The following is a 229,642-nucleotide window of genomic DNA, read 5'->3' on the forward strand; positions in this document are numbered from 1 at the left end:
AGCTAGATGACCCCCCCCGCCCCGCGGGGCAGGCACCACCGTAAGAAGCAGACCCGGCGGCGCAGGCTCCCCATGCGCTACATGCTGCCGTTCCTGTTCCTCGTTGCCCTGCTCGCCATGTTGATGCTGCGCGGATACGTGCACAGCGAGATCCTCGCCGACCACCGGATCCAGCCACCGGCGGCCACCGACCGGGTGCCCGAGCAGGTACTGGACGGCGGCCCGGTCATCGACGCGCGCAGCACCACCGAGCCCGCCAAGTCGCTCGGGATTCCCGACCACCGGATCGTGCTGACCTTCGACGACGGCCCCGACCCCGTGTGGACCCCCCGGGTGCTGGACAAGCTGAAGGAGTACCACGCGCACGGCGTCTTCTTCGTCACCGGCACCATGGCCTCCCGCTATCCCGATCTGGTCGAGCGCATGGTCGAGGAGGGGCACGAGGTCGGGCTGCACACCTTCAACCACCCCGACCTCTCCTACCAGTCCACCGAGCGCATCGACTGGGAGCTCTCCCAGAACCAGCTGGTGCTGGCAGGCGCGGCAGGCATCCGTACGTCCCTGTTCCGGCCGCCGTACTCGTCGTTCGCCGATGCCATGGACGACAAGTCCTGGCCGGTCACCCAGTACGTCGGCAGCCGCGGCTACCTCACCGTCGTCAACAACACCGACAGCGAGGACTGGAAGCGGCCCGGGGTCGGCGTCATCAGCAAGAACGCCACTCCGAAGGACGGCAAGGGTGCCATCGTCCTGATGCACGACTCGGGGGGCGACCGGTCCCAGACCGTGGCCGCGCTCGGCCACTTCCTGCCCAAGATGCAGGACGAGGGGTACGAGTTCACCAACCTCACCCAGGCCCTCGGAGCCCCCAGCGCACACACCCGGGTCACCGGGTACGCGCTCTGGAAGGGCAAGGCGTTCGTCTCCGCCGTCGAGGTCTCGGAGCACATCACCGACGTCATGGTCGTCGGTCTGGCCGTCATCGGAGTGCTGGTCCTGGCCCGTTTCGGTCTGATGCTGCTGCTGTCCTTCGCGCACGCCCGCCGGGTCCGGAAGCGGGACTTCAGCTGGGGTGAGCCGCTCACCCGTCCGGTGTCCGTCCTGGTGCCCGCGTTCAACGAGAGCAAGTGCATCGCCAACACCGTCCGCTCCCTGGTGGCGAGCGACTATCCGCTGGAGGTCATCGTCATCGACGACGGCTCCACGGACGGCACGGCGGACCTGGTCGACGCGATGCGGCTGCGCCATGTCCGGGTGGTGCGCCAGCGCAACGCCGGGAAACCCGCCGCTCTGAACAACGGCATCGCGCACGCCCGTTACGACATCATCGTGATGATGGACGGCGACACAGTCTTCGAGCCGTCCACCGTCCGTGAGCTCGTGCAGCCCTTTGCCGACCCCCGGGTCGGGGCCGTGGCGGGCAACGCCAAGGTCGGCAACCGCGACTCGCTGATCGGCGCCTGGCAGCACATCGAGTACGTGATGGGCTTCAACCTCGACCGTCGCATGTACGACATGCTGCGCTGTATGCCCACCATCCCCGGCGCGGTCGGGGCGTTCCGCCGCGACGCGCTGAACCGGATCGGCGGCATGAGCGAGGACACCCTCGCCGAGGACACCGACGTCACGATGGCCCTGCACCGGGACGGCTGGCGCGTCGTGTACGCGGAGAACGCCCGCGCCTGGACCGAGGCGCCCGAGTCCGTGCAGCAGCTCTGGTCGCAGCGCTACCGGTGGTCGTACGGCACGATGCAGGCCATCTGGAAGCACCGCCGCGCGGTGATCGAACGCGGCCCGTCCGGCCGCTTCGGACGGGTCGGGCTGCCGTTCGTCGCCCTGTTCATGGTCGTCGCCCCGCTGCTCGCCCCGCTCATCGACGTCTTCCTGCTGTACGGGCTCGTCTTCGGGCCCACCGAGCAGACGGTCGCCGCCTGGCTCGGCGTCCTCGCGGTGCAGGCCGTCTGCGCCGCGTACGCCTTCCGGCTCGACCGGGAGCGCATGACCCATCTGCTCTCGCTGCCCCTCCAGCAGGTTCTCTACCGGCAGCTCATGTACGTGGTGCTGCTCCAGTCCTGGATCACCGCTCTCACCGGAGGCCGGCTCCGGTGGCAGAAGCTGCGCCGCACGGGGGTCGTGGAGGCGCCCGGTTCGATGCCGAGCCAGAGCCGACGCAGCAATGACCGGAGGCCCGTCGCATGAGCCATCCCTCGGCGTACCCGCAGCAGCCGCCCCGGGAGCCGCACACGGTGCCGTTCCCGGTGCAGCCGCAGGACGGGACACAGCTGTCCGGCCGGCAGGCGTGGACACGGTCACCCGGGCCGGCACCCTGCACGCAGGCCCCCGTACCCGAGCCGGAACCCGCACCGGCCGTCGCGGAGAAGCCGGGCCGGGACCGCTATCTGGACCTCCTGCGTGCGGTGGCCCTCGTCCGCGTCGTCGTCTTCCACCTCTTCGGGTGGGCCTGGCTGACGGTCCTCTTCCCCTCCATGGGCGTCATGTTCGCCCTGGCCGGTTCGCTGATGGCCCGGTCGCTGGCGAGGCCGGCGTGGAGTGTCATCCGCGGCCGGCTGAGGCGGCTGCTCCCGCCGATGTGGGCGTTCGCCGCCGTCGTCGTACCGATGGTCTTCCTGCTCGGCTGGAAGCCGGTCCGGGAGGAGGGCATCTGGTGGTTCCTCAAGCTGGGCTGTTACGTGCTCCCGGTTGGCACGCCTCCCTTCCCGTGGGAGAGCGGCGCCGAGGGGGGCTTCCTGGAGACCTCCTGGGCCGAGCAGGCGATGGGACCGCTCTGGTACATCCGCGCCTACCTGTGGTTCGTCCTGGCCTCACCGCTCCTCCTGAAGGCCTTTCGCCGACTCCCCTGGGTCACCCTGCTCGCCCCGATCGGTCTCACCGCCGTCATCGGCACCGGACTGGTCACGGTGCCGGGCACGGCAGGGGAGGGGCTGGTCGACTTCGCCGTGTTCGGCTCCTGCTGGATCCTCGGCTTCGCGCACAACGACGGTCTGCTGCGGACCGTCCCGCGCTACCTCACGGTCTCCATGGCGGCGTTCCTCATGGCCTTCGCCCTCTGGTGGGGTTCCGGGCACCTCACCGAGGAGGGCTGGAACCTCGACGAGATCCCGCTCGCCCAGGCCACCTGGTCGCTCGGCTTCTGCGTCATCCTCCTGCAGTACGCGCCCTCCTGGCGGCAGCTGCCGGGCCGGCTGGCGGGCTGGGACAGCCTGGTCACTCTCGCCAACAACCGGGCCGTGACCATCTACCTCTGGCACAACCTGCTGCTGATGGCAGCCTTCCCGCTCATCGACCAGCTGTGGAACGTGCCGTGGGTCGGTGACCACCTCGGCACCTACATCGACGCCTCGTACAACACCCTGGCGCTGATCCTCGTCTGGCCGCTGATCGGGTTGATGATCATTGCTGTCGGGTGGGTCGAGGACGTCGCGGCCAAGCGCCGTCCGCGGCTCTGGCCCAACGGGCAGGAGCGCAAGCGCGGCGCCGACGGCCGCGCGGCCGTCGGGCCGGACGGTTCGCACCGGCGCTGACCACCGTCTCACCGGGCCGGTCCCGGCCCGGTGAGAGCAAGGTTGCGCACCGGTCACCTCGCGGCACCACACCGAAACGCGCGCTGCCTAGCGTCGGGGACAACACCCCGACCACCCGTGGAGGCGCGTGATGGCTGGCCGTTGGATCGAGCACTGGGAACCCGAGGACGAGACGTTCTGGCGGGAGAAGGGCGAGCGGATCGCCCGCCGGAACCTCTGGTTCTCCGTACTCTCCGAGCACATCGGATTCTCCATCTGGACCCTGTGGTCGGTGATGGTCCTGTTCATGGGACCGGAGTACGGGGTGGACCCGGCAGGGAAGTTCTTCCTGATCTCCACCGCGACACTGGTCGGCGCCCTCGCGCGGGTCCCCTACACCTTCGCCGTGGCCCGGTTCGGCGGCCGGAACTGGACCGTGTTCAGCGCGTTCACCCTGCTGGTGCCGACGATCGCCGCCTTCCTGGTGATGGAGCCGGGGACCTCGTACACCACCTTCGTGGCAGTGGCCGCGCTGACCGGCATCGGCGGCGGCAACTTCGCCTCCTCGATGACGAACATCAACGCCTTCTTCCCTTTGCGCAAGAAGGGCTGGGCGCTCGGACTCAACGCGGGCGGCGGCAACATCGGGGTGCCCGTCGTCCAGCTCGTCGGGCTGCTGGTGATCGGGACCGCGGGCGCCATGCACCCGCGGATCGTGCTCGGCGTGTACATCCCGCTGATCGTCGTCGCCGGGCTGTGCGCCGCGTACTTCATGGACAACCTGGCACCCGTACAGAACGACACCGGAGCCGCGAAGGACGCCGTGCGCGACCCGCACACCTGGATCATGGCGGTGCTCTACATCGGCACCTTCGGTTCCTTCATCGGCTACAGCTTCGCCTTCGGCCTCGTCCTGCAGACCCAGTTCGGCAGGACCCCGCTGCAGGCCGCCTCGCTCACCTTCATCGGCCCGCTGCTGGGCTCGCTCATCAGGCCGGCCGGCGGCTGGCTCGCCGACCGGTACGGCGGCGCCCGCATCACCCTGGCGAACTTCGCCGCCATGGCCGTCGCGACCGGTGTCGTCGTGTACGCCTCCGGCATCGAATCGCTCACCGTGTTCCTCGTCGGCTTCACCGCCCTGTTCGTCCTCACGGGACTCGGCAACGGATCGACGTACAAGATGATCCCGGGCATCTTCCACGCCAAGGCGATCGCCCAGGGGCTGCGCGGCGAGGAGGCGGCGGCCCAGGGGCGGCGGCTGTCCGGGGCGGCGATGGGCCTCATCGGCGCGGTCGGGGCGCTCGGCGGGCTCGCCATCAACCTCGCCTTCCGGCAGTCCTTCCAGACCTCGGGCACCGGAACGGCGGCCTTCTGGTCCTTCCTCGCCTTCTACGGAGTGTGCTTCGCGCTCACCTGGGCGGTATACCTTCGCCGCACCGCGGCCGTCCCCGCGAAGCCCCAGCTCAGCTACGCCGAAGTGTGATGATGACCCAGGTCCCGTCGGGATCAGGCCGGGGCCGCGGGGCCCGGTGCCTGGTGATCCGAACGAAAGGTCCTGGCGATGTCGGGTGACGTAACGGGCGGGAAATACGGGTGAACCGAGCCTGTCACGCATCGTTGGCAGGCTCGGACCTCCGCACCATTGAGCAGCAGCGGGACGAGAGCCGGGTAGACCATATGCACGACGACGAACAGCACGGGCCCCTCGCGGGCTTCACGGTCGGTGTCACCGCCGCGCGCCGGGCGGACGAGCTCGGCACCCTGCTGCGGCGGCGGGGCGCCACCGTGGTGCACGCGCCCGCACTGCGGATTGTGCCGCTCGCCGACGACAGCGAACTGCTCGCCGCCACCAAGGAACTCATCGACACTGTCCCCGACGTGGTCCTCGCGACCACCGCCATCGGCTTCCGCGGCTGGATCGAGGCCGCCGACGGCTGGGGCATCGGGGAACAGCTGCTGGACACCCTGCGCGGGGTCGAACTGCTGGCCCGTGGGCCCAAGGTCAAGGGCGCGGTCCGCGCCGCCGGGCTGACCGAGACCTGGTCACCGGCGTCCGAATCCATGGCGGAGGTGCTGGAACGCCTCTTGGAGGAAGGGGTCGAGGGCCGCCGCATCGCCCTCCAGCTGCACGGCGAACCCCTCCCCGGCTTCGTGGAGTCGCTGCGCGCGGCCGGCGGCGAGGTCATCGGCGTCCCCGTCTACCGCTGGATGCCGCCCGAGGACATCGCCCCCCTCGACCGGCTCATCGACACCACCGTCGCGCGCGGCGTGGACGCACTCACCTTCACCAGCGCCCCGGCCGCGGTCTCGCTGCTGCGCCGGGCCGAGGAACGCGGGCTGCTGACCGAGCTGATGGGCGCCCTGCAGGGTGACGTCCTGTCGGTCTGCGTCGGACCGGTCACCGCCCTCCCGTTGCAGGACCGGGGCATCGAGACCGTCCAGCCCGAGCGCTTCCGGCTCGGCCCGCTCGTCCAGCTGCTCTGCCGTGAACTCCCCTCCCGGGCTCGGACCTTGCCCGTCGCCGGTCATCGCGTCGAGATCCGCGGCCACGCGGTCCTGGTGGACGACGAACTGCGCGCGGTGCCGCCCGCCGGCATGGCCCTGCTGCACACCCTGGCCCGCAGGCCAGGCTGGGTGGTGGCCCGCGCCGATCTGCTGCGCGCGCTGCCCGGCAGCGGTACGGACGAGCACGCGGTGGAGACGGCGATGGCCCGGCTGCGCACCGCGCTCGGGGTTCCCCGGCTGATCCAGACGGTCGTCAAGCGCGGCTACCGACTGGCCCTGGACCCGGCGTCGGACGCCAAGTACGCGGATTCCTGAGGGCTACGCGGACTCCTGACGGCGCCGTCGCGCACCGGCGCCCGGACCGCGACACCCTCACCGCTCGCAGTTCCCCACGCAGTCGTCCCAGCGGGCGCGGGGAGCCGCGGCGCGGGCACCGCACCGTCCCTGAGCGTCCGCCCGGGCCGTGTCGCGCCCGGGATACCGTGCGGGGATGAACCATGACATCCATCGGCTGGACGCGGAGATACGGCTCCGTTCCGTTGCCATGGCCGACGCCGCGTCCCTCGCCGAAGTGCTGACCCGCAACCGCACGCACATGCAGCCCTGGGAGCCCGTACGGCCCGACGACTTCTACACCGAAGCGGGGCAGCGCGAGCGGCTGACCGGTGTGCTGGCGGACCGCGACGCGGGGCGTGCGATGCCGTGGGTGCTCATCGACGGGCAGGACCGGCCGATCGGTATGTTCACCCTCAACGGTGTGGTGCTCGGGCCGTTCCGCAGCGCCGCCCTCGGCTACTGGGTGGACGGGGACTTCTCGGGGCGGGGACTGGCCACCGCCGCGGTGCGGCTGATCTGCGAACTGGCGCGGGACGAGATGCGGTTGCACCGGATCGAGGCCGGGACACTGCCGTACAACGAGGCATCGCAGCGCGTGCTCGCCAAGTGCGGCTTCGAGCAGATCGGCCTGGCACCGGGCTACCTCCACATCAACGGCGAGTGGCGCGACCACCGGCTCTTCCAGCGCATCCTGCACGACGGCCCGGTGACCGGGGCGGAGACGGCGCCCGAAGCCTGAGCAGCTCCGGGCATCAGCGTCCGGGGCATCAGCGTCCGGGGCCGGCTGCCCGGCGCTCGTGACGGTGGCCGTCGAGCGGCCACGGCGGGCATGCGGGCAACACCTCCGCAAGGCCGTACCCGGCCTTCTCCGCCACCCGGCAGGATGCCTCGTTGTCCACCTGGTGCAGCAGGTCCAGCCGTACGAGACCGTCCCCGGCGAACACCGTGAACGCCCAGTCCGTGAGCGCGGCGAGAGCCTGCGGGGCGATCCCGCGGCCGCGGCAGGCCGCCACTGTCCAGTAGCCGACCTCGGCCGCCCCCGAGCCCGGCGCGGGGTGCACGAGGACGGCGTTTCCGACGGGCCCGTCCCCGAGCGCCGTGTCGACCACGGCGAAGCCGTGGCGGAGCCCGGACGCACGGCCCTCCTCCTGGTCGCGCAGCCAGCGGGCCGCCGCCGCCTCGTCCTCCACCGGGGCGCGCGACCCTGCCCGGATCGCCGGGTCGCGGTACGCGTCCAGCAGGACCGTGAGGTCGCCCGGCTCCCAGGGGCGGAGCACCAGGGAGCCGGTCCGGAGGCGGGCGTTGCGCGGATGGGTGTTCATCGGCTCATCGTATGAGGGGAGTTGCCGCGGCCGGGGTGGCGGCGGGGGTTACGGGCGGGGGCCGGGCGGGGCACTCTGGTGAGGACGGCGGCCGGACCCGAGGCGGTGGCATGCGCATGGCGAGGCGCAGGGGCTCGTACGACGGGCGCTTCGATTCCGGGCGGCTGTGCCTGGACCTGGTCGCGACGGGAGCTGCAAGCCCCGGCGCCGCCGACCCGCTGGACCGGCCCGAGGGGCTCGCCGACTGGCTGGTGGCCGCCGGGGCCGTGCCGCGGGGCACCCGGCTCGACGGTGTGGACGACGACTGGCTCGTGCGGTTCCGGCAGCTGAGGAGCGCCGTGGACCGGCTGCTGACCGCGCAGCTCGGCGGGCGGGCGGCGGACGGCGCCCTGGAGCGCGTCAACGCGCTCGCCGCGAGCGCCCCGCCCGGTCTGTGCGCCGTGCGCGCCGGTAACGGGGCCCTGGTGCGCGGCCTGAGCACCGAACCCGGCTGCGGGGCGCTGCTGGCCGCCGTGGCGCGGGACGCCGTGGAACTCCTCACCGATCCGGTCGCGCTGGCCGGGCTGCGCCGCTGCGAGGGCGACCACTGCCGCCGCGTCTACCTGGACACCTCACGCGGCCGGCGCCGGCGCTGGTGCTCCAGCGAGGTCTGCGGCAACCGGGAACGGGTCGCCCGGCACCGGCGACGCCACACGGAGTCGGCGGGCGCCTCCCCGCAGCACGGGGGCGACGCGGAGCGAGAGGGCGGCTCCGAGCCGTAAAGAATCTTGGACGCGCATTGAATGGATCGTCCGGCATCCCCGTATCGATGGCCAAGGAGCTCAACAGGGTCTCGACCGGGAGGTTCGGGTGCGCAAGGATGCGGCCGTGGCCGATGACCGTCCGCACAGGGCCCGGCATCGCGGTGGGCCGCCCCCGTCACCCTCCGCCGTCCCCGACGAGGAGCTGATGCGGGCGCTCTACCGCGAACACGCCGGACCTCTGCTCGCGTACGTACTCCGCCTCGTCGCCGGCGACCGACAGCGCGCCGAGGACGTGGTGCAGGAAACACTCATCCGTGCCTGGAAGAACGCCGGTTCGCTCAACAGGGCCACCGGTTCCGTCCGGCCCTGGCTGGTGACGGTCGCCCGGCGCATCGTCATCGATGGCCACCGCAGTCGGCAGGCCCGGCCGCACGAGGTCGACCCGTCGCCACTGGAGGTCATTCCCGCGGAGGACGAGATCGACAAGGCGCTGTGGCTGATGACGCTCTCGGACGCGCTCGACGATTTGACCCCCGCCCACCGGGAAGCATTGGTCGAGACCTACTTCAAGGGCCGTACGGTCAACGAGGCGGCCGAGGTGCTCGGGATACCCAGTGGCACGGTGCGGTCCCGGGTCTTCTACGCACTGCGTTCGATGAAGCTCGCACTCGAAGAGAGGGGGATCACGGCATGAGCGACCACGAGTGGCAGCCCTTCGAGCCCCGGCCGGCCGGTCCCTCCGGCCCCGCCGGGCCGTTCGCCGCCCCCGGCGGCCCCGTGGACGAGGCAGGGCACGACGCGGCGGGCGCCTACGTCCTCGGCATCCTGGACGGGCCCGAGGCCGCAGCCTTCGAAGCGCACCTGGCCGGCTGCGCCCGTTGCGCCGCCCACCTCGACGAGTTCGCCGGCCTGGAGCCGATGCTCGCGATGCTCGCCGAGTCCCCGGCCGCCGTGCCCGGCGCCCGCCCGGTCCCGCACGTCCCCGCACCACCGGCGCCCCGCGTGCTGGACACCCTGGTGGACGAGGTCGCGGCCAAGCGTGCCCGGCGCACGCGGCGCGCGAGGTATCTGGTGGCGGCGGCAGCGGCGCTGATCATCGGCGGACCGGTGGTCGCGGTGATGGCCACCAGTGGCGGCACGAGCAACGTGGAGGCGGCCGATCCGCACCCCACCAGCCCCGCCGAGGACGCCTTCTTCCACCACATGAAGGAGAAGGCGCAGGCGACCGACCCCGTCACCGCCGTCGACGCCACCGTCGGTATGGAACCGAAGGCCTGGGGCACGCACACCGTGCTGGAACTGAAGAACGTGAAGGGCCCGCAGAAGTGCCGGCTGATCGCCGTGTCGAAGACCGGCGAGGAGGAGGTCGTCACCTCCTGGGCCGTACCGAAGTGGGGGTACGGCATCGCGGACTCCACCCATCCCGCTGCCAGGTACCCCCTCTACGTCCATGGCGGGGCCGCCATGGACCGGGCCGACATAGACCACTTCGAGGTCCGTACGTTCGACGGCGAACGGCTGGTGAGCGTCGGAGTCTGAGAGACCCCCGGAGGCGCCCGCCGGGCGTCCGACACGCAATCGATATCCCGGCGCGCGAGATCGATGCCTGCGGCAGGTGCGCGACGGCCCCCCTTCGCATAAGGTTGACGGCTGCCCAATGCACGTCAGAAGGGGGTCTCGGTGACCGCGCAGGATGCCGCTGTCGATTCGTTGCGGGACCGGGAAATCGGTGTCGAGCAGGAACATCTCGACCGTGTTTACCACCGCCTCGAGGAGAAGATCCACGAGGCGGAATTTCTTATGAACGACGCCGTCAAGCGCGGCCAGGTGGGTACACCGGGAGCGCTCGCCGAACGTGACGCCCAGGTGTTCCGCGCCGGAATCCACCTCAACCGGCTGAACAGCGAGTTCGAGGACTTCCTCTTCGGAAGGATCGACCTGCTGCTCGGCAAGGACGGTGAGCGCGGCCCGGACGGCGCCTTCACCTCCGTCGAACCGGCCGACGACGCCGTACGGGCGGACAGCACCGCCGATATCGCCGAGACGCTGCACATCGGCCGGATCGGGGTCCTCGACTCCGACTACGCGCCGCTGGTCATCGACTGGCGCGCCCCGGCGGCCGCACCGTTCTACCGCTCGACACCGAAGGAACCGGGCCGGGTGGTACGCCGCCGGGTCATCCGTTCCAAGGGCCGCCGCGTCCTCGGGGTCGAGGACGACCTGATGCGTCCCGAGCTGACCGCGTACCTGGGCGGCGACACGCTCCCCGTCATCGGGGACGGCGCACTGATGGCGGCGCTCGGACAGGCCCGCAGCCACACCATGCGGGACATCGTCTCCTCCATCCAGGCCGAGCAGGACCTGGTGATCCGGGCGCCCGCCGCCTCGGTCACCGAGGTCTCCGGCGGTCCCGGCACCGGCAAGACCGCGGTCGCCCTGCACCGTGCGGCGTACCTGCTCTACCAGGACCGGCGGCGGTACGCGGGCGGCATCCTCGTCGTCTCGCCGACGCCGCTGCTGGTCGCGTACACCGAAGGCGTGCTGCCCTCGCTCGGCGAGGAGGGCCAGGTCGCGATCCGTGCGGTCGGCTCGCTGTCGGACGAGGCGGCCGGTATCGAGGGCGCCACCACGTACGACGAACCGGCTGTCGCGCGGATCAAGGGGTCCTCCCGGATGCTCCACGTGCTGCGCAAGGCGGCACGCGGGGCGCTGGAGCAGCCCGTGCCGCGCCCGGCCGCCCAGGAGGGCCAGCTGGCCTTCGCGGAGGCCGAGGCGGCCCCTCAGGAGGCCGCCACGCCCACCCGGCTCCGCGTGGTGGCCTTCGGCGCCCGGGTCGAGCTGCACGAGGACGAGCTCCGGCGCATCCGCAACAACGTGCTCAGCGGCACCGCGCCGGTCAACCTGCTGCGCCCGCGCGCCCGCAAGCTGCTGCTCGACGCGCTGTGGAACAGGTCGTCGGGCCGGGGCCGCTACACCGATCAGGAACTCGCGGCCGAACTGCGCTCGTCGTTCGACGAGGACGTCTCCACGGAGACGCCGTTCCTCGCGTTCCTGGACGCCTGGTGGCCCGAGCTCACCCCGCGCGGGGTGCTTGCGGCGATGGCCGACGAGAAGCGCCTCGCCCGCTGGTCACGCCGCACCCTGAACCAGGGTGAGGTGCGCCGGCTCGCGCGCTCCCTGAAGCGGCTCGACGCGGAGGGCCGGGGCCCGCTGTCCGTCCACGACGTGGCGATCCTCGACGAACTCCAGACGCTGCTCGGCACCCCGCACCGGCCCAAGCGCAAGCGCGAGTCCGATCCGCTGGACCAGCTCACCGGTCTGGAGGAGCTGATGCCGCACCGCGAGGAGACGCAGTGGGAGCGGGCCGAGCGGCTCGCGGCGGAGCGCACGGAGTACGCGCACGTCATCGTCGACGAGGCGCAGGACCTCACGCCCATGCAGTGGCGCATGGTCGGCCGCCGCGGCCGGCACGCCACCTGGACGATCGTCGGCGACCCGGCGCAGTCCTCCTGGTCCGATCCGGACGAGGCGGCCGCGGCCCGTGACGAGGCGCTGGGCAGCCGTCCGCGCCGGAACTTCACGCTGACCGTCAACTACCGCAACCCGGCGGAGATCGCCGAACTCGCCGCGAAGGTGCTGGCGCTGGCCATGCCGGGCATGGAGTCCCCGGCGGCGGTCCGCTCCACGGGCGTGCGGCCGCGCTTCGAGACCGTGCGGGACGGCGATCTGGCCGGCACCGTGCGCGAGGAGGCCAGACGGTTGCTGGGCGAGGTGGACGGCACGGTCGGTGTCGTCGTCGCGATGAACCGGCGGGCGCAGGCGCGTGGCTGGCTCGCGGAGCTCGGCGAGCGCGTGGTGGCCCTCGGCAGTCTGGAGGCGAAGGGCCTGGAGTACGACGCCACGGTGGTCGTCTCGCCCGCGGAGATCGCGGACGAGTCCCCGGCGGGGCTGCGGGTGCTGTACGTGGCACTGACGAGGGCGACCCAGCAGCTCACGGTCGTCTCGGGGGAGCGCGACCTGCCCGACGAGGACGGGGTGCCGGACCTCCTCAGGGACTGACGGGCCCCGTGACGGGCCTCGGCGGCGGGGGCGCAGGAGCCTTTTTTCGGTCAACCTGCGCTGGGGGAATCACTTCTCCGGGGTGTTTGTTAGCCTGGAGTCGGCACCGGCTCGATCCAAGCCCCCGGGCCCAACCTTCGTCGCTTCGAGCGACCACTTGCCGCGAGGCGAGCATGGCGGGTCGGTGCCGTTCAACTGAAGAAGACAGACCCGCTTCACCCTCCGGTGAAGCGGGTCTGTTTTCGTTTACGGGCCTGTTCGCGCACCGGCAGGGGTTCCGCTGGTGCCCTCATATCTCGTATGGTGGAAAACACTTTCCGAAAAGTGGCGGTCATTACCGGCTACTCATCGGTAGGTGCGAATATCGGAAGGCGTGTCCGGAGCGACAGTTCCGGCCACGCGCAGCAATGAAGCTAAGAGCGTCCGGCCGTCGGGGAGCGCGAAGGAGCGGGGCCGGGCGCGTGCGTCTGCAGGCGGAGGATCGAGACATGGCGGAGCCATGGTGATCGACGACGCCGCCGCAGACGCACGCGCCCGGCACCGCGACGCCGCCCCCCCCGATGACCGCCGCTCTGAGGAAAGCGAAGGACTCGGCCATGGCAACGGCGCCCAGCGTCTCGTACTCGATGACGGTCAGGCTGGAGGTGCCCGCGAGCGGCACAGCGGTCTCCCAGCTCACCACGGCCGTGGAGTCCTCCGGAGGCTCGGTCACCGGCCTCGACGTGACCGCTTCCGGCCACGAGAAGCTGCGGATCGACGTCACGATCGCCGCCTCCTCCACCTCGCACGCGGACGAGATCGTCGAAGGTCTGCGGGACATCGAGGGCGTCGTCCTCGGCAAGGTCTCCGACCGTACGTTCCTGATGCACCTCGGCGGCAAGATCGAGATGGCGTCGAAGCATCCCATCCGCAACCGTGACGACCTCTCGATGATCTACACCCCGGGTGTGGCCCGGGTCTGCATGGCGATCGCCGAGAACCCCGAGGACGCCCGGCGCCTCACCATCAAGCGCAACTCCGTCGCAGTTGTGACGGACGGCTCCGCGGTGCTCGGCCTCGGCAACATCGGCCCGATGGCCGCCCTCCCCGTGATGGAGGGCAAGGCGGCCCTCTTCAAGCGCTTCGCCGGCATCGACGCCTGGCCGATCTGTCTGGACACCCAGGACACCGACGCCATCGTCGAGATCGTCAAGGCGATCGCCCCCGGCTTCGCGGGCATCAACCTGGAGGACATCTCCGCGCCTCGCTGCTTCGAGATCGAGGCCCGGCTGCGCGAGGCCCTCGACATCCCCGTCTTCCACGACGACCAGCACGGCACCGCGATCGTCGTCCTGGCCGCCCTGACCAACGCCCTGCGCGTGGTGGGCAAGGGGATCGGGGACGTGCGGGTCGTCATGTCCGGCGCCGGAGCGGCCGGCACGGCCATTCTGAAGCTGCTCATCGCCGCGGGCGTCAAGCACGCGGTCGTGGCCGACATCCACGGTGTGGTGCACGCCGGGCGCGAGGACCTGGTCTCCGCGCAGGCCGACTCGCCACTGCGCTGGATCGCCGACAACACCAACCCGGAGTCCGTCACCGGCACCCTCAAGCAGGCCGTCGTGGGCGCCGATGTCTTCATCGGCGTCTCGGCTCCGAACGTCCTGGACGGCGTCGACGTCGCGGCCATGGCCGAGGGTGCGATCGTGTTCGCGCTTGCGAACCCGGACCCCGAGGTCGACCCGGCAATCGCGCGCCTGACGGCGGCAGTTGTGGCCACCGGCCGCTCGGACTTCCCGAACCAGATCAACAACGTCCTGGTCTTCCCCGGTGTCTTCCGCGGTCTGCTGGACGCTCAGTCCCGCACCGTCAACACGGAGATGATGCTCGCCGCCGCGCGCGCCCTCGCCGACGTCGTCGCCGAGGACGAGCTGAACGCGAACTACATCATCCCGTCGGTCTTCAACGACAAGGTCGCCGGAGCGGTCGCGGGAGCGGTCCGGGAGGCCGCGAAGGCGGCCGGCGCGGCTGTGACGGGCCCCACGTCCGCCTGATGTCCGGCGCGTCGCGGGTCGCGGCGCCCCAAACGCCCCTTTAGGGTGGGCGGGCGACGCGTCCCGCAGAGCCCCGCATCAGGTGCGGACCGCTTCTGGGGAGTCGACGGAACGTCACCACGACGAGGCAGTGGTGCTTTTCGTGTGACTCCGGAAGGTGCCGGATTGGCTTTCCCGCCGCAGGTGGGGGCAGGATGCTTTCCCAAGGACTTCGTCCGGGGGAGACCCCACGGGGCGCGAAGGTCTCAAAAATTCGGACCCGGGTCCGGGGACTGTCCGAGGGCCCTGGCAGCATCGGCTTCGATCTCACGCCTCACAGGCAAGAAGAACACGGGAGTAACAACATGAACCGCAGTGAGCTGGTGGCCGCCCTGGCCGACCGCGCCGAGGTGACTCGCAAGGACGCCGACGCCGTGCTGGCCGCGCTCGCCGAGACCGTCGGTGAGATCGTCGCCAAGGGCGACGAGAAGGTCACCATCCCCGGTTTCCTGACCTTCGAGCGCACCCACCGTGCCGCTCGCACCGCGCGTAACCCGCAGACCGGCGACCCGATCAACATCCCCGCCGGCTACAGCGTGAAGGTCTCCGCGGGCTCGAAGCTCAAGGAAGCCGCCAAGGGCAAGTAACACCCCTGAGCACGCCGAAGGGCGGTCACCCCGACCAGGGTGGCCGCCCTTCGGCGTGCGGGCCGCAGAACGCCGTTCTACGGCCCGCCAGGCGTGTTCCCGGGGACGCGGACCCCCGGGAACCCAGCCTCAGACCAGCGAACCGCCCGGCAGCTCCACCTTCGCGCCGAGCTTCTCCAGCTTCTCCATGAAGTTCTCGTAGCCGCGGTTGATCAGGTCGATCCCGTGGACCCGGGACGTCCCCTGGGCCGCCAGTGCGGCGATCAGGTACGAGAAACCGCCGCGCAGGTCCGGGATGACCAGATCCGCGCCCTGCAGCTTCGTCGGCCCGGAGACGACCGCGGAGTGCAGGAAGTTGCGCTGGCCGAAGCGGCAGTCGGAGCCGCCCAGGCACTCGCGGTAGAGCTGGATGTGCGCGCCCATCTGGTTGAGCGCCGAAGTGAAGCCGAGCCGCGACTCGTACACCGTCTCGTGGACGATCGACAGGCCGGAGGCCTGCGTCAGCGCCACGACGAGGGGCTGCTGCCAGTCGGTCTGGAAGCCGGGGTGCACGTCCGTCTCCAGCGCGATGGCGTTCAGCGCGCCGCCCGGGTGCCAGAAGCGGATGCCCTCGTCGTCGATCTCGAAGGCACCGCCGACGCGGCGGAAGGTGTTGAGGAACGTCATCATCGAGCGCTGCTGGGCGCCGCGCACGTAGATGTTGCCCTCGGTCGCCAGCGCCGCGGACGCCCAGGAGGCGGCCTCCAGACGGTCCGGGATCGCGCGGTGGGTGTAACCGTCGAGACGGTCGACACCGGTGATCCGGATGGTCCGGTCGGTGTCCATGGAGATGATCGCGCCCATCTTCTGCAGTACGCAGATGAGGTCCTCGATCTCCGGCTCCACCGCCGCGTTGGACAGCTCGGTGACACCCTCGGCGAGCACCGCGGTCAGCAGCACCTGCTCGGTGGAGCCCACCGACGGGTACGGCAGCCGGATCTTGGTGCCGCGCAGCCGCTGCGGGGCCTCCAGGTACTGGCCGTCCGCCCGCTTCTCGATCGTCGCGCCGAACTGGCGCAGCACGTCGAAGTGGAAGTCGATCGGCCGGCCGCCGATGTCGCAGCCGCCGAGCCCCGGGATGAACGCGTGGCCCAGCCGGTGCAGCAACGGCCCGCAGAAGAGGATCGGGATGCGCGACGAACCCGCGTGGGCGTCGATGTCGGCGACGTTCGCACTCTCGACGTGGGTGGGGTCGAGGATCAGCTCACCCGGTTCGTCACCTGGACGGACCGTTACGCCGTGCAGCTGCAGCAGCCCGCGCACCACCCGCACGTCGCGGATGTCGGGGACGTTGCGCAGCCGGCTGGGCCCGCTGCCGAGCAGCGCGGCGACCATTGCCTTCGGCACCAGGTTCTTGGCGCCTCGGACGCGGATCTCGCCCTCCAGCGGGGTTCCGCCGTGGACAAGCAGGACATCGTCTGTGCCGGTCATGAATCTCGCGTTCCGGAGTGGTCGGGCAGGGGGCCAATCGAAAGGGTAATGGCCCGGCGCCCCCCTTCCCTAAGGGAGCGGGGGGTGTGCGAACGCCATGGATCCGTCCCGGCACTCTGTGCTTCCCGGATCTTGCGGAGGGTTACCGTCCGGATGGGCGGCCGGGTTGTGCGCTCCTCGTGCATCCGTGCGCCCTGAGCTGCGCTCGGGCATGGTGCGGGACCAAGGACGCTCTTGGCCCCCGCGAACGCCGAAGATGCGGGATCATTTCTGCCATGACGGAGGTGTCCTCGCTCACAGGGCGACTGCTCGTGGCCACACCCGCCCTCGCCGACCCGAATTTCGACCGCGCGGTGGTGCTGCTCCTCGACCACGACGAGGAGGGCTCCCTGGGCGTGGTCCTGAACCGCCCGACCCCGGTCGGCGTCGGTGACATCCTCGCGTCCTGGGCGGAGCTCACCGGCGAGCCCGACGTCGTCTTCCAGGGCGGCCCCGTCTCGCTGGACTCGGCGCTCGGCGTGGCGGTGATCCCCGGCGACGAGGGGCCCCTGGGCTGGCGCCGGGTCTACGGGGCGATCGGCCTGGTGGACCTGGAGACGCCCCCGGAGCTGCTGGCTGCGGCGCTCGGCTCGCTGCGGATCTTCGCCGGATACGCCGGCTGGGGGCCGGGCCAGCTGGAGTCGGAGCTGTCCGAGGGCGCCTGGTACGTCGTCGAGTCGGAACCGGGCGACGTGTCCTCGCCCCGCCCGGAGAGCCTCTGGCGGGCGGTCCTGCGCCGTCAGCGCAGCGAACTGGCCATGATCGCCACCTATCCGGACGACCCTTCGCTGAACTGATGCCCGGACTTTCAGTACGCTTGGCGGTTATGAGCACTCTTGAGCCCGAGCGCGGGTCAGGCACCGGAACCCTCGTGGAGCCGACACCACAGGTGTCGAACGGCGACGGCGACCACGAGCGCTACGCCCACTACGTTCAGAAGGACAAGATCATGGCGAGTGCCCTGGAGGGCACCCCCGTGGTCGCACTGTGCGGCAAGGTCTGGGTACCGGGGCGCGACCCCAAGAAGTACCCGGTCTGCCCCATGTGCAAGGAGATCTACGAGTCCATGGGCGCCGGCGGCGACAAGGACAAGGGCAAGGGCGGCAAGGACAAGCAGTAGTCCGGCCGCACGACAGAACGGCCCGGGAGAGCCCCCGGGGTACGCAGCCGCGTGCCCCGGGGGCTCTTCTTCGTGCGGTCCGGCGGTGTTGCACGGCTGCGCCAGGGGCACGGAGTGGTCGAGACCACTTGTCGCCTCCTTGGTCCGGACCTAACGTTCCGCACGGTGTGCACAACGAAACGAAAGGCGCATCGCGCATGCTGCAAGCCCTTTCCGTGGGGGGCTTCCGGTCCCGTACCGGGCGTATTCGTAACTCGTACAGCGACGCCGGGTCCCCGAACCGGCGGAGCGGTTAAGGACTGACGGCATGGACATGGAACTGATCCCGGCGCCCGTGAGCGTCGGCGACCAGGGGCGGTGCGGGTTCCTCCTGGACGCGTCCACCCGCATCGACGCGGCCCCCGGCACCGAGGGCACCGAGCGCTGGCTGCGTGCCACGCTCGGCGCCGCGTTCGGCCTGCCGCTCGCACCGGGCGCCGAGGGGGCCCCGCGCGCCATCCGGCTGCGCGTCGACCCGTCGTCGGCGTCCGAGGGCTACCGCCTGACCACCGGACCCGACGGAAGCGTCGTGATCGCGGGCGGCAGCCCCGCAGGGGTCTTCTGGGGCGCGCAGACGCTGCGTCAGCTGCTGGGCCCCGAGGCCTTCCGGCGGGCCCCCGTCGGCGGCCGCGCCACGCACGCCCTCGGGTTCACGGACATCGAGGACCGTCCCCGCTTCGGCTGGCGCGGACTGATGCTCGACGTGTCACGGCACTTCCTGCCGAAGGACGACGTCCTGCGCTACCTCGACCTCCTCGCCGCCCACAAGCTGAACGTCTTCCACTTCCACCTCACCGACGACCAGGGCTGGCGCGTCGAGATCAAGCGCTACCCGCGCCTGACCGAGGTGGGGGCGTGGCGCTCGCGTACCAAGTACGGGCACCGGGCGTCCGAACTCTGGGACGAGACTCCGCACGGCGGTTACTACACGCAGGACGACATCCGCGAGATCGTGGCGTACGCCGCCGAGCGGCACATCCGGGTCGTTCCCGAGATCGACGTCCCGGGCCACTCGCAGGCCGCCATCAGTGCCTATCCGGCGCTGGGCAACACCGACGTCGTCGACACGTCCGCGCTGGCCGTGTGGGACAACTGGGGTGTCAATCCGAACGTGCTCGCCCCCTCCGACCACACCCTGAGCTTCTTCGAGGGCGTCTTCGAGGAGCTGTTGGAGCTGTTCCCCGCGGACACCTCGCCGTTCATCCACGTCGGCGGCGACGAGTGCCCCAAGGACCAGTGGAAGCAGTCCCCGGCCGCCCAGGCGCGCATCAAGGAACTCGGCCTGGCCGGCGAGGACGAGCTGCAGTCCTGGTTCATCCGGCACTTCGACACCTGGCTCACCGCGCGCGGTCGCCGTCTGATCGGCTGGGACGAGATCCTGGAAGGGGGACTGGCCGAGGGCGCGGCCGTCTCCTCGTGGCGCGGTTACGCGGGCGGCATCGCGGCGGCCGAGGCCGGGCACGACGTCGTCATGTGCCCGGAGCAGCAGGTGTATCTGGACCACCGTCAGCACGGTGGCCCCGACGAGCCGATGCCCATCGGATACGTCCGCACCCTGGAGGACGTCTACCGCTTCGAGCCCGTGCCGCCGGCCCTCTCCGAGGAAGCGGCCCGTCATGTCCTCGGCACTCAGGCCAACGTGTGGACCGAGGTCATGCAGAACCGGTCCCGCGTCGACTACCAGGTCTTCCCGCGCCTCGCCGCCTTCGCCGAGGTCGCCTGGTCGGCCCTGCCCGCCCCCGCGGACCGGGACTTCGCGGACTTCGAGCGCCGAATGGTCACGCACTACGCGCGACTTGACGCGCTCGGCGTCGACTACCGGCCGCCGGGCGGTCCGTTGCCCCGGCACCTCCGCCCCGGGGTCCTCGGACGCCCGATCGAGGGAATGCCCCCGAACGTGTGAGTCCGGACGCGGTCCGGTTGCCGCCACCACGGTCCCCGGGGCCGTGGTGGCGGTGCCGTTCGCGCGGGAGTGCCGCCCGCGGGAGCCGTCGCCGGCGGGAACGGACAAGTCGTACAAGCGCGTTGAACGGCGGCAATTCGCATTCTGCGCTGAAGAGGTGCGAAAGGGGATCATTTCCCTGATCGGGGACGGATACACCCTTCGCGGACCCTCGCGTCGGGCCGGTCCGAAGATGTGCCAGAGTTGCCACGTCCGGGCTTTGAGCACGTACCGTACGGCGAAACAGGCGGGACGCCGGGACACCGGGAAGGGGCAGCTGGGTTGACCACGCACGCACCGCAGGCGACGCAGTCCGTCACGCTGCCTGCCTCGCTGGACGAGGCCGTGGCGGCACTCGGCGCCATGCCCGCCGCCGTCCCCGTGGCAGGCGGCACGGACCTGATGGCGGCCGTCAACAAGGGACTCATGCGCCCTTCCGGACTGGTCGGCCTCGGCCGGATCAGCGAGCTCCGCGGCTGGCACTACCAGGACGGCCACGCCCTGCTGGGCGCCGGTCTCACCCACGCACGCATGGGGCGGCCCGACTTCGCCGCCCTCATCCCGGCCCTCGCCGCCTCCGCCCGCGCGGCAGGCCCGCCCCAGATCCGCAACGCCGGAACGCTTGGCGGCAACATCGCCACGGCCGCACCGACCGGTGACGCACTGCCGGTGCTCGCCGCCCTGGAGGCCGAACTCGTCATCGCGGGCCCCGGTGGCGGGCGCCGCGAGATCCCGGTCTCGCACCTGCTGGCCGGCCGCGAGATGCTGGAGCCCGCCGAGCTGATCGGCTTCGTCCGCGTCCCGCTGCTGCATGCCCCGCAGGTGTTCCTCAAGGCGACCGGACGCACCGGCCCCGGCCGGGCCACGGCCTCCGTCGCGATCGTGCTCGACCCGGCGCGGCGCGGGGTGCGCTGTGCGGTCGGCGCCATCGCGCCGATGCCGCTGCGGCCGCTGGAGGCCGAGCGCTGGATCGCCTCACTGATCGACTGGGACGGCGAACGGGGCCTGGCCCCCGACGCGCTGGCCGCTTTCGGCGAGTACGTCGCCGCGGCCTGCATCCCGGACCAGGCACCGCCCGACGACGGGGGAGAGGCACCACCGCTGCCCCCCGCCGTACTGCACCTGCGGCGCACCGTCGCCGCGCTGGCCCGACGCGCGCTGGGGAGGGCACTGTCGTGAGCAACGAGGACCACGCCGACCGGCGCGGGCACTGGGAGCCGACCCCGCAGGGCGGCGAGTACGACGCCGAGGCGACCGCCTTCGTCCACCTGCCGCCCGAGGACCTGGCGAACGTACCCCTGGCCGCACCCGGCCAGGGGTACGTACCCCCGATGATCCTTCCGCTGACCCCGGCGGCCGGCCTCGACCCCGCGGCCACCGGCAGCTGGGTCGTCCAGACGCCGGGCCGGCAGGACCAGCAGGGTCTGCCCGACCACCAGGACGCCGGCGCGGAGCCCGCACCGGCCGCGGTGCACTGGCCGGACCCGAACCAGCAGCAGACGCCGTACGGATACCCGCAGCCCGGTCCGCAGGCCTCCCAGCAGTACCCGGAGCAGGAGTACCCGGAGCAGCAGTACCCGGAGCAGGAGTACCCGGAGCAGTACCCCGGGACCTCGGCCGCCACCGGTCAGTGGAACTTCGCCGAGTCCGGCGGCCCCGCCGAGGCGTCCGGCCACACCGGACAGTGGACGATCCCGGTCGCCGACGGCGATCTCCCGGAGGAGTCCGGCGAGTTCTCGGCCTCCGCCCTGGCCGCCGGCTGGTACCAGGACCGCACCCCTCCGGCCACTCTGCCGGGCGGAGCGCCCGCGCCGTGGGCGACGCAGGAACCGCAGTCCGGTGCCGGGGGCACCCCGGCCCTGGGTACGGATCTGGGCACGCTCCCGGAGCCCGCTGCCGACGCGCCGGCCGACGCCCCCGCGGACGAGCCGGGACCGGAGCCGGTCGCGGACGACATCGTGGCCGGGCCCGATTCCCCGGACGCCGCCCCCGAGGACGCCCAGCAGCCCGCCCCCGAGCAGCCCGACGCGGCAGCCCCGGACGCAGCGGGCCCGGACGCAGCGGACCCGGACGAAGCGGACCCGGACGAAGCGGTGCCGGACGCGGCCCCGGACGACGAGGCGGTCGAGGAGTCCCCGCCCGCCGTACCGCTCGACCTGCCCAGCGAACACCCCGCCACCTCGTACGTGCTCCACGTGAACGGCGCCGACCGGCCGGTCACCGACGCCTGGATCGGCGAGTCGCTGCTCTACGTGCTGCGCGAGCGCCTCGGCCTCGCCGGTGCGAAGGACGGCTGCTCACAGGGCGAGTGCGGTGCCTGCAACGTCCAGGTGGACGGCCGTCTCGTCGCCTCCTGTCTGGTCCCCGCTGCCACGACGGCGGGCAGCGAGGTCCGTACGGTCGAGGGCCTGGCCGTCGACGGCGAGCCGTCCGACGTCCAGCGCGCCCTGGCGGACTGCGGTGCCGTCCAGTGCGGCTTCTGTATCCCCGGCATGGCCATGACCGTCCACGACCTGCTGGAGGGCAACCACGCCCCCAGCGAGCTGGAGACCCGCCAGGCCCTCTGCGGCAACCTCTGCCGCTGCTCCGGCTACCGCGGCGTGCTCGACGCCGTGAACGAGGTCATCGCGGGCCGTGAGGCCGCCTCCGAGGCGACCTCGGCACCCGCTCGGGAATCCGCGGTGCCGGACGAGGCCCGCATCCCGCACCAGGCGGCGCCGGGCGCGGGTAGTGTGCAGGCCCATCTGCAGGACGGAGGCATGGCGTGAGCAACGACGCAGCCACCGCGGCGGGCGCGACCCACACGGCGATCAGCATCCCGTCGCTGGACGGCCCGAGCGGCCCCGAGACCGAGCAGCCGCTGCTCGGCCTGGGCGCCTCCCTGCCGCCCGCCGACGCCCGCGCCAAGACCGAGGGCACCTTCCCCTACGCCGCCGACCTGTGGGCCGAGGGACTGCTCTGGGCGGCCGTGCTCCGCTCCCCGCACCCGCACGCCCGCATCCTGTCCATCGACACCACGGGCGCGGTCGGGATGCCGGGCGTCCGCGCCGTCGTCACCCACGAGGACGTCCCCGGCGAGAAGTCCTACGGCCGCCGCGTCGTCGACCGACCCGTCTTCGCGTCGGACCTGGTGCGCCACCACGGCGAGCCGATTGCCGCGGTCGCCGCCGACCACCCGGACACCGCCCGACTGGCCGCTGCCGCGATCACCGTCGAGTACGAGGTGCTGGAACCGGTCACCGACCCGGAGAAGGCGTTCGCCGCCGAGCCGCTGCACCCCGACGGCAACCTGATCCGCCACATCCCGCTGCGCTACGGCGATCCGGAGATCGTCGGCGAGGTCGTCGTCGAGGGCCTGTACCGCATCGGCCGCCAGGACCCGGCACCGATCGGCGCCGAGGCCGGCCTCGCCGTGCCCCGACCCGACGGCGGAGTGGAGATCTACACCGCCTCCACCGACCCGCACACCGACCGGGACCTCGCCGCGGCCTGCTTCGGCCTCGAACCGGACCGGGTGAAGGTCGTCGTCACCGGAGTGCCCGGCGCCACCGGCGACCGCGAGGACCCCGGCTTCCAGCTCCCGCTCGGCCTGCTCGCCCTGCGCACCGGCTGCCCGGTCAAGCTGGCCGCCACCCGCGAGGAGTCCTTCCTCGGCCACGCGCACCGCCACCCCACCCTGCTGCGCTACCGCCACCACGCGGACGCCGAGGGCCGTCTGGTCAAGGTCGAGGCCCAGATCCTCCTGGACGCGGGCGCCTACGCGGACGCCTCCTCGGAGTCCCTGGCCGCCGCGGTCGCCTTCGCCTGTGGTCCGTACGTCGTGCCGCACGCCTTCATCGAGGGCTGGGCGGTCCGGACGAACAACCCGCCGTCCGGCCATGTCCGGGGCGAGGGCGCGATGCAGGTGTGTGCCGCGTACGAGGGCCAGATGGACAAGCTGGCGGCCAAGCTCGGCATCGAACCGGCCGAACTGCGGATGCGCAACGTCCTGTCCACCGGCGACATCCTGCCCACCGGGCAGACGGTGACCTGCCCCGCCCCCGTCGCGGAGCTCCTGCGTTCCGTCCGGGACTTCCCGCTCCCCTCGCTGCCCAAGGACTCCCCGGAGGACGACTGGCTTCTCCCCGGCGGCCCCGAGGGCGCGGGGGAACCCGGCGCCGTGCGGCGCGGGGTCGGGTACGCGCTGGGCATGGTCCACATGCTCGGCGCCGAGGGGACCGACGAGGTCTCCACCGCCACCGTCCGGGTCCACGACGGCGTCGCCACGGTCATCTGCGCCGCGGTCGAGACGGGTCAGGGCTTCTCCACACTGGCCCGGCAGGTCGTGCAGGAGACGCTCGGCATCGAAGAGGTGCACGTCGCCTCCGTCGACACCGACCAGCCCCCGGCCGGCCCGGCGACGCACGGGCGCCACACCTGGGTCTCCGCCGGAGCGGTCGAACGCGCCGCGAAGATGGTCCGCACCCAGCTGCTCCAGCCGCTGGCCCACAAGTTCGGCATGTCCACCGAGCTGCTCCAGATCGCCGACGGAAAGATCACCTCGTACGACGGGGTGCTCTCCACGACCGTCGCGGAAGCGATGGACGGCAAGGAGCTCTGGGCCACCGCCCAGTGCCGCCCCCATCCCACCGAGCCGCTCGACGAGTCCGGCCAGGGCGACGCCTTCGTCGGCCTCGCGTTCTGCGCGATCCGTGCGGTGGTGGACGTCGACATCGAGCTCGGCTCGATCCGGGTCGTCGAGATGGCGATCGCCCAGGACGTCGGCCGGGTCCTCAACCCGTCCCAGCTGGCGACCCGCATCGAGGCGGGCATCACCCAGGGCATCGGGGCCGCCCTGACGGAGAACCTCCGCAGCGCCCGCGGTCTCGTCCGCCACCCCGACCTGACGGGTTACGCCCTTCCGACGGCGCTCGACGCTCCGGACATCCGCATCGTCAAGCTCGTCGAGGAACGTGACGTGGTGGCCCCCTTCGGTGCCAAGCCCGCCTCGGCGATCCCGGTGGTGACCTCGCCGGCCGCGGTCGCGGCGGCGGTCCGGTCGGCCACCGGCCGCCCGGTCAACCGCCTCCCGATCAGGCCGCAGGCGGCGGTCGCCGCCCCCAAGTCCTGACCGGACCCGCCCCCTGAACGCCACCGCCCGCCCCTCTGCGTGAGGGGCGGGCGGTTCGGTGTGGAGACCGTGACCGGATTCGAACCGGTGTAACTCGAGTTGCAGTCGAGCCCCTGAGCCTCTCGGGCACACGGTCGTGCGTTGCTGCGACGTCCCGACCGTAGGCCCGCAGCCGCGCGGCGTACAAGGGTGCGGGCCGCCGTGCAACGCGACTGCCATACGGCGTTCACGATCGCCGGCGGTTCCGCGAGCTCCGGTCCTACGACCAACGGACGACCATGTGAGCGACCCGCGACAGGTCTGATACCGGACTTCGCCCCTTACTCTTGGGCTCATGACCGTCCTGGAACCGCGCGACGCCGACGTCTCGCCCCTCACCGAAGACGCCGGCATCGCCCTGGGCGAAACGGTGTCCGCAGCGCCCGACGGGGTTCTCGGGCGGACCTACCGGGCACTCAGCATCGGCATCGTCTCCGTCGTGTTCCTGATCGCCTTCGAGGCGACCGCCGTGGGGACCGCGATGCCGGTCGCCGCCCGTGAGCTGCACGGCATTCCGCTGTACGCCTTCGCCTTCTCGGCGTACTTCACCACCAGCCTCTTCGCCATGGTGCTGTCCGGCCAGTGGGCCGACCGGCGCGGGCCGCTCGCACCGCTCGCCGCCGGGATCAGCGCCTTCGGGGCGGGGCTGCTGCTGTCCGGGACCGCGGGCACCATGTGGATGTTCATCGCGGGCCGGGCGGTGCAGGGGCTCGGCGGCGGACTGGTGATCGTCGCGCTGTACGTGGTGATCAGCCGGGCCTACCCGGAGCATCTGCGGCCGGCGATCCTGGCCGCGTTCGCAGCGAGCTGGGTGATTCCGTCCGTCGTGGGGCCACTGGCCTCCGGGAGCGTCACCGAGCACCTGGGCTGGCGCTGGGTCTTCGTCGGTATCCCCGTGCTGGTCGTCTTCCCGCTGGTGCTCGCGCTGCCCGCGATCCGGCGGATGGCCTCCGGCCCTGCCGATCCGGCGGCGCCCGTCGAACCGTACGACCGCCGGCGCATCGTGCTGGCACTGGGCATCTCGGTGGGCGCCGGTCTGCTCCAGTACGCCGGGCAGGAGCGGAACTGGTTCTCCCTGCTCCCGGCCGCCGCCGGTGTGGCCCTGCTCGTCCCCGCGATCCGTGGCCTGCTGCCCCCGGGCACCGGCCGTGCCGCGCGCGGACTGCCCGCAGTGGTGCTGCTGCGCGGGGTGGCGGCAGGGTCGTTCATCGCCGCCGAGTCGTTCGTCCCCCTGATGCTGGTGACCCAGCGCGGGATGTCCCCGACGATGGCCGGACTCTCCCTCGCCGCCGGCGGCGGAACGTGGGCGCTGGGCTCGTACATACAGTCCCGGCCGTTCGTGGAACCGCACCGCGACCGGCTGTTGGTGGGCGCCATGGTGCTGGTCGCCGCGGCGATCGCCACGGCACCGGCGGTGCTGATCGACGGGGTACCGGTCTGGACCGTGGCGGTGGCCTGGGCCTTCGGCTGCTTCGGCATGGGCATCGTGATCGCCTCGACGAGCGTGCTGCTGCTGAAACTGTCCGCGCCCGAGGAGGCGGGGGCGAACTCCGCGGCCCTGCAGATCTCCGACGGCCTCTCCAACGTCCTGCTGCTGGCGGCGGGGGGTGCGGCCTTCGCCGCGCTCGGCGGAGGTGCGGTGGGAGCGGTGCACGAGGCGGTGGAGGTGGGCGCGCCGGGCTCGCACCCGGGGGCGTTCGCGGTGGTGTTCCTGCCGATGGCGGGGGTGGCGCTGGTCGGGGCGTGGGTGGCTACGCGGGTGCGGACGCGGGCGTAGGAGCGATACCTCGCCATTTCCGGGGCGCTGCGGCCCTGCGCGGCGTTCCTTTCGCCGCCGTGCAAGGCCGCCGCTCCGGTACTGCCGATGAGCAGCGCAGCCGGCCCTACCGGCCCTCGACGTCTGCCGGGGAGTCCTGGACACGCCCAGGATCGTGGAGCGGCTGCCCGGGTCCGCCACGTAGCCGTCGCACCCCTGTGAAGCGGGTCTCAGCAGTACCGGACCACGGCTGGTTCGTACGGGGTTCGGCGCCGTCCCCCGGTAGGGTGGCCCGGTTGTCGTATCGCGTACGGGCCCGTCCCGGTCCGCGCGGACAGCACCACACGTACCCGAGAGACCCGAACCGGAGACCGTGACTACTACCGCCTCCCACCACCTCTCACCCGCCTTTCCCGGCCGCGCCCCCTGGGGCACGGCCGGCAAGCTGCGAGCCTGGCAGCAGGGTGCCCTCGAGAGGTACATCCAGGAGCAGCCGCGCGACTTCCTCGCGGTCGCGACCCCCGGCGCAGGGAAGACCACCTTCGCGCTGACCCTCGCCTCATGGCTGCTCCACCACCACGTCGTGCAGCAGATCACCGTCGTCGCGCCCACCGAACACCTGAAGAAGCAGTGGGCGGAGGCGGCGGCCCGGATAGGGATCAAGCTCGACCCCGAGTACAGCGCGGGCCCCGTGAGCAAGGAGTACCACGGGGTCGCGGTCACGTACGCGGGCGTCGGCGTCCGTCCGATGCTGCACCGCAACCGCTGCGAGCAGCGCAAGACCCTGGTGATCCTCGACGAGATCCACCACGCCGGTGACTCGAAGTCCTGGGGTGAGGCCTGCCAGGAGGCGTTCGACCCGGCGACCCGCCGGCTCGCCCTCACCGGCACCCCGTTCCGCTCGGACACCAACCCGATCCCCTTCGTCGCGTACGAGGAGGGCAACGACGGCATCCGCAGGTCCTCGGCCGACTACACCTACGGCTACGGCAACGCGCTCGCCGACGGCGTCGTCCGCCCCGTGATCTTCCTCAGCTACAGCGGCAACATGCGCTGGCGCACCAAGGCCGGTGACGAGATCGCCGCCCGGCTCGGCGAGCCGATGACCAAGGACGCCATCGGCCAGGCCTGGCGCACCGCGCTGTCGCCCACCGGCGACTGGATCCCCAACGTCCTCAGCGCCGCCGACAAGCGGCTCACCGAGGTCCGCAAGGGCATCCCGGACGCGGGCGGGCTTGTCATCGCCACCGACCAGGAGTCGGCGCGCGAGTACGCCAAGATCCTGAAGAAGGTCTCCGGCGACAAGGTGACCGTGGTCCTCTCCGACGAGAAGGCCGCGTCGAAGAAGATCGATCAGTTCACCGAGGACGGCTCGCGCTGGATGGTCGCGGTCCGCATGGTGTCGGAGGGCGTCGACGTGCCGCGCCTGGCCGTCGGCGTGTACGCCACCACCATCTCGACGCCGCTCTTCTTCGCCCAGGCCGTCGGGCGCTTCGTCCGCTCCCGCAGGCGCGGTGAGACCGCGTCCGTCTTCGTCCCCACCATCCCGATGCTCCTCGATTTCGCCAACGAGATGGAAGTCGAACGGGACCACGTCCTCGACAAGCCCAAGAAGGGCAGCGACGAGGAGAACCCGTTCTCGGAGGAGGACAAGCTCCTCGCCGACGCCGAGAAGCTGGAGGACGAGGAGACCGAGGAACAGCTGCCCTTCGAGGCGCTGGAGTCCGACGCGGTCTTCGACCGGGTGCTGTACGACGGTGCCGAGTTCGGCATGCAGGCACACCCGGGCAGCGAGGAAGAGCAGGACTACCTCGGTATTCCGGGGCTGCTCGAACCCGACCAGGTGCAGCTGCTGCTCCAGAAGCGGCAGACCCGGCAGATCGCCCACAGCCGGCAGAAGCCGGCCTCGGAGGCGGACCTGCTGGAGAAGCCGGCCGGTGACCGGCCGGTGGTCACGCACAAGCAGCTGCTGGGCCTGCGCAAGCAGCTGAACACGATGGTGTCCGCCTACACGCACCAGAGCGGCAAGCCGCACGGGGTCATCCACACCGAGCTGCGCCGGGTGTGCGGAGGGCCGCCGAGCGCGGAGGCCACGGCCGGGCAGATCGAGCAGCGGATCAAGAAGGTCCAGGAGTGGGCCACTCGCATGACGTGAGCCGGCGGGGACCGTACGACGCACCGGCCCGGGACGGGGGCACAGATCCCCCGTCCCGGGCCGGCGTCATACCCGGACCGTTACCAGAGGAACGGCGTGGACAGGGCTGACGTCGCCACGCACGGCACGGTGGCGGACGTCGGGGACGAGGCCACGATCTGCAGTGACCAGTTGGTGGCGCTCGGGGGAGTGGGCAGCACCACGGTGTTGGTGCTGTCCCCGGCCGCGAGCGTGCCGGAACTGAGCTTGAGCGGCCCGAGAGTGATCGGGTTGCCGCCGCTCATGCCGGGGTTGGTCTTGGCGGAGAACTGGACCTGACTGGTGACGCCGCCCGAGGTCTTGGTGAGCTTGAGCGTCGTCGTGATGCTGTTCGGGTCGGCACTCGTACCGCTGGGCATCGTGATCGCCGAGGACGTGACCTTGACGGTCTTGCTGGTGCCCGACGCGGCTGCTGTCAGGGTGGCGAGGCCGCTGCCCCAGGAGCCGCAGTTGAAGGTGGCCGTCGCGGTGAGCGGGGTCACCGCGGAGGCCGTCGGGGCCGACAGGGCCAGCAGGGCGCCGGCCGAACACGCCGCCACCAGGACCAGCGGTAGGCGTCTTCGTTCCGACGTGCGGTGGGAAGAGATCGACATGACGGGTGGAACTCCTTCCGGTTTGAATTCCGCGGATCCGCCGTATCGCTGCACTCGGTGCATTTTGCTGTACGTGCGGATCTACGTGCCGGGCCCGGCATGTCGGGTGCAGTGAAACGGTGATCTTCGAAGAAGTCAACAGGTATGCGAGAAACGTCAGTCAAAATCCCTTTGGGGCATTTCCGAAAAGGATCAATTGGCTCTCTCTTGACTTCTCTGCACCCGGCCTCCTCAATGTGCGCAATCAATGGTCCATGAAAGGGTGTCAGGTGATCCGACGACGAAGACCCGGTGTGACCGGTCTGCTGGCGGCCTGCCTCGTGCTGTCACTGGGCTGCGTCGGGGCGACGGCCGCACCGTCCCCGCCCGCCGATCCGGTGGCCGCGGCCGGGACGGTGACCCCGACCGTGCACTGCGTTCTGCCCGCGGGCCAGGGCGAGGCGACCGGGCCGCAGGAGATGACCGTCGACCTGTCGCCGGCCGTAGTCGAACCGGGCGGCAAGGTGCACGCGACGGTGACGCTCGGGCCGTCCCCGGCCACCAGCGGCCTCGCGTTGGACGACGTGCCGACCATCCCCAGCCTCGACCTCGCGATGACCGGAGGGGCCACCGGAACCGTCACCGTGCGGGGCGCCGAGATCGTCATGGACATTCCGGCCGGCGTGCCCATCGAGATCCCGGCGTACGAAGGCGACTTCCTGGTTCCGGCGGACGCCTCGGGCGAGATCTCGCTGGCTCCGGTCCGTACGCTGACGCAGACCAAGGTGCTCGGATCGGTCTTCGAGACGCCCTGCGACATCGTCGACGGCGGCGGTTCCATCGGCACGGTCACCGCGGAGGGGTCCGCCTCGGAGCCCGCCACCCTGACCGCGCCCGCCGACCCGGTACGCCCGCACACCGACGTGAAACTGGGCGGCTCGGGATGGACCCCGGGCGCCGCACCCGTACCGTCGCTGTGTGCCGCGGGCGGTGGCGGCTGCGACCCGCTGAAGTTCGTCGCCCACACCCTGAGGATCGACTCCTACGGCACACTCACCGGCACCGCGACCCTCGGTGAGGCCGGAGCGGTGCCCGACGGCCGCTACGAGGTGAAGGTCAACGACGGTACGAAGGAGGCCACCGCCCCCCTCACCGTCGAAGCCGTCGCCGCCGGCAACCGCGAGATCGCCCTGTCGGCGGACAGCGGCCCGGTAGGCAGCGTGATCACCGTCAGTGGCCGGAACTACAACCCGGACCGCTGGATCAACGTCATCGGTCTCGACGCCGCGGGCTCGACGCTCGACGACAGCGCGGTCTACGTCAAGAGCGGCACGGACGGCACCTTCGCCGTCGAGTTCACCGTCATCTCCGACGCCGTCGCCGCCGTCCAGGCGGATGAGGGCAACGACCCGGCGACCGTGCGCACCGCCCCGTTCACCGTCACCACCGAAGGCGGCGGGGACGGCAGCACGGCCGAGCAGCAACTGAGCACCCAGGTCAGGGCGGGAACACTGTCCATGACCCAGGACGGTGACACCGTCGACTTCGGTACGACGGTCCTGGGCGCGGACAGCGGACCGCAGCGGGCCCACCTCAACCGGGTGGAGGTGCAGGACGCCCGCGGAGTCAACAGCGGCTGGTCCCTGACCGCCACCCTCACCGGCTTCACGAGCGCCGACGGGAACACCATCCCGGCCGGTGCGGTGCGCTGGGCGCCGGCCTGCACGGCACAGGACGGGAGTGCGGGCACGCCGGTCGCCGGAACGCCCACCGTGCTCGGGAGTGAGGCGGCGAGCCTCTGCCGGATGAATCCGGACGGATCACGTCCGTTCACCGGCGGAAAGTTCGACGCCGAGGCGGGCCTTTCTCTCACCGTTCCCGAATTCACCCGGCCCGGAGATTACAGCGCCACCCTGACCCTGACCCTGCTGTAAAGGGCCGGCAGGGAAAGCACCGACGACGCCCGTCTGTTCCGTACGGCAAGGGAACAGGCGGGCGTCGCCCATTCCGTATTCGGATCAGACGCATTCCGCTTCCTTTGGAGGAGCCGCATGTTCGCGCATCGCAGACCCGCCGGAAGGCCCGGCCGCTCGGCCTGGCGCCGCGCCGTCGCCCTCGGCGCCGGAGCCGTACTCGCCTGGACCGGGGGAACCGTCGCCCTCGCCCCCCTCGCGCACGCCGGTACCGTCACCCCGACCGTGCACTGCACCCTGCCCGCCGGTCAGGGCGAGGCGACCGGGCCGCAGGCGTTCGGCATCGAGCTGACACCCGACGTCGTCGACCCCGGCGGCAAGGTCCATGCCAAGGTGACGCTCGGTCCGTCCCCCGCCACCAGCGGACTCAGCCTCAACGACGTGCCCACCACCCCGAGCGTCGACCTCGCCATGTCCGGCGGCGCCACCGGCACGGTGACCGTCACCGGGCCCCAGGTCACACTAGACATCCCGTCCGGGCAGCCGATCGAGATCCCGCCGTACGAAGGGGACTTCCTCATCCCGGCCAACGCGAGCGGCCCGATCACCTTCACCCCGCTGCGCAACCTCACCCGCACGAAGGTGCTCGGCTCCACCTACGAGACGGCATGCGTCGTCACCGCCGGCGGCGGCTCCATCGGCACCGTGACGGCTGAGGGCAGTGCCGGTCAGCCGGCCACCCTCATCGCCCCCACCGCACCGGCCCGGCCGTCCACCTCCGTCGCCCTGTCGGGCAGCCGCTGGACCGCGGGTGCCACCCCCGTGCCGTCGCTCTGCGCGGCGGACGGCGGTGGCTGCGACACCGGGAAGTTCGCGGACAACTCCCTCGCGATCAACGGTTCCGGACAGCTGACCGGCAGCGCCGTGCTCGCCGGGGCCGGCGCGGTGCCGGACGGCTCGTACCTCGTGAAGGTCGGCGACGGTTCGAAGGAGGCGACCGCCCCCCTCACCGTCCAGGCCTTCGTCCCCGACGGGCCCCGCGCGATCGCCCTGTCCCGCGGCAGCGGCCCCGTCGGCAGCGTCATCACCGTCACCGGCAGCGACTACTACCAGGACCGGTGGATCAACACCGTCGGTCTCGACGCGACCGGAGCGACGCTCGACGACACGGCCGTCTACGTGAAGAGCCGGCCCGACGGCACGTTCTCCGTCGACTTCACCGTCTCGGACCCGGCGATCGCCTCCATCCAGGTCGACGAGGCCAACGACCCGGCGACCCTGCTGACCACGCCGTTCACCGTCACCGAGGCCACCGCGACGCTTTCGGCGGGCACGGCCAAGGTCAAGCCGGGCGGGACGATCAGCGTCTCCGGTGACGGCTGGCCGTCAGGCACCACCCCCGCCGCGGCACTGTGCGCGGCCGACGGCAGCGGCTGCAACGCGGCCGGGATCAGCGGCTCCACCCTGCGGATCGCCGCCGACGGCACCCTCACCGGTACGGTCACCGCCGCAGGATCCACTGCCCGCGGCGTCTACGCGCTCCAGGTCACCGCCGGCAGCTCGCAGGCCCTCACCCAGCTGACGGTCGCCCCGACGTTCGTCGTCCTCACCCCGGCTGCCGGACCGAAGGGCACCGCGGTCACCGTCCTCGGCCAGGGCTTCGCGAAGGTGGCGACCGTGTCGATCGTCGGGCTGCGGGCGAACGGCTCGCAGACCTCCGACCCGGTGCGCACCAAGGTGGTCGGCCTCGACGGGGCGTTCTCGCAGACCTTCACCGTCAACGCGACCGACACCGTCGCCCTCAGGGTCCGCGAGGTCCTCGTCAACCCGCGTACGGAGACAGCTGCGTTCACCGTCCAGGACGGCACCGCCCCCACCGGAGCCTCCTTCGCGCTGTCACCTCCCGAAGGTCCGCCCGGCACGGTGGTCCAGGTGACCGGCCGGGGCTTCGCACCGGTCGCCACGGTCTCCGTCACCGGACGCACCGCGGACGGGAAGCAGACCTCCGACTCCTACGTCACCCGGATCATCGGACTCGACGGCACGTTCGCCCTCAACTTCACCGTCCGGGACCCGGCGACGAAGGCGATCAGGGCCTGCGAGGTACTCGTGAACGGAAAAACTGTCCAGCAATTGTTCACAGTGAGTTAACGCCGGTTCACCTCCGGTGTACGGAGCGTCGCGGGGGAGTCGGCCGACATGGACGCGCGTAGATGCGCGCCGTTCGGCCGACGCCCCGCTGACCGGCACTTATGTGTTTCCGGCACAACCCCTTTTCCGGAGGCGCCCGGATTCTGGACGAGGTCTTCCGCTGAGCGGACTGGCTCGCTACTGTCCCGAAAATGTGAACGCCCCGTGGCAACGCCGCCGCGGAGCGCAGCCGGTGCCTTGGCCAGGCCGGCGGCCTCTCCGTGCGTCGCCGCTGGGACCGGTGGCGCACACACCGTGGGACCAGCCGCCGCCGCTCACCAAAGAGGAGAGGGCGTCGTGACCGCGGAGACCTCCCAGACGCTCGACCGGGGACTGCGTGTCCTCAAACTGCTCGCCGACACCGACCACGGCCTGACGGTCACCGAGTTGTCCAACAAACTCGGCGTCAACCGCACCGTGGTCTATCGTCTGCTTGCCACCCTGGAACAACACACCCTCATACGACGGGACTTGGGGGGAAGGGCGCGAGTCGGCCTGGGCGTGCTGCGCCTGGGCCGTCAGGTCCACCCGCTCGTCCGGGAGGCCGCGCTGCCCGCGCTGCGCTCGCTCGCCGAGGACATCGGGGCCACCGCCCACCTCACGCTGGTCGACGGCACGGACGCGCTTGCGGTCGCCGTCGTCGAACCGACGTGGACGGATTACCACGTGGCCTACCGAGCCGGGTTCCGCCACCCCCTGGACCGGGGTGCCGCGGGCCGCGCGATCCTCGCCGCACGGCAGAAGCCGGTGGGCGAGACGGCGTTCACGCTCACCCACGGCGAGCTGGAGGCCGGCGCGAGCGGGGCCGCGGCCGCGCTGATGGGGGTGACGGGGGTCGAGGGCAGCGTCGGTGTGGTGATGCTCGCGGACGCCGTCCCGGAGCGGGTGGGTCCGCGGGTGGTGGACGCGGCCCGCGAGGTCGCGGACGCGCTTCGCTGAGTCGGGGCCCTTGGGCGGGCGGCGCCGGGGTCCTGACCTTGCCCCGGTCCGGGGCGGGGGTTCTGTCCTCAATCGCCGGACGGGCGGGTGCCCCTGCGGGGCGTTGCGCCGGAGTTTGGCTGCGCCCCGGTCCGGGGCGGGGGTTCTGTCCTCAATCGCCGGACGGGCTTGGTGTGGTGCGGGTGCCCCCGCAGGGGCGCTTTGGCCTGGTGGTGGGGGTCCGTGGCCCCTCCGGGGCGTCTCCTCAAACGACGAACGTTCCGCGGGTACGCAGCGGACCCGGGTCGATGTTCGTCGTCCTGCGGGGACTCCCCTGCACGGCCCCGGACCCGGCCGCCCTGCGTCTGCGACAGTCGTACGGCCGGTGTGCACACGCGAGTGATGCAGGGTGGGGCCGTGCAGGGCAGTCCCCGCAGAAAATGGCGTACGACCCGGGTCCCCCGCGTGACCGGGTGCACACGCCATTTTTGAGGAGTCTGCCCGGAGGGGCACCACCCCCACCCACCCGACGTGGCGCACCCCGCGGAGCAACCCGCACCACTCAAGCCCGTCCGGCGATTGAGGACGGAACCCCGCACCCCGGACACAGCGCACCCCGCAGGGAACCCGCACCCCGCGGAGCGACCCGCACCCCGCGGAGCGACCCGCACCCCGCGGAGCGACCCGCACCCCGCGGAGCGACCCGCACAATCAAGCCCGTCCGGCGATTGAGGACGGGCCCCCGGGGAAGGTGGGGCCGGGAGGCCCAGGGGTGGCGGTTAGATTGGGTGGGTGTTCACTCGTCGCTCGCGCCCCCGCACCCTCGCCCTGTGCGCCCTTCCCGTCCTCGCCCTCTTCGGCGCCGCCGCCTTCGCGCCGCTGCCGTTCACGCTGGCGCAGCCGGGGACGACGGCGAATGTGCTCGGCGATGACCACGGCACGCCGGTGATCAGTATCGAGGGCACCCCCACCCGGCCCACCAAGGGCCAGCTGCGGATGACGACGATCGTGGCCACCGGGCCCACCGCCGACGTCGGGATCGGTGACGTGATCGACAGCTGGTTCCGTGCGGACCGGGCGGTCATGCCGCGCGACTCCGTCTACCCCTCCGGCGGCTCCGATAAGGAGATCGAGAAGCACAACCTCGACGACATGGTGAGGTCGCAGGACTCCGCGGTCGACGCCGCCCTGAACTACCTCGGCAAGAAGCCCGGCTCGGTCGACGTGACCCTGCACCTGGCCGACGTGGGCGGCCCCAGCGCCGGCCTGTTCTTCGCGCTCGGCATCGTCGACAAGCTCGATGGTGACGGCTCCGGAGGCGATCTCACCGGCGGCCGCACCATCGCGGGCACCGGCACCATCGAGGCGGACGGCGACGTCGGCGCGGTCGGCGGGGTGTCGCTCAAGACGCAGGCGGCCCGGCGGGACGGGGCCACCGTCTTCCTCGTACCGAAGGCCGAGTGCAAGGAGGCGAAGTCCGAGCAGCCGAAGGGGCTTCGGCTGATCCCGGTCACGACGCTGAAGGGCGCGGTGGACTCGCTGCGGGCGCTGGATGACGGGGGGAAGGTCCCGAGCTGCTGACCGGGTCCGCCGCGGGGCTGTCGGTCTGCCCGGAGAGCGGGTCGTCCATCGTCCGCCAGGCGGGGAAGACCAGTGGGCTCAGCGTCGCGATCAGGAACACCGCCCCCATCGCCAGCAGGGCACCCGTGGCGCCCGCGCTCTCCACCAGCAGTCCGGCCGCCAGCCCGCCCACCGGCATGGCCAGCTCGCACCCGGCGGTGATGGCTCCGGAGACCCGGCTGCGCAGCGCGTCCGGGACGCTCCCGTAGATCACCGTCGTCAGGATCGGGTTCAGGACGCCGCCCGCGACCCCGCTGAGCACCATCGTCACCGCGAGCGGAAGCGTCGTACCCGTCAGCGCGGCGACCAGGAATCTCGGCGCCCCGCACAGCACCACGCACACCGTGAACACGGTCCGCCGCGAGTAGCGGTGCCCCACCGCCCCGTACAGCAGCGCACCGGTCAGACCGCCCGCCCCGAACAGTGCGGTGAGCAGCCCGAGGTCGCGTGCGCCGCCCAGTTCGGCGGAGGCGTGCACCGGGAGCAGGACGGCGTTCCAGCCCTGGTCGGTGCCGTTCATGAACAGGACCATCAGGACGACGCCAAGCAGCAGCCGGTTGCCGAACAAGTAGGCGTAGCCTTCGCGGAGTTCGCCCCGGTAGGTGCGCAGGGAGACCGGTGCTGCGGCCTTGACCGGCTCGGCTGCGTGCACGCCCCGCACCCCCGCCGCGATCAGCGCGGCCGAGGCCAGGAACGTCGCCGCGTCCAGCAGCAGCACGGTCTCCGCCCCGACCAGTGCGATCAAGACGCCGGCCAGCGCCGCACCGACCATCCGGGCCCCGCGCGACACCGCGTCGAAGAGGCTGGCGGCGCGGGCGAGTGTGGTGCCCGCGTGCTCGGCGAGTTCGGGCACCAGGACGTAGCGCGCGGTGTTGCCCGGGGTGTGGGCGAGCCCGTTGAGGGCCATCAGGGCGCAGAGCATCCAGAAGGCGAGGGCGTCGGCGTAGTACAGCAACGGCACCGCGGCGACGGCGAGTCCGCACACCGTGTCGGAGCCGACGGCGACCCGCCGCCGACCGATCCGGTCGATGACGGGCCCGCCGATCAGTGCGGAGACGACGATCGGCAGGGTCGCGCAGAAGGCGACGAGACCGGCCCTGCCCGCGCTCCCGGTGGTTTCGAGGACGAACCACGGGACGCCGATCAGTGTGAGTGAAGTCCCGGCTGTGGAGATGGAGTTGGCGGCCAGGACGGCGATCAGCGGCAGCCGTCCCGGCTCGTCGTTCCTCGGCTTGTCGTTCTTCCCCCCGTCCACGGCTACGCCGTACGAGGTGCGCGGGTGGTCATGGTGGTCCGGTCCGGCAGGACGCGCAGGCCCAGCTCGACCATGGTCCAGCCCAGCCGGGTCCGCAGGTCGTCGCGCGGGGCGTCGGGGCGGCGCGCGAGGCGGAAGTCGTCGGCCTGGCCGCGCAGTTCGACGGAACGGATGTGGTGCAGCTGAAGGTGCGTCTCGGGATGCATGGCTGGTGGACCCTTCAGTCGGTGGGGCGCGGGAAGACGTGCAGATGGGTGCGGACGACGGCGGAGCCCTCGGTGTCCTCGGGGACGCGTCCGCGGTAGCTGTTGACCAGGTCGTGGACCTTGTCGGCGAGTTCCCTGGAGAGCTCGGGAGTGAGCCGCACCTTGAAGTCGCTGAGGTCCGAGCCCTCGTACCACTCCCTGGACCACTCGTGCATCGTGCCGAGCCAGGTGTTCAGTTCCTGCGCGTGCGTCGTCGCGACCTCGTGGAGTACGACGCCCATGGCGCCGCGTACCTCGGGGTCGGGGTCGTACAGGAACTCGGGGTTGAACGAGGCGCCGGCGTGCACGGCCCGCCACCAGCGCTCGCGTCCCTTGCCGAGTGCCGGGTCGTCCTCGACGAATCCGTACGAGGCCAGCTGGCGCAGGTGGTAGCTGGTGGCGCCGCTGGACTCGCCGAGCCGGTCGGCGAGTCCCGATGCGGTCGCGGGTCCGAACTCGCGCAGCGAGCTGAGCAGCCGCAGACGCAGCGGATGGGCGAGACCCCGCAGGGAGCGGGCGTCGATGTTGAGGACCTTCGGGTCCGGTGCGGTGGCGGCGCTGTCGTCGCCGGCTGACGTTGGCATGCCGCAACCATAGAGTTACAAAGACAGCTTTGCAACAGGTCTTTGCAACGTCTTCTTTGGAATGTCGTCCCGGAACCCCTCACCCCTTCTTGATGAATCCCTCCTCGATCAGCCAGTTCTTCGCCACGTCGTGCGGGTCCTCCCCGTCGACATCCACCTTGGCGTTCAGCACCTGTGCGACCTCCGTGGTCAGCCGAGCGCTGAGCGGGTCCAACAGGGCTGCGATCACCGGGTACTTGTCGAAGGTCGCGGTGTGGACGACCGGGGCCGCGTTGTAGTTGGGGAAGAAGTGCTTGTTGTCCACCAGTACGTCCAGGTTCATCGCCTTGATGCGGCCGTCGGTGGTGAACACCTCACCCAGCAGGCAGGAGTCGGACTTCGACACCTGGGTGTAGATGATGCCCGCGTCCATCTTCTTGATGTTGCCGGCCGGGATCGACATCCCGTACGCCTTCTCCATCCCGGGCAGTCCGTCGTTGCGCGAGGCGAACTCGTTCTCCACGCAGACCGTGACGGCCGAGGGGTTCTTCTTCGACAGTGCGGCGACGTCGGACAGCGTCTTCAGGTGGTACTTCGCGTTGTTCGCCCTGCTGATGGCGAGCGCGTAGGTGTTGTTCAGGGTGGACTGCGGCAGCCACGTCACGCCGTTCTTCCGGTCCGCGTCGCGCACCGCCTTCCACTGCTCCAGCGGGTCGGTGATCGGCTTGGCGTGGCCCAGGTACGTGATCCAGCCGGTGCCCGTGTACTCGTACATCGCGTCGGCATCGCCCTGAATGATCGCCTCCCGGGCGCTGATCGAGCCCGGCAGGTTCGTCCGGTCCAGGACCTCGGCCCCCGCGGCCTTGAAGATCAGGCCGATCATCTGGCCCAGGATGATGTTCTCGCTGAAGTTCTTCGAAGTGACGGTCAGCGATGCGCCGTCCAGCGGCTGCCCCCCGGCGACCTTGCCGGGCGTCACGTCGTCCACCATCGGCGAACCGCTCTTCAGCCCGCACCCCGCCAGCGCCAGGGCCAGAGCGGCCGCGCCCGCCAGGACCGTACGCACGCGTCGCGTCCTCATCGCCCCACCTCCAGTCCGCGCGGCGTCAGCGCCACCTCGACCAGCGAGGCCAGCCAGTCCACCAGCAGCGCCAGCACCACCGTCAGCACGGAACCGAGCACCAGGACCGGCATGCGCTGCGTCTGGATGCCGGACGTGATCAGGTCACCGAGCCCGCCGCCACCCCCGAACGTCGCCAGGGTCGCCGTGCCTACGTTGAGCACCAGCGCCGTCCGTACACCGGCCAGGATCAGCGGCACGGCGAGGGGGAGTTCCACCTTCCGGAGCGTCCCCATCGCCGACATGCCGATCCCGCGCGAGGCCTCCACCAGGGTCGGCTCGATCGCCTTCAGCCCCGCCACCGTGTTGGAGAGCACCGGCAGCACCGCGTAGATCACCATGCCGGTGATCGCCGTCGACGGGCCGATGCCCAGCCAGATCACCAGCAGCGCCAGCAGCCCGATCGCCGGTGTCGCCTGCCCGATGTTGGCGATCGCGGTGACGAGCGGCGCGGCCTTGCTCAGCCCGCGCCGGGTCAGCGCGATGCCCAGCGGAATGGCGATGATCAGCACCCAGAACGTCGAGATGGCCGTCAGCCTGACGTGCTGCCACCACCGCAGCTGGACCGTGTCGCCGACCAGGGAGTTCTCCGCGATCGAGTCGAGCTCGACGTTCGTGATCCACACGTACGTGATGACCAGCACCACCGCGAGCGCCGCCGGGACCACCACCAGCTTGCGCCAGGTGAGACGCCGCGGAGGACCGGCCGGCGGCGCGGCCGGCTCCTCCTCCTCGTCATGGAAGGCGAGGCCCTTGACGTCGTGCTCGCCCGGCGGGCGGTCCCGGTCGGACGCGGGGACCGGCCCGGTGGAACGGCGGCCGGATGGGGAGTCGGGAGTCATGCGCCCCCACCGCCCTCCAGCTCCTGGACGGTCTGGTGGGTCCGCAGCTCCTCCAGGTGGTGCTGGTGCTCGATGGCGGTGAGCCGGTCGGCCTCCAGGAGTTCGTGCACCGAGTTCATCAGGGTGCCCATGTCGACGACCCCGATGAACTCGCCGCGCCGCCCGGTCACCGCGACCCGCCCGCCGCTGTCGGTCAGCACCGCCTCCAGGGCGTCGTGCAGCGTCGCGTCCCTGGTCACCGTGTCGTGCACCAGCTGCCCGGCCCGCGCCAGCGAACCGCGGGCCCGCATCAGGTCGCCGCGCCGCAGCCACTTGTACGGGCGGTTCCTGCGGTCCAGCATCAGCAGTTCGTTGTGCGAGCCGCTACGCAGCTTGTTGAAGATGGACTGGAGCGGCTCGTCGACCGTCACCGTCGGGAACTCGGCGATCTCCACGTCCCTGACGCGGGTGAGGTTGAGCCGCTTCAGCGCCGCACCGGCCCCGACGAATCCGGAGACGAAGTCGTCCGTCGGATTGGTGAGGATGGCCTCCGGGGTGTCGAACTGCGCGATGTGCGAGTGCTCGCGCAGCACGGCGATCCGGTCGCCCAGCTTGATCGCCTCGTCGAAGTCGTGCGTGACGAAGACGATCGTCTTGTGGAGCTCGTGCTGGAGCCGGATCAGCTCGTCCTGGAGGTGGTCACGGGTGATCGGGTCGACCGCGCCGAACGGTTCGTCCATCAGCAGCACCGGAGGATCGGCGGCCAGCGCCCTTGCCACACCGACGCGTTGTTGCTGACCGCCGGAGAGGGCGCGGGGATAGCGGCCGTGGAACTCACGCGGATCCAGGCCGACGAGATCAAGCATCTCCTCGACCCGGTCCTTCACCTTCGACTTCGACCAGCCCACCATCTTCGGCACGAGGGCGATGTTCTCGGCGACCGTCATGTGCGGGAAGAGCCCGGACGACTGGATCGCGTAGCCGATCTTGCGGCGCAGCTTGACCGGGTCGATGTCGGTGACGTCCTCGTCGCCGATCCGGATCCGGCCGGAGGACGGCTCGATCAGCCGGTTGATCATCTTCAGGGTGGTTGACTTCCCGCAGCCGGACGGTCCCACGAAGATGACGGTCTCGCCGGCTTTGATGTCCATCGAGACGTTGTCCACGGCCGGGCTGGGGTTGCCCGGGTAGATCTTGGTCAGGTCCTCCAGCTGGATGGTGGCGCCGGAGGTCGCGTGGGCGGCCGGCTCCGGTTCGGCCGGTGCCGTGGTCTCAGACACGGATCCCCCTCGGGATGGTGAGCCGCCCCAGCAGGACGTAGGCGGCGTCGAAGAGCAGGGCGAGGATGACGATGCCGAGCGTGCCGGCGAGCACGGAATTGATCGCGTTGGCACTGCCCAGCGAGGCGATGCCCCGGAAGATCTCGTTTCCGAGACCCGGTCCGGAGGCGTACGCGGCGATGGCGGCGATCCCCATCAGCATCTGGGTGGAGACCCGGATCCCGGTGAGGATCGGCGGCCAGGCGAGTGGCAGCTCCACCTTGCGGAGCCGGGTGATCCGCGACATCCCGATGCCCTTCGCGGCGTCCACGAGCGCCGGGTCGACGCCGCGCAGTCCGACGATGGAGTTCCGGACGACGGGCAGCAGCCCGTACAGCGTCAGGGTGATCACCGTCGGCGCGACCCCGAGCCCGACCAGCGGGATCAGCAGACCGATCGCGGCGAGGGAGGGAATGGTCAGGACGGTCGCCGTCGAGGTGATCGCCACCGAGGAGCCCCAGCCGCTGCGATAGCTGACCACCCCGATCAGCACACCGAGCGCGGTGGCGATGACCATGCACTGGAAAACCGCGCTGGCGTGCTGGAACGCGTCGGTGAGCAACTGCTGGTGCCGGTTTCCGAGGTACTCCCAGAAGCTCACACGTCACTCCTCGGCTCAGTCGGTGTCCTGTGCTGCCTGCTCCACGAGCGGGATGATGCGCAGGGGTACGGGGTTCTCCATGACGATGGCCGTGGAGGCCCGGACGATGCCATCAAATCCGACAACTCGGTCGATCACCCGCTGGAGATCGGCGTTGGAGCGAGCGACGAGCCGGCAGAACATGTCGCCATGGCCGGTGGTGGTGTGCAGCTCCAGCACCTCCGGCACGCCCCCCAAGTGGGCCCGCACATCGGCGCCTTGGCCTTGCTTGATCTCCAGAGTGGCGAAGGCGGTCACCGGATAGCCGAGGGCCGCAGGGTCGACGTCGGGACCGAAGCCGCGGATGACGCCATTGGACTGAAGACGGTCCAGACGCGCCTGGACCGTCCCGCGCGCCACGCCGAGCCGGCGTGACGCCTCCAGTACCCCGATCCGTGGCTCGCGCGCGAGCAGCACGATGAGCCGCCCGTCCAGATGATCGATTGCCACGGCCGGCCTCCGGAGTGTCGGTGTGATGGTCATCATGTACAGATAGCCCGCCCATCATGGCCGGGCGATGGACAGATTGACCAGCAGATTCGCGAACTGTTGCGCACCTTGCGAAGCGGCGGGAACCTTCGGACATGACTGAGACGATGCACAGCACCCCCGGGACAGCGCGGCAGGCCGATCCCTTCCCGGTCAAGGGAATGGACGCCGTCGTCTTCGCCGTCGGCAACGCCAAGCAGGCCGCGCACTACTACTCGACGGCCTTCGGCATGAAGCTGGTCGCCTACTCCGGACCGGAGAACGGCAGCCGCGAGACCGCCAGTTACGTCCTGACCAACGGCTCCGCCCGCTTCGTCCTCACCTCCGTCATCAGGGCGTCCACGGACCACGGCCGCTTCCTCGCCGACCACGTGGCCGAGCACGGCGACGGCGTCGTCGACCTGGCCATCGAAGTCCCCGACGCCCGGGCCGCGTACGCCTACGCCGTCGAGCACGGCGCCCTCGGCCTCACCGAGCCGCACGAGGTGAAGGACGAGCACGGCACCGTCGTCCTGGCCGCGATCGCCACGTACGGCAAGACCCGCCACACCCTCGTCGAGCGCACCGGCTACGAAGGCCCCTACCTCCCCGGCTTCGCCGCCGCCGCCCCGATCGTCGAGCCCCCGGCCAAGCGGACCTTCCAGGCCGTCGACCACTGCGTCGGCAACGTCGAGCTCGGCCGGATGAACGAGTGGGTCGGCTTCTACAACAAGGTCATGGGCTTCACCAACATGAAGGAGTTCGTGGGCGACGACATCGCCACCGAGTACTCCGCGCTCATGTCCAAGGTCGTCGCCGACGGCACGCTCAAGGTCAAGTTCCCGATCAACGAGCCGGCCGTCGCCAAGAAGAAGTCCCAGATCGACGAGTACCTGGAGTTCTACGGCGGCGCCGGCGTCCAGCACATCGCGCTCGCGACGAACGACATCGTCGCCTCCGTACGGGTGATGCGCGCGGCAGGCGTCCAGTTCCTCGACACCCCGGACTCCTACTACGACACCCTGGGCGAGTGGGCGGGCGAGACCCGGGTGCCCGTGGAGACCCTGCGCGAGCTGAAGATCCTCGTGGACCGCGACGAGGACGGCTATCTGCTGCAGATCTTCACCAAGCCGGTCCAGGACCGGCCGACCGTCTTCTTCGAGATGATCGAGCGCCACGGCTCGATGGGCTTCGGCAAGGGCAACTTCAAGGCCCTCTTCGAGGCGATCGAGCGCGAGCAGGAGAAGCGCGGCAACCTCTGATCCACGGCGCCCGCCGATCCACGCACTCCCTGCTCCACGTCATCCTCCGCTCCGCAGGGGACACAGGACGGGCGGACCGGAGATCCGGGCCGCCCGTCCTGCCGTGCGGTACGGGGCGTCAGTGCCCCGCAGGCGACTGCGGGGCCGACGGCTTGACCGGGGTGCGCGTGGCGGAGGTCTTCGGCGCGCTCGGCTTCGCCCGCTGCCCCGGAGCGCCGGCCGCCGGGGCCGGCGCCTCACCGGGATTCTGCGCGGGCTCCCCGGCCGGGGTGTCGGGCGCCACCTCAGCGGTCTGCGGACCGGCCTCCTGCGAGGGTGCCGGCGCCGGCGGGGCGGCCGGCTGCATGTCGCGCGGACCGCCGGCCGGCGGCAGCCCCAGCGTGTCCAGCGTCTCCTGCGCCCGGGGCGCGTCCAGCGGCGAGAACCGCGGGTTGGTGCGCAGGGCTTCCTCCAGATGGCGGCGGGCCGGGCCGAAGTCGTTCAAGGCCCGCTGGACCATGCCCAGGTGATACGCGTACGACGCGTTCTGACCGCCCGAGTCCACCGCCCGCTCCGCGTACTCCAGAGCCGAATCCGAATCGCCCGAGCGATGCAGCGCCCAGCCCAGCGCATCGGCCACCGCCGCGCTGTGGTGCCCGCGGCCCCACTCAGCCCGCAGCAGCTCCACCGCCGCGGCAGCGTCACCGTGAGCGGCCTCGAAGCGGCCCAGGAGCAGGGACTCGTCCACGCCCCGCGCCCTGTTGTGGGCCAGCGCCTCACGCAGCTTCGTGTACTGGTTGACCGAGTCGCCGTCCAGGCCGAGCGACTCGTACAGTTCGCCCAGCTCCAGCAGATAGGCCGGTTGCGGCGACGTCTTCAACGCCGCCTGGTAGTCGCGCTGGGACTCGTCGGTTCGCCCGAGCGCCGCCAGCGCACGGGCCCGGCCGGCGAGGGACGGGTGGTGGGCGGGATCGGTGCGCAGCGCGGCACCGTACTGCGCCACCGCCTCCTTCGGCTCCCCCCGCTCCCAGGCCAGCTCTCCCAGCCTGGAGAGGCAGGCGGCCTTCTCCGCGGGCGTCTTCGCCCGGTTCGCGGCGTCCTGCGCGGTGGCCAGCGCGTCCTCGCGCCAGCCCCGGTCCCGGTACATCTCCGCCGTCAGCCCCAGCGACGGCACGCCGGACCGCAGCGCGGCGTACTTCTCCACCGCCGCCGTCGCCGACCTGTAGTCACCCAGGCCGTTGTACGCGTCGATCAGCTCCGGGTACACCGCCCACTGCCTCGGCTGCCGGGACCGTACCGTCTCGCCCCACTTCTTCGCCGTCACGAAGTCGTGCCGTGCGTTGGCGAGCGAGGCGAGGCCCACCCAGGCGACCTCGTTGCCCTTCTCGCCCGGTTGTACGTCCAGGGACCGCTTCAGTGCCTGCTCGGCCCGGGTGTAGTACGCCGCGTCCGAGGCCCGCTGCCCCCACTCCACGTACGCCGACCCGAGCACCGCCCACGACTGCGCGTCCGACGGATGCGTCCCCACCCACTTCTGCCGGTCGCCCATGAGCGCGGTCAGATCGGAGAGCGACGCGGGTGAACCCGCGGCCGTCGCGCTCATCGCCCGCGAGACCGGACCCGGCAAAGGCCGCGCCGCGTCCTGCTCGTCGTCGGGCACCGCGACCACCGCACCCGTCACCAGCACCGCCCCGGCCACCACACCGAACGCGGCCCTGCGCAGTGACGTGCGCAGCGAGGCGGGTGGCGGCTCGGCCAGGGACGCGGGGTCGGGCGGGGACTCACGGGGCGCGGCGCGGGGAGTCTCGGGGTCGTGGTCCGGCCCGGGGGCCGTCGGGGTCTGCTGTGGCGTGACGTCCATGGCGATCACTCTGCGTCAGTACGAAGAACACACCGCGCCTTACGAACGCGGCCGCCTACGGGTTCACACCAATGGGCCCGGGTGCCAGTCTTGGATCATGGACGATCTCCTCGAACTACTGCGTGCGGGTCTGCCGGCCGAGGCCCTGATCACCGATCCCGACATCACCACCACCTACGCCAACGACATGGCGAGCTTCTGCGACGCGGGCACCCCCGCCGTCGTCACGCTGCCCCGCACCGTCGAGCAGGTCCAGCACATCATGCGCACCGCCACGGCCCTGCGCGTCCCGGTCGTCCCCCAGGGCGCCCGCACGGGCCTGTCGGGCGCGGCCAACGCCTCGGACGGCTGCATCGTGCTCTCCCTGGTCAAGATGGACCGCATCCTGGAGATCAGCCCCGTCGACCGCATCGCCGTCGTGGAGCCGGGCGTCATCAACGCCGTCCTCTCCCGGGCGGTCAACCAGCACGGGCTCTACTACCCGCCGGACCCCTCCAGCTGGGAGATGTGCACCATCGGCGGCAACATCGGCACCGCCTCCGGAGGCCTGTGCTGCGTGAAGTACGGAGTCACCGCCGAATACGTCCTGGGACTCGACGTCGTCCTCGCCGACGGACGCCTGCTCACCACCGGCCGCCGGACCGCCAAGGGCGTCGCCGGATATGACCTCACCCGGCTCTTCGTCGGCTCCGAGGGCAGCCTCGGCATCGTCGTCAAGGCCGTGCTCGCGCTCAAGCCGCAACCGCCCCGGCAACTCGTCCTGGCCGCCGAGTTCCCGAGCGCGGCGAGCGCCTGCGACGCCGTCTGCCGGATCATGGAGCGCGGCCACACACCGTCACTCCTCGAACTGATGGACCGTACAACCGTCCATGCCGTCAACAAGATGGCGAACATGGGCCTCCCCGAGTCCACCGAGGCGCTCCTGCTCGCCGCCTTCGACACGCCGGACCCCTCGGCGGACCTCGCCGCCGTCGCGGCCCTGTGCACCGCCGCCGGAGCCACCGAAGTCGTCCCGGCCGAGGACGTCGCCGAGTCCGACATGCTCCTCCAGGCCCGGCGGATGTCGCTCACCGCGCTGGAGACCGTCAAGTCGGCGACGATGATCGACGACGTGTGCGTACCACGCTCGCAGCTCGGCGCCATGTTCGAAGGCACGGCGGCCGTGGCCGAGAAGTACGACCTCACCATCGGCGTCTGCGCCCACGCGGGCGACGGCAACACCCACCCCGTCGTCTGCTTCGACCACACCGACGCCGACGAGTCCCGGCGGGCCCGCGAGTCCTTCGACGAGATCATGGCGCTCGGCCTCGAACTCGGGGGCACCATCACCGGCGAACACGGCGTGGGCGTCCTCAAGAAGGAGTGGCTCGCCCGCGAACTCGGGGAGGTGAGCGTGGAACTGCACCGGGGCGTCAAGCAGGCCTTCGACCCCCTGGGTCTCCTCAATCCGGGCAAGGTCTTCTGAGACCTCGTGCCGCCCCGGCCGCCCTCTCAACCCTCCCCGTCCTGCGACTCGTCCGACGGCCACGGGTCGCTCATCCACAGGTCGTCGGCCGGCAGCGGCGCGAGCAGCTCGGCCAGGGCCTCGTCGATGCCGAGCCGCCCGGCCTCCGTACCCGGCGGGACGATCCGCAGCGTCCGCTCCACCCAGGCGGCCACCGCGGCCGACGGCACCTCCAGCAGGGCGTTTCCGTCGGGCGACGTCAGCGCCACGCAGATGATGCTGCGGGCTTCGACCTTGGTGGGCCAGATCCGCACGTCCCCGTGCCCGCACGGCCGGAACACCCCCTCGACCAGCAGATCGCGGGCGAACGTCCAGTGCACGGGGGCGTCGGAGCCGATGTGGAAGGTGATGTGCACGGCGTAGGGGTCCTCGGTGCGATACGTCAGCCGGGCGGGCACGGGAATGCTGCGCTCGGGCGACAGCACCAGCTTCAGCTCCAGCTCGCGTTCCACGACGGTGTCCATGAGGTGCGTCCTTTCGATGCCTGTGGGCCGGTCGCACGACCGCCCGCACAGGGAGAGAGCACCCTCCCCGCCATCCATTACGCGACTTCGGGAAAAATATTTCGGGGGGACCGGAAAGTGGCCCAAACACCAGGACCGGCCCGGTGACAGGCGGGCGTCTGATAGATGTGGACCCTTGTATGAGGACCGGTCGTCCCCCCATTGCCGGCCGGTCCCAGGCCTCGAAGAGATACGGGACCACGGTGATGAGCGCCCCAACCCCGGCACCCGGTGACGACAGCCCCCGCGAGGGGTACTACCCCGACCCGTCCATTCCCGGATACGTCCGGTACTGGAACGGCGCTTCGTGGGTGCCCGGCACCAGCCGGCCCGCCCCGCAGCAGGGCGAACCCATGCCCAGCGCACCCGCCGAGGAGGAGACCGCGCCGCACGCCCCCGCGCCGGCTCCCACCGCGGTGGACGAGACCGGCCCGGTCTTCTTCGACGAGGATTCGTACGAGGGCAACCGCCCCGAACCCGCCACCGCCTGGCAGGCGGACGCCTCCCGGCAGACCGGCTTCGGCGGCGACCGCGACCGGCGGATCTCCTGGGGCGGGCAGCCCGAACCGCAGGGCGGTAGGGCCGAAGCCGATCCGCGGACGCCCCCGGCCGGTTCCCCGGACATCCGTACGCCCGGTGACGCCGCCCCGGCGAACCGGGCCCCGGCCGACCCGCGGCGTCCCGCATCCGCGGACCCCACCGGAGGCGCACTGCCCGGCATGCGCGACGGCAGCGGACAGGCTCCCGAGAACACCGTCGCCATCCGGGTCGGCCGCCCGGGCCGCCCGGGGGCCGGGAGCGGCGACACACCGCGCCCGCCCGTGGACGGCACCGTCACGATCCGCGCCGTGGGATCCGGCGGCAGGACGCCCGGCCCGCGCGAGGCACAGCAGCCGCCCGCCGACGGCACGATGACGATGCGTGCGATCAACCCCGGCACCGCGCCGGCCGCACCCGCCACCCCGCAGGCCGCCGCGCACCCCTCCACGCCCGCCGTACACCCTGCCGCGCATGCACCGCAGGCCGCCGCGCCCGGCCCGGCCCCCGCGGAGCTCAACAGCCCGCTCACGCCCGGCCCCGGCGGTGGCTCCGCCTCCTGGGCGCAGCAGGCCCATCAGCTGGCCCGGCCCGAACAGGACTTCCGGTCGCAGCCGCAGGCGCCCGCACAGCAGCAACGGCCCGCGTTCCCGCAGCAGTCCCAGCAGGCGCCGCAGCCCGACCAGCCCGTCGTGCCCTGGAAGCCCCCGGTCGACGACCACTTCCAGCAGCTCGCCGCGGCCCGGACGTCGGCCCGCCCGGCGGCACTCGGCAAGCGGCTCGCCGCCCGGCTCATCGACACGGTGGTGCTCGGCGCGCTCGTCGGTGCCGCCGCGGTTCCGCTGGTGTCCCGGGCGACGGACCACGTCAACGAGAAGATCGACGCCGCCAAGCTCTCGGGCGAGACGGTCACCGTCTGGCTGCTGGACTCCACCACGGCCTCCCTGGCCGGCGTGGTCCTCGCCGTCTTCCTGGTGATGGGCATCCTCCTGGAGGCGCTGCCGACCGCGAAGTGGGGCCGCACGCTCGGCAAGAAGCTCTGCGGACTCGACGTACGGGACATCGAGTCCCACGACGCGCCCGGCTTCGGTGCCGCCCTGCGCCGGTGGCTGGTCTACGGCGTGCTGGGTCTTCTGGTGATCGGCGTGATCAACGTGCTCTGGTGCCTGATCGACCGGCCGTGGCGCCAGTGCTGGCACGACAAGGCGGCCCGCACCTTCGTCGCGGGCTGACAGGCGGCCGGGAGCGACCCGCACGGCTGACCGCCCTTCGGGTGAGGGCCTTCGGACGGACGGCGTTCCCCCGAACGCACCTGAGCCGTTGCGGGCGTCCGTGGGGCGGGGTGCACTGCCCCCATGAGCAACGATCAGCCGACGTCCGGTCAGCCGCCCGAGGACGACCCGTTCTCCAAGAGGCCGCCCGGGTCCCAGCCGCCGCCGTCATCGGGCTCGCCCTACGGCGGCGCGCCGCCCCCGCCGCCCTACGATCCCGGTCCGTACGGCGGTGGCCCGTACGGCGGATCGGATCCGCTGGCGGGCATGCCACCGCTCGCGGAGCCCGGCAAGCGGATCCTGGCCCGGCTGATCGACTTCCTGATCATCTCGATCCCGCTGTACCTGATCTCGCTGCCCTGGGGCGGCGCGGTCGAGATGTCGGACAACAACAACGACGACAACGTCGGTGACGTCTTCGCCCAGACCTACAGCGGGCATCAGTTGCTCTGGTCGCTGATCGCTCTGGTGGTCTACGTCGCGTACGACACGTACTTCACGCACAAGGACGGCCGCACCCTGGGGAAGCGGCTGCTGAAGCTGCGGGTCGCGATGCTCAACGACGGCCGGGTGCCGGACACCGGCAGCGCCTTCCTGCGGGCCGTGGTGCTGTGGCTGCCGGCACTGCTGTGCTGTCCGTGCCTGTGGTGGCTGATCAACATCGTGCTGATGTTCACGGACAAGCCCTACAAGCAGGGGCTCCAGGACAAGGCGGCCAAGACGGTGGTGGTGGTCACCAACTGATGAACTGCCGGGAGGGCGTCGGCACCCTCCCGGCGGTGGCGTTCAGCGCCGCAGCGAGTGCTCGCCCACCCGCTCCGATGCGGGGCGTGCGGCCGGGATCCTGCTCTGTACGGGGTCGAGGGTGCGGCCCTCGGGTTCGGCAGCGGCGGCGACGGAGTCACGGTGTGCGGACACCGCGGCCCTCGTGCTCGCCGCTTTCGCTGTGTTCCTGCGCGCGGGCAGGGGAACGGTGACGGCCACCAGCAGACCGAGCGCGAGCGCGGCCGTACCGATGACGGCGATGCCGATGCCCGATTCGGTCCGGGACAGCAGCAGCATGGCGAAGGTCGAGAAGACGACGGTCACCGAACCGTAGGAGAGCTGTGCAGCAGTGGGACGCGGCATGGCGGTATCCGTCCTCGGGACGTCGGATGGGCAGTCTCTCAACGCGGACTCGCTGTCAAGTGACTCTACGACGGTGGATGCCCGAGAGGAACGGGTAGTAAGCGTCACCTAACCCACGGTACCGGTGCACGGGGGGCGCATGGAGTCATGTCGCAAGCCCCTGAAGGGCTTTGGCGCGCCGGTCGGCCGTGAACAGGTCGTCCGCATAGCGGAAATGCGCTCCTGCATAGTGCACTTGGTCTGTTCAAGTCAAGGTCTGTCTTTTCTTCCGTAACTCCGGTCGAATGTCGTCACTTGTGACGCGTTACCGCGCGCGGCCCCTTTACACCTTCAAGGCCGCAGCCGCGGGCGCCGGGGAGGACTGCATCACGTGATCATTAAAAGACGGGCGCTTCGCACCGGGGCGGTTGTCGTGGCCATGGCCGCGACCGCCGCCACCGCATCCGCCTTCGCCACCGCTCAGGCCGATGACCAGGCGTCAGGCTCCGCTGCCACCGCCATAGACCGCCGGGACCCGGGGTCGGCCAAGGGCAACGCGCACGATCTGGAAGGCCCGTTCAGCAAGGAGCAGGACGCCCAGCGTCAGGCTGCCCTGGAACAGGTCATATCCGGCGACAAGAAGGTGTCGACGCGCAGCGGTTCCAAGGTGGTCAAGCTCGACGACAAGAAGTACGTCGAGCTCAGCCGCCAGAAGACCGACAAGATCTTCACCGTTCTGGTGGAGTTCGGCGACAAGATCGACAACACGACCATGTTCGACCCGGACGGCGACGGCCCCAAGCCCGCCGTTCCGAAGTACGGCGGCACGGCGGGACCGGCGCACAACCGGATAGCCAAGCCGGACCCCGCGAAGGACAACAGCACCGCCTGGCAGGCCGACTACAACCAGGCCCACTTCCAGGACCTGTACTTCGGCGAAGGTGCCGGCAAGAACTCGCTCAAGACGTACTACGAGAAGACGTCCTCCGGGCGCTACTCGGTCGAGGGTGAGGTCTCCGACTGGGTCAAGGTCCCGTACAACGAGGCCCGCTACGGCTCGAACTACTGCGGTTCGACCAACTGCGCCAGCGCCTGGGACATGATCAAGGACGGCGTGAACGCCTGGGCCGCCGACCAGAAGGCCAAGGGCCGTACGCCCGAGCAGATCAAGACGGACCTCGCTCAGTACGACCAGTGGGACCGTTACGACTTCGACAACGACGGCAACTTCAACGAGCCCGACGGCTACATCGATCACTTCCAGATCGTGCACGCCGGTGAGGACGAGTCCGCGGGCGGCGGCGTCGAGGGCACCAACGCCATCTGGGCGCACCGCTGGTACGCCTACGGCACCAACGCCGGCGCGACCGGCCCGGCCGACAACAAGGCCGGCGGCACCCAGATCGGTGACACCGGCATCTGGGTCGGCGACTACACCGCACAGCCCGAGAACGGCGGCCTGGGCGTGTTCGCCCACGAGTACGGCCACGACCTCGGTCTGCCGGACCTGTACGACACGACCAACACCGCCGAGAACTCGGTCGGTTTCTGGTCGCTGATGTCGGCCGGATCCTGGCTCGGCACCGGCAAGAACAGCATCGGTGACCTGCCCGGCGACATGACCGCCTGGGACAAGTTCCAGCTGGGCTGGCTGGACTACGACGTGGCCAAGGCCGCGACGAAGTCCACCCACAAGCTGGGTGTCTCCGAGTACAACACCAAGAACAAGCAGGCACTCGTCGTCGAGCTGCCCGACAAGGCCGTCACCACCGCCGTCACGACGCCCGCCGAGGGCGCCAAGCAGTGGTGGAGCGACATGGGTGACAACCTCAACAACACCCTGTCCCGCTCGGTCGACCTGACCGGCAAGTCCAAGGCGTCCCTGGACCTTTCGGGCTGGTGGGACATCGAGGCCGACTACGACTACCTCTACACCGAGGTCTCGGACAACGGCGGCACCAGCTGGACCGCGCTCGACGGCACCGCCGACGGCAAGGCCATCCCGCGCGACGCCAGTGACAAGCCGGCCCTGACCGACGTCTCCGGCACGTACCAGAAGCTCTCGTACTCGCTGGACGCCTACGCCGGCAAGAAGATCGACATCCGCTTCCGTTACACCACGGACGGCGGCGCGGGCGGCGTCGGCTTCGCGGCCGACACCATCGCGGTCAACGCCGACGGTGCCGCGCTCTTCACGGACAACGCCGAGGGCGACGACAACGGCTGGACCGCCAAGGGCTTCTCCCGGGTGGGCTCGTCCTTCACCAAGGACTACCCGCAGCGTTACATCGCGGAGAACCGCCAGTACGTCTCGTACGACCAGACCCTCAAGGTCGGCCCGTACAACTTCGGGTTCTCCAAGACCCGTCCGGACTGGGTCGAGCACTACCCGTACCAGAACGGCCTGCTCATCTGGCTGTGGGACGGCTCGCAGAAGGACAACAACGTCTCGACCCACCCGGGTCAGGGCCTGATCCTGCCGATCGACGCGCACGCCAAGCCGCTGAAGTGGTCGGACGGCACGGTCATCCGCAACAAGATCCAGCCCTTCGACGCTCCGTTCAGCTGGTACCCCACCGACGGCTTCACGCTGCACAACGGTGACGTAGCCACGAAGATCAAGCCGCAGCTCGGCGTTCCGGTCTTCGACGACCACAAGGGCACCTACTGGTACAAGGAGAACAAGACCGGAAGCGTGCAGGTAACTGACACCAACACCCGGATCTCGATCATCAACGAGCCGTTCAGTGGCTCCACGGTGACCGTCCGCGTGGGTCCCTCGCACAAGTAATCTGGTAAAACCGCAGGTCAAAGCATGATCGGCCGTCGCCCTCTAGCGGGCGGCGGCCGATCGTGTTTAGGTGCCTCTTGTTCGGATTCTTGTTGACACACGAGGTCTCACGGGGGAGCGCGGAGCATGGCAGGCGGAGGATTCAGCAAATTGCCGAACGGCAGTGTGGTCGTCGCGATCACGCTGCCGAGCCCGGCGGAGGGCGTGGGGCCGGACACTCCGGTGCGCGTTCTGGTGCACGCGGCGAACCGGGCCCGCGCGCTGACCCGACTGCGCAATCTGGGCCTGCGCGCCGTCTACCTCCGCGGTAACGCGGAGCCGCCCACCCCGGACGAGATCACTGCCGTCCTGCACCACCCCGACGGGCTCCTGTGGCGCGCGAGACCCGAGCGGGCCCAGGAGCTCTGGCACCCGATACGCGCCCTGCTGAGGCCCGCGCTGCCGGCCCGGCAGAGCTGATCCGGCAGAGCCGATCCCCGGACCCGCCGCTCAGACCACCGGCTTGCCGGACAGGACCACGCCCGCGTCCCGCAGCTCGGTCAGCGCACGCTCCGTCGTCGCCTCGGCGACGCCCGCGGTCAGATCCAGCAGTACGTGGGTGGCGAAACCCTCACGGACGGCGTCGAGCGCGGTGGCCCGGACGCAGTGGTCGGTCGCGATGCCGACGACGTCGACCTCGGTGACCCCGCGCTCACGCAGCCACTCGGCCAGTCCCGTGCCGTTCTCGTCCTGGCCCTCGAAGCCGCTGTACGCGGCAGCGTACGCACCCTTGTCGAAGACGGTGTCGATCGCCCCGGAGGCGACCGCGGGGGCGAAATTGGGGTGGAACCCCACGCCTTCCGTGCCGGCGACGCAGTGCGCGGGCCAGGAGTGCTCGAAGTCCGGCTCCGGGGAGAAGTGGTCACCGGGGTCGACGTGGTGGTCACGGGTGGCCACCACGTGCCGGTAGCCGGGCTGGGCCTCACCGATCAGATCGGTGATGGCGGCAGCGACATCGGAGCCCCCGGCCACCGCGAGACTCCCGCCCTCGCAGAAGTCGTTCTGGACGTCCACGACGATCAAGGCGCGGTGCATGGCGGGTTCCTTCGGTGGGGGAGCGAGCGGCGGTTACGGGGGTGGCAACGAGCCTAGGGAATCAGGCGTGCGTTAGGGAGGGGGACGCCCAGGGCAAATCAAGCGCGGCCGGGCAAAATCAAGCTTGTCCGGGCAAAATCGGGCCCGTCGAGGGGGCCCCGCGCCCGTCGGGCCGGGGTGGACCGAGCACGAAATGACCGCCGGGCGCCCCCGTACCGCATCCCCGCCCCCTCACACGTACTCCGTGGGCAGCACCGGCTCCCCCCGGGACAACTGCATCGCAGACATCGGCAGCCCCGCCCGCGCGGCGATGTGCCGCTCCCGCGCAGCGTCCAGCGGCTCGCGCGCGACCACCTCGCCGGCCCTGACCAGCTCCACCAGCAGCTGCCGGCCGGCCAGCTCCGCCGGGACCGGACCGGTGCCGATCACCTCGGCCTCGGCGACACCGTCCTCGTCCAGCCGGCGAGCCGCCCACTTGCGACCGCCCTTCGAGGACTTCGCGCCCAGCGACTTCTTCGCCACCGGCAGCAGCTCGTCCGCCGGGTCCGCCGAAGCGGCGCGGGCGACCAGCTTGTAGACCATCGAGCAGGTGGGGTGCCCGCTGCCGGTCACCAGCTGCGTGCCCACCCCGTACGCGTCCACCGGCGCCGCGGCCAGCGACGCGATCGCGTACTCGTCCAGGTCCGACGTCACCACGATCTTCGTCTCCGTGGCACCCAGCTCGTCCAGCTGCTGACGCACCCGGTGGGCGACCAGCAGCAGGTCGCCGGAGTCGATCCGTACCGCGCCCAGCTCCGTCCCGGCCACCTCGACCGCCGTACGGACCGCGGCGGTGACGTCGTACGTGTCGACCAGCAGTGTCGTGTCACGGCCCAGCGAGTCGACCTGGGCGCGGAACGCATCGCGCTCGGAGTCGTGCAGCAGGGTGAACGCGTGGGCGCTCGTGCCGACGGTCGGGATGTTGTAGCGGAAGCCCGCGGCGAGGTCCGACGTCGTGTCGAATCCGCCGATGTACGCCGCACGGGCCGACGCCACCGCCGACAGCTCGTGCGTGCGACGGGCCCCCATCTCGATCAGCCTGCGTCCGCCCGCCGCCGCCGACATCCGGGAGGCCGCCGCGGCGATCGCGGAGTCGTGGTTGAGGATCGACAGGATCACCGTCTCCAGCAGCACGCACTCGGCGAAGGAACCCTCGACCCGCAGGATCGGCGAGCCCGGGAAGTACACCTCGCCCTCCGGGTAACCCCAGACGTCGCCGCTGAAGCGGTAGTCGGCCAGATAGTCGAGCGTGGGCCCGTCGACGACGCTCTGGTCGCGCAGGAAGGTGAGCATCTCGTCGTCGAAGTGGAAGTTCTCCACAGCGTCCAGAACCCGCCCGATGCCCGCGACGACGCCGTAGCGCCGTCCCTCGGGCAGCCGGCGGGTGAACGCCTCGAAGACCGAGCGCCGGTCGGCGGTGCCGGCCTTCAACGCGGCCTGCACCATCGTGAGCTCGTACTGGTCGGTGAAGAGCGCGGTCGACGGCACACCGACCCGTCGCCCAAGGTCCGCTGAGTTCATGCCGGGGATGCTACCCCTATTTCGTCAAAGTGACGAGATGGGGGTGGCGCGCCCGCCGCGCCACCGGCCCCGTTTGTGCGATGCCCCCTCCCGGGTGGCAGCATGGGGTAGGTGAGCGTCGCCCCCGTAGAGATCGAACGTCCCGAATCGGCCGAGGAGAACCTCGTCGTCCCCGAGCCCGACGTCCCCTGGGTGACGCTGGTCCACAACGACCCGGTCAACCTCATGAGCTACGTGACCTATGTCTTCCAGGCCTACTTCGGCTACTCCAAGGACAAGGCGCACAAGCTGATGCTCGACGTCCACCAGAAGGGCCGTGCCGTCGTCTCCAGCGGCAGCCGCGAAGAGATGGAACGCGACGTCCAGGCCATGCACGGCTACGGACTGTGGGCCACCCTCACCCAGGACCGCAACTGACCCCCTGATCCGTCCCGTCCGCCCCGCCCGACCACCATCGGAGAGAACCCATGGCCGGCCACTTCGAGGCCACCCCCGGCGGCGGCGCGGCCGTCGCGCTCGACGAGGTGGAGATCGCGATCCTGCGCTCCCTCGCCGTCCAGCTGCTCGAGCTCATCGGCCCCGGCGACGAACCCGCCGAGGGCGAGGACCCGCTCGCCGCCCTCTTCGCCGAGGGCCCCAGCGAACCGCCCTCCGACCCCGCCCTGGCCCGCCTCTTCCCCGAGGCCTACGGCGACGACGACACCGAACTGCGCGCCGCGTCGGCCGAGTTCCGCCGCTTCACCGAGAACGACCTGCGCACCCGCAAGCGCGACGACGCCCTCGTCGTCGTCCGCACCCTCGACGCGCTCACGCCGCAGCCGGAGGAGGCCCCGCGCAGCGAATCCGGCAGGGGCGGTGGGCGAGGGGCGGGCGGTGTCGCCGTACTCACCCTCGACGCCGACGAGTGCCGCAGCTGGCTCGGCTCCCTCAACGACCTCCGGCTCACCATCGGCACCCGGCTGGAGGTGTCCGACGAGGACGGGAGCGAGGACGGCTCCCTCTACCGGCTGCCCGACAGCGATCCGCGCAAGCCCATGGTCATGGCCTACCTCTGGCTGGGCGCACTCCAGGAAACGCTTATCGAAACGCTGATGCAGTAACGCAGCACGCACGGGCAGCGGCTCTGTGTTCGCTCAACGGACGCTCAAATCCGAATAACGATCGCGTCACCTGATCGGTCTTTTTTGCAGTGCCTGGACACCGTTGTCCGCTTTTTCCTGTGGCATGCGCCACATAATGTCCGGTGGATCACCGATGTGGCCGTGATAAATCTTCACGACCACTCGGGGACGCCACCCCTGTTCCCGGGTAGGCGCTACGAGCCGGCAACCGCCGGTGGCACTCCATCCATATCCGGGGGGATCAGGACCTGATCCGCAGCCGCAAGGCGCGGATCAGCGTGGAGAAAGGCGCATCACATGACATCGGCGCAGGTCGACGACAAGGGACAGGGCGGCCCGCACCCCGCAGCCGCGGATGCCACGTCCGCCGAGGGCTACCAGAGAGCACTCGGCGCCCGTCAGATCCAGATGATCGCGATCGGTGGGGCCATCGGTACCGGCCTCTTCCTCGGCGCGGGCAAGGCCATCGCCAAGGCCGGACCCAGCCTCATCCTGGCGTACGCGGTCGCGGGCCTGGTGATCTTCTTCATCATGCGGGCTCTCGGTGAACTCCTCATGTACCGCCCGGTCTCGGGCTCCTTCTCGGAGTACGCCCGCGAATTCATCGGCCCCTTCGCCGGCTTTGTCACCGGCTGGACCTACTGGCTCTTCTGGGTCGTCACCGGAATCACCGAAGTCACCGCTGCGGCCCAGTACATGACCTTCTGGTTCGACATTCCGCAATGGGTGTCCGCACTGATCTTCACGATCATTCTGTACGGCGTGAACCTGATCTCCGTGAAGCTGTTCGGTGAACTCGAATTCTGGTTCTCGATGGTCAAGGTCACCGCCATCGTCGGCATGATTCTCATCTGCGCCGGAATCCTCACGCTCGGCTTCTCCGACGCCGGCGACACCGCTTCCGTCACCCACCTGTGGTCCGACGGCGGCTTCTTCCCGCACGGCATCAAGGGCACCCTGATGACGCTGCAGATCGTGATGTTCGCCTTCCTCGCCGTCGAGCTCGTCGGTGTCACCGCGGGCGAGTCCAAGGACCCCAAGACTGTCCTGCCCAAGGCCATCAACACCGTGCCGTGGCGCATCGCGGTCTTCTACGTCGGCGCCCTCATCATGATCCTCTCGGTCGTCCCCTGGACCGAGTTCTCACCGGGCGTCTCCCCGTTCGTCGAAGCCTTCGAGAAGATGGGCCTCGGCCTCGGCGCGGGCATCGTCAACTTCGTCGTCCTGACCGCCGCGCTCTCCTCGTGCAACTCCGGCATGTACTCCACCGGACGCATGCTGCGCGACCTCGCGCTCAACGGACAGGGCCCGAAGCTCTTCACCCGCCTGACGAAGAGCGGCACTCCCCTCGTCGGCACCACGGTCTCCGCCGCACTCATGCTCGTCGGCGTCTGGATCAACTACCAGTGGCCCGGTGACGCCTTCACCTACGTCGTCTCCTTCGCCACCATCTCCGGCATGTGGGCCTGGATCATGATCCTCATGAGCCAGCTCCGCTACCGCCGCCTGGCCGACCGCGGAGCCCTCCCGCAGTCCACCTTCCGGGCCCCCGGCGCCCCGTACACCAGCGTCTTCGCGCTCGCCTTCATCGGCGTCGTCATCGTCATGATGGGCATCGACAAGGACACGAGGATCTCGCTCTACTGCGCCCCCCTGTGGGCCCTGATCCTCGGCGTCTCCTACCTGGTCCTCAAGGCCCGCAACCCCGAGAACAAGGCCTTCGCCGACCGCTGAACCACAGGCCCCACAGAGGTCGCGTCCACGATGCGGGCCCCTGCGTACCACTCCTCGGTACGCAGGGGCCCGTCGTCCTATCCTGGGCGCCATGCTGACCATCACCCAGGCGCTGTACGACCAGATCGTCGCGCACTCCCGCGCCGACCACCCCGACGAGGCGTGCGGCGTGGTCGCCGGGCCCGCCGGAACCGGCCGCCCCGAACGCTTCATCCCCATGCTCAACGCGGCCCGCTCGCCCACGTTCTACGAATTCGACTCGGCCGACCTCCTCAAGCTCTACCGCGACATGGACGACCGCGACGAGGAGCCCGTGATCGTCTACCACTCGCACACCGCGACCGAGGCCTACCCCTCCCGCACCGACGTCACGTACGCCAACGAACCCGGCGCCCACTACGTCCTCGTATCGACCGCGGACGCCGACGAGGCAGGGCCCTTCCAGTTCCGCTCGTACCGCATCGTGGACGGCGAGATCACCGAGGAGGACGTCGAGGTCGTCGCGGCGTACCCCGCCGCCTGACCCGCCCCCGCAGCCGCCGGGCAGGGCCGGCCACCCGGCCCTGTCCACCTGTCGAACGCCAACCATCCACCAGGTGAGATCACATTCCGGATCCCGGACCGGGAATCGATACGATGAGCGCATGGTTCCCCATGACGTGAGCGACAAGACGCCGGGCATGCTGCTCGTGGCGCGCCTGCACGTCGACCTGTGCCGACTCGCCAGCGCGATCTGTACGAACCACCGGACCGCCGACCGCGAGGCCTGAGCCGGGCCGAGGCCCGGCGCCGCCCCACCGGACGTCACCGAGCACGCACCACCCCCGCGCGGGGGCAGAGCCGCGCGCCCACCGCCACCACTCCGCTTCGACAGGAGCCCACGCCATGGCCATCGAGGTCCGCATCCCGACCATCCTCCGCACCTACACCGACGGCGCCAAGGCCGTCGAAGGCAACGGGGACACCCTCGCCGACCTCTTCACGGACCTGGAAAGCCGCCACACCGGCATCCGTGAGCGCATCGTCGACGGAGAGCAGCTCCGCCGATTCGTGAACGTCTACCTCAACGACGAGGACGTCCGTTTCCTCGACGGGATCTCCACCAAGCTCAGCGACGGCGACAGCATCACCATCCTCCCGGCCGTCGCGGGCGGCATGAACTGATGCGCTATGACAGCCCGCTCGCCGCAGTGGGCAACACCCCGCTCGTCCGCCTGCCGCGGCTGTCACCGTCGGACGACGTCCGCATCTGGGCCAAGCTGGAGGACCGCAACCCCACCGGCTCGATCAAGGACCGCCCCGCGCTCCACATGGTCGAGCAGGCCGAGAAGGACGGCCGGCTCACCCCCGGCTGCACCATCCTCGAACCCACCAGCGGCAACACCGGCATCTCCCTCGCCATGGCGGCCAAGCTCAAGGGCTACCGCATCGTCTGCGTGATGCCGGAGAACACCTCCCAGGAGCGGCGCGACCTCCTCGCCATGTGGGGCGCCGAGATCATCTCCTCCCCGGCGGCGGGCGGCTCCAACACCGCCGTGCGCGTCGCCAAGGAACTCGCGGCCGAGCACCCCGACTGGGTGATGCTCTACCAGTACGGCAACCCCGACAACGCGGGCGCGCACTACGCCACCACCGGCCCCGAGATCCTCGCCGACCTCCCCTCCATCACCCACTTCGTCGCGGGCCTCGGCACCACCGGCACCCTCATGGGCGTCGGCCGCTACCTGCGCGAAAACGTCGACGGCATCAAGATCGTCGCCGCCGAACCGCGCTACGACGACCTCGTCTACGGCCTGCGCAACCTCGACGAGGGCTTCGTCCCCGAGCTCTACGACGCCTCCGTCCTCACCACCCGCTTCTCCGTCGGCTCCGCCGACGCCGTCACCCGCACCCGCGAACTCCTCCAGCAGGAGGGCATCTTCGCGGGTGTCTCCACCGGCGCCGCGCTCCACGCCGCGATCGGCGTCGGCAACAAGGCGGTCAAGGCGGGCGAGAGCGCCGACATCGTCTTCGTCGTCGCCGACGGCGGCTGGAAGTACCTGTCGACGGGCGTCTACACCGCGCCCACGACGGAAGCGGCGATCGAAACGCTGCACGGCCAGCTCTGGGCGTAGCTGCCCGCGCGCTTCGGCCTCCCGGACGCCGGGGCCCCGGACCACACAGGTCCGGGGCCCCGGCGTCCGCCGTTTCGGGGGCTCCGCCCCGGGGCGGAGCCCCCGAAACGGGAAGGGCGGGCAGGGGAACAGGCCCGTCGCAGGCGCCCCCGCCACAAGCCCCCCAGGGGCGCCGCGCTTCCATCGAACCGGTGACAGCACAGGTGAGTTCCCCCACAACGACCCGCCTCGAAGGAGCGACCACCTCTTTCGCGCCTTACGCTCAACGAACCGCACGAACCCTCCCCGTTCCCACGTCTCGGAGGTTCACGCTCCATGAAGCTCACCGTCGTCGGCTGCTCCGGCTCGTTCCCGTCCGCGGGATCGGCATGCTCGAGCTACCTCGTAGAGGCCGACGGCTTCAGGCTGCTCCTCGACATGGGCAACGGCGCCCTCGGCGAGCTGCAGCGCCACGTCGGTCTCTACGACCTCGACGCCATCTTCCTCAGCCACCTCCATGCCGATCACTGCATCGACATGTGCGCGTACTTCGTCGTCCGGTACTACCCGCACGACGGCGGACGCCCGGCCCGCATCCCGGTCTACGGCCCCGACGGCACGGAGCAGCGGCTCACCACCGCACACGCCGACACCCCGTCCGACCACGCGATGAGCGAGGTCTTCGACTTCCACACCCTGAAGCCCGGCTCGTTCGACATCGGCCCCTTCTCGGTGCGTACGGAGAAGCTCTGCCACCCCGTCGACACGTTCGGCATCCGCATCGAGCACGGCGGCAGCTCGCTCACGTACTCCGGCGACACCGGCACCTGCGAGGCCCTGGACGAGCTCGCGGAGGGCGCCGACCTCTTCCTCTGCGAGGCGTCGTTCATCCACGGCAAGGAGGACATCCCGGACCTCCACCTCAACGGCCGCGAGGCGGGCGAACTCGCCGCCCGGGCGCAGGTGGGCCGCCTGGTCCTCACCCACATCCCGCCGTGGACCGACGCCGACCGCAACCTGTCGGACGCCCGCGAGGTCTTCGGCGGTCCGACGGAGCTGGCGGTGCCGGGCGCGGTGTACGAGATCTGAGGCACGGCGTACGACGAAGCCCTCACCTTCCGTCGTGAAGGTGAGGGCTTCGGTGCTGTCGGGCTCGCTGACCGGGGCCTACTTGGTCAGGTCCTCGATCTCCTCCTCGGGCTCACGGCCCGGGGTGGTGAGGTTGAACTTGGTGATGGCGAAGCGGAAGACCACGTAGTACAGCGCGGCGAAGACGAGACCGATCGGAATGATCAGCCAGGGCTTCGTATCGAGCTTCCAGTACAGGGCGTAGTCGATGAGACCGGCTGAGAAGTTGAAGCCCGCGTGGACGCCGAGGGCCCAGGTGACTGCGAGGGACAGGGCCGTGAGGACCGCGTGGATCACGTACAGCAGTGGCGCGATGAACATGAACGAGAACTCGATGGGCTCCGTCACGCCGGTGACGAACGAGGTCAGCGCCAGGGAGACCATCATGCCCATCACGGCCTTGCGGCGCTCGGGGCGGGCGGCGTGGGCCATGGCGATGGCGGCGGCCGGCAGGCCGAACATCATGATGGGGAAGAAGCCCGACATGAACATACCGGCGGACGGGTCACCGGCGAGGAAGCGGCCGTAGTCGCCGTGCGAGACGGCGCCTGCTGCGTCGGTGAAGTCACCGAGCTGGAACCATGCGACGGTGTTGACGAACTGGTGCATCCCGATCGGGATCAGCCCGCGGTTGATCAGACCGAACAGAGCCGCACCGCCCGAGCCGAGGCCGGTCATCCACTCACCGAAGTTGCCGATGCCCTCGCCGATGGGCTCCCAGACCAGACCGAAGAACACGCCGACAATCACACCGACGAAGGCCATGATGATCGGCACAAGGCGGCGGCCGTTGAAGAAGCCGAGCCAGTCGACCAGCTTCTTGCGGTGGTACCGCTGCCACAGCACCGCGGACAGCAGGCCCATGATGATGCCGCCGAGCACGCCCGGGTTGTTGTACGTGGCCGCAGTGTCCGCGCCCTTCTGGACCACCGCTTCGGTGACGGGGAAGGCCTCAAGGACCTTGCTGTACACCAGGAAGCCGACAAGGGCAGCGAGTGCGGTGGAGCCGTCGGCCTTCTTGGCGAAGCCGATGGCCACGCCTATGCAGAACAGCATCGGCAGGTTGCCGGTGATCGCGCCGCCTGCGTTGCCGAACACGGCGGCGACCTTGTCCCAGCCGAGACCGTCGGCGCCGAACACGTCCGGCTGCCCCAGCCGCACCATGAGGCCCGCGGCCGGCAGCACGGCGATCGGCAGCTGGAGGCTGCGCCCCACCTTCTGCAGTCCCTGGAACACGCCGGAGCCCCGCTTCTTCGCGGGGGCCGCCGTGGCGGTGGCCGTACTCATCAACTTCCTCCAGTAGGCAAGGCGCCGCCAGGGACAGGGTGTTCTGGGTGGGCGACGACTCAAGAAACGCGACGCGCAGGCGTCGCGTGGTCTGGACCACTGAGTGGTGTAGACCAGTTGTAGCACGGTGAGGGTTAGATAAGGAACCTGTGATTTCCGACTACTTCGCAGTAGCCACCACCCACGCTCAGTGACATGCCGAAGGCCCCCGGACCCGAGGGTCCGAGGGCCTTGGCAGCCCGGGGCTCACACCCCGTGGAGCAGCTACTTCGTGAGGTCCTTCTCGATCTCCGCCTCCAGCTCGTCGGGCTCCCGGCCCGGGGTCTGGAGGTCGAACTTGGTGATCGCGAAACGGAAGATCGCGTAGTACACGACCGCGAACGCCAGCCCGATCGGGATGATCAGCCAGGGTTTCGTCGCCAGACTCCAGTTGATGACGTAGTCGATCAGACCGGCCGAGAAGCTGAATCCGTCCTTGGTCCCGAGCCCCCACGTCACCGCCATCGACACGCCGGTCAGCACCGCGTGGATGGCGTACAGCAGAGGCGCGACGAAGAGGAACGAGTACTCGATCGGCTCCGTGATTCCCGTCACGAACGACGTCAGGCCGACCGAGATCATCAGGCCGCCGACCGCCTTGCGGCGGTGCGGCTTGGCACAGTGGTAGATCGCCAGCGCCGCCGCCGGCAGCGCGAACATCATGATCGGGAAGAAGCCCGTCGTGAACTGACCGGCCGTCGGGTCGCCCGCCAGGAACCGGTTGATGTCACCGTGCACCATCGTCCCGTCCGGCTTGGTGTAGTCACCGAACTGGAACCAGACGAAGGTGTTCAGGAACTGGTGGAGACCGAAGACCAGCAGGGCACGGTTGGCCACACCGAAGATGCCGGACCCCAGCCAGTCCAGGCCCACCAGCCACTCGGAGAAGCTGGTCAGGGCGTCACCGACCGGCTGCCACAGCCAGGCGCACAGCGCCGCGAAGAGCAGGCCGACGAAGGCCATGATGATCGGGACGAGGCGCCGGCCGTTGAAGAAGCCGAGCCAGTCCACCAGCTTGACCCGGTGGTACCGCTGCCAGAACCACGCCGACATCAGGCCCATCACGATGCCGCCGAACACTCCGGGGTTCTGGTACTCGGCCGCCGTCACCTCGGCGCCCTTCGTCACACACGTACCGAACCAGGTGCCGCCCGACACGAACGTCGAACCGGACGCGCAGTCCACCGGGAACGCGTGCAGCACCGCGTAGTAGACGAGGAACCCCGTCACCGCCGCCAGTGCCGTCGAGCCGTCCGCCTTCTTGGCCATGCCGATCGCGACACCCACACAGAACAGCAGCGGCAGACCGAGACCCGAGTCGAGCAGCGCACCACCGGCCGCCGCGAACACCTTGGCGATGTTGTTCCAGCCGAGACCCTCGTCGCCGAACACATCCGGCTGGCCCAGCCGGTTCAGGATGCCTGCCGCCGGCAGGACGGCGATCGGGAGCTGAAGGCTGCGCCCCATCTTCTGGAGGCCCTGGAAGAGGCCGTTCCACCACTTCTTCTGTGGGATCGCTGCGCTGCTTGAGCTCATCGGCGTCCTCCCGGAACAGGCCACGTTTGGCGGGTGTTGCAAACTGGTGTAGACCAGTTGCGGTACGGTGCGGAGCCCGCCCGGAAGACAGGGCGCCGGTGATCGTCATCATTGGTGATGGTCCGGTCACTCGCTCGCGAAGTTGGGCCAACCGTGCGTTACCGTGACGAAACGGACCCAGGGTGGGCCGTCGCACGTACGTGAAGAACCAGGGAGAAGGCCATGGCCAGCAAGGCTGAGAAGATCGTCGCCGGGCTCGGCGGAATCGAGAACATCGAAGAGGTCGAAGGCTGCATCACCCGCCTCCGCACCGAGGTCATCGACCCGGGCAAGGTCGACGAAGCCGCGCTCAAGGCCGCCGGAGCCCACGGCGTCGTCAAGATGGGCACCGCGATCCAGGTCGTCATCGGCACCGACGCCGACCCCATCGCCGCCGACATCGAAGACATGATGTGACCCGCCGCTGAACGCCACGGGCTCCGGCCCGACACCCCGCAGGCCCCGCCCACCGGGCGGGGCCTGCGGCGTACGCGGCACCCGCCCCGCACCGCAACGGCCCACACCCCGCACCCGATAAAGTCGACGCCATGTCTCGTATCGACGGCCGCACCCCCGACCAGCTCCGCCCCGTCACCATCGAACGCGGATGGAGCAAGCACGCCGAAGGATCCGTACTCGTCTCCTTCGGCGACACCAAAGTCTTCTGCACCGCCTCCGTCACCGAAGGCGTCCCCCGCTGGCGCAAGGGCAGCGGCGAAGGCTGGGTCACCGCCGAGTACTCCATGCTGCCCCGCTCCACCAACACCCGCGGCGACCGCGAATCCGTTCGCGGCAAGATCGGCGGCCGCACCCACGAGATCAGCCGCCTCGTCGGCCGCTCCCTGCGTGCCGTCATCGACTACAAGGCCCTGGGCGAGAACACCATCGTCCTCGACTGCGACGTCCTCCAGGCCGACGGCGGCACCCGCACCGCCGCCATCACCGGCGCCTACGTCGCCCTCGCCGACGCCATCACCTGGGCCCAGGGCAAGAAGATCATCAAGCACGGTCGCAAGCCGCTGACCGGCACCGTCTCCGCGATCAGCGTCGGCATCGTCGACGGCACCCCCCTCCTCGACCTCTGCTACGAGGAGGACGTCCGCGCCGAGACCGACATGAACGTCGTCTGCACCGGCGACGGCCGCTTCGTCGAGATCCAGGGCACCGCCGAGGCCGAGCCCTTCGACCGCAAGGAACTGAACGCCCTCCTCGACCTCGCCACCGCAGGCTGCGCCGACCTCACCCAGCTCCAGAAGAGCGCCCTCGCCCGCACCCTCGGCGAGTAGCGACAACGGCCGGTCAGGTAAAGAAGCAACCAAGTCCCCACGCACAGCGTCGATACGAATACGGGCGCACGGGTCGAACCGTGCGCCCGTCCGCGTATCCGCACCCGGGGAGGGACCCACCCATGGCCACGCGCCACCGACACCACCGCCGCACCGCACTGGCCATCGCCGCCGCGCTGCTCACCGTCACCGCCGCAGCCGGCTGCGGCGCACTGGACAAGACCCTGGACTGCGTACGCACCGCCGACGCCATCGCCACCAGCGTCGACAACCTCCAACAGGCCGTCGCCAACGCCTCCAACGACCCCACCCAGGCTTCCGAATCGCTCGACCAGATCGAGAAGGAGCTCGGCAACCTCGGCGGCAAGACCGACGACGCCGACCTCAGCAAGGCCGTCGACGACCTCCAGGCAGGCGTCGCCAACGTCCGCGACTCCATCGACAAGGGCGACGCCACTCCCGACATCACCCCCGTCACCGACGCGGCAACGGAGATCGGCAAGGTCTGCACCCCGTAAGCCGCGGCCACCCGGGCGGCGATAATCGACCCATGACCCGCCTCATCCTCGCCACCCGCAACGCCGGGAAGATCACCGAACTCCACGCGATCCTCGCCGACGCAGGCCTCACCCACGAGCTCGTCGGCGCGGATGCGTACCCGGAGATCCCCGACGTCAAGGAAACCGGCGTCACCTTCGCCGAGAACGCCCTCCTCAAGGCCCACGCCCTGGCCCAGGCCACCGGCCACCCCGCCATCGCCGACGACTCCGGCCTCTGCGTCGACGTACTCGGCGGCGCCCCCGGCATCTTCTCGGCCCGCTGGTCCGGCACCCACGGCAACGACCGGGCCAACCTGGACCTGCTCCTGGCCCAGCTCTCCGACATCGATGCCCCGCACCGTGCCGCCCACTTCGCCTGCGCGGCCGCGCTCGCCCTCCCCGACGGCACGGAACGTGTGGTCGAGGGCCGCCTGCTCGGCACCCTGCGCCACATCCCCGCCGGTGCGCACGGCTTCGGCTACGACCCGATCCTCCAGCCGGAGGGCGAGACCCGCACCTGTGCGGAGCTGACCCCGGCGGAGAAGAACGCGATCAGTCACCGGGGGAAGGCGTTCCGGGCGTTGGTGCCCGTGGTGCGGGAGCTCGTGAGCTGACACCCAGAAGGCCGCCACCTTCGAAACGAAGGTGGCGGCCTCTTTTCGCCTGTGGGCCCGGTGGGATTCGAACCCACGACACACCGGACCTAAACCGGCGCCCTCTAGCCAGCTGGGGTACGGACCCGCGCGGCCTACTCTACTGTGCGACGTTGCGGCGCTTCGAGAAGGTTCCGGTCCGACTGTGGCAGGACGCGCACAGGCATCGCAGGTCCTGCCGGCGGTTGTTGAGCCGGTTGCCATCGATGTGGTCGACGTCGAGGACGAGACGGCTTCCCCGCCACGTCTCGTCGGTGCCGCACCTCGCGCACTCGCGAGGAACCCCGACATCGTCGAGCGTGTCGATCCGCAGGCGGCCCGCACCGCTTTCGTCGAAGCGGTACGGGCCGTGAGGGTGGGGCGAGGATCAGAACTTCGGGTCCGGGGTCTGGGCCGCGACCAGTTCCTCCGCCTCCGCGTCCGTCTCCACCGACGGGGGCGAGCCGGCCAGCGGCTTGTTGGCGGTCTCCTTCATGCAGGCCACCGCGATCACGCCCACCAGTGCCGCCGCCATCGCGTAGTACGCCGGCATCAGGTTGGACCCGGACCAGCTGATCAGCGCGGTGATGACCAGCGGGGTGGTACCGCCGAAGATCGACGCCGACAGGTTGTACCCCACCGACAGGGACCCGTAGCGGACGTTCGTCGGGAACAGGGCCGGGAGCGCCGCGGACATCGTCCCGAGCATGCAGACCAGGGAGAGGCCCAGCATCAGCATGCCGATCGTGATCGCGGGGATGCTGCCCTGGCGGATCAGGAGGAAGGCGGGGAGGGAGAGGATCAGGAAGCCGAGCATGCCCGTCATGAGGAGGGGCTTGCGGCCGAAACGGTCGGAGAGTTTGCCGACCTGGCTGATGATCAGCATCAGGAACACCATGACGGCGAGCAGGATCAGCAGGCCGTGGGTCTCGCTGTAGCCGAGTTCGTCGGAGAGGTACGTCGGCATGTACGACAGGAGCATGTAGTCGGTGATGTTGTATGCGCCGACCAGGCAGATGCAGAGGATCAGCGTCGGCCAGTAGTCGCGGAAGATCCTGGCGAGGTCGCCCTTGGCGGTCGTCTCGACGCTGTCCGCCGCTTCGGTGGCGTGCGCGGTGCCGCCCTCCAGTTTCTGGAAGGCGGGGGTCTCGTCGAGGCGCAGTCGCAGGTAGAGGCCGACGAGGCCGAGGGGGCCGGCGACGAGGAAGGGGATGCGCCAGCCCCAGGCTTCCATCTGGGTGTCGTTGAGGAGGGCGTAGAGCGCGGTGACCAGCCCGGCCGCTCCGACGTATCCGGCCAGGGTGCCGAATTCGAGGAAGCTGCCGAAGAAGCCGCGTCGTTTGTCGGGGGCGTACTCGGCGATGAAGGTGGAGGCGCCGCCGTACTCGCCGCCGGTGGAGAAGCCCTGGAGCATCCGGAAGACGATGAGCAGGATGGGGGCGCCCACGCCGATGGTGTCGTGGGAGGGGATGACGCCGATCGCGAAGGTGCCGACCGCCATCAGGATCATGGTGAGGGCGAGGACCTTCTTGCGGCCGATCTTGTCGCCCATGGGGCCGAAGAACATGCCGCCCAGGGGGCGTACGAGGAAGGCGACGGCGAAGGTGGCGAAGGAGGAGAGGAGCTGGGTGGTGTCGTTCCCGGACGGGAAGAAGACATGGCCCAGGGTGGCGGCCAGGTAGGAGTAGATGCCGAAGTCGAACCACTCCATGGCGTTACCGAGTGATGCCGCCTTGACCGCGCGCTTGACCGCCTGGTCGTCCGTGACGGTGATGTCCGTCCTGCGCAGTTTGGGGTTCTGGCGCTTTCGGATGGCACGGAAGAGCGCGGGGTGGCGTTTGACCGCTTCAGGGTCGGCCGCCTGGTGGGGGTCGGAGGCCGCCATGGCCGGGTCCTTTCCTCGGTGGGTGTTCCAGGAAAGGCTTCTGCGCGGTCATGGCGGTTGCAAACCGATTCGCCCGAGGATTGGGATGTCCATCACATGTTTCGGCCGTTCGGCCCAATCCGCGGGGGGTTTCCGGCCGTTTTGGCCCGGGTCAGATACCGAGATCCTTGATGATCTTGGCGACGTGGCCGGTGGCGCGGACGTTGTAGAAGGCGTGCTCGACCTTGCCGTTCTCGTCGACGACGATGGTGGAGCGGATGACGCCCATCACCGTTTTGCCGTAGTTCTTCTTCTCGCCGAAGGCGCCGTAGGCCTCCAGGGTTTCCTTGGCGGGGTCGCCGACGAGGGTGACCTTGAGGTTTTCCTCCTCGCGGAACTTCGCGAGCTTCTCCGGCTTGTCGGGGGAGACGCCGATGACGTCGTAGCCGGCGGCGGTGAGGAGGTCGAGGTTGTCGGTGAAGTCGCAGGCTTGCTTGGTGCAGCCGGGGGTAAGGGCGCGGGGGTAGAAGTAGACGATGACCTTGCGGCCCTTGTGGTCCGCGAGCGAGACGTCGTTCCCGTCGGCGTCGGGGAGGGTGAAGGCGGGGGCGGTGTCGCCGGGCTTGAGTCGCTCGCTCATGGTTCTCCTCGTTGGTACGTGGGGTGTACGGGACCGAGAGTAATAGGGGTGCCGTCGGGTGCGGGAGCGGTCGAGCTGACAGACTGTCGATGAAGGTTTACCGGACGAGGACCACGGAGGCGGCGCAGTGTCGGATGCCAGGAGCCCTGCGCAGATCGAGGCGGACATCATCAGCAGGCGCGAGCAGCTCGCGGTGGTGCTCGATGAGATCGGGGTGCGGGTGCACCCGAAGACGATCATTGGTGATGCGAAGGCGAAGGTGGCCGGGACTGTGGACCGGACGGCCGGGCGGGCGTTCGTCGCGGTGAACCGGGCGGTGTCGGACGTGAAGGCGCAGTTCGTCTCGGAGGACGGCGCACCGCGGTTGGAGCGGGTGGTTCCGGTGGCGTTGCTGACGGTGGGTGTGATGGGTCTGTTCGTTGTGTCCGGGCGGCGCAGGAAGCGTTGACCCCCGAGGGCACGCGTTGGTGGCGCGGACAGGTAGGTTGCGGGGCGTGAGCGAGAACAGCGACGACAAGCTGCCCATCCGGATGTTGCACGACCGCGTGCTGGTGCGGTCCGATTCGCCGGAGGGCGAGCGGCGTTCCGGCGGAGGCATTCTGATTCCGGCGACGGCTGCGGTCGGGCGTCGGTTGGGGTGGGCCGTAGTGGTCGCCGTGGGGCAGAACGTGCGGACGGTGGAGCCGGGGGACCGGGTGCTGTACGACCCCGAGGACCGTGCCGAGGTCGAGGTGCGGGGCGTGGCGTACGTGCTGATGCGGGAGCGGGATCTGCATGCGGTGGCTGCGGACCGGTTCGAGGGCTCGGTGGATTCGACCGGGTTGTATCTGTAGCGCTCGCGGACTGTGGGACGAGGCCTGGTGACTGTGGTCACCAGGCCTTTTGCCTGTTCCTTGCTACGGTGGTGTGACCCCGACGAGACGCGCCGTACCGGGTTTCGCAAAGACGACGCACCGTGATGTTCGCGTGTTCGTTCTCGTCGGAGGTGCTGTCGTGGCGTGGGTCTTGTTGGTGGTCGCGGGTCTGCTGGAAGTGGCCTGGTCGATCGGGATGAAGTACACCGAGGGGTTCACCCGCTTGTGGCCGAGTGTGTTCACGGGGCTGGGGATCGTGGCGAGCATGCTGTTGCTGTCGCATGCGGCGAGGACCCTGCCGATCGGTACGGCGTACGGGGTGTGGGTCGGAATCGGTGCGGCGGGTGCGGCGGTGCTGGGCATGGTCGTGCTGCATGAGCCGGTGACGGCGGCCCGGATCTTCTTCGTGTGTCTGTTGCTGGTGGCCGTGGTGGGGCTGAAGGCGACGTCGGGTCACTGACGGCCGGGGGCGGCGGGGGCGCGGGTGCCGCGGGCGCCTTCGAGGAGGCCTCCGGTGCCCCCTTCCTCCCGGCCGCCGTTGCCGCCTCCGTCGTTGCCCTGACCGCCTGTGCCGCCCCCGTTGCCGCCGCCCCCGTTGTCCGTGCCGCCGTCCGTGATGCCGCCGATGGGGTTGTCGGAGGTGCCGGGGGTGGTCTGCGGGGTGGAGGGGGCGGTGGGCGGGATGCTGGTGGGGGTGTTCGGGGTCGTGCTGGAGGGGGTCCGGGAGGGTGTGCCGGTGGTGCCGGGTGCGGTGTTCTCCGCGCTGGGCAGTTCGGTCGCGCCGGTGCCGCTCTCCAGGTCGAGGTGGAAGTTCTCGACGGGGGTGCCCCGCAGGGCGGTTCGGGTGTACTGGGCCCAGGTCTGGGCGGGGGCGCCGCCGCCGTTGATGCGGGGGAGGCCGAGTGCTCCGTAGAGCGGTTTCTGGGCGCCGGTGTCGGGGTTCTGGCCCATGACGGCGATGACGGTGGCGAGGTCGGGGGTATAGCCGGCGAACCAGGCTGCTTTGTCCTCCTCGGCGGTGCCGGTCTTTCCGGCGGAGGGGCGGCCGGAGCCCTGGGCTGCCGTGCCGGTGCCGCCGTCGACGACGCTCCGGAGGATCGAGGTGGTGGTGTCGGCGGCTTCCCGGGTGACGGCCTGTTCGGTGGTGCGGTCGGGGAGTTTGATGGCCTCGCCGTCCTTGGTGACGTGGTCGACGAGGACGTGGGCGCCGTGTTCGCCGTGGTTGGCGAGGGTGGCGTAGGCCTCGGTCATGTCGAGGACGCTGGCGGTGGAGGGGCCGAGGGCGATGGAGGGGGAGGCGGTGAGGTCGGGGGTGTCCTTGGGGATGCCGAGGTCGATGGCGGTGGTGCGTACCTTTTCCGGGCCGACGTCCTCGGCCATCTGGGCGTAGACGGCGTTGACGGACTTGTCGGTGGCGGTGCGGACGGTGATGGGGCCGTAGCTGACGTCGTCCTCGTTGGCGGGGGCGTATCCGGTGGGTCCGCCGGGCCCCTGGACCATGCGTTTGTTGGTGCCGTCGTAGATGGTGCTGGGGGTGATGCGGCGGCCGTCCTGGGTGGTGGAGCGGTTGGCGACGGCGGAGGTGAAGACGAACGGCTTGAAGGTGGAGCCGACCTGATAGTCGCGGCGGGTCGCGTTGTTGACGTACTGCTGGGTGTAGTCGATGCCGCCGTACATGGCGAGGACGCGGCCGGTGGCGGGGTCGATGGAGGCACCGCCGACGCGGACGTTGCGGTCGGCCTTGTTCTGTTTGCTGGTCTTGGACATGACGTTGTCGTCGACTGCCTTGACCAGGGCGTCCTGCTTCTTCTTCTCCAGCGTGGTGGTGATGCGGTAGCCGCGGGTGGCGAGGGTCTTCTCGTCGAGGATGTCGTTCTGCACGAGGTAGTCCTCGACGGCCTGGACGATATAGCCGCGTTGTCCGGAGAGGCTGTTGGCGGGCTTGACCGCGCCGGGCATGGGGAAGGCGAGGATGGCGCGTTCGCCGGGGCCGAGCCAGTCCTCCTTCACCATGCCGTCGAGTACGTAGTTCCAGCGGGCGAGGACGGCGGGTTTGTTCTCGGGGTGGGTGACGACGTCGTAGGCGCTGGGCGCGTTGAGCAGGGAGGCGAGGTAGGCGCCTTCGGCGGTGGTGATGTCGCCGACGTCCTTGCTGTAGTAGGCCTGGGCGGCGGCCTGGATGCCGTAGGCGTTGCGGCCGAAGTAGCTGGTGTTGAGGTAGCCCTCGAAGATCTGGTCCTTGGACTGTTCGCGGTTGAGCTTGATCGCGATGAAGAATTCCTTGATCTTGCGGACGACGGTCTGTTCCTGGCCCAGGTAGTAGTTCTTGACGTACTGCTGGGTGATGGTGGAGCCGCCCTGCTTGCCCTTGCCGGTGAGGGTGTTCCAGCCGGCCCGGACCATCGCCTTGATGTCGACGGCGCGTTCGGAGTAGAAGTCGCGGTCCTCGGCGGCGAGGACCGCGTGCTGGACGGTGCGGGGGACCTGGGCGAGTTTGACGTTCTCGCGGTTCACCTCGCCGTCGCGGGCGATGACGCTGCCGTCCTTGTAGAGGTAGACGTTGGACTGGGCGGTGGCGCTGGCGTTGGCGGGCGGGATGTCGACGAGTTGGTAGCCGGCGATGAAGCCGCCGATCAGAACCAGTGCGACGAGGAGGATGCCGCCGAGGACCACGCGCCAGGTGGGGATCGCGCGTCGCCAGCCGGTCCGTTTGGGGCGCCTGGGCTTCTTCTGCTTTCCGGCGGCCTTGGCAGGGGTGCCCTGTTCCGCGGGGGCGGCAGCGTCGGCAGTCAGGTCCCTGGGGGCCCAGCCCCGGTCGTCCGGGTCCCCGTTCTGCTGCTGTGGCTCGTCGCTCATGTCGGTGCAGACTCCTCGGCCGCGGTCAGTTCCCCCATACTGCACTTTTCTGCGGAATATCTACCGGATCGACCTCCGTAAAGCGGTCGCGGCGGCTGCCCCGGCTGGGCTAGGCTCCTGCGCTTTGGTGTCCGCACGCGGTGGGGCACCCCGATCGTGGGGGGTTGTGGTGCGGCTCTATGCGGTGGTGGCGGCGGGCGGGTTCCGTCGCTATGCCACGTACCGGATCGAGACGGTCGCGGGGATCTTCACCAACACGGTCTTCGGTTTCATCCTGGCGTACACGTATGCGGCCCTGTGGGACGAGCGTCCGCAGCTCGGTGGATACGACATGGCGCAGGCGCTCACGTACGTGTGGCTGGGGCAGGCGCTGCTGATGACGTGCGTGATGATGGGCGGCGGCTTCGAGGACGAGCTGATCGAGCGGATCCGGACGGGTGATATCGCGGTCGATCTCTACCGGCCGGTCGATCTGCAACTGTGGTGGCTGGCAGGGGACTTGGGCCGGGCGGCCTTTCATCTGATGGGGCGGGGCATTGTGCCGATGGTCTTCGGCTCGCTCGCTTTCGATCTGGCGATGCCCGCGTCGCCGGGGACCTGGTTGGCGTTCCTGGTCGCGGTGACGCTGGGTGTCGTGGTGAGTTTCGCGATCCGCTACCTGGTCGCGCTGTCGGCGTTCTGGCTGCTGGACGGGGCGGGGGCGGCGCAGATGGCGTTCCTGGCGGGGATGTTCTTCTCGGGGATGCTGCTGCCGCTGAACCTGTTCCCGGGGCTGCTGGGCGAGGTGGCGCGGGCGCTGCCGTGGTCGGCGCTGCTCCAGGTGCCGGCCGATGTGTTCCTGGGCAGGCACACGGGCTGGGATCTGGTGGGCGTGTACGTGTTCCAGGCGGGCTGGGCGCTGGTGCTGCTGCTCGCGGGGCGGCTGCTGCAGTCGGTGGCGACGCGGAGGGTGGTGGTCCAGGGTGGCTGAGGCGCTGGACGAGACGGTGGTGGTGGGGGAGACGCTGCCCGCGGAGGTGTTCGTTCCCCGGTCGCGCCTGGTCGAGGGGGTGCGGGCGTACGGGCTGATCGTGGCGATGTGGCTGCGTTCGACGATGGCCTACCGGGCGTCGTTCGTGATGACGACGTTCGGGAACTTCGCGGCGACGGCGTTCGACTTCGTGGCGATCCTGCTGATGTTCTCCCACATCGACGTGCTGGGCGGTTTCACGCTGCCGGAGATCGCCTTTCTGTACGGGGCGGCGGGTACGTCGTTCGGTCTGGCGGACCTGTTGATGGGGTCGATGGACCGGCTGGGGCGCCGGGTGCGGGACGGCACGCTGGACACGCTGCTGGTGCGGCCCGTCCCGGTGCTCGCGCAGGTGGCGGCCGACCGGTTCGCGCTGCGCAGGCTGGGGCGGGTGTCGCAGGGCTTGCTGGTGTTCGGCTATGCGCTGGTGGCGCTGGACATCGACTGGACGGTGGCGAAGGTGGTGCTGGTGCCGCTGATGGTGCTGAGCGGTGCGGCGATCTTCGCTGCGGTGTTCGTGGCGGGGGCGGCGTTCCAGTTCGTCGCGCAGGACGCCTCGCAGGTACAGAACTCCTTCACGTACGGGGGTGCCACGCTGCTCCAGTACCCGCCGTCGGTCTTCGCGACGGATCTGGTGCGCGGGGTGACGTTCGTGGTTCCGCTGGCCTTCGTGAACTGGTTGCCGGCGCTGTACGTGCTGGGCCGGGACTATCCGCTGGGCCTGCCGGACTGGGTGGCGTTCCTGCCGCCGTTGGTGGCGGGCGCGTGCTGGGCGGTCGCGGGCGTGGCGTGGCGGGCGGGGCTGCGGGCGTACCGGAGTACGGGAAGTTGACGGGGTTCGGGCGAGAAGGGGAAGAGAGCATGGACACGGACTTCATCGAGCTCGACGGTGTCGAGAAGGTCTTCGACGTCCGCCGCAGGACGGGCCTCCTGCGCAGCGAACGGCGGGAGGTGCGGGCCGTCGACGGGATCAGTTTCCGGGTGGCGCGCGGCGAGATGGTCGGCTACATCGGCCCGAACGGGGCGGGGAAGTCGACGACGATCAAGATGCTGACCGGCATCCTCACCCCGAGTGCCGGTTCGCTGCGGGTGGCGGGCATCGATCCCTCCCGTGAGCGTACGAGGCTGGCACAGCGGATCGGTGTGGTCTTCGGGCAGCGCACCACGCTGTGGTGGGACCTGCCGCTGCGCGACTCGTACCGGCTGGTCCATCGGATGTACCGGATTCCCGATGGCCGCTTTCGCGCCAACATGGACCGTTGTATCGAACTCCTCGATCTCGCGTCGCTGTTGGACGTGCCGGTGCGTCAGTTGTCTCTGGGGCAGCGGATGCGCGGTGACATCGCCGCGGCGCTGCTGCATGATCCGGAGGTGCTGTACCTGGACGAGCCGACGATCGGTCTCGATGTGGTGTCGAAGGCCAAGGTCCGGGGCTTCCTGCGGGACTTGAATGCGGAGCGCGGTACCACGGTGCTGCTCACCACCCACGATCTGACCGACATCGAGCAGTTGTGCAAGCGGGTGATGGTGATCGACCACGGCCGTCTGATGTACGACGGCGCGCTTGCCGGCCTGCACGAGGTGGGCGAGAGCGAGCGGACGCTCGTGGTGGATCTGGAGCGTGAACTCCCGCCGATCCGACTGGAGTCGGAGCCGTTGGTGCGCACGGTGAAGGTGGAGGGGGTGCGTCAGTGGCTGGCGTTCCCGGCGTCGGCTTCGGCGGCGCCGTTGGTGGCGAGGATCGCCGCGGAGTACCCGTTGATGGACCTTTCGGTGCGGGAACCGGACATCGAGGCCGTGATCGCGAAGATGTACGCGTCGGCCACCGGCCTGTAGAGCGGTGACGTGAACGTACGTGGTCAATAGGCTGCTCGGTATGACAAGTGAACTTCCGGATATGCGTGCCTCCGACACCGAGCGTGAACGAATTGCCGAGACTCTGCGTGAGGCGGTGGCCGAGGGCCGGTTGGAGATGGAGGAGTTCGAGCAGCGCCTCGACGCCGCCTACAAGGCCCGTACACACGGTGAGTTGAAACCACTCGTCCGTGACCTGCCCGCGCTCGGGGCGGCGCCGGCGCCCGTGGCCGGGGGCCGGCCCCGGACGGGCTCGGCGGCGCGCTGGTCGGACCGGATCGGCAAGCCCGCGACGTCGGGTGGCGGCTTCGCGTTGTGGGGCGGGTTCCGGCGACAGGGGAACTGGACCGTCGGACGGGCGTTCACCGCGTTCGCGATGTGGGGCGGCGGCAACATCGATCTGCGCGAGGCGAATTTCGAGGCCCGTGAGGTGGTCATCCGCTGCTTCACGATCATGGGCGGCATCCATGTGACGGTGCCACCGGACCTGAACGTCGACGTCCGTGGGATCGGCATCATGGGCGGATTCGGTGAGCACACCAAGGACGAGGCGGTTCCCGCACCGGACGCGCCCCGGGTACGGATCACCGGCGTCGCGCTGATGGGCGGCGTCGGTGTGGAGCGCAAGCGGAGCAGGGCGGAGAAGCAACGACTGCGGGACGCGGACAAGCAGCGTCTGCGGGACGCGGAGCGCCCGCGGCTGGAGAAGGGCGACGGCGCCCGGTAGGGCGCCTTCGCCACGCCCCGCCGTCGCTCAGCTCACAGCACGTCCGACGTCGGCCGGGTGCGCAGCAGGTCGGCCACGTCGGCCAGGGAGCCCAGACGTTGGTAGCCGGCGTCCGTCAGGTGGACGTGGTCGCCGGAGTCGTAGCGGGGCTGCAACCGGTCCGGGTGTGACGGGTCGAGGACCGCACGGTCGAAGTCGAGGACCTGGTCGAAGATCCGGCCGGCCCGGATCGTCTCGTTGACCTGTGCGCGTACGGCGTTCTGGGCGGGGGTCCAGGCGCGGTAGCCCTCGTACGGCATCACGGTCGTGCCGATGACCCGCAGCCCGCGGGCGTGCGCGCGCATGGTCAGGTCGTGCAGGGCGTCCGTGATCCGTGCGGGGTCGGTCTCCCGGGGGATCGCCTGGATGTCGTTGACGCCGAGGGCGATGACCACGGTCTTCACGCCGGTGACACCCAGGACATCGCGTTCGAAGCGGTCGAGGGCGCGTGGTCCGATGCCGTCGAGCAGGAGGCGGTTGCCGCCGATGCCCTGGTTGACCACCGCGTACCGGCCGTGCAGCCGGTCGGCGAGGACGTCGGGCCAGCGGCTGTTCGTGTCGGTGGTGGAGCCGCTGCCGGCGGTGAGGGAGTCGCCGAGCGCCACGAGGGTGCCGACGGCGGTCCTGCCCCGCACGTCGACGGCGGTGAGGTAGCGCCAGTCCGTGGTGCGCCGGATGCCCCGCGCGTCCTCGACGGAGGACGTCTGGTGGCTGTTGGGGTGGATGGTGACGGGGCCGCGGGCGTGGGGAGTGCGCAGGGCGACGACGAGATCGGTGTCGGCGGCGACCGGCACCCCGACGGGGTCGCTGACGATCTGCCGGCCGGCGGCGACGGTCACGGCGGGCGCGCCGCGGAACGTCACCGGGAAACCGTTCACGGTGACCTGGTCGAGGAGCAGCGGATGCGTACCGAAGAGGTTGGAAAGCGTGACGCGGGCGGCGTCACCGCCGACGCTGGTGTGCACGACGTTACGGATGGTGCGCGGACTCGGGCCGGCGCCCGGGCCCGGTTCGAGTGCCCCCACGACGGGGGCGGCGGCCCAGGTGGCGAGCCAGAGGCCGGTGGAATGGGCCCGTGCGGCGGGGTTTCGGGCCACGCCCTGGGGGCCGGGGGAGGAGGGCGTGGTGGCCCGGGGTCCGGAGAACAGCAGTGAGCTCGCGAACGCCACGGTGGCGGCGAGCACGGCGGTTCCCGTCACTAGGGCAATGAGCAGGGCGGACCCCTGACGCCTGGGCATGGACGGTGTGTCTCCTCGTTCGTTGGTGGACCGGACCCATGATGCGGCAGGGCGCGGGGAACTCGACGTGCGGCCCGGGAGTAGGTCAGGTAGGCACAATGCGTACGGGACGCCGGGGGCGACGGTCACGCGGACGGGTGGAGCGGATGGAACGGATCGAAGGCACGGCCGAGGACGCGGCGGCCGGCGGGGCGGCGGGCACCGGCCCGGGCGCGGGCGGCTCCGGGGGCGGCCCGGGGCGAGGGCAGGGGCGGGGGACGGGCGTCCGCCCGTCGGCACCCCTCGCCTCGTTCGCGTACACGGCCGCGGACGCGGAGAAGCGGCGTGGCGTACGCCGTATGAAGACCACGGCCACGGGCCTCCTTCTGCTGGTCGCGCTGGTGTACGTCCTCGCCACCTGGGCGAAGAACGAAGGGGTGGGCGGCTGGCCGGGCTTCGTCGCGGCGGCCGCCGAGGCGGGCATGGTGGGTGCGCTGGCCGACTGGTTCGCCGTCACGGCCCTCTTCAAGCGTCCGCTCGGTCTGCCGATTCCGCACACCGCCATCATTCCCACGAAGAAGGACCAGCTCGGGGCCTCACTCGGTTCCTTCGTCGGCGAGAACTTTCTGTCGGGCGGGGTGGTTCGTGACCGAATTCACTCGCTCGCCATCGGCGGCCGGCTGGGGGCCTGGCTCGCGGAGCCGGAGCACGCGGACCGGGTCACGGCCGAGCTGTCGACCGCGCTGCGGGGTGCACTCACCGTGCTGCGTGATGCGGATGTGCAGGCAGTGGTCGGTGAGGCCATCACCCGGCGGGCCAACGCGGCGGAGGTCGGCCCCGGTCTCGGCAAGATGCTGGAGAAGGTCGTCGCGGACGGTGGCCACCGCAAGGTGGTGGACCTGGTCTGTGTGCGGGCTCACGACTGGCTGGTGCAGCACGGCGATTCGGTGATGGACGCGGTGCAGGGCGGCGCGCCGGGCTGGACGCCGCGGTTCGTCGACAAGCGGGTGGGCGAGCGGGTCTACAAGGAACTGTTGCGCTTCGTCACCGAGATGCGTGACATGCCGGGGCATCCGGCACGCGGCTCGATCGACACCTTCCTGACCGACTTCGCGGCGGATCTCCAGACGGATTCGGAGACCAGGGCCCGGGTCGAGCGGCTGAAGTCGGAGATCCTGGGACGCGGCGAGGTCCAGGACGTCATCGCCTCGGCCTGGTCGTCCGTGCGCACGATGGTGATCGCGGCGGCGGAGGACGAGCGGAGCGAGTTGCGGCTGCGGGCCCGCGCCTCTCTGATGGCGCTGGGCGCGAGGCTGGCGACGGACGGGCGGCTCCAGGCGAAGCTGGAGGGCTGGGTGGAAGACGCGGCGGTGTACGTCGTGACGACGTACCGAGAGGAGATCACGTCGCTGATCAGTGACACGGTGGCCGGCTGGGACGCCGACCAGACGTCGAAGAAGATCGAGGCGCACATCGGCCGTGACCTGCAGTTCATCCGGATCAACGGCACGGTGGTGGGCGCGCTGGCGGGCCTGGCGATCTATTCGGTGTCGCGGGCGTTCGGAGGCTGAGGGCTGGGCCGCGATGCCTGGCGGATCAGCGCGCGGCCACGGATGCGCTGCATCGCAAGGCGGAGGGACGCCCGCCCACGGGATGGATCAGGGCGTTCCGGCAACGCGGCGAGGTGCCGTGGCCGCCGTCGTGCGCCCGCCGTGGACCGCGGGTCAGCCCTGGGAGCCGCCCCGGGGGCCGGGTGCGTATCCGCCCTGTCGATTCGTTCGGATACGCACCCGGGTTACGCGGGGGAGTGCCCATGAATACGCGCCCCGCGCCGCCCGCGTTCACCCCGCGCCGAGAGAGTTTCCGGGCGGGCGGGAAGCTTCCGCTCAGGCCGCGCGACGCGTGACGACCCACGACGCCGCGGCCACGGCGCCCGCCACGGTGAACACCGCGGGCCAGGCACCGACCTTCTTCGCGAGCGGGTGCGATCCCGCGAAGGCGGCCACATAGGCGGTGGTCAGGGCGGCTGCGGCGCGCGGCCCGGCCTGCCGGTTCCACTCGTACGCGGCGGCGCCTCCCGCTGCGGCGAGCGCGACCCCGCCGAGCGGCCGCTTCCTGGTCCATCGTGCGACGGCGTAGCCGCCGACCAGTCCGCCTGCCGCCACCGCCGCTGCCGGAACCTTCGCCATCGCAGCCACCTCAGCCTTCTCGTAGATCGTCACCGGACACGCGGCAAGTCCGCCCGTACCGGCTTTCGGCTCCGAGGCTAACGCGGCGATCCGCCTTCCCGTGGCCGAGGGGGTGCACAAACGTTTACCCTGGGGGTGAACAGACGTGCACCCCCTTGTTTTCCGCCAGCCGAGCCCCGTACGGAGACACATGCCCGCGGACGTACCGGCCCCAGCCGCCCCCGCGACCCCCGAAGTCCGGCCCCCGCACCCCCGCTTCGCCGTCGGCGTGCTCGCCTTCTGCGGGGTCGTCGTCGCGGTCATGCAGACCATCGTCGTGCCGCTGCTCCCGCACATCCCCGAGCTGACCGGCGCAACCCCCGCCGCCGCGAGCTGGCTGGTCACCGTCACGCTCCTCACCGGCGCGGTCTTCACCCCCGTCCTCGGCCGGGTGGGCGACATGTACGGCAAGCGCCGGGTGCTGGTGGGCTCGCTCACGGTGCTGGTCGTGGGCTCGGTCCTGTGCGCGGTCAGTTCCCACATCGGGGTACTGATCACCGGCCGCGCCCTGCAAGGGGCCGCGATCGCCGTCGTACCGCTGGGCATCAGCATCCTGCGTGACGAACTGCCGCCCGAGCGGGTCCTGTCCGCCGTTGCCCTGATGAGCTCGACGCTCGGGATCGGCGCCGCCATCGGTCTTCCGGTCGCCGCGCTCGTCGTGGAGAACTTCGACTGGCACACGATGTTCTGGGTCTCCGGGGTGATCGGCCTCATCGACATCGCGCTGGTGCTGCGCTGTGTACCGGAATCCCCCTTGCGTACCCGCGGCCGCTTCGACGCGCTCGGCGCACTGGGCCTGTCCGCCGCCCTGGTGTGCCTGCTGCTCGCGGTCACCCAGGGCGCCGACTGGGGCTGGGGCTCGGCGCGGACCGTCGGTCTGCTCGCGACGGCCGTGGTCGTGGCACTGCTCTGGGGCGCGTACGAGCTCCGCGTGCAGACGCCCATGGTCGACCTGAGGGTCTCGGCGCGGCCGGCCGTCCTGCTCACCAACATCGCGGCGCTGCTGATCGGCTTCGCGTTCTACGCGAACTCGCTGGTCACCGCGCAGATGGTGCAGGAGCCGCGGGCCACGGGGTACGGACTCGGCGCCTCGCTCGTCGTCAGCGGACTGTGCCTGCTGCCCGGCGGGGTCGCGATGGTGGCGCTGTCACCCGTCTCGGCGCGGATATCGGCCAAGCACGGCCCGAAGGTCAGCCTCGCGCTGGCGGCCGGGGTCATGGCGGTCGGCTACGGGCTGCGGTACTTCACCAGTCACAGCCTGTGGCTGATCATCGCGGGCGCCACGGTCGTCGCCTCGGGTACGGCCATCGCCTACTCCGCCCTTCCCGCGCTCGTGATGCGCGGCGTCCCGGTGAGCGAGACCGGCGCGGCCAACGGGCTGAACACCCTCATGCGGTCGATCGGGCAGGCCTTCTGCAGTGCGACGGTCGCCGCAGTCCTGGCCAACATCACCTTCCAGGCGGGCGGCAGGACCGCGCCCACCCTCCACGCGTACCAGCTGGTCTTCGTCATCGCGGCGGGCACGGCCCTCGCGGCGCTGGCCGTCACGCTGTTCCTGCCGGGCGGCAGGCAGGCCGGGGCGGGTACGGTCGAGGAGAGCCGCAAGGCGCCGGACACCCGTAAGGAGGGTGTGCGGACGGCAGAACTCCAGGAGGGCGCATGACCGGCGGCCAGGCCATCGCGGCGGCCCCCGTCGCCCCCGTCGTTCCCGCGGAGGCGGGCAGCGGCCGGGACGCGATCCTGCGCGCCGCACGAAGGGCGTTCACCCAGCGCCCGTACGCCGAGGTGACGATCCGCAAGATCGCCGCGGACGCCGGAGTGAGCCCGTCCCTCGTGGTCAAGCACTTCGGCCGCAAGGAAGAACTCTTCAACACCGTGGCCGACTTCGGCCCGGCGGCCGCGGAACTCTTCGACGCCCCGCTGGACGTCCTGGGCCGCCACATGGTCATCACGCTGGTGACGCACCGCCGCGCACTCAAGTCGGACCCGCTCCTGCGCGTCGTGTTCTCCCTCGGCAACCAGGACGAACGCTCCCTGCTCCGCGACCGCTTCCACGAACAGGTCACCGACGCCCTGACCGCCCGCCTCCCCGGCCCCGACCGCGCCCTGCGCGCCGAACTCCTGGCCGGCCTCCTCCTGGGCCTGGGCGCGACCCTCAGCCTCCACCGCGAGGGCGCGGGGGCGTCCGCGACGCCGGAGCGCATCGCGGACCTGTACGCGCCGGCGCTCCAGAAACTGATCACGGGCTGATCCACGGCTGACCCGTCGCGGGTATGGTCTCGGCCAACCGACGAGGGGGGCCTCACATGTCCGTCCACTTCCGCTTCCGCACAGCCACCGCCGCACTGGCGTTGACGTCCGCCGCTCTGGTGGCGGCCCTGGCCGGCTGCACCGAGGCCAGTACGACGCAGGGCCCCGGGGGCGACGTCCCCTACGTGGCACCGTCGGTGGACGCGTCGGCGGCGGCCGTAGGGGTGGAGAAGGCCGAGGCGTCGGCGGCGGCCGCGGCGGCTGCCGACGCCAACGCGGAGCGGGCGGCGAAACTGAACGGACCGGAGGACGTACGCGACGCCTTCGCCGGCCTCCAGGCCACACTCGACGACAGCTGCACCCCCGGCGCCGGGGACTGCGCCTACGTCCTGGGACGGGTGAACGAGGAACTGGACGGCCTGGACCAGGCGATGAAGGCGGACAGTGCTCGCCCGGACCACTTCAAGGAACCCTTGGGATGGCTGAACACCCTGCGCAAGAAGCTGGCCGGCGACAGCTCGACGGCCAACCTGGAGAAGCACTCTGACGACCTGATCGGCACGCGCGACCGCATCAACACCTGGATGCAGGGGCACCCGGAGGACTACCGTTGAGGGACAGCCCTTAGGCCAGTTCGAGCTCCGCGACCACCTGGTCGCCACTCAGCTCGCCGGTCGGGCGGAAGCCGAGCTTGCGGTAGAACTCCTCGGGGCCGTACACACCGGGTACGTACGAGACGGTCGTACGGGTGCTTCCGCGTCGCCGCAACTCGTCGTTGACGGCCCCGACGGCGAACCGCCCGTATCCGCGGCCTTGCTCCGCGGCGGCGATGTTCAGCCGCCAGAGCCCGGAACGCAGCGGGTCATCGGGCTTCCCGGGGTTGAACCGCACGTCGAGGAAGGCCATGACGAAGCCCACGAGCGTCTCACCGTCGGCGATCAGCCGTGGCCACGCGGTCTCGGGGGTGGTGTAGGCCTGGGCCAGCGACCAGGCGACGGGCTTCACGAGTCCGCTCTGGTCGGGCCGGACGGTGAGGGCGCAAGCAGCTTCGACGTTGTCGGACGTGACCGGCACGAGCCGGATCGGTGAGGGCATGCCCGCAAGCTACCTCTGCGAGGTGGTGGCCGCGCCGGGCGGGGAGGCAGTCGGGCCCCCGCCCCAACTGCCTCCCCGGGTGAGACCGGTCAGCCGGTCGCGTTGCGCCAGACGGTCAGGTCGATCGTCATGTAGTCACTGGGCGAGTCCTCCGGGGAGTGGCCCTGGTAGGTCAGGAGCCCCAGGTGCCCCGTGCCCGTCGTGATGCAGACCTGCCGCCCCTTGGAGAGCTTGTCCACGTAGATGTTGCTGGTGAAGCGGGTCTCCGAGCGGCAGGTGGCCAGTGACCCCTCCTGGCCCGGGTCGAGCAGGACCAGACGCCCGCCGTCGCTCTCCGCGTCGAGATAGCCGCCCGTGTCGTAGGCGAGTTCGTACCCGTCGTCCTCGCCGTCCTGGGGCCGGACGTCCTGGTCCCCGAGCGTCAGGTGGTAGCCGGCCGTGAGGTTGATGCCCGTGAAGTCGGCAGGCTCGGGATCGGCCTTGCCGGACGGCGTCGGATCCGTCGCGGGGTCCGAGCTGACCTCGTCCGTACCCGGCGACGATGAACTCCCCTGCTTCGGGGTGCTGCCACCCTTGGGCGACTCGTTGCTCTGCGACGACTTCCCTTCGTCCTTGAGCAGGAAGTACGCCGTCCCGCCACCCGCGATGCCGAGAACGAGCGCGACGGCGATCGCGATGGCGGCGACCCGGCCACCGCGCCGCTTCGCGGGCTGGGGAGCCGCGGGCCCCTGGGGCGGGAAGTGCCCGGGGTACGTCTGGGCCTGCGCCGGGTACGGGGTGGGGACCGGCGCCGGGGTGTGCGCCTGAGCCGACGGATACGACTGCGCGGTCTGCGGCGCCTGCGCCTGAAGCGGATACGGGGTGTGCGGACCCTGCGGCGACTGGCCGGGCGCCGGCGTGACCGGCGGGCCGTACCCCGGGGGCGGGGTGCTCGGGGCTGCCGGCGTCGTGGGCGAATAGCCGACCGACGGGGCCACGGTGGGGGCGGCGGCCGGGGGCGGCGGCGTCTGGACCGGGGCCGGGGCGGCCGCCCGTACGGTGATGTCGGCGGCCACCGGGCTCGGCAGCCAGTCCTCGGGGCGCCGTAGCACCGTCTCCGCGTTCGCGGTCTGGCACAGCGCGATGACCTCGGCGACCGAGGGCCTGGCCTCCGCGTCCTTGGCCAGGCAACGGCCGACGAGCTCCATCAGCCGTTCCGGGACACCGGTGAGGTCCGGCTCCTCGTGGACGATCCGGTAGAGCACCCCGTGCGAGGTCCCCTCACCGAAGGCCGGGGACCCCGTGGCCGCGTACGCCGCGACCTGACCGAGCGCGAAGATGTCGGTGGCCGGAGTGACCCGGCGGCCCGCGGCCTGCTCCGGGGCCATGAACGACGGCGTGCCGATGGTGACGCCGCTGCCGGTGAGCGAGGTCGCGTCGGCCGCGTACGCGATGCCGAAGTCGATGACGCGCGGCCCGTCCGCGGCGAGCAGCACGTTCGACGGCTTGAGGTCGCGGTGCACGATGCCCGCCCCGTGGATGACGTGCAGCGCCTCCGCCATGCCGGCGATCAGCAGCAGCACGGCCTCGACCGGCAACGCCCCGTGCGCGACGACCGCGTCGGCGAGCGAGGGCCCCGGCACGTACGCGGTGGCGAGCCACGGCTGCGCGCCCTTGGTGTCGGCGTCGATGACGGGCGCGGTGAACAGCCCCTGCACACGCTGCGCGGACTGCACCTCCTGCGCGAACCGCCGCCGGAATTCGGGGTCTTCGCCGAACTCGGGCCGGATGACCTTGATGGCGACGGGCCGCCCGCCGGGCGTGTACGACAGGTACACCTTTCCCATGCCGCCCGCGCCGAGCTTGGCGGCGAGACGGTACCCCGCGATGGTGACCGGGTCGTCGGCCGCGAGTGGCTGGAAGACCTGGGAGGCGCTGCCGCGCTGTGGCTGCTGACCGCTCATGAACTCGTAACTCCCCCGGAGAGCGCTGCTGTCGACACGGCACCCTATCCAAATCCTGAACGGCACAGGACCCGACTTCCAGGAGGCCGGTTCTCAGGGGGTCGTACGCTGGGGCGGGATACCCCGTGACGATGCCGGTCAGGCCGCCCTCGGCCGCCGCCCGTCGCGCAGCCACGGGCCGTGCGGTCCCGCTCTGCGCAAGTGCCGACCACGGCGGCCGGGCGCTGCGGCTCTTCCGGCTGATTCCACGGACCCCTGCCCCGCGGGCTCTTCGAGTCCCGGGCCCTCGCTCCGGGCCGGGCGGAAGGCGCCGTTCCCGTTGCACGGCGTGAACGCCTGCTTGATCATGACCCGATGGCTGCCGACGCAGCGGCGGCCGGCCACCGACGAAAGGCCCTTCGTGCGCAAGCTCGTGTACTACATCGCCTCCACCCTCGACGGCTTCATCGCCGGGCCGGACGGCGCCGATCCCTCCGGACCGGACGGATTCTGGCCGATCCCGGAGGACTACGTCGGGCACCTGATCGCCGAGTACCCGGAAACCCTCCCCGGCCCGGCGCGCGCCGCGCTCTCCATCACGGCGGAGGGCACACACTTCGACACCGTCGTCGAGGGGCGCCGCTCCTACGAGATCGGCCTCAAGGCCGGCGTGAGTGACGCCTACCCGCATCTGCGGCACCTCGTGTTCTCGCGGACGCTGGGCGAGAGTCCCGACCCGGCCGTCGAGATCGTCGCCACCGATCCGGTCGCTCGGGTGCGGGAGTTGAAGGAGGAGGAGGGCAAGGACATCTGGCTGGTGGGAGGCGGTGAGCTGGCGGGCTCCCTGTACTCCGAGATCAGCACGCTGATCATCAAGCTGAGCCCCGTGACGATCGGATCGGGCATCCCGCTCTTCTCCGGCAAGGCCGAGTTCCTCCCGGACGAGTGGACGCTCGCGGACCACAAGGTCCTGGACAGCGGGGTGCTGTTCCTGACGTACGAGCGCGCCACGACCAGCATCAAGCTCACCGTCACCGACGACGACTGACCGGCCGGCGGAGTCGTTGGCCTCCACCGGCCGGCCTCACGGCGTCACTTGCTTCACACCACTACGCGGCCGCGCTTCGTCTCATGCGGCGGCGCAGGCCGCGCCGCTGAGGGTGAAGGCGGCCGGGGCGGCGTTCGTACCGGTCTGAACGCCGGTGAAGCCGACGGTGACCGAGCCGTTCGCGGCGATCGACGAGGTGTACGACGCCGGGGCGACGCTCACCGAACCGCCGGTCTGAGTGGGGGTTCCGCCCCACATGTTGGTGACGGTCTGGCCGTTGGCGAAGGTGAAGCCCAGCGTCCAGCCGTCGATGGTGGTGGTGCCGGTGTTGCGGATGGTGATCTCACCCTGGAAGCCGCCCTGCCACTGGCCGACGACCCGGTAGCCGACGGAGCAGCCGACCCCTGGCGTGCTGCCGCCCTCGTCCGTGGTGACGCTCACCGTGGCCGAGCGAGCCGAACGGTTTCCTGCCGCGTCACGGGCGTACACGGCGAACGTGTACGCGGTGTCGGCGGTGAGGCCGCTGACGGAGACGCTGTTGGTGGCGGAGGCGGCCACGGTGGTCTCGGAGGTCCCGCTGACGCGGACGACGTCGTATCCGGCTACGGCAACGTTGTCGGACGACGCGGTCCAGGTCAGGGAGGCGGAGGTGTCCGTCACCGCGGAGGCGGCCGGGGCGCCCGGAGCGGTCGGGGCCTCGGTGTCCGCGGAGGCGCCGCCGTAGACGGTCGCCTCGCGGGAGGTCTGCGCGATGCCGTTGGCACCGTGGAAGATGCGCTCACCCCAGGAGCTGAGCTTCGTGGGATCGAAGCCGATCGTCAGGTCGAGGATCGGGTCGGTGTTGCCGCTCCAGGACCAGGCGATGTAGCCGAGCTTCAGCTGCTCGGCCTTGGCCATCATGGTGTCCTCGTCCGGGTCGCCGTACTGGTCGGCAGGGCCCCCGAACTCCCCGATGACCAGCGGCAGTCCGGCGTTGACGAAGGCGTCGAGGTAGTCGGTGACCTTCTGGGCGGTGTTGTAGACGCTGTACATGTGGATCGAGAAGATCAGGTTGCCGGTGGTGTCGGCGTCGTACACGGCCTGGGCGTTGTCCCGCATGACGCCCTGCCAGTCCTGGCCCCAGTTGGGGGCGTCCACCATGATCGTGTGCGCGAACCCGGCGGCGCGCAGCTTCTGGATCGCGGCGGTCGTGGGTGCGGTCCACCCGGCGGGGTCGGTGTTGCCCCAGGGCTCGTTGCCGATGTTGATGATGACGTAGTCCTCCTGGCCCGCGAGGACGTCCTTCAGGCTGATCCAGTAGTCGGCGGCGTGATCGAGCGTGCCGGCTGCGGAGTCCTCCCCGTACCCCGTGGTGTCGTGCACCTCGAGTACGCAGATGAGCCGGTTGGCCTTGCACTGAGCGATGACGGCGGCCACGTCGGCGGGGCTGTTCTTGCTCCAGCGGAACCCGTCGGAGAGGACGACGCGGACGGTGTTGGCGCCGGTGGCCTTGATGTCGGCCAGTGACTGGGTCTCGCCCGGGTACCAGGTGTGGGCGTGGTTGACCCCGCGCATGACGAAGTCGTTGCCGTTGCCCTCGACGAGCCGTCCGTCGCTGATGTGCAGCCCGGTGGCGGCGGCGGTGGCGGCCTGCGCGGGGGTGAGACCGCCGAGGGCGAGGAGCCCGAGGAGGGTGACGAGGGCGGTCAGGAGGACGGTGACGGGACTCTTGCGCGCGGGGTTCTTCGCCGTACTTCTTGCTGTTCTCACTGCGGCTCCAGGGAGTGGGCGGGATCGAGAGCTGAGCATCGACAGACGTTCCGCAACTGCGTGGGAGCGCTCCCATATTTGCGCGCTCCCATGAAGCCATTCAGTCAGGGGCACGTCAAGACATCGGACGGATTCGGTACGCGGACGGCGAAGGCGGAGCGGAACCACGGGTGCGCGCGGGCGTGGGTCCGGCGGAGCGCGGCAGCGGGCTGACCGGCCGAAGTGGCGGGCCGGCGCCGTCCCGCCCGGTGCCCCGCCCGGAGAAACCACGACGCGACGCCCTGACGTGTCGGACCGAAGGCGAGCTGACTCGTCCGGAACCCGTCAGCCGGGCACGCCCCGGTCATCGGTGCCTCATCCACACCGGCGCAGGTACGCCTCCAGCTCGGCGGCCCCGGCCAGCATCGCCCGCCCCCGGGCCGACAGCCGGGCGTGCCAGTCGTGCAGTGCGGCCTCCAGCGGCTCCAGCCCCCCGGCCGTCCGGACCTGGGCGATCAGTGGGGCGATCTGCTCCAACCGGTAGCCGCCCCGCCGCAGTTGGTGGGCCAGCCGGGCATCCCGGACGTCGGCATCGTCGTACACGCGGTACCCGGTCTGCGGGTCGCGGTGCGGGCGGACCAGCCCGGCGCGCTCCCACGCGCGCAGTGTCGCCGGCCGGAGGCCGAGCCGCTCCGCCAGCGGTCCGATGAACGTGCGGCCTGGCCTGGGCGCCGGAGCCGTAGGGGACACCGGGCCGAGGTCCGCCGCCTCGGCGGGGTCCAGGTCGCGCAGGGCCTTCTCCACGGCCTGGAGGGTTCGGCGGTCGTCGAGGAGCTGGGCGTGACTCTCGTCGATGAGGCGGAACGCCTCGTCGGCCGCGCTCCGGTTCACGGCCTGCATGACGGCCGTCGCCGTCGGGTGACCGTGACCCGGCACCAGGGCGAGGAACGCGCCGAGGGCTCCCGCGTGCAGAGAGGTGTACGTGCGGTAGCCGTGGGCGGTGCGAGCGGCGGCCGGGAGGATGCCGGCCGCCTCGTAGTTCCGGACGGCCTGCGTGGACAGGCCGTGCCCGCGCGCCAGGTCAACCGGCCTGAGCCGCTCACCGCTTTGAAGGTTTTGACTCACTTTCCTGCCCACATTACGGCTGCTCCGCGAAAAAGTTTCAAACGAGGCTTCAACGATACCGTTGAGGGCATGGCTACTGACATCAAGGACGCAGTCCACTCCTTCGGGGCCTCCGCCGTCATGGGACTCCTCCCGGCCCGCCCCCGGCTGCTCGCCCTCGGCGAGCCCACCCACGGCGAGGACGCCCTGCTCGGCCTGCGTAACGAACTCTTCCGGCAGCTTGTCGAGCAGGAGGGCTACCGGACGATCGCGATCGAGAGTGACTGTCTGAGGGGCCTGATGGTGGACGACTACGTCACCGCGGGCACCGGCACTCTCGACGACGTCATGGAGCACGGAATCAGCCACGGCTGGGCCGCCTTCGCGGCCAACCGCGACTTGGTGCGCTGGATGCGCGCCCACAACGACGGCAGGCCCGCCTCCGACCAGGTCCGCTTCGCCGGTTTCGACGGCCCGCTGGAGATCGCCGGCGCCGCGAGTCCGAGGCAGGCCCTCACGGCACTCCACGACTACCTCGTCCGGGCCGGGGTGGACACGGACCTGCTCCCCTGCACGGCGCAATCGCTCGACCGCCTCCTCGGAGCCGACGACCGGTGGACGGAACCCGCCGCGATGAGGGACCCCTCGCGGTCCGTGGGGCGGTCCGCCGACGCCGCCCGGCTGCGGCTGCTCGCCGACGACCTGGTGGCGCTGCTCGACGAACAGATGCCGCACCTGATCACGACGACCTCGGGCGAGGACCGCGAGAGGGCACGCCTCTACGGGCGCACTGCGGCCGGCCTGCTGCGGTACCACTCCTGGATGGCCGACACCTCGCCCGGCCGCCTGGCCCGGCTGGTCGGCGTACGCGACCGGATGATGGCAGACAACCTGTTCGCCCTCGCCGAACGGGGACCGGTATTCGTCCATGCCCACAACGCCCATCTCCAGCGGGAGAAGAGCTCGATGCGGATGGACGGGAAGCCGCTGGAGTGGTGGAGCGCCGGTGCGCTGGTGAGCGCCGAACTCGGGGACGCGTACGCCTTCGTGGCCACGGCCCTCGGTACGATCCGGCACCAGGAAGTGGACGTGCCGCCGCCGGACACCGTCGAAGGCATCCTGTACACGCTTGCCGAGGACCACTTCGTCGTCGACACCCACCGACTGGTCACCGCCCTCGGGGGTGTGCGGCCCGCGCACCGCACATCGCCCTGGTTCGGCTACGCCCCGCTCGACCCGGCCCACTTGGCGGGCAGCGACGGCATGGTGTTCGTCAAGGACGTCGAGGGAACAGCTGGAAACCTCGCTTCCTGATCACGTCGGACCCGCAGGGTTCGGGCGGCACCCCTCCGAGGTTTCGGCTCCGCCCGGCCAGAGGTGGGAGGCGGCCGGCCGTCCGGGGAGCCATCGAGGAGGGGACCGTGATCCTCCATCGCCTCGCGTGCGGGGAGGCGGACCCGAGGACCCTTCCGCGGCGGAGGAGCGACGCGGGCCCGATGGCCGCGTACGGCCCCTTCCGGGCTCGGCGACGAGCGGCGGCCTGGCTACGCTGACCCGCATGCCTACGCTCACGCTCGCGCCCCTCCGCTTCTCTGCGGAGGAGCTCACCGAGGTCGTCGATCTCTATGCGGGCAATCCGGAGTACTGGCGCGCCGCCGGGGAGCACGACCCCGAGCACATCGACGCCGACCGGGTCGAGGCGGACCTGCGCGAGGAGGCCGGTACCGAGGGCTGCGAGGTGCTCCTCGCCCGCGACCGGGAGGGACACCTCGTCGGGCTCCTGTGTCTGCTGGACCGCCATCCCACGGACGGCTACCCCTGGATCGGTCTGCTGATGGTCCACCGCCGCTTCCACCGCAAGGGCGTCGGCCGGATGCTGGCCGACCTGCTGGAGGAGCGGTTCCGCGGGGAGGGGCGGCACGGCGTCCGACTCGCCGTCCTGGAGAACAACCCCGCTGCCCTCGGGTTCTGGACCTCCCTGGGGTGGTACGAGATCGACCGCCGCGCCGACAGGCAGCACGACCGGCCCTGCATCGTCATGCACAAGGAACTGCACTGACGGCCCAGCGGCACCCCTGCGCCGTCACCGCCGGTGCCTGCCCGCCGCGCGGGATGCCCTCGGCGCGCCGGCGGCACGGGCTTCCGCTCGATCCCCGAACCGGAGCAGCCCCGGCGTGTGCGGGCTTGACGTTGCCCCCGAGGGGAGGGTTTACGTTCGTCGCACCATGAGGATCAGTGAAATCGCCCGGAGCGCGGGCGTGACGACGAAGACGGTGCGCTACTACGAGTCGTTGGGGCTCATCGCCCCGGCCCGGCTCCCCAACGGCTACCGGGACTACTCCGCACTCGATGTCCGCCTGGTGCGCGAAGCCCGGCAGCTGAACCGGCTGGGGATTCCGGTCGAGCGAACGCGTCCCTTCCTCGACTGCCTGACCAACGGCCGGGATCACGCGGACGACTGCCCGTCCTCCCTGGCCGGCTACCGCGACGCCATCGACGACCTGAGCCTGCGGATCCAGGAACTCACCGCCCGGCGGTCCGAACTGACCCGGCATCTGCACGAGGCAGCCCATCGCCACAGCGTCGTCGACGGATCCGCCGAAGGGGACACCGCGAGCCACCTGACCGAGCTTCCCGCAGACCTTCCGGCCCCCGAGGACGACGGGGCGGCCGCGCACCTTGCCGGCCGGGCGGTGCCGGACATCGAACTGCCCGACACCGCCGGTGGCACCGTCTCGCCGGCCGCCCTGGGGGAGGGCCGGTCGATCGTCTACTGCTACCCCCTGACCGGCCGCCCCGGCACAGACCTTCCCGAAGGCTGGAACAGCATCCCCGGTGCGCGTGGATGCACCAGCGAGGCATGCGACTTCCGCGACCACCACGACGACCTCGTGGCTGCCGGAGCGACCCATGTGTTCGGCCTGTCCAGTCAGGACACCGCCTACCAGAAGGAGGTCGTGGACCGGCTGCGCCTCCCGTTCACGATGCTCTCCGACACGGGCTTCCGACTCGCCGCCGCGCTCGGGCTGCCGACCTTCGAAGCGGACGGAGTGCCCCTGTACAGGCGCCTCACCCTCGTCCTTCGCGACGGCGTGATCGAGCACGTCTTCCATCCGGTCTTCCCGCCGGACACACACGCCCAACAGGTGCTCGAATGGCTCCGGGAGAGCCCTTAGGCTGTGGATCATGTCGGACGACTCCCCCCTCATACAGAGCCTGCGGACCGCGGTCGCCGCCGTGCCCGCCGACGTACCCCTGCGGCTCCACCTGGCCCAGCTCCTGCTGGAGGCGGACCGGTCCGACGACGCCGTGGCCGAAGCGGCCGTGGCCCTTCAGTACGCGCCGGGCGACGCCCAGGCCCGAGCCCTGATGGCCCGGGCGATGGGCGCACCGCCACCGTCCCCGGCGCAGCCCGTGAGCCCGCCGCCGGCGCAGCACCCGGGCCCGTCCCCGGCGCAACACCCCCGCCCGCGGGCCGGGTTCGACTGGAAGGCGGCCGAGGACCAGGTCGGGGACGCCGTGCCGCCGCGGTTCGCCGAGACACCGGTCCGCGCGGACGGGCAGGACGACTCCGCGGACGCCGACGCGTGGGACGTGCAGGGGCCCGGCGCCGTACGGCTGGCTGACGTCGGCGGCATGCAGGACGTGAAGGACCGTATGGAGGCCGCCTTCCTCGCCCCGCTGCGCAACCCCGAGCTGCGCAAGCTGTACGGCAAGAGCCTGCGCGGCGGGCTGTTGCTGTACGGGCCGCCCGGCTGCGGCAAGACGTTCATCGCGCGGGCGGTGGCCGGTGAACTCGGTGCCGCGTTCCTGTCCGTGTCCGTCAACGACGTGCTGGACATGTGGATCGGCAACTCCGAGCGCAACATGCACGAGGTCTTCGAGACCGCCCGCCGCCGGGCGCCGTGCGTGATCTTCCTGGACGAGCTGGACGCCCTGGGCGCCAAGCGCAGCCGGACCTCGCACGGTGGCATGCGCAACGTGGTCAACCAGCTGCTCACCGAGTTGGACGGCATCGACTCGGCCGCCAACGAAGGCGTTTTCGTGCTGGCCGCCACCAACGTGCCCTGGGACGTGGACAACGCCCTGCGCCGTCCCGGCCGCCTGGACAGGACGATCCTCGTCCTCCCGCCCGACCGGCCCGCCCGGGAGGCGATCCTGCGTTACCACCTGCGGGACCGGCCCATCGAGAACGTCGACCTGGGCAAGCTGGTCAAGGTCACCGACGGGCTCTCCGGCGCGGACCTGGCCCATGTCTGCGAGGTGGCGGCCGAGCGCGCACTGCTGGACTCGGTGCGCACCGGAAACGTGCGGATGATCAACATGAAGGACCTGCTGACCGCCGCGGACGAAGCCGTGCCGTCCGCCGAACCGTGGTTCGCCTCCGCGCGCAACGTGGCGATGTTCGCCAACGAGGGCGGCATGTACGACGACCTGGTGACGTACCTGAAGAAGAGGCGCAAGCTGTGACCACGACCCTGCACCCCGCCGTGGAACGGGCCGACCTGCTCATCGGCCTCAAGCGGTACGAGGAGGCCAGGGAGCTGCTGGCCGGGCGCCTCACGGAGGACCCCGAGGACGTCCGCGCCTGGGTGGAGCTGGCCCGGAGCCACCTCGGGGACGAGGAGAACGGCGCGAAGGCGCTGGAGGCGACGGAACGGGCCCTCGCCCTGAACCCCGAGGACATCGGGGCACTCCTCACGCATGCGAACGCCCTGCGGGTGGGGGGCCGCTTCCCGGAGTCCGAGGGCGTGCTGCGCGAGGCGATCCGTCTGGCCCCCGACCACTGGTACGGCTACGCGAGGCTCGCCGACTGGCTGTGGCGCATCAGGATCATCGGTTCCGGGCAGGCCAACGGCGGCCAGGTGCAACGCGAGGACATGCTGGCCGCCCTGCGGGAGTCCGACCTGATCGCCCAGGAGGCCATCCGGCTCGGCCCCGAGAAGGTGTACGCGTACGAGGTGGCGTGGCTGATCGCCGATATGTCGGGCGACCGGACCGCCGCCGACCGGATGGACGAGGCCATCCTCCGGCTCGACCCGCAGCACGAGCGCGCCCTGGCCCGGCGGACGCAGAAGGCCGCGACCGCCCCGGGTGTGAAGGCGACGGAGGCCGCCACCCTGTACGCCGACGCGCTGGCCTCCGCCCCCGGCTCCGAGCCGATGCGGCGCGGCCTGGACGCCGCCTCGTACCGCCTGCTGCGCGGCCTCCGGTGGCTGGCCCTGCTCTGTCTGGCCCTCTCCGCGGCGGGTATCGACCTGTTCGCGACGGAGGGGGAGACACAGCGGGAGCTGCCGCTGGTGCTCGGCCAGCGGCTGTGGGACCTCGTCCCCATGGCGGCCGTCTGGGCTCTGGGCGCCCTGCTGCGGTACCGCCGCCTGCGCGCCGGTGTCCGGGTCAACCTGCCCTCGCTCATCCGGCGTCTGGCGTGGGCCCGGGTCGTGCTGGGCCAAGCGGCGTGGGCCATGCTCTGTGCGCTGCTGATCACCCAGATCCCCTGGACGGAACGCACGGTCCCGCTCGTACTCTTCTGGGCCGGGTTGGTGCCGGCGTTGGCGACGATGTGGTTCGACCGGCCGCGGAACGGCTGAGACGGCCCGACAAGGGGGAGTTGGAATGACGGAGACCGAGGCGTGCGTCATCTTCGACATAGGCGGCGTACTGGAGCTCACACCGGAAACGGGATGGGTGCAACGCTGGGAGGAGCGGCTGGAGCTGCCGCCGGGCACGGTGCACGAGCGGATGCGCGACGTATGGCAGGCCGGGTGCACCGGGGGCATCAGCGAACGAGAGGTGCACGAACAACTGGCAGCCCGCCTGAGCCTCGACGCGGCTCAGGTCGACGCCCTCGTGGCGGACCTGTGGACGGAGTACCTGGGTACGCCCAACGAGGAACTCATCGCCTATGCGCGGACCCTCCGCGGAGCGTGCAGGCTGGGCATCCTGAGCAACAGCTTCGTCGGCGCCCGGGAGCGGGAGACGGCGCTGTACCGGTTCGACGAGCTGGTCGAGCAGATCGTGTACTCGCACGAGATCGGCATCGAGAAGCCGGACCCCCGGGCCTTCGAGGCGGCTTGCGCAGCTCTGGGGGTGCGGCCGGAGAACTGCCTGTTCATCGACGACGTCGCAGTCAACGTGGAGGCCGCCGAGGCAACGGGAATGCAGGCGCACCTCTTCGAGGACAATGCCCGGACGATCGCGCGGATCGTGGCGCATGTGGGCGCGGGTCCGCGCTGAAGCCCTGCGCGCAGGCCGACCAGGTACGCGCAGCGGCCCGTGACTCGGGCCGCCACCGACCCGCGGCGTCGGTCACCGGTCGCGCGCTCGGACCGCCCGCCCGGCGGTGTGACCCGGCGGTGTGACCCGGCGGTGTTGCCCGGCAGTGTCGTCCGCCGTGCGGCACAGCGGCCGCCCCGGACCTCAGAGGTCTCCGGGGCGCCCGCCGCCCCCAGCCGCAGTGCTCGGCGGAGGATCGCCGTGACCCGTAGCCGCAGTACGCGGCTACGGGGCGCCGTGGCCCTCGGCCGCAGTGCGCGGACCGAGCAACGGAGAACGGAGGCACCGCGGTTCCCTGTCGCGGACCGTGCCGACGCACTCCGTCCCCCAGTGCCTCACGGACGGCCTCAGTAATGCCAGCGGTTGGCGCTGGACTGGTAGCCGCACGTGATCCTTCGTCCGGCCGCGTCCGTGGTCGTCGCCCCGACATCGGCCTTCCGGCAGAACTGTCCGGCGCGGTAGCAGTTGCCGGCGTTGGACCGGATACTGCACACCTGCGTCGTGGTGGAGCCGCCGCCGGTCGCCGTGCTTCCACCCGAACCGGAACTGCCGCCGCTGCTGCCGCCGGATGTGGAGGATCCGCCACTGCTCGACGTACCGCTGGACGCAGCACGGGGCGGGTGCGCGCATGACTCGTTCGCCTCCACGATGGTGAAGGCGAGCTTGGTGGAGGTGCCGTAGGTCCCGACGGCCGGACTTTGCTTGCACACCTTCCAGTTGGAGGTGTGCACCACGGAACGCCGCAGCTCGCTCGCGTCCGTGTACGACACGGACCTGACGTGGTGACCGCGGGCATCAGCCACGGCCTTCCGGAGGTTCCACCCGGTGTAGTCGGTCACGGTCTCCACGACGACGGGCTTCTTCGACGGAGTCGCGGACGGAGAAGCCGAAGCGGTGGCCGGCGGGGATGTCGTAGCCGTGGCCGAGGGGGTGGCCGAAGCCGTGGCCGAAGGCGAGGTCGACGCGCTCGCCGAAACGGAAGCCGAGGCCGAAGCCGTGTTCTCGTCCCCGCCGGAGCACCCTGAAATGCTGACGGAGAGGGCCACGAGCCCGACCACCAGGGCTCCATAGGCCCGGCGCGTCCTTCCTCGGCTCTTCATGCCCTGGCCGCCGCTGGATATCGAAGACCTCGGCGCATCCCGAAGAGACATGCCACCCCCCAGTTCCTGTTCTCAACCACTGCTGCGGTGCGACGCCCGCGTGGGCGCCGTGGACACACGTCGCCCCCCGAGGCATGAGCCGCTCGGAGCGCCCGACCGGTGAGAGCTTAGGGCTGTTGTGAGGATTGTGTGTAGCTGATCTCGATATTCTGTGACGGCTGCGCGGTTTCGGGTGCTCCGGGCGGCAGCCCTGCCGGCACCGCAGCGGTGGCGACCGTGCCGGTGCTGAGGCTGCCGCGCCGCCCTGCTGTCCCGGACGCCCGTCGTGTCCGTCCCTGACACCCGCCGTACGGAAGGGCGGAGCCGCTGGCCGCTACCCGCCCAACTGGGCAGCGACCTGTGCCGCCTTGTCCGGTTCCAGGGGATAGGGCGAGCCGTACAGCACTTCGCCCGTGACCACGGCGGCGCCGGTGACCGGCGGAGAACCGTGCTCGGCTGCGAGCCGGCTCGCGGCGGGGTTGGGCGCACCCGGGTGGGGGCGGCCGGGCGCGATCTCGACGTGCCAGAGAGTCAGGTCATCGCCGATCCTGGTCGACCGTATGTGCTCGGATCCCAGGAGGCGGCTCACCTCCTGGACGAGTTCCATCCCGGACAGTGAGGTCGGCACGTTCTGCACGCGTCCGTCTTTCAGGAGCAGCATGCGGTGCGTCCCGTTGCTGCTGTCCTTACGGCGGCTGAAGAGTCCCATCCGGCGACCCTAATGGCGTGAGCACGTCATGCGGGGGGAGTTGGGCCGGTCGTGCGTACGGGCAACGACCCGCAGGCGAGCGTGCCTTCGCCTTCAGGGAACGCTCATGGGCAGCCCCCGCACATGGCGACTCGGACCGGCGCACCTCCCGGTCGGAATCGACCGCACCATCTCCGGGGACGCCGCCACGCGCTGGGGAGCTCGCCGTTCCGTGACCGAATCGGTCGTCGTTCGTGCTCCCCGCGAGCGGTGGGCCCGTACATGGTGGTGCAGGGGGTGTTCTTGTGCGCAGATGGCTTGGTCTTCTGGTACTTCTTCCGTTGCTCGCCGGCTGCTTCGCGCCCGGTCCGCCGCACATCGGGGTGGCCGAGGATCCCGAAGAGGCGTTTCGTGTGCCGTTGCCCGTGCCGACGGACACCTCGGGCGGCTGGGCGCTGGTGGACCCGCGCTGGGGGATCATCGGGCAGGGCAGAGTCGTGGCGAGGATCGATGAGGACGGAAAGGTCCTCTGGCGTACGACGCTGCCCATCCGGTTCGCGCTTACCGGACGGCCGGGGCAGGCGCATGCCGTCGCCACCCCGGTCGGCGAGGTGACGCTCGTCGGCGCAGCCGACAGGGGCCGCCTGCCACGCGTGGCGAAACTGGACATCCTCACCGGCCGCTTCCAGAGCCTCGCCCTCCCCCCGGCCCGCCCCCCTGGGAACGTGCGGCTCGTGACGGTCTCGTCGACAGCGGGGGGAGCTCCTCAGGCGGTGGCCGCTACGTGCCTGCCCGGGGCGTCCTGCACACTGACGGCTTGGGACGCCGTCACCGGCCAGGTCCGGTGGACCTACCGGACCCGCGGCCCGGCCGTCTTCGCCGCCCCGTGCGACCAGGGCGGGGGACGCAACGGTGTGGCGCCCCCGCGGAAGTGCGATCCGCTGGCCTTCGTCGCCGACGGCCGCCTCGTGACGCTCCGGCAGGGAGAGGACCGGCTCCACGCAAGGCCTGTCAAGCTGCCCCGGGGTGAGGTCGCGCAGGTGATCCCCACCCTCTACCGCGCCCTCGTGATGACGGCTCCGCACGGCCCCGACTGCCGGGCACAGGCAGCGGCGTACGACCTCACGACCGAGTCGCCCACCCCCGTCTGGCAGCGCGCTCTCACCTGGGACCAGCCTCAGGCCGCCGTCCACCAGGGCTGCCGCAGGGATCCGTCGATTCCGCTGCTCATGGCCTACCGACTGGTCCTGCCGGACGCGGCGGGCGCTCTGGTCGGGGACGACTTCGACGGCACGTTCCCCCTGCGCCTGAAGCCCGGCGAGTACCCCGTCGCCGACCGAAGCGAGATCTTGGCCTACCGCACGGACGGCCGCTACCGCGATCCGAGTACCGCCCGGTCCCACACCCCCCGAAAGCGCCCCAAGGAACTCGGACCCACCGCACGTGAGTTGGGGGAAGGCATGTGGTACGTCCCCGGGAGGGGCCGGAGGGGCGAGATCATCGCCGTCGACGTCTACGGCGAGATCACCTGGCGGCGTCCCACCAGCGGACCCCCGTTCTTCCTGACCGGCAACCGCCTTGTCCATGCCGAGGGCTCGACCCTGGTCGCGCTCCGCGCCGCGGGCTGAGCGGCGGGGCGTGCTTGCGGGGGCCGCGGGCACGGGTGGGAGCAGCTCATCCACGCCTCAAGGAGGCCACGAACTCAGACCAGGAACTGCGGGTCACAGCTATGTGCGGTCCGCAGCGGTTCTTCGAATCCCGCACGCCGACCGAGTCGTGCAGCTCGGCCACTTCGACACACTCACCCCCCGTCCCGTTGCTGAAACTGCTCTTGCGCCACCGGGGAGGGGGTGGGGGTTGCATCATCGGTCATGCTCCTTCAGGATCGCGCGCATCAACGAGACGGATCGCTCAGGGCCGAGCGCCAAAGCCCTGAGGTGGTCGAACGCCTTGGTGTACAGGCTGACATCCGCGACGGCCTCCAGGTAGACCGAATCGGTCAGGCCTTCCCGGTACACGACGTCCGGGTCCTCCTGCTCGGGGAAGCCCAGGATGGTGAACGGGCCCGTCGCAGGATAGGCGCCGGCGTCGAAGGGCAGGACCTGCACGGTTACGTTGCGCAGTGCTGTCACGCCCAGGACGTGGTTGATCTGCGCAGCCATGGTGGACCGATTGCCTACCACGTGCCGGAGGACGCTTTCATGGATCACGGTCCAGAGGTCCGGCGAGGGTGTGCTCGTGAGTAGCTGTTGTCTCCGCATACGTACGTCGACGAGGTTTCCGATCTCGTCCTCGGTGCGGTCGGCGGAGGCCCTGCTCAGTTCCGTCGCGTACTCCGGCGTCTGAAGCAGACCGGGGATGAACTCGCCCTGATAGCTGCGCAGATCGGACGCTGCTTGTTCCAGTCCCACATAGACGGAGAACCAGGCGGGCACCGCTTCGCCATGGCCGTGCCACCAGCCCTTGGTCTTCGACTCCTTGGCGAACGATTTGAGCAAGTCGCGGAGTTCGGTCGATGTTCCGTAGAACCGGCACAGCGCATCGACATCAGATGGTTGGACGCGACCGAGTCCCGTCTCCAGCCGATTGACCTTGGAACCGCTCCAATCAAGCTCCCTGCCCACGTGGTTGCAGGTGAAGCCGCTTTCCTCACGGAGCTTCTTCAGCTCGATGGCGAGGCGTCGACGCCGTGCTGTGGGGGATCCGGACACTTCAACTCTCCTTATTCCGGTGAGGGTTCCATCCCATCCGAAACCCCCGCCATGGGCCATCACCCATAAGGGCGAATCCCCTCGTGCACATTGCATGGCGGGATTCCAGGAGGGCATTCTTGACGGGCAGCCACTGCGAGTCATGGTTCATCGCACAGGGTGATGGTCGTGGTTGCTTGTCGAGAGGAGTGGGCTCGTGACGGAGGTATCCGGGATGGAAGGTTGCATGACAAGGGACGCGTGGGAGTTGCCATTCCTGGCTGAACCGCGAGAGGTCGCCGGTCTCCGCCGAGTGATGCGGCAGAACCTGTTGTCGTGGGGATTGGCCGACCTTACTGATGTCGCCGAGATCTGCGTGAGTGAACTCGCGTCGAATGCGATCCGACACGTCGGTGAGGGCGCACGGTGCACGCTCACCGTCGAGATGCGCGACACGCGTCTGCGTATCGCGCTCAAGGACCCGGACCCCCGCAGCCTGCCGACTCTTCTCCCGCCCGACGCGGAGGCGGAGACAGGGCGTGGAATCGCGCTCTTGGATGCCGTCGCCGATAGGTGGGGGGTGATTCCGGGCCTGGGCCACAAATTCGTGTGGTGCGAGTTCACCACCCGGGTTGCTGCTCCGAATGGTCACATCGATGATCCCCGGGTCGGCCGGGGCGGGGCGTGCTTGACGCTGTACGCGGGAGACGAACGCCCGGGCGGAAGCGGCCACGCACACCTGCATCATGCGGCAGTCGTGCTGATCGCGGACCTTCTGCACTGGCTGCAGGCTCACGGGCACGACCCGGACACGGCGCTCGACCTGGCTCAGTCGCGCTTCGAGGCGGAGCCGAGCCAGGTCGGACGCGGGGTGATCAGCCGGCCAGCGCCTCGCTGAAGAACCCGATCGAGGGGTCTTCCGGTGTGCCGATCAGCAGTGCGCGGTCGAGCAGACCGTTGTTGTGCTCGCAGCTGGTTTCGGGCAACAGCACACACGCGTGGCAGGCGGCGAGGTTGATCTCGCCCACGCCGCTCCCGCGGGACTCCACGCAGAGCGGGTCGGCCGAACACCACTGGGCCCTGAGGAGCGCCGAGCGCAGAGCCGATTCCAGGCGGTCGGGCTCACCCTGGGCGACCAGGCCACCAAGACTGCCGGCGGAGTCGCTGGTCGCCGTACAGATGAGAACGCCGGCCATCGATGCGTCCGCGTACAGCCGCTCCCGGAGCGATGCTGCCGGATACCCGCCGTCGAGGCTCCACTCGTTGATCAGCGCATGCGACAACGTGTGCAGAAGCAGCATGCGCGCGTCGACCGGCGAATCGGGTACGGACGCCGGGTCCTGGGCGCGCTCCCGAAGCAGACGCTGATGGTTGGTCCGGATCCGCTCCGCGCGGGCAGCCACCGCGGCGTTCCGCGCCCAGTCGTCGAGTCTGTGCTCCTCCAGGCGCAGGAAGACGCCCTCGCCCTGGACCTCCATCGCCGGAAGCCAGTCCATGGGGTCCAGAGACAGCGCCGCCTCGTGGACCTCCGTGTGCGTCTCCGGTGTGTCGACGCGGGAGAAGGCCTTGAGAGCGCGTACCTCCCGCAGGCGCTTCACCAGCATCGGCCCTGTCACTCCGTAGGGAGCCAGTCGCGTTGCCGGCGAAAGAGGGGGCTCGCACACGAACTGGTCCTCGTGATCCGCCTCGCTCTCGAGACGCCCCGCGATCAGCCGTTCGTACTCCTGCTTGCGCAGGGCGACGTAGGCACTGTCGACGGCCTGCTCGTCGTTCGGGTCGGAATCCTCGTGGTTCTCCGCCTCGAGGAGGTCCATGACCTTGTCGACCGAGAACTCGTAGTTCTCCTGCAGTGTCAGAGCCTTCAGATATATCGCGATCGCATCCCGGTTGCCTTCCATCTCGCGGAGGGTGTCCCAGTGCATGCCCAGACGAGCGGCGTGTCCGTCGCTCCACGGCGGGATGGACAGGGCCGTCTTCACGATGGGTTGCCAGGCTACGGACGAGCCACGCTGGAGCGTGCGCGGCTTCTCCGTGCAGTGCTCGGAAGGTGCGTTCCCCAGCCAGGGCCGTCGACCGTTGCAGTAGACCTTCAGGTCCGAGAGAGCGGCGCGTCGGAAGGCTCCTTCCAAGGAGACCTCGGGGACTCCGCAGGTGCAGGAGATCAGGATCGATCTGAGCGACGCGGTCTTGCCACTGGTACGCAACCGCATCTCCCCTCCGCACAGGCCTGCATCGCCGTCCTGTCGGTTGTTGCGGTGTGCCCACTTCCAGTACGGGAAGTCCTCGATGTGGCCCTTGGCGCAGGCCATGACGAAACGCGAGGGCACCAGTTCCTCGTCGCAGTCCCCGCACTCGTTCTTGCCAGGAGGGGAGTTGAACCGGCTCACATGCTGAAGGGAATGGCAGCCGGGACACGAGTGCCACAGCGGGAAGCGTCGTACGCGGACCCCGTCCTTGCTGGTGTCGTCGGAGGCCGGGGGGAGACGGAACGACTTCACGCCGAGCACACGCGCCAGGCGATGCTCGAAGATCGTCGGAGCCTCGCTGATGTTCCACGAGTCGATCCCGCTCACCATGAACGACTCGTTGTCCACGGCGATGATGGAACCGACGCCATAGGTGGTGATCATCTGCGCGCGACGGACCGAGCCTCGTCGCGGGTAGCTGCGCTCGGGTGCGCCGGCCCGGCGTCGGCGGGAGGGGGGCGGGGTCATCGGGTTGCCTCCATGAACAGAGCGGATTCGGCGTCGACATCGCGCAGACTCCACAACGTCGGCCATGCTCCCTCGTCCTCGTTGTCGAACGCGCTCAGCAACGACGGTGTCCTGTTGCCGCGTTTCGGTTCGTAGAGAAGCCCGCCGTGTGCGTCGGCCTCGCCCTGCCACCACTCGATGAACTCGTCGAATGCGTCGGCGGTCGCCCGGTACTCGTCCGGGGCGACGGACTGTACGCGTGTGAGGAGCGGGGTACGGACTTCCCGTACAAGCTCCGCACGGAACTCCCCGATGCGGCCGGCGCCGTCGTTGGGTCCCGCCGCCGGAATCAGGATGCGCGCGAGGGCGACGACCACCGCGTGCAGCCCCCGGTCGCGCGCGCGGGACGAGAAGGGAGTCACGCTGGTCGATTCGACCTCTCGGTACAGCGCGGAATGGAAGTGCTGGAAGCTCTCGTAGTGGGAACGGTCGCGGGACCGGGACGCATTCAACATGACGGCGACCAGGCCGGGATGGCGCCGGCCGACACGACTGGTCGCCTGGATGTACTCGGCTGTGGTCTGTGGCTGGCCCATGACCGCCATCAGCCCGAGCCGGTCGACGTCGACGCCGACCGAGATCATGTTCGTCGCCAGCAGGACATCCACCGTGTCCGGGTGCGGCAGCCCCCGTTCGATCTGTTTGAGGCGCTTCGGGATGTCGCTCGAGTTGGCTCGGCTGGTCAGCTCGATCTGCTCCAGCACCTTTCGCTTCGGCCGGTCGTCACGCGAAGCCAGGTATTCCAGATAGGCGTCGACGTCGTCGTGGACCTGGAGCTCGGCCGCAGCCAGCAGACGAAGACTGTTGAAGTAGCCGACGAGTGTCCAGTACGCGTCACGCACCTCCTCGTCGACGTCGGCGAGCGCGGCCCGGTGGAGGAGGTTCGCGTAGGTGCGGATGAGTAGCGTCGACTGGCTGGTGCTCGGGGCGAGGAGTCCGACGTACCGACGGCTCGCCTTGCGCTCCTTCGGGGTCTCCACGGCGAACCAGGAGTCCCGCGCGTCGATCCCTGCCGGGGGGAACTGAGCGACCTCGCGGTTGAAGAGCATCTTCCCCTGAACCGACGCACGGCGGATCGTGGCGGTCGACGCGATGACCTTCGGGCTGTTGGCCAGGATGTCCACAGCAGTCTCGTACAGGCCGGTGAGGGTGCCCAGTGGGCCCGAGATGAGATGCAGTTCGTCCTGGACGATCAGCTCCGGAGGAGGAGTGCCGTCCGTGCGGTCCCGGTTGAAGAGAGCGGCGGTCTGCACCCGCCACGGCATCGCGGCGAACTTGTCGACGGTGGCGATCACCAGGGTGGGTCGGGCGTCGTAGACGGCCTCGTCGACAAGATGGACCGGCAGACCGTCACGGAAGTCGCACCAGTCGTCGGGGCAGCGGACTCTCATCCGCTTGGCCACCTCGTCCACCTCGTACTGATAGGCGTCCAGACGGGTGCCGCACCAGGGGCAGGCGTGCAACTGGACGGGGTTCCGCTCCTGGAGGTCCTTCTCCTTGCGCAGTTCGACGAGGCTCTTCTCGGCGTCCGAGAGCCGGTTGGGGGTGGCGGACTGGCCGACCCACATGCCGATGGAGATCGGCTCCGTGCCGAGCGTCCCTTCGTGGTCCGACCGGATGCGTTCCATGGCGCAGATGAGAGCCGCTGCCCGCTCGAACTGCTGCAGGGTCAGCAATCGCAGCGTGTAGCGCATGAGTACGGTCACACCGCCTCCCCGCTCCTTGAGGCGCAGGCGCCGCAGGAACGTGGTGAACGCGATGAGGCCGAGATACGCCTCCGTCTTGCCGCCACCGGTGGGGAACCACAACAGGTCCGCCACCGCTCGGTCCTCGTGCTCGGGGTCGACGATGCCCTCCAGACAGAGCAGCACGAAGGAGATCTGGAACGGACGCCACCGCCCGCGCGTCTCGTCGGGTGCCCCGTCGCGTCCGTTCTTCACCCATTCGCCCCGGGAACGCTGCTGGGCCATGGCGCGGTTGGCGAGTCGGAAAGCCCGCATCGCGTCCGAGTTCCGGCCGAGCGCCTGGATCCCTCGGCGCATCCGGGCCAGAGCGGTGCGACACTGTTCGATCTGCGCCCGCGCCGGTGGGGCGTACGGGGTGCCGCGAAAGGCTTCGGAGTCCGTCTCCTTGCGATCGATCCATTCCGCGTAGTCGGCCATCAGCTTGTTCAGCGCGGCCAGGATCTCGCTCTCCGGCCGGGTCGCCAGGCCGTGCATGGTGAGGGCGGAGTCGTCGATGTCCGGGTTGGAGTCGGTCAGCAATACCTCATGGGCCGGCAGGAACTGGGTCCTTACGGTGGAGATAGCGGCGCGCGAGTTGTCGAGGGAGCCGATGGGCGGCGCGGCCCAGTCCCACTCGGCCGCGCAGCCGTGACCCACGGCGAAGGTGGGCGCATGGCGGTGGATCAGCCGGCTCGTGGCCACTTCGGCGTCGACCGCGCGTCGGTCGGAGGGCCGTTCCACGAAGGCGGGCGCTCCCGAGGCGGTCGTTACGATGAGGCGGGGCTGGTAGAGGCAGTACGCGTCCTGAAGCTCCCGTTCGCTGACCCGGTGGGTGTTGATCAATGTGACGGTGACAGTGACCGTTCCAGCGGCCGCGGGGCGCACGAGGATCTCGACGCGCACCCCGTCGTGCAGCGGTGGAGGCCGGTGCATCCTCGGGGCCGTCACGTCGATCGTCAGCGGATCGAGATCGAGGGCTCGCCGGCGCCAGTGCTCCCTCTGGTCCGAGGTGCTGCGTGCCTCGGCCCGCTCGGCGGAGACAGGACGCCCCTGGGGGTCGATCGGGTCGTACATCGCGGCCTCCGCGTGCACGACGACACTCGACGATGCCGAGGGATCGACAGCGAACGTGATCCCCATGGAGGACGGCCGACGATCTCCTGTGCCGGAGGCGCCGAGGTCCGGGACCGCCTCCTCTATGTCCTTGCGTCCTCGCACGAGAGGGACATCGTCCAGCCCCTCCGTCTCGGCCTCGTCATCCTCCAGGGCCCGTTCGGCCTCTTTGTCCGAAGGCCGAGGGAACAGCACCCCGATGGGGTAGGCGGTGATCGGCGGGTCCTGCGTCAGGATCTCGTCGGCGGCCCCGGGGCCCATGAGATCCCGGCGAAGCTGATCGACAAGTTCCTCGCGTGCGGCGTAGTGGGTGGCATGCGGGTTCGGCGCATCGGTCATCGGTCGCTCTCCTCGTGTGTGTTCGCGCCGGTCCACCTGTAACGGCCGAGTCCTGACAGGCGGGGCACCAGCCAGACACCGTGATCGCCCAGCCCCGCACGGGCCCCCGAAGCCGTGCTGCCCGCCACACTCTCCAGGCAGTCGACGCGGTAGCCCTCGATACTCGTGGGCCAGCTGATGTCCCAGGTTTTGCTGATCTTGAGCGAGATATAGAGGTCCTGGCGGAATCTTTCCGAGGCGACGGCGACGGGGTGGTCCCGGTGGAACACCGTGTACGGCGGGCTCTCGTCCGAGGCCATGGTCATTTCGTGCTCAAGGCGCAGTTCCAGGGCGTCCCCGGGGGCGACGGAAGACGTGAGGTAGTCCTGCAGCGCCCCGGCATCGTGTGCGAAGCCATCGGTCCCCGGGGGATGTTCGCGGGACACGTCCGCACTCGTGGCCGAGATGCCGTAGCGCTGATAGGGCTTCCACCCACCCGCGTAGTAGCGCCCGGTGCGGCGGTCCCTGCGGATCAGGGCGGTGTCCGGCTGATCGACGCGGAACAGGTCGTCCCGCGAGCGCGTCATCGCGACGTACAGGGCGCGGGCCTCCGCCGCCGGGTCGATATGGCTGTGCTGTTTGCGGAGCTCGGCCATCGACGCCGGACCGACCACGATCACCCGGTCGAATTCGAGGCCCTTCGCCCGGTGGACGGTCGACACCACGAGGTCGGCCGGCTCGACCGCGGCCAGGTCGTCGGGAAACCTGCCCTGGGCCACGGCCCGGCGCACGGCGGAGACATCCATGAGCCCTCGGGGCGCTCGTGCCACGCCGCGCAGCGACCTCCATATCCGCGCGGGGTCCCCGACGGGCGAGACCGGACCGCTTGCGAGCAGGTCCTGGAAACGGTCCTCCGTCAGGGTGGCCGATCCGGTGCCGCGAAGCACCGGTGCCACCCAGGCCGGCACCGGGCGGTCCTGGAGGTCCCGCTGGAGCCGGTGACGCACACCGTGGGCGAAAAGCGTTTCCGACAGCACCAGGGCCTGCCGATTGTCCCGACACAGAATCGCGCACGTCCCCCGGAAGTCGCGCAGGGAATCGAGCGTGAAGGAGTCGTCTACGGCTCCGAACGACGGGCAGGCGCGGAGAACGTCCGTCAGGTTCCGATGGATGTCCTCCCCGGCGGCGTCCGACGCAGAGGTCTCGGACGGCAGACGCCGGAGCGAGGCGCCCATGGGCAGCGCGACACCGGCCTCGGCGGTGCGAGCCCTGAAGTTGGCGGAGAGGTGAAGTTCCACGAGGTCGTCCGGGTAGGAGCCCCGCAGCCAGTCGAAGAAGTAGTTCGTCTCTGCGGCGCGGGCATCCTCGTCGGACACCTGGAAGCCGTAGATCGCCTGCGCCCCGTCACCGACCACGGTGAAGCCACAGCTCTCCTGGAACCGGTCGAGAAGCGTCTCCACCATGTCCCGCCGATCCCCGACCAGGTCCTGGACCTCGTCGATCACGACGTGGGCGGGCGCACCCTGTTCGCTCTCCTCGACGGCGCCGCGCAGGATCGCCTCCGTGGCCTCGGCGATCCTTTCGTCGAAGCGAAGGGTGCTCCAGTCCCGGTCGGGTTGTTCACTGCGCAGAAGTGCGTAGGCCCAGGAGTCGAACGTCTGCACCCGGACCCGACGTGCCTCACGGGCATGACGGGCGATCCGTTCCCGCAGCTCCCGCACCGCGGCCCTGGAAAAGCTGAGCACGAGGACCTCGCGCGCCTCGAGCGCTTCCTCCTCGTCACTCATGAGTGCGTCGAGCCGGCGGACCAGCGTATGTGTCTTACCGGCTCCGGCCCCTGCCGTCACCAGGAGTCGGGTGTCCCAGGGCTGGTCGACGACAGCCTGCTGCTCCTCCGTGAGGGGCGGGCTGTCGAGGTACGCGTCGGTCACTTGGCCCTCCACAGATGCTCGAACTGAGTGAAGGCGAGGGCCTTGTCGTAGTTCGTGATGTTGTCCCGGACGTTGAGGATCAGGCACTCCTCCTCGCCGCCGTTGCCGGGGCCCCGAAGGCCTCGGCCGATCATCTGCTGGTAGACGTTGGGGCTGTATGTGGGACGGGTGATGACCACGGCCCGGGTCGCCGGTGCGTCGAAGCCCTGGGTCAGCACTCCGTAGTTCGTCAGAACCCTCACACGACCGCGACGGAAGTCGTCGATGCTCCGGCGGCGTTCACCCGTGGACGTGGCCGAATCCACCGAGGCGGCGGTGATGCCGAGGCCCTTCAGCTTCGCGGCCAAGAACTTGGCATGGGCGACCGACGTGGCGAAGACCAGCACGGGCCAGTCCTCCGGCATCGCGCCGATCTCCTGGAGGATGCGATTGTTGCGGTCCTGGTCGTCGGCGAGCCGCTGCTCCGCGGCCTTCGACAGCAGGCTCATCTGATCGGCCCGGTTCTTCTCGTCCTGGGTCAACTCGATCGTGCCGCCGAGCAGCTCCCGGTGCGTGACCCTTGCCAGCATGCCGAGCTCCTGCAACTCCGCATACGGATCGCCGGAGGGGAAGACTCCGTCGTCGAGCCGTGTGGCACCGAATCTCTGGACGAGACGCTTGGTCTCCGCGTCGTTCGTGTTGCGGAACGGGGTGGCAGTGAGACCGAGCAGGTGGCGTCGTGTCTCGTACGCCGTCAGCCCGAGCTGCGTCAGGATCTCCGTGTACTGGGGTGAGATGGCGACGTGGGCCTCGTCGACGATGACCAGACTGGCCTCCCGCAGCCAGGAATAACCCTCGGTCCCCAGGCAGTGGCGGAGCTTGGCGTCCGTGGCGACGACGAGATGAGGACGGTCGGCGACGGGGCCGGCCTCGTTGGTCGTCCACAGCCTGCTGATCGTCAGAGGGGAATCGGCCCCCACCTTCGACCAGACGAAGCTCCAGCTCTGTACGGCCTGCTCGCAGAGTTCCTCGGTCTGGGCGATCCACAGAATGGGGCCGCTCAACTCCCCCACCTGCTTGACCCAGCGGATGACGGCCTCCGCCGCCACCCGCGTCTTGCCTGCGCCGGTGGGCAGGGAGAGCATGCCGCGCTGAGGAGTGAAGCGATCGAGCATCGCGAACACCTTCGCCGCGAGCCGCTCCTGATAGTCGTGCAGGCGCGGGAACTCCGACGGGCCCGCGACCTCGATCCGGGGCGGCAGCGACGGCGTCCGCGCGCCGGCGAAGGAATCGGGGAAGCCGAATTCCGAGACGAACTTCACGGCCGGAGACGCGCCGGTGAAGCTTGAGGGGGCATGGCTCGGGTAGGCGAGCTGCAGATCCCGGACGTGCACCTGAAGCACTCCGTCGCCGTGGGCGTCGTGGGCCAGGCGGGCGATGTGACGTGGGGACGGCTCGGCGCCTCCCGGCTCCGGCGGTTCGCTCTCCAACAGTCCCGGGGGGAGACCGGCGCGGAGAGCGGGCGCACCGATGAGCAGCTCCAGCTTCTCCTCGACGCTGCTCGCCTGCCGGACCCGTCGGAGGGATGCCTGCAGCTCTTGGTCCGCCTCCTGTCGCGCCTGCGCGTCGAGGACCGCGCGGCATCCGGACTCGTTCAGCCCCCAGCGCAGTTCACGGTCCGCGCAGACCAGTGTCGTGAGGCGATCCGCGGAGTCCAGGACCAGGACGGTCGTACCCTGCAACGCACTCTCGAGAGGGGTCGTGTCGGTGCCCTTGGGCGTTCGAAGCACTTCTTCCAGCTCCGAACAACGCAACAGACGATGGTCGTTCACGGCAGGACCCAGCCGTTGGCGGAGCGTGGGGAACTCGTCCTGCAGGAGGATGGGCTCACCGACCCCGACGTGCCGGATCTCCTTGCTCACGACGTCGGCATAGCGCAGCATCCCCCAGGTCTTGACCAACAACGCCGCGTCCTCCGGCCCCCCGGCCAACAAGGCCGGAATCTGCTCGGCACGCAGCGCGCGGTACTCGGCCTCGGTCGCGGCGACGGCGATTTCGCTGTCCTCGCGGGCATCCCACTCCGCCCCCACCCGGCAGCGGGTGAGCTGATCCGGGAAGTCCACTTCGAGCCGGGTCAACATCACGTAGGTGCGCCCCACGAAGGCATCGTCGTCACTCTCCCGAAGTTGTTCGAGCAGGCGGTCCCACTGCTTGGGCGGGACCTCGTCGACCAGCACGGGAAGGTGGAGCTTGCGGGCCTTCTCCGCGCTGATCTCGGCGACGGGAAGGACATCCGCATAGGCATGCAGTTGGGGGCCGACGGCACTGGCGATCGGGACGATTCCCTGTGATGTGGACACGCGTCCGTGACGGCGCAGCATCCACCGCAGCGGCGAGTGGATCACCTTGCGCGTTGTGGCCTGGACACCCACCTGCAGGGTCCAGGTGTCGATGACGCTGTCGTCGGGCAGGGTTTTGACGAAGGCCGCACGACCCTCCTCCGACAGCAGTTCCAGCAGGTGCAGGGGACCACCGACGGGAGAGCCCTCCAGCTTGATCCGGGAAAGGCTTGGGCGTGAGGCGTTGCTGCTCAATGTCTTGCAGTAACTGTCGTAGATCGCGGTGCGGTAGTCCTCGAACCACGGCTCGTTCGTTGGCCGGTGCCCGTGCGTGGGCCTGTCGCGCATGCCGAACTCGCGCAGCACGTGCAGGTCGTCCGAGTGGAAGGACGGATCCACGACGACCGACGTGTCCCGGGACCCGTCGCCCGGCACCACCGGGCCCGGAAGCAGGCACTCATGCATCCGGTGGAACCGTCCGTCGACGGTTCGCACGAACAACGTCCCCAACGGATTGGGCACACGGGCGGTCACTTCACCGCTGACCCGGCTGCCGCCCGCGCTGTGGAACAGCTCCCAGAAGCGGGTCCAGTCCTGGGGCCCGTAGTTCTCGATCCCCTGTTCCAGCACACCGATGAAGCGGCCCCTGGGGTCCGCCTCACGGATACCGATCTCGTTGAGGTCGCTGATCAGGGACTCGTCCTCCGACAGCTTCGGGTCGACGTACGTCGTCCCGTCCCGCAGTCCGTCCTGCACCGTCCGGCGGTAGACCTTGCCCACGACGGGAGCCACCAGTCCGCTTTCCTCGGTCAACACGATCCGAGCCGTGCGGGCCTCGGAGGCGAAGGGGGAAGACTCGCGGATCATGGCGGCGAGGATGCGGATCGCGACGGCGGAGGCCTCCGCCGTCGGCTGTGCCACCAGCGCTTCCAGCCATTCGCGGACGGTCGCACGTCGCTGCTTCGTCTCCTCCAGGATGTGCCCGACCTTGCCCGCGCGGAACTCGGCGGCTTCGACGGAGGGGTGGATCCAGTTCGACGGCCTGCCGGGGCACGCGCTCCACATGCGGAGCCATGTCTGCTGGAGCGGCACCTTGTTGTGCGGGGCCGGGTGCACATGAATGTCACGGGGGACCCGCAGCACACCCTCCTGGTCCGGCAGGGACGGACGTTCCGCCGCCAGCTTCCAGATCTGCTCCGTGAGGTATCGGTCCGCCCAGTTCAATGTCTCCGATTCCTTGGTCCGACCGGGGAGCAGCGGGAGATAGGCGGCCGGGTCCTGGGAAGGGGCCAGATGCGGCAGGGAGTCGACCACGAGTCGGGCGGCGACACGGATGATCTCCTGGTTGAACGGGCTGGAATCCAGCAGGTTCTGTCGATCCTCGTTCGTCTTCCATGCGCCGTTGAGTGCTCCCCGCAGCGTCATCGGGTACTTCGTCGGGAAGAACGACCAGAATTCTCCTCGACCTCTAGGAGTGCTGAGCACGGTTTCACCCGTGTACTCGGGCACGGCCCACGAAATGTCGATGGTGCCCCGGTCGTGCATCTCGCCGGCGCCGGCGCGGGCGGCTTCGGTCGGCCGGTGGGCGTGGGTGAACACCTTCCATGCGGAACTGGACTGTGGCCGGCCGGTGCGCGCCTCATGGATCGTGCGCCGGAAGCCGTCGTGGTCGACCGTGATCTCACGGCGGATCGGCGGCATGGACCGTATGTCCTCCAGGATCACCTTTCCGACGTGGTGGGAGAACAGCTGGAACCGGGCGGGGAACTCACGCTTCTCCTCGGCCTTGTTCGCGGAGTCGTAGATGTCGTGGCCGAGCCGTTCGGCGGCCCCGGGAAGGAGCGGCAGCCGAACGACCGTGGTGGCCCAGTCGAGGAGGTCGTTCAGGACGGGATCCGCCATCCGTTCCCTGTCGGCGTCCAGCGGGCGGGCCATCCGCAGCACAGGTGCCTCGAAAGTCTCGTCGGGCGAGGTGCCTCGGGCCTTCCTGATCTCCTCGTACGACCACACCCGGTCGAAGCCGAAGGCACCCGAAGTGCTGAAGAACTGAGGTGTGTTCGTGACCGCGAGGATCGACTTCACGCCAACGCCGAAACGGCCGATCTGGCCTCCGCGCTTCCTCGATACGCTCATGCGGAGGATGGTTTCGGCGCCCTCGGGTGTGACGGGTGTTCCCTCGTTGGCGCAATAGAGGTGCGTCGCGGTGAGGACGACGTGTACCTTTCCGCCGGGATCGGAGGCGATCTCGTCCGCCGCATTCTGGACGAGTTCGAACAACTGGCGGTCTCCGTAACCGCCTTGGGCGATCCTTCGCTCACCGTTGGCATGTTCCAGGATCAGTCCGGGGTCCACGCGATAGGTCTCCAGGACGCGCGTCGACTGCTCGATGATCTTCTGGATGACCGGCAAGGCTCCCGAAATACCCGTCACGTCGCTGTGGTTCAAGGTGTTCCCATTTCATGGCCGTGGGATGAACGTGGGGGAGCGGAGGCCGGCCGCTGCGGGGGTGCGGGGGTGCGGCCGGCCGACGAGCTCAACGATAGGTGGCGGATGTCGGGAGGACGCCGGATTCAGTCCAGTCCGATGACCACGATGAGCAGCACGACGCGGGGCCTGCGGCGCCGGGACGCGTACCGGATGTCGGTCCGGTTCGCGGGGTGCGTACCGATTACCCGGGGGCGGCGGTTCGAGCGCGAACGGCTGCGACGCGGTTCGCGGCGGCTCGGGGGCTCCGGGGCGGCCTCTGCAGCACCCTCGAGGGCGTTACGGAGGTCCCGAAGCCTTTCGATGTCGGCGACCGTCCGACCGGTGCTCTTCAGGTAGTTCCCCTTTTCCCACGACTTCTTGTATCCGTCGTACTCATCGATGAGGAAGAAGGCATGGGAGCCGAACATGCTTGTGCCCATAAGGTGGTACCCCTTGTTCTTGTGTGTATGGCACGGATCGGTTCTGAGAGTTGCGCACGTGCAGACGGCTGAATACACACAAGGTGGGGGCGGTGAATTCGGCGAAGGGCAAGAGGAAAGGTTTCTCCGAAGGGGATTGCGGATCCGGGAAGGATTTTCCGAGGATCAAACCGCACTTCCCGGAAGGGGGCAAGGGGTTTCGCCGATCCGGTGAACTACCGTGAATCGAACGTGAGGTTGGCGTCCGAGCACAGCAAACAAGGCACCTGATGAAGCGTGCTTCTTCGAGCCCGTTCAGGGCCCTTCCGGCCTCAATATTACAGGCCCTGCCGGGCTTGCCACAAGAGTCTTTCGGCACTGAAGGCGACGCTGGCGAGCGGGTGTTCAGTGGATAATTCGGACCGAACGGATGATGAGTGACAAGCGGGGTGTCCTGCTTCAAGTCAGGACTTTCGAAGCATTTGGATCAGGGAAGTAATGAATGCTCGAGCCGTCTCCCAGAGCTGTCAAATTTCGTTGTCGGCCGCCGGGGCTTGTCAAATTTCCGGTACAGTGACCCCATGGTCGTCCGGGCGGTTGAGGAGTGGTTACGTTGGACAGCGGCATGGATTTCGGTCCCTGGCTCGCTCGGCAACTGAGGCAGTCGGGCCTGAGTCAGGCCGACCTCGCCGAGCGCATCGGAATGACACGGGCGGCGGTGTCGGCCTGGATCACCGGGCGTGCGGCCCCTCGTGGCGAGACCATCGCGAAGATCGCGGAAGCTCTCGGCACCGACCTCGGCACCATTCACACGCGCACCTCCGACACCTTGGGCGGTCTGCCCGTCTCCTGGTACCACCGCCCCGGATATGCCGACGGGGGGCGCGACTTCGGAAACGCAGCGGCTTTCGCCTTCGAGGCCGATGTCGAGGTGCTGGCGCGCGAGGCGACGCAGAACAGCCTGGACGAACGTCTCGATCGCAGCCAGCCGGTACGAGTGCGGTACACATTGCACGAGTTGACGGGCGAAGCTCTGGCCCGCTTCCGGGAGGAGATCCGCTGGGACGAACTCCTTCCGCACTACGAGGCGGCGGCGTCCCAGGATCAGAAAGTCGGACGGGTCATCGCCGCCGGCCTGCGCGACATGTACGAGCGGGACCGACTGGTTCTTCTGCGCGTCGACGACTACAACGCCTCCGGCCTGACCGGTGACGACTACGAGACCGGGCGATTCGCCGCCGTGGTGCGTCGGCAGTTGGACAGCCACAAGACGGTGAGTGGGGCGGGCGGCTCGTACGGCCTGGGAAAGGCGACGCTGTGGGCAACGAGCCGTCTCGGCCTGGTCCTCATGCACTCCACCCTCTCCGAGCCGCACGAGGGACGCACCGAGCGACGACTTATCGGCCGGCTCGACCTTCCCTGGCGCGAAGTGGAGGGCCGCCCCTGGGCAGGCCCCGCCTGGTTCGGCCGACCCGACCCGGACGCCAACAGTTCGGATGTCGCCCGTTCCTGGTGGGCCGACGAGGACAAGGTCAGGAGGCTCTACCTCACCCGGGAGAGCGAGGAACCGGGCACATCGTTCCTGATCGTCGGCGCCCACGACGTGGCCAGCCTTGTCGAGGCGGACCCGGATTCCGACAACAACGGTGTGGAGGACGACGACAGCGTGCACCGGATGCACAAGCGTCTCGTCCAGGCCCTCAGTCGGAACTTCTGGGCTGCCATGACCGTGGGCGAGACACGACGACCGTTGCTGGAGGCATCCGTAAGGACGCTCCGCAACGGCGCGGAGATCATCCAGGAGGAACGGGTCGATCCCAAGGCCATGCAGCCGTCACGCACTCGCGCCCTACAGGCGTTCCTCGACGGCACGACCGTGGAGCGGCTGACCTCGTCCGGCCAGGTGGCTATGGCGACGGTGTCGCTCAACGTACCGGCCCTTGCCGGACGTAAGGGCAGCGTTGAGCACCGAGCCGTTGTCCTCGTGACGGAGGCCGAGGACGCAGACGACGGTAAACCGAACAGCGTGGTCATGATGCGGGGCAACCGCATGACCGTCAGGACGACTCGGGTACGGGAACTGCCGGTAGGAACCAGCCCTTTCCAGGCGGTGCTGCTCACAGGCCACGCAGTCGGCGAAGACGCCCCCGGTGCGGACGAGGCGGAGGCATTCCTCCGTACCTCCGAGCCACCCGAGCACAACAAGTGGGGGCAGACGGAAGAGCTACGCATGCTGTACTCGCCGTCCGCATACCGCCGAATCGCCAAGCTCACCACCGACACGAACAAGGCGGTGCGCGAACTTGTCGCCCTGCCCAAGGCGAACCGGTCGGGCGGGGCCGAACGGCTGCGCAAGAAGTTGACGCTGGGGGGCAAGAGGGCGCCCCGGCCCGCGGGCCCGACGGCACTGCCGATGTTGGAGGAGCTGGACGCCTTCGTGGACGCCGACGGTGCGTGGTGCGTCACGGGAGAGGTGAAGATTCCCACCGGTGGTGACTCCTCCCGGCCCACTCCCGTAGCGAAGTTGGACGTGCGCTCTGGCCCGCGCACCGTCCTTGCGTGGTCCGAGCTCGTCGCTGTTCATAACTGTGAAGTCGTGGACGGATCTCTGCATTTCGCGCCGGGCGCCCGCAAGGCGACGTTCCGGGGAACGACCGACGTATCCACGCACCCCGTGCGGGCTGTTTTCACCGGACTGATCGTCGAGCTCGGGACCGACAAGGGGGGCCAGGCATGAGGGGCTATCCGTACAAGCGGCTTCCCGGCACGGTGACGCTACGAGTCGCCGCGGTCGAACTGCGGGGTCCCGGAGAAGCTCGGGAACCGCTCGACACGAAGACGTTCTCGACCATTGAGCAAGTGGTAGCCCTCGGGCTGGCCGAGCGGGACGACTGGGAGCGAGCCCGGCTGACCCTCACGGCTATGGTGCCCGGACGTGCGACGGAACCCGACGGGCCCTGGTCCGACGTGTCGGTCGTGGTCGTGCTCACCGAGGGCGCCACCAACGCGCGAACCACCGTGTGTCTGGAGCTGCGCGCCGAGGGCGGCCGTGAATGGGCCGGCTCCCTGGACCTCTGGCGGGCTGATCACCTCGATCGCGCCACGATGTCGGTCCACGTGATCGCCACGGTCGATGGCGTACCGGGGCGCATGATCGCCGCGTCGGAACGTGACTGGATCGTCGACCTGAAGGCCGACGCCCCTCTGCGTGAGCGGGAACTGGCGGTGTCCGAAGTCGGGTTCCGCGACGGGCCCGAGTGGTTGCGCCCGTTCGGGGATGTGCCGTGGACCGTCGATACCTCCGGTGACGTACCGACCGTGCACATGAACACCGATTTCGAAGGCATCACCGAACTGGTCGGTGGCAACGGTACTGCGGTCGAGAGCCTCGTCCGAGATCTCCTGATCGCCCAGATGTGCACGGACGTGTGGACTGCCGTGTTCCACACCGCCATCGGCGACCTGGAGATCGAGGACGACGGCACCCCGCTCTTCCCCCAGGACTGGCGGGGTGAGGTGCTCCGCGAAATGCTTCCGGACGTCGTGCCCGGTCTACCGCTCGGGGACGCGCTCCGGGAAGTGCACGGCCGAAGGACCGGAGCGTCCGGATGGACCGACCTTCAGCCCCGCATTCACTACGCCGCGACGCGTAGGGCGGATGTGCCGAAGGCGCTGACCGCGACCATCCGCGGCCTCGACCGACTCGACCGGGGGACCGACGCGTGACCGACAAGCCCAATCACCTGCCGGAACGCCTGGCGTTCCTCGCGGATCTCAACGCCGCCCGGTACCTCACCGAAGGTCTGCTCACGGGCAAGGAGGACGTTCCGGCCATAGCGCTCAACAAGGTCGCTGAACCCCTGCCGGGTGACGAGGCCAGGGGTGCGCTGATGCCGGTCCGCGATCTCGTCGACGATGCCATGCACGCTTTTCGCGACGAGAAGGTCACTGCCGCCGATGCCTGGTTGGCTCCTCGGCTCCACGCGACGCTGAGGCTCACGCGCAGGGAAGCGGCCGATCGGAGGTTGTGGAACTACCTCGCTCTGGGAGTCGCTCCCGACTACGTGGTGTGGCGGCACATGTCGGAGCCGAAGAAGGAGAGCCTCGGAGAGGCGGGGCGCGTCGCCGCGACACGCTTTCGCGGTGCGTCCTACACCCAGGCGTTCGCCCGCCTGTGGTGGGCCGCCGAGCTCTTCCGCAACGGTTCCGACTACGGGCCGGTGGTGACCGTCTGCGCGCACCAGGACATGCTCAACACCGGGTTGCGGCTCGACGCGATCGATCACCGGCCGACGGCACTGGCGCTGGCGCGTCTGATCGAGCGCGGCACCGTCAGTACCGGCAGGGAGATCAACGCACTCGCACGGGTGGTCAACGCTTCCGCGGCCACGCTCATGTACGACGTCGTAGCACCGGACGTGGAACGCGACGGCCGCCCGACGGCTCAGTGGATCGAGGCCGCGGAGAGTGCGCCGGCCGTGCCGCGAAGAGCACTCCCGGAAGGGCCGGACGAGGAGAGGGCGCCGGAGGACGCGGTGACCGCTCTCGCCGATCATTTCGGGGAACTCTTCGCCGGGGCTCCCGTGCGGGGGAGGAAGACCGACGACAACGAGGCGGACTGACCGGGCCGCCGAGGGTCCTCGTATCAGGAGCCTTCGGCGGAGGAGTCTCCCTCCGCCGAAGGCGACCCAGGCTTCCACTCCTCGAGCCGGGTGAACCATTCGTCCTTCGGGACCCCGCGCAGGAGCGCGGCGCTCAGAATGTGGAGCGAGAGACGCGGCGGGACGGCATTGCCGATCTGCTGGGCCACATCGGTGGATTGCCACGGGTAGCGGGCGGGGAACGACTGGAGAAGTCCACCCTCCACGACCGACAGTCGGTCCAGTTCCTCGCCGACCTCCTTCTCGCCCGACTCGCCCTCCTTCAGCAGGAAGAGCCGATTGCGGCGGAACTTGCCGGTGATTGTCGCGGCCGGTTCCTGCGAGGTGCGACGCCCACGGTTCTTCGGGTCGCCGCCCGAGCCGTAGTTGGAGACCAGGACGAAGTCGCGGGGGCGTGTGGCGCCGAGCGCGTCCCCCACCGACACCCAGGGGCTCATCGTCCCGGACTCCTGGGGGTTCCTCGGCGGCGCGAACAGGAAACCGTCCTGCTGCCCGGGGGCCGTGCCCTGGTGCTTCTGAAGCAGTAGGCGCTCGGCTCCCTTGCGGTATCGCTGATGGGTGGCACGAGGGAAGGGAACCTGTCGTCCCGTGTTGTCGGGGTCCCACTGAGCGATCAGCACGGCCCGCCGCCGTGTCTGGGGGACGCCGAAGTCTTCGGCGTGCAGCACATGGGCGTCGGCCGCGTAGCCGGTTCGCCTGAGGAGCGCGGCGTAGTGCTTCCACACCGGCAGCACTGTGGGGACCTGCTCCAGCACCACCACGTCATAGGGCTTGCCGCGCCTGAGCTTCGCTTCCATGATCCAACGCAATGGCTGGAGAACGAACCCCGTGCGTTCGTCGGACATGGAGTCCGTCTCGGTCTTGACTGCCCTCCAAGCAGCTTCGAAGGATGCGAAGTCCTGATGGCCGACCAAGCAACCGGCCAGACGCTTCACGTCGTCCAGGGCCTTGTGACCCTCCCGGTTGCCGGCCACGGAGAACGACTGGCACGGCGGCCCACCGGTGAGGACGTTGGCGCCCCTCACCTGGGGATCGCATGCGCTCAGCGCTGCCACGTCCTTCTCCACCGTGGTGCGAAGGCCGGCCGCGGCGCGCGTCGCGCGGGTCGGGTCGTCCCACTCCACCCCGATGCTCTCCACTCCCATGATCGAGGCCGCGATATCGAGGCCACCCGGACCTGCGAACAGGTCCACGATGCGGAAATCCGCAGGTAGGAGCGGTGGATGAGGTGTGTGGGTCATGGGATTGAAGTGTAGCCGGCCGTTCAAGATCAACTGACCCTCGGACCGACACTGTCTCGCGTGCGGTCATCGCGCAGAGCCTCCGCGACAGCGGCACCCAAGGCGTTCCCCACCGGCGGCGGTGAGGCGTGCCCGATCTGGCGGTACCGGGCCGTCTTCCTGCCTGCGAACAACCAGTCGGGCGGAAACCCCTGCAGCAGCGCGGCCTGCGCGTCCGTGAGCTTGATCATGTCCGGGCAGCTGTCCAGCTCGGGTCCCGGAACCTCGTCGGCCAAGGCGCCCCCGTTGACCCCCATGCGCGCCCAGGCGGCCTTCGTGCCCGTCGGGCCGAGATCGGCGCCCCCTCGATTGTCGGAGCCCCCGACCAGTGTCGGCGCCACGGTGATCGCCCTTGCCGCCCAGGCGTCCGCGCCGCTCCATCCACGAGCGGCCATGGAATGACGCAGTGCCCTGCCCACCGAGACGCGTTCCATCACCGTTCGTACCGGCGGCCGAAAGCGGTCGGAGTATCGCTCCTTGAGAGCCACCAGCACTCCCTGTTTCCGATCCTGTGGCACACCGAAATCTGCTGCGTTCAGCACGAACCAGTGCAGGCGATATCCGAGATGCTCCAGCTCCTTGCGCACGAAATCACGCAAGGGCTCGAACGCCTCGGCGTCGACGAGCCCCGGCACGTTCTCAATGATCATGGCGCGTGGCTGGATCGAATACGCGAGGAGGACCGTCGCCTGCAGTAGACGTTCCTCCTCCTCGGTCTCGGCCCTTGCCGCAGTCGCACTCGACTTCACACGGGGCAGCCCGGCGGACAGCAGATCGACGTCGTACGTCTGTGGGTGCTCGTCCGGAACGAAGTCCAGGAGGTCCATCTCCCGGACGTCCCACTGCGGTCGGTTCATGTGCAACGTCTCGCAGGCAACGGGTTTGTTGTCCAGCAACAGCACCGGATCGAACCCCGCCCGTTCCAGTCCGAGGGCCAGCCCTCCGGCCCCCGCGCACACGTCCACGAACCGTAATCCGGTCACAAGCCCTCACCTTCTGATCCTGTCCGCTCAGCGGACTTCTTTGAATCGACGACTTCCGCCACCTGCTCGGCGACCAGTACGGGGGACTGGTGCTCCCAGAAGCGCAGGACCGTCCACCCCTCGGTGACCAGATGCGCCGTGGTCTCGGCGTCCCGGGCCATGTTGCGATCGAGCTTCTGCCGCCACCACTCGGCGTTCGCCTTCGGTTGCGTGGCGTGCTCGGGGCAGCCGTGCCAGAAACAGCCGTCCATGAACACGGCGACCTTGGCCCGCGTGAAGGCGATATCGATGGTCCGCCGGGGCATGTGAGGCACCCGCTCGTTGAGGCGATACCGGTAGCCGGACGCATGCAACAGCTTCCGGACCGCCACCTCGGGGGCAGTGTCGCGGCTGGCTTGGCGACTCATCCGGGCGGCGACGCCGGGAGAGGACGGTTTGACGATGGTCATCACTGCCAAGTCTCCTACGAGCCGACCCGTCCCCGATCGATGATGGCGGAATCGCGCCTGTTCGAATCGATGGCACGGAATCGCACCAGACTCTGCTGTCCGGTGTTCCGTGCAGCCGGGGCCACGAGGGAGAAGGCCATGACGACGTTCCCGGGATCGATCGCACCGCCGGAGGAGAGCCGGGGCTCGTCCTCGATCACCGGGTAGAGAACCAGGACACCTCGGCTTTCGCGCACGAGTGATTCGACCGAGGGGTCACCCGAGTCACTGAGCGCACCGGCGACCCGCAGAGCGGCACCGCGGTGCTTGGGCTCGCTGATCGCCCCGAAGAGATCGCCGCGACGCCGCGTACGGCGCGCGAGCGAGAGCGGGCGGGATCCCAGAATGCTCGCCTCGTCGCCACGGTCCGACGTCTGCTGCGGAACGATCACCAACCAGTCGTCGATGGTGTTGTCCGCCTCGCCCGCTGAGACGAGGGACTGCAGGTGCGGGGCGAACTGGGTAGGAGCGGACCACTTCAGATCGCACAGGATGCCGATCAATGTCCTGTGGTCGACAGTGCCCAGCACGGCTTCGTAACTGTCGTTCCGTCCGAGCTCGACGGAGGAACATCTCAGCGTGACAGGAGCGGATTTCAGCCCTTCGAGGACAGGCCGCCATACCTCCGCGTTGTGCCGCAGATCCTCCGTCCCCGTCGGGTAAGCCGTAGGCTCCACCCACTGCCCCGGCGACCGGATCTCCACCAGCTCCGCGTTGAACATCTTGTTGCGAGCCGAGGGCCTGATCCAGGACAGGTGCTGGGAGACCAGCGGGGGGATCTGGGCCGGGGTGAGCTGGGGCTTGCCGTCCACCAGGGTGGCGTATCGGGTGAGCTGGGTGCGGAACGTTTCTTCGTCGCGGCAGATGGCCTCGAAGGCCTCGTACAGGTCGACCGTCCTCGACTTGCCCAGGGCTTCCTCGCGGCCGATGTACAGGCGGACCAGGTCGCGGTAGCCGGGGCGGAAGCCGAACCAGCGGCCCATCTGCATCAGGGTGTCGGCCTGCTGGGTGGTGCGGCGGTAGTACGTCACCGTGAGGCCCTCGACAGTGAAGCCGCGAGAGAGCTTGGTGCCGCCGACCAGGATCTTCCACACGTGGGGAGTGCGGTCGAAGTCGAGTTCGGGCTGGGCGTAGTCGCGTTCCGTGTCACCGTTGACCACGAGTACCGGGGTGCCGCCGGAGTTGATCCGTTGGCGGGCGGTCGCGACGTAGCCCTTGAGTTCCTCGTACGACTCCGGGGTGGGCAGCCCGTCGTCCGCGTAGCGCCGGAAGTCGGACTCGAGGAGAGCGGCCAGGCGTTCGTGGCCCTGTCGGCTCGTGTACGCGGCCTGGTGCCACAAGGAGTTGATGCGCAGGGCGAGGGCGGTGTGCTCCGCCATTCTCACCGACTCGTGGACGAGCATCGTGTGATGGCGGAACGGTTCGTCGACGCCGTGGTCCTGGCGGTACAGCTTGAGCGCGCCGGTGAGGATGAAGGCGTCCAGGGCCTCCTGGAGACGGTCTCCCGTGGTCTCGTAGATGCCGCGGATGTGCGTCTCCTCGGCCGAGCCCTCCGCCGCTTCGAGGTCGTGGAAGTCCTGCACGCCCATGTAGCCGGTCGGGCGGGGCAGCGAGATGAGGAAGTCGCGCGGGAAGATGTCCTCCCCGTCGCCCGGGTCGACGAAGACGTTGGCGAACGGGGTCGCGGTGTAGCCGACGTACTGGGCACGCGGCAGCAGCCCGAGCAGCTGGGAGATCTGGCTGTTGATGGCCGTGCGGGCCACCTTGCCGTCCTCCCACTTCTTGGGGTCGGTGGTGTTGACCGAGGCCTGGTCCGACTCGTCGTCGATGATCAGCGCGGGGATCTCGGAGAGGATCGGACCGATCTTCTTGAGGTCCCTGATGAGCCTGTCCAGCACGGACTTGTTCTTCTTCACGACCATGACGCGGGCTGCCGCGTGGTGCAGGTTGGCCGGGTCGTGGAGCGGAAGGGTGCGGGCCTGCTTCTCGAATTCGAGGGCCCGGATGCCGTTCAGCAGGCTCTTGTAGTCGTCGTCGCGGGTGGTGAGGCGTTCGATGTCGAACGCGCCCAGGGCGGACGGGCGGCCGCCGTGACTGACGAACTTCGCCGGCCAGTCCGCGTCGTCCTGGTAGTCGATGCCCACCAGCGCGTCCGGATCCGCCGGGTCGGCGCCGCGCAGGATGTTCTCCTGGCCGATCAGCTCCATGTCCAGGCGGCGCTGGGTCTGGCCGCGCAGGAGGTTCAGAGTGCCGCCGAGCACGATGACCAGACGGTAGCCGGCGTCCATGGCCTTGGCCGTGACGCCCGTGAAGTTGGCGGTCTTGCCCGACTGGACGTAGCCCACGACGAGACCCCGCGCGCCGTACGCCTCGGTCCGTGTGGGATCGGAAAGCCGCTCGACCACGGCATGGCTCGCCTCGTCGAGACCGGCGACCGCCGCGTCCGACCAGCCCTTGCGGCGCAGCAGCTGCTCGTAGGAGTCCCAGTAGAAGGAACGCGCGGCCGCGGTGTCACGGGAGTACCAGGACGCGAACTCCTTGCTGATCACCGTGGGGCCGGGCTCCTTGAACACCGGCACCGCACCGTCGAGTGCCTTGCGCAGGTCGGCGCCGAAGCCCAGTCGGTCGTACGTGTCCGAGCGGCGGGCGTCGGTGCGGGCGGGGGCCTCCGACCAGTCGACCTGTTCCGCCAGGTCCCAGGTGGTCAGAGTGCGGTGCCAGAGCGCGATCAGTCCGTCACCGGGGTCCGCGGCGAGAATCCGGTCACGGAAGTGGCCGAGCGCGGTGTCGGCGGGTTCCTCGGCCTCGGAGAGCACGAAGGCGAGCTTGGCGAAGAGCTTCGGACCGCGCCGCATCGCGGCCAGCACATCGCCGTGCAGGGTGAACAGGTGGTCGGTCATGGCGTCGCGGCTCTCTCAGGTCGGAACGGGGTCGGGGACGGGGTGGTTCAGCGTTCGAGCTCGCAGCGCGCCGCCGTCACCAGGACGCTGTTCCACAGGGCCACGTTGTCGGTGTGGACGGCCCGCACCCGCTCCTTCTGGAAGATCTCGTTGACCATGAGGTAGAGCATGCTCTTCACCACGGGGGCGTCGTTCAGGCCCCCGCGGCGGCCCCCGTTGAGGACCTGTCGGTACTCCTTGTTGAGCCGCACCTCCCGCTGCTCGCGGTCGATCTCGAAGAACACGTCCGACGGAAGCGCGTCCCAGCGGAAGGCGATCGGGTCCTCGCCCTCCAGCTCCGGCAGCTCGTCGCGCAGCGTGCGCCGCAGCTTGGGGTCCATGCCCTTGCCGGCCGGGAGGACGGCCTTGCGCTGAGGCTCGGTCGCGCGCCTGGCGGCCTCCCGGTAGGTGGCCGCCGCCTCCTGCACGTACGTACCGAAGGTGTGGCCCCCGCCGTCCACGGCCTGCTCCAGGCCGCGGGCGAACGCGGGTGTGACGGTCACGCCGTCCTTCTTCACCGTGAGACCGAAGACGTCGTTCGGCGCGGAAGGCAGATCGACTGCGATCCGGGCGAGGGCGAGGTGGCCCTCGGGGCTGCGGGTGCTGTTCCAGCCGCCCGCCTGGACCAGCCGGTTGTTGCGGTAGATGTAGAAACCCTGGCGTTCGGCGAGCGGGCCGATGCCGCGGTAACTGACGAGGGGCGACTTGGGCGGCCAGATGTGCGCGGTGAGCTCGACCTCGCCGACGCCCTGGACGGGTGCGGTGTACGTACGCGGGAAGCCGGCCCGGCCGGGCACCCGGTAGCCGAACGGGTCGATCGGTTCGACGCCGCGGTGGTCCAGCTCCTCCTTGGTCCGGACGTCCTCGACCACGATGTCGATGTTGAAGTCATCGCGGACGAGGAACCGGTGGAGGTGGAGGCCCAGGTGCGTCTCCAGCTTCTCGATCGCGTCGTTGAGGTAGCGGTCGGCCTGGCCGGTGATGACGGTGTCGAAGGCCCGCACGTTGTCCCAGCGCACGATCGTGCCCTGCCACTCGATGAGGCCGTCGTACCGGTCGACGAGGTCCTGGCAGTACCCCGGGTCGACGATGTCGCAGGTGAAGTCGGCCTGGGCGCGGGCCGTCAGCCAGCGGCGGCCGGTGGACGGGCTGCGCTTGGTGCGGCTGATGACGGTCAGTGAGTCGGCATGCGAGAGGGACGCGGCCTTGAGACCCGCGCCGAAGTGTCCGAGGGCGTCGTCATCGTAGTTCTGCCGGCCGCCGACCGTCATCGCGGTGTCCAGGCCCGCGTCGTCCATCCCGTAGCCGTCGTCTATGACGAGCAGGCTGACCAGACGGTCCTCGTCGCGCAGAAAGCTGACGACGACGTTACGGGCGCCCGCGTCGATGGAGTTGTCGACCAGGTCGGCGATGGCTGCCTCGAACCCGTACCCCTGATGCGTCAGCGACTCGACGTAGCGGGCGGCCGGCGGGAGCCGCTTGGTGCCGGTGGTGGGGACCTCGAACTGCCAGTCGGCAGAGGGCTGGTAGGGCGGCATGAAGACTTCCTCGCGCACACAGAGCTGAGACCTGCGTGGGAGGTGCGGCCCTGGAATGAGTGGTGGACTGTGATGATATTGCAAAGGTCGGACAGGGGGGAATCCCAGTGACAAATGCGCTGCCGGTCGGTGAGTCCGATCCCCTAACCCCCGAACCACGCCCGGCACTCCGGCTGGTTCGGCCGGACGACGAGCAGGATCGCCAGGACGAGCCAGACCAGGGTCAGGATCAGGACCGGCATGAACATCATCACCACCACCGTGAAGGCCAGGGCCGCCCAGCCGTAGGCGATGGCTGAATTGCGCACGTTGGGGAGGCGGGTGGGGAACTTGAGAGCCGTGAGGATGCCCCAGGCGCCCATCGCCATGATGAGCAGGCCGACGAAGACCACCGTGCCCGAGTGGGACTCGCCGGTGGCCTGGCGGGCGTACGCCGGTGCGTCGTCCTCGCCCCAGAGGGAGGTGGCGATGGCGACGCTGTTGGTCACCAGGGCCAGGCCGAGGACGGCCTGGAGACCGCCGACGACCATCATGAGGGTGCGCAGGCTGCTGACCGGGGCGGGCATCGGGACGCTGCCCGGGAACGGGCCGCCGCCGAATCCGGCCGGTCCGCCGGAGCCGGGCGGGCCCGGGGGGCGGGGCGGTTCGCTGGGGCCCGGGTTGCCGCGGGCCCAAGGGCGTTGGGGTGGAGGGTTGTTGTCCGGCGCAGCCGGGCCGTCCGTGCCCATCCGGTGGCCTCCCCCGAAGCGGTCCATGGTCCAGGAGGCCAGGATCGGTGGGTGCGGTGTGCTTGGCCAGAGGTAAGTCGGCCATGTCGGCGGTGACCGTTCCCGCGCATCCGTCCCGGGCGGGGTGGGACGGATGCGCGGGGTGGGACGGATGTGCGGGGTGGGACGGATGTGCGGGGTGCCCGCGCCCGGTTTGCGCCGGGCCCGTCGGTCGGGCCGGGGGCGGATCCGGCGCCTACGAACGGAACGGCCTGAGCGTGGCGCGGACCGTCTCCGCCGCCCCCCAGTCGTGGTCGAACTGGGCGATGACGGCCAGGTGCTGGCGCAGCTGGATGATCGGCATCCTGGCGGGCCAGTCGTCGTCGAGTCCGGTCAGCTCCGCGTACCGTGCGAAGAACGGCTTCGCCTCGGGCGGGTGCGGCGAGGTCCACAGATGGGCCAGATCCACTTCGGGCCACATGTAGGAGACCGCCGGGTCGATCAGGGCGGGCTGTCCGTCCGGGGTCGCGAGGATGTTGTGCGCCCACAGGTCGCCGTGGGTCAGGCAGGCCGGACGGGAGGGCAGCAGTTCGGGCAGTCGCTCGCACAGTCGCTCCAGCGCACGCCGGTCCTGCTCGTCCAGCGCTGCCCTGACCCGGGGTTCCGGCAGCCAGCGGAGCAGGCGGCTCCGGGCGAAGAAGGCGTGTCCGTCGGTGTTCCAGGTGTTGTCCTGCGGGGAGCGCCCCAGCCAGTTGTCACGGGACCAGCCGAAGCGGTCGTGGACGGTGGTGGTGTGCAGCCGGGCGAGGGTGTGGGCGAGTTGCTCCCAGAAGTCCTCGCGCGCCGGACGCGCCTGGAGGACGGAGAGCACCAGCACGTCCCGGCTCGCGCACACCACGTCCGGAGTGGTGGCCCCGCCCAGTTCGCGCAACGCCCGGAGCCCTTCGGCCTCCGCTGCGAACAGGCCGTCAGCAGGCGTGTCGTGGAAGGCCTTCACGAACACGGGCGGACCCTCGCGGCGCGTCGCGATACCCGCGAGGGCGGCCAAGCCCCCCTCCGCGGGAGTCACCGACACCGCGTCGTTCAGCCCGGCCCGGTGCAGCCGGTCCAGAAGGAGGGAAGGCGTGGTTGGCATGGACATGGGCGGACGCTATCGCACGGGGCGGTGCCTACGTCACCGCAACTGCCCTGTCACGCAGCCCGGGTGGGAGGCGGTGTGCCGGGTGGTGATGTCAGGCCTGTCCGGAGGGCTCGGCCGGCAGCTTCCGTACGTAGCCCACCCCCCGCTTCCCTCCCAGCACCGGCTCCTCTCCCGTCGGGACGAACCCCGTGCGCGTCAGGACCGACCGTGAGGCGGTGTTGGTGGCAGCGGCCGCCGCGTGCAGCCTCGTCAGGGCGTACGTGGTGGTGCAGAGCGTGAACAGCCGGTGGACCGCGGCCGTCGCCAGGCCGCGGCCCGTGGCCTTCTCGGCCAGGCGGAAGCCCAGGTGTGCGGCGCCGTCCGCCACGTCCACCAGGTTGAACCTGCCCAGCACCTCGCCGTCCTCCGCGACCAGCACGTGGAAGTGGCAGGCACCGGTGGCCTGTTCGGCGATGCGTTCCGCGAGCTCGGCGGCGAAGTGGGTGAAGTACTCGTCGCCGCGGTCCGGCACGGAGGCGGCGAAGAAGGCGCGGTTCTCCTCCTCGAACGCGAGGAGGGCCGGGGCGTGCTCGGGGCGCAGGCGCTGGAGTTCGGGCATGGCGGCAGGGTATGCGGGCGGGGCGGCCGAGGGCATCGGAAATCGACCGGGGCGGGACGGGCCGGGATCGGCCGGGGCGGGGGGCCCGGGGGCGGCCCCGCCCCGCTCTCGGAAGGGCCCGCCCCGAAGCCGTACTACGCCGCCGCGCCCCCGTGGCAGTCCCGGTACGACCGCCCCGAGCCGCACCAGCACGCCGCGCTTCTCGCAGGCGGCCACGGGACCGCGCGGCCGCGGGCCGCCAGGGTCGTCGCGTACTGGGGGAGCAGGTCCGGATCGGACGGGGAGGCGGCCTCGGAAGCGGCGAACGCCTCGTACGACGGGACCGTGCCCGTCACGATGCCGAGGTTCGGGGTCCCCGCCGCGTGCAGGTCGCGGAGCGCCGCCTCCAGGCGGGCCAGGTGGTCCGGGTGCGAGGTGTACTCGCTGCCGAGGCCGGGGTACGCGGTGAGGAGTTCGCGCAGTTCGGGCTCCGGCCAGTGGAGCACCGCCACCGGGAACGGACGGGACAGGGCCGTGCGGTACGTGCCCAGTTCTGCGCGCAGGCGGGTGATCTCGGCCCGGAGCTCGCCCGGGTCCGAGGAGCCGAGCGCCCACAGCCGTTTCGGGTCGTGGAGTTCGTCCAGCGGGACGGCCGCCGTGTGGAGGGCGTCGGCCAGCTCGTCCCAGGCGTCGTGCGTGACGCCCATCAGACGGCGTACCCGGTGGCGGCCGGTCAGCAGCGACTGGGTGGCGTACGGGACCTCCTCGCCCGGGGCGATGAGCAGGGTGAGGGCCGTGGAGAAGTAGTCGTGGGCCGCTTCGAGCTCGTCGTGGGCCTCCAGGGTCTCGGCCGCGATCTCCCACGGGGCCGCCTCCAGCGGACCGGCCGCGCGGATCCCGTCGATGATCGCGCGGGCTTCCGCCTCGTGGCCGTACTCCCACAGGTTGGCGGCGTTGAGAGCCTTGACCAGGTAGGGGTGTTCGGTGTCGGGGTCGCTGAGCAGGGCGTCGTAGAGCGTGGTGGCACGGGTGCGGTCACCGGCGAGTTCCAGATGGGCCGCCGCCTGGAGGAGCAGCGGTTCGTGGTCCTCGGGGTACTGCGCCGCGGTGCGCAGCAGGCGCTCGGCTTCGGTGGTGTGGTCAGCAGGCGTGTCGGGGCGCATGCACCACACGGTACTGCTGGACGGGCGCGGCACGGAGGCCTGTTCCCGCTCTGGAGAGTTACGGGCCCTGGCCCTATCGTGCGGGCCGTGCGTCAGCGGATACGTGAGCGGATACCGGTGGTGGTGCAGCGCGACCCGCGCGGGAGGCGGCTGGCCGCGCGCGGGCTGTGGACGGGCGCGGAGCTGGTGGTGACCCTCGGTGTCGTCCTGCTGCTGCTCGTCGCCCATCAGCTGTGGTGGACCAACCGGCAGGCGCACGCCGAAGCCGCCGACACCGTACGGGCCCTTCAGCGGGACTGGGGGGAGCCCGCGGGGGTGGATCCGCCGGTGGCGGAGGCATCCCCGGAGCCCGCGGACGGCGACAGTCCCGTCGTGGGGGAGAAGGGCGGCGGAGGCGGGGAAGGGCGGACCGCCGGCGCGCCCGCACCCCGCCGGTCCCAGGCGTACGCCGTCATCCGTGTCCCACGCATCGGGCTGACCGCGCCCGTCGCCCAGGGCATCAGCAAGCACGGGGTCCTGGACAAGGGGTACGTCGGTCACTATCCGGGCACCGCGCAGCCCGGCGGCTCCGGGAACTTCGCGCTCGCCGGGCACCGCAACACCCACGGCGAGCCGTTCCGCTACATCAACCGGTTGCGGCCCGGCGACCGGATCACCGTCGAGACCCGGGACGCCGTCTACACGTACACCGTCGACAGGACCCTCGCCCGCACCCAGCCGGGCGACGGCGGTGTCGTCGCCGCCGTGCCGCGCAGCAATGTGAAGCCGTACGCGGGCTACCGGACGGCCGGGTCCTATCTGACGCTGACGACCTGCACGCCCGAATTCACCTCCCGGTACCGGCTGGTGGTCTGGGGGAAGCTGACCGGGGTACGGGAGCGCTGACCATCGGGGACGAGGTCGTAAGGTTCTCTGACGTGCTCAGACGACGTCCGCAGTTGTTGTGGTTGCTGGTTCCCTACGTGCTCTACCTGGGGGCGCTGCCGTTCGTGAACCGGGTCGATCCCGTCGTTCTCGGGCTGCCGTTCCTCTTCTTCTGGCTGCTCGGGGCGACCCTGCTCACCCCCGTCGCCGTATGGCTGACCCGGCGGGGTGACCGCCGGTGAACGCCGCCGTCGCGACCTCCGTCTTCGGGGTCTTCATGGTCGCCACCGTGGCCCTCGGCCTGCTCGCCGTGCGCGGGCGGCGCGGGGCGAAGGGCGGTGGGCTCGCCGAGTGGTCGGTGGGCGGGCGCAGCCTGGGGACCGTCTTCATCTGGGTGCTGATGGCGGGTGAGGGCTACACCAGCTTCAGCTACCTCGGCGCTGCCGGGTGGGGCTACAACTACGGGGCGCCCGTCCTGTACGTGGTCGCGTACATGTCCTGCGGTTACGCCCTCGGCTATGTCGTCGGGCCCATGCTCTGGGCGTACGCGCGCAAGCACGGACTCGTCGGGATCACCGACATGGTGGCGCACCGCTTCGGCCGGCCCTGGCTCGGGGCGCTCGTCGCCGTCCTGGCGACCGTGTTCCTGCTCCCGTACATCCAGCTGCAGATCACCGGCATGGGCGTCGTCGTCTCGACCATCTCCTACGGCGCGATCAGCCTGAACTGGGCCTACTTCATCGCCTTCGCGGTCACCACCGGCTTCGTCGTGGTGAGCGGGCTGCGCGGCAGTGCGTGGGTGTCCGTGCTGAAGGACGTGATGGTGATCGCCACGCTCGGCTTCCTCGCCCTCTACGTGCCGTTGCACTACTTCGACGGCTACGGGCCCTTCCTCGACCGGCTCGTCACCGAGAAGAGCGAGTGGCTGACCTTCCCCGGGCACGGGGACAGCGGCCTGGGACAGGCCTGGTTCATCACCACGTCCTTCCTCAACTCCCTCACCGTCGTGATCTTCCCGACGACCGTCGCCGGCTACCTCGGCGCGAGGAACGCCGACGTGCTCCGGCGCAACGCGATGTGGCTGCCCGCCTACAACGTCCTGCTGTTCGTCCCGATGCTGCTCGGGATGGCCGCCCTCTTCGTCGTCCCCGGCCTGGTCGGGGCCGAGTCGAACCTGGCGCTCTTCAAGCTGGTCGTGGACTCGCTGCCGGCCTGGTCGGTCGGGATCATCGGCGTCGCCGCCGCGCTCTCCTCGATCGTGCCGATGGCCGTCTTCATGCTGGTCATCGGCACGATGTGGGGGCGCAGCGTGCTCTCGCTCGTGCCGCGCTGGGAGCAGCGGCAGAAGGGTGTGGCGCAGCTCGTGGTCGTGGTCGCGGGAGGCCTCGCGCTGTTGCTCACGTACACGGCGCCGAACACCCTCGTGCGGCTGTCGCTGATCTCGTACGAGGGCATGGCGCAGTTGCTCCCCATGGTGCTGCTGGGGCTGATGTGGCGACGCCTGACGCTGCTCGGGGCGATGAGCGGGCTGGTCGTCGGGGTGGGGGTGGTGTGCGGGTTCGTGTTCACGGACAACGACCCGGTGTGGGGTGTGAACGCCGGCATCGTCGCGCTGGGCGCCAATCTGGCCGTCGCGCTGGCGGTGACGTACGCCGGACCGCGCGAGCACGATCCGCGGCCGGACGACGAGGTGCTCGCGCGGGACGAGATCGACGACGAGCTCGTACCCGCGGGATGACGGCGGGTGCGGTCAGGTCCGCTCCCGCAGCAGCAGCACGCTGACCGTCGCCACGAGCGCCAGTCCCACCGACAGCAGCAGCGCGCCGTCGGCGCCCGAGTCCGTCGTGGCGACGGCGATCGTCACCGCGACGCCCGCCGACGAGCCGATGTAGCGGGCGGTGTTGTTCGCGCCCGAGCCCATCGCCGCCCGCTCCTGCGGCACCGATTCGATCGCCAGCCGGGGCAGCGCGGCGTTCAGCAGTCCGCTGCCGGCGCCCGACACGATCAGGGCCGGGAGCAGCCGGAGCCACACGCCCGGGCCGGGGTGCCCTTCGGTGTTCAGCGCGCCCAGCAGGGACAGCACGCCCACCGCGTGCAGGACGAAGCCCGCGGCCGGCTGATGGCGGGCCGGCACCCGGCCCGTCAGCCGGCGCGACTGCAGGGCCACGACGAACGCCGTGCCCGACCAGAGCAGGAACAGCCACGCCGCATCGATCGCCGACACCCCGAGCGCCCGCTGGAGCAGAGTCGGCAGATAGCTGAACAGGCCGATCACCGAGAGGCCGGTGAACAGCCCGCCCGCCGACGAGGCCAGGAACGGACGACTGCGCAGCAGGGCCGGATCGATCAGCGGGGCCGCCGCCCGGCGCTCCACCGCGAGGAACACCGGGACCAGTGCGAGCGGCACGATCAGCAGCAGTCCCACGGGGGCGCGCAGCCAGCCGTCCCGGCCGAGGGTCAGCGCGGTCAGCAGCGCCGTCATCGCCAGACCCAGCACCGCCGCGCCCGCCAGGTCCGGGCGGCCGCCGCGCGGGGCCCTGGACTCGTCGAGCACGCGGAAGGCGAAGGCGGCCGTGAAGAGGGAGGCGAGGCCCAGTGCGGCGTACGTCAGCCGCCAGTCGATCGAGCCGAGCGACCCCGCCAGCAGCGGGCCGAGCGCGATCCCCGCGCTCACGAACGCGCCCCAGATCCCCGTCGCCCTGATCCTGGCCGCGCCGGCCGGGAACGCCCCCACGAGCAGCCCCAGGCTCGTGGCCAGGATCGCGGCGCTCGCCGCCCCCTGGGCCGCCCGGGCCAGCGTGAACGTGAAGGTGTCGGTCGCAAGGGCGCCGAGCCCGGCGGTGAGGCCGAGGGCGAGCGTGCCGATCAGGAACAGTCTGCGCCGGCCGTAGTCGTCGGCGAGGCTGCCCGCGACCAGCAGCACGACGGCCAGTCCGAGCGGGGTGCCGTTGAGCAGCCAGGCCTGACCGGAGGGCGGGGTGGCCAGGGCGGCCGAGATGCCGGGGAGCGCCGTCATCGGGGCGGTGTAGTCATCAGCGCCACGGCGGTGGCGGCGGAGGTGATCGCGAGGGTCGGTCCGGAGCGTGGGCGGGGATGAGCGGGGCCGGGCGGCGGTGCGGTGACCGACTGGGCTGGGCGGGGGCGTAAGGACTGGGACATGGCATCGCTCCGGGAGTTCGCCGGGTTCGAGCGGCCGTCGTGCGACCGGCCCGCGGGGGGGCGCGGGACTTCCCCGAGTGGGTTCGGTGAATGAACTCATGTCGAGAGCGCTGACGCTAGCACGGTGGGTTCATTCATCGAACCCAGGAGGAGTAAAGTGCCCCCATGGCTCTCGGCAAGGACTACGCGCACCAGCAGTGCTCCATCGCCCGCGCACTCGAAGTGGTCGGCGAGCGCTGGACCCTCCTGGTGGTGCGCGATGCGTTCTACGGCGTACGCCGGTACAACGACTTCCTTGTGCACCTCGGTATCCCGCGCGCCGTCCTCGCCACCCGGCTTCAGTCCCTCACGGAGGCCGGGATCATGGAGAAGCGCCGCTACCAGGAGTCGCCGCCGCGCGAGGAGTACGTCCTGACCGACAGCGGCAAGGCGCTCTGGCCCGTCGTCTGCACCCTCGGGGGATGGGGGCGCAACCACCTCCCCAGCACCCGCCCGACGCGCCTCTTCCTCCACGCCGCCTGCGGTACGGAACTGAACGCGTACGGCACCTGCCCGGCCTGCTCCGTCCCCGTGCCGCCCGAGGACATCGAGATGAGGCCCGGCGACGGGTTCGACAGGAACACCGACAACCCGGTCAGCCGCGCACTGCTCGCGCCCCGTCGACTCCTGATGCCCCTCGAAGTCGATCGTGTATAACGGTTAATGGTTGAAGTGCCGCGCCATCGCGCGGCCGCAGGTGAGCGGAAGGGGGAGGAACCATGGACGCACGCGCCGCGAACCGCATGCGCGGGGCCCTCGCCCGGGTCCTGCGGCCCGCCGGGCTCCTGCTCTTCTTCCTCACCGAGGTCCTGCTCGCCGAGGGCGGCAGCCTCTCCGCCGCCGTCGCGCTCGCCGCCACCGCGGCCGCCGGCACGGCGCTCGTCGCCTGCTCGGTCATCAGCGCGCGCTGCGCCGTCCCGGTGCCCCGCACCCGGGTCCGTACCGCGATGCGCGACCGGGAGAAACGCACCGCGTTCCTTCCGCAGCGGGACCCCGACGCCAAGGGGCGCCGGCGTCCCCGAGCCCCCGGCCACGTCCTCCTGACGGCCGCGTAGGGCTCGCCCCCTTCCCTTTTTCCCGCACCGCATCCGCACACCGGCTGCGGTGACGCGGGGCGCCCCGCGCGGATCGTCATGCCGAAGCTGATCCACATCCCGGCACGACGAGACCCCCGGAGGGCTCATCCATGTCCGCCTTCATGTCCGCATTCGCCAGCCTGGTCGGCGCCCTCGCCGACGCGCTGCACCCGCTCTTCCAGAACGCGTCCACCGCCGCCGCGATCATCCTGTTCACCGCGCTGGTGCGGCTCGCCGTGCACCCCCTGTCCCGGGCCGCGGCACGTGGACAGAAGGCGCAGCGCCGACTCCAGCCGCAGATCGCCGAACTGCGCAAGAAGCACAAGAAGAACCCCGAGCGGATGCAGAAGGCGCTCATGGAGCTGCACAAGGAGGAGAAGGTGTCCCCGCTCTCCGGCTGCCTGCCGAGCCTCCTGCAGATGCCGGCCTTCTTCCTGCTCTACCACCTCTTCTCCAGTACGAAGATCGGCGACGACGCCAACGAACTCCTCGGCCACCAGCTCCTCGGTGCCCCGCTCGGCGAGCGCTGGCACGACGCGATCGCGGACGGCGGGATCTTCGGGGCGCAGGGCCTCGTGTATGTGGGGCTGTTCGCGGTCGTCGCCGCCGTCGCCACGTTCAACTACGGGCGGACCAAGCGCCAGATGGCCGCCAATCCCGTCACCCCGGCCACCGGCCCCGACGGACAGCCGGTCCCGGGCATGGGCGCCATGACGAAGGTGATGCCGCTGATGTCCTTCTTCACCCTCTTCACCGTGGCCTTCGTGCCGCTGGCCGCAGCGCTGTACGTCGTCACGAGCACCACCTGGACCGCGATCGAGCGGGCCTACCTCTACCGCGACATGCCGGCCGCGGGCGCTGCCATGGCCACGGCGGTGTAAGCGCCGACGCGAGCGCTGCGGTCCAGTGTGTGAACAGGGTCTTGCGGAGTGATCGGATGTCTTGGAGGATCGGACAAGCCTGCGATGGCCGCCACCCATCCGACGGGCCCATCTCGACCAAGAGACCCAAGGAGGGGAAGACCGTTGAAGCTGCTTCGTGTGGGTACGGCAGGCGCGGAACGACCGGCACTGCTGGACGAGGACGGAACCCTGCGTGACCTGTCGGGGATCGTCACCGACATCGACAGCGCGCTGCTCGCCGACGAGGACGAGCTCGCCCGGGTGCGGGCCGCAGCGGCCGCGCCCGGGGAGCTGCCCGCGCTCGACGCCGAAGGGCTGCGGGTGGGTCCGCCGCTCGCCCGGATCGGCAAGATCGTGTGCATCGGGCTGAACTACCACGACCACGCCACGGAGACCGGCGCCCAGATCCCGGGTGAGCCGATCCTGTTCTTCAAGGCGCCGGACACGGTCGTCGGACCGGAGGACACCGTGCTCGTGCCGCGCGGCAGCGAGAAGACCGACTGGGAGGTCGAGCTCGCCGTCGTCATCGGGCGCACCGCCCGGTACCTGGACTCCGCGGAGGAAGGACTCGCGCACGTCGCCGGCTACGCGGTGGCGCACGACGTCTCGGAGCGCGCGTTCCAGATCGAGCGCGGCGGCACGTGGGACAAGGGGAAGAACTGCGAGACGTTCAACCCGCTGGGCCCCTGGCTGGTGACGGCCGACGAGGTCGCCGACCCGCAGGCCCTGCCGCTGAAGCTCTGGGTCAACGGCGAACTGAAGCAGGACGGCACGACGGCCGACCAGATCTTCCCGGTCGGCGAGGTCGTGCGCTACCTGAGCCACTTCATGACGCTCTACCCGGGCGACGTGATCAACACCGGCACGCCCGCGGGGGTGGCGATGGGGCAGCCCGAGCCGAAGCCGTATCTGCGGGCCGGGGATGTCGTGGAGCTGGAGATCGCCGGCCTCGGACGGCAGCGTCAGGAACTGAAGGACGCGTAAAGATCGGAGGGGTGGGTGCTGCCCGGCGGCGGCGCCCACCCCGTACGCACCTCAGTCGCTGATCTGCGTGGCGAACTGCTCCAGTGCCTCGACCACCAGCGCGTGGTCCTCCGCCTGCGGCAGCCCCGACACCGTGACCGAGCCGATGACGCCGGCACCCTCGACCGCGATCGGGAACGAACCGCCGTGCGCGGCGTACGTGTCCGGATCCAGGCGTGAAGCCTCGTCGAACGTCGTCCCCTTGGCCCGGAACCGCGTCCCGACCAGGTACGAGCTCTCGCCGTACCGCTCGACGACCTTGCGCTTGCGGTCGATCCACGCGTCGTTGTCCGCGCTCGAACCGGGCAGCGCCGCATGGAACAGCTGCTGGGCGCCGCGCCGGATGTCGATCGCGACCGGCGCGTGCCGCTCCCGGGCCAGGGCGACCAGCAGGCGCCCGAGCGCGTACGCGTCGTCGTACCCGAAGTGCGGCAGCGTCAGCCGGCGCTCCTGAGCGATCAGCTCGGAGATGGTCGGAGCGGTGGGATTCATGCGGACTGCTCCTCGGTGGCGTGAGCGGTGGCGGACACGGATGCGGATGCCGACGGCAGGGTGACCGTGATCCCTTCGCGGGCCGAACGGCGGGCGGCCTCCAGGACGTCCAGCGCGGCTGCCGCCTGAAGGGCGGTCACCGGATTCTCGCCCTTCCCGCGCAGCGCGTCGGCGACCGCCGCGTAGTACGCGGGGTAGTCGCCGGGCAGCGTACGGACGGCGGTGCCGCCGCCCGTGAGCGGGGACTCGCCCGAACCGAGCCGGCCCCACAGCGCCTGGTCCTCCACACCCCACGGACCGTCCGCCATCGGGCGCACGCCCTCGCGCAGGGCGGCCTCCTGGGGGTCGAGGCCGTACTTCACGAATCCGGCGGCCGAGCCGAGAACCCGGAAGCGCGGGCCGAGCTGGGCCGTCGTCGCGCTGACGTACAGATGCGAGCGGACCCCGTTCGTGTGGGTGATGGCCAGGAAGGTGTCGTCGTCCGCCGCCGCACCGGGGCGGCGGACGTCCGACTCCGCGTACACCTGGGCCGCCGGTCCGAACAGGACCAGTGCCTGGTCGACGACATGGCTGCCCAGGTCGTAGAGCAGCCCGCCGATCTCCGCCGGGTCGCCCGACTCGCGCCAGCCGCCCTTCGGCTGCGGGCGCCACCGCTCGAAGCGGGACTCGAAGCGCTGCACGTCACCCAGCTCGCCATCGGCGATCAGGGCGCGCAGGGTGAGGAAGTCGTTGTCCCAGCGGCGGTTCTGGAAGACCGAGAGCAGCAGCCCGCGCTCCTCGGCCAGGGCGGCCAGCTCCCGGGCCTCGGCAGCCGTACCCGCGACCGGCTTGTCCACGACCACCGGCAGACCGGCCTTCAGCGCGGCCGTCGCGAGCGGGACATGGGTCTTGTTCGGCGACGCGATCACGATCAGGTCGAGCTCGTCCGAACGCTCCCACAGCTCGTCCGGCGAGGCGGCGAACCGAACGGCGGGGAACTCGGCGCGCGCCTGCTCCCGGCGCTCCTCGTTCGACGTGACGACCGTGTCCAGGACGAGGCCCTCGGTCGCGGCGATCAGCGGGGCGTGGAAGACGGAACCCGCCAGGCCGTAGCCGACGAGTCCGACGCGCAAGGGGGTGGTCCCGGACGATCCGGAGGTCTCGTGAGTCGCGTGGGCAGTCATGCGTTCCACTTTCGCAACGCTGTTGCCAAAGTGCAAGCGCGGGAGACAATGGGGCCGTGAACAGGAGTAACAGCGGCGCGAACCTGCCGACACTGCGCAGCCACAACGCGGCGCTCGTGCTGGATCTGCTGCGGGCGGCCGGCGAGCGCGGCATCAGCCGGATCGAGCTCGCCGGGCGGACCGGACTCACCCCGCAGGCCGTCAGCAAGATCACCGCCCGGCTGCGGGACGAAGGGCTGGCCGCCGAGGCCGGGCACCGCGCCTCCACCGGCGGCAAGCCGCGTACCGTGCTGCGGCTGGTGCCGGACGCCGGTCACGCGGTGGGCCTGCACCTGGACAGGGACGAGCTGACCGTGGTGCTCGTCGACCTCGCCGGCACGGTGGCCGCGAGCCGTACGGCCCCGCTGGACCTGGGCGCCCCGGCGGACGTGGTGCTCGGGGCGGCGGCCGGGGCGGTCGCCGCGGTGCGGGGCGACGGCGCGCTGCCGGTGCTCGGGGTGGGCGTGGCCGTACCGGGGCCGCTCGACCACCGGGGCGGGGTGCTGCACCGCGTCACCGGGTTCCCGCAGTGGGACGGCTACCCGCTCCGGGACGCGCTTGCCGCGCGGACCGGGCTCCCCGTCGTCATCGACAAGGACACCAACGCCGCGGCCCTCGGGCTCGCCCTCCAGGCCCCGGCCCCCGTCGACTTCGCCTACCTCCACCTGGGCACCGGCCTCGGGTCGGGCCTGGTGCTCGGCGGGGCGGTGCACCGGGGGGCCCGCACCGGAGCGGGGGAGTTCGGCCATCAGACCGTCCAGCTGGACGGGGCCCCGTGCAGCTGCGGTGGGCGCGGCTGCATCGAGGCGCTCTGCCTGGCCGCCGTCGACCGGGGCGACATCGCCGAAGCCGCGCGGGTGCTGGGGACCGGCGCAGCCAACCTGGTCGGGTTGCTCGACATCGACCGGGTGGTCCTGGGCGGACGCACGGTCGCCGCCGACCCCGACGCGTACGTCCGAGGAGTGCGCGCGGTGCTCGGTGAACGGGCCCGGCGCGACGGGACGGACGGGGCGCCCGTGCCGGTCGTCGCCTCCGGCCGAGGGGACCGGCCGGTCGCCGAAGGTGCGGCGCAGCTGATCCTCGCCCCGCTGTTCGGCCGCGTGGGGGGTGCGGATACGGACCCCGGCGGGGGCGCGAGTGCCGGCCGGCGGCCGGGTCCCGCCGCCGAGCCCGCCGAGCGCGCCGAGCGCGCCGAGCGCGGCTGACGGCGCGGGGCGGGGGCGGCGCGGCGTCGAGTCGACGCACCCGGAGCGGGCCAGTGCGCTCCGTCTGCGGGCAGGCGGGCACCCCCTTCGCCAGGAACATGGTCCTGTGACCGCCCGGCCTGCGGGCGACGGACCACCGGTGGTCGTGGCACCCCGGCCGGGCGCACCGGGCGACTTCCCGTGACTCTTGCGGTGGCCAGGGAACGGCCGGTTGCGGGGTGAGGGACGGGGGCTGGGCTGATCGAGCGGTCCTGGGCGGCCGTCCGGGCGGTCCGGCGGCATGTCCGTGGCGACCGGGCCGGGTGGGCCTGGCAGGGTCGCGGCCGAGACCGGTGAACTCCGGGCCCGGGGCGAGCCGACCGTATTCCGCGACGAGCGAAGGCTGCCCCCTCATGCCCCCCACACCGCCCCCCGCCGATCCTTCCCCCGAACCCTCCGCCCTGGCGCGCCCGCCATCGGCGCCGCCCCCTGGGGGCGGCCGCCCCCGGCACGGCCTCGTGCTCGGGCTGGCCGCGGCGAGCGTCATGCCCGCCGTCGTGCTCGGCGGTGCGGCGGCCACGTCCGCCGCACCGCAGCGCAACACGGCCGCCACACCCACCACCCATCTGACCCCGGCTTCCGCAACGGGTGCCGGCACCGCCGACCAGCGGCCCGCCTGCGGTGACACGGGGGCCACCGGCTTCCCCATCGACACCCGTATCCACGGAGGTCCGGACACCTACGCCTCCGGTGGGGGCTACGGCACCTGGTTCCTGGACCTGACCAACACCACCGCCGAGCCCTGTCGCGCCATCCACCCCGTCCTGGTCCTCACCGACGAGGACCGCGCCCTGACTTCGGACCAGATCCAGCTGGAGTTCTCCGAACGCGCCCACCCCGGCGTCGAACACCGCGTCAGCTGGGAGACGACCGACCGTGACGAGCACATCGGCGTCTTCGGCGGCGTGGGCGACGACGCCTTTCCCGGCTTCACCGTGCCGGCGGGCCGCACCGTCACGGTCCAGGTCAGGCTGGCGTTCACCTCCGACACCAGCCCCGGCCGGATCACCGCGAACGCCGCGATCGTCCAGCGACAGCGCGCTTCCGGCGACCCCGCCGGCAAGGGCCTCGACGGGGAGTGGGTCGGTGAGTCCGAGGACTACCCGTTCACCGTGGTCGAGGACGACGGCGGCGGGACCGGGTCGGACGACGGCATGACGGACGTACCCGACGAGACCGGCGAGGTGGGCAAGGAGAAGGAGAGCGACAGCCGCCTCTCCGGCAGGCCCGACGTGAACCCCACCACCGGGACCACCGGCACCCCGCGCCCGATCCTGTCGGGCACCCCGCGCCCGGTCGTGTCCGGCACCCCGCGCCCGATCCTCTCGGGCACCCCGCGCCCGGTCGTGTCCGGGGCCCCGCGCCCGGTCGCACCCGGCCGGGACCCGGCCGGAGTTCCGGAACTCGCCAGGACCGGGATCTCCGTGCCCGTACCGGTCCCGCTGTCCGCCCTCACCGTCTCCGGTCTCCTCATCGGCGGCGGAGCCATCGTCATCAGAGCCCGCCGGACCCGCCACGGCCGACCATGACCACCAGGTCACACCTGCCCTGCCCTTCCCTCGCCCGTTGCCCGACCCCCTAAAATCGGGGACGTCGGCGCTGCACAACGCGGTGCCGCCGGCGTCCCCGCACCTGGCGTACGGCAACTGGAGTCCCACATGGCAGAGCGCAAGCCGATCTCGTCCTGGCTCACCGACATGGACGGAGTCCTCATCCACGAGGGGACGCCGATCCCCGGCGCGGATGCCTTCATCAAGCGGCTGCGGGATTCGGGGCTTCCCTTCCTGGTCCTCACCAACAACTCGATCTACACCGCCCGGGACCTGCACGCCCGGCTCAGCCGCATGGGCCTCGACGTCCCCGTCGAGAACATCTGGACCTCCGCACTCGCCACCGCCCAGTTCCTGGACGACCAGCGGCCCGGCGGCACGGCCTACGTCATCGGCGAGGCCGGCCTCACCACCGCCCTGCACGACATCGGCTACGTCCTCACCGACCACGAGCCCGACTACGTGGTCCTCGGTGAGACGCGTACGTACTCGTTCGAGGCGCTCACCAAGGCGATCCGGCTGATCAACAACGGGGCGCGCTTCATCTGTACCAACCCCGACGAGACCGGCCCGTCCGCCGAGGGCCCGTTGCCCGCGACCGGCTCCGTCGCCGCCCTCATCACCAAGGCGACCGGCAAGGCCCCGTACTTCGCGGGCAAGCCCAACCCCCTGATGATGCGCACCGGGCTCAACGCGATCGGCGCCCACTCCGAGTCCAGCGCCATGATCGGTGACCGGATGGACACCGACGTGCTGGCCGGGCTGGAGGCGGGGATGCAGACCTTCCTGGTGCTGACCGGCCTCACCACGGTGGCGGACATCGACAAGTACCCGTTCCGGCCGTCCACGGTCGTCGACTCCATCGCCGACCTGGTCGACCTGGTCGAGCCGGCCGAGGCGGGCTGACCCGCCCGGGAGCGGGCCGGTGGCCGGTGGGGCCGTGTCCCCCACTCCACCGGCCCAGTCCCCGGCCCCCTGCGGATGCGGAAAGCCGCGGCGCGCGTGAACCTTCCATAAGGAGGTTCACGATGCGTTCAATACCCCTCACGTTCTGTGCCGCCGCGGTGGTCGCGGCGACCCTGATGCCCGCGCCCGTCGCCCTGGCCAACTCCGACTCGGATCACCAGGACTCCCGGTCCCGGGCCACGCTCACCCTCTCCCCGGCTTCCGTCTCCCCGGGCGGTGAGGTCGACCTGGAGGTCACCGGCTGCAAGGGCAAGGAGGCCAAGGGGAGCTCCGATGCGTTCGTCTCCGAGGCGCGCTTCTCGCCCGGTGACGACCGGACGCTCTTCGCCGAGGCCCGCGTCCGCTCGGACGCCGAGCCCGGTGACTACGACGTCCAGGTGGTCTGCAAGGACGACAAGCGCTCCAAGGCGTCGGCCGTTCTGACCGTGGTCCACCACAACCGGCCCATGCCCCTCGCCCCGGTCCGCGCGGGTGGCGGAGGCACCGCCGTACTCGCCGACCAGGCCGCCCAGCAGGACGGTCCGGGTACCGTTCACGCGGTGGTCGGCCTCGCCCTGGCTGCCGTCGCGGCCGTCGCCGTCGCCTTCCGCAGCGCGCGACGCCGCCGCCCGGCCATCGACTGACGTGTCCGCCTCGGACCACTCGGCGGGGCACGGCAGGCTGCTCACCGGAGTGGCCTGGGCCGTGCTCCTGCTGGGCCTGTGGCTCTGGGGCCGCGGCATCACCGGCGGCTCCGGCGCAAGTTCCGCGCCGACCACCGGCGACGTCGCCGCGGTCGGGCGTCCTCTCGGCGTGCCGCTGCCCCCGGCCCACGACCCGATCGAGGGCGTCGCGCCCCGGAGTGTCGAGATCCCGTCGATCGGGATCCGGGCGCCCGTCGTCTCCCGGGGCCTGGACAAGGACGGGGCGATCGAACCGCCGTCCTTCGACACGCCCCAGACGGTCGGCTGGTACGGCGACGGCACCGAGCCCGGCGCCAAGGGTCCGGCCCTCTTCGTCGGCCACGTCGACACCGAGACCAAGCCGGCCGTCTTCTACGGGCTCAGCGCGGCCCGCCCCGGCGCCGAGGTCGAGGTGACCCGGACCGACGGCACCGTCGCCGAGTTCACCATCGACGACGTCCAGGTCTTCACCCGCGCACGCTTCAACGCCCAGAAGGCGTACGGCCCCCGCAAGGACGGCCGGGCCGAGCTCCGGCTGATCACCTGCGGCGGCACGTACGACCGTGAGTCGAAGTCGTACACGGCCAACGTGGTCGTCTCCGCCTATCTCACGGGCGAGAAGTCGCAGGAGAAGGTGCGGGAGGAAGCCCAGGAGAAGGTGCGGGAGCAGGCCGGCCCGCAGGCCGGGGAGCGCGCGGCCAGGGCGGACGCGCTCGGCGGATGATCCCTTCGGTACCCGGCCCGGCCGGCTGCCCGGTTCTCCGGGCGCCGGCCGGGCCGGTCCTCGACCGCGGGGCGCGGGCCGCGGGAGTGGCCCGGCGCGGACACGGGAGGTCGTCGGCGTCCGGGTCCGCCGCACGCCCCACTGTAGGGGCGCGAACTCCGCTCGTGCAGCGCGTTTCTGACTTTACGTCGATAACCAGTCACCCTCCGCACGCGGACGGGTCGGACAGAGTGTGGTGAACCCGTCGTAACAGCTCTCCGGTGAAGCGGTGAGGGCCCGGCCGTCCCCGGCCCCTGTGTCACGTCGGACGGCGATGCCGCAGTGCCCGCCGTCGCACCCGAGGGGCAGTGGATGTACGGCAGCCACAACGGCCGGTTCGGCATGGGGTGTGCGCGACTGCGGCCGGCGCAGCGCCCCTGCTCGGCGCCCGGCTCCTCGGCGCCGTCACCGAGATCGCGCTGTCCGCCCCGCTTCAGGTCCGGCGCCACCGGGCGCGGGTCGGTGTCCGTGACGCGGGTGACCACGCTCGGCCGCATCGGCGTCACGTCGGGCAGCAGGGGCGCGCGTCCAGGGAGGTGCCGTCCCTGAACTCCGGGCCGGCGTCCTTCTGGGCCAGGGTCACCAGCCGGGACTCCTCGCTTCCGGTTATCGCAATAATGGTAAAAAAGGCGCATACCCACCCACGTGTGCGATGTGTGGGGTGCTTGCGGAGGGGTGGTGCCGGGGCGTATCGGGGGTGCGCGGGGAGGTGTCGCGCCGTTGCTCGACCGTGTGGCGCGTGACTGTTCGGGTGCGCGGGGGTCGTGCGTGAGCGAACCGTTCACCGAGTGGCACCTGCGCGGCGCGGCAGGGGTGACGCCTGTGCGGTGCCGTGAGGGGCACGAAAACAGTCAAGGCCCCCTCACGCGTGGTGAAGGGGCCTTGACTCTGCGTGCGCCGCCAGGGACTCGAACCCCGGACCCGCTGATTAAGAGTCAGCTGCTCTAACCAACTGAGCTAGCGGCGCCTGCTGACCTGGAGAACTCTACCCGACCTCCGGCCGTGCTCCCGACCATTCCCCCTCCCTCGCGGCCTGTCGGATGGTCGTTTTTTACCTTCTATCCGTCAAAATGCGATATGCAAGGAGAGTTAAGACACTGGCGCCCGTACAGATGTGCCAAAGATCTTGATGAGTGCGGGAGGGAATCGCATGACTGTGCCGGCCTTCGAGGAGTACGTACCTGCCATCGACTGCACCTGTGCGGGATGTGCCGCTCAGCGGCGCACCGCAGCAGCGGGACTGCCGACGCGATACGGAGGACATCCGGCCGCGCACGGAGCGCGGCGGGCGATGGTGCTGGTCACCGCTGCCGGCGTGGTGCTCGGCGCCGGTCTCGCGGAGGCGGCGGGCGCGGCGGCCGACCCGGCCCCGGTGACGGACCCGGGCCAGGCGGCGGACGCGTCCGCGGTGACCGACGCGGCCGCGGACGACCCCGCGGACGGCCCGCTCGAACCGGGACCGGACAGCCCGCAGGGCGGACCAGGGCCGTTGCAGGGCTCGGGGGCCTCGGGGCCACCGGCATCCCAGGCGTCCCCACCCACGCTGCGCGAGACCACCCGGGCCGACATCATCAACCGGGCGAAGAAATGGGTCGCCGGGCAGGTCCCGTACAGCATGGAGAAGTACTGGTCGGACGGGTATCGCCAGGACTGTTCCGGCTATGTCTCGATGGCCTGGAACCTGGCCGGCAACGAATGGACCGGCAGCCTCGCCACGTACGGCACGCGCATCGCCCGGGAGGAGCTCCAGCCCGGCGACATCCTGCTCTTCCACAACCTGGCCGACCCCGCGAAGGGTTCGCACGTCACGATCTTCGGCGGCTGGACGGACTACACGCACACCCACTACACGGCGTACGAACAGACCAAGCCGCACACCCGCAAGCAGACGACGCCCATGGCGTACTGGACCAACTCGGGCAGCTACCTCGCCTACCGCTACAAGGGACTGACCAGCGGGACCGCACCATCGACGAAACGGTTCCCGGGTGCCACGAGGTTCGGCGGCGGCAAGACGAACGACTACGTCACCCGGCTCGGCAGGATGCTCGTGGAGCGGGGCGGCGAACGTTTCTACAAGGTCGGCCCCGGCCCCGGCTGGAGCAGCGCCGACCGGGCCGCCACCAGGGCGTTCCAGAGGGCCCAGGGCTGGAAGGGCAAGGAGGCCGACGGCCTGCCCGGCCCCCACACCTGGCGCCTGCTGGTGAACGGAACCGGCCGCGACATCCCCGCGGCCGGCGGCTCCACATCGGTTGCGGGCTTCCCCGGACGGGGCTATTTCCGGCCGGGTCAGTCCAGCAGCCATGTCGACAGGCTCGGCAAACAGTTGGTGAAGAAGGGATACGGCAAGCACTACCTGTCGGGCCCCGGACCTCGATGGACCGAGGCGGACCGGCGCAATGTCGAGGCCTTCCAGAAGGCCCAGGGCTGGCGGGGCACGGAGGCCGACGGCTATCCGGGTCCGGAGACCTGGCGGCGACTCTTCGCGTGACACGACGCACATGACGGAGGCGGGAATGCGATCCACGGTGTCGGACAGCTCCGGGAACCCGGAGAACCGGGAGGACCCGGAGTACGGGGAGGAGAGGTACGGGGCGGTCCCGGTACGGGAATGGGTGGGGCCGGACGGAGCGGGCCGGGTCACCGACGCCTGGGCCGCGGCGGGGGAGCGGGCCGGGGCGGGCGGCTGGGCGCTGCAGGACGAGCCCGCCGACCGGGGTATGCCGCTCGGCCGGGAGGCGGGGCCGGGCGCGCCGGTGCCCGGGCCGGCCGTGATGCCCGGTGCGGCCGAGGCCTCCGGGCCGGACTCCGTCGTCGACCTCGTGCTCGACCTGGTGCCGGGCAAGGCCGAACGCGAACACGGGGGCTCCGGCTTCGGGGCGACCTCGGCGTCGGTGTCGGTGCCGGCTTCGGTGACGGGCTCGGCCGTGGACGCGACGGAGAGCGCCGTGGCGGCGGAGGCCGCGCATCGCCGACCGGTGTTCCGGCCGGCCGCCGGTGCCGAAGCCGGTGCCGGTGCCGGCAAGCGGCCGCCGCTGCGCGACGCCGGGGCACACGTCTCGGAACTGCTGCCCGGCCCCGCGCCGGAGTCCGGGCCGGTGCCCGGTCCGTCGTCCGGGCCGGGGGGACCCGCCCACGAGGTTCGCGAGGTCCGCGAGAGCCACGAGGGTCATGGGGTCCACGAGGTCCGAGAGGTCCGCGAAGTTCAGGCGGCCCAGGCGGTCCAGTCGGTTCGTGAGGCCCCGGACGCCGACGATGTCCACGAGGTTCACGAGGTCCAGGAGGTCAACGAGGTCAATGAGGTTCACGAGGTCCAGGAGGTCAACGAGGTCAATGAGGTCCACGAGGTCCAGGAGGTCAACGAGGCATACGGCACCCACGAGGCCCCTGAGACTCCCGAGGACCACGAGCTCCGCGAGGACCACGACCTCCCCGAGGTGCCCGACCTCCCCGAAGTCTCCAAGCGCCCCGACCTCCACGACCTCCCCGAGCTTCCCGACCCCCACGACCCCCACGACCTCCCCGACCTCCCCGAGGCCTCCGCATCCGTGAGCGGCCCGGGGCCCGCCCCTGCCTCCGCCTCGGTCTCCCTGATGTTCACCGGCGAGGACACCGGCGAGTTCCGTACCGATGCCCGCGTGGACACCGGCCGGCACCAGGCGGTCATCGCCAACGAGCGCACCGCGTCCATCCCCGTGCACCTGCTCTTCCGCCAGGAGCCCGAAGCCCGGGCGGACGCCACGGCGCTGCCCGCCGGCGTCGTGCGCAAGGCCCCCGGGGGCGAGCAGTCGGCCGGTGAGCGGCGGCCGCCCGTCCCCAGGACTCCGCAGGTGCGGCCCTCGACCCGGCCGTCCCCGGTCGCCGACCCCCGGCTCCACGAGCGGCCGGGACCCTCGCTGCCCGGCTGGGTCGCGCTGCTCACCGGCTTCGGCGGGATCGCCGCGATCGGCGGAGCCCTGTGGTGGACCGGCGCGTTGCCGGCCCGGGTGCTGTCGCGGATCGGAGTCGGCCCGCGACCGTACGACGGACTGGGCATCGGCACCTGGGCGGCGCTGGCGCTGCTGGTGACCCTGGTGCTCTTCGCGTTCGGCGGTCTGAGCCGGGGGCGGGTCGGGTACACATGGGTGCTCACGCTCTTCGGCCGGTACCGCGGCAGCGTGCGGCGGACCGGGCTGATGTGGGTCAGCCCGCTGCTGCTGCGACGCCGGGTCGACGTACGGCTGCGGCACTGGCGCAGTGAGCCGCTCCCCGCGATGGACGCCAACGGCACCGCGCTGCGGGTCGTCGTCCTCGTCGTGTGGCGGGTCAAGGACACCGTGCGGGCGACGCTGGGCATCGAGGACCACGAGGAGTACCTGCGCGAGCAGGTCGAGGCCGCCATGGCACGGGTCCTGTCCCAGCTGCCCGCCGACGCCTTCCACGAGGACGCGCACACCCTGCGCAACGCGGAGGCGGTCGGCGACGCACTGACCCGGATGCTGAAGGCGGACTGTGAACCGGTCGGAGTCGAGGTGTACTCCGCGCAGCCGACCGGGATCGAGTACGCCCCCGAGGTGGCGGCGGCCATGCAGCGGCGCCGGATCGCGGCCATCGATGCCAAGTACCGCGACAGCGTGCTGACTTCTGTGGTCGACGCCGTGGACGACACCGTCAATCGGCTGACCGCCCGGGGTCTCGTCGAGCTCGACGACTACGAACGCAAGGCACTGGTAAAGGACTTGACGGTCGCCTTCTACACCGGCCGCACCGGTGGGGACAGCGCCTGAGCCATCCGCCCGGCACCTCGGAGACCACCGGAATCCAGGTCTCATTGGTCTGGACATGTTCATGCCGCGTCAATAATCTAGGCCTTGGTCTAGACCGCACAACGCGCGCGTAGCAGTGCTCATGGAACCCCCACGTCTCCGAGGAGCGGCAGCAATGCGTAAGAAGACAAGCGCGGCCCTGGTCGGCCTTGCGGTAGCGGGCGTCTCGATGTTCGCGACCAGCAGTGCCAGCAGCCACGGCTACACCGACAACCCCATCAGCCGCCAGAAGCTCTGTGCCAACGGCACGGTGACGGGCTGCGGCAACATCCAGTGGGAACCGCAGAGCGTCGAGGGCCCCAAGGGCTTCCCGGCGGCCGGTCCCGCCGACGGCGCGATCTGTTCCGCCGGTCACGGCGAGTTCGCGCAGCTCGACGACCCGCGCGGCGGCAACTGGCCCGCCACCCGTGTCACCGCGGGCCAGGGCTTCAACTTCCGCTGGCAGTTCACCGCCCGGCACGCCACGACGGACTTCCGCTACTACATCACCAAGAACGGCTGGGACCCCACCAAGCCGCTCACCAGGGCGGCTCTGGAGTCGCAGCCCTTCATGACGGTGCCGTACGGCGGTCAGCAGCCGCCGGCGACCCTGACCCAGCAGGGCACCATCCCCACCCAGAAGACCGGCAAGCACATCATCCTCAGCGTCTGGAACATCGCCGACACGGCCAACGCGTTCTACTCGTGCTCGGATGTTCAGTTCTGACGCCTGGTCGGTTACCGTGCGGCGCCATGGGGAGCGCAGGCACCGTCGCGGAGCTCGTACAGCGCCAATGGGGCGACCACCGGCCCGGGTTGAGACACGAGGGCACCGTCCTCAGTCACCACCAGGTCGCCTCGGGCGCTGCCGCACGGGCCGCGCTCCTGGCGGATCTGCTGCCGGCGGGCAGTGAACCGCACCTCGGGGTGCTTTTGGACAACACCCCTGAATTCCCGCTGTGGTTGAGCGCGGCGGCCCTGGCCGGGGCCGCCGTAGCAGGAATCAACCCCACGCGTCGCGGCGCCGAGCTGGCCCGCGACATCCTGCACACCGAATGCCGGGTGCTGGTCACCGAGCGCGCCCATCTGGCGCTGCTCGACGGCCTCGCGCTGCCCGGCGTACGCGTACTGGTCACGGACACCGACGCGTACACCGCGCTTCTCGCCCCCTACGCCGGGGCGCGCCCCGGCGACACCGTCCTGACCCGGCCCGGTCCCGCGACCCGGATGCTCCTGTACTTCACCTCGGGGTCCACCGGCGCGCCCAAGGCCGCGATCTGCACCCAGGGGCGGCTGGCGGCGGCCGGGCGGTCGCTCGTCGACCAGTTCGGGATTTGGGGCGAGGACGTCCACTACGTCTGCATGCCGATGTTCCACGGCAACGCGGTGATCGCCGACTGGGCACCCGCTCTGTCCGCCGGTGCCGCCGTCGCCCTGCGCCGCCGCTTCTCCGCGTCCGGTTTCCTGGACGACGTACGCGCGCACGGCGCCACGTACTTCACCTATGTCGGCCGTGCCGTGCAGTACCTGCTGGCCACTCCCGAGCGGCCCGACGACCGCGAGCACCCGCTGCGGCTGGGTTTCGGCACCGAGGCCGGCGCGGTGGACGCGGCCCGCTTCCGGGAGCGGTTCGGGGTGCGACTGGTCGAGGGGTACGGCTCCTCGGAGGGCGGTGCGGCGATCCAGCGGACGCCGGACACCCCGCCGGGTGCGATCGGCCGGGCGTCCGACCGCGACGATCTCGCCGTCGTCGACCCGTCGAGCGGCAGGGAGCGCGTCGCCGCGGTCTTCGACTCCTGCGGCACCCTGCTCAACGGTGGCGCCGCGATAGGAGAGCTGGTCAGCCGCGGCCGGACGCCCTTCGAGGGGTACTGGCGCAACGAGACGGCCGACGCCGCCCGGGTGCGCGGCGGCTGGTACTGGACCGGCGACCTCTTCTTCCGCGACGCCGACGGCTTCCTGTACTTCGCGGGCCGTACGGAGGACCGGCTGCGGGTCGACAGCGAGAACCTGGCCGCCGCGATGATCGAGAACATCCTGGCCCGCTGGAGCGACGCGGCGGCCGTGGCGGTCTACGCGGTGCCCGACCCGGTCGCGGGGGACCAGGTCATGGCGGCGCTGGCCCTGCGCGACGGGGCGCGGTTCGATCCGGAGGCGTTCGCCGCCTTCCTCGGTGACCAGCCCGATCTGGGGACGAAGATGGCCCCCCGGTTCGTGCGTGTCGTCCGGGCGATGCCGGTGACGGCGACGAACAAGGTGCACCGGATCGAGCTGCGGCGTGAGGGGTTCTGGTCCGGGGGGGCCGCTGTGGTGGAACGAGGACGGCGGGGCGTACGTACCGTTCGGCGACGCACAACTCGCGTCGCTGGTGCGGGAGTACGAGGAGCACGGGCGCCATGATCTGCTGTCCTCACGCGACGGAGGGCTCTGAGCCGGCGGCCGTCCGGCGCAGACGCGTCACCGCCAGCACGGCCCCCACCAGCAGGAGCAGCCCCCCCGCCACCGAGGCGTACTGCATGCTGTGCACGAAGGCGTCCCGCCCGACCGCGATCAGCGAACCGTCGCCGGTGGACAACGCCCCCGGCAACGTCCTGCGGGCCACCTCCGGCGCGGCGTCCGGCATGTCCGCGGTGTAGACCGCGGTCGCCACCGCTCCCAGCAGCGCCATCCCCATCGCCCCGCCGAACTCCTGCCCCGTCTCCAGCAGCGAGGCCGCCGAGCCCGCCTTCTCCGGCGGACTGGTCGACATGGCCAGGTCCGAGACGAGCGCCATCACGGTGACGATCCCGCAGCTCATCACGGCCGAGCCGATGAGCAGGATCGCCAGGGAGTCCGTACCCGACAGGGCGAGGACTCCGAATCCGGCGGCGGCGATGACGAACCCGGCGCAGATCACCCGGGCGCGCTCGGTCCGCTGGGCGACCGCGGTGGCCGCGGGGGCGGCCGCGCCCACCGCCAGCGACGGGGCCAGGCTCCACAGGGCGGCCTCCATCGTGCTCATCCCGAGCACCGACTGCAGGTACTGCGTGGTGAAGAACGACGCCCCCATCATGGCGAACGCGGCCAGCGCGTTCAGCCCGATCCCGGCGGCGAAGTTCCGGTCGCGGAACAGGTCCCGGCTGATCATCGCGTCGGAGCGGCGGCGCTGGCGCCGGACGAAGACCCAGCTGACGGCGAGCCCGGCGGCGACGATCAGACCGTTGCGCGGATCCAGTCCCTCGGCGGCGGTCTCCTTGACCCCGTAGACGACCGGCAGCACGGCTCCCATGGACAGCGGAACGCTCAGGAAGTCGAAGCGCCCGGGGTTCGGGTCCTTGAACTCCGGCACCAGCACCGGTACCAGGACCAGCAGCAGCACCATCGCCGGCACGTTGACGAGGAAGACCGAGCCCCACCAGAAGTGCTCCAGCATCACGCCGCTGAGCACCGAGCCGAGCGCGATCCCGCCCGCCATGGCACCGGACCAGATACCGATGGCCCGGCCGCGCTGCCGCTCGTCACGGAACATGTTCCGCACCAGGCCCATGGTCGACGGCATCAGGGTCGCCCCGCCGATCCCGAGCAGTGCCCGGGCCGCGATGAGCATCTCCGGGCTGGTGGCGTAGGCGGCGCCGACCGATGCGGCGCTGAAGGCGACCGCGCCGAACATCAGGAGCCTGCGGCGCCCGATCCGGTCGCCGAGCGAGCCCATCGTGATGAGGAGACCGGCCAGCGCGAAGGCGTACACATCGAAGATCCAGAGCTGCTGGGTGGCACTGGGCTCGAGGTCCCGGTCGATCGACGGGATCGCGAAGAACAGGACGGACACGTCCATCGAGACCAGGAGGAGAGGGAGGAGCAGGACCACGAAGGCGGTCCACTCCCGACGTCCGGCGAGATCGCCGGGGAGCGCGGTGGTGCTCGTTGGGTTCGGCATGCCAGGAAATATACGAGCGTTTAACACGGCTGTCTAGTACGCCTGTGTAACACGCTTGTATAGAAGTGCGGGCAGCACAAAACACACGAGGCGGCCTCCGTTGAACGGAGACCGCCTCGTGTGGTGTCTGTGCGCCGCCAGGGACTCGAACCCCGGACCCGCTGATTAAGAGTCAGCTGCTCTAACCAACTGAGCTAGCGGCGCCTGCTGACTCGAAAATAATACCTGGTCCTCCGGGGTGCTGATGACACGTGCCCCCGAGCACCCTCGGACGCCTCCTTGGGTGCTCTACAGGGCCAGTGACAGCAGCACCGGCGCCGCCTGCCGGTTCAGAGTGTCCGCCGCCGCGCGCAGGCGGTGCGCGTCCTCGACCGGCAGGGACAGTGCCAGGCATCCCGCCGACGACCCCGCCGTCAGCGGCACCGCCGCGCACACCGTGCCGACCGCGTACTCCTGGAGGTCGAGCATCGGCACCGTCGCCGGCTGGCTGTCCAGCTTGGAGAAGAGGACCTTCTCGCTCGTGATCGTCCGTGACGTCAGCCGGGCGATCTTGTGGCGGGAGAGGTGGTCGCGCCGGCCGTTCTGGTCGAGCTGGGTCAGCAGGCACTTGCCGATCGCCGAGGCGTGCGCCGCCGACCGGAAGTCCACCCACTCGTTCACCGCGGGCGTCCGTGGGCCGTCGGCGTACTGCGTGACCCGGATCTCGCCGTCCACATAACGGCTGATGTAGACCGCGGCCCCCACCGAGTCCCGGAGCTGCGCCAGTATCTGCTGGAGCTTGGCCTCCAGGGCCTGCCGGCGGGCAGCGCCCGAACCGAGAAGCAGCAGCGAGGAGCCGGTGACGTACGCGCCGTCGGTGATCTGCTCGACGTACCCCTCGCGGCGCAGTGTCAGCAGCAGGGAGGCGAGGTGCCCGACGGGCAGTCCCGTCTCCCGGGCGATCTGGGCGTTCGTCACGCCGTTGCCGTGCTTGGACACCGTTTCGAGTACACGAAGGGCGTACTGCACCGAATGGAACGGAGCCGTCGGTTCGGGCTTCAACGCCACGGTTTCCCCCTACCAGGTTGTGACCGCAAGCTTTGGCACCACGATAGCCGCCAAGAGGCCGTTCAGGGGCGGCTGTTGGCCACCGGCTGGTGCGCCCCGGCTCTGTCAGCTGGGGCGCACTCCTCTGGCATATGCCGGAGTCAAAGACGATCGACGGATGCCGAGGTCACAGCACCGCGTTGAGGAATTCGCGAGTACGTTCGTGTTCGGGATCGGAGAAGATTTTTTCCGGCGAACCCGACTCCACGACCCGCCCGGCATCGAACATCAGTACCTGATCCGACACGTCCCGGGCGAAATTCATCTCATGGGTCACACACAGCATCGTGATGTCGGTGTTCCTGGCGATGTCGCCCAGCAGCTCCAGCACCCCCGCCACGAGCTCGGGGTCCAGCGCGGACGTCACCTCGTCCAGGAGCAGGATCTCCGGCTCCATCGCCAGCGCCCGCGCGATCGCGACCCGCTGCTGCTGACCGCCGGAGAGCTGGGACGGATGCGCGTCGACCTTCGCTGACAGTCCGACGAGGTCGAGGAGCTCCCGGGCCCGGGTCTCCGCCTTGTCCCGGTCCATGCCCAGGACGTTGACGGGCGCCTCGGTGATGTTCTGCAGCACCTTCATGTTCGGGAAGAGGTTGAACTGCTGGAAGACCATCCCGATCTTCTTCCGGGCCTCGCGCAGATGCTTCTCGGAAGCGGGCTTCAGCGAGCCGTCCGCCGCCTTCATGTGCGACAGCGGATCACCGTTGATCCGGATCACGCCGTCGCTGACCTTCTCCAGCGTCATCAGCAGCCGCAGGATCGTGGTCTTGCCCGAGCCGCTGGGTCCGATCAGGGTGACGTGCCGGCCGCGCTCGACCTCGAAGTCCAGTTGATCGAGCACGACATGGTCGCCGTACCGCTTGACGACCTTGTCGAAGCGGACCAGCGGGTGTCCGGTGCTCCGGGGGGCGGGGACCGCGACGACGTCCTCGGGGGCCGTGGCCGCGGTCTTCTGCAGGGGGAGAGGTTCAGTGGCCAAGGCGCTTCTCCAGCTTTCTCATCAGGAGCGAGGTGGGGTAGCTCGCGACCAGGAAGACCAGTCCGGCGAGTGTGAACACCTCGGTGTACGCGAAGTGGTCACCCCCGTACTTACGGGCTTCGAAGACCATTTCCTGCACCGTGATCACGGCGAGGAACGGGGTCTCCTTGAACATCGAGATCGCGTAGTTCCCGAGTGCGGGCAGTACGTTGCGCACCGCCTGCGGCAGGATCACCGCCTGCCAGGTCCGCCGGGGCGTCATCGACAGGGCCCGGCAGGCTTCCCACTGGCCCTTCGGCACACCGTCGATCCCGGCGCGGTACACCTCCGAGGTGTACGTGGCGTAGTGGATGCCCAGCACCACGATGCCGATGGTCAGCGGTTCCACCGAGGTGAACAGCGCGGCCGCGCCCACCAGCTGGACCAGCAGCGGGGTGGAGCGGATGAACTCCATCACCATCTTCACCGGCACGGTCACGAACCGGGTGGGGGCCCGCCCGGCGACCGCGATCGCCAGCCCGAGCACCGCGGCGACGACCGTGCCGAGCACCGTGGCGAGCAGGGTGACCTTGAACCCCTGGAGGACCAGGGGGAGTGCTTCGCCGACCGCGTTCCAGTCGAATCCCTCGTTCACCGGGCACCTCCGGCGGCCGGGGCGGTCACGGCACTGCGGGACTTCAGCAGGCTTCCCCCGCCACTTGCCAGGCCGAGCCGCCGCTTGGCGGACCGCTCCAGCAGGTTCATCAGCAGGGTCAGCGCGTAGGCCAGGACGAAGTAGCAGGCCAGCAGGGTCACATACGCGGTGAGGGTCTCACCCGTACGGCTGCGCAGCTTCTCGATCGCGGTCATGAGGTCGGCCGCCGAGATCAGCCACAGCAGCGGTGTGCACTTCAGCAGCTGGATGAAGAGGTTGGTGAAGGACGGGATCATCTGCACCCACGCCTGCGGAAGGATCACCTTGCGCATCCGGTGCAGGGGCGTCATGTTCAGCGCGACCGCCGCCTCGTACTGGGCCCGCGGTACGGAGTTGATGGCGCCGCGCACCACCTCGGCGCCGTAGGCCCCGTAGTTGAGCCCGAAGGCGACGACGCCGCAGAGCAGGGGCGTCAGCTCGTAACCCGTCAGCGGTGGCATCGCGTAATAGAGCCAGAACAGCTGGACGTACAGCGAGGTGCCGCGGAAGAACTCCACCACCACGCGCGAGACGCCCCGGGGGACGAGCTGCCGGCTGATCGACATCAGGCCGAGGACGAATGAGAGGAACAGCGCCAGCAGGGCGCCCAGGACGGTGGCCTGGAGGGTCACCCACAGTCCCGAGCGCAGTTGTGGCAGGTCGTCGGCGAAGGCGGAGAAGAAGTCACTCATGCGGTGGGTTCCGTCCCTGTCAGCCCTTGCACAGATCGGCCGTCTTCAGCGTGGCCGGCGGAAGCTCGGTGGCCCCGAAGCCGTAGTCCCGCAGCAGCTCCACATAGCGCGACCTGTCGGAGACGATCTTCTTCAGCTCGCGGTTGAACGCGTCCCGCAGCTCCTCGTTGCCCTTGCGGAAGACGGCCCCGCCGGGGCTGTACTGCTTCACCCCGTCGAGCTCCGGCAGGAAGGCCTCGGTGACCTCGGTCTCCGGGTTGGTCTTCGCCAGCCAGCGCAGCGAGATGCCGGTCAGCAGGAACGCGTCGACCCGTCCGCCCTTGACCGCGTCGGCGCCGTCCTGCGGCTTCTGCAGCGACTTGATCTTGTCCTTGGCTATCCCCGCGCCCTCGGCGTACGAGCCCTCGACGGCGCCCGCCATCACTCCGACGGTGATCCCGGCGGCCTTCGCGGAGGCCAGGTCGGTGACCTTCTTCGGGTTGCCCTTCTTCACCATCAGCGCGGTCGGAGAGATGAACTCCGGCTCCGAGAAGAGGGCGTTGGCGCAGCGCTCGGGGGTGATCGCCATACCGGCGCTGACCACGTCGTACTTGCCGGCCTGCAGGCCCGGGATCAGTCCGTCCCACTCGGAGAGGGTGGGGCGCAGCTCGTCCACGCCCAGCGCCTTGAAGATCTCCCGGTGCAGGGCGGGCGCCTCGCCCTTGAGCTCCTTGCCCTCCATGTAGCCGTACGGGGCCTCGTCGGCGTACGCCACCCGGACGAAACCCTGCTTGCGAAGCTTGTCGAGCGCTCCGTCGCCGTCCGCCGAGTCGGCGCCGGTCTTGCTGCACGCGGTGAGGAGGCCCGGGACGACGAGCAGACCGCCCACGGCCGCCGATCGGTTGAGAAAGCCCCGGCGGGACAGGTTCGGGAAGTCAGCCATGGTTCGCAGTCTCCTGGAGGGGTCGAACAGTCCGGACAGGGTTAGCGCCTGCCCGATCCCGTACGTCTATGCCGGAAGAAGTCGCATGTAACCGAACGGTGGCCGGAGGGTGACCTTCCCGTGTCCGGGCGGGGACGGAGTGCCACGGGGCATGAACGGGGCGTGTTCCCCTGCCCGGTAGGGCGCATGACGGGGTGTTACCCGCAGATGTCCGTCATGGGGTGGTGAAGTGGGGCGTGCGCGACACGGGTTGGAGTCACTCCTCCCGGTCCGTGCCGGGGATGTAGCCGAGTTGCTTGTCCACCACGTTCGGCAACGCCTCACCGGCAGCCCAGCGTTCGTACATCGCGACGAACTGCTCGCCCAGCCGGTCGCGCCAGCCCACCGTGTCTCCGCTCATGTGCGGCGACACGATCAGACCGGGTACGTCCCACAGCGGATCCTCCGGGTCCAGTGGTTCCCGTTCGAAGACATCCAGTGCCGCGCCCGCGATCCACCGCTTGCGCAGGGCGTCGGCGAGATGGTCCTCGACGACCGTCGGGCCGCGTCCCACGTTGATGAACCGCGCGGACGGCTGCATCAGTCCGAAGAACCGGCTGTCGAACATCCCGTACGTCTGCGGGGTCAGCGGTGCCGCGCAGATCACCCAGTCGGCCCGCGCGGCCAGCGGGCCCAGATCGCCGACGCCGTGGATCGTGCGCCGCGCCGTACGTCCCACGAGCGCCACCTCGACGCCCAGGGCCATCAGCAGCCGGGTGATCGCGCGCCCGATCGGCCCGGCGCCGACGACCACGGCACGTGAGCCCGCGACCGGGACGCTCGCGCGGTGGCGCCACTGCCGCCGCCGCTGGAGCTCCAGCGTGCCGGGAAGATCCTTGGCGAACGCCAGCACCAGCCCCGCCACGTACTCGGCGATCGGCTGCTCGAAGACCCCCCGGGCGTTGGTCACCACGGTGTCGCAGTCCACCAGCTCCGGGCACAGCAGCCGGTCCACGCCCGCGCTCGCCGTGTGCACCCAGGCGGGCCGCGGCCCGTCGCCGGGCCAGGCGTTCCGTACCGCGTCGGAGGTGAAGTCCCAGACCAGCAGGACATCGGCCGACGGGAGCTGCGCGGCCAGACCCGCCCCGTCGACGTGGCGGATGCGCACCCGACCGGCCAGCCGGCCCAGTCGCGGCGGCGGATCGGCGTCCAGGACGAGCAGGACGGGCTCCGGCATGGGGGGCGGTCCTCCGCGTCGGCCGGGGTGGACGGATGCACCACGCTCGCAGTCGCTCGGGCCTCCGTCAACAGGTCGGGGCGATGACCGGGGCGTATGGGGGAATACTTGAGACAGGAGAGCGGGGGGAGCTTCACCACACAGGAAGGGTGGACATGACGACCGTTGGATTCCTCTACCCGGGCCACTTCGCGGAGGACGACTACCCGCGCATGGAGATCCTGCTCGACAGCACCATCCGGCTCGTCGTCCGCCACACGGAGAGCCCCGACGGCGCCTACCGCGAGGACGCCCTGCGCGCGCTCGGCGCCCCCGGCCGGCTTGCCGCCGGGGTCGAGGAGCTGCAGCGCTCCGGGGTCCAGTCCGTCGTCTGGGCGTGCGACGGCGGCAGCTTCCTGTACGGCTCGCAGGGCGCCCACGACCAGGTCATGGCCGTGGCACGAGCGGCGGGTGTACCGGCCTCCAGCACCTCCATCGGCTTCATCCACGCCGTACGGAAGCTGGGCGCCAACCGGGTGGCCGTCGCCGCGACCTACCCCGAGGACATCGCCGCGCACTTCAGCGCGTTCCTCGGGGCCGCGGGCATGGAAGTGGTCGCCACCCACGCCGCGGGCGTGTCCGGTGCCGCCGAAGCCGCCGCCTGGGGGCTCGACCAGGTGAAGGAGCTGGCCGCCGCGGCCGACCGGCCCGAGGCCGATGCCGTTCTGCTGCCGGACACGGCCCTGCACACCGTCGGCCACCTCGCCGAACTGGAGGAGTTCCTCGGCAAACCCGTCCTCACCGCCAATCAGGTGGCCGCCCGGGAAGCCCTGCGACTGGCCGACCGCCCGGCCTGGGCGCCCAGGCTCGGCGCCCTCTTCGCGGCTCGCGAGTCGCCGCCGGCCCCGGTGGAGTGGGGGAGCGGGCGGGCGTACGCGCGGGGCGGGCGGGCAGTGAGGGAAGGTGCTCGTCCGGAATAAACGGAGTCAACCTCCTGTTGGTCTTCTCCGGAACCGAGCACAGCCGAGCACCACCGGAGAGGCCAGGACGTGGACGAGATTCGAGGCGACGAGATCCGTGGCAAGGCGGAGGGGACGGCACCCGTGCCCCTCTCGGTGCTTGACCTCGTCACCGTGGGCCAGGGCCGCACCGCGACCCAGGCCCTGCGGACCGGTGTCGAGATCGCACAGCTCGCCGAAAGCCGTGGCTTCCACCGCTACTGGGTCGCCGAGCACCACTCCATGCCCGGCGTCGCCTCCTCCTCGCCGGCCGTGATCCTGGCCCACACCGCCGCCCGCACCGAGCGCATCCGGCTCGGCTCCGGCGGTGTCATGCTGCCCAACCACGCCCCGCTCGTCATCGCCGAACAGTTCGGCACCCTGGAGGCCATGGCCCCCGGCCGGATCGACCTCGGCCTCGGCCGCGCCCCGGGAACGGACGGCGCCACCGCCGCCGCCCTGCGCCGCACCGAACGCCTCAACGAAGGCGCGGACGACTTCCCGCAGCAGCTCATGGAGCTGACGCGCTTCCTGGACGACGACTTCCCCGACGGCCACCCCTACGCCCGCATCCACGCGGTCCCCGGCCCCGTCCAGGCCACCTCCGAGGGCGGCGTCCAGTCCCCGGGCCGGCCGCCGCTGTGGCTGCTCGGCTCCTCCGGCTTCAGCGCCAGGCTGGCCGGCATGCTCGGCCTGCCCTTCGCCTTCGCCCACCACTTCTCGGCCCAGAACACGATTCCGGCCCTGGAGCTGTACCGCGAGTCCTTCAAGCCGTCCGCTGTCCTGGACGCCCCGTACGCCCTGATCGGCGTCGCCGCCCTGGCAGCCGAGGACGAGCGGGAGGCCCGCCGCCAGGTGCTGTCGGGCGCCCTGTCGATGCTCCGTCTGCGCTCCGGCCGCCCCGGACTGGTCCCGACGCCCGAGGAGGCGGAGGCGTACGCCTTCAGCCCGATGGAGCGGGAGTTCGTCGACAGCTGGCTCGTCAACATCGTCCACGGCACCGCGGACGAGGTCCGCACCGGCCTCGACGACCTGGCCAAGCGCACCGGCGCCGATGAGCTGATGATCACCGCCAACGCCCACGGCGGCGAGGCCCGCCTGCGCAGCTACGGACTCATCGCGGACGCGTACGGCCTGCCGACGCTCTGACGGACGGCCCGGAGGCCGGTCCGGCGGGCCGGGGCCGGGGCGGCAGTTGGCCCGCCGGGCGGCCTCCGGGAGGGCTCAGGCCTTCAGGGCCCGCGCGCCGAGCAGCTCCGCGATGCGTTCCGGGCCGACCGCCCGGGAGTAGAGCCAGCCCTGGCCGGTGTCACAGCCGATCCGCCGCAGCCGTTCCGCCTGGCCGGCCGTCTCCACGCACTCCGCGGTGACGGTCAGGCCCAGGCGGTGGGCCAGCTGGACCATGGCCTCGACGATCGTCTCGTCGGCCGGGCTGGGATGCGTGCCGTCCTCGTACCGGAAACCACGCACGAAGGCGCCGTCCAGCTTCAGTACGGAGACCGGCAGGCGGCTCAGATAGGCGAGGTTGGAGTAGCCGGTACCGAAGTCGTCGATGGCGATCCGGACGCCCATGTCGCTGAGCGCCTGCAAGGCCTGCAGCGGCCGGCCCGCCGACCCCATCACCGCCGACTCGGTCAGCTCCAGCTGCAGCAGCGCCGGGTCCAGGCCGGTCTCGGTGAGGATCTCCGCGACGTCGGTGACCAGGTCGGAGTCCCAGACCTGCCGTACCGCGACATTGACGCTGATGAACAGGGGCGGCTCGTCCGGGTGGTCGAGCTGCCAGCGCCTGGCCTGTCGGCAGGCCGCCCGCAGCACCCACCGGCCGAGCTGCACGATCGAGCCGTCCTCCTCGGCGATCGCGACGAACCGGTTCGGCGAGAGCATGCCGAACTGCGGGTGGTTCCAGCGCACCAGCGCCTCCACACCACGTACGACACCGTCGGCCATGCAGACCAGAGGCTGGTACTCGATGGTGAACTCGCCGCGCTCCACCGCCGGGCGGAGATTGGACGACAGGGCCTGGCGGGTCATCCGGTGCGCGTTGCGCTCGGGGTCGAAGAGGGTCCAGCGCGCCTTGCCGTCCGCCTTCGCCCAGTACAGCGTCGTGTCGGCCGCCTGCATCAGCCCCGTGGCCGAAGTGCCCGCCACGGGGCGCTCCACCACACCGATCGACGCCGAGACCGAGAGCCGCTGCCCGGCCAGGTCGAAGGGCTGCTGCAAGGCGGCGAGCACGGTGCGGGCGAGATCGGTCAGCTGCTGCGTACCGGTGGATTCCTCGACCAGGATCGCGAACTCGTCCCCGCCCAGTCGCGCCACGAGATGGGCGCCCATGGGGTGCGGGCCCTCCTGCGCGGCGCAGTCGGTCAGCCGGGCCGCCACAGCGGCCAGCAGCCGGTCGCCGATCCGGTGGCCCAGGGTGTCGTTGACGGCCTTGAAGCCGTCCAGATCGAGGTAGCAGAGCCCCACCCGGCCCCGCTCGGGCATGCTGTCGTCCTGGTACGGCGTCGTCTCCAGGACCGCCGAGAGCCGCTCGAAGAACAGCGTCCGGTTGGGCAGCCGCGTCACCGGGTCGTGCATCTGGAGGTGGCGCAGCCGCTTCTGGAGCTCGCGCCGGTCGCTGACGTCGGCGACGGAGAGCAGGACCTGGCCGGGCGCGGCGCCGGCCCCCTGCTCGGGGGCGGCGGGATCGGTGGCCGCGTCCATCGGTACGACGGTGATCTCCGCCCACAGCGAGCGCCCGTCGGGGTGCTTGAGCCGGCGGGTGCAGCGGAAGCGTGAGCGGCGGCCGTGCAGCACCTCGCGGTACGCGTGCCAGGTGCGGCCGTCCGCGGCGAGGTCGACCAGATCCGATGCGGACTGCGCGGTCAGCGCGGCCGCGCCGACACCGGCCAGCGCGGCCAGTGCCTCGTTGGCGGTGACGATCAGACCCTCGCGGTCGACGACGGCCATCGGGACCGTGGCGGCCCGGAAGGCGGCCCGGTAGTCGTGCGGTCCGGAGGAGGCCCCCGCGGACGGCCACATGTCGTCACGCTCCGTGAGGCCGGGTGGTGGGGCAGAGGGTGCTGTGCCTGCCGCGGGCATGCGCCCTTCGGAGGTTCCGCTCACCGTTCGCTCCCGCCGTGCAGTTCTGTCCCGGAGACCTCTGGTCGGACTGGCCCGCCGCGTGGAGCGCCGTCGTCAGAGGCGGAAACCGCGCAGGAAAGCGAGGTGAAGCATAGAGGCTGGCACCTCGGCCGTTCCAGCGCCCCGACCGTTGGGGGCCCCGCGTCCGCTGCACTTGAGCCATTCGCGGGGTGACCCGCTTTGCCCATGGCTGATCGTTTCTGTGCGGCTCTGTTCCCTCCCGTTGTAGCGGTGATCGATTGTGACTGTCTGTGAGGGATGTGTGCAGTTCGGCTGCTGACCCGACTGGGGCAGCCCAACAGGACGTACTACCTGAAACGCCAGAAGGTGGTCAGGAGGGTCCTGGAGCCCGCACCCCGCACCGGAGGTAGATGTGCCGCGTCAGCAAGGGCCCGGAGGGATGGAGAGACCGAGTCCGCGCGCGATGGCAGCGGGTCTGATCTCCCTCCTGGCGCTCGTCGCCACCTCTCTCGTCGCCGGACCGGCCGTGGCCGTCACCGGGGAGGCGGCCCCTTGCGCGCTGCCCCGGACCGAGGCCCACCACTCGCTCGGCCTCGACGCGTGGAACGGCGCCTATCCGCGGCCCGACCATTCCCTCGACGCGGTCATGGTCTTCCTCTCGTTCCCCGACGCCCGGCCCGTCACCAGTCCCGCCGAACTCGCCGCCGACCACTTCCCCGCCACCAGCGAGTTCTTCCAGCGCGCCTCGTACGGAAAGTTCACCCTCCGCCCGCATCCCCTGCGGCACTGGATCCGCATGCCCAAGCCGTCCGTCCAGTACGGGATACAGCGCGACTGGGACGACGACCGGCGCAGCGCCTACCTGCGCGACGCGATCGACGCGGCCGACCCCGAGGTCGACTTCTCGAAGTACGACATCGTCTACTTCGTCGCCGACCCGGACGCCCCGGGAGTCGATTCCGACGCCACCAAGGTCGTCAACTTCGACCGGCCGCTGCACGCCGACGGTACGGACATCAGGCGCGTCGTCACCGTCTTCGAGCAGCACCCGCCCGACCACAACGTCCTCGCCCACGAGACCGGCCACGTCTTCGACCTGCCCGACCTCTACCACCGGCCCTCGGACGGCAAGGGGGACTGGGACACGTACGTCGGCGACTGGGACGTCATGGGCAGCCAGTTCGGCCTCGCGCCGGACCTCTTCGGCTGGCACAAGTGGAAGCTGGGCTGGCTCGACGACCGGCAGGTGACCTGCATCCAGGGCGACCGGGTCATCACTCTGGAACCGATGGCCGCCGTGCCCGTGCCCGGCGCGTCCATCGGTACCCGGCTCGCCGTGATCAGGACCGGCGAGGGCAGTGCCGTGGCCATCGAGGCCCGCAGTGCCACCGGCAACGACAGCGCGACATGCACCGAGGGCGTGCTGCTCTACCGGATCCGCAACGGGACGCCGTCGGGGGGCGGCCCGGTCGACGTCCTCGACACCCACCCCGACACCGACGCCTGCTGGGACCGTTCGGTCTACCCGCCGCTCGCGGACGCGCCGCTGAGGGTCGGCGAGACGTACTCCGTCCCCGGCGGCCACACCACGGTCGAGGTGGCCGACCGGACGCCGTCGGGTGCGTGGACGGTCCGGATCACCACGGGGACGTGACGGGGGGCCCACGGACAGGCCGGACGTGGTGGGTGACGACGCGACGCGGTGGGGGACAACGAAGAAGCCCCCTCGCTCTCGCGAGGGGGCTTCTTCCGTCTGTGCGCCGCCAGGGACTCGAACCCCGGACCCGCTGATTAAGAGTCAGCTGCTCTAACCAACTGAGCTAGCGGCGCCTGCTGACGTCGTAGACCTTAGCACCCTGATCGGTGGGAGGAAAAATCGAAATCCGGGGGGCCGGAGCGGGCGCCGACCGGGCCACCCGGACGCAGGCCCAGAGCAGGACGTCCGGCCCCGGAAGCCAGGGATTGCGGATGTCCGGTGCGACCACCCAGCGCGGCCCGGAAGCCGACGGGCCGCAGGTCAGCGGCGGGACCGTCACCGCGTCGCCCGTGCCGTGACAGAGCAGCGGCGGCACCCTGGGGCCGTCCTCGTCCGGCCCCACCGGGTCCCTGCCGGACCGCGTCCCCGGACCGGATCCCCACTCCTCCCAGTCCAGCAGCGAGGGCAGTCGCTGGGCGGTGCCGGGGGAGGCGAACAGCAGCATCCGGCCGCGGTGCGTGGCGACCGGACCGGAACCCGGGCCGTCGGCCCACAGGTGCTCCAGCATGCGTCGCCCGAAGAGAGTCGGCACGTTTACCACGTCGAAGGCGGAACCGCACGGCAGGACCCCGGGGGCGGAGGGGTGCGACTCCCACTGGGCCAGGGTGCTGCGCGGATACGCCGAGGCGCCGGCCAGCCAGGCGGCCCCGGCCGCGGTCACCTGGGCCGTCCGGTTCCCGGCCTGCTCACGCAGGACGGCGAAGATGTCGGCGTCCTCGTCGGTGCGCCGACGGGACGCGCCGCCGTGATGGCGGGGCGCGTTGCCGTGATGCAGGGTCGTTTCGTCTGGCAGCCATGCGGTCATATGCACAGGTCTACCCGGAGTGATCAACCGGATTCCGAGAGTTGCCGGAAATCAGGACAGGTGGGGGGAGTGGGGAGTATCTTGCGCAGCTGGCATATGCCAGCGGTTGTACCCGGAGTCATCGCAGCCCTCGCAAGGGCTGTCGCGGCGGTAGTGCAGTGCGGGGCGCCGTCAAGGCTCGGAACCGGGCGCCCTTCACGCCCGGGGATCTCGGATCGTGCGGGCGTCGTCAGGCTCCCGGGTCGTTCAGCAGGCTGCGGCCGAACTCGACCATCTTCACGGCGTAGTCCTCGGTCCACTCCGCCCGCTGCGCGATGTCCTCGGTCGTCAGCCGGTCGAACCGGCGGGGATCCGCCAGCTGTGCCGCCGCGATCGCCTGGAACTCGACCGCCCGGTCCGTCGCGGCACGGAAAGCCAGGGTCAGCTCGGTGGCGCGGCTCAGCAGTTCCTTCGGATCGTCCATCGACTCCAGGTCGAAGAAATGCTCGGGATCGGCGACTGCTGCCGACGGTTCGAAGAGCAGGGGTGCGGGGCGCAGCCGCTGCTGCTCGTTCCGCTCGGGTTGTGCCATGTGGTTCTTCCTCCTCCGGTGGGCCCGACGGCCACCCTCCATTGTCCAGCCCGCCGCAAGGGCGCCTGGGGCCTCTCCGTGAACTGGCGGGGGGCGTGCGGCCGCCCGCTTCCGATCCGGTGTGCCCCCATGCGCCCCCGCCTCCAACGCTTTTGGCGCGCCCGGTGTTCCGTCGGTGCCCGGACCGCGGCGGGGGGACGGCTCCTGGGGAGGCCGTGAGGATCGGTCAGCGTCGGCCGACAGGGCGCGGCGTCAAAGGCAGAGGCGGGGTCAGGACGGGTTCGAGCAGCTGGGCGAGCTGTCGGCGCTGTGCCGCGTCGAGGCGGCCTGTCGCCGGCGCCAGGGCGGCACGGGCCTCCAGGTACAGCCGGCCGGTGAGTTCGCGGCCCGCGTCCGTGATGAGGACATCGACGGCCCGCTTGTCGTCCGGGTTGGCGGCGCGTGTCAGGAGTCCTCGCTGTTCGGCGCGGGCGATGAGGCCGGAGAGGGTCGACTTGTCCAGGCCGAGGAAGGCCGCCAGGTCGCTCATGCGGGGGCGCCGGTCCCGGAGGATGCCGAGGACCCGCAGCTGGGTGAGGGACAGGTCCTGCTCGGCGCCGATACGGGTGAGTACCCCCATGATCTGGAACGCGCTGCGGACGAGTCCGTCGATCAGGGCGTCCTCGGAATCGGCGACGGCATCCTCGGGGTCGTCGATGGCGCCCTCGGGGTCGTCGGTGGTCATACCCGCCACTCTACTTGACATTGTTTGCATTACCAATAACTCTGGATTTGCTTGGTAATGCAAACGAACCCGACCGGGAGTCCCTCATGCATGCTGCGGTCATCACCTCGTTCGACGCTCCGCCGGCATACGGCGAGCACCCCGATCCGGTCGCCACCGGCGAGCACGACATGGTGGTGGAGGTTCTCGCGGCGGGCCTGCACCACCTCACCCGGGCGAAGGCGAACGGCACGCACTACTCCAGCTCCGGCGGCTTCCCCCTCGTGCCCGGCGTCGACGCCGTGGTGCGCGACGGTGCCGGACGCCTGCGCTATGCGGTCCTGGACGACACGCAGCTCGGCACCTTCGCGGAGCGCACCGTGATCGACGTCCGCCGCAGTGTGCTCCTGCCGGACGACATCGACCCGGTCCGCGTCGCCGCCGCGATGAATCCGGGCATGTCCTCCTGAGTGGCGCTGCGCCGGCGCATCGACTTCCGCGAGGGCGGGCGGGTCCTCATCCTCGGCGCCACCGGCAGCGCCGGAAGCATGGCGATCCAGATCGCCAAGCGGTTCGGCGCCGCGCAGGTCATCGCCGCCGGCCGTGACACCACTCGCTTCAAGGCTCTTGAGGCACTCGGAGCGGACCGGACGATCACCTTCGACGAAGCCGCGGTCGCGGCCGACGTCGACGTCGTCCTCGACTTCGTCTGGGGCGGACCCGCCGCCGGCGCCATGCTCCCGATGCTCACCGCCCGGGCCGATCGCTCCGCCCCGCTGACCTGGATCCAGATCGGGTCCATGGCCGGCGCGACCGCCCCCGTACCCTCAGCGGCGCTGCGCGCGGCGCGACTGCAGATCCTGGGCAGCGGCATCGGGTCGGTTCCGTCCCGCGACTTCGTCGCGGAGCTGCCGGAACTGGCCGCGGCGGTCGCCGAGGGGGCCCTCGACGTCCGGGCCCGGGCCGTGCCGCTGGCCGGGATCGCGCAGGCGTGGACCGAGCAGACCGGCGAGCGCCTCGTCCTGGTCCCGTAGCACCGCTGCCCCGGCCCGCCCGCCAGGCGCGGGGGCGGTCCTCAAGGGCGCCACGACACCCGGTGGTTGGACAGATGGTCGTACGTGGTCATCATCGCCTCCCAGCCGTCCGGGAACTTCACGGTGACGCCCAGCTGGACCGGTTCCGTCGAGGGATGCTCGTCCAGCAGATCCGTGACTCCCGCGCGGCACACCATGATGCAGGCGTGACGGTGGCGGGAGGCCAGCACGCACAGCCGGCCCGTCTCCAGGTGGAACGCGGTGGCGTCGGGGCGGCCGGACAGCGGGTGCAGGACCACCGTGACGTCGAACTCACGGCCCTGGAGGCGGTTCGCGGTGTCCACCGCCACCCCCGTGACCCCGAGCTCGGCGAGGGCGGCCCGCACCGCGGCCGCCTGGTCGCGATGGGCCGTGCCGACCGCGACCCGGTCCGCCGTCACCGGCGCCGGGTCCGGGGAGCGTTCGCTGGTCGCCGCCCCGCCCCGGTCCAGCAGCCGGCGCACCACCAGGGCCACGGCCCGTACGGCCTCGGGGTCGGTGCGCGGGGTGTGCCGGGCCGGGAGCTCCAGCAGGCCCCAGCCCGACTCCGCCGCCTCGTCCAGCACCCGGTCCGCCGGAGAGCCGTCGGACGCGACCCCGAAGGACAGGAGCCGGTCGCCGTGATCGGTACCGCTGCGGAACGGCGTGTACGGGTAGAACGCGTCCGACACCAGCGGCGCGGCCGAGGCCGGCAGCCGCCACGAGACGGGCAGCCGGTGCTGAGGCAGCTCCGGGTTGTGCGCGAGCAGAGTGTTGACCGCGCTGGCGGAGGGGTCGTAGCTCAGCCCCGCCCACTGGTCCGCGCCGACGATCGAGAACGGGTCCAGCTGGCCCGGATCGCCGACGAACAGCGCCCGTTCGAAGAGCCCGGCCACGGCCAGCAGCGCGTCCGAGCGCATCTGGTACGCCTCGTCGACGATCGCGTGGCCCCACGGCTCGACGTTCTTCACGTGGGCCCACTTCGCCGCCGTCGAGATGACGACGTCGAGCCCGGCCAGGTCCGCCGCCTTCGCCGACTTCCGCACGTTGGCCAGGCCGTCCAGCACCTTGTCGTACGGATCGGAGTCGTTGCTGTGCAACCGGCCGACCGGCAGGCCGGGATCCTTCTCGGCGAGCCGGACCACCAGGTCGTCGACCTGTGCGTTCGTCTGCGCGACCACCATCAGGGGCCGGCCGGCCGCGGCGAGCTCCAGCGCGGCGCGTACCACCAGCGTCGACTTGCCCGCACCCGGCGGGGAGTCCACCACGATGCCGCGGGCCGAGCCGTTCAGCGTGTCGTCCAGGATCCGGGCGGTCGCCAGGCCCGCTGCCGCGCCCGGGTCGAATACGGCCGTCACAGCAGGTCCTCCGTGGTCACGGGGTCGGGGAGCTCCACAGCCGCCGCGCCGCCCGGCGGGCCGCCGTGGGTCCACGGGGTCTCCTCCGGATCCGGCAACTGCGGCCCGCCGCGCTGGTCGTGCTCGAAGAGCGTCCAGGCGATGACGTCACCGGGCTCCGGCACCGAACCGGGGGCGGGCTCCTTGCCCCGGCCCATCCGGTCGGTGATCCGCAGCACCAACGACTGCGGACCGGCGTCCGCCGCCGCGTAGCCGGCGAACTCGGCGGTCTGCGGCTTGCCGTCCAGCGAGCGGTAGACCTTCACGCGCTCGCCCAGATGGGGCTGCTCGGCCGTGCGGACCGTGACCAGCGGGCGCGGCGAGGGCCGCTTGGACTCGCTGTACGCCATCTCCACGGCGGTCACCTCGCCGAGGAACGCCTCGCCCGCCAGCCGCCGGCCGGCCAGCACCAGCGGATCGTCCAGCGCCTCCTGGGCGTCCAGCTGCGCCTGCGCCGTCTCCCGCGCCGCCAGCTTGCGGGCCGCCGTCACCGCGTCGTCCCGGCGCGGCTGTGGTGGCTCACCGGCCCGCACCCGGTCGCGGTGGGCGGTGAACGACCAGCGGTCGCGGGTCCAGCGGTCCTCGGCCCTGGACCCCTCGGGCAGTTCCCGCAGCAGATCCAGGCCCCGCCACACCGCGTCCCAGGTCGGCCGCAGCACACCGGCCAGCAGCCCCCGGATCTCCCGCTCCGCCGCGGTCAGTTCGGCGAGCCGTGCATCGGCCGCCAGACCGTCCTCGGCGGCGGCCAGCGAGGTGCGCGCCCGGTCGTACTTCTCGATCGCGGGGGCCAGCAGCCGGTTGTCGAAGTCCGGGTCGGTGGCCGGTCCGGCGGGCGGGCACAGCAGCTGGTGCCCGGCGTCCCGGGCCAGCTCCGCACGGAGCGCGGCCTCGGCCCCCGACTCGCCCGCCGGCGGGTCGATCCAGGCGAGCAGGGCGCCCAGGTGCTGGTCCTCCAGGGAGGACTGGCCCGTCGCCCAGTGCCGATTCAGGAGATCGGTGCCGGCCAGCAGCAGCGAGGAGCCCGGAACCCGGGCACGCTCGCCGTAGTGCGTCAGCCAGCGGCCCAGCAGCGGGACCCGGGCGGGCGCCGGATACGGGGTGTCGGGGTCGTCCTCGGCGGTGCGCCGGAACCGCATGGAGCGGCCGAGCAACCGGACGAACTCGATGCCCGCCCGGCTCGGCACGATCAACTGCGCCGCGTCCGTGCAGAGCTCGGTCTCGACCTTGACCTTCTTGCCCGTACCGGGGTCGGTCTCGCTCCGTTCGGCCGGCTCGATCACATCGGCGTACGACTCGATGTACGGCAGGACCGTCTCGGCCAGCTCCGCGAGGAAGGCGAACCGCAGATCCCGGTCGCGCGGCTGGGCGACGGCCAGCAGCCGTGGGGCGTCGCGGTCCGTACCGACGAGGGCGCCGAGCGGGGCGCCGGCCTCGCCCGCCGTGGTGAGCGGCACCAGCACGAGCGGCCGGTCGCCGAGGTGGCGGTGGCGGACGGTGGCCATCGGCCGGGCGCGGCCGCTCTCCACGGCCTCCAGCCGGGCCAGGGTGCCGATCAGCGACATGCGGTGCTGCCCTCCAGAGCCTCGGCCCGCAGCGCGGCCGCGCGGAGCAGCGCGGCGACCGTCGGGTCCGCTGGGTCGCCCTCCTTGCCCGCGGCCGCGGCGAGCACGCCGGCGACCGTGGTCAGTCCGCCGAGCTCGCCCCGCACACTCCGCCCGAGCGCCCCGACCGCACCGGCGGCGCGGGCCTTCGCCCGGCAGTGGAAGGCCAGCTCGCAGGCGGCCAGGCACTCCGGCGCGTAAGCCGCCGGGACGGACTCGACGGCGGTGTCCAGCTCCTCGGCGGAGCACTCCGGGTCGAAGGTGGTGCCCTCGGGCAGGGCCCCCGCGATGTCCTCGATCCGGGTGAGCCTGGTCAGCTGCCGGCGGGTGACCGCGCGCTGCTTGCGTACGTCGACCACGGAAGCGGTCGGCAGGTTGGAGAAGTCCTTGGGGCAGACCAGCAGCACCCGGTGGCCGACCGCGGCGCCGTCGGTCGCCGCGGCGACCTTCTCCAGCGCCAGCACGTAGACGGCGGACTGGCGGGCCGCCGCGCCCACCTTCGCCGCGTCCGCGGAGCCGTCGATCATGGGGAACGACTTGATCTCGACGACCGTCCACGTGCCGTCGGGGTGGACGACCACCGCGTCCGGCTCCAGATAGGCGGGGGACCCGGCCACCTCCAGGGCCAGCATCGGGTGGTCGAGCAGCGCCCAGCCGCCGGACGCGGTCGCCTCGCGCAGTGCGAGCGCGGTCCGGGCGGCGCGGCCCTCGGGGCCCGCGGCCGCCAGATCGGGCGTGGCGACGTCCCGGGGTGGTTCGCCGGACTCGCCGAACCCCTGGTGGAGCAGGCGCATCAGTTCCGTACCGCCGTCGGCCTTGACCCTGGCCTCGAAGGCGTTGCCCCGCATGAAGGCGAACTGGGACTGGCCGAAGGCGGCCGGTGAACCGAGCGCGGTGGCGAGCGCGCCCTTGTCGACCCCGGCCCCGTCGAGCAGGGCGCGCCGCTTGCAGCCGGGGTTGGCGGCGAGGGCGGCCAGCGCGCGGGCGTCCAGCGGACGGGGCGCTACGGCCGGTCCCCTCAGCTCAGCGAGCCGCCGTCGCAGCGTCACCGCCTGCGGCTCGTCCCGCGGCGGCGGGGACGTCGGCCGGGGCAGGTGGGCCGGCCGGTGCTGTTGCATCGGTGGGATCTGCGGAGGTGGACCGCTGGCCGGGGATTCGCTCACCCGCGGAAGTCTTGCATCCGGCACTGACATCCGGGGACTTCATGGCGGGGGACACCCGTGCGAAGCGGGTCAGGACCGCGCTCCGGACCCGGTCGGCGAGGCGCATGACGGGCCTGGCGAGCAGAGCCCCGACGCCCATGACGGCCGCGCCGGCGACGGCGTCGAGGAAGTAGTGGTTGGCGGTGCCCATCACCACGATGACCGTGATCAGCGGGTAGGCGACGCCGGCGGCCCGCAGGAGGGGGTGCCTGCCGTGGCGCCAGATGAGGATGCCGCACCAGAGCGCCCAGCCGACGTGCAGGCTCGGCATCGCCGCGTACTGGTTGGTCATGCCGCCCATGCCGCGCGGGGCGCTCGCCTCGGTGCCCCACCAGCCGTACGCGCTGTACTGGGCCATCGTGTCGACGAAACCGTGCCCGGCGGCCAGCAGCCGCGGCGGGCAGGTCGGCATCAGGGTGAAGCCGATGAGGCCGAGCATCGTGGAGGTCATCAGCCATGTCCTGGCCCGGCGGTAGGCGGCCGAGTGACGCCTGAACATCCAGATCAGGACGGCCGGGGTGACCAGGTAGTGCAGGGAGGCGTAGGCGAAGTCGGCGGGTATGCCTATGGAGGGGTGGGCGGTGAACAGCCGGTTGAGCGGATGTTCGGCATTGAGGAAGAGGGCCTTCTCCAGATGCAGGATGCGCAGTCCGTGGTCGACGGCGGTCGACACGTCGCCGCGGACCAGGAGTCTGCCGCCCGAGTAGGCTGCGTACACCAGGGCCAGGAGCGGGAGCTCGGTCCACCAGCGGGGGCGCGGCACGGGCGCGGTGGTGGCATGCGGCATCCGGAAGTTCTCCATCATGTGTTCATGCGGCCGACGGCGGGCGTTCAACCGTACGGTGCGGGTCGGCCGCGCCGCGCCCGGGGTGCACTTTCGGTGGCCCCTCAGCTGCTCGGATTCGTCTGTGGTCAGTGGGACGCCGATGCGGCCCCCCGGGTTGCCTCTCGCGAAGGTACGCGATGATGGAAATCCGGACGATCCGTTTCCCCGCTCCATCCGTTCCGCCCGTTCCATCCCGGACGGATTCGTCCCCGTAGACGTCCAAGATCTCAGATCCCGCATCTCAGGTCCCAGTTTTTCAGGGAGAACTGACACATGGCACCGCGCATCCTGCTGGCCCGGCACGGCCGGACTGAATGGTCCGTCAAGGGCAATCACACCGGCAGGACGGACATTCCGCTGCTCGATTCCGGGCGCGAGGGGGCCAAGCTGCTCGGTGAGCGGCTGCACCGCAGGCCGTGGGTGGATCTGCCCGGCCTGGAGGTCCGCACCAGCCCGCTCGTGCGGGCGTCGGAGACGTGCGAGATCGCGGGGTTCGGCGACCGGGCCGAGCCGTGGGACGCGCTGATGGAGTGGGACTACGGCGCGTACGAGGGGATGACGCCCGCCGAGATCAAGGCGGATCGCCCCGACTGGTTCATCTGGAGCGACGGGGTGCCGGACGGGGAGACCCTGGCCCAGGTGTCGGCCCGCGCCGACGAGGTCGTCGAGTGGGCGCTCTCGGCCGACCGCGACGTCCTGGTCTTCGCCCACGGCCACATCCTGCGGGTGCTGGGGGCGCGGTGGCTGGGCGAGGACGCGTCGTTCGCGGCACGCCTCCGGCTGGAGCCGACATCGCTGTCGGTCCTGGGATGGGCGTACGGTGCGCCGGCACTGGAGCGCTGGAACGACACGGGGCACCTGGAGGGATAGGGCGCGGTGCGCTCGGGGGCCCGGCGCCCCTCACCCCGTCCGGCAGGCGAGGACGGAGCCGGTGCGCCGCGTTCCCGGGCGCCGGCCGTGGCCCTCGATCGGGGGGACCGGCTGATTCACGGGCCCCGGCCCCCGCCCCCGGGCGAACGGTTCCGTCCGCGATCACGCGGCGGGCGCCCACCGTCCGGCACTCCCGGCCGGGTGCGCCGGAGGGGCTGGACCGGCCTACGGCCGCCCGTGAGGGGCACCGGCTTCGCGGCCACTCGGGAGTGAGTCCGTCACGTGCCGGCCGCCGACATCGCGTGACGGTCCAGGAAGTCCTTGACGTCCACCGAGCCCCGGCCCCGGGGCCGCAGGACCGTGACCGCGTCCGCCAGCATCGACCGGATGCGGGTGGACTGGACCTGGTCCAGCAGGTCGAGCACCCGATGGCCCGTGGCCGCAGCCTCCTCCGTCAGACCCGCCCGGGCCAGGTCCCAGGTCAGCTCCGTGCGGTACAGCGCCAGGTTCCGGGTGAAGTGCGGGTCCTGCAGCCGCGTGGCCCGCCGCGCGTGGCGGGCGGCCCTCGACCAGTCGCCGAGCGCCGCCCAGCACTGCGCCTCCAGCATCTCCAGCTCCGCCTCCCGGAAGAACGTCATCCACTCCGGGTCCGCCGCGGACGGCCCCTTCCCGAACGCGGTGTGCGCCCGGCCCAGCGCCCGTTCGCAGCCGGTGCGGTCCCCGAGCCCGGCCCGGCCCCCCGCCTCCCGCAGCGCGAGCAGCGCCAGCAGCCGCGGCGAGCCCAGCGGCTGTGCGGCCCGCTGCCCCGCCTCCGCCGCGCGTACGGACTCGCGCGGCCGGCCCGTATCGCGGGCCAGGAACGACGCGTTGCAGAACGCGTGCGCCTCCAGCGCCGGATCCCCTGCCAGCCGTGCGGTGGCGAGCGCCTCCGCGTAGTGCGAGCGGGCGTCCTCGAACCGGCCCGAGTCATGGGCCAGCCAGCCCACCGAGATGGCCAGTTCACCGGCGCCCGCGTGCAGCCGGTCCGCCGTGGAGCGGCGGGTCGCGGTGCCGGCGTCGAGCAGGGCGTACGCCGCCCGCAGCGGCTGCGACGCCCGCCGGTAGAGGCCGTCACCTCCGTGCCGGTCGTCGAGCAGGCGGATCTGCCGCACCGCCTTCTCGACGGCGCTCACCTCCGCCTCGCCGACCCGGCGCTGTGCGGGCACGGAGGCGGCGGCGGGGCCACCGAGGCCCAGGCCCAGGGAGGCGGCCGCCACCGCGGTGGTGCCGCTCGTCATGAATGCGCGACGCAGCACGTCGCTCTCCTCGTCGGTGTCGCTGCCGAACACGAGCAGCGGGGAAGTCGGGGGTGGCAGGGCGTCCGCGGTGGTCCGGCCCCTCCGGCCGCGTACCGATTCGCGCGGTGAGAAGCCCAGGTCCGCCAAGGTCGCCCCGGGGAACATGTGCAGGAAGACCCGCTCGTACGCGTAGTTGGGACAGCGGATCTCGCCGGACTCCACGCGTCCGATGTACCGGGCGTCGCACGCGACCTGCTCACCGATCTCGCGAGCGGACCTGCGTACCGCGGCAGCGAACTCCCCGGCGGAGCGCCGTCCGCGCAGCCGCCGGAAGGCGAGGTTGGGAACTGCCCGTGTCGACACCATGGCGGGGCCCTCTCTGGTGCGAGCCGGGCGCCTGTTTCCGGTGTCCCGGCGGAGCAAGAACGTACCTGCTGTGACGGGTCACACACGCTGCGTTTGCCCGCAAAAAGGACATCTCGACCACGATCCGCCATGAACTGCCACCCTTTGCGGCGGTGCTGCACCGTAGCCCTTGACGCGGTCCGCGCGTTGGTCCATGCGGAGACGGAGTCCGGCTCCGCCCGGCGATGAGAGGAGAGGTCCCTTGTTGCACCTCGGCACGGCGACCGGATCGCGAACGACCGCGACGACGGCGGCCACCACGGCGACGACAGGCACCACGGCACCCGCCGAGACGCCCGGCGTCCCCGGCGCACCCACCGAGCCCGAACCCTGCGATCTCGTGACCGTCCCCGCCCGGCAAGGGCTGGAGGCCGTCGACATCCTTCGGCGCGGCGCCGATCAGGAGGCGGTCGGACCGGTCCTCCACGACGGAGCCTGCGCCACCCTAGGCTTCCTGGTGCCCCCCGGCACCGCGCAGGCGTGGGACGTACCGGGCAGCGCCTGTACGCAGACCGACGGCCGCGGGCTGCGCCTCCCCGCCGAGCCGCCGGTCCAGGGCAGCGGCTGGCTGCTGCCGCCCGCCGACGACACCCCGGTCACCGACCCGGCCGTGCTGCGGGCGGCGCTCGACCAGGCGGCCCGGCTCATCGAAGCGGCCGACAACCGCCGCTGAGAGGCTGCCGGGCCGCCTGCGAGCTCATAATGGCCGGACGGCGGGTGCCTCGATCAGCCCGTCACGGCCGGTCCCCGACCGGTCCCGGACACGATGAGCAGTGAGCAGGGACGAGTAGCAGTGGCACGTCGAGGAGCGGCCGGCGGTGCGGGCGACCGCAAGCAGCGCGCGGACCGCAGGACCGACCGCAAGGCCGCGCGCGGCTCCGAGCGCCCCGGGGGCAACGTCACCGAACCCGTGGACGGCGGTCTCGCCGAGCTCGTACCCGACCGGGAGCGCCGGCGCGCCTGGACCCTGACGATCGACGGTGCCCCGCAGTCCCATGTGGACCTCGACGATCCGGCGTACCTCTCGTTCGAGTACCAGCGCCGGATCGGTCACATCGCCGACCTGGTCGCACCGGCAGGACAGCCCCTGCACGTCGTGCACCTGGGCGGCGGGGCCTTCACCCTCGCCCGCTACATCGCCGCGACCCGCCCCCGCTCCACCCAGCAGATCGTCGAGGTGGACGCCGCCCTCGTCGAGCTGGTGCGCCGGGAGCTGCCGCTGGACCCGCAGGCCAGGATCCGGGTCCGCGCCACCGACGCCCGCGCCGGGCTCGGGAAGATGCAGGACGGCTGGGCCGATCTCGTGATCGCCGACGTCTTCAGCGGAGCCCGTACCCCCGCCCACCTCACCAGCACCGAGTTCCTCGCCGAGGTGCGCCGCGTCCTGAAGCCCGGCGGGAGTTACGTGGCCAACCTCGCCGACGGGCCGCCGCTGGCCCACCTGCGCGGCCAGATCGCCACCGCCGCGGCCGTCTTCCCCGAGCTGGCGCTCGCGGCGGACCCGACCGTGTTCCGCGGCCGCCGCTTCGGCAACGCCGTACTGCTCGCCTCGGACGTGGCGCCGAAGGTCGCGGAGCTGACCCGCAGGGTGGCGACCGACCCGCACCCGGGGCGCGTCGAACACGGGCGGGCGCTCGCCGACTTCACCGGTGGCGCGGCTGCCGTGCACGACGCGGATGCCCGGCCCTCACCCGCGCCGCCGGCCTCCGCCTTCGACTGACCACGGGCCGGCCGTCGTCACGACTTCACGATCTCGACCTGCGGCGGGTGGTCGTTCCAGGTGCAGAAGACCGACACCGTCGTGCCGTCGTCCTTGGAGAAGTTGACCCGGATCCACGTCGTGTTCGTCCAGACCTGCACCGACCAGTCCTGCTCCGGAGTGGCCGACACCAGCTTCGCCGAGTCCGTGCCGAACTCGAAGACGATCCGGCCGCCTTCCGTCCGGTAACTCTTGGCCGTGCCCGACGCGGTGGTCGTCGTGGCCGTCGGCTTCGGAGTTCCGACGGGGGTGCGCGACGGTGTCCGGGACGGGGTCGCGGAGGGCTTCGGCGTGGAACGGGATGTGGCGGACGGTGTCCTCGACGGAGGCGGTTGCGGGCGGTGCGTCGAGGACGACAGGGTCTCGGCGCCGTCCCGGACGCTCCGGGCACCCGCCGAGATCGGCACCGCGCGCGGCGGGTCGTACGCCGTGCCCGCCATCACGGTGTGCACACCCCACCACGTCAGGGTGACCGCGGCGCCGGTGGCGAGCGACCACGCGAGCGCGTGTACGAGTCCTCGTTGCATCGGCCACATCCTGCACTACGGCCGCGGGCGGTGTCCCGACTGCCACCGGACGGACAGGACCTGAATGGCGTACGGTGCCGCCCATGCCAAGTGTGCTCGTGGTCGAGGACGACCAGTTCGTACGTTCCGCCCTCATCCGGCACCTGACCGAGGCCTCCCACACGGTACGGAGTGTCGGCACCGCGCTCGAAGCGCTGCGCGAGGTCGCCCACTTCCGGTTCGACGTCGTGATCCTCGACCTCGGGCTGCCCGATCTCGACGGCGCCGAGGCGCTGAAGATGCTGCGCGGCATCACCGACGTGCCGGTCATCATCGCGACCGCGCGCGACGACGAGAGCGAGATCGTCCGACTGCTCAACGACGGCGCCGACGACTACCTGACCAAACCGTTCTCCGTGGAGCACCTCGCCGCCCGGATGGCCGCCGTACTGCGCCGCTCACGGGCCGCCGGTGCCGAGGCCCCACCGCCCCGCGTCCTCCAGGTGGGCGGCCTCTCCGTCGACCCGCTGCGGCGCCGGGCGGGACTCGACGGCACGGAACTCGACCTCACCCGGCGCGAGTTCGACCTGCTGACCTTCCTGGCCGGGCGCCCGGGCGTCGTCGTCCCGCGCAAGGAACTCCTCGCGGAGGTCTGGCAGCAGTCCTACGGGGACGACCAGACCATCGACGTCCACCTCTCCTGGCTGCGCCGGAAACTGGGCGAGACCGCCGCCCGGCCGCGCTATCTGCACACCCTGCGCGGCGTCGGCGTGAAGCTCCAGCCGCCCGCCGCACCCCCGGAGCAGCCCGCATGAGATGGGCCCTGGTCAAGGTCTGCCTGGCCGTCACCGCGATGGTCGTCGTCGCCTTCGCCGTACCCCTGGGCCTCGTCATCAAGGAGATGGCGCGCGACCGCGCGTTCTCCGACGCCGAACGGCAGGCCGCGGCCATCGGCCCCACGCTCTCCATCACCACCGACCGCACCGAGCTGGAGAAGGCCGTCCTGACCACCGAACCGGGAGCCGCGGGGCGGATGGCCGTCCACGTCCCCGCGTCCGGTGAGGCCGGCAGCGTGGCGGTGGAGATCGGCCGTCGGCGCGCCACCCGAAAGGACCTGGAGACGGTACGGGAGTCGGGGCGTGCCTCCATCACCGAGGTGCCGGGCGGCTCCGCGCTGCTCCAGCCGACCGCGCTGGGTTCCGAGGGAGCCGCCGTCGTCGAGGTGTTCGTGCCCGAGGACGAGGTCTCCAACGGGGTCGCCACGGCCTGGCTGATGCTCGCCGGCGTGGGCGTCGCGTTGATCATCGGCTCGGTCGCCGTGGCCGACCGACTGGGCGTGCGCATGGTGGAACCGGCCCGGCGGCTCGCGGGTGCCGCGCACGACCTGGGGGAGGGGCGGCTCGGGACCAGGGTGCCGGAGGAAGGGCCGACCGAACTGCGTTCCGCCGCCACCGCGTTCAACTCGATGGCCGACCAGGTCGTCCAACTGCTCGCCAACGAGCGGGAACTGGCCGCCGACCTCTCGCACCGGCTGCGCACCCCGCTCACCGTCCTGCGGCTGAACGCCGCCTCGCTCGGAGAGGGGCCGGCGGCCGAACAGACCCGGGCGGCCGTGCAGCAGCTGGAGCGCGAGGTCGACACGATCATCAGGACCGCCCGCGAACAGCGTCCCCAGCCCCAGGGGCAGAACGGCGGGCCGGGGGCGGGCTGCGACGCCTCCGAGGTGATCCGTGAGCGGATGGACTTCTGGTCCGCGCTGGCGGAGGACGAGGGCCGCGAGGTGCGACTCGCGGGAGTCGACCGCACGGTACGCATCCCGGTCGCCCGCCCCGAACTGGCGGCCGCGCTGGACGCGTTGCTGGGTAACGTCTTCCGGCACACCGCGGAGGGCACCGCCTTCGCCGTGGACGTCCACCACAGCGGGGACGCGGTCATCGTGCTCGTCTCGGACGCGGGCGGCGGCATAGCTGACCCGAAGGCCGCACTGGCGCGCGGCAGCAGCGGGCGGGGCGGGGCCAAGGGCGCGGTGGGCTCGACCGGACTGGGGCTCGACATCGTCCGCCGCGTCGCCGAGTCCACCGGCGGTGACGTGCGCATCGGGCGGTCCGTGCTCGGCGGCACCGAGGTGCGCATCTGGATCGGGCTCCACGGACAGCAGCCGCAGGGGCGCGGGCACCGGGTGGGGCGGCAGCGGCGCGGAGTGATCGGGCGCAGCACAAAACGCCGATTCCGATCCGGTGCGGGCCCGAACCTTTAGACCGGCCGATGCGCTCCTTAAGCCAACCCTAAGAACATCAACTCCGGTCCGGATCATTCCGTTTGTCGGATTCCGGGCCGCTAGCGTGCTCCCGCATCCCCACTTCCGTATGACGAGGCAGGCACGCGATGGGCACCAGCACGCACCGGCGAACGGCGAGCACCAGGACCAAGGCGATCGGCGCGGTCGTCGCCGCGGCCGTGATCGGCGGGACGGTCTTCGCGCTCACCGGCACGGCCCAGGCGGCGGCGGTCGGCGCCGCCTACACGAGGACCAGCGGTTGGACCGGTGGGTACACCGGGCAGTACGTCGTCACCAACGACACCGACCAGGTGAAGACCGACTGGACACTCGAGTTCGACCTGCCCGCAGGTACGAAGCTCAGCTCCCTCTGGAACGGCGAGCACACCGTCAGCGGCAACCACGTCACCGTCAGGCCGGCGAGCTGGGACAAGCAGCTCGCACCCGGCGGGACCGTCACCGTCGGCTTCGTCACCAGCTCCGACGGCACGGCGGCCGACCCCACCGGATGCCTCATCGACCACGCCACGTGCTCCGTCGACACCGGCGCGACACCGGAACCGAGCGGCCGCCCCACCGAGACCGCGACCCCCACCCCGACCGCCTCGGCCACCCCCACCGACCAGCCCACCGCCACCGCGACGCCGACCCCCACGCCGACGCCCACCAAGACCGACGGCAGTGGCGGCACGGTCAGCGGTGCGGGCTTCGCCCCGTACGTCGACACCTCGCTCTACCCGGCGTACGACCTGGTGGACACCGCCACCAAGACCGGTGTGAAGCAGTTCAACCTCGCCTTCATCACCTCCGGCGGCAGCTGCGCCCCGCTCTGGGGCGGGGTCACCGGCCTCGGGGACGACCACGTCGCCTCTCAGATCGGCGCCCTGCGCGCGGCCGGCGGCGACGTCCGGGCCTCCTTCGGCGGTGCCGCCGGCTCCGAGCTGGCGCTGAACTGCACCTCGGTCACCGATCTGGCGGCGGCGTACGGCAAGGTCGTCGACACGTACAAGCTGACCAAGGTCGACTTCGACATCGAGGGCGGGGCGCTGCCCGACACCGCGGCCAACTCCCGTCGCTCCCAGGCCATCGCCCAGCTCCAGAAGTCCCACCCCGGCCTGGACGTCTCCTTCACCCTGCCCGTGATGCCCGAGGGCCTGACCCAGCCCGGCGTGGACCTCATCGCCGACGCCAGGAAGAACGGCGTGGACGTCGGGGCGGTCAACGTCATGGCGATGGACTACGGCGCCTCGTACAGCGGGGACATGGGCACGTACGCCATCCAGGCGGCGACGGCCACCCAGGCCCAGATCAAGGGCGTGCTGGGCCTCTCCGACGCGGACGCGTGGAAGGCCGTCGCCGTCACACCGATGATCGGTGTGAACGACGTGGCCACGGAGATCTTCAAGGTTGAGGACGCCACCCAGCTGGTGGCCTTCGCCAAGGAGAAGGGCCTCGCCTGGCTCGCGATGTGGTCGGGCACGCGGGACAAGGAGTGCGCGGGCGGGCCGAAGCCGTCCGCGGACGCGTCGTGCAGCTCGATCGCGCAGGAGCCCCTCGCCTTCACGAAGGCGTTCGGCGCCTACAAGTAGCCACCTCCCCCGCCCGTGCATCCCGGCCGGCCCCCACGCTCCCCCCACCCGGCCGGGATGCGCGCCCCGTGCGTCGCCCTTACCGCGTCACACCCGCGCCCGGTTCACCGCCGACAGCACCGCCGCCACCGACGCGGCCACGCCCGACGCGCCCCGGCCCGCGCCCCAGCGCACCCGCTCGCCGACCCGGCACTCCGCGTACGCGGTCACCGTCCCCCCGACGGCCCCGTGCTCCGCGAAGTCGAGGACCGTGACCTTCACCCCGGCAGCCTCCAGCGCATGCGTGAAGGCGCCCACCGCACCGCTGCCGGTGCCCTCGCAGTCACCCTCGCGGCCGTCCACCCGCAGCGTGCAGACGAGGTGGAACTCGCCGGCCGGACCGCTCCGCGTCGACCAGGAGGTCAGGGCGACCGAGCCGTCCCGCCCGGGGGACAGGTACGTCGTGTCGAACAGGTCCCACAGGTCCTCGGGCGTCACCTCCAGACCGCTGTCGTCCGTCGCGACCTGCACCGTGCGGGAGAAGTCCGCCCGCATCCCCGCCGGCAGGTCCACCTCGTGGTTGGTCCGCAGCAGATGGGCGATGCCGCCCTTGCCGGACTGGCTGTTGACCCGGATGACCGCCTCGTACGTACGCCCCACGTCCGCCGGGTCGATGGGCAGGTACGGCACCGACCACAGGCCGGAGCCGCTGCTCGCACGGTGCGCGAACCCCTTGCTGATCGCGTCCTGGTGGGTGCCGGAGAACGCGGTGTACACGAGGTCACCGCCGTACGGATGGCGCGGCGGCACCGGCAGCCGGTTGCAGTGCTCGACCGTGCGGCGGATCTCGTCGATGTCCGAGAAGTCGATCATCGGGTCGACGCCCTGGGCGTGCAGGTTGAGGGCCAGGGTGACCAGGTCGACGTTGCCGGTGCGCTCCCCGTTGCCGAACAGGCAGCCCTCCACCCGTTGCGCCCCCGCCAGTACGGCGAGCTCGGCGCAGGCCACCCCCGTCCCGCGGTCGTTGTGCGGGTGGACGGAGAGGATCACGGAATCACGCCGGTCCAGATGGCGGTGCATGTACTCGATCTGGTCCGCGTACACGTTCGGTGTCGCGATCTCCACCGTGGCCGGGAGGTTGTGGATGACCGGCCGGTCAGGCGAGGCGTCCCACAGCTCGGTGAGGCTGTTGCAGATCTCCAGGATGTAGTCGGGTTCGGTCAGGATGAAGACCTCGGGTGAGAACTCGAAGCGGATGTCCGCCCCGGGCCCGGACCGCGCCAGCCGCTCCATCTGCCGCGCGGCGTCCAGCACCACCCCGTGCACCTCGGCCCGGCTGCGGCCGAGGACGACGTCCCGCCAGACGGGCGCGGTCGGGATGTAGAGGTGCACGACCACCCGGTCCATCCCCGCGACGGACTCGAAGGTCCGCTCGATCAGCTCGGGCTTGGCCGGGGTGAAGACGACCACGGTCACGTCGTCGGGCACCACCCCGCCCTCCGCCAGATGCCGGACGAAGCCGAAGTCGGTTCGGCTCGCGGACGGGTAGCCGATCTCGATCTCCTTGTAGCCCATCGCGACGAGCAGATCGAACATCCGCCGCTTGCGCGCAGTGTCCATCGGCTCGGCCAGCGCCTGGTTGCCGTCGCGCAGGTCGACGGGGACCCACAGGGGGGCGCGCTCGATACGGGCCTGCGGCCAGCCCCGGCCGGTCAGCGGGATGTCGACGCGGTCGAACGCCGACCGGTAGCGGTGCGACGGCATCGAGCTCGAACGTTGCGGGTTCCAGTGGGGCGCGGCCTCGGGAACGGGTCCACGGGGGGTGCAGATCGTGGGAAATCCGTGCATCGGTGACAGGACGTCGGACATGAACTCGGGCATGAGCGTGGTCTCTTCTCGCATCGCCGGATGCGACCGGCACAGCACGGCACCCCGCGGCGGGGTGCCGATCGCTTCAGGCCCCGCCGCGGCAGCCGAGAAGAAGGAGACCGCGGTACGTCATGATCGGTACAGTAGCCAGAAACCAAGTCCTCAGACAACCTGACAGGTGAATCCCGTGTCCTCGCTCGGCCCGCTCCGCCCCAGCCCCCTGGTCGAACAGGCCACACGTCATCTGCGCGCGCAGATCACCGAGGGGAACTGGCCGGTCGGCACGAAGATCCCCGGCGAGACCACGCTCGCCAAGACGCTCGGCGTGGGCCGCTCCACCGTGCGCGAGGCGGTGCGCACGCTCGCCACGCTCGGCCTGCTCCAGTCCCGCCAGGGCGCCGGCGTCTTCGTCATCGCCGACCACGCGACGGAGGAGTGGCCGGTCAGGCTGCGTCGGGCCGCGGTCACCGACGTCTACGAGGTGCGGATGCTGATCGAGGTCCAGGCCGCCCGCCTCGCCGCGCAGCGCCGCACGGACGAGGACCTGACCGCCCTGGACGCGGCGCTCCGGGCCCGGCGGGCGGCGGGGGCCGAGCAGGATGACGCGGCGTTCGTGGACGCCGACATCGCCCTGCACCGGGCGGTCGTGACGGCCGCCCACAACCCCGTACTCATCGACCTCTTCGCCGAGTTCGCCCCGGCGCTGCGGCAGGCCCTGATCGACCTGGTGGACCTGCTCGGGCTGCGGCGCGGCGACCCCCACCACGGGGAGGCCCAGCACCGGGCGCTGGTCACCGCCGTGGTGGCGGGTGATGCGGAGTCCGCGGGGCGGACGGCCCAGGCGGAGTTGCAGCACACCTTGGACCGGCTGCGCGGGGCCTGAGGGCGCCGGTCGCCCCGGCCCGTCCGTGCGCGCGCCCTGAGCGGCCCCCGGCCCCGGCCCCCGGCGCCGCTGCCCTGCCTGTGCCCGTCCTGCCCTCGGCGCGCCCGTCCTGCCGGCCCTCGGCGTGCCCGGCCGTCCCACCCCCGTTCCACCCCGCATCGCGAGGCCCGACGCGTCCAGTCGGCCCGGCCCGGCCCGGCCGCCCGGGCCGCCCCGAGAGGGCGGCTTGTCCGGTTCCGCGGCTTCCGCGGGCCTCGTTCAGGTCACCGGACGGGTCGTCGTTTCGGCCACCGTCCGGCGCTCGACTTCGGGGAAAGAACACGGAGATGGCCTTGGACGCCCCCTGCGCGTGACGTCCCGTTCACCTTCCGGCGGGCCCGGTCGGCGGAATCGGGGGTGGCGGAGGGTGTTTCCGGGGGTTTCCGGAAAACCGGCGCGTTCGGGTCCGCTTCCCGGAGCTGACCGCGAGATCCACTACCAACAGGGCTCCCACCTGCGGGAATTCGGGAATCTGTCAATCCGCTTCCGATGGTGACGCGCTTTGGCAAGCCTTCGGCCGGACACGGTCTCGTGACTTGCAGGACACGCTCGCGCAACGGAAGCGTCTTCAACTCTTGACACCCACCCCTCCCAGGCAGCAACCTTCCGACATCGGCGCATGGGAGCGCTCCCACATCGCAGGAGGATTTCTCGTGCGAACGGCACTGCCCGTGTCCTCCCCCCTGAACCAACTGGCACCCGCACTCACCAGCGCGTATGCCACGCAGTGAGCCAGTCCCACCCTGGAACAAGGAGTAGTGGAATGCGTATCACCCGCACCGCCGCCGGTCGGAGCCGCAGAGTCGCGGTTCTGGCCACCACGGGCCTGACAGCCACGGCGCTGTTGCTGACCGGCTGCAGCAGCGACTCCGACTCGTCGGACGACACGTCCTCCGACGCGAACGGGAAGATCACGCTGACCGTCGCGGACTTCGGGCAGTTCGGCTACAAGGAAGCCGGCCTCTTCGCGAAGTACCACGAGCTGAACCCGAACATCACGGTGAAGGAAGACACCACCGCCGATGAGAAGGTCTACTACCCCAAGCTGCTCCAGCAGCTGAACTCGGGCAGCGGGCTGGCCGACGTCCAGGGCCTCGAGGTCGGGCGCATCAAGGAGCTCGCCGACACGAAGGCGGACCAGTTCGCCGACCTGAGCAAGGTCATCGACGTCAACGAGTTCGTGTCCTGGAAGGAGAAGCAGGCCACCACCAAGGACGGCAAGGTGATCGGCGCGGGCACCGACATCGGCCCGATGTCGCTCTGCTACAACACCGAGCTCTTCAAGAAGGCCGGCCTGCCGACCGACCGCAAGGAAGTCGCCGCGAAGATCGCCGGTGGCTGGGAGGACTACCTCAAGCTCGGTGAGGAGTACAAGAAGAAGGCGCCCAGCGGCACCTACTTCATGGACTCCGCCAGCGCCATGTACAACGCCGTCGTCAGCTCGAACGCGAAGCAGTACTACGACGAGAACGGCGAGGCGGTCTACAAGGACAGCCCCAGCGTCGAGCAGGGCTGGAACCTGGCGGCCGAGGCCGCGGACAAGAAGCTGACGCAGGGCCTCGCCCAGTTCAGCGACCCGTGGAAGGCCGCTCTGCGCAAGAGCACCATGGCCACCGTCGCCTGTCCCGCCTGGATGGCCGGTCAGATCTCGGTGAACGCCGGTGACGCCAACAAGGGCAAGTGGGACATCACCACCGCCCCGGGTGCGACCGCCGCCAACTGGGGTGGCTCCTTCCTCGGAGTCCCGAAGGCCGGCAAGCACGTCGAGGAGGCCGGCAAGCTCGTCAAGTGGCTGACCGCCCCCGAGCAGCAGGCCGCCGTCTTCAAGGCGATCGGCAGCTTCCCGTCCAACAAGGGCGCGTACGACCTGCCGGACGTGAAGACCGCCAAGCTCGCGTACTTCAACGACGCGCCGATCGGTCAGATCTACGCCGACGAGGCCAAGTCCATCCCCGAGACGATCCTCGGCCCGAAGGACGGCATCATCAAGGACACCATCTCCACCCAGATCAACAACATGGAGCAGCGCGGCACCAAGCCTGACGACGCGTGGAAGGCAGCGACCAACGCGATCGACAAGGCGATCGGCTGACGGTCGTAGCGGCGGGCGGCCCCCGGGCCGCCCGCACCTGCGTGTTCCCGCCCCCCTCACGGGGGCACGGGGCCGAGCAGGCCCGCGTGCCGTGGGCTTCCACGGGGGAGACCGGTAACCCGGCCGTTCCGCGGGAAGCCCGCCGCACGCGCCGCCCGTCCGGCCCCCGTCAGCTGCTGTAGTCCGACACCCGCCCGGCCCGGACGCCCGGTGCGCCGCTCGCCGCGTCGCCGAACTGCCCGCATGGCTACGCCTTGAGGTCACTCCGGCGCCTTGCGATCGACCGCACCGGCCGCCCCCCGAGCCGGTCCCGTCGGGAGTGGGACTGCAGCTTCCACCCGGGTAACCCAAGCAATCCAGGGAAGGAATATCGCCCGTGGCCACCTCGTCTCCCACCCGGGATGTATACGCCCCGCCGCCCCCCGGCTCCCAGCGGAAGCCGGTCAGCACCCGCCGGCAGGCATGGCGCAGCCGCCTCTGGCGGTTCGACGACAAGGCGTCCCCGTACGCCTACATCGCCCCGTTCTTCCTCGTCTTCGGCGCCTTCGGGCTCTACCCGCTGATCTACACCGGCTGGATCGCCCTGCACCGGGTGGAGATGACCGGCCTGGACCAGATGGAGTGGGTCGGCTGGGACAACTTCGACAAGATCCTGCACGACTCGGAGTTCTGGACCGCCGTCACCAACACCTTCCTGATCGGTGTCATGTCGACGGTCCCGCAGCTCCTCGTCGCGCTCGGTCTGGCGCACCTGCTGAACTACAAGCTGCGTGCCAGCACCTTCTGGCGGACGGTGATCCTCACCCCGTACGCCACCTCGGTGGCCTCCGCCGCCCTCGTCTTCGCCCTGGTCTTCCGGGCCGACGGCGGTCTGCTGAACTGGGCGCTGGAGTTCGTCGGCCTCGGCCACACCAACTGGGCCAACGGCCACTGGACGTCCAAGATCGCCATCTCCGTCATCGTGATCTGGCGCTGGACCGGCTACAACACCCTGATCTACCTCGCCGCGATGCAGGCAGTGCCGTCCGATCTGTACGAGGCCGCCTCGCTCGACGGCGCCTCGCGCTGGCAGCAGTTCCTGAAGGTGACCATTCCCTCGCTGCGGCCCACGATCCTGTTCACGATCGTCATCTCGACCATCGGCTCCATGCAGCTGTTCGGTGAGCCCCTGCTGCTGGAGGGCGGCACCCTCGGCGCGATCGGCGGCAACGAGAACCAGTACGAGACCCTCAGCATCTACCTCTACAACTACGGCTGGAACCTGGGGCATCTCGGTCCGGCCGCCGCAGTGGCCTGGGCGATGCTCGCCCTCCTGCTGATCATCGCCGCGGTCAACTGGCTCATCGGCCGCTTCGTACGCAAATCCGCGGTCTGACCGGGAGCGATATCCATGACCATCACCAGCCCCACCAAAGTCCCGGGCTCCGTCCTCCCGGCGCGCACCGCGCACCGCGCGCCGAAGCGTGCGAGCCGCTTCAAGCCCGGTGCCGGGCAGCAGCTGAAGGGCGGTCCGTTCGCCTACATAGCGCTGACCGTCGTCGGCATCGGCTCGCTGCTGCCGCTGTACTGGACCCTGGTGGCCGCGTCCCACACCCAGGACGAAGTACTGGCGTCCACCCCGCCGTTCCTGCCCGGCGACCGGTTGTTCCACAACCTCGACGCCGCCTGGAACCAGGCCCACCTGGGCAAGGCGATCCTCAACAGCTTCATCGTCTCCAGCTGCATCACGCTGGCGACGCTCTTCTTCTGCACCCTGGCCGGCTACGCCTTCGCCAAGATGCGCTTCCGCGGCCGCGGCGCGCTGATGACCGGAGTCATCGCCACCCTGACCATCCCGCCGCAGCTCAGCGTCGTCCCGCTGTTCATGATGATGTCCGACCTCGGCTGGAGCGGAAGCCTGGAGTCGGTGATCTTCCCGACCCTGGTCAGCGCGTTCGGCGTGTTCTTCATGCGGCAGTACCTGACCGAGGCGCTGCCGTACGAGCTGATCGAGGCCGCCAAGATCGACGGTGCGAGCAACTTCCGCATCGTGTGCAGCGTCGTGCTTCCGGTGGCCCGCCCCGCGATGATGGTGCTGGGCATGCTCACCTTCGTCCAGGCATGGAACGACTTCTTCTGGCCCTACCTCGCGCTGAACGCGGAGAACCCCACCCTTCAGGTGGCCCTCGGCCAGCTGAAGGCCTCCTACACCCCCGACGAGAGCATCGTGATGGCCGGCGGGCTGATCAGCACGCTGCCGCTGCTCGTGGTGTTCGTCATCTTCGGCAAGCAGATCGTCGGCGGGATCATGTCAGGCGCCGTCAAGGGCTGACGTTTCCCGCAGCCCCTCGCTACTTCCCGGAACTCCCGTACGGCCCGTACCTGACCGCGGGTTGTACGGGTTCCGGAGTTCCACCCCCCTTCACCGCCCCTGTCCGTCCACCCCTGGGAGCGCTCCCGCATGACTGCCGTACGACCCGACATCGCCCCGAAGCAGGCGCCCGAGGCAACGCAATTCCCGACGGGCTTCGTCTGGGGGGCGGCGACCGCCGCCTACCAGGTCGAGGGCGCCGCTGCCGAGGACGGCCGCACCCCCTCCATCTGGGACACCTTCAGCCGTACCCCGGGCAAGGTGCGCAACGGCGACACCGGCGACATCGCCGCCGACCACTACCACCGCTACCGCGACGACGTGGCGTTGATGAAGCAGCTGGGGCTGAAGGCGTACCGCTTCTCCATCTCCTGGTCCCGCGTGCAGCCCACCGGCCGCGGCCCCGCCGTCGAACGCGGTCTGGACTTCTACCGCAAGCTCGTCGACGAGCTGCTCGAAGCGGGCATCGCACCCGTCGCCACCCTCTACCACTGGGACCTGCCCCAGGAGCTGGAGGACGCCGGCGGCTGGCCCCAGCGGGGCACCACCGACCGGTTCGCCGACTACGCCGCGATCATGGCGGGCGCGCTCGGCGACCGGGTCGCGACCTGGACCACCTTCAACGAGCCGTGGTGCTCGGCCTTCCTCGGATACGGCTCCGGTGTGCACGCTCCCGGCCGCACCGAGCCCGCCTCCGCCCTGCGGGCGGCCCATCACCTCAACCTCGCCCATGGCCGGGCGATCGAGGTTCTGCGCGATCAACTCCCCGCTGGAGCGCAGACCTCGGTCACCCTCAACCTCCACCAGGTCCGCCCGCTGACCGCGAGCGCGGCCGACGCGGACGCCGCCCGCCGGATCGAGGCGGTCGGCAACCGGATCTTCACCGAGCCGATGCTGCGGGGCGAGTACCCCGAGGACCTGCTCGCCGACACCGCGCACCTGGTGGACTGGTCGAAGCTCGTCCAGGACGGCGACCTGGCCGCCATCTCGCGTCCGGTCGACATCCTGGGCATCAACTACTACACGCCGACGCTGGTCTCCACACCCGAGAAGGGTGAGGCGGGCAGTGGCAACGATGTCCACGGCTCCAGCGCGTTCTCCCCTTGGCCCGGTTCCGAGCACGTGGCCTTCCACCTCGCCGAGGGGAAGGCGCGGACCGCGATGGACTGGCCGATCGACCCCAACGGGCTCTACAACCTGCTGATGGACGTCACCCGCGACCACCCCGGCATGCCGCTGATGGTCACGGAGAACGGCGCCGCCTTCGACGACTACGTCTCGCCCGAGGGCCGGGTGGAGGACCCCGAGCGGATCGCCTACCTGCACGGCCACCTCGACGCCGTGCAGCGGGCGGTGGCCGACGGCGCGGACGTCCGTGGCTACTTCCTGTGGTCGCTGATGGACAACTTCGAGTGGGCCTACGGCTATTCGAAGCGCTTCGGCACGGTGTACGTCGACTACGCGTCCCAGCGCCGCATCCCCAAGGCGAGCGCCCACTGGTACTCCGATGTGATCCGCCGTCACGCGCTGCCGCCGGCGGACCTCTCCTGATCCTCGCGCCGCCCACCCCCTGAGACCCACCCCCTGAGACCCGGCCCCGTGCCGGGTCTCAGGCATGTCCGCGACCCCTTCCGCCGCCCGTACCCGGGACCTGCGCGAGCCGGTTGACCACGCGCGTAGAGTGGGAGCGCTCCCACGATGCGGGCCGGGGAGAGGCGGGCCGGTCCCGTCGAGTGTCAAGGGATCCCACACCAGGACTTGGTTTGGTTATCCGACTGTGAGAAATTGACCGCGAACGGGAGGCAGCCATGACGGCAGCGCGAGTACGGAGCGGGGGCCGGCCCACGCTCGAAGAGGTCGCGGCACGGGCGGGGGTGGGGCGCGGCACCGCCTCGCGGGTCATCAACGGTTCACCGCGGGTCAGCGCGCACACGCGCGAGGCGGTGGAGGCGGCCGTCGCCGAGCTCGGGTACGTACCCAACCGCGCGGCCCGCGCCCTGGCCGGGAACCGGACGGACGCCATCGCGCTCGTCGTGCCCGAGTCCGAGAGCCGCTTCTTCACGGAGCCCTACTTCTCCGACATCGTCCGCGGAGTGGGCGCCGCCCTCGCCGACACCGAGATGCAGCTGCTGCTGACTCTCGTCGGCAGCGACCGCGAACGCCGAAGACTGGCCCAGTACTTGACCGCCCACCGGGTGGACGGCGTGCTGCTGGTCTCCGTGCACGCCGACGACCCGCTGCCCGATCTGCTGGAACAGCTCGGCATGCCCGCCGTGATGAACGGCCGCAGGTCCGCCACCGAGCCGCTGCCCTCGGTCGACTCGGACAACTTCGAGGGCGCCCGCGGAGCGGTCGAGCACCTGGTCTCCCGAGGGCGCCGTTCCATCGCCACCATCACCGGGCGGCTGGACGTCTACGCCGCCCAGCGGCGCCTCGACGGCTACCGCAGGGCCCTGTCCGACGCCGGCCTCGAACCGGACGAGCGGCTGATCGCCCCCGCGGACTTCTCCGAGGAGGGCGGTGTCCGCGCCATGCGCGAACTGCTCGCCCGCCGCCCCGACGTGGACGCGGTCTTCGCCGCGTCCGACCTCATGGCCGCAGGTGCCCGTCAGGTGCTGCGCGAGGCCGGCCGGCGCATCCCGGAGGACGTGGCCCTCGTCGGCTTCGACGACTCCTCCGTGGCCCGGCACATGGACCCGGCGCTGACCAGCGTGCGCCAGCCGATCGAGGAGATGGGTCGTGCGATGACCCGGGTGCTCCTGGCGGAGATCGCGGGCGAGAACACCGAGCGCCCGCAGATCGTGCTGCCGACCGAACTGGTGGTCCGGGACTCCTCGTGAAGGGATGCACGGTCCTGACCGGCCACCGGCCGAGTCCGATTCCGTGACCGTCCGTCCCGCAGCCCGGGTGCCCGGCCGCGGGCCGGTCATCCGCTCCTCGTGACTGGCGATCAGGGCCATGGCCCGGCGGGCACGCCCCGAGCCGCACGCGCGTGACCGTGTCCGTGACCGCGGCCCCCGTGGCCGGGTCCGGGGCCCGGTGGGCGCCCGGGTGTCCTCGGTGCGCGCCCTATGGGGATGTCTGTCACCGTGCCTGATCGTGGCGAAGCGCGTGTGCGGCCGCCCCCTGTGCCGGTCACCGGTCCTCACAGGTCGATGTTCCGGCCGGGGGGAAGGAGGGTGAGCTCGATGCCGGTCAGGCCGGCCAGGATGGTTCGGGTCGAGGCCTGGCCCAGGTCGCTGAGCATGAGTTCGTGGATCTGGATCGCCTGGCGGGGCTCGACCGCGCGCAGGTAGTCGGCAGCCTCGCCCAGCTTGGTCCAGGGCCCGCTGGTGGGCAGCAGCAGCGTGGCCACGGGTGCCTCGGGCACGAAGTAGGCGTCGCCCGGGTGGAAGACCGCCTCGTCGATCAGGTAGCCGAGGTTGTCGACACAGGGGATGTCCGCGTGGATCGTGGCGTGACGTCCGCCGTGGACCGCGACGGTGAAGCCGGCGATGCCAAGGGTGTCCCCGGCCGCGAGGACCCGCACCCGCCCGGCGTGGCTGCCCAGTTTGTCGAGTACCGCTCGTGGTCCGAAGACGCGCAGTTCGGGATCGGCGTCGAGGGCGGATGCCAGCAGGGCGTGGTCGAAGTGGTCGAAGTGCTCATGGGTGATCAGGACGGCCGCGGCGCCGGCGACTGCGTCCTGTGTGTCGGGGGTGAGTGTTCCGGGGTCCAGCAGGATCCTGGATCCGTCCTTCTCCAGCGCGACGCAGGCGTGGGCGTACTTCGTCAGCTTCATGGGGTTCCGTTCATGGGTGGGGCGTTCATGCGGGAGAAGTATACAGTTTTCCTGTATTTATCGCGCGGGGTGACCGCCCGGCGGCGACCTCGTGGCGCCCCTTCGTCGCCAGCGAGGGCGTCGAGAGTAATGCAGTAAAACTGTATAATCGGTCCATGGTTGACCAAGATCGTTTGGCGGAGCGGCTGCGGACCTCCGTCGGGCGCTTCGTGCGCGCGACGCGCTCGCGGGCCGACGCCCTTCCGCCGCCCCTGGCCACGACCATGGGCCTGCTCGACCGCGAAGGCAGCGCCTCGACGGCCTACCTGGCGCAGCGGCGTGGCGTGCGTCACCAGAGCCAGAGCGGAACCGTGAAGGATCTGGAGGCCCGTGGCTTCATCGCCCGGCGCGAGGACCCGCAGGATCGCCGCGGCTTCCTGCTCACCCTCACCGAGCGGGGCCGCTCCGCCCTGGACTCGGACCGCAAGGCCAGGCGCGACTGGGTCGCCCAGGCGATGGAGGCGCTCCTGAGTCCGGACGAGCAGACCCAGCTCGACGCCCTGCCCCGGCTCCTGGACCGCCTGTCCGAGTACGACAGCGGTCGGGGATGATCCTGCGCGCGTGACGTCCGCCGAGGTCGAGGTCGAGCTCCCGACGGGCCCTCAGCCCGTGGCGGGTGCCACGTCGCCCCCGCAGTGATCGCGGAGTGGGTGGGTGGCGAGGGGGACGGACACCTCACGCCTGCCGGCGTGGGGTGAGCCCGGCCGCCGAGGTCACTCAGGGGCTCCTCCGGCGGGCCGCGGAAGGCACCCTGGTGCTCCTTGTGTTCCTGGTGTTCTTGGCGGGCCGCAGAAGGCGTAGCGGGACACGACGGTGCGAGCCCTGGGCGGAGGTTCGTGCTGCCACCACCCACTGGTCCGTCAGTGCGTCACCGTGCACGTGCGGGCGCGCTCAGGCGGGCTGCCACAGCTCGACCCTATTGCCCTCGGGATCGGTGACCCAGCCGAATCGACCCACACCCTCCATGTCCTGTACCTCCTCGGCCACGTCCGCTCCGCGGGCGCGCAGTTGCGCGAGCATCGCGTCGAGGTCGCGGACCCGGAAGTTGAGCATGGTCCGCTGGGTGGGGGACCCGAAGTAGTCGGTCCCGGACTCGAACGTCGCGAACACGGTCGGCCCGGCCGTCTGGTGCCAAAGGCCGTTCTCACCGGCGTCCAGCCCGAGGCAGTCGCGGTACCACGCGCTCAAGCCCGCGGGGTCGGCAGCCCGCAGGAAGTAGCCACCAATGCCCAGCACGCGTTCCATGCCGCCATCTTCGCAGGACGACAGGCGCGAGGTCCCGGCATCACACCAACACCCGCTGCGCAGCTGCGATCCCGCCGTTGCGATCCGCGCGTCCCCCTGGTTCCCCGATGACCCGTCAACGCTGCCCGGTGACGCGCAGACCGTCCTTCGACGCGCGCGGGGGCCGTGAGTCGACGGGACTCGCGCGCGCCCCTCGGTGCGCCTCTCCTCCGGTGAAGCAACGGCATCGGACCCGTGCCGCGCCGGGGAGGTCGCCGGCAGTCGTGCGGCGTCGCTGCGCGGTCCACGAGTGGCCGGCGACCGCAGGGGCTCACGGAACAGGGGGAGAGCCGGCGCACGTGCACCGCAGACAGGCGGAAGGGGTTCGCGACGGTGGCCGGCGTCACACTCCCGGTCCGGCGGTGAACGCCCTGAGGGGGAGGTGTGGATCCACCCCGCGTCGCCGGCCGTCCCGGATCCGCGGGTCGAGGGCCGCGAGGCGGTCGACACGGCGCCTGGCCCGGTCGGCAGGACATCGGACCGACTGGCCGCGGTCCGGTGAGTCCAGGGAACGAGAAAGCCCCTGACCTGCGATAAGCAGATCAGGGGCTTCCCTGAAGAGGGTGAGTAACGGGACTCGAACCCGCGACATCCTGGACCACAACCAGGTGCTCTACCATCTGAGCTATACCCACCATGTCCGGGCGTTTCCGACCGGCCGAGAAAAAGTGTACAGGGTCCGAGAGGGTGCTCGCGCCCTCATTGTTCAGCCGCCGATCCCGGCCCCCGGGAGGGCCGTGACCAGCGGCTTCACCAAGACCTAGGCCGAGGGCTTCGACAGGCGCGCGGCGATCGACTTCGCGCGCTCGGAGTCGGGCCCCGGCTGCGGGACGAAGACCGCCTCGCGGTAGTACCGCAGCTCCGTGATGGAGTCACGGATGTCGGCGAGCGCCCGGTGGTTGCCGTTCTTGTCCGGACTGTTGAAGTACGCCCTCGGGAACCAGCGGCGAGCCAGCTCCTTGACCGAGGAGACGTCGACGATCCGGTAGTGGAGGTAGCCCTCCAGCGACGGCATGTCCCGCGACAGGAAGCCGCGGTCCGTACCGACCGAGTTCCCGCAGAGCGGGGCCTTGCCGGGCTCCTTCACGTGCTCGCGGACATAGGCCAGGACCTTCTCCTCGGCGTCGGCCAGGGTGGTGCCCCCGGCCAGCTCGTCGAGCAGGCCCGAGGTGGTGTGCATCTGCCGCACCACCTCGGGCATGGTCTCCAGCGCCGCGTCCGGCGGGCGGATCACGATGTCCACCCCTTCGCCGAGCACGTTCAACTCCGAGTCGGTGACCAGTGCGGCCACCTCGATGAGTGCGTCTTCCGTCAACGAGAGCCCGGTCATCTCGCAGTCGATCCACACCATGCGGTCGTTCATGCGTCCCACCCTACGGGGCGCTCCGCTGTCCCGGCAGGGCCGGGCGGCCCGAGGCGTACGCCTCGGAGACCGGTTTCCCGTGCTCCCCGCGGGGCACGTCCGCCGTGGACGGACCGGCGGCCGGCTGACCCGCCGCAGCCGCCACCGGGGCGCGACGGCCCGCGGAGGTGCCCTGGGCGGGCACGGCCGGCTCGGCCGCCGTGACGACCTGCTCCGGCCCACCGCTCTGCGGACGACGGGCCCGGTAGGCGGCCCGGTAGGCGGCGGGGGAGGAGCCCAGCTGGCGCCGGAAGTGTCCGCGCAGCGCGACCGGCGAGCGGAAGCCGCAGCGGCCCGCGACCTCGTCGACCGAGTAGTCGGACGTCTCCAGCAGCCGCTGTGCCTGCAGCACCCGCTGGGTGATCAGCCACTGGAGCGGTGCGCTGCCGGTGAGCGAGCGGAACCTCCGGTCGAAGGTCCGCCTGCTCATGTAGGCGCGCGCGGCCAGCGTCTCCACGTCGAACTGCTCGTGCAGATGCTCCAGTGCCCAGGCCACGACCTCGGCGAGCGGGTCGGAGCCGATCTCCTCCGGTAAAGACCTGTCGAGATAGCGCTCCTGGCCGCCACTGCGCCGCGGCGGCACGACGAGCCGGCGGGCCAGAGCCCCGGCGGCCTCCGTGCCGTGGTCCGAGCGGACTATGTGGAGACAGAGATCGATGCCGGCCGCCGTACCGGCGGAGGTGAGCACATCGCCGTCGTCGACGAAGAGCTCGCGCGGATCGACGTGCACCGACGGGTAGCGCTTGGCCAGCGTCGGTGCGTACATCCAGTGCGTGGTGGCCGGACGGCCGTCCAGCAGCCCGGCAGCGGCCAGCACGAAGGCACCCGTGCACAGCCCCACGATGCGTGCGCCCTCCTCGTGGGCGCGGCGCAGCGCGTCCAGCGCTTCCACGGGCGGTGGTGAGGTGATCGAGCGCCAGGCGGGCACCACGACGGTGCCGGCCCTGCTGATCGCCTCCAGCCCGTAGGGCGCGGTCAGTTCGAGTCCCCCCGTGGTGCGCAGCGGTCCCTCTTCGCCGCCGCACACGAGCAACCGGTAACGCGGAACTCCCGCGTCCTGGCGGTCGATCCCGAACACCGAGAGCGGGATGGAGCTCTCGAAGATGGGGCCACCGCTGAACAACAGCACGGCGACCACCTCACGGCGTCGGCGCCCGCTCAGCTTCCGTACAGCCTCCGTTGCGGTGGCGGAGTCCTGGCTCATGACGCTAAGCCCCCCTCGGTGTTCGCGTCTTCCTGGTCCTTACGGGCCTGTCGCACCTGCACATGTCCCCTCGGTCGTGCACGAGTCCCCAGCCTTCGACACCCAAGATCGAATCTACTGCGTCCCGTGGTGCCGTCGTGACAAGTTCACCAACCGGCTTTATGTCGACAAGGCAACCTGGCGGGAAGCATTCGATCACGAAGCGTTTCACTCGTGAGTCGTGCAGGGAAGTGCGCCTGCCGTTCATGGCCCGTCCCCATGGGGTGGAAGCGTACCGCTTGGTCTCTTCCTGCCTGCTGGCAAGGGGGTTGATCGGCCAATTCGACAAGGAATCAACTGCGTCCTGAAGTTGGCTGAAAACATACGGTCGCGTGTACGGAATTCAGTCGTTCTACCGGCGCACGACCCGAGCGACGTGGTCACTTCTGTGCGCCCCCTCGGCCGGACATGAGGCCGGACATGAGGCCGGACACGAGCCGGACACGGGGCCGGGGCGGGCAGCCGGGGAGGCGGCCGGGTGGTGTCCGCGTCGACGGCCGGACGGGCGGCTGCACGGGCCGACCGACGGAGCAGTGCCCGGCAGGTCACGGTGGCGGCGGCCAGGCCGCCGTGGGCGAGGAGGGTGACGGGCGCCGGCGGACAGCCGGAAGCGCCGGGCGGACCGCATCGGTCGCCGGCTGCGCGACGGATTCCGGAGGGGTGGGCGCGGGGGGACGGGTGCGGGCGCGGGATGTTCCCCGGGGCGGCTCGGGGGGTGTTCCGGTCGGTACGGAACGCCACGCGGCCCCCGCGGCAGACGTGCTGGGGCGGGCCGCCCGGCCGGGGGCCGGGCCCCGCCCGGGCACCGCACGCGGGTGTCCGGGGCCCGCGACGTCGGTGTACTGGGCAACCGGCATTGCCATACGGGGCGGTCTCGGGCATGCTCCGTGAAACGTCGCACGCGCTTTGCGCGGGTCTGGGCAGTGGAGGAGTGGCGCCGTACCCTTGGGGGTAAGGGGTCGGGAAGATGATTCCCGGACACCGCAACACCGCCCGCTGACGCAGCTTCCCCACGTCGCTCTCCTCACGAGGACTCTCTTCGCCGAGACACCGATGGCCGGTCACGAAATCCCCGAACCCGCGGACCGCAAGCAGGTAGCCGACCCTCGGTCGGACCAGCAGGCGGCCGAAGACGCACGCCATGCGTGCGATCCCGCTTTCAGGCACGGTGTCGTCGTCGGCTTCGACGGCTCGACCTCCAGTGAGCGGGCCCTCGCGTACGCCATCGGCATGGCCCGTAGGACGGGCTCCGGCCTGATCATCGTGCACGTCGCCAACCGGCTGCCGACCACGGTCTGGGCGGGGTGCGAGCCGCCCGTCTTCGTGGACGTCCCCGATCACCGCACCGAGGTCCTCGGCCTGGAGCTCGCCTGCGCGGACTACCTCTCCGAGGTGCCGTGGGTGCTCGTCGAGCGCGGCGGGGACATCTGTCACGAGCTGGAGGAGGTCGGCCGGGAGTACTCGGCCGACGCGATCGTCGTGGGGTCCACGCACGGGATCGTCGGCCGGATCTTCGGCTCGGTGGCGGGCCGGCTGGCACGCCGGGCGCAGCGCCCGGTCGTCGTCATCCCGTAGCTCCGCCGTACCTGCGTCCGTAGCGGCCCCGGTCCCGGCATGCGCGGTACCCCTTCCGCCCGTTCCCGCGTCAGCCGGGAGCGGGCGGTCTGTTTCGGTCTGCTTCCGGTTCCGGGGTGATCCACTTCGATCGACGGCCGGTCTCGTTCCATCGAAGTTGAGCGGACGTGGCGTCAACTCGACTACGGAAACAGCGGAAAAGACGAAGCTACCGGTCCGTAGATGTGGATTGTGCGTTTGTGAAGGGTACATAAGCGTCACTGGAAACAGCACGATCGCATGTGAAGGGAGCCCGCCGTGGACAACGACGTCTCTGCGGGAAACACCAGCACCTCCACCCTCGGCCATCTCGCCCTGGGACTCACGCTGTTGGCATTCGGGATCGGTCACACCGGGGCCGTGGACGGGGTGACGGCGGCCGATGCCGTCTCGCTCGCGCTGTACGTCGGCGGTATCGCCCTGTTCGTCGCCGGACTCCTGGAGTTCCGCGGCGGTAACGGCTTCACCGGCACCGCCTTCGCGGGCCTGGGAGCCTTCTGGTTCACCTGGGGCACCGGCGCCGACGCCCGGGTGTCGGACCACGCGGCGGGGCTGTTCCTGCTGCTCTGGGCGCTGTTCGCGCTCACGCTGACACTCGGGGCGGCCGGTCGTGGCCTGCTCGGCCAGGGGACGTACGGACTGCTGTTCGTCGCGCTACTGCTGCTGGGTGTCGGGCAGTTCGCGGACAGCGGCTTCCTGGGCAGGGCGGGCGGCTGGTTCGCCGCGGCCGCCGGTCTCGCCGCCTGGTACGGAGCGACTGCCGCGTTGGCCCACTGGCCGACCTCGGTGCCCAAGCGTGCTGCCGGCCGGGGAGTGACGGCCACCGGCTGAGGCAGCTGCCCGGGGCCGGCCGAGGGCGGCGCCGGCCCGCACGGGAGAGCGGCCCCGTGCCCACGGATGAAGTGGGCGCGGGGCCGCTCTCGGCGTCCGTGGCGCGTGCCTACTCGACGGTGACGGACTTCGCCAGGTTGCGCGGCTTGTCGATGTCCCGGCCCATCGCCAGCGCGGTGTGGTAAGCGAGCAGCTGGAGCGGGATGCCCATCAGGATCGGGTCCAGCTCGTTCTCGTTCTTCGGGACGATGATCGTGTGGTCGGCCTTCTCCTGCTCCCGGTGGGCCACCGCGAGGATGCGGCCGCTGCGGGCCTTGATCTCCTCCAGTGCTGCGCGGTTCTTCTCCAGCAGGTCGTCGTCCGGGACGATCGCGACCGTGGGGAGCGCCGGCTCGATGAGCGCGAGCGGGCCGTGCTTCAGCTCCGAGGCGGGGTAGGCCTCGGCGTGGATGTACGAGATCTCCTTGAGCTTCAGGGAGGCCTCCAGCGCGACGGGGTAGCCCCGGACACGGCCGATGAACATCATCGACTGCGCACCCGCGTACTCCGCGGCCAGCTTCTTGATCTCGTCCTCCGACTCGAGGATCCGGCCGATCTGCTCCGGGAGCTTGCGCAGGCCCTCGATGATCCGCTTGCCGTCGGAGACCGACAGGTCGCGGATCCGGCCCAGGTGCAGGGCGAGCAGTGCGAAGGCGACCACGGTGTTGGTGAAGCACTTGGTGGAGACGACACAGACCTCGGGGCCCGCGTGCACGTACATGCCGCCGTCGGCCTCACGGGCGATCGCCGAGCCGACGACGTTCACCACGCCGAGGACACGGGCACCCTTGCGCTTGAGCTCCTGTACCGCGGCCAGCACGTCGTACGTCTCGCCGGACTGGGAGACGGCTACGTACAGGGTGTCGGGGTCCACGACCGGGTTGCGGTAGCGGAACTCGGACGCGGGCTCGGCGTCCGCGGGGATGCGGGCCAGCTCCTCGATGAGGCCGGCGCCGATCATGCCCGCGTGGTACGAGGTGCCGCAGCCCAGGATCTTGATGCGGCGGACCCCGCGGGCCTCGCGGGCGTCCAGGTTCAGGCCGCCCAGGTGCACGGTGGAGAAGCGGTCGTCGATGCGGCCGCGCAGCACGCGGTCCACGGCGTCGGCCTGCTCGGAGATCTCCTTGTGCATGTACGTGTCGTGGCCGCCCATGTCGTACGACTCGGCCTCCCACTCCACCGTGGTGGGCGTGGCCGTCGTGGTCGAGCCCTCGGTGGTGTACGTACGGAAGTCGTCGGCCTTGAGGGTGGCCATCTCGCCGTCGTCCAGGGTGACGATCTGGCGGGTGTGGGCGACGAGGGCGGCGACGTCCGAGGCGACGAACATCTCCTTCTCGCCGATGCCGAGCACGACGGGGGAGCCGTTGCGGGCGACGACGATGCGGTCGTTGAAGTCGGCGTGCATGACGGCGATGCCGTAGGTGCCCTCGACGGACTTCAGCGCCTCGCGGACCTTCTCCTCCAGGGTGACCGCCTGCGAGCGGGCGATCATGTGGACCAGCACCTCGGTGTCGGTCTCGGAGAGGAAGACGACGCCGTCGGCGACGAGCTTCGCGCGGAGCTCGGAGGCGTTGTCGATGATGCCGTTGTGGACGACGGCGACCTTGTTGTCGGCGTCCAGGTGGGGGTGGGCGTTCTCGTCACTCGGGGCGCCGTGGGTGGCCCAGCGGGTGTGGGCGATGCCGGTGGTGCCGGTGAAGCGCTTGGGGACCCGGGACTCCAGCTCGCGGACCCGGCCCTTGGCCTTGACCATCTTCAGCGCGGCGGGCTTGCCGGCCGCCGGCTTTCCGGTGATGACGATGCCCGCGGAGTCGTAACCCCGGTACTCCAGCCGCTGCAGACCCTCCAGCAGCAGCGGGGCCACATCACGCCTTCCGATATAACCGACGATTCCGCACATAAAGACTCTGCCCCTCCATCGACGTACAGGTTCGAACAAGTAGCTGGGTGCCCGGCCGCGAGCCGGTCCTCCGGTTCAGCCGTAGACGATGCGACGCAGCTGGCGGAGCGAGAGCTCCGGCGGCGCGACCGCCCGGTGCGGCAGCTCCGCCGAGATCCGTTCGAAGATCTCCGCGTTGACCAGGCCGCCCGACTGCAGTTCGCGGTGGCGTCGGCGGACGAAGACCTCCGTCGTCTCGTCGAAGTAGGCCAGCACGTCGAGGATCACCCGGGCCGCTTCGCCGCGCTGGAGCGCGGTGCTGCGCACCAGGTGGTCAATGAGGTCGTCGTAGGACGAGCGGCGTTCGAGCACTCGTCGATATTGCTGTGGGCGGGGCTTCCGCGCAACATTCCTGCCCGATATCGGGCAGGAATGCGGTCAAGTGTCGCCAATCCTGTCGGCCTGGACCCTTCCGGCCCGCCCGTGCCGCCGCACGCGGTCCGTGGATCGCCCCCAGCGGTCGGGGCCGGAGCGGCGGGCGGCGGGGATTCGGCCAGATGCCCGTGACGGCTCGGCCACGTTCAGGCGCGGGCAATGCGGGGAAGTGGTCTACACCTTGACCATCCGTGAGGCACGCGGTACGCATGGTGACGGTTCGAATGGTCAGGAGATCCAGGTGTGAACCAGCAGAAAGGGACCCGGCTTGTGAGACTGCACACCGCGCAGCGCAGTGCTCTTCCCCGTGCTCTACCCCGCCTCCTCGGCTCGCTGCTTCTCGTCACGGCGGCCGGAATCTCCACCGCTTGCGCCGTCCCCGCGGCGTCCGCGGCGAGCAAGGGCTCCGCCGCCTCGGCGCCCCGGCCGCTGGGCCAGGTCGTGCCCGCCCCCGCCTCGGTGAGGCCGGGCGGATCCCCGTACACCCTCACCGGCGGCACCAGGATCCGCGTCGACAGCTCGTCCGGCGAGGTCCGCTCGATCGGCGAGTACCTGGCGGGCGTGCTGCGCCCCTCCACCGGGTTCGCCCTGCCGGTCACCGGCCGGGCCGGCCCCGACGGCATCCGGCTCCGGCTCGGCTCCCACGACAGCGGGCTGGGTGCCGAGGGCTACACCCTGACCGCCGGCCGGGGCTCCGTCACCATCACCGCCCGCAAGCCCGCAGGGCTCTTCCACGGCGTCCAGACGCTGCGTCAGCTGCTGCCGGCCCGGGTGGAGAGCGGCAGCCGCCAGAAGGGGCCCTGGAAGGTCGCGGGCGGCAGCATCACCGACGCGCCGCGCTACGCCTACCGGGGCGCGATGCTCGACGTCTCGCGGCACTTCTTCTCGGTCGACGAGGTCAAGCGCTACATCGACCAGATCGCTCTGTACAAGATGAACACCTTCCACCTGCACCTCTCCGACGACCAGGGCTGGCGGATCGCCGTCGACTCCTGGCCGAAGCTGGCCACGTACGGCGGTTCCACGGAGGTCGGTGGCGGGCCCGGCGGCTACTACACCAAGAGCGAGTACCGGGAGATCGTGCGCTACGCGGCCTCCCGCTACCTGGAGGTGGTGCCGGAGATCGACATGCCCGGCCACACCAACTCCGCCCTCGCCTCGTACGCGGAGCTGAACTGCGACGGCGTCGCGCCGCCGCTCTACACCGGGACCAAGGTCGGGTTCAGCTCGCTGTGCGCGGCCAAGGACGTCACGTACCGGTTCATCGACGACGTCATCCGCGAAGTGGCCGAGCTGACCCCCGGCAGGTACATCCACATCGGCGGCGACGAGGCGCACTCCACCAGTCACGAGGACTACGCCAGGATCATGGAGCGGGCGCAGGCCGTCGTCGGGAAGTACGGCAAGACAGTGATGGGCTGGCACCAGCTCACCGGGGCCACGCCGGTCGAGGGTGCTGTGGCCCAGTACTGGGGCTACGACAAGACCAGCGCCGCGGACCGGCAGCAGGTGGCGGACGCGGCGAAGAAGGGCACCAAGCTCGTCCTGTCGCCCGCGGACCGGGTCTACCTCGACATGAAGTACAACGAGCAGACCGAACTGGGCCTGAAATGGGCCGGTCTGGTCGAGGTGCAGCGCTCGTACGACTGGGACCCGGCGACCTACCTGGCGGACACCCCGGCGGACGCGGTGCTCGGGGTCGAGGCGCCGATCTGGGCCGAGACGCTGACCGACAGCGACGACATCGACGTGATGGCGTTCCCGCGGCTGCCCGGTGCCGCGGAGCTGGGCTGGTCCCCGGCCGAGACGCACGACTGGGACACGTACAAGGTGCGCCTCGCGGCGCTCGGGCCGCGGTTCACGGCGCTGGGGATCGACTACTACCGGTCGCCCCAGGTGCCGTGGCCGGCGGAGCCGGCGGCGGGCTGAGGTGACCGGGACCGTCCGGCGGTCGGGGGTGGCCTCGATCGCCGGACGGGCTCGAACGGCTGTCCTCGGTCGACGGGCGGGCCCTGGGTGTCCCGGGCGGGCTCACCCGCCCGACGGGCCGGCTTCCGCCGCCTCGCGGAGCTGCTCCTCGCTCAGGCCGCGACGCCAGTAACCCACGAACGTCACCCGCCTGCGGTCGAAGCCGCGCTCGCGCACCAGATGCCGGCGCAGCTCCCGCACGGTGGACGCCTCGCCCGCGATCCAGACGTACGGGGTCCCTGCGGGCAGTTCCGCCGCGCGCACGGCCTCCACGGCGTCCGGAGTGCCCGTCCCGTCCCGCACCAGCCAGGTGATCCGGGCGTCGGCCGCGGTGTCGGGAGTCCGGCGGTCCCCGGTGTGCGGGACCTCCAGCCAGACCCGGGCCCGCAGGTGGCCCGGCAGCCACTCCAGGGCTGCCGTCGCGGCGGGCAGCGCCGTCTCGTCGGCCCAGATCAGCACCCAGTCGGTGTCCTCGGGCGGGCGGAAACGGACGGCCGTGTTGTCCTCGACGGCCGGCCCCAGCGCTTTGAGCACGTCGCCGGGGGAGGCCGCGGCGGCCCAGCGGCAGGCTGGGCCGCCGTCCTCGTGGAGCGCGAAATCGATGTCGATCTCGGTGGCCGGACCGTCGCCGGTGCGCCGCTGCGCGCGGACCGTGTACGAGCGCAGCACCGCCCGCACCTCGGCCGGAAGCGCACGCCAGGGGCCGAACCAGTTGCCCTCGTTATCGACCGGAACGACTGGTTCCGGCTGTCCGGGGTGCGGCAGGAACAGCGACAGGCTCTGGTCGCGGCCCCCGGAGGCGAACCCGTCGAGCCCCCGCCCGCCGAACGTGACCCGGAGCATGGAAGGCCCCAGCCGCCTGGTGCGCAGGACGGTCAGGCCGAAGATGCGGAAGGGGTCGACGTCGGGCCGGGCGGCGGTCGTCATGGTCAGGCGGTCTTCTTCGCGCTCTCGATGGCCTTCGCGAGGTCCTCCAGGATCGGCGCGCACTTGTCGTAGCTGTAGATCGGCTCGGTGGTGCGCGGGACGACCTGGCCGGCCTTGACGGCGGGCAGCTGCGCCCAGGTCGGCCTGGAGGTCAGGGCCTCGGGCTGCAGGGCCGAGGACCGGTTGTCCATCATGATGATGTCGGCGTCGTACTTGCCGACGTTCTCCCAGCTCAACTCCTCGAAGAAGCCCGCTGCGTTCACCTTCGGCTCGACGAACTTCACGCCCAGCTCCTGGAAGTACAGGGTGTCGGCAGACGTCTTGGCGAGCGACACGTAGAACAGGTCCTGGCTGGCCGAGCCGACCATCACCTTGATGTTGGGCTTGGACTTCGCGGCGGCGCGCAGCCGGGCCGCGGCCTTCTCGAAGCGGGCCTTCGCGTCCGTGACCGTCTTGGCCTTCACGTCGGCGCCGAGCGAGGCGGCGAGGTCCTCGTGACGCTGGATCGCCTTGGGGATCGTGGTCTGGGCGGCCCACAGGGCGACGCTCGGGGCGAGCTTCAGGATCTTGTCCTTGGACGCGTCCGGCACGTACCAGAGGGCGTCCTTCTCCCACATCGCGGTGACCAGGAGATCCGGGCCGAGCGCCGCGTACTTCTCGACGTTGAACTCGCCCCAGACGTTGCCGAGGATCTCGACCTTGCCGATGTCCAGGCCGCCGGCCTGCACGTCGGCCTTGCCGTCCTTGGTCTTCGTCGGGCCGAAGACGCCCTTGACCTCGATGCCGTAGTCGTGGAGCGCGGCTGCGACGCCGGTGAAGGCGACGATGTTCTTCGGGGCGGACTTGGCCTCGGCCGTCAGTCCGCGGTCGTCCTTGAAGCTCCAGGGCCCGGCGTCGGCGCTCTTGGAGCCGGTGGAACCGGAGTCCTTCGAGTCGCTGTCACCGCAGGCCGCGAGCACGGCACCCAGGCCGACGGCGCCGCCCATGGCCAGCAGGCCGCGGCGGGTGGGACGGGACACTCGGGAAGTGCGCATGACGGAGTCCGCTTTCGTACGAGCCGGAAACCGGCCGGTGACAAGTTCGAGGGAAGGTTAGCCTAACCTCATGAACTGTCGAGCCTGCCGAGACCCCCGTGCTCCGGACGCGGACGTGCGCCGGCAGGCTCATGCGCCGAACATCGCCCGGCAGCCGTCGAGCCCCTCCACCGTGACCTCGACCGAGCGGTGCTCCTCCCATCGCGCGTGCTCCAGGCGCAGCCGCTGGAGCGTCACACGGTCCTTCCGCAGCGCCGCGACCGTCAGCCCGTCAGGGAGGTAGCCGAGCCGCCGCGAGACGCCCAGCGAGCGCGGGTTGTCCGTCATCGCGGTCGAGACGGCCGCACCGGCGCCCAGGCCGGCGAAGGCGAGATGCAGGACGGCGGCCCGCATCTCGGTGCCGATGCCCCGGCCCTGGTGCGCGAGCCCCAGCCAGGAGCCGGTCCCGACCTCGCCGGTCACCGCGAAGTCCGTCGCCATCAGGTCCTGGCGCCCGACCACCCGGCCCTCGTGCAGCACCGCGAGGCTCAACGACCAGTCCCGCACCTGCCAGTTGGCGACGCTGCTCAGTACGTGCTGGAAGACCGCCCGGCCGCGCTCGGCGGGCGGGCAGTCGGTCCAGGGGACGGTGAAGGGCATGGTGTCGGCCGAGTGCACACCGTCGGCGGCGACGGAGGCCAGCTCGTCCAGCAACTCCAGCTCCGGAAGGCGCAGTTCCAGACGGGGCGTGCGGATGCGGAGCCCGTACAGGGGCCAGTGCCGAGGTTTCATGGACAGACTCTGCCGGGCCGGGGAGGCCGCTGTCGAACGGATTGCGGGGGCGGGGCGCAGGTCACGGCCCGCGCCCCGCCCCCGCCCCGCGGTCAGGCCGGCATCCCCAGCTCCCGGGCGATCAGCATCCGCTGCACCTCGCTCGTGCCCTCGCCGATCTCCAGGATCTTGGAGTCGCGCCACATCCGGGCCACCGGGTACTCGTTCATGAAGCCGTAGCCACCATGGATCTGGGTCGCCTCGCGGGCGTTGTCCACCGCCACGGTCGAGGAGTACAGCTTCGCGATCGCCGCCTCCTTCTTGAACGGTTCGCCCGCCAGCAGCCGTGACGCCGCGTCCCGCCAGCCGATCCGGGCCATGTGCGCCCGCATCTCCATGTCCGCGATCTTGAACTGGATCGCCTGGTTGGAGCCGATCGGCTTCCCGAACGCGTGCCGCTCGGCGGCGTACTTCACCGACTCGTCCACACAGCCCTGCGCGAGGCCCGTCGAGAGAGCCGAGATGGCGATCCGGCCCTCGTCGAGGATCCGCAGGAACTGCGCGTAACCCCGGCCCTCCTCGCCCAGCAGGTTCTCCAGCGGGACGCGCACGTCGGTGAAGGACAGCTCCCGGGTGTCCGAGGCGTTCCAGCCGACCTTGGAGTACGGGGCGGCGACCGTGAACCCGGGGGTGCCGGACGGCACGATGATCGACGAGATGCGCGGGGCGCCGTTCTCCTTGCGGCCGGTCACCGCGGTGACCGTCACCAACTCGGTGATGTCCGTACCGGAGTTGGTGATGAAGCACTTGGAGCCGTTGATCACCCACTCGCCCGTCGCCTCGTCGCGCACCGCCGTCGTGCGGGTGCCGCCGGCGTCCGAGCCGCCGTCCGGTTCCGTCAGGCCGAAGGCGCCGAGCGCCTCGCCGGAGCAGAGCTTCGGCAGCCATTGCCGCTTCTGCTCCTCGGTGCCGAAGCGGAACACCGGCATCGCGCCGAGCGAGACCCCGGCCTCCAGGGTGATCGCCACCGAGGAGTCGACCCGGGCCAGCTCCTCCAGGGCGATGCCGAGGGCGAGATAGTCCCCGCCCATCCCGCCGTACTCCTCCGGGAAGGGCAGCCCGAACAGGCCCATCCGTCCCATCTCCCGCACGATCTCGTACGGGAACTCATGGCGCTCGTAGAAGTCGCCGATCTTCGGCGCGACCACGTCGTGGGCGAACTCCTCGACGGTGCGGCGCAGTTCCTCGTGCTCGGCGGTCAGCCGGTGGTCCAGGGACATGGGGTGGTCACTCCTTGTGGGCGTTCACTGCGCCGCGAGTGCGCGGACGGTACGGGACGGGCTGGGTCGGCCCAGATGTCCGGCGAGCCACACGCTCGTGGCGGTGAGCTCGTCGAGGTCGACCCCGGTTTCGATGCCGAGGCCGTCGAGCATCCACACGAGATCCTCGGTGGCGAGATTGCCGGTCGCGCTCTTCGCGTACGGGCAGCCGCCGAGGCCCCCCGCGGAGGCGTCCACGGTGGACACACCGTGCTGGAGCGCGGCAAGGGTGTTGGAGAGGGCCTGCCCGTACGTGTCGTGGAAGTGCACGCCGATCGTGTCGGTGCGCACACCCGCCTCGTTCAGCCCGGACAGCAGGGTCTGCACGTGGCCGGGGGTCGCGACCCCGATGGTGTCGCCGAGCGAGAGCTCGTCGCAGCCGAGGTCCATCAGCGCCTTGGCGACCCGGACGACCTGGTGAACCGGGACGGGGCCCTCCCACGGGTCGCCGAAGCACATCGACAGGTAGCCGCGCACATGTACCTTGTCCGCCTTGGCGCGGGCCACGACGGGCTCGAACATGGCGAGCGACTCGTCGATCGTGCGGTTGAGGTTGCGGGCCGCGAACGTCTCCGTCGCGGAGCCGAAGACGGCGATCCGGCGTGCCCCGAGAGCCAGCGCCCGGTCCAGCCCCCGCTCGTTCGGCACGAGGACCGGCAGCGCCACGTCTCCCACGTCCCCTACGTCGCCGAGCATCGGGAACAGCTGCTCAGCGTCCGCCAGTTGGGGAACCCACTTGGGGTGGACGAAGCTCGTCGCCTCGATCGTGGTCAGGCCGGCGACCGCGAGCCGGCGGATGAACTCCGCCTTCACCTCGGTCGGCACGACCGTCTTCTCGTTCTGCAGCCCGTCGCGGGCGCCGACCTCGTGGATACGGACCCGGGCGGGCAGATCCGCCGCGGTCACGGTCATGGGCAGGATGCGCTCGCTCGTCATGCCTGCTCCCCGGTGGTGGCGGTCGCCGGTACGACCACGGCCAGTACCTGGTCCATGGCCACCGTGGTCCCGGCGGTGACATCGAGTTCGGTCACGGTGCCGGCGTGCGGGGCGGAGATGACGTGCTCCATCTTCATCGCCTCCACCACCAGCAGGCTCTGCCCGGCCGCGACCTCGTCCCCGACGGCCACCTTCACCACGGTGACGGTGCCGGGCATGGGCGCGGCGAGCGTGTCCGCCCCGGAGCGGGCGGCGCCGGTCAACGACGCCTCCACCGGGTCGTGGTCCCGGACGTGCCAGGTGTCGCCGTCCCGGCCGAGCCAGTAGCCCTCCGGAGATGCGGCGTACGCGAACGCGTGCGTGACACCGGCGAGTTCGAGGGTGATGCGGCCCCCGTCGACGGACAGGGCCCTGGCCGTCTCGGCACTCCCGGGCAGCGGGCCCAGCGGACCGCAGGTGCCCGATTCGGGGACCGGTGGCTGCGCGCCCTCCCCGACGTGGCCGAACGTCAGCTCGGCGCCCCCGCCGCGCGGCCGCAGGCCCACCTGGACCGGGTCGTGGCCGGGGATCCGGAAGTGCCGCACCGTACGCGCCGGGGTGCCGCCGAGCCGCCAGCCGTCACCGGCCGAGAACGGGTCGGCCCAGCCCCCGGTGGCACCGGTGCGGCTCACGGCGGGTGCGTGCCGGCGCAGCAGCGCCGCGGCCGCGTACACCTCCTCCGGCACACCGTCCGGGATCAGGGCGTCCACCTCGCGCTCCACCAGCCCGGTGTCCAGGTCGCCCGCCACCACGGCCGGGTGGCCGAGCAGCCGGCGCAGGAAGCCCGCGTTGGTCGGGACACCGAGGACCACCGTGTCCGCGAGTGCTGCCCGCAGCCGGCGCAGCGCCGTGGCCCGGTCGGGGCCGTACGCGATCACCTTCGACAGCATCGGGTCGTACAGGCTGCCGACCTCGCCGCCCTCGGCGAGCCCCGAGTCCGTCCGCACTCCGCCGCCCTGCGGCTCGTTCAGCGCCAGCACCGTGCCGCCCGCGGGAAGGAAGCCGCGGGCAGGGTCCTCGGCGCAGATCCGGGCCTCGACGGCGTGCCCGGTGAGCGTGATGTCGTCCTGGGTGCAGGGGAGCTGCTCGCCGGACGCGACGCGCAGCTGCCACTCCACCAGATCGAGGCCGGTGATCAGCTCGGTCACCGGGTGCTCGACCTGGAGGCGGGTGTTCATCTCCATGAAGTAGTACGAGGCGGGGTCGTTGCCCGGGACGATGAACTCCACCGTCCCCGCGCCCACGTACCCGCAGGAGCGGGCGGCCTGCACGGCCGCCTCGCCCATCGACGCCCGGGTCTTCTCGTCGAGCAGGACCGAGGGCGCCTCCTCGATGATCTTCTGGTGGCGGCGCTGGAGCGAGCACTCGCGCTCGCCCAGGTGCACCACGTTGCCGTGGCCGTCCGCCAGCACCTGGATCTCGATGTGGCGCGGGCGGTCGATCCACCGCTCCACCAGCAGGGTGTCGTCACCGAACGAGGCGCGTGCCTCGCGCCGGGCGGCGGCGATCTCGTCCGCGAGCAGTGCTGCGTCGCGGACCAGCCGCATGCCCTTGCCGCCCCCGCCCGCGGAGGGCTTCAGCAGTACCGGCATGCCGATCTCGTGTGCCGCGTCCGCCAGTTGGCCGTCGGTCAGCTCGCTGCCCGTGGAGCCGGGCACCACCGGGACGCCGGCCGTCGAGACCGTCTCCTTCGCCCGGATCTTGTCGCCCATCAGCGAGATGGCGGCGGCGGGCGGCCCGATGAAGGCCAGCCCCGCCTCCGCGCAGGCCCGGGCGAAGCCCGCGTTCTCGGCGAGGAAGCCGTAGCCGGGGTGGACGGCCTGGGCGCCCGTGCGACGGGCGGCCTCCAGCAGCCGGTCCGCGCTCAGATAGCTCTCGGCGGCCGGTGCGGGACCGATCCGTACCGCGGTATCGGCCTCCCGTACATGCCGGGCGTCCGCGTCCGCGTCGCTGAAGACGGCGACGGAGCGCACCCCCAGCTCGCGCAGGGTCCGGATGACCCGGACCGCGATCTCGCCGCGGTTGGCGACGAGAACCGTGTCGAACATCGTCATCTGTTCCTCACATCCGGAAGACGCCGAAGCCGGCATCGCCCAAGGGGGCGTTGGCGCACGCGGTCAGGGCCAGCCCCAGCACCTGCCGGGTCTCCATCGGGTCGATCACGCCGTCGTCCCAGAGCCGGGCGGTGGCGTAGTACGCGTTGCCCTGGGTCTCGTACTGCTCGCGGATCGGAGCCTTGAACGACTCCTCGTCCTCGGCGCTCCAGTCGTCGCCCAGCTGGTCGCGCTTGACCGTGGCGAGGACGGACGCGGCCTGCTCGCCGCCCATGACGGAGATCTTCGCGTTGGGCCACATCCACAGGAAGCGGGGGCTGTAGGCCCGGCCGCACATGGAGTAGTTGCCCGCCCCGTAGGAGCCGCCGACCACCACGGTCAGCTTCGGCACGCGGGTGCAGGCGACGGCGGTGACCATCTTGGCGCCGTGCTTGGCGATGCCGCCGGCCTCGTAGTCGCGGCCGACCATGAAGCCGGAGATGTTCTGCAGGAAGACCAGCGGGATGCCGCGCTGGTCGCACAGCTCGATGAAGTGCGCGCCCTTCTGGGCGGACTCGGAGAACAGGATGCCGTTGTTCGCGACGATGCCGACGGGATGGCCGTGGATGTGCGCGAAGCCGGTGATCAGCGTCGTCCCGTACTCCGCCTTGAACTCGGCGAAGCGCGAGCCGTCGACGACGCGGGCGATCACCTCCCGTACGTCGTACGGGGTCCGGGAGTCGACCGGGACCGCCCCGTACAGACCGGCGGGATCCACCTTCGGCTCGTCCACCTGCTGCACGGACCACGGCAGCGCGCCCCGGTCCGGCAGGGTCGCCACGATGTTCCGCACGATCCGCAGTGCGTGCGCGTCGTCCTCCGCGAGGTGGTCGGTCACCCCCGACGTCCGGGAGTGGACCTCGCCGCCGCCCAGCTCCTCGGCGGTGACGACCTCGCCGGTCGCGGCCTTCACGAGCGGCGGCCCGCCCAGGAAGATCGTCCCCTGGTTCCGGACGATCACAGCCTCGTCGCTCATCGCGGGGACGTACGCCCCACCGGCCGTGCAGGACCCCAGCACCGCCGCGATCTGCGGGATACCGGCTCCGGACATCCGGGCCTGGTTGTAGAAGATCCGCCCGAAGTGCTCGCGGTCCGGGAACACCTCGTCCTGCATCGGCAGGAAGGCGCCGCCCGAGTCCACCAGGTACAGGCACGGCAGCCGGTTCTCCAGCGCCACCTCCTGCGCCCGCAGGTGCTTCTTCACGGTCATCGGGTAGTACGTGCCGCCCTTGACGGTCGCGTCATTGGCGACGATCACGCACTCCCGGCCGCTGACCCGGCCGATCCCGGCGATCACCCCGGCGGCCGGCGCGGCGCCCCCGTACAGCCCCTCGGCCGCCAGCGGGGCCAGCTCCAGGAAGGGCGAGCCCGGATCGAGCAGGGTGTCGACCCGCTCCCGGGGCAGCAGCTTGCCGCGCGCCACATGCCGGGCGCGGGACTTCTCACCCCCGCCGAGCCTGGCCGTCGCGAGCCGCTTGCGCAGCTCGTCGGTGAGCGCGTGATGCGCCGCCTCGTTGGCCTGCCAGGCCTCCGAGGCGGGATCGGCCGCGCTCGCCAGCACCGGTGCCTGCTGCATCCTGTCGAGCCCCCTTGCCCGTACCGCAGTGTGACGACCTCACCCACGACGGTGAGCGGGAGAGGTTGTTAGTGAGCGTTAACGTCGTTCATAGGTTAACGACCGCTAACGCGCCTGTCTAGAATGACTGCTCATGAGCACCCATGCCGCCGCCCGCGTCGCGGCCCCCACCCGCCGCGAGCAGATCCTCAAGGAGGCCGCCCGCCTCTTTGCCGAGCGCGGCTTCCACGGCGTCGGCGTCGACGAGATAGGCGCCGCCGTCGGCATCAGCGGCCCCGGCCTCTACCGGCACTTCCCCGGCAAGGACGCGATGCTCGCCGAGCTGCTCGTCGGCATCAGCGAACGGCTGCTGGCAGGCGGACAGCTGCGGGTCTCCGAGGACGCCTCCGGAGACAGCTCCCCCGAGGCGCTCCTGGACGCGCTCATCGAGGGCCACATCGACTTCGCCCTCGACGACCGCCCCCTGATCACCCTGCACGACCGCGAGCTGGACCGCCTGCGGGACACCGACCGCAAGCGGGTGCGCCGGCTCCAGCGCGAGTACGTCGAGGTGTGGGTCGCCGTCGTCCGCGACCTCCACCCGGCCCTCCCCGAGCACGAGGCCCGGGCCACCGTCCACGCCGTCTTCGGCCTCCTGAACTCCACCCCGCACCTGGGCCGCCCCGGAGCGCTGCCCGGCCGCACGGACACGGCGGCGCTGCTGCACCGGCTGGCGCGGGGGGCCTTCGCGGCCGCGGGCGAGCGGAAACCCGTCTGACCGGCGCCGCACCCAGGGGCGCCCACCCCTCAATACGGGCGGCACGCTGCGCACACCCCACGGCACAATGGGTTCATGCCGATACCCAGCCGTGCCGCCCTCGTCGACCACCTAGTCCGTACGCGCATAGCGGGAGACGTCGCGACCCCGCGCGACAACAACCTCTCCCACTACCGCAAGCTCGCCAACGGCGACCGCCACTTCTGGCTGGGACTCGAGCTCGGCGACCGGTGGCGCGACGAGCAGGACGTCCTGGCGGTCATGGCGGAGAGGTGCGGTGTCAGCGACGACCCCCAGCACCGGTTCGGCCAGGACACCATCGACCCCGAGCTCACCGTGGCCGCCCTGGACCGGGCCGCGGCCCGGCTCCGGAAGGCGGCCGACGCGGCCGAGCGGGTGCTCTTCGCCACCGGCCACCCGGGCGGGCTCCTGGACGTCCACCGGCAGACGGCGGCCGCCCTGAGGGCGGCCGGCTGCGAGATCATGACGATCCCGTCCGGGCTCATGGCCGACGAGGGCATGGTCTTCCAGTTCGCCGATGTCGCCGTTCAGGAGCGCGGCGCGACCCTCTGGCACACCCACTCCCCGGCCCCGATGGCGGCGATCCTGGACGGCCTGGAGCGGGAGGGGCGCCCCATGCCGGATCTGGTGGTCGCCGACCACGGCTGGGCCGGCTGTGCGGCACAGCGCGGACTGGACGCCATCGGATACGCGGACTGCAACGACCCGGCCCTGTTCCTGGGGGAGGCCGAGGGCACCCTCCAGGTGGCCGTCCCGCTGGACGACCACGTGCTGGACCCGCGGTTCTACGACCCGATGACCGCCTACCTGCTGGACGCGGCCGGACTGCTCTGAGCGGGCGGGGGCGGTGCGGGGGTGGCGCGGGCGTACCGCGCGGCGAGATCGCGCAGGTGCGCGACCAGCTCGGCGGGCTCCGTCACGGTGAAGTCGTGGCCGAGCATCCCGAGATGGACGGCGAGGCCGTCCAGCGAGTCCGCCCCCGTGGCCAGCACGCAGGTGTGCTCGTCGACGGCCTCCACCACGCCCACCGCCGGGTTGATCCGCTCCAGCACGGCTGCCGCGGGCGCGTGCACCGTGACCCGCGCCCGGTGGCGCCAGGCCGCCGCCGACGCCTTGCCCGCCACATAGACGGCGGCGTCCCCCTCCGGGTCCTCGCGCGGCGCGAAGCGCGGGCCCGACGGCGTGCGCGGCGTGATCCGGTCCACCCGGAACATCCGCCAGTCCTCACGGTCCACGTCCCACGCGACGAGATACCAGCGGCGCCCCCAGTTGACGACGCGCTGGGGTTCCACCAGCCGGCGGCTCGGCGTCCCCGCGTGGTCCCGGTAGTCCAGCCGGAGGCGTTCGCGGTCCCTGCAGGCCGATGCCAGCGTCATCAGGAGCTCGGTGTCGATGCCCGGGTCCGCCCGGTCGGCGGGCACGGGCACGGTGTACTGCTGCAGCGCCCGTACCCGCCGGCGCAGCCGCGACGGCAGTACCTGCTCCAGTTTGGCCAGCGCCTGGAGCGAGGTCTCCTCCATGCCCGGCATCGCGCTCCGCGCGACCGTGCGCACGGCGATCGTCACCGCGACCGCCTCGTCGTCCTCCAGCAGCAGCGGCGGCATCGCCGTCCCGGCGGCCAGCCGGTAGCCGCCGGCCGATCCCCGGGTGGCGTCCACCGGGTAGCCGAGCGTGCGCAGCCGCTCGATGTCGTTGCGCACGGTGCGGCCGCTCACCCCCAGCCGCTCGGCGAGTTCGGTGCCCGGCCACTCGCGCGGCGACTGGAGCAGGGACAGCAGTCTGAGCAGGCGTGCGGAGGTTTCCAGCATGGTCCGGACACTGCTCCCTCATTAGGAACGAACCTTTCCTGATGCCATCCTAGAGTTCTGTCCATGGAGAACAGCAGCGCCACCGCAGCCCGCACCGCCCAGGACGCAGCCGCCACGGCGATCCGCCCCTTCCGGATCGAGATCCCGCAGGCCGACGTCGACGACCTGCGCCACCGCCTCGCCCGCACCCGCTGGAACACCGGTCTGCCGGGGGTCGAGGGCTGGACGCGGGGCGTTCCCGCCGACTACCTGAAGGGCCTGGCGGCGTACTGGGCCGACGGGTTCGACTGGCGCGCGGCCGAGGCTCGGCTGAACGAGTTCCCGCAGTTCCTCACGGAGATCGACGGCCAGGACGTCCACTTCGTCCACGTCCGCTCGGCGAAGGCCGACGCCCCCGTGCTGCTGCTGATTCACGACTGGCCCGGTTCGTTCGTCCAGTTCATCGACGTCATCGAACCGCTCTCACAGGACTTCGACGTCGTCGTCACCTCCACGCCGGGTGTCGGCTTCTCCGGCCCGCTCACCTCGGCCGGCTGGACCACGGGCCGGATCGCCGCGGCCTTCACCACCCTCATGGACCGGCTCGGCCACGGGCACTACGGAGTGCAGGGCAACGGTGGCGGCGCCTGGATCGCCGCGGAGATGGGCCGCCTGGCCCCCGACGCCGTCACGGGCATCCATGTGAACGGCCTGGTCACCTTCCCCTCGGAGGACCCGGCGGACTTCGCCGGGCTCACGGAGTCCGAGCAGACCCGGCTGGAGCGCCTGCAGAACTTCCGCGTCGACAAGATGGGCTTCAACGCCATCCAGTCGACCCGCCCCGAGACCCTGGCCTTCGGCCTGCACGACTCCCCGGTGGGGCAGCTGGCCTGGATCACCGAGAAGTTCAAGGAGTGGACCGACCCGGCGAGTGAGCTCCCCGAGGACGCCATCGGCCGCGACCACCTGCTGACCAACATCAGCGTGTACTGGTTCACCGGTACGGCGGGCTCATCCGCGCACCTCTACTACGAGATGGCCCACGACCCGTCCGCGTGGGCGCCGAAGGACCGCGGCACCGTCCCGACCGCCGTGGCCGTCGCGCTGCCGGCCGACGTCGCGATCCGCCGGTTCGCCGAGCGCGACCACCACGTGGTGCGCTGGACCGAGCTCGACCGTGGCGGCAACTTCCTCTCGCTGGAACAGCCGGAACTGCTGGTCAAGGACGTCACCGAGTTCTTCCGCACCCTTGGCTAAGGGTTGTCCAGGCGGTCGGTGAACAGCCCTCCGCCGTCCCCGTTGCCCTCCCCGTCGCCGGGCCCGACCACCGGATTCCCTCCGGCCCGGGCCCGGCGGCGCTGGGCCACCCCCGGCGTCGGGTCCAGATACACCCGCTTGATCGACGGATACCGCTCCCGCAGCTGCTGTTCCGCCTCCTCGCAGGCCCACTCGACCTGTTCGGCACTGGCCACGTCCCGGAAGTCGACCTTCGCGGCGATCAGGATCTCGGACGGCCCCTGGATGAGTGTGGTCAGCTCCAGGACGTCGATGATGTGCGGCACCGTGAGCAGTTCCTCCCGCACCCCCGTCCGCATCGACGGGGGCACGGGACGGCCGATCAGCAGCTGGGCGTTGGAACGGCCGAGCACCCAGGCCACGTACACGAGCAGCACGCCGATCAGGATCGACGCGATGCCGTCCCAGACACCCGAGCCCGTCAGCTGGCCGCCCAGCAGCCCGCCCGCGGCGAGCAGCAGTCCGACCAGAGCCGCCGAGTCCTCCATCACCACGGCCTTGACCGCGGTGTCGGGCGTGCGGCGCAGGTACCGGGTGGGGGCGGCGCCCAGCCGGGCGGCCTCGCCGCGCACCTGCCGCAGTCCGGTGCGCAGGGAGTATCCCTCCAGGAGGAAGGCGACCCCCAGCACGATGTACGAGATGAGCGGATCGCCGAGATCCTCGCCCTGCGTCAGGGTGTGGATGCCGTCGTACAGCGAGAAGACCGCGCCGCCGACGAATGTGGCGACGGAGGCGAGCATCGCCCAGATGTACCGCTCGGGGCCGTAGCCCAGCGGGTGTTCCTCGTCGGCGGGCTTCTCACTGCGCTTGAGCGCGGTGAGCAGCAGTACCTCGGTGACCGTGTCGGCGACGGAGTGGGCCGCCTCGGAGAGCATCGCGCTCGATCCGCTGATCAGCCCGGCGACGGCCTTCGCCACGGCGATGCCGAGGTTGGCCGCCGCCGCCACGATGACGGTGAACGTGGACTCCCCACCAGCAGATTTCTCGTCACTCATGGTGGGGAGTATGTCCGCAGCCGGGCCGGGCATGTCCGACGCGTGGCCGTGCGGTTCGTTCAGCCCTCCCGGGGGACCCGGACGACGCCCTCCTGGATGACGGTGATCGCCAGCCGGCCGTCCTGGGTGTAGATCCGGGCCTGACCGAGCCCGCGCCCACCGGACGCGGACGGCGATTCCTGGTCGTACAGCAGCCATTCGTCGGCCCGGAACGGGCGGTGGAACCACATCGCGTGGTCCAGGCTCGCGCCCACCACGTCACCGACCGCCCAGCCGCCGCGCCCGTGGGCGAGGAGCACCGAGTCGAGCAGCGTCATGTCGGAGACGTACGTGGCCATGCAGACGTGCAGCAGCGGATCGTCCGCCAGCTTGCCGTTGGTGCGGAACCACACTTGCGAGCGGGGCTCGCGCGGTTCGCCGACCGTGCCGAACGGCGGGGCGTCCACGTACCGCAGGTCGACCGCGGCCCGCGCCTCGATCAGCCGGTCCACGACCGTCGGGTCGCTGAACCGGTCCGCGTACCGCGGCAGCATCTCGGCGGCCGTGGGCAGCGTGTCGGGGTCGGGTGCGGCCGGCATGTCCGCCTGGTGCTCCAGCCCCTCCTCGTGCGTCTGGAAGGACGCCGAGAGGTGGAAGATCGGCTGCCCGTGCTGGACGGCGACGACCCGCCGGGTGGTGAAGGAGCGGCCGTCCCGGATGCGGTCGACGCTGTAGACGATCGGCGCGCCCGGATCCCCGGCCCTCAGGAAGTAGGCGTGCAGGGAGTGGGCGGGCCGGTCCGCGGGGACGGTCCGGCCCGCGGCGACGAGCGCCTGGGCCGCGACCTGTCCGCCGAAGACGCGGGGCACGATCGCCGAACGGCTGGTGCCCCGGAAGATGTCCTGCTCGATCTGCTCCAGGTCGAGCAGGTGGAGCAGATCGAGCAGGGCGTCCGGTTCTGAGCTCATGGAGAGAACGTAGCCGCTCTACAGGCCCATGGACTTCGCGATGATCGACTTCATGACCTCGCTGGTGCCGCCGTAGATGCGGTTGACGCGGTTGTCCGCGTACAGGCGGGCGATCGGGTACTCGTTCATGAAGCCGTAGCCGCCGTGCAGCTGGAGGCAGCGGTCGATCACGCGGTGCGCGACCTCGGTGCAGAACAGCTTCGCGGAGGCGGCCTCGGCGGCGGTCAGCTCACCGGCGTCCAGGGCCTCCAGCGCGCGGTCGGCGACGGCCTGGGCCGCGTCCACCTCGGCCTGGCAGGCGGCCAGCTCGAACTTGGTGTTCTGGAACGAGGCGACGGTCTTGCCGAAGACCGTGCGGTCCTGCACGTACTCCTTGGCGAACCGGACGGCCGCCGCGGCCTGCGCGTACGCGCCGAAGGCGATGCCCCAGCGCTCGGAGGCCAGGTTGGTGCCGAGGTAGCCGAAGCCCTTGTTCTCCTCGCCGAGCAGGTCCTCGACCGGGACCTTCACGTCGACGAACGCCAGCTCGGCGGTGTCGGAGACACGCAGGCCGAGCTTGTCGAGCTTGCGGCCGATCGAGTAGCCCTCGGACTTGGTGTCGACGGCGAACAGGGAGATGCCGAAGCGGCGGTCGTCCTCGCGCGGGGCGGAGGTGCGGGCGCAGACGATCACCCGGTCGGCGTGCACGCCGCCGGTGATGAAGGTCTTGGAGCCGTTGAGGACGTAGTGCGTGCCGTCCTCGGAGAGCTTGGCGGTGGTCTTCATGCCCGCGACGTCGGAGCCGGTCCCCGGCTCGGTCATCGCGAGGGCCCACATCTCCTCGCCGGTGGTGAACTTGGGCAGCCAGCGCTTCTTCTGCTCGTCGGTGGCGAGCATCTTGACGTAGGGCAGGCCGAGCAGCGTGTGCACACCGGAGCCGCCGAAGGAGACGCCCGCGCGCGCGGTCTCCTCGTAGATGATCGCTTCGTACTTGTGCGAGTCGATGCCCGCGCCGTCGTACTCCTCGTCCACCGTGATGCCGAAGACACCCAGCTCGCCGAGCTTCAGGTAGAAGTCGCGCGGGGCCTGGCCGGCCGCGAACCACTCGTCGTACACGGGCACGACCTCGGCCGCGATGAAGGCGCGGATGGTCTCCCGGAACGCCTCGTGGTCCTCGTTGAATACCGTACGGCGCACGGGGTGCCTCCCTGGTCGGCTTCGCTCGGCTTGGCTAAGCGCTTGCTCAGCCTTGGGTAAAAGTTACCCGGCGGTCACCGGGGCTGTCCAGGGTGATGCTGAGCACGCCGACGGGGAGGGCGTCCATGCCGGGCCCGGGGTCCGGTCCCTGGGTGTCGGATGCCGCTCGCGGGGCTCGCGCCCTCAGGTGCCGGATGGTGTGGGGCGGGGCGCGGGCCCTCGGGTGGCGAAGGCCGTTCCCGGGGGTCGCCTCAGATGCCGAGCCGGGCGGCGATCCCGTCCAGTACGCAGTCCAGGCCCGTCTCGAACGCCCAGGTCGCGTCGTCCTTGCGGGTCGCGCGCTGTCCGTAGCGCTTGTACGTGGGGTAGCGGCCGGTGTCCATCAGGTACATCATCTGCGGCGCCAGGCCGAGCCGGGTCTCGTCGCCGGATGACCAGCCCGCCGACTCGGTCCATTCCCGCAGGGCCACCTCCGACTGTCCCGCGCCGTGGGCGAAGGCACTGACGGTTCGGAACGCGACCATCATCGCGTCCTCGTCGAGGCCGAGCCCGTCGAGCGCCGCCAGCTGTCGTTCGGCGATGGCCAGCCGGCCGGGCGTGAGCACGAAGAGATGGGTGGGCAACTGCCCCACCCACGGATGCCGCAGCATCGTGTCCCGGGTCAGCAGGCCGAAGGCGCGCAGCACCTCGCGCCACTGGGTCACCTCGTCGGGGATCCGCATCTCCGCGGCCACCCGCTCGGCCATCAGTGCCCACAGGTCGTCCTTGCCGGAGACGTGACGGTAGGCGGCCATGGGGGCGACGCCCAGTTCCGTGGCGAGCCTGCGCATGGTGACGGCGGCGAAACCCTCCGCGTCGGCGATCTCCATGGCGACGGCCCCGATCCGCTCCAGGGTGAGTGAGGCGCGAGGTGCGGCCGCCGGCTGCTCCAGGCGCTGCCAGAGGGACGTGTCAGGCCCCGTCCTGCCGCCCGCCCGGCCGTCCTTGCCGCTGTCCTTCTTCTGGCCGGCCATGGACGTCCCCTTCTCTCTCGATGGACGGTCAGCGTACAGCGTATCCGTCAGTAGACGACGTACACATTGGCGTGTACGTTGTACGCCAAGGGATACGCAGTACACATTCATTGCCTCCAGGGGGACCCATGACCAGCACCCGCCCGCAGCTCCGCGTCGCCGTCGTCGTCGGCAGCACCCGCGAGGGCCGCTTCGCTCCCGTCGTCACCCAGTGGCTGAAGGGGCACCTGTCCCAGCGCGACGACATGGCGACGGATGTCGTCGACCTCGCCGAGACCCCGCTGCCCACCGTCCTGCCCGCGTTCGGGCAGCCGCCGGCGCCGGGTGTGGAGGAGGCTCTCGCCCTGGTGTCACCGCGCCTCGCGGCGGCCGACGCGTTCGTCTTCGTCACGCCGGAGTACAACCACAGCTTTCCCGCTTCGCTGAAGAACGCCATCGACTGGCACAACGAGCAGTGGCACGCCAAGCCGGTCGCCTTCGTCTCCTACGGAGGCCTCTCCGGCGGCCTGCGCGCCGTGGAACAGCTCCGCGTCGTCATGGCCGAGCTGAACGCCACGACCATCCGCAACACGGTCAGCTTCCACAACGCCTACGGCCGGTTCGGCACGGACGGCACCGTGGACGACGCCCAGGTCGACGCGGCGGCCAAGGCGCTGCTGGACCAGCTGGCCTGGTGGGCGCACGCGCTGCGCGAGGCCAGGGCCGCAACCCCGTACGCGGCCTGACGACTCATCACCGGATTCGGGGCGACCATGAGCCATTACGCGGGCGACACGAGCGACACGCACGACCGGCAAGGACCTGCGGCCTCCGGGCCACCCGCCGAGGAGGGCGGAGGCCCGTCGAAACTCGTCCTGTTCGGCCTCCTCCTCGGCCTGATGCTCGGCCTGCTCGACGGCACGATCGTCGGCACGGCCCTTCCCACGATCGTGGGCGACCTGGGAGGCCTCGACCACCTGTCCTGGGTGGTGACCGCCTATCTGCTCACCGCCTCCCTCTCCACCCCCATCTGGGGCAAGCTGGGCGACCTCTACGGGCGCAAGGGCAGTTTCATCTGGTCGGTCACGGTGTTCCTCGCGGGCTCCGTACTCTCCGGACTCGCCCAGGACATGGGGCAGCTCATCGCCTTCCGGGCCGTCCAGGGTCTCGGCGCGGGCGGGCTCATGGTCGGTGCCATCTCCATCATCGGCGTCATGCTGCCGCCCTCCCAGGCGGGCCGTTCGCAGGCGATGATCGGTGCCATGATGCCGGTCGCGCTGGTGGGCGGGCCGCTGCTCGGCGGCTTCCTCACCGACCAGCTGAACTGGCGCTGGGTCTTCTACGTCAACGTCCCCATCGGTGCACTCGCCCTGCTCGTCGTCGGGCTGCGCCTGCGCCTGCACACCGAGCGGGTCAAGGCGCAGATCGACTACGCGGGGGCCGGCCTGCTGTGCGCCGCCATCCTGGCCCTGACCCTGCTGGGCAGCTGGGGCGGTACGACGTACGCCTGGTCGTCACCGCAGATCATCGGCCTCGGCGTGACCGGAGCCGTCGCCCTGGCCTGGTTCGCCCGGGTCGAGCGGCGCGCCGTCGAACCGGTCATCCCGCCCCGGCTGTTCGCCGACCGCAACTTCACGGTCGCCCAGGTGCTCACGTTCCTGACGGGTGCCGCCATGCTCGGGGCGGCCGCCTATCTGCCGCTGTACATGCAGTTCGTCCGCGGCGCCTCCTCGACGGCCAGCGGCATGCTGCTGCTCCCGCTGATGGCGGGGATGTTCGGCGCCCAACTCCTGCTCGGCAAGGTCCTCGCGGCCGGTGGCCGCTACCGCCCGTACCCCGTCATCGGCGGCGCGCTGACGGTCCTGGGCGCGCTCGTCCTGATGACGGTGGACGCCGGCACACCCACGGCGGTGACCTCCGCGCTGACGCTCGTACCGGGCGTGGGCATGGGCCTGTTGATGCAGAGCACGCTGCTCGTCACCATCAACAGCGCGACACCGCGCGACATGGGCGCCGCGACCGGAACCACCACCCTCATCCGTACGATCGGGAGCTCGCTGGGCATCGCGGTGCTCGGTGCCGTGTACACGAGCCGGCTCCACTCGGCCGGTATGCCCGAAGGCGGTGCGTCCTGGACGCCCGAGGCGGTGCGCCGGATGCCGGACGGGGTCCGGGACGCCGTACGGACAGCGGTCACCGAAGGCCTGCACGGAGTGCTGCTCGGCGCCGCGCTGCTCGGGGCGGTGATCTTCCTGGCGGCCTGGCTGATGCGGGAGGTGCCGCTCCGGAAGGAGTGACGAGGGCCGGAGGATCCGCCCGCCCGCCCCGCAGCCGGGCGGGCGGTTCCCGTCGTCCTCTACGTCGGCGACCATCCTGCGCAGCACCGTGAGCGGGGCCACGTACTCCTCGTCACCGATGCCGTCGCGGACCACGGCGCGCGGGCGCCGTGGTCCACAGGGATCGCCGGGCAGCCCTCAGCGGGCCTCCGCGAAGGCGTCCACGCCCGTGAGGCCGGCCGACAACGCCCAGAGGCGCGCGGCCTGTCCGGGATCAGTGGCGTGTGCGTGCACGCCGCCCTCCGCACCCTCGCCGGCGGGCTCGGCGATGTCGCAGTCCTCGCAGTACACGCCGCCCATGCCCGCCAGCTGGGGGGAGGTCGCCGCCCAGACATGCGTCGCCGCGCCCTGGGCGGGCGACTTGAAGGTGGGATCGGTCGGGTTTCCGGCCTCGTCGATCCAGCCCGCGTCGACCATGTCCGACTTCGCGAGGTGGCGTTGCAGCGGAGTGAGGATGCTGCCCGGATGCACGGCGAACGCCCGGACCCCGGCGTCACGGCCGAGTGCGTCGAGGTGCACGGCGAACAGCACGTTCGCCGCCTTCGCCTGCCCGTACGCCTCCCACCTGTCGTAGCCGCGCTCGAAGTGCACGTCGTCCCAGCGCACACCCATGCCGTGGGCCCCGGAGGACACGGCGACCACGCGCGCGCCGCCCCGGGCGATCGCCGGCCAGAGACGGTTGACCAGTGCGTAGTGCCCGAGGTGGTTGGTGGCGAACTGTGCCTCCCACCCCGGGCCGACCCGTGTCTCGGGGCAGGCCATGATCCCGGCGTTGTTGATCACGATGTCGATCTCGCGCCCCGAGGCCAGGAACCGCTCGGCGAAACCTCGGACGCTGTCGAGGTCGGCCAGGTCGAGGTCGTCGGTCTCCACGCCGTCGATGCCCTCGACCGCTTCCTGGGCGACGGCCGGGCGCCGGGCAGGGACGACGACGCGGGCCCCGGCGGCCGCCAGGGCGCGGGTCGTCTCCAGGCCGAGCCCCGAATAACCGCCCGTGACGATCGCCGTGCTGCCGGTCAGGTCGATCCCGCTCAGGACGTCGTCCACGGTGCTCCGGGCGCCGAAGCCCGAACCGATCTTGTGCTGAGGTGTCGTCATGGTGGGCACGCTAGGTGCTGGACTGCGCTCCAACGCAAGGCAGTTGACGGAGAACGTCCGGCCTCCGCCGGGACGCGGGCGGGATCACTCCTGCCGGAGCGCGAGCCACAACTCCGTCCGTACGTCCATGTCGTCCAGGTCCATCTCCAGCAACGCCCCGCACCGTGCGATGCGCTGGCGGACGGTATTGCGGTGCACGGACAGGGCCACCGCCGTGCGGTCCCAGCTGCCGTGCAGGGAGAGCCAGCAGCGCAGGGTCTCGGCGAGTGGCGCGGTGAGCGGGGCGAGCAGGGCGCGGGCGCGGTCGGCCGCCGGGCCCGGCGGGAGCAGGGCGGCGAGGCCGGAGAGCGGTGCGTCCACCGCGAGCGGGGCGCGGGTCGCCTCCGCCCGGCCGAGTGCGCGCCCGGCCTGGGCGTCGGCGGCGTCCAGGGCGTCCGCCGGGGCGGGGGCCGAGGCGCCGAGCGTCCATCCCGGCTGCGCGGTGATCCGGTCGCCGCCCGGGACCAGGACCCGTACGGTGCCGCCGTCCCGGTCCGCGTCCACGAGTGCCGAGCCCAGGGCCGCCCCGAGAGCGCCCACCGTGAGCGGGTCCGCGACCGCACCGGCGCTGCGGCGCGCGTGCACCACCGCCCACCGGCCGTCGCCGCCCAGCAGTGGCGCGACGTCCGCCGGGTCCGCGCCGAGGAGCAGCCGGACCAGCGCCGCCGAGCGGCCGGCCGCGCCGGCGCCCTGGTGCGGGGCGGCCAGCAGCGAGAGCAGGACGACCGCGATGCCGGCGACGGTGTGATCGCCCGCCTCCCGGTGGTCCGTTGCGAGGGTCAGGGCGAGTTGCCGGCCGCCGCCCAGCGCGTACGCCGACAGATGGGAGGCGCCCAGGGCGTCGGTGGCCGAGGCGGGAGCGGGGCGGACGCCCGGGGCGACCACCCGGGCCAGCCGGGCGAGTGCCGCCCGTACCTCAGGGGCCGGCGGCGGGCCCGCCGCGTGCAGTTCCTCGCCGTCGGCCGCCAGCAGTGCCGCACGCCCCGACAGCCGGACCGCCAGCTGGTGCAGCACCGCGGGAATCGGGTCCGGCCGTGCCGCCGCCGTCGCCAACGCCTGCTGGGCCCGGGTCACCCGGCGCAGCTCGCGGTGGCGCGCCGCGGCCATCAGCCCCCACACCGCCCGCGCGATCGCGGTGAACGGGGTCCCGGGCGGGACCTCCACCAGCGGCAGCCCGTGCCGGTCGCACGCCGCGACGAGCTCCGGCGGCACCGTGTCGTGCACCGGCCGCACCCCGAAACCCAGCGCGGCCGCCCCCGCCTCCACCAGTCGGGCCACGTAGGTGTCCGGGTCCGTGAGCAGCACCCCGGCGCTCAGCAACAGCTCGCCGCCGAGCAGGTACGGGTACGGGTCCGCCATCTCCGAGGTGTGCACCCACAGCAGCTCGGCGTCGTCCGGCCCCGCGATCAGGCGGAGCCCGAGATCCTCCAGGGCCAGCAGCCCGGCCAGCGGAACGGGCGGGGTGGGCGGTCCGGCGGGGGAGTGGGGCATGGACGTTTCATCCGTTCGGTGGTCCGAGAATGGAGGAAACATACACTTCAGGGTCGCCGCCCCGCCCCCTAGCGTCATCAGCGGAGTCGTACGCGTGGCTCCGTGCCGTCCCGGGGGATCCGGCACACTCGAAGCAGCGCGTCACCGAAGGAACCGAAGAAGCCCGAGGCACCGAAGACCGAACGCGCCGAAGGCACCGAAGGAAAGGCCACCCGCCCCATGAGCAGCAACGAAACGCCGCGCGGCCCCGTCGACTCGTCCCGCGTCCCGCGGTACGCCGGACCCGCGACGTTCGCCCGGCTGCCCCGCCTCGACGAGGTCGGCCGGGCGGACGTCGCCGTCGTCGGTGTGCCCTTCGACTCGGGCGTCTCCTACCGGCCCGGCGCCCGCTTCGGCGGCAACGCGATCCGGGAGGCCTCACGGCTGCTGCGCCCGTACAACCCGGCGCAGGACGCCTCGCCGTTCGCCCTCGCGCAGGTCGCCGACGCCGGGGACATCGCCGCGAACCCCTTCAACATCAACGAGGCCGTCGAGACGGTCGAGGCCGCGGCCGACGACCTCCTCGGCACCGGCGCCCGGTTGATGACGCTCGGCGGCGACCACACCATCGCGCTGCCGCTGCTGCGTTCCGTCGCCAAGAAGCACGGTCCCGTCGCGCTGCTCCACTTCGACGCGCACCTCGACACCTGGGACACCTACTTCGGCGCCGCGTACACCCACGGCACCCCGTTCCGCCGGGCCGTGGAGGAAGGCATCCTCGACACGTCCGCGCTCTCCCACGTCGGCACCCGCGGCCCGCTGTACGGCAAGCAGGACCTCACCGACGACGCCAAGATGGGCTTCGGCATCGTCACCTCCGCGGACGTCATGCGGCGCGGCGTCGACGAGGTCGCCGACCAGTTGCGTCAGCGCATCGGCGACCGGCCGCTCTACATCTCCATCGACATCGACGTCCTGGACCCGGCCCACGCCCCCGGCACCGGCACCCCCGAGGCCGGCGGCCTCACCTCCCGGGAGCTGCTGGAGATCGTGCGCGGGCTGTCCTCCTGCAACCTGGTCTCCGCCGACCTGGTCGAGGTCGCCCCGGCGTACGACCACGCTGAGATCACCTCCGTCGCCGCCTCGCACACCGCGTACGAACTGACGACGATCATGACCCGCCAGATCGCGGAGGCCCGGAACCCGGTCGCGGAGGCCCGCCAGAAGTGAGCCACGACCACGACGAGCGGCCCGAGCTCACCCCCGCCCAGATCGCCGCCGCCCTGAACCCCCCGCCCGGACGCAACGGCGGCGACCTCGTCGTCGAGACCCTCCAGGGCCTCGGCGCGACCACCGTCTTCGGCCTGCCCGGGCAGCACGCGCTCGGTATGTTCGACGCGCTGCGCCGCTCGTCCCTGACCTACGTCGGCCTGCGCGTCGAGAACAACGCGGGCTTCGCCGCCGACGCCTACGGGCGCATCACCGGCGAGGTCGCCCCGCTGCTCCTGTCCACCGGACCGGGCGCGCTGACCTCGCTCGCCGCACTCCAGGAGGCGGCGGCCGCCTCCGCCCCCGTACTGGCCGTCTCCAGCCAGATCCCGAGCGCGGGGCTCGGCGGCGGGCGCCACGGCTACCTGCACGAACTGCGCGACCAGAAGGCGTCGTTCCGCGACATCGTGAAGTCCGTCCACACCGTCCGTACCGCCTCGCAGATCCCGTCCGCGATCGCCGCCGCCTGGGAGTCCGCGCTCACGGCCCCGCACGGCCCGGTCTGGATCGAGATCCCCGAGGACGTACTCGTCGCACCCACGACGCTGCCCGTCGTCACGGCGATGGACGCCACCCCGCCCGAGGTGCACGCCCGACCCGAGCTCATCGCCGTCGCCGCCCATCTCCTGTCGCATGCGGAGCGCCCGGCGATCATCGCGGGCGGCGGAGTCGTACGGTCCGACGCGTCCGGCAAGCTGCGCGCCCTCGCGGAGAGGGTCGGTGCCGCCGTCGTCACCACGTACGGCGGCAAGGGCGCCTTTCCGTGGGAGCACCCGCTCTCGCTCCAGTCCTGGATGGAGGACCGGCACACGACGGACTTCCTGGAGGACGCCGACGTCCTGCTCGTCGTCGGCTCCGGCCTCGGTGAACTCTCCTCCAACTACTACACGTTCGCCCCCCGCGGCCGCGTCGTGCAGATCGAGGCCGACGCCGGGAAGCTGGAGGCCAACCACCCGGCCCTCGGCATCCACGCCGACGCCCGCGACGCGCTCTCCGAACTCCTCGAAGCCGTCACCCCGCGCGAGGACCCGGCCGCCGCCGAGCGCGTCGCGACGGTGCTCGGCCGGATACGGGACCGGATCGCCGCTCAGGGACTGACGCTGGAACAGCACCTCGTCGCCGAGGTCCGGACCGCCCTGCCCGACACGTCCCCCAGCTTCTGGGACATGACGATCCTCGCCTACTGGGCGTGGGCCGCCTTCGACGCCCGCCACCCCAACACCATGCACTCCGCGCAGGGCTCAGGCGGCCTCGGCTACGCCTTCCCGGCGGCCATCGGCGCGGCCGCCGCCGACCGGACCAGACCCGTCCTCGCGGTCTCCGGCGACGGCGGCGCGATGTACTCGATCGCGGAACTCGCCACCGCCCGTCAGTACGACCTCCCGGTCACCTGGCTGATCGTCGACGACGGCGGCTACGGCATCCTGCGCGAGTACATGACCGACGCGTTCGGCGAGACCAGCGCGACGGAACTGTCCCGCCCGGACTTCGTGGCCCTCGCCGAGTCCTTCGGCGTCCCCGCGGTCCGTACGAGCCCCGAGACGCTCGCCGACGACCTGGCCGAGGCGATGGCACAGCCCGGCCCCTCGGTCGTCGTCCTCCCGGCGCTGTTGCGGATGTTCGAGCCGACGCACCTGTAGGACGCCACCACACCGTGCCCGGGACCGCCGCGGTCCCGGGCACGGGTGTGCCGCGCACAGGACCTACGTCGATGGTCCCGTATTTGTTGCGGCGGGATGAAATCCGCAGCCCACCGCGTTGGTGCCTTCCGGTAGAGCAGGTCGATCGGGAGGCACCGGGTGTCGGACGCAGGGGAGCAAGGGAGCGGCACCCAGCCGCGCGGCTGGGCGAGCAGGCTGTGCGGTTACGCCTGGCGCTACCGGCGCAACGTGCTGCTGGCGCTCGGTTCGTCGCTCGCCGGAATGGCGGTGATGGCCCTCGTCCCGCTGGTCACCAAGGTGATCATCGACGACGTGGTCGTCGGTCACACCCGGTCCCTGGCCGTCTGGACGGGCCTGCTGATCGTCGCGGCAGCCCTCGTGTACGTCTCCACCTACATCCGCCGCTACTACGGCGGCCGGCTCGCTCTCGACGTCCAGCACGACCTGCGGACCGAGATGTACGGGACGATCACCCGCCTCGACGGCAGACGCCAGGACGAGCTCTCCACCGGACAGGTCGTCGGCCGTGCCACCAGCGACCTCCAGCTGATCCAGGGCCTGCTCTTCATGCTCCCGATGACCATCGGGAACGTGCTGCTCTTCCTCATCTCCCTGGTGATCATGGCGTGGCTCTCACCGCTGCTGACCCTCGTCGCCGTCGCTGTCGCCCCCGCCCTCTGGTTCATCGCCCGCCGCTCCCGCACCCGCCTCTTCCCCGCCACCTGGTACGCCCAGTCGCAGGCCGCGGCCGTCGCCGGAGTCGTCGACGGGGCCGTCTCCGGCGTCCGCGTCGTCAAGGGCTTCGGGCAGGAGGACCAGGAGACCGGCAAGCTGCGCGAGGTCGGGCGCAGGCTCTTCGCCGGCCGGCTGCGCACCATCCGGCTGAACTCCCGCTACACCCCCGCGCTCCAGGCCGTCCCCGCCCTCGGCCAGGTCGCGATGCTGGCCCTCGGCGGATGGCTCGCCACCCGGGGCGAGATCACCCTCGGCACGTTCGTCGCGTTCTCCACCTACCTGGCCCAGCTCGTCGGCCCGGTCCGGATGCTCGCCGTGGTCCTCACCGTGGGCCAGCAGGCCCGCGCCGGGGTGGAGCGCGTACTGGAACTGATCGACACCGAGCCGTCCCTGCAGGACGGCACCAAGGAACTCCCCGCCGGCACCCCGGCCCGCGTCGAGTTCGACGACGTGCGCTTCGGCTATGACGAGGAGCGCCCCGTCCTCGACGGCTTCTCGCTCACCATCGAACCCGGCGAGACCGTCGCCCTCGTCGGCGCGTCCGGCAGCGGCAAGTCCACCGTTTCGCTGCTGCTGCCCCGGTTCTACGACGTGGCGCACGGCGCCGTCCTCGTCGGCGGACACGACGTGCGCGAACTGACCCTCGACTCGCTGCGGGCCGCCATCGGACTCGTACCGGAGGACAGCTTCCTGTTCTCCGACACCATCCGTGCCAACATCGCCTACGGGCTGCCGGACGCCACCGACGCGCAGATCGAACAGGCCGCCCGGTCCGCCCAGGCCGACCGGTTCATCGCGGAACTTCCCGACGGCTACGAGACCACGGTCGGCGAGCACGGGCTCACCCTCTCCGGCGGCCAGCGCCAGCGCGTCGCCCTCGCCCGCGCCATCCTCACCGACCCCCGGCTGCTCCTCCTCGACGACGCCACCTCCGCCGTCGACGCCCGCGTCGAGCACGAGATCCACGACGCGCTGCGCCAGGTCATGGCCGGCCGCACCACCCTGCTGATCGCCCACCGCCGCTCCACCCTCAATCTCGCCGACCGGATCGCCGTCCTGGAGAACGGCCGGCTCGCCGACATCGGCACCCACGAGGAGCTGGAGCGCCGCTCCGCGCTCTACCGGCGCCTGCTCACCGACCCGGACGAGCTGGGCGCCACCTCACCCGGCCACCTGGCCAGGACCGCCGTTCCGGACCCCGCCGACGACCGCGCGCTCCAGGAGGAGATGGACGCCGAGTTCGACGCCGAGCGGGGCATCACGCCGCAACTGTGGGTCCGCAAGGAGGAGGCACGCGAGACCGACGCGGCCGGCACCCCCGCCACCCCCGAGCTCCTCGCCCAGGTCGAGGCCCTGCCCCCGGCGACCGACACCCCCGACATCGACGAGGCCCGTGCCGTGCACGCCGAGGAGTCCTACGGGCTCCGCCGGCTGCTGCGCGGCTTCGGGCTGCCCCTGCTGGTCAGCCTGGCACTGGTGGCCGTGGACGCCGGAGCGGGTCTGCTGCTGCCCGTACTGATCAGGAACGGCATCGACGACGGAGTCACGCAGCTGGCGCTCGGCGCGGTCTGGGCCGCCTCCGCCTTCGGCCTGGTCGTGGTGCTCGTGCAGTGGGCGGCCCAGATCGGCGAGACCCGGATGACGGGCCGCACCGGCGAGCGGGTGCTCTACTCGCTGCGGCTGAAGATCTTCGCGCAGCTCCAGCGCCTGGGCCTCGACTACTACGAGCGCGAGCTGACCGGCCGGATCATGACCCGGATGACGACGGACGTGGACGCCCTGTCCACGTTCCTCCAGACCGGTCTGGTCACGGCCTTCGTCTCCGTCGTCACGTTCTTCGGCATCATGGTCGCCCTGCTGGTCCTGGACGTGGAGCTGGCCCTGGTCGTCTTCGCGACACTGCCGCTGCTCGTCATCGGCACGTTCTTCTTCCGCCGCAAGAGCGTCAAGGCGTACGAGCTGGCCCGTGAGCGCATCAGCGTCGTCAACGCCGACCTCCAGGAGTCCGTATCAGGCCTGCGGATCGTGCAGGCCTTCCGCCGCGAGCGCGACGGCGCCGACCGGTTCGCCGCGCGCAGCGATCACTACCGCGAGGCCCGGGTCCGCGGTCAGTGGCTGATCTCGGTGTACTTCCCGTTCGTACAGCTGCTGTCGTCCGTGGCCGCCGCGGCCGTACTGATCGTCGGCGCGGGCCGGGTCGACAACGGCACGCTCACCACGGGTGCGCTGGTCGCCTACCTGCTCTACATCGACCTGTTCTTCGCGCCCGTGCAGCAGCTCTCCCAGGTGTTCGACGGCTACCAGCAGGCCACCGTCTCCCTCGGCCGCATCCAGGAGCTCCTCCAGGAGCCGACGTCCACCGCCGACCGGGACGCACCGAAGGACGTCACCTCGCTGCGCGGCGACATCGCGTTCGAGGACGTGTCCTTCGCGTACGGCGGCGAGGAGGCCGCGCTCACCGGCATCGACCTGCGCATCCCGGCAGGGCAGACGGTCGCGTTCGTCGGCGAGACCGGCGCCGGCAAGTCCACCCTGGTCAAGCTCGTCGCCCGCTTCTACGACCCGACGGGCGGCCGGGTCACGGCGGACGGCACCGACCTGCGCCACCTCGGCCTCACCGCGTACCGGCACCGGCTCGGGGTCGTGCCGCAGGAGGCGTACCTCTTCGC

At 70.9% G+C, this 229,642-nt stretch carries 195 protein-coding genes, 6 tRNA genes, 3 pseudogenes and 1 riboswitch (2 of these 205 running past the window's edge); of the genes and pseudogenes, 110 read left to right on the plus strand and 94 right to left on the minus strand.

Translation table 11 applies throughout. The features are described 5' to 3' along the window. The 6 genes from OG538_RS22940 to OG538_RS22965 form a co-directional block, all read left to right on the plus strand. On the plus strand, window positions 1–6 hold the 3' end of the coding sequence (locus OG538_RS22940; protein WP_406096457.1) for a hypothetical protein. Its footprint begins 681 nt before the window's first position; 6 of the gene's 687 nt are visible here — the last part of the coding sequence; its start codon lies beyond the left edge, outside the window; the stop codon is at window positions 4–6. 66 nt (window positions 7–72) lie between these two features. Next, the gene (locus OG538_RS22945) at window positions 73–2,199 is read left to right on the plus strand and encodes a bifunctional polysaccharide deacetylase/glycosyltransferase family 2 protein (RefSeq protein WP_406100265.1); all 2,127 of its coding nucleotides are present in this window, start codon (window positions 73–75) and stop codon (window positions 2,197–2,199) included. Continuing rightward, window positions 2,196–3,542: an acyltransferase gene (locus OG538_RS22950; RefSeq protein WP_406096459.1), complete on the plus strand. Its 1,347-nt coding sequence runs from the start codon at window positions 2,196–2,198 to the stop codon at window positions 3,540–3,542. Before OG538_RS22945 ends, OG538_RS22950 begins: the two co-directional genes overlap by 4 nt. A 130-nt stretch (window positions 3,543–3,672) precedes the next feature. Beyond that, window positions 3,673–5,004 (plus strand): nitrate/nitrite transporter, encoded by a 1,332-nt coding sequence (locus OG538_RS22955; RefSeq protein WP_406096461.1) that lies wholly within the window; start codon window positions 3,673–3,675, stop codon window positions 5,002–5,004. A 194-nt stretch (window positions 5,005–5,198) separates the two neighbouring features. After that, window positions 5,199–6,341: a uroporphyrinogen-III synthase gene (locus tag OG538_RS22960; protein ID WP_406096463.1), complete on the plus strand. Its 1,143-nt coding sequence runs from the start codon at window positions 5,199–5,201 to the stop codon at window positions 6,339–6,341. Window positions 6,342–6,516: 175 nt separating this feature from the next. Continuing rightward, window positions 6,517–7,101: a GNAT family N-acetyltransferase gene (locus OG538_RS22965; RefSeq protein ID WP_406096465.1), complete on the plus strand. Its 585-nt coding sequence runs from the start codon at window positions 6,517–6,519 to the stop codon at window positions 7,099–7,101. A gap of 28 nt (window positions 7,102–7,129) precedes the next feature. Here the strand turns inward: OG538_RS22965 and OG538_RS22970 are convergent, their stop codons facing one another. Then, on the minus strand, window positions 7,130–7,684 hold the full coding sequence (locus OG538_RS22970) for a GNAT family N-acetyltransferase (protein WP_406096467.1): 555 nt from the start codon (window positions 7,682–7,684) through the stop codon (window positions 7,130–7,132). Between the two features lie 116 nt (window positions 7,685–7,800). On the opposite strand from OG538_RS22970, the gene OG538_RS22975 reads away from it, so the two are divergent. From OG538_RS22975 to OG538_RS23000, 6 genes are all read left to right on the plus strand, one after another. Beyond that, a complete protein-coding gene (locus tag OG538_RS22975; RefSeq protein WP_406096469.1) occupies window positions 7,801–8,445 on the plus strand; it encodes a CGNR zinc finger domain-containing protein in 645 nt (214 codons plus the stop codon). A gap of 88 nt (window positions 8,446–8,533) precedes the next feature. Next, window positions 8,534–9,121, plus strand: coding sequence for a sigma-70 family RNA polymerase sigma factor (locus OG538_RS22980; RefSeq protein ID WP_406096471.1), 588 nt, complete (start codon window positions 8,534–8,536; stop codon window positions 9,119–9,121). Then, window positions 9,118–9,966, plus strand: a complete 849-nt coding sequence (locus OG538_RS22985) for an anti-sigma factor family protein (RefSeq protein ID WP_406096473.1) — start codon at window positions 9,118–9,120, stop codon at window positions 9,964–9,966. The genes OG538_RS22980 and OG538_RS22985 overlap by 4 nt, the downstream gene beginning before the upstream one ends. A 141-nt stretch (window positions 9,967–10,107) precedes the next feature. After that, entirely contained in the window at window positions 10,108–12,486 is a 2,379-nt protein-coding gene (locus tag OG538_RS22990) for a HelD family protein (protein ID WP_406096475.1), read from the plus strand. Window positions 12,487–13,082: 596 nt separating this feature from the next. Then, window positions 13,083–14,516, plus strand: coding sequence for an NAD-dependent malic enzyme (locus OG538_RS22995; RefSeq protein ID WP_406096477.1), 1,434 nt, complete (start codon window positions 13,083–13,085; stop codon window positions 14,514–14,516). Window positions 14,517–14,860: 344 nt separating this feature from the next. After that, on the plus strand, window positions 14,861–15,142 hold the full coding sequence (locus tag OG538_RS23000; protein WP_003968811.1) for an HU family DNA-binding protein: 282 nt from the start codon (window positions 14,861–14,863) through the stop codon (window positions 15,140–15,142). Window positions 15,143–15,271: 129 nt separating this feature from the next. On the opposite strand, the gene murA is transcribed toward OG538_RS23000, so the two are convergent. Next, a complete protein-coding gene (gene murA / locus OG538_RS23005; protein ID WP_406096478.1) occupies window positions 15,272–16,612 on the minus strand; it encodes a UDP-N-acetylglucosamine 1-carboxyvinyltransferase in 1,341 nt (446 codons plus the stop codon). Window positions 16,613–16,887: 275 nt separating this feature from the next. On the opposite strand from murA, the gene OG538_RS23010 reads away from it, so the two are divergent. From OG538_RS23010 to OG538_RS23035, 6 genes are all read left to right on the plus strand, one after another. Further along, entirely contained in the window at window positions 16,888–17,448 is a 561-nt protein-coding gene (locus tag OG538_RS23010) for a YqgE/AlgH family protein (protein WP_219573439.1), read from the plus strand. Between the two features lie 29 nt (window positions 17,449–17,477). Beyond that, on the plus strand, window positions 17,478–17,771 hold the full coding sequence (locus OG538_RS23015) for a DUF3039 domain-containing protein (RefSeq protein ID WP_362543450.1): 294 nt from the start codon (window positions 17,478–17,480) through the stop codon (window positions 17,769–17,771). 307 nt (window positions 17,772–18,078) lie between these two features. Continuing rightward, the gene (locus OG538_RS23020; RefSeq protein WP_406096481.1) at window positions 18,079–19,713 is read left to right on the plus strand and encodes a beta-N-acetylhexosaminidase; all 1,635 of its coding nucleotides are present in this window, start codon (window positions 18,079–18,081) and stop codon (window positions 19,711–19,713) included. 321 nt (window positions 19,714–20,034) lie between these two features. Beyond that, the gene (locus OG538_RS23025) at window positions 20,035–20,931 is read left to right on the plus strand and encodes an FAD binding domain-containing protein (protein ID WP_406096483.1); all 897 of its coding nucleotides are present in this window, start codon (window positions 20,035–20,037) and stop codon (window positions 20,929–20,931) included. Then, on the plus strand, window positions 20,928–22,520 hold the full coding sequence (locus OG538_RS23030) for a 2Fe-2S iron-sulfur cluster-binding protein (protein WP_406096485.1): 1,593 nt from the start codon (window positions 20,928–20,930) through the stop codon (window positions 22,518–22,520). The genes OG538_RS23025 and OG538_RS23030 overlap by 4 nt, the downstream gene beginning before the upstream one ends. Further along, the gene (locus OG538_RS23035; RefSeq protein ID WP_406096487.1) at window positions 22,517–24,862 is read left to right on the plus strand and encodes a xanthine dehydrogenase family protein molybdopterin-binding subunit; all 2,346 of its coding nucleotides are present in this window, start codon (window positions 22,517–22,519) and stop codon (window positions 24,860–24,862) included. The genes OG538_RS23030 and OG538_RS23035 overlap by 4 nt, the downstream gene beginning before the upstream one ends. Before the next feature lie 61 nt (window positions 24,863–24,923). Here OG538_RS23035 and OG538_RS23040 read toward each other — a convergent pair. After that, window positions 24,924–24,998 (minus strand) — tRNA-Cys (locus OG538_RS23040). Window positions 24,999–25,196: 198 nt separating this feature from the next. On the opposite strand from OG538_RS23040, the gene OG538_RS23045 reads away from it, so the two are divergent. Both OG538_RS23045 and OG538_RS23050 read left to right on the plus strand, forming a co-directional pair. Then, window positions 25,197–26,678, plus strand: a complete 1,482-nt coding sequence (locus OG538_RS23045) for an MFS transporter (RefSeq protein WP_406096489.1) — start codon at window positions 25,197–25,199, stop codon at window positions 26,676–26,678. 352 nt (window positions 26,679–27,030) lie between these two features. Next, a complete protein-coding gene (locus OG538_RS23050) occupies window positions 27,031–28,812 on the plus strand; it encodes a DEAD/DEAH box helicase (protein WP_406096491.1) in 1,782 nt (593 codons plus the stop codon). Between the two features lie 80 nt (window positions 28,813–28,892). Here the strand turns inward: OG538_RS23050 and OG538_RS23055 are convergent, their stop codons facing one another. Next, window positions 28,893–29,444, minus strand: coding sequence for a hypothetical protein (locus tag OG538_RS23055; RefSeq protein ID WP_406096493.1), 552 nt, complete (start codon window positions 29,442–29,444; stop codon window positions 28,893–28,895). Between the two features lie 293 nt (window positions 29,445–29,737). On the opposite strand from OG538_RS23055, the gene OG538_RS23060 reads away from it, so the two are divergent. The 4 genes from OG538_RS23060 to OG538_RS23075 all read left to right on the plus strand — a co-directional run bounded on the left by OG538_RS23060 (window position 29,738) and on the right by OG538_RS23075 (window position 36,025). Then, the gene (locus tag OG538_RS23060; protein WP_406096495.1) at window positions 29,738–31,357 is read left to right on the plus strand and encodes a WxL domain-containing protein; all 1,620 of its coding nucleotides are present in this window, start codon (window positions 29,738–29,740) and stop codon (window positions 31,355–31,357) included. Between the two features lie 117 nt (window positions 31,358–31,474). Then, on the plus strand, window positions 31,475–33,487 hold the full coding sequence (locus tag OG538_RS23065) for a hypothetical protein (protein WP_406096497.1): 2,013 nt from the start codon (window positions 31,475–31,477) through the stop codon (window positions 33,485–33,487). Between the two features lie 336 nt (window positions 33,488–33,823). Then, complete coding sequence (locus OG538_RS23070; RefSeq protein WP_024489166.1) at window positions 33,824–34,465, plus strand: IclR family transcriptional regulator; 642 nt, start codon at window positions 33,824–33,826, stop codon at window positions 34,463–34,465. 771 nt (window positions 34,466–35,236) lie between these two features. Beyond that, on the plus strand, window positions 35,237–36,025 hold the full coding sequence (locus tag OG538_RS23075; RefSeq protein ID WP_406096499.1) for a S16 family serine protease: 789 nt from the start codon (window positions 35,237–35,239) through the stop codon (window positions 36,023–36,025). On the opposite strand, the gene OG538_RS23080 is transcribed toward OG538_RS23075, so the two are convergent. The 8 genes from OG538_RS23080 to OG538_RS23115 form a co-directional block, all read right to left on the minus strand. Further along, complete coding sequence (locus OG538_RS23080; RefSeq protein ID WP_406096501.1) at window positions 35,955–37,319, minus strand: MFS transporter; 1,365 nt, start codon at window positions 37,317–37,319, stop codon at window positions 35,955–35,957. The two genes, OG538_RS23075 and OG538_RS23080, sit on opposite strands and share 71 nt — an antisense overlap. Before the next feature lie 2 nt (window positions 37,320–37,321). Beyond that, on the minus strand, window positions 37,322–37,525 hold the full coding sequence (locus OG538_RS23085; RefSeq protein ID WP_406096503.1) for a hypothetical protein: 204 nt from the start codon (window positions 37,523–37,525) through the stop codon (window positions 37,322–37,324). Window positions 37,526–37,539: 14 nt separating this feature from the next. Next, window positions 37,540–38,148, minus strand: a complete 609-nt coding sequence (locus OG538_RS23090) for a helix-turn-helix domain-containing protein (protein WP_406096505.1) — start codon at window positions 38,146–38,148, stop codon at window positions 37,540–37,542. A 79-nt stretch (window positions 38,149–38,227) separates the two neighbouring features. After that, window positions 38,228–39,208, minus strand: a complete 981-nt coding sequence (locus OG538_RS23095) for a glycine betaine ABC transporter substrate-binding protein (RefSeq protein WP_406096507.1) — start codon at window positions 39,206–39,208, stop codon at window positions 38,228–38,230. Further along, entirely contained in the window at window positions 39,205–40,089 is an 885-nt protein-coding gene (locus OG538_RS23100; RefSeq protein WP_406096509.1) for an ABC transporter permease, read from the minus strand. The genes OG538_RS23095 and OG538_RS23100 overlap by 4 nt, the downstream gene beginning before the upstream one ends. Next, the gene (locus tag OG538_RS23105) at window positions 40,086–41,348 is read right to left on the minus strand and encodes a betaine/proline/choline family ABC transporter ATP-binding protein (protein WP_406096511.1); all 1,263 of its coding nucleotides are present in this window, start codon (window positions 41,346–41,348) and stop codon (window positions 40,086–40,088) included. Before OG538_RS23105 ends, OG538_RS23100 begins: the two co-directional genes overlap by 4 nt. Then, entirely contained in the window at window positions 41,341–41,988 is a 648-nt protein-coding gene (locus OG538_RS23110) for an ABC transporter permease (RefSeq protein WP_406096513.1), read from the minus strand. Before OG538_RS23110 ends, OG538_RS23105 begins: the two co-directional genes overlap by 8 nt. A 15-nt stretch (window positions 41,989–42,003) precedes the next feature. Next, a complete protein-coding gene (locus OG538_RS23115) occupies window positions 42,004–42,477 on the minus strand; it encodes an Lrp/AsnC family transcriptional regulator (protein ID WP_026241547.1) in 474 nt (157 codons plus the stop codon). A 134-nt stretch (window positions 42,478–42,611) separates the two neighbouring features. Here OG538_RS23115 and hppD point away from each other — a divergent pair, with 134 nt between their 5' ends. Continuing rightward, complete coding sequence (hppD, locus tag OG538_RS23120) at window positions 42,612–43,757, plus strand: 4-hydroxyphenylpyruvate dioxygenase (protein WP_406096515.1); 1,146 nt, start codon at window positions 42,612–42,614, stop codon at window positions 43,755–43,757. Window positions 43,758–43,875: 118 nt separating this feature from the next. Here the strand turns inward: hppD and OG538_RS23125 are convergent, their stop codons facing one another. Further along, window positions 43,876–45,597, minus strand: a complete 1,722-nt coding sequence (locus tag OG538_RS23125; RefSeq protein ID WP_406096517.1) for a tetratricopeptide repeat protein — start codon at window positions 45,595–45,597, stop codon at window positions 43,876–43,878. Between the two features lie 97 nt (window positions 45,598–45,694). Here OG538_RS23125 and OG538_RS23130 point away from each other — a divergent pair, with 97 nt between their 5' ends. Next, entirely contained in the window at window positions 45,695–47,062 is a 1,368-nt protein-coding gene (locus OG538_RS23130; protein ID WP_406096519.1) for an FAD-binding oxidoreductase, read from the plus strand. 26 nt (window positions 47,063–47,088) lie between these two features. Here OG538_RS23130 and OG538_RS23135 read toward each other — a convergent pair whose 3' ends face one another. Continuing rightward, on the minus strand, window positions 47,089–47,565 hold the full coding sequence (locus OG538_RS23135; protein WP_406096521.1) for an SsgA family sporulation/cell division regulator: 477 nt from the start codon (window positions 47,563–47,565) through the stop codon (window positions 47,089–47,091). A 245-nt stretch (window positions 47,566–47,810) separates the two neighbouring features. Between OG538_RS23135 and OG538_RS23140 the strand changes: the two genes are divergently transcribed. Together OG538_RS23140 and OG538_RS23145 are read left to right on the plus strand one after the other, a co-directional pair. After that, entirely contained in the window at window positions 47,811–49,373 is a 1,563-nt protein-coding gene (locus OG538_RS23140; RefSeq protein WP_406096523.1) for an RDD family protein, read from the plus strand. Between the two features lie 123 nt (window positions 49,374–49,496). Beyond that, complete coding sequence (locus OG538_RS23145) at window positions 49,497–50,156, plus strand: RDD family protein (protein WP_406096525.1); 660 nt, start codon at window positions 49,497–49,499, stop codon at window positions 50,154–50,156. A gap of 42 nt (window positions 50,157–50,198) precedes the next feature. Here the strand turns inward: OG538_RS23145 and OG538_RS23150 are convergent, their stop codons facing one another. Continuing rightward, window positions 50,199–50,540 (minus strand): hypothetical protein, encoded by a 342-nt coding sequence (locus tag OG538_RS23150; protein WP_406096527.1) that lies wholly within the window; start codon window positions 50,538–50,540, stop codon window positions 50,199–50,201. Window positions 50,541–50,910: 370 nt separating this feature from the next. On the opposite strand from OG538_RS23150, the gene OG538_RS23155 reads away from it, so the two are divergent. Together OG538_RS23155 and OG538_RS23160 are read left to right on the plus strand one after the other, a co-directional pair. Next, a complete protein-coding gene (locus tag OG538_RS23155) occupies window positions 50,911–53,310 on the plus strand; it encodes an immune inhibitor A domain-containing protein (RefSeq protein WP_406096529.1) in 2,400 nt (799 codons plus the stop codon). Window positions 53,311–53,436: 126 nt separating this feature from the next. Next, window positions 53,437–53,769: a hypothetical protein gene (locus tag OG538_RS23160; protein WP_187285161.1), complete on the plus strand. Its 333-nt coding sequence runs from the start codon at window positions 53,437–53,439 to the stop codon at window positions 53,767–53,769. 30 nt (window positions 53,770–53,799) lie between these two features. On the opposite strand, the gene OG538_RS23165 is transcribed toward OG538_RS23160, so the two are convergent. Together OG538_RS23165 and OG538_RS23170 are read right to left on the minus strand one after the other, a co-directional pair. Further along, window positions 53,800–54,384: a nicotinamidase gene (locus tag OG538_RS23165; protein ID WP_406096531.1), complete on the minus strand. Its 585-nt coding sequence runs from the start codon at window positions 54,382–54,384 to the stop codon at window positions 53,800–53,802. 231 nt (window positions 54,385–54,615) lie between these two features. Further along, window positions 54,616–55,944 carry a nicotinate phosphoribosyltransferase gene (locus tag OG538_RS23170; RefSeq protein ID WP_406096533.1) on the minus strand — a complete coding sequence of 443 codons (1,329 nt, stop codon included), beginning with the start codon at window positions 55,942–55,944 and terminating at the stop codon, window positions 54,616–54,618. A 111-nt stretch (window positions 55,945–56,055) separates the two neighbouring features. Between OG538_RS23170 and clpS the strand changes: the two genes are divergently transcribed. The 8 genes from clpS (at window position 56,056) to OG538_RS23210 (ending at window position 61,981) form a co-directional block, all read left to right on the plus strand. Continuing rightward, window positions 56,056–56,361, plus strand: coding sequence for an ATP-dependent Clp protease adapter ClpS (gene clpS / locus OG538_RS23175; protein ID WP_018555894.1), 306 nt, complete (start codon window positions 56,056–56,058; stop codon window positions 56,359–56,361). Between the two features lie 50 nt (window positions 56,362–56,411). After that, on the plus strand, window positions 56,412–57,044 hold the full coding sequence (locus OG538_RS23180) for a DUF2017 domain-containing protein (RefSeq protein WP_406096535.1): 633 nt from the start codon (window positions 56,412–56,414) through the stop codon (window positions 57,042–57,044). A gap of 318 nt (window positions 57,045–57,362) precedes the next feature. After that, window positions 57,363–58,799, plus strand: coding sequence for an amino acid permease (locus OG538_RS23185; protein ID WP_406096537.1), 1,437 nt, complete (start codon window positions 57,363–57,365; stop codon window positions 58,797–58,799). A gap of 91 nt (window positions 58,800–58,890) precedes the next feature. Beyond that, window positions 58,891–59,322: a Mov34/MPN/PAD-1 family protein gene (locus OG538_RS23190; RefSeq protein WP_406096539.1), complete on the plus strand. Its 432-nt coding sequence runs from the start codon at window positions 58,891–58,893 to the stop codon at window positions 59,320–59,322. Between the two features lie 121 nt (window positions 59,323–59,443). After that, window positions 59,444–59,569 carry a putative leader peptide gene (locus OG538_RS23195; protein WP_406096541.1) on the plus strand — a complete coding sequence of 42 codons (126 nt, stop codon included), beginning with the start codon at window positions 59,444–59,446 and terminating at the stop codon, window positions 59,567–59,569. Between the two features lie 115 nt (window positions 59,570–59,684). Continuing rightward, window positions 59,685–59,963: a MoaD/ThiS family protein gene (locus OG538_RS23200; protein ID WP_136325491.1), complete on the plus strand. Its 279-nt coding sequence runs from the start codon at window positions 59,685–59,687 to the stop codon at window positions 59,961–59,963. Further along, on the plus strand, window positions 59,963–60,913 hold the full coding sequence (locus OG538_RS23205; RefSeq protein ID WP_406096543.1) for a PLP-dependent cysteine synthase family protein: 951 nt from the start codon (window positions 59,963–59,965) through the stop codon (window positions 60,911–60,913). The genes OG538_RS23200 and OG538_RS23205 overlap by 1 nt, the downstream gene beginning before the upstream one ends. A 315-nt stretch (window positions 60,914–61,228) precedes the next feature. Next, entirely contained in the window at window positions 61,229–61,981 is a 753-nt protein-coding gene (locus OG538_RS23210; RefSeq protein WP_406096545.1) for an MBL fold metallo-hydrolase, read from the plus strand. 78 nt (window positions 61,982–62,059) lie between these two features. Here the strand turns inward: OG538_RS23210 and OG538_RS23215 are convergent, their stop codons facing one another. Beyond that, entirely contained in the window at window positions 62,060–63,307 is a 1,248-nt protein-coding gene (locus OG538_RS23215) for a PTS transporter subunit EIIC (protein ID WP_406096547.1), read from the minus strand. Window positions 63,308–63,571: 264 nt separating this feature from the next. Further along, on the minus strand, window positions 63,572–64,882 hold the full coding sequence (locus OG538_RS23220) for a PTS transporter subunit EIIC (protein WP_406096549.1): 1,311 nt from the start codon (window positions 64,880–64,882) through the stop codon (window positions 63,572–63,574). A gap of 222 nt (window positions 64,883–65,104) precedes the next feature. Here OG538_RS23220 and OG538_RS23225 point away from each other — a divergent pair, with 222 nt between their 5' ends. The 4 genes from OG538_RS23225 (at window position 65,105) to rdgB (ending at window position 67,360) form a co-directional block, all read left to right on the plus strand. Beyond that, a complete protein-coding gene (locus tag OG538_RS23225) occupies window positions 65,105–65,338 on the plus strand; it encodes a glucose PTS transporter subunit EIIB (protein ID WP_093708643.1) in 234 nt (77 codons plus the stop codon). 131 nt (window positions 65,339–65,469) lie between these two features. Beyond that, window positions 65,470–66,207 (plus strand): ribonuclease PH, encoded by a 738-nt coding sequence (gene rph, locus OG538_RS23230; RefSeq protein WP_406096551.1) that lies wholly within the window; start codon window positions 65,470–65,472, stop codon window positions 66,205–66,207. Between the two features lie 122 nt (window positions 66,208–66,329). Then, a complete protein-coding gene (locus tag OG538_RS23235) occupies window positions 66,330–66,725 on the plus strand; it encodes a hypothetical protein (RefSeq protein ID WP_406096553.1) in 396 nt (131 codons plus the stop codon). A 32-nt stretch (window positions 66,726–66,757) separates the two neighbouring features. Further along, window positions 66,758–67,360 (plus strand): RdgB/HAM1 family non-canonical purine NTP pyrophosphatase, encoded by a 603-nt coding sequence (rdgB, locus tag OG538_RS23240; RefSeq protein ID WP_406096555.1) that lies wholly within the window; start codon window positions 66,758–66,760, stop codon window positions 67,358–67,360. A 52-nt stretch (window positions 67,361–67,412) separates the two neighbouring features. Here rdgB and OG538_RS23245 read toward each other — a convergent pair. The 3 genes from OG538_RS23245 to bcp all read right to left on the minus strand — a co-directional run bounded on the left by OG538_RS23245 (window position 67,413) and on the right by bcp (window position 69,882). Then, window positions 67,413–67,487, minus strand: a tRNA-Leu gene (locus tag OG538_RS23245). A gap of 279 nt (window positions 67,488–67,766) precedes the next feature. Beyond that, window positions 67,767–69,263: a glycine betaine/L-proline transporter ProP gene (gene proP, locus OG538_RS23250; protein ID WP_406096557.1), complete on the minus strand. Its 1,497-nt coding sequence runs from the start codon at window positions 69,261–69,263 to the stop codon at window positions 67,767–67,769. Window positions 69,264–69,414: 151 nt separating this feature from the next. Then, window positions 69,415–69,882 carry a thioredoxin-dependent thiol peroxidase gene (gene bcp, locus OG538_RS23255; protein WP_406096559.1) on the minus strand — a complete coding sequence of 156 codons (468 nt, stop codon included), beginning with the start codon at window positions 69,880–69,882 and terminating at the stop codon, window positions 69,415–69,417. A gap of 127 nt (window positions 69,883–70,009) precedes the next feature. Here bcp and OG538_RS23260 point away from each other — a divergent pair, with 127 nt between their 5' ends. The 3 genes from OG538_RS23260 to OG538_RS23270 all read left to right on the plus strand — a co-directional run bounded on the left by OG538_RS23260 (window position 70,010) and on the right by OG538_RS23270 (window position 71,196). Next, window positions 70,010–70,330 (plus strand): DUF3618 domain-containing protein, encoded by a 321-nt coding sequence (locus tag OG538_RS23260; protein WP_406096561.1) that lies wholly within the window; start codon window positions 70,010–70,012, stop codon window positions 70,328–70,330. 46 nt (window positions 70,331–70,376) lie between these two features. Further along, window positions 70,377–70,715 carry a co-chaperone GroES gene (locus OG538_RS23265; RefSeq protein ID WP_136325477.1) on the plus strand — a complete coding sequence of 113 codons (339 nt, stop codon included), beginning with the start codon at window positions 70,377–70,379 and terminating at the stop codon, window positions 70,713–70,715. 57 nt (window positions 70,716–70,772) lie between these two features. Then, window positions 70,773–70,837: riboswitch (guanidine-III (ykkC-III) riboswitch) on the plus strand. 38 nt (window positions 70,838–70,875) lie between these two features. After that, on the plus strand, window positions 70,876–71,196 hold the full coding sequence (locus tag OG538_RS23270) for a multidrug efflux SMR transporter (protein WP_018555875.1): 321 nt from the start codon (window positions 70,876–70,878) through the stop codon (window positions 71,194–71,196). Here OG538_RS23270 and OG538_RS23275 read toward each other — a convergent pair. Next, window positions 71,190–73,592 carry a transglycosylase domain-containing protein gene (locus OG538_RS23275; protein ID WP_406096563.1) on the minus strand — a complete coding sequence of 801 codons (2,403 nt, stop codon included), beginning with the start codon at window positions 73,590–73,592 and terminating at the stop codon, window positions 71,190–71,192. The genes OG538_RS23270 and OG538_RS23275 overlap by 7 nt on opposite strands. A gap of 169 nt (window positions 73,593–73,761) precedes the next feature. Between OG538_RS23275 and OG538_RS23280 the strand changes: the two genes are divergently transcribed. The 4 genes from OG538_RS23280 to OG538_RS23295 all read left to right on the plus strand — a co-directional run bounded on the left by OG538_RS23280 (window position 73,762) and on the right by OG538_RS23295 (window position 77,182). Continuing rightward, window positions 73,762–74,562, plus strand: a complete 801-nt coding sequence (locus OG538_RS23280; protein ID WP_406100266.1) for an ABC transporter permease — start codon at window positions 73,762–73,764, stop codon at window positions 74,560–74,562. Window positions 74,563–74,566: 4 nt separating this feature from the next. Beyond that, complete coding sequence (locus OG538_RS23285) at window positions 74,567–75,433, plus strand: ABC transporter permease (RefSeq protein ID WP_406100267.1); 867 nt, start codon at window positions 74,567–74,569, stop codon at window positions 75,431–75,433. A gap of 29 nt (window positions 75,434–75,462) precedes the next feature. Next, window positions 75,463–76,437, plus strand: a complete 975-nt coding sequence (locus tag OG538_RS23290) for an ATP-binding cassette domain-containing protein (protein ID WP_406096565.1) — start codon at window positions 75,463–75,465, stop codon at window positions 76,435–76,437. Between the two features lie 61 nt (window positions 76,438–76,498). Further along, the gene (locus OG538_RS23295) at window positions 76,499–77,182 is read left to right on the plus strand and encodes a DUF1707 domain-containing protein (RefSeq protein ID WP_406100268.1); all 684 of its coding nucleotides are present in this window, start codon (window positions 76,499–76,501) and stop codon (window positions 77,180–77,182) included. A gap of 32 nt (window positions 77,183–77,214) precedes the next feature. Here the strand turns inward: OG538_RS23295 and OG538_RS23300 are convergent, their stop codons facing one another. Next, entirely contained in the window at window positions 77,215–78,459 is a 1,245-nt protein-coding gene (locus OG538_RS23300; RefSeq protein ID WP_406096567.1) for an SGNH/GDSL hydrolase family protein, read from the minus strand. 146 nt (window positions 78,460–78,605) lie between these two features. Here OG538_RS23300 and OG538_RS23305 point away from each other — a divergent pair, with 146 nt between their 5' ends. Next, on the plus strand, window positions 78,606–80,009 hold the full coding sequence (locus OG538_RS23305) for a DUF445 domain-containing protein (RefSeq protein ID WP_406096569.1): 1,404 nt from the start codon (window positions 78,606–78,608) through the stop codon (window positions 80,007–80,009). A gap of 315 nt (window positions 80,010–80,324) precedes the next feature. Here the strand turns inward: OG538_RS23305 and OG538_RS23310 are convergent, their stop codons facing one another. After that, entirely contained in the window at window positions 80,325–80,627 is a 303-nt protein-coding gene (locus tag OG538_RS23310; RefSeq protein WP_406096570.1) for a hypothetical protein, read from the minus strand. A 190-nt stretch (window positions 80,628–80,817) separates the two neighbouring features. Here OG538_RS23310 and OG538_RS23315 point away from each other — a divergent pair, with 190 nt between their 5' ends. The 3 genes from OG538_RS23315 to OG538_RS23325 are packed head-to-tail and all read left to right on the plus strand — an operon-like array spanning window position 80,818 to window position 83,530. Next, the gene (locus OG538_RS23315; protein WP_406096572.1) at window positions 80,818–82,329 is read left to right on the plus strand and encodes an MFS transporter; all 1,512 of its coding nucleotides are present in this window, start codon (window positions 80,818–80,820) and stop codon (window positions 82,327–82,329) included. Then, complete coding sequence (locus tag OG538_RS23320) at window positions 82,326–82,916, plus strand: TetR family transcriptional regulator (protein ID WP_406096574.1); 591 nt, start codon at window positions 82,326–82,328, stop codon at window positions 82,914–82,916. The genes OG538_RS23315 and OG538_RS23320 overlap by 4 nt, the downstream gene beginning before the upstream one ends. A 56-nt stretch (window positions 82,917–82,972) precedes the next feature. After that, complete coding sequence (locus tag OG538_RS23325) at window positions 82,973–83,530, plus strand: hypothetical protein (RefSeq protein ID WP_406096576.1); 558 nt, start codon at window positions 82,973–82,975, stop codon at window positions 83,528–83,530. A gap of 10 nt (window positions 83,531–83,540) precedes the next feature. Here the strand turns inward: OG538_RS23325 and OG538_RS23330 are convergent, their stop codons facing one another. Then, window positions 83,541–84,011: a GNAT family N-acetyltransferase gene (locus OG538_RS23330; RefSeq protein WP_406096578.1), complete on the minus strand. Its 471-nt coding sequence runs from the start codon at window positions 84,009–84,011 to the stop codon at window positions 83,541–83,543. A gap of 89 nt (window positions 84,012–84,100) precedes the next feature. Further along, window positions 84,101–85,954, minus strand: coding sequence for a serine/threonine-protein kinase (locus OG538_RS23335; RefSeq protein ID WP_406096580.1), 1,854 nt, complete (start codon window positions 85,952–85,954; stop codon window positions 84,101–84,103). Window positions 85,955–86,354: 400 nt separating this feature from the next. On the opposite strand from OG538_RS23335, the gene OG538_RS23340 reads away from it, so the two are divergent. Next, the gene (locus tag OG538_RS23340; protein ID WP_406100269.1) at window positions 86,355–86,981 is read left to right on the plus strand and encodes a dihydrofolate reductase family protein; all 627 of its coding nucleotides are present in this window, start codon (window positions 86,355–86,357) and stop codon (window positions 86,979–86,981) included. A gap of 81 nt (window positions 86,982–87,062) precedes the next feature. On the opposite strand, the gene OG538_RS23345 is transcribed toward OG538_RS23340, so the two are convergent. Both OG538_RS23345 and OG538_RS23350 read right to left on the minus strand, forming a co-directional pair. Next, complete coding sequence (locus tag OG538_RS23345; RefSeq protein WP_406096582.1) at window positions 87,063–88,730, minus strand: cellulase family glycosylhydrolase; 1,668 nt, start codon at window positions 88,728–88,730, stop codon at window positions 87,063–87,065. Between the two features lie 354 nt (window positions 88,731–89,084). Continuing rightward, window positions 89,085–89,834: a TioE family transcriptional regulator gene (locus OG538_RS23350; protein WP_406096584.1), complete on the minus strand. Its 750-nt coding sequence runs from the start codon at window positions 89,832–89,834 to the stop codon at window positions 89,085–89,087. 69 nt (window positions 89,835–89,903) lie between these two features. On the opposite strand from OG538_RS23350, the gene OG538_RS23355 reads away from it, so the two are divergent. The 6 genes from OG538_RS23355 (at window position 89,904) to OG538_RS23380 (ending at window position 96,050) form a co-directional block, all read left to right on the plus strand. Continuing rightward, window positions 89,904–91,127, plus strand: a complete 1,224-nt coding sequence (locus OG538_RS23355) for an erythromycin esterase family protein (protein ID WP_406096586.1) — start codon at window positions 89,904–89,906, stop codon at window positions 91,125–91,127. Between the two features lie 244 nt (window positions 91,128–91,371). Continuing rightward, window positions 91,372–91,872 carry a GNAT family N-acetyltransferase gene (locus OG538_RS23360; RefSeq protein WP_406096588.1) on the plus strand — a complete coding sequence of 167 codons (501 nt, stop codon included), beginning with the start codon at window positions 91,372–91,374 and terminating at the stop codon, window positions 91,870–91,872. A gap of 166 nt (window positions 91,873–92,038) precedes the next feature. Beyond that, on the plus strand, window positions 92,039–92,989 hold the full coding sequence (locus tag OG538_RS23365; protein ID WP_406096590.1) for a MerR family transcriptional regulator: 951 nt from the start codon (window positions 92,039–92,041) through the stop codon (window positions 92,987–92,989). 10 nt (window positions 92,990–92,999) lie between these two features. After that, window positions 93,000–94,283: an AAA family ATPase gene (locus OG538_RS23370; RefSeq protein WP_406096592.1), complete on the plus strand. Its 1,284-nt coding sequence runs from the start codon at window positions 93,000–93,002 to the stop codon at window positions 94,281–94,283. After that, complete coding sequence (locus OG538_RS23375) at window positions 94,280–95,404, plus strand: tetratricopeptide repeat protein (RefSeq protein ID WP_406096594.1); 1,125 nt, start codon at window positions 94,280–94,282, stop codon at window positions 95,402–95,404. Before OG538_RS23370 ends, OG538_RS23375 begins: the two co-directional genes overlap by 4 nt. Window positions 95,405–95,429: 25 nt before the next feature. Next, complete coding sequence (locus tag OG538_RS23380; RefSeq protein WP_406096596.1) at window positions 95,430–96,050, plus strand: HAD family hydrolase; 621 nt, start codon at window positions 95,430–95,432, stop codon at window positions 96,048–96,050. Window positions 96,051–96,436: 386 nt separating this feature from the next. Here the strand turns inward: OG538_RS23380 and OG538_RS23385 are convergent, their stop codons facing one another. The 3 genes from OG538_RS23385 to OG538_RS23395 all read right to left on the minus strand — a co-directional run bounded on the left by OG538_RS23385 (window position 96,437) and on the right by OG538_RS23395 (window position 97,937). Beyond that, the gene (locus tag OG538_RS23385; protein WP_406096598.1) at window positions 96,437–96,937 is read right to left on the minus strand and encodes a hypothetical protein; all 501 of its coding nucleotides are present in this window, start codon (window positions 96,935–96,937) and stop codon (window positions 96,437–96,439) included. Continuing rightward, the gene (locus tag OG538_RS23390; RefSeq protein ID WP_406096600.1) at window positions 96,885–97,109 is read right to left on the minus strand and encodes a hypothetical protein; all 225 of its coding nucleotides are present in this window, start codon (window positions 97,107–97,109) and stop codon (window positions 96,885–96,887) included. Before OG538_RS23390 ends, OG538_RS23385 begins: the two co-directional genes overlap by 53 nt. A 453-nt stretch (window positions 97,110–97,562) precedes the next feature. Continuing rightward, window positions 97,563–97,937, minus strand: a complete 375-nt coding sequence (locus OG538_RS23395; protein ID WP_406096602.1) for a hypothetical protein — start codon at window positions 97,935–97,937, stop codon at window positions 97,563–97,565. A 284-nt stretch (window positions 97,938–98,221) separates the two neighbouring features. On the opposite strand from OG538_RS23395, the gene OG538_RS23400 reads away from it, so the two are divergent. Beyond that, window positions 98,222–99,544: a hypothetical protein gene (locus OG538_RS23400; RefSeq protein ID WP_406096604.1), complete on the plus strand. Its 1,323-nt coding sequence runs from the start codon at window positions 98,222–98,224 to the stop codon at window positions 99,542–99,544. Between the two features lie 46 nt (window positions 99,545–99,590). Here OG538_RS23400 and OG538_RS23405 read toward each other — a convergent pair whose 3' ends face one another. Both OG538_RS23405 and OG538_RS23410 read right to left on the minus strand, forming a co-directional pair. Beyond that, window positions 99,591–99,782, minus strand: coding sequence for a DUF397 domain-containing protein (locus tag OG538_RS23405; RefSeq protein WP_406096606.1), 192 nt, complete (start codon window positions 99,780–99,782; stop codon window positions 99,591–99,593). After that, on the minus strand, window positions 99,779–100,627 hold the full coding sequence (locus OG538_RS23410; RefSeq protein ID WP_406096608.1) for a helix-turn-helix domain-containing protein: 849 nt from the start codon (window positions 100,625–100,627) through the stop codon (window positions 99,779–99,781). Before OG538_RS23410 ends, OG538_RS23405 begins: the two co-directional genes overlap by 4 nt. Before the next feature lie 196 nt (window positions 100,628–100,823). Here OG538_RS23410 and OG538_RS23415 point away from each other — a divergent pair, with 196 nt between their 5' ends. Beyond that, complete coding sequence (locus tag OG538_RS23415) at window positions 100,824–101,504, plus strand: ATP-binding protein (protein ID WP_406096610.1); 681 nt, start codon at window positions 100,824–100,826, stop codon at window positions 101,502–101,504. Here OG538_RS23415 and drmB read toward each other — a convergent pair. The 5 genes from drmB to OG538_RS23440 all read right to left on the minus strand — a co-directional run bounded on the left by drmB (window position 101,482) and on the right by OG538_RS23440 (window position 113,669). Beyond that, complete coding sequence (drmB, locus tag OG538_RS23420) at window positions 101,482–103,320, minus strand: DrmB family protein (RefSeq protein WP_406096612.1); 1,839 nt, start codon at window positions 103,318–103,320, stop codon at window positions 101,482–101,484. The genes OG538_RS23415 and drmB overlap by 23 nt on opposite strands. Next, entirely contained in the window at window positions 103,317–106,535 is a 3,219-nt protein-coding gene (locus OG538_RS23425; RefSeq protein ID WP_406096614.1) for a helicase-related protein, read from the minus strand. The genes drmB and OG538_RS23425 overlap by 4 nt, the downstream gene beginning before the upstream one ends. Continuing rightward, window positions 106,532–108,445 carry a UvrD-helicase domain-containing protein gene (locus OG538_RS23430; RefSeq protein ID WP_406096616.1) on the minus strand — a complete coding sequence of 638 codons (1,914 nt, stop codon included), beginning with the start codon at window positions 108,443–108,445 and terminating at the stop codon, window positions 106,532–106,534. Before OG538_RS23430 ends, OG538_RS23425 begins: the two co-directional genes overlap by 4 nt. Next, window positions 108,442–113,208, minus strand: a complete 4,767-nt coding sequence (locus OG538_RS23435; protein WP_406096618.1) for a DEAD/DEAH box helicase — start codon at window positions 113,206–113,208, stop codon at window positions 108,442–108,444. The genes OG538_RS23430 and OG538_RS23435 overlap by 4 nt, the downstream gene beginning before the upstream one ends. A gap of 125 nt (window positions 113,209–113,333) precedes the next feature. Beyond that, window positions 113,334–113,669 (minus strand): hypothetical protein, encoded by a 336-nt coding sequence (locus OG538_RS23440; protein WP_406096620.1) that lies wholly within the window; start codon window positions 113,667–113,669, stop codon window positions 113,334–113,336. A gap of 604 nt (window positions 113,670–114,273) precedes the next feature. On the opposite strand from OG538_RS23440, the pseudogene OG538_RS23445 reads away from it, so the two are divergent. Further along, a pseudogene (locus tag OG538_RS23445) lies at window positions 114,274–114,447 on the plus strand (helix-turn-helix domain-containing protein); the annotation flags it as partial. Window positions 114,448–115,497: 1,050 nt separating this feature from the next. On the opposite strand, the gene OG538_RS23450 reads toward OG538_RS23445, so the two are convergent. Next, window positions 115,498–115,848, minus strand: coding sequence for a nitrilase-related carbon-nitrogen hydrolase (locus OG538_RS23450; protein ID WP_406100270.1), 351 nt, complete (start codon window positions 115,846–115,848; stop codon window positions 115,498–115,500). 533 nt (window positions 115,849–116,381) lie between these two features. On the opposite strand from OG538_RS23450, the gene OG538_RS23455 reads away from it, so the two are divergent. Both OG538_RS23455 and OG538_RS23460 read left to right on the plus strand, forming a co-directional pair. Beyond that, a complete protein-coding gene (locus OG538_RS23455) occupies window positions 116,382–117,374 on the plus strand; it encodes a hypothetical protein (RefSeq protein ID WP_406096622.1) in 993 nt (330 codons plus the stop codon). Next, entirely contained in the window at window positions 117,371–118,270 is a 900-nt protein-coding gene (locus OG538_RS23460; protein WP_406096624.1) for a DUF6339 family protein, read from the plus strand. The genes OG538_RS23455 and OG538_RS23460 overlap by 4 nt, the downstream gene beginning before the upstream one ends. A gap of 23 nt (window positions 118,271–118,293) precedes the next feature. Here OG538_RS23460 and OG538_RS23465 read toward each other — a convergent pair whose 3' ends face one another. From OG538_RS23465 to OG538_RS23505, 9 genes are all read right to left on the minus strand, one after another. Next, window positions 118,294–119,550, minus strand: a complete 1,257-nt coding sequence (locus OG538_RS23465) for a DNA cytosine methyltransferase (RefSeq protein WP_406096626.1) — start codon at window positions 119,548–119,550, stop codon at window positions 118,294–118,296. Window positions 119,551–119,579: 29 nt separating this feature from the next. Further along, window positions 119,580–120,572, minus strand: a complete 993-nt coding sequence (locus OG538_RS23470) for a DNA cytosine methyltransferase (protein WP_406096628.1) — start codon at window positions 120,570–120,572, stop codon at window positions 119,580–119,582. Beyond that, complete coding sequence (locus OG538_RS23475; RefSeq protein ID WP_406100271.1) at window positions 120,569–121,021, minus strand: very short patch repair endonuclease; 453 nt, start codon at window positions 121,019–121,021, stop codon at window positions 120,569–120,571. The genes OG538_RS23470 and OG538_RS23475 overlap by 4 nt, the downstream gene beginning before the upstream one ends. Before the next feature lie 14 nt (window positions 121,022–121,035). Continuing rightward, window positions 121,036–123,960 (minus strand): Z1 domain-containing protein, encoded by a 2,925-nt coding sequence (locus tag OG538_RS23480; RefSeq protein WP_406096630.1) that lies wholly within the window; start codon window positions 123,958–123,960, stop codon window positions 121,036–121,038. A 47-nt stretch (window positions 123,961–124,007) separates the two neighbouring features. Continuing rightward, window positions 124,008–125,537 carry an ATP-binding protein gene (locus tag OG538_RS23485; protein WP_406096632.1) on the minus strand — a complete coding sequence of 510 codons (1,530 nt, stop codon included), beginning with the start codon at window positions 125,535–125,537 and terminating at the stop codon, window positions 124,008–124,010. Between the two features lie 143 nt (window positions 125,538–125,680). After that, the gene (locus OG538_RS23490) at window positions 125,681–126,292 is read right to left on the minus strand and encodes a hypothetical protein (protein ID WP_406096634.1); all 612 of its coding nucleotides are present in this window, start codon (window positions 126,290–126,292) and stop codon (window positions 125,681–125,683) included. A 208-nt stretch (window positions 126,293–126,500) separates the two neighbouring features. Then, complete coding sequence (locus OG538_RS23495) at window positions 126,501–127,385, minus strand: fructosamine kinase family protein (protein ID WP_406096636.1); 885 nt, start codon at window positions 127,383–127,385, stop codon at window positions 126,501–126,503. Window positions 127,386–127,476: 91 nt separating this feature from the next. After that, window positions 127,477–127,983, minus strand: coding sequence for a GNAT family N-acetyltransferase (locus tag OG538_RS23500; RefSeq protein WP_406096638.1), 507 nt, complete (start codon window positions 127,981–127,983; stop codon window positions 127,477–127,479). Between the two features lie 134 nt (window positions 127,984–128,117). Further along, entirely contained in the window at window positions 128,118–129,125 is a 1,008-nt protein-coding gene (locus OG538_RS23505) for an SEC-C metal-binding domain-containing protein (protein ID WP_406096640.1), read from the minus strand. Between the two features lie 87 nt (window positions 129,126–129,212). Here OG538_RS23505 and OG538_RS23510 point away from each other — a divergent pair, with 87 nt between their 5' ends. The 3 genes from OG538_RS23510 to OG538_RS23520 all read left to right on the plus strand — a co-directional run bounded on the left by OG538_RS23510 (window position 129,213) and on the right by OG538_RS23520 (window position 131,727). Next, window positions 129,213–130,010, plus strand: coding sequence for a class E sortase (locus OG538_RS23510; protein WP_406096642.1), 798 nt, complete (start codon window positions 129,213–129,215; stop codon window positions 130,008–130,010). Between the two features lie 62 nt (window positions 130,011–130,072). Beyond that, complete coding sequence (locus tag OG538_RS23515) at window positions 130,073–130,231, plus strand: DUF3311 domain-containing protein (protein ID WP_356321379.1); 159 nt, start codon at window positions 130,073–130,075, stop codon at window positions 130,229–130,231. Next, window positions 130,228–131,727, plus strand: coding sequence for a sodium:solute symporter (locus tag OG538_RS23520; RefSeq protein WP_406096644.1), 1,500 nt, complete (start codon window positions 130,228–130,230; stop codon window positions 131,725–131,727). The genes OG538_RS23515 and OG538_RS23520 overlap by 4 nt, the downstream gene beginning before the upstream one ends. 12 nt (window positions 131,728–131,739) lie before the next feature. On the opposite strand, the pseudogene OG538_RS23525 reads toward OG538_RS23520, so the two are convergent. Further along, window positions 131,740–133,148 (minus strand): annotated as a pseudogene (locus OG538_RS23525) (MFS transporter). Window positions 133,149–133,313: 165 nt separating this feature from the next. On the opposite strand from OG538_RS23525, the gene OG538_RS23530 reads away from it, so the two are divergent. The 4 genes from OG538_RS23530 to OG538_RS23545 all read left to right on the plus strand — a co-directional run bounded on the left by OG538_RS23530 (window position 133,314) and on the right by OG538_RS23545 (window position 136,149). Continuing rightward, entirely contained in the window at window positions 133,314–133,844 is a 531-nt protein-coding gene (locus OG538_RS23530) for a winged helix-turn-helix transcriptional regulator (RefSeq protein ID WP_406096646.1), read from the plus strand. 62 nt (window positions 133,845–133,906) lie between these two features. Continuing rightward, a complete protein-coding gene (locus OG538_RS23535) occupies window positions 133,907–134,242 on the plus strand; it encodes a DUF6412 domain-containing protein (protein WP_406096648.1) in 336 nt (111 codons plus the stop codon). A 131-nt stretch (window positions 134,243–134,373) separates the two neighbouring features. Beyond that, on the plus strand, window positions 134,374–135,144 hold the full coding sequence (locus OG538_RS23540; RefSeq protein WP_406096650.1) for a YidC/Oxa1 family membrane protein insertase: 771 nt from the start codon (window positions 134,374–134,376) through the stop codon (window positions 135,142–135,144). A gap of 144 nt (window positions 135,145–135,288) precedes the next feature. Then, window positions 135,289–136,149 (plus strand): fumarylacetoacetate hydrolase family protein, encoded by an 861-nt coding sequence (locus OG538_RS23545; RefSeq protein WP_406096652.1) that lies wholly within the window; start codon window positions 135,289–135,291, stop codon window positions 136,147–136,149. 51 nt (window positions 136,150–136,200) lie between these two features. Here OG538_RS23545 and OG538_RS23550 read toward each other — a convergent pair whose 3' ends face one another. Continuing rightward, complete coding sequence (locus OG538_RS23550; protein ID WP_406096654.1) at window positions 136,201–136,680, minus strand: heme-degrading domain-containing protein; 480 nt, start codon at window positions 136,678–136,680, stop codon at window positions 136,201–136,203. After that, window positions 136,677–137,843, minus strand: coding sequence for a Gfo/Idh/MocA family oxidoreductase (locus OG538_RS23555; protein WP_406096656.1), 1,167 nt, complete (start codon window positions 137,841–137,843; stop codon window positions 136,677–136,679). Before OG538_RS23555 ends, OG538_RS23550 begins: the two co-directional genes overlap by 4 nt. Before the next feature lie 56 nt (window positions 137,844–137,899). Here OG538_RS23555 and OG538_RS23560 point away from each other — a divergent pair, with 56 nt between their 5' ends. From OG538_RS23560 to OG538_RS23580, 5 genes are all read left to right on the plus strand, one after another. Beyond that, window positions 137,900–139,087 (plus strand): ROK family protein, encoded by a 1,188-nt coding sequence (locus OG538_RS23560; protein ID WP_406096658.1) that lies wholly within the window; start codon window positions 137,900–137,902, stop codon window positions 139,085–139,087. A gap of 392 nt (window positions 139,088–139,479) precedes the next feature. Next, window positions 139,480–140,655 carry a hypothetical protein gene (locus OG538_RS23565; protein ID WP_406096660.1) on the plus strand — a complete coding sequence of 392 codons (1,176 nt, stop codon included), beginning with the start codon at window positions 139,480–139,482 and terminating at the stop codon, window positions 140,653–140,655. Window positions 140,656–140,823: 168 nt separating this feature from the next. Next, window positions 140,824–141,582 carry an HAD-IIA family hydrolase gene (locus tag OG538_RS23570; protein WP_406100272.1) on the plus strand — a complete coding sequence of 253 codons (759 nt, stop codon included), beginning with the start codon at window positions 140,824–140,826 and terminating at the stop codon, window positions 141,580–141,582. Window positions 141,583–141,704: 122 nt separating this feature from the next. Next, window positions 141,705–142,265 (plus strand): hypothetical protein, encoded by a 561-nt coding sequence (locus OG538_RS23575; protein WP_406096662.1) that lies wholly within the window; start codon window positions 141,705–141,707, stop codon window positions 142,263–142,265. Window position 142,266: 1 nt separating this feature from the next. Continuing rightward, complete coding sequence (locus tag OG538_RS23580) at window positions 142,267–143,028, plus strand: class F sortase (protein WP_406096664.1); 762 nt, start codon at window positions 142,267–142,269, stop codon at window positions 143,026–143,028. Window positions 143,029–143,960: 932 nt separating this feature from the next. On the opposite strand, the gene OG538_RS23585 is transcribed toward OG538_RS23580, so the two are convergent. Further along, window positions 143,961–144,034 (minus strand) — tRNA-Lys (locus OG538_RS23585). A gap of 183 nt (window positions 144,035–144,217) precedes the next feature. Between OG538_RS23585 and OG538_RS23590 the strand changes: the two genes are divergently transcribed. From OG538_RS23590 to OG538_RS23605, 4 genes and pseudogenes are all read left to right on the plus strand, one after another. Beyond that, window positions 144,218–145,558 (plus strand): peptidoglycan-binding protein, encoded by a 1,341-nt coding sequence (locus OG538_RS23590; RefSeq protein WP_406096666.1) that lies wholly within the window; start codon window positions 144,218–144,220, stop codon window positions 145,556–145,558. A 25-nt stretch (window positions 145,559–145,583) separates the two neighbouring features. Then, entirely contained in the window at window positions 145,584–147,833 is a 2,250-nt protein-coding gene (locus OG538_RS23595; RefSeq protein ID WP_406096668.1) for an SPFH domain-containing protein, read from the plus strand. Window positions 147,834–147,987: 154 nt separating this feature from the next. Then, window positions 147,988–148,578, plus strand: a complete 591-nt coding sequence (locus tag OG538_RS23600) for a lytic polysaccharide monooxygenase (protein WP_406096670.1) — start codon at window positions 147,988–147,990, stop codon at window positions 148,576–148,578. A 26-nt stretch (window positions 148,579–148,604) separates the two neighbouring features. Then, window positions 148,605–150,282 (plus strand): annotated as a pseudogene (locus OG538_RS23605) (AMP-binding protein). Here the strand turns inward: OG538_RS23605 and OG538_RS23610 are convergent. From OG538_RS23610 to OG538_RS23645, 8 genes are all read right to left on the minus strand, one after another. Beyond that, complete coding sequence (locus OG538_RS23610; protein ID WP_406096672.1) at window positions 150,262–151,767, minus strand: MFS transporter; 1,506 nt, start codon at window positions 151,765–151,767, stop codon at window positions 150,262–150,264. The pseudogene OG538_RS23605 and the gene OG538_RS23610 sit on opposite strands and share 21 nt — an antisense overlap. 130 nt (window positions 151,768–151,897) lie before the next feature. Continuing rightward, window positions 151,898–151,971: transfer RNA gene (locus OG538_RS23615), tRNA-Lys, on the minus strand. An 84-nt stretch (window positions 151,972–152,055) separates the two neighbouring features. Beyond that, window positions 152,056–152,814, minus strand: a complete 759-nt coding sequence (locus OG538_RS23620) for an IclR family transcriptional regulator (protein WP_406096674.1) — start codon at window positions 152,812–152,814, stop codon at window positions 152,056–152,058. A 166-nt stretch (window positions 152,815–152,980) separates the two neighbouring features. Then, a complete protein-coding gene (gene ehuA / locus OG538_RS23625) occupies window positions 152,981–153,832 on the minus strand; it encodes an ectoine/hydroxyectoine ABC transporter ATP-binding protein EhuA (protein ID WP_406096676.1) in 852 nt (283 codons plus the stop codon). After that, complete coding sequence (gene ehuD, locus OG538_RS23630) at window positions 153,822–154,466, minus strand: ectoine/hydroxyectoine ABC transporter permease subunit EhuD (RefSeq protein ID WP_406096678.1); 645 nt, start codon at window positions 154,464–154,466, stop codon at window positions 153,822–153,824. The genes ehuA and ehuD overlap by 11 nt, the downstream gene beginning before the upstream one ends. Further along, entirely contained in the window at window positions 154,463–155,197 is a 735-nt protein-coding gene (gene ehuC / locus OG538_RS23635; protein WP_406096680.1) for an ectoine/hydroxyectoine ABC transporter permease subunit EhuC, read from the minus strand. Before ehuC ends, ehuD begins: the two co-directional genes overlap by 4 nt. 19 nt (window positions 155,198–155,216) lie before the next feature. After that, window positions 155,217–156,119: an ectoine/hydroxyectoine ABC transporter substrate-binding protein EhuB gene (ehuB, locus tag OG538_RS23640; protein ID WP_406096682.1), complete on the minus strand. Its 903-nt coding sequence runs from the start codon at window positions 156,117–156,119 to the stop codon at window positions 155,217–155,219. A 256-nt stretch (window positions 156,120–156,375) separates the two neighbouring features. Then, the gene (locus tag OG538_RS23645) at window positions 156,376–157,335 is read right to left on the minus strand and encodes a D-2-hydroxyacid dehydrogenase (RefSeq protein WP_406096684.1); all 960 of its coding nucleotides are present in this window, start codon (window positions 157,333–157,335) and stop codon (window positions 156,376–156,378) included. Window positions 157,336–157,490: 155 nt separating this feature from the next. Here OG538_RS23645 and OG538_RS23650 point away from each other — a divergent pair, with 155 nt between their 5' ends. Both OG538_RS23650 and OG538_RS23655 read left to right on the plus strand, forming a co-directional pair. Continuing rightward, window positions 157,491–158,294, plus strand: coding sequence for a decarboxylase (locus tag OG538_RS23650; protein ID WP_406096686.1), 804 nt, complete (start codon window positions 157,491–157,493; stop codon window positions 158,292–158,294). 69 nt (window positions 158,295–158,363) lie between these two features. Further along, the gene (locus OG538_RS23655) at window positions 158,364–159,461 is read left to right on the plus strand and encodes an LLM class flavin-dependent oxidoreductase (protein ID WP_406096688.1); all 1,098 of its coding nucleotides are present in this window, start codon (window positions 158,364–158,366) and stop codon (window positions 159,459–159,461) included. A gap of 75 nt (window positions 159,462–159,536) precedes the next feature. Here OG538_RS23655 and OG538_RS23660 read toward each other — a convergent pair whose 3' ends face one another. Then, the gene (locus OG538_RS23660; RefSeq protein WP_406096690.1) at window positions 159,537–161,333 is read right to left on the minus strand and encodes a putative bifunctional diguanylate cyclase/phosphodiesterase; all 1,797 of its coding nucleotides are present in this window, start codon (window positions 161,331–161,333) and stop codon (window positions 159,537–159,539) included. A gap of 502 nt (window positions 161,334–161,835) precedes the next feature. Between OG538_RS23660 and OG538_RS23665 the strand changes: the two genes are divergently transcribed. Next, window positions 161,836–163,050 (plus strand): M6 family metalloprotease domain-containing protein, encoded by a 1,215-nt coding sequence (locus tag OG538_RS23665; protein ID WP_406096692.1) that lies wholly within the window; start codon window positions 161,836–161,838, stop codon window positions 163,048–163,050. 102 nt (window positions 163,051–163,152) lie between these two features. Here the strand turns inward: OG538_RS23665 and OG538_RS23670 are convergent. From OG538_RS23670 to OG538_RS23685, 4 genes are all read right to left on the minus strand, one after another. After that, window positions 163,153–163,226 (minus strand) — tRNA-Lys (locus OG538_RS23670). Then, entirely contained in the window at window positions 163,217–163,957 is a 741-nt protein-coding gene (locus tag OG538_RS23675; protein ID WP_406096694.1) for a bifunctional DNA primase/polymerase, read from the minus strand. Before OG538_RS23675 ends, OG538_RS23670 begins: the two co-directional genes overlap by 10 nt. A gap of 229 nt (window positions 163,958–164,186) precedes the next feature. Continuing rightward, a complete protein-coding gene (locus OG538_RS23680; RefSeq protein ID WP_406096696.1) occupies window positions 164,187–164,528 on the minus strand; it encodes a hypothetical protein in 342 nt (113 codons plus the stop codon). 226 nt (window positions 164,529–164,754) lie between these two features. Continuing rightward, a complete protein-coding gene (locus OG538_RS23685; protein WP_406096698.1) occupies window positions 164,755–165,252 on the minus strand; it encodes a MarR family winged helix-turn-helix transcriptional regulator in 498 nt (165 codons plus the stop codon). 86 nt (window positions 165,253–165,338) lie between these two features. Between OG538_RS23685 and OG538_RS23690 the strand changes: the two genes are divergently transcribed. Further along, the gene (locus OG538_RS23690) at window positions 165,339–165,701 is read left to right on the plus strand and encodes a hypothetical protein (RefSeq protein ID WP_406096700.1); all 363 of its coding nucleotides are present in this window, start codon (window positions 165,339–165,341) and stop codon (window positions 165,699–165,701) included. Next, window positions 165,702–166,265: a zinc-binding dehydrogenase gene (locus OG538_RS23695; protein WP_406096702.1), complete on the plus strand. Its 564-nt coding sequence runs from the start codon at window positions 165,702–165,704 to the stop codon at window positions 166,263–166,265. Window positions 166,266–166,306: 41 nt separating this feature from the next. Here OG538_RS23695 and OG538_RS23700 read toward each other — a convergent pair whose 3' ends face one another. The 4 genes from OG538_RS23700 to OG538_RS23715 are packed head-to-tail and all read right to left on the minus strand — an operon-like array spanning window position 166,307 to window position 171,270. Then, window positions 166,307–167,641: an AAA domain-containing protein gene (locus tag OG538_RS23700; protein ID WP_406096704.1), complete on the minus strand. Its 1,335-nt coding sequence runs from the start codon at window positions 167,639–167,641 to the stop codon at window positions 166,307–166,309. Continuing rightward, a complete protein-coding gene (locus OG538_RS23705) occupies window positions 167,638–169,242 on the minus strand; it encodes a hypothetical protein (protein ID WP_406096705.1) in 1,605 nt (534 codons plus the stop codon). Before OG538_RS23705 ends, OG538_RS23700 begins: the two co-directional genes overlap by 4 nt. Next, a complete protein-coding gene (locus tag OG538_RS23710; RefSeq protein WP_406096707.1) occupies window positions 169,233–170,399 on the minus strand; it encodes a hypothetical protein in 1,167 nt (388 codons plus the stop codon). The genes OG538_RS23705 and OG538_RS23710 overlap by 10 nt, the downstream gene beginning before the upstream one ends. Next, window positions 170,305–171,270 carry a phosphatase PAP2 family protein gene (locus tag OG538_RS23715; RefSeq protein WP_406096708.1) on the minus strand — a complete coding sequence of 322 codons (966 nt, stop codon included), beginning with the start codon at window positions 171,268–171,270 and terminating at the stop codon, window positions 170,305–170,307. Before OG538_RS23715 ends, OG538_RS23710 begins: the two co-directional genes overlap by 95 nt. Window positions 171,271–171,582: 312 nt before the next feature. Here OG538_RS23715 and OG538_RS23720 point away from each other — a divergent pair, with 312 nt between their 5' ends. Further along, window positions 171,583–172,179, plus strand: a complete 597-nt coding sequence (locus OG538_RS23720) for a histidine phosphatase family protein (protein WP_406096710.1) — start codon at window positions 171,583–171,585, stop codon at window positions 172,177–172,179. A 278-nt stretch (window positions 172,180–172,457) separates the two neighbouring features. Here OG538_RS23720 and OG538_RS23725 read toward each other — a convergent pair whose 3' ends face one another. Next, complete coding sequence (locus OG538_RS23725) at window positions 172,458–173,822, minus strand: tetratricopeptide repeat protein (RefSeq protein ID WP_406096712.1); 1,365 nt, start codon at window positions 173,820–173,822, stop codon at window positions 172,458–172,460. A 241-nt stretch (window positions 173,823–174,063) separates the two neighbouring features. Here OG538_RS23725 and OG538_RS23730 point away from each other — a divergent pair, with 241 nt between their 5' ends. Next, entirely contained in the window at window positions 174,064–174,534 is a 471-nt protein-coding gene (locus tag OG538_RS23730) for a hypothetical protein (RefSeq protein ID WP_406096714.1), read from the plus strand. Window positions 174,535–174,654: 120 nt separating this feature from the next. Further along, entirely contained in the window at window positions 174,655–175,581 is a 927-nt protein-coding gene (locus OG538_RS23735; RefSeq protein WP_406096716.1) for a spermidine synthase, read from the plus strand. A 17-nt stretch (window positions 175,582–175,598) separates the two neighbouring features. Here OG538_RS23735 and OG538_RS23740 read toward each other — a convergent pair whose 3' ends face one another. After that, window positions 175,599–176,147 carry a hypothetical protein gene (locus tag OG538_RS23740; protein WP_406096718.1) on the minus strand — a complete coding sequence of 183 codons (549 nt, stop codon included), beginning with the start codon at window positions 176,145–176,147 and terminating at the stop codon, window positions 175,599–175,601. Window positions 176,148–176,230: 83 nt separating this feature from the next. On the opposite strand from OG538_RS23740, the gene OG538_RS23745 reads away from it, so the two are divergent. The 3 genes from OG538_RS23745 (at window position 176,231) to OG538_RS23755 (ending at window position 179,993) form a co-directional block, all read left to right on the plus strand. Beyond that, window positions 176,231–176,941, plus strand: coding sequence for a response regulator transcription factor (locus OG538_RS23745; RefSeq protein ID WP_406096720.1), 711 nt, complete (start codon window positions 176,231–176,233; stop codon window positions 176,939–176,941). Next, the gene (locus OG538_RS23750; RefSeq protein ID WP_406096722.1) at window positions 176,938–178,383 is read left to right on the plus strand and encodes a sensor histidine kinase; all 1,446 of its coding nucleotides are present in this window, start codon (window positions 176,938–176,940) and stop codon (window positions 178,381–178,383) included. The genes OG538_RS23745 and OG538_RS23750 overlap by 4 nt, the downstream gene beginning before the upstream one ends. Before the next feature lie 128 nt (window positions 178,384–178,511). Next, window positions 178,512–179,993 carry a cellulose binding domain-containing protein gene (locus OG538_RS23755; RefSeq protein WP_406096724.1) on the plus strand — a complete coding sequence of 494 codons (1,482 nt, stop codon included), beginning with the start codon at window positions 178,512–178,514 and terminating at the stop codon, window positions 179,991–179,993. An 87-nt stretch (window positions 179,994–180,080) separates the two neighbouring features. Here the strand turns inward: OG538_RS23755 and OG538_RS23760 are convergent, their stop codons facing one another. Next, window positions 180,081–181,853, minus strand: coding sequence for a 2-isopropylmalate synthase (locus tag OG538_RS23760; RefSeq protein WP_406100273.1), 1,773 nt, complete (start codon window positions 181,851–181,853; stop codon window positions 180,081–180,083). 166 nt (window positions 181,854–182,019) lie between these two features. On the opposite strand from OG538_RS23760, the gene OG538_RS23765 reads away from it, so the two are divergent. From OG538_RS23765 to OG538_RS23790, 6 genes are all read left to right on the plus strand, one after another. Beyond that, on the plus strand, window positions 182,020–182,724 hold the full coding sequence (locus OG538_RS23765; protein ID WP_406096726.1) for a FadR/GntR family transcriptional regulator: 705 nt from the start codon (window positions 182,020–182,022) through the stop codon (window positions 182,722–182,724). A gap of 802 nt (window positions 182,725–183,526) precedes the next feature. Continuing rightward, window positions 183,527–184,855, plus strand: coding sequence for an ABC transporter substrate-binding protein (locus OG538_RS23770; protein WP_406096728.1), 1,329 nt, complete (start codon window positions 183,527–183,529; stop codon window positions 184,853–184,855). A 376-nt stretch (window positions 184,856–185,231) separates the two neighbouring features. Further along, on the plus strand, window positions 185,232–186,230 hold the full coding sequence (locus OG538_RS23775; protein WP_406096730.1) for a carbohydrate ABC transporter permease: 999 nt from the start codon (window positions 185,232–185,234) through the stop codon (window positions 186,228–186,230). 15 nt (window positions 186,231–186,245) lie between these two features. Beyond that, complete coding sequence (locus OG538_RS23780) at window positions 186,246–187,166, plus strand: carbohydrate ABC transporter permease (protein WP_406096732.1); 921 nt, start codon at window positions 186,246–186,248, stop codon at window positions 187,164–187,166. A 129-nt stretch (window positions 187,167–187,295) separates the two neighbouring features. Beyond that, complete coding sequence (locus OG538_RS23785) at window positions 187,296–188,756, plus strand: GH1 family beta-glucosidase (RefSeq protein ID WP_406096734.1); 1,461 nt, start codon at window positions 187,296–187,298, stop codon at window positions 188,754–188,756. 257 nt (window positions 188,757–189,013) lie between these two features. Beyond that, window positions 189,014–190,045: a LacI family DNA-binding transcriptional regulator gene (locus tag OG538_RS23790; protein WP_406096736.1), complete on the plus strand. Its 1,032-nt coding sequence runs from the start codon at window positions 189,014–189,016 to the stop codon at window positions 190,043–190,045. A gap of 305 nt (window positions 190,046–190,350) precedes the next feature. Here OG538_RS23790 and OG538_RS23795 read toward each other — a convergent pair whose 3' ends face one another. After that, window positions 190,351–190,986, minus strand: coding sequence for an MBL fold metallo-hydrolase (locus tag OG538_RS23795; protein ID WP_406096738.1), 636 nt, complete (start codon window positions 190,984–190,986; stop codon window positions 190,351–190,353). Between the two features lie 155 nt (window positions 190,987–191,141). Between OG538_RS23795 and OG538_RS23800 the strand changes: the two genes are divergently transcribed. Then, complete coding sequence (locus OG538_RS23800) at window positions 191,142–191,576, plus strand: MarR family winged helix-turn-helix transcriptional regulator (protein ID WP_406096740.1); 435 nt, start codon at window positions 191,142–191,144, stop codon at window positions 191,574–191,576. A gap of 340 nt (window positions 191,577–191,916) precedes the next feature. On the opposite strand, the gene OG538_RS23805 is transcribed toward OG538_RS23800, so the two are convergent. From OG538_RS23805 to OG538_RS23820, 4 genes are all read right to left on the minus strand, one after another. Continuing rightward, window positions 191,917–192,270, minus strand: a complete 354-nt coding sequence (locus tag OG538_RS23805; RefSeq protein ID WP_406096742.1) for a VOC family protein — start codon at window positions 192,268–192,270, stop codon at window positions 191,917–191,919. A 601-nt stretch (window positions 192,271–192,871) separates the two neighbouring features. Beyond that, window positions 192,872–192,944, minus strand: a tRNA-His gene (locus OG538_RS23810). A gap of 125 nt (window positions 192,945–193,069) precedes the next feature. Continuing rightward, window positions 193,070–193,672 (minus strand): oligoribonuclease, encoded by a 603-nt coding sequence (gene orn, locus OG538_RS23815; protein WP_406096744.1) that lies wholly within the window; start codon window positions 193,670–193,672, stop codon window positions 193,070–193,072. Window positions 193,673–193,682: 10 nt separating this feature from the next. Then, window positions 193,683–194,915 (minus strand): helix-turn-helix domain-containing protein, encoded by a 1,233-nt coding sequence (locus OG538_RS23820; protein ID WP_406096746.1) that lies wholly within the window; start codon window positions 194,913–194,915, stop codon window positions 193,683–193,685. A gap of 1,092 nt (window positions 194,916–196,007) precedes the next feature. Between OG538_RS23820 and OG538_RS23825 the strand changes: the two genes are divergently transcribed. After that, the gene (locus OG538_RS23825; protein WP_148018802.1) at window positions 196,008–196,529 is read left to right on the plus strand and encodes a universal stress protein; all 522 of its coding nucleotides are present in this window, start codon (window positions 196,008–196,010) and stop codon (window positions 196,527–196,529) included. Window positions 196,530–196,826: 297 nt separating this feature from the next. Then, window positions 196,827–197,399 carry an acetate uptake transporter gene (locus OG538_RS23830; protein ID WP_406096751.1) on the plus strand — a complete coding sequence of 191 codons (573 nt, stop codon included), beginning with the start codon at window positions 196,827–196,829 and terminating at the stop codon, window positions 197,397–197,399. A gap of 109 nt (window positions 197,400–197,508) precedes the next feature. Here the strand turns inward: OG538_RS23830 and glmS are convergent, their stop codons facing one another. Both glmS and OG538_RS23840 read right to left on the minus strand, forming a co-directional pair. Next, a complete protein-coding gene (glmS, locus tag OG538_RS23835) occupies window positions 197,509–199,338 on the minus strand; it encodes a glutamine--fructose-6-phosphate transaminase (isomerizing) (protein WP_406096753.1) in 1,830 nt (609 codons plus the stop codon). Window positions 199,339–199,413: 75 nt separating this feature from the next. Continuing rightward, window positions 199,414–199,689, minus strand: coding sequence for a hypothetical protein (locus OG538_RS23840; protein ID WP_406096755.1), 276 nt, complete (start codon window positions 199,687–199,689; stop codon window positions 199,414–199,416). A 333-nt stretch (window positions 199,690–200,022) separates the two neighbouring features. Between OG538_RS23840 and OG538_RS23845 the strand changes: the two genes are divergently transcribed. Continuing rightward, window positions 200,023–201,681: a beta-N-acetylhexosaminidase gene (locus OG538_RS23845; protein ID WP_406100274.1), complete on the plus strand. Its 1,659-nt coding sequence runs from the start codon at window positions 200,023–200,025 to the stop codon at window positions 201,679–201,681. A gap of 102 nt (window positions 201,682–201,783) precedes the next feature. Here OG538_RS23845 and OG538_RS23850 read toward each other — a convergent pair whose 3' ends face one another. The 7 genes from OG538_RS23850 to OG538_RS23880 form a co-directional block, all read right to left on the minus strand. Continuing rightward, complete coding sequence (locus OG538_RS23850) at window positions 201,784–202,647, minus strand: siderophore-interacting protein (protein WP_406096756.1); 864 nt, start codon at window positions 202,645–202,647, stop codon at window positions 201,784–201,786. Window positions 202,648–202,649: 2 nt separating this feature from the next. Then, entirely contained in the window at window positions 202,650–203,633 is a 984-nt protein-coding gene (locus OG538_RS23855) for an ABC transporter substrate-binding protein (RefSeq protein WP_406100276.1), read from the minus strand. 177 nt (window positions 203,634–203,810) lie between these two features. After that, a complete protein-coding gene (locus OG538_RS23860) occupies window positions 203,811–204,452 on the minus strand; it encodes a GNAT family N-acetyltransferase (RefSeq protein ID WP_406096758.1) in 642 nt (213 codons plus the stop codon). Between the two features lie 92 nt (window positions 204,453–204,544). Further along, window positions 204,545–205,711, minus strand: coding sequence for an acyl-CoA dehydrogenase family protein (locus tag OG538_RS23865; protein ID WP_406096760.1), 1,167 nt, complete (start codon window positions 205,709–205,711; stop codon window positions 204,545–204,547). Window positions 205,712–205,735: 24 nt separating this feature from the next. Further along, the gene (locus OG538_RS23870; RefSeq protein ID WP_406096762.1) at window positions 205,736–206,686 is read right to left on the minus strand and encodes a hydroxymethylglutaryl-CoA lyase; all 951 of its coding nucleotides are present in this window, start codon (window positions 206,684–206,686) and stop codon (window positions 205,736–205,738) included. After that, window positions 206,683–208,773 carry a biotin carboxylase N-terminal domain-containing protein gene (locus tag OG538_RS23875; protein ID WP_406100278.1) on the minus strand — a complete coding sequence of 697 codons (2,091 nt, stop codon included), beginning with the start codon at window positions 208,771–208,773 and terminating at the stop codon, window positions 206,683–206,685. The genes OG538_RS23870 and OG538_RS23875 overlap by 4 nt, the downstream gene beginning before the upstream one ends. Before the next feature lie 13 nt (window positions 208,774–208,786). Next, the gene (locus OG538_RS23880; RefSeq protein ID WP_406096764.1) at window positions 208,787–210,394 is read right to left on the minus strand and encodes a carboxyl transferase domain-containing protein; all 1,608 of its coding nucleotides are present in this window, start codon (window positions 210,392–210,394) and stop codon (window positions 208,787–208,789) included. Window positions 210,395–210,527: 133 nt separating this feature from the next. Between OG538_RS23880 and OG538_RS23885 the strand changes: the two genes are divergently transcribed. Beyond that, window positions 210,528–211,151 (plus strand): TetR/AcrR family transcriptional regulator, encoded by a 624-nt coding sequence (locus OG538_RS23885; protein ID WP_406096766.1) that lies wholly within the window; start codon window positions 210,528–210,530, stop codon window positions 211,149–211,151. Window positions 211,152–211,226: 75 nt separating this feature from the next. Then, window positions 211,227–212,006 (plus strand): phosphatase, encoded by a 780-nt coding sequence (locus OG538_RS23890; RefSeq protein WP_406096768.1) that lies wholly within the window; start codon window positions 211,227–211,229, stop codon window positions 212,004–212,006. Here the strand turns inward: OG538_RS23890 and OG538_RS23895 are convergent. Next, window positions 211,976–212,980: a helix-turn-helix transcriptional regulator gene (locus tag OG538_RS23895; protein ID WP_406096770.1), complete on the minus strand. Its 1,005-nt coding sequence runs from the start codon at window positions 212,978–212,980 to the stop codon at window positions 211,976–211,978. The two genes, OG538_RS23890 and OG538_RS23895, sit on opposite strands and share 31 nt — an antisense overlap. Window positions 212,981–213,043: 63 nt before the next feature. Here OG538_RS23895 and OG538_RS23900 point away from each other — a divergent pair, with 63 nt between their 5' ends. After that, window positions 213,044–214,216: an epoxide hydrolase family protein gene (locus tag OG538_RS23900; RefSeq protein ID WP_406096772.1), complete on the plus strand. Its 1,173-nt coding sequence runs from the start codon at window positions 213,044–213,046 to the stop codon at window positions 214,214–214,216. On the opposite strand, the gene OG538_RS23905 is transcribed toward OG538_RS23900, so the two are convergent. The 4 genes from OG538_RS23905 to OG538_RS23920 all read right to left on the minus strand — a co-directional run bounded on the left by OG538_RS23905 (window position 214,213) and on the right by OG538_RS23920 (window position 218,386). Beyond that, window positions 214,213–215,283, minus strand: a complete 1,071-nt coding sequence (locus tag OG538_RS23905) for a cation diffusion facilitator family transporter (RefSeq protein WP_406096774.1) — start codon at window positions 215,281–215,283, stop codon at window positions 214,213–214,215. The two genes, OG538_RS23900 and OG538_RS23905, sit on opposite strands and share 4 nt — an antisense overlap. Before the next feature lie 26 nt (window positions 215,284–215,309). After that, the gene (gene tesB, locus OG538_RS23910; RefSeq protein WP_406096776.1) at window positions 215,310–216,197 is read right to left on the minus strand and encodes an acyl-CoA thioesterase II; all 888 of its coding nucleotides are present in this window, start codon (window positions 216,195–216,197) and stop codon (window positions 215,310–215,312) included. 18 nt (window positions 216,198–216,215) lie between these two features. Next, the gene (locus OG538_RS23915) at window positions 216,216–217,373 is read right to left on the minus strand and encodes an acyl-CoA dehydrogenase family protein (RefSeq protein WP_406096778.1); all 1,158 of its coding nucleotides are present in this window, start codon (window positions 217,371–217,373) and stop codon (window positions 216,216–216,218) included. A gap of 251 nt (window positions 217,374–217,624) precedes the next feature. Next, the gene (locus OG538_RS23920; protein ID WP_406096779.1) at window positions 217,625–218,386 is read right to left on the minus strand and encodes a TetR/AcrR family transcriptional regulator; all 762 of its coding nucleotides are present in this window, start codon (window positions 218,384–218,386) and stop codon (window positions 217,625–217,627) included. Window positions 218,387–218,514: 128 nt separating this feature from the next. On the opposite strand from OG538_RS23920, the gene OG538_RS23925 reads away from it, so the two are divergent. Both OG538_RS23925 and OG538_RS23930 read left to right on the plus strand, forming a co-directional pair. Further along, a complete protein-coding gene (locus OG538_RS23925; RefSeq protein ID WP_406096781.1) occupies window positions 218,515–219,111 on the plus strand; it encodes an NADPH-dependent FMN reductase in 597 nt (198 codons plus the stop codon). Window positions 219,112–219,138: 27 nt separating this feature from the next. Continuing rightward, the gene (locus tag OG538_RS23930) at window positions 219,139–220,662 is read left to right on the plus strand and encodes an MDR family MFS transporter (RefSeq protein WP_406096783.1); all 1,524 of its coding nucleotides are present in this window, start codon (window positions 219,139–219,141) and stop codon (window positions 220,660–220,662) included. Between the two features lie 177 nt (window positions 220,663–220,839). Here the strand turns inward: OG538_RS23930 and OG538_RS23935 are convergent, their stop codons facing one another. Then, window positions 220,840–221,799: an SDR family NAD(P)-dependent oxidoreductase gene (locus OG538_RS23935; protein WP_406096785.1), complete on the minus strand. Its 960-nt coding sequence runs from the start codon at window positions 221,797–221,799 to the stop codon at window positions 220,840–220,842. Between the two features lie 84 nt (window positions 221,800–221,883). After that, on the minus strand, window positions 221,884–223,329 hold the full coding sequence (locus tag OG538_RS23940) for a PucR family transcriptional regulator (RefSeq protein WP_406096787.1): 1,446 nt from the start codon (window positions 223,327–223,329) through the stop codon (window positions 221,884–221,886). Window positions 223,330–223,548: 219 nt separating this feature from the next. Here OG538_RS23940 and speB point away from each other — a divergent pair, with 219 nt between their 5' ends. The 3 genes from speB to OG538_RS23955 form a co-directional block, all read left to right on the plus strand. After that, complete coding sequence (gene speB / locus OG538_RS23945) at window positions 223,549–224,538, plus strand: agmatinase (RefSeq protein WP_406096788.1); 990 nt, start codon at window positions 223,549–223,551, stop codon at window positions 224,536–224,538. Next, window positions 224,535–226,217 carry a thiamine pyrophosphate-binding protein gene (locus tag OG538_RS23950; protein WP_406096790.1) on the plus strand — a complete coding sequence of 561 codons (1,683 nt, stop codon included), beginning with the start codon at window positions 224,535–224,537 and terminating at the stop codon, window positions 226,215–226,217. Before speB ends, OG538_RS23950 begins: the two co-directional genes overlap by 4 nt. A 159-nt stretch (window positions 226,218–226,376) precedes the next feature. Beyond that, window positions 226,377–229,642, plus strand: partial view of an ABC transporter ATP-binding protein gene (locus OG538_RS23955; protein WP_406096792.1) — the 5' portion only. 475 nt of this gene lie beyond the right edge of the window; 3,266 of the gene's 3,741 nt are visible here — the first part of the coding sequence; the start codon lies at window positions 226,377–226,379; its stop codon lies off the right edge, out of view.

It is taken from the genome of Streptomyces sp. NBC_01013 (assembly GCF_045162765.1).
Lineage (GTDB): Bacteria > Actinomycetota > Actinomycetes > Streptomycetales > Streptomycetaceae > Streptomyces.

What these genes read in the sequence shown, in the direction of transcription:
- OG538_RS22945 (WP_406100265.1), top strand. Translation starts at nt 73, where the DNA reads ATGCGCTACATGCTGCCGTTCCTGTTCCTCGTTGCCCTGCTCGCCATG.
- OG538_RS22950 (WP_406096459.1), top strand. Translation starts at nt 2,196, where the DNA reads ATGAGCCATCCCTCGGCGTACCCGCAGCAGCCGCCCCGGGAGCCGCAC.
- OG538_RS22955 (WP_406096461.1), top strand. Translation starts at nt 3,673, where the DNA reads ATGGCTGGCCGTTGGATCGAGCACTGGGAACCCGAGGACGAGACGTTC.
- OG538_RS22960 (WP_406096463.1), top strand. Translation starts at nt 5,199, where the DNA reads ATGCACGACGACGAACAGCACGGGCCCCTCGCGGGCTTCACGGTCGGT.
- OG538_RS22965 (WP_406096465.1), top strand. Translation starts at nt 6,517, where the DNA reads ATGAACCATGACATCCATCGGCTGGACGCGGAGATACGGCTCCGTTCC.
- OG538_RS22970 (WP_406096467.1), bottom strand. Translation starts at nt 7,684, where the DNA reads ATGAACACCCATCCGCGCAACGCCCGCCTCCGGACCGGCTCCCTGGTG.
- OG538_RS22975 (WP_406096469.1), top strand. Translation starts at nt 7,801, where the DNA reads ATGGCGAGGCGCAGGGGCTCGTACGACGGGCGCTTCGATTCCGGGCGG.
- OG538_RS22985 (WP_406096473.1), top strand. Translation starts at nt 9,118, where the DNA reads ATGAGCGACCACGAGTGGCAGCCCTTCGAGCCCCGGCCGGCCGGTCCC.
- OG538_RS22995 (WP_406096477.1), top strand. Translation starts at nt 13,083, where the DNA reads ATGGCAACGGCGCCCAGCGTCTCGTACTCGATGACGGTCAGGCTGGAG.
- OG538_RS23000 (WP_003968811.1), top strand. Translation starts at nt 14,861, where the DNA reads ATGAACCGCAGTGAGCTGGTGGCCGCCCTGGCCGACCGCGCCGAGGTG.
- murA (WP_406096478.1), bottom strand. Translation starts at nt 16,612, where the DNA reads ATGACCGGCACAGACGATGTCCTGCTTGTCCACGGCGGAACCCCGCTG.
- OG538_RS23010 (WP_219573439.1), top strand. Translation starts at nt 16,888, where the DNA reads ATGACGGAGGTGTCCTCGCTCACAGGGCGACTGCTCGTGGCCACACCC.
- OG538_RS23015 (WP_362543450.1), top strand. Translation starts at nt 17,478, where the DNA reads ATGAGCACTCTTGAGCCCGAGCGCGGGTCAGGCACCGGAACCCTCGTG.
- OG538_RS23020 (WP_406096481.1), top strand. Translation starts at nt 18,079, where the DNA reads ATGGACATGGAACTGATCCCGGCGCCCGTGAGCGTCGGCGACCAGGGG.
- OG538_RS23045 (WP_406096489.1), top strand. Translation starts at nt 25,197, where the DNA reads ATGACCGTCCTGGAACCGCGCGACGCCGACGTCTCGCCCCTCACCGAA.
- OG538_RS23055 (WP_406096493.1), bottom strand. Translation starts at nt 29,444, where the DNA reads ATGTCGATCTCTTCCCACCGCACGTCGGAACGAAGACGCCTACCGCTG.
- OG538_RS23065 (WP_406096497.1), top strand. Translation starts at nt 31,475, where the DNA reads ATGTTCGCGCATCGCAGACCCGCCGGAAGGCCCGGCCGCTCGGCCTGG.
- OG538_RS23085 (WP_406096503.1), bottom strand. Translation starts at nt 37,525, where the DNA reads ATGCATCCCGAGACGCACCTTCAGCTGCACCACATCCGTTCCGTCGAA.
- OG538_RS23090 (WP_406096505.1), bottom strand. Translation starts at nt 38,148, where the DNA reads ATGCCAACGTCAGCCGGCGACGACAGCGCCGCCACCGCACCGGACCCG.
- OG538_RS23095 (WP_406096507.1), bottom strand. Translation starts at nt 39,208, where the DNA reads ATGAGGACGCGACGCGTGCGTACGGTCCTGGCGGGCGCGGCCGCTCTG.
- OG538_RS23100 (WP_406096509.1), bottom strand. Translation starts at nt 40,089, where the DNA reads ATGACTCCCGACTCCCCATCCGGCCGCCGTTCCACCGGGCCGGTCCCC.
- hppD (WP_406096515.1), top strand. Translation starts at nt 42,612, where the DNA reads ATGACTGAGACGATGCACAGCACCCCCGGGACAGCGCGGCAGGCCGAT.
- OG538_RS23125 (WP_406096517.1), bottom strand. Translation starts at nt 45,597, where the DNA reads ATGGACGTCACGCCACAGCAGACCCCGACGGCCCCCGGGCCGGACCAC.
- OG538_RS23130 (WP_406096519.1), top strand. Translation starts at nt 45,695, where the DNA reads ATGGACGATCTCCTCGAACTACTGCGTGCGGGTCTGCCGGCCGAGGCC.
- OG538_RS23135 (WP_406096521.1), bottom strand. Translation starts at nt 47,565, where the DNA reads ATGGACACCGTCGTGGAACGCGAGCTGGAGCTGAAGCTGGTGCTGTCG.
- OG538_RS23140 (WP_406096523.1), top strand. Translation starts at nt 47,811, where the DNA reads ATGAGCGCCCCAACCCCGGCACCCGGTGACGACAGCCCCCGCGAGGGG.
- OG538_RS23145 (WP_406096525.1), top strand. Translation starts at nt 49,497, where the DNA reads ATGAGCAACGATCAGCCGACGTCCGGTCAGCCGCCCGAGGACGACCCG.
- OG538_RS23150 (WP_406096527.1), bottom strand. Translation starts at nt 50,540, where the DNA reads ATGCCGCGTCCCACTGCTGCACAGCTCTCCTACGGTTCGGTGACCGTC.
- OG538_RS23160 (WP_187285161.1), top strand. Translation starts at nt 53,437, where the DNA reads ATGGCAGGCGGAGGATTCAGCAAATTGCCGAACGGCAGTGTGGTCGTC.
- OG538_RS23165 (WP_406096531.1), bottom strand. Translation starts at nt 54,384, where the DNA reads ATGCACCGCGCCTTGATCGTCGTGGACGTCCAGAACGACTTCTGCGAG.
- OG538_RS23170 (WP_406096533.1), bottom strand. Translation starts at nt 55,944, where the DNA reads ATGAACTCAGCGGACCTTGGGCGACGGGTCGGTGTGCCGTCGACCGCG.
- OG538_RS23180 (WP_406096535.1), top strand. Translation starts at nt 56,412, where the DNA reads ATGGCCGGCCACTTCGAGGCCACCCCCGGCGGCGGCGCGGCCGTCGCG.
- OG538_RS23185 (WP_406096537.1), top strand. Translation starts at nt 57,363, where the DNA reads ATGACATCGGCGCAGGTCGACGACAAGGGACAGGGCGGCCCGCACCCC.
- OG538_RS23190 (WP_406096539.1), top strand. Translation starts at nt 58,891, where the DNA reads ATGCTGACCATCACCCAGGCGCTGTACGACCAGATCGTCGCGCACTCC.
- OG538_RS23195 (WP_406096541.1), top strand. Translation starts at nt 59,444, where the DNA reads ATGGTTCCCCATGACGTGAGCGACAAGACGCCGGGCATGCTGCTCGTG.
- OG538_RS23200 (WP_136325491.1), top strand. Translation starts at nt 59,685, where the DNA reads ATGGCCATCGAGGTCCGCATCCCGACCATCCTCCGCACCTACACCGAC.
- OG538_RS23205 (WP_406096543.1), top strand. Translation starts at nt 59,963, where the DNA reads ATGCGCTATGACAGCCCGCTCGCCGCAGTGGGCAACACCCCGCTCGTC.
- OG538_RS23210 (WP_406096545.1), top strand. Translation starts at nt 61,229, where the DNA reads ATGAAGCTCACCGTCGTCGGCTGCTCCGGCTCGTTCCCGTCCGCGGGA.
- OG538_RS23215 (WP_406096547.1), bottom strand. Translation starts at nt 63,307, where the DNA reads ATGAGTACGGCCACCGCCACGGCGGCCCCCGCGAAGAAGCGGGGCTCC.
- OG538_RS23220 (WP_406096549.1), bottom strand. Translation starts at nt 64,882, where the DNA reads ATGAGCTCAAGCAGCGCAGCGATCCCACAGAAGAAGTGGTGGAACGGC.
- OG538_RS23225 (WP_093708643.1), top strand. Translation starts at nt 65,105, where the DNA reads ATGGCCAGCAAGGCTGAGAAGATCGTCGCCGGGCTCGGCGGAATCGAG.
- rph (WP_406096551.1), top strand. Translation starts at nt 65,470, where the DNA reads ATGTCTCGTATCGACGGCCGCACCCCCGACCAGCTCCGCCCCGTCACC.
- OG538_RS23235 (WP_406096553.1), top strand. Translation starts at nt 66,330, where the DNA reads ATGGCCACGCGCCACCGACACCACCGCCGCACCGCACTGGCCATCGCC.
- rdgB (WP_406096555.1), top strand. Translation starts at nt 66,758, where the DNA reads ATGACCCGCCTCATCCTCGCCACCCGCAACGCCGGGAAGATCACCGAA.
- proP (WP_406096557.1), bottom strand. Translation starts at nt 69,263, where the DNA reads ATGGCGGCCTCCGACCCCCACCAGGCGGCCGACCCTGAAGCGGTCAAA.
- bcp (WP_406096559.1), bottom strand. Translation starts at nt 69,882, where the DNA reads ATGAGCGAGCGACTCAAGCCCGGCGACACCGCCCCCGCCTTCACCCTC.
- OG538_RS23275 (WP_406096563.1), bottom strand. Translation starts at nt 73,592, where the DNA reads ATGAGCGACGAGCCACAGCAGCAGAACGGGGACCCGGACGACCGGGGC.
- OG538_RS23290 (WP_406096565.1), top strand. Translation starts at nt 75,463, where the DNA reads ATGGACACGGACTTCATCGAGCTCGACGGTGTCGAGAAGGTCTTCGAC.
- OG538_RS23295 (WP_406100268.1), top strand. Translation starts at nt 76,499, where the DNA reads ATGCGTGCCTCCGACACCGAGCGTGAACGAATTGCCGAGACTCTGCGT.
- OG538_RS23300 (WP_406096567.1), bottom strand. Translation starts at nt 78,459, where the DNA reads ATGCCCAGGCGTCAGGGGTCCGCCCTGCTCATTGCCCTAGTGACGGGA.
- OG538_RS23305 (WP_406096569.1), top strand. Translation starts at nt 78,606, where the DNA reads ATGGAACGGATCGAAGGCACGGCCGAGGACGCGGCGGCCGGCGGGGCG.
- OG538_RS23310 (WP_406096570.1), bottom strand. Translation starts at nt 80,627, where the DNA reads ATGGCGAAGGTTCCGGCAGCGGCGGTGGCGGCAGGCGGACTGGTCGGC.
- OG538_RS23315 (WP_406096572.1), top strand. Translation starts at nt 80,818, where the DNA reads ATGCCCGCGGACGTACCGGCCCCAGCCGCCCCCGCGACCCCCGAAGTC.
- OG538_RS23320 (WP_406096574.1), top strand. Translation starts at nt 82,326, where the DNA reads ATGACCGGCGGCCAGGCCATCGCGGCGGCCCCCGTCGCCCCCGTCGTT.
- OG538_RS23325 (WP_406096576.1), top strand. Translation starts at nt 82,973, where the DNA reads ATGTCCGTCCACTTCCGCTTCCGCACAGCCACCGCCGCACTGGCGTTG.
- OG538_RS23330 (WP_406096578.1), bottom strand. Translation starts at nt 84,011, where the DNA reads ATGCCCTCACCGATCCGGCTCGTGCCGGTCACGTCCGACAACGTCGAA.
- OG538_RS23335 (WP_406096580.1), bottom strand. Translation starts at nt 85,954, where the DNA reads ATGAGCGGTCAGCAGCCACAGCGCGGCAGCGCCTCCCAGGTCTTCCAG.
- OG538_RS23355 (WP_406096586.1), top strand. Translation starts at nt 89,904, where the DNA reads ATGGCTACTGACATCAAGGACGCAGTCCACTCCTTCGGGGCCTCCGCC.
- OG538_RS23360 (WP_406096588.1), top strand. Translation starts at nt 91,372, where the DNA reads ATGCCTACGCTCACGCTCGCGCCCCTCCGCTTCTCTGCGGAGGAGCTC.
- OG538_RS23365 (WP_406096590.1), top strand. Translation starts at nt 92,039, where the DNA reads ATGAGGATCAGTGAAATCGCCCGGAGCGCGGGCGTGACGACGAAGACG.
- OG538_RS23370 (WP_406096592.1), top strand. Translation starts at nt 93,000, where the DNA reads ATGTCGGACGACTCCCCCCTCATACAGAGCCTGCGGACCGCGGTCGCC.
- OG538_RS23380 (WP_406096596.1), top strand. Translation starts at nt 95,430, where the DNA reads ATGACGGAGACCGAGGCGTGCGTCATCTTCGACATAGGCGGCGTACTG.
- OG538_RS23395 (WP_406096602.1), bottom strand. Translation starts at nt 97,937, where the DNA reads ATGGGACTCTTCAGCCGCCGTAAGGACAGCAGCAACGGGACGCACCGC.
- OG538_RS23405 (WP_406096606.1), bottom strand. Translation starts at nt 99,782, where the DNA reads ATGATGCAACCCCCACCCCCTCCCCGGTGGCGCAAGAGCAGTTTCAGC.
- drmB (WP_406096612.1), bottom strand. Translation starts at nt 103,320, where the DNA reads ATGACCCCGCCCCCCTCCCGCCGACGCCGGGCCGGCGCACCCGAGCGC.
- OG538_RS23425 (WP_406096614.1), bottom strand. Translation starts at nt 106,535, where the DNA reads ATGACCGATGCGCCGAACCCGCATGCCACCCACTACGCCGCACGCGAG.
- OG538_RS23440 (WP_406096620.1), bottom strand. Translation starts at nt 113,669, where the DNA reads ATGGGCACAAGCATGTTCGGCTCCCATGCCTTCTTCCTCATCGATGAG.
- OG538_RS23455 (WP_406096622.1), top strand. Translation starts at nt 116,382, where the DNA reads ATGAGGGGCTATCCGTACAAGCGGCTTCCCGGCACGGTGACGCTACGA.
- OG538_RS23465 (WP_406096626.1), bottom strand. Translation starts at nt 119,550, where the DNA reads ATGACCCACACACCTCATCCACCGCTCCTACCTGCGGATTTCCGCATC.
- OG538_RS23475 (WP_406100271.1), bottom strand. Translation starts at nt 121,021, where the DNA reads ATGACCATCGTCAAACCGTCCTCTCCCGGCGTCGCCGCCCGGATGAGT.
- OG538_RS23480 (WP_406096630.1), bottom strand. Translation starts at nt 123,960, where the DNA reads ATGACCGACCACCTGTTCACCCTGCACGGCGATGTGCTGGCCGCGATG.
- OG538_RS23485 (WP_406096632.1), bottom strand. Translation starts at nt 125,537, where the DNA reads ATGCCGCCCTACCAGCCCTCTGCCGACTGGCAGTTCGAGGTCCCCACC.
- OG538_RS23490 (WP_406096634.1), bottom strand. Translation starts at nt 126,292, where the DNA reads ATGGACCGCTTCGGGGGAGGCCACCGGATGGGCACGGACGGCCCGGCT.
- OG538_RS23495 (WP_406096636.1), bottom strand. Translation starts at nt 127,385, where the DNA reads ATGTCCATGCCAACCACGCCTTCCCTCCTTCTGGACCGGCTGCACCGG.
- OG538_RS23500 (WP_406096638.1), bottom strand. Translation starts at nt 127,983, where the DNA reads ATGCCCGAACTCCAGCGCCTGCGCCCCGAGCACGCCCCGGCCCTCCTC.
- OG538_RS23505 (WP_406096640.1), bottom strand. Translation starts at nt 129,125, where the DNA reads ATGCGCCCCGACACGCCTGCTGACCACACCACCGAAGCCGAGCGCCTG.
- OG538_RS23530 (WP_406096646.1), top strand. Translation starts at nt 133,314, where the DNA reads ATGGCTCTCGGCAAGGACTACGCGCACCAGCAGTGCTCCATCGCCCGC.
- OG538_RS23535 (WP_406096648.1), top strand. Translation starts at nt 133,907, where the DNA reads ATGGACGCACGCGCCGCGAACCGCATGCGCGGGGCCCTCGCCCGGGTC.
- OG538_RS23540 (WP_406096650.1), top strand. Translation starts at nt 134,374, where the DNA reads ATGTCCGCCTTCATGTCCGCATTCGCCAGCCTGGTCGGCGCCCTCGCC.
- OG538_RS23550 (WP_406096654.1), bottom strand. Translation starts at nt 136,680, where the DNA reads ATGAATCCCACCGCTCCGACCATCTCCGAGCTGATCGCTCAGGAGCGC.
- OG538_RS23555 (WP_406096656.1), bottom strand. Translation starts at nt 137,843, where the DNA reads ATGACTGCCCACGCGACTCACGAGACCTCCGGATCGTCCGGGACCACC.
- OG538_RS23565 (WP_406096660.1), top strand. Translation starts at nt 139,480, where the DNA reads ATGCCCCCCACACCGCCCCCCGCCGATCCTTCCCCCGAACCCTCCGCC.
- OG538_RS23570 (WP_406100272.1), top strand. Translation starts at nt 140,824, where the DNA reads ATGGACGGAGTCCTCATCCACGAGGGGACGCCGATCCCCGGCGCGGAT.
- OG538_RS23575 (WP_406096662.1), top strand. Translation starts at nt 141,705, where the DNA reads ATGCGTTCAATACCCCTCACGTTCTGTGCCGCCGCGGTGGTCGCGGCG.
- OG538_RS23590 (WP_406096666.1), top strand. Translation starts at nt 144,218, where the DNA reads ATGACTGTGCCGGCCTTCGAGGAGTACGTACCTGCCATCGACTGCACC.
- OG538_RS23595 (WP_406096668.1), top strand. Translation starts at nt 145,584, where the DNA reads ATGCGATCCACGGTGTCGGACAGCTCCGGGAACCCGGAGAACCGGGAG.
- OG538_RS23600 (WP_406096670.1), top strand. Translation starts at nt 147,988, where the DNA reads ATGCGTAAGAAGACAAGCGCGGCCCTGGTCGGCCTTGCGGTAGCGGGC.
- OG538_RS23610 (WP_406096672.1), bottom strand. Translation starts at nt 151,767, where the DNA reads ATGCCGAACCCAACGAGCACCACCGCGCTCCCCGGCGATCTCGCCGGA.
- ehuC (WP_406096680.1), bottom strand. Translation starts at nt 155,197, where the DNA reads ATGAGTGACTTCTTCTCCGCCTTCGCCGACGACCTGCCACAACTGCGC.
- ehuB (WP_406096682.1), bottom strand. Translation starts at nt 156,119, where the DNA reads ATGGCTGACTTCCCGAACCTGTCCCGCCGGGGCTTTCTCAACCGATCG.
- OG538_RS23645 (WP_406096684.1), bottom strand. Translation starts at nt 157,335, where the DNA reads ATGCCGGAGCCCGTCCTGCTCGTCCTGGACGCCGATCCGCCGCCGCGA.
- OG538_RS23650 (WP_406096686.1), top strand. Translation starts at nt 157,491, where the DNA reads ATGACGACCGTTGGATTCCTCTACCCGGGCCACTTCGCGGAGGACGAC.
- OG538_RS23660 (WP_406096690.1), bottom strand. Translation starts at nt 161,333, where the DNA reads ATGTGGCCGTCCGCGGGGGCCTCCTCCGGACCGCACGACTACCGGGCC.
- OG538_RS23665 (WP_406096692.1), top strand. Translation starts at nt 161,836, where the DNA reads ATGGAGAGACCGAGTCCGCGCGCGATGGCAGCGGGTCTGATCTCCCTC.
- OG538_RS23675 (WP_406096694.1), bottom strand. Translation starts at nt 163,957, where the DNA reads ATGACCGCATGGCTGCCAGACGAAACGACCCTGCATCACGGCAACGCG.
- OG538_RS23680 (WP_406096696.1), bottom strand. Translation starts at nt 164,528, where the DNA reads ATGGCACAACCCGAGCGGAACGAGCAGCAGCGGCTGCGCCCCGCACCC.
- OG538_RS23685 (WP_406096698.1), bottom strand. Translation starts at nt 165,252, where the DNA reads ATGACCACCGACGACCCCGAGGGCGCCATCGACGACCCCGAGGATGCC.
- OG538_RS23690 (WP_406096700.1), top strand. Translation starts at nt 165,339, where the DNA reads ATGCATGCTGCGGTCATCACCTCGTTCGACGCTCCGCCGGCATACGGC.
- OG538_RS23705 (WP_406096705.1), bottom strand. Translation starts at nt 169,242, where the DNA reads ATGTCGCTGATCGGCACCCTGGCCCGGCTGGAGGCCGTGGAGAGCGGC.
- OG538_RS23710 (WP_406096707.1), bottom strand. Translation starts at nt 170,399, where the DNA reads ATGCAACAGCACCGGCCGGCCCACCTGCCCCGGCCGACGTCCCCGCCG.
- OG538_RS23715 (WP_406096708.1), bottom strand. Translation starts at nt 171,270, where the DNA reads ATGCCGCATGCCACCACCGCGCCCGTGCCGCGCCCCCGCTGGTGGACC.
- OG538_RS23720 (WP_406096710.1), top strand. Translation starts at nt 171,583, where the DNA reads ATGGCACCGCGCATCCTGCTGGCCCGGCACGGCCGGACTGAATGGTCC.
- OG538_RS23725 (WP_406096712.1), bottom strand. Translation starts at nt 173,822, where the DNA reads ATGGTGTCGACACGGGCAGTTCCCAACCTCGCCTTCCGGCGGCTGCGC.
- OG538_RS23740 (WP_406096718.1), bottom strand. Translation starts at nt 176,147, where the DNA reads ATGCAACGAGGACTCGTACACGCGCTCGCGTGGTCGCTCGCCACCGGC.
- OG538_RS23745 (WP_406096720.1), top strand. Translation starts at nt 176,231, where the DNA reads ATGCCAAGTGTGCTCGTGGTCGAGGACGACCAGTTCGTACGTTCCGCC.
- OG538_RS23750 (WP_406096722.1), top strand. Translation starts at nt 176,938, where the DNA reads ATGAGATGGGCCCTGGTCAAGGTCTGCCTGGCCGTCACCGCGATGGTC.
- OG538_RS23755 (WP_406096724.1), top strand. Translation starts at nt 178,512, where the DNA reads ATGGGCACCAGCACGCACCGGCGAACGGCGAGCACCAGGACCAAGGCG.
- OG538_RS23760 (WP_406100273.1), bottom strand. Translation starts at nt 181,853, where the DNA reads ATGCCCGAGTTCATGTCCGACGTCCTGTCACCGATGCACGGATTTCCC.
- OG538_RS23770 (WP_406096728.1), top strand. Translation starts at nt 183,527, where the DNA reads ATGCGTATCACCCGCACCGCCGCCGGTCGGAGCCGCAGAGTCGCGGTT.
- OG538_RS23780 (WP_406096732.1), top strand. Translation starts at nt 186,246, where the DNA reads ATGACCATCACCAGCCCCACCAAAGTCCCGGGCTCCGTCCTCCCGGCG.
- OG538_RS23785 (WP_406096734.1), top strand. Translation starts at nt 187,296, where the DNA reads ATGACTGCCGTACGACCCGACATCGCCCCGAAGCAGGCGCCCGAGGCA.
- OG538_RS23790 (WP_406096736.1), top strand. Translation starts at nt 189,014, where the DNA reads ATGACGGCAGCGCGAGTACGGAGCGGGGGCCGGCCCACGCTCGAAGAG.
- OG538_RS23795 (WP_406096738.1), bottom strand. Translation starts at nt 190,986, where the DNA reads ATGAAGCTGACGAAGTACGCCCACGCCTGCGTCGCGCTGGAGAAGGAC.
- OG538_RS23800 (WP_406096740.1), top strand. Translation starts at nt 191,142, where the DNA reads ATGGTTGACCAAGATCGTTTGGCGGAGCGGCTGCGGACCTCCGTCGGG.
- OG538_RS23805 (WP_406096742.1), bottom strand. Translation starts at nt 192,270, where the DNA reads ATGGAACGCGTGCTGGGCATTGGTGGCTACTTCCTGCGGGCTGCCGAC.
- orn (WP_406096744.1), bottom strand. Translation starts at nt 193,672, where the DNA reads ATGAACGACCGCATGGTGTGGATCGACTGCGAGATGACCGGGCTCTCG.
- OG538_RS23820 (WP_406096746.1), bottom strand. Translation starts at nt 194,915, where the DNA reads ATGAGCCAGGACTCCGCCACCGCAACGGAGGCTGTACGGAAGCTGAGC.
- OG538_RS23825 (WP_148018802.1), top strand. Translation starts at nt 196,008, where the DNA reads ATGGCCGGTCACGAAATCCCCGAACCCGCGGACCGCAAGCAGGTAGCC.
- glmS (WP_406096753.1), bottom strand. Translation starts at nt 199,338, where the DNA reads ATGTGCGGAATCGTCGGTTATATCGGAAGGCGTGATGTGGCCCCGCTG.
- OG538_RS23850 (WP_406096756.1), bottom strand. Translation starts at nt 202,647, where the DNA reads ATGACGACCGCCGCCCGGCCCGACGTCGACCCCTTCCGCATCTTCGGC.
- OG538_RS23855 (WP_406100276.1), bottom strand. Translation starts at nt 203,633, where the DNA reads ATGGGCGGCGCCGTCGGCCTGGGTGCCGTGCTCGCGGCCTGCGGTGAC.
- OG538_RS23860 (WP_406096758.1), bottom strand. Translation starts at nt 204,452, where the DNA reads ATGAAACCTCGGCACTGGCCCCTGTACGGGCTCCGCATCCGCACGCCC.
- OG538_RS23865 (WP_406096760.1), bottom strand. Translation starts at nt 205,711, where the DNA reads ATGTCCCTGGACCACCGGCTGACCGCCGAGCACGAGGAACTGCGCCGC.
- OG538_RS23870 (WP_406096762.1), bottom strand. Translation starts at nt 206,686, where the DNA reads ATGACGAGCGAGCGCATCCTGCCCATGACCGTGACCGCGGCGGATCTG.
- OG538_RS23875 (WP_406100278.1), bottom strand. Translation starts at nt 208,773, where the DNA reads ATGTTCGACACGGTTCTCGTCGCCAACCGCGGCGAGATCGCGGTCCGG.
- OG538_RS23880 (WP_406096764.1), bottom strand. Translation starts at nt 210,394, where the DNA reads ATGCAGCAGGCACCGGTGCTGGCGAGCGCGGCCGATCCCGCCTCGGAG.
- OG538_RS23885 (WP_406096766.1), top strand. Translation starts at nt 210,528, where the DNA reads ATGAGCACCCATGCCGCCGCCCGCGTCGCGGCCCCCACCCGCCGCGAG.
- OG538_RS23890 (WP_406096768.1), top strand. Translation starts at nt 211,227, where the DNA reads ATGCCGATACCCAGCCGTGCCGCCCTCGTCGACCACCTAGTCCGTACG.
- OG538_RS23895 (WP_406096770.1), bottom strand. Translation starts at nt 212,980, where the DNA reads ATGCTGGAAACCTCCGCACGCCTGCTCAGACTGCTGTCCCTGCTCCAG.
- OG538_RS23900 (WP_406096772.1), top strand. Translation starts at nt 213,044, where the DNA reads ATGGAGAACAGCAGCGCCACCGCAGCCCGCACCGCCCAGGACGCAGCC.
- OG538_RS23905 (WP_406096774.1), bottom strand. Translation starts at nt 215,283, where the DNA reads ATGCCCGGCCCGGCTGCGGACATACTCCCCACCATGAGTGACGAGAAA.
- tesB (WP_406096776.1), bottom strand. Translation starts at nt 216,197, where the DNA reads ATGAGCTCAGAACCGGACGCCCTGCTCGATCTGCTCCACCTGCTCGAC.
- OG538_RS23920 (WP_406096779.1), bottom strand. Translation starts at nt 218,386, where the DNA reads ATGGCCGGCCAGAAGAAGGACAGCGGCAAGGACGGCCGGGCGGGCGGC.
- OG538_RS23925 (WP_406096781.1), top strand. Translation starts at nt 218,515, where the DNA reads ATGACCAGCACCCGCCCGCAGCTCCGCGTCGCCGTCGTCGTCGGCAGC.
- OG538_RS23930 (WP_406096783.1), top strand. Translation starts at nt 219,139, where the DNA reads ATGAGCCATTACGCGGGCGACACGAGCGACACGCACGACCGGCAAGGA.
- OG538_RS23935 (WP_406096785.1), bottom strand. Translation starts at nt 221,799, where the DNA reads ATGACGACACCTCAGCACAAGATCGGTTCGGGCTTCGGCGCCCGGAGC.
- OG538_RS23940 (WP_406096787.1), bottom strand. Translation starts at nt 223,329, where the DNA reads ATGCCCCACTCCCCCGCCGGACCGCCCACCCCGCCCGTTCCGCTGGCC.
- speB (WP_406096788.1), top strand. Translation starts at nt 223,549, where the DNA reads ATGAGCAGCAACGAAACGCCGCGCGGCCCCGTCGACTCGTCCCGCGTC.